The organism is Methylocapsa sp. S129, assembly GCF_009765995.1.
Classification (GTDB): domain Bacteria; phylum Pseudomonadota; class Alphaproteobacteria; order Rhizobiales; family Beijerinckiaceae; genus Roseiarcus.
In genome coordinates this window covers 231,707-448,813 of sequence record NZ_LMUI01000011.1, presented here as the reverse complement: position 1 = coordinate 448,813, position 217,107 = coordinate 231,707, and the positions used below count along the sequence as shown (strand labels likewise).

Sequence of the window (217,107 nt, the reverse complement as noted above, 5' to 3'; positions counted from 1 at the left end):
GCCGGCGCGACTGTATGAACGCTACGATTACCAGACCCGCCACACCTTCCCCAATCGACGCCCGCGGCCGCGTCCGCCAGGTCAAGTGTCCGGCAAGAATGTGCGTCGTGGGTTCGGCATGTTGTTCAAGATTTGCTGGAAGCTCGGGGTGATCGCCGATTTCCGGCGCGTGTTCTGGGCCTTCGCCTGGCCGCGATTGAAGCAAGGCCGGATCGAGAATGTCATCAGCATCGGCATTCTGACCAAGCATCTCATCACATTCGCGCGCAAGGCCGCCTCGGGCGAACTCAATGCATCGCACTATTCGAGCAAGCTCCGCGCAAATTAGTCCGTTCCAATAAAGGCCGCGTCGCTATAATTCATATTCCGCCAAGCTATTTTAGCCGCATGGTAGCTCACTTCGGGCGATTCGCTCCCGGGCGATCAACAATAGCCAAACAGTTGGCGAGGCTCATGCGCGCCGTCGGTCAGGAGGGCCATGAAAGCTTCCGCGCAGTTAGGTAGTGTCTCAGTTTGAAATTTCGGCGGCCGTCTTTTTATAAGGGCCACGTTTCTGGGCCGGCGCGTCGGCGTCCATCGCCTCGACAATGTTCGCCCAATCCATGACGGTTTCGGACAAGCCAGCCGCCATCGCAGGGGTGACGCGAAGCGTCTTGTGAATGCGCAGAAAGTTATACCAGACCGCATAGATGGCAACCATGTGAGCGTGGTTCTCAAACTTTTTGCTGAACGCATTCGTGAGCCGAGTGAAGCGGCGATTGTGCATCCGCATCGTCAGATTGGCGCGCTCCGCATAGGACGTTGAAACGTGCTTCATGTCGGGATCGCCTTCGATACGGTCTTTCTTGATCCCGATGCAGTCGGCGGGGCTATAGCGGCCCTTGGCGCTCTCTGGCGACGCCCCGTAAATCTTGTTCAGCATGGCATAGTCAACATCGGCGCCGAACGCCCCCTCAACGGCCTCCAGATAGGCCTTATGGCCATCTGACGTGAGTTGGATGCGATTGGCGATGCGCGAGGCCATGTCGTCAATGAACCACTTGGCGCATTCGCCATCGCGACCGCCGACGAAATGCGAGATGATGATCTTTGTATCAGCCTCGATTGCGGTCCACGTCCAAGTGTCGCCAGCGCCCGCAACGGGGTTTTTCATCGCGCCAACGTTCTTGTTTTTGGCCGCCGTAAAGCTCCAAATTTCGTCCACCTGAACGCGCTTAGCCTTCACGTTGCGGACATTGGCGTCGTGGTAGCCGGCGCAGAACTTGCCAGCCTCAACAAGCAGCTTCGATACCGTGTTGATCGAAACGTCGGCCAGCCGAGAGACTGAGCGCATCGAAGCGCCTTCCGTCAGCATGGCGAGGATTTGGGCGCGCTTGGCGATAGGAAGCTTGTTCATGCCGAGCATGATATGAACTTTCTTGCTTAGCGTCAATAATAAAATATCATTTTAAATGCCTGAAGTGGAAGCGCTGCGACAGCGGCGTGCGCTATATTGTTAGTTAATTGCAGCGTCGCAACAACCGGTGTATGCAGCAGCCCTATTGTCTAAAGGGCATTGCAATGGCTTCCAGACGGGAACTTGATGATTGGACAGCCCTGTGGAACGAAGTGGCGCAAGTTTTTAGTCCAGGGGCGCCTATTGACGAAAGTGATCTGTTCGCAGGCCGAATAACTCAACTTGGCGATCTTATAAACGCAGTCAATCAGCGTGGACACCACGCTATAATTTTCGGAGAAAGAGGGGTCGGTAAGACCTCACTTGCTAACATTTTCACAAATTATGTTCACAGGCCGGTCTCTAGGGTCGTTGCTAAAAGAATTAATTGCGATGGAATTAGTAATTTCCAGAACCTATGGCAAAGGTCTTTCGCGGAGCTAGGCATAGAAGCGCACGTTACGGCCAGCTTCGGTCCCGACGATATAAGAATGACGCTGGATAGCGTGTCTGCAAATTATTTGCCTATAATAGTATTTGACGAATTTGATAGACTGTCTTCTGGAAGAACTAAGGCTCTACTTGCAGATACTATCAAGACACTGTCAGACCATTCAACCTCTACAACAATTGTGGTTGTTGGAGTAGCTAATTCTGTAAGCGAACTTCTGGCCGAGCACGCCTCAATAGGGCGCGCTCTCGCAGAAATTCCGATGCCTAGAATGTCCGACGATGAAATAAGCGAAATTATAGATAAACGCGCAAAGCGTTTAGGAATGTCCGTCGACGCGGATGTGTTGAGGAGGATAGTAGCGTATTCTCAGGGGCTACCCCACTACGCGCATTTGATTGGACTATACGCCTTTCAAGAGGCGGCTCGCCTCAAAACACGAAATATAGACAAGTTTCATTTGAGCAATGCTATTCGAAGTTGCATCGACAAAGCTCAACAAACGATCAGAGACTCTTACGATAGGGCAACGTACAGCCCGCGATCCGACAACTTATTCAAGCAAGTGTTGCTGGCATGCTCTCTAGCGAAAGTCGATAGCCAAGGATTTTTCGCCGCTGCCGATGTCGTCCAGCCCCTAAGCGCAATAATGGCGAAGCACTACGACATTCCTAGCTTCGCTAGGCATTTGAAGGAATTCTGCAGTACCGGGCGCGGTTTTTTGCTTGAACAAACGGGCGTCAAACGAAAGTTCCGTTACCGATTCAAGGACCCTTTGATGCGGCCGTTCATAACGCTTCAAGGTGTCGCATCCGACACGATACCTCGCGCTTATAATCCTTAAGCTGGTTCTTTAGATGACCATCTTTTTTGCGCCGCTTTCTTAGCGATTTCCGCGCGACGTTTTGGCGTCATGTTCTTCGCCCGCGCGGCGCCGCCCTTGCGGCCCAGCTCTTGCGCCGCTTTGTTCTTACCGTCGTCGGGCGCGTCGTCTGTTTCTTCGCCCGTCGCGATGCGCATGACCTTCACGGCATTGCCGATCACGTCGGCGGGGCGCTTCTCGCCTTTAGGTCCGGTTGGCATAATCACAAAACCTCGGACGGATGTCTTTTCCCAGCATCGCGAAGGACGGCCGCAAGTTTTTTGAAAAGGTCAGGATTCCCGCGTTTGCTCTCCGGTTCATTTCTGACACTGGTTAGTTCCGTGCCAATACGCATTTTAATCGTCTTTTGTTCGTCGTCATACCAGACGTGAATGGTCACGTCGGTCCCCACCGGATCAGCCATAAACTTCCCTCCTGCGTTGCGCTAAGCATACAGGATGGCCGCTCAGGACGCGAGAGAATGTCAATCCGGCCAAATTTCAAACTGAGACACTACCCGCAGTTACCATCGTGAAGGGTCCTCAAGCGGCCGTCATAAAGGCCCTCTTGTTTGCTCACGTTCGTGCCCGCGTCGACGGAGGAGAGGCAAGGGCTCCTGGGGCGACGGTTATCAAGGCCGCCATCGAGCAGCCTTCTTAAAATTAGGCGACCATTTGTTTCAAATAGGGACGTTGTTCCGAGGGTCATTCATAAAGAGCCTGATCCGCCAAGCCAAGATGATTGGCGCTGATCGGTGCGGCAGTCAGTGCGGCAAACAGATGGCGTGGAACGAAAAAGAGGTCCGCCCCGCGAACAAACCCCACGATAATAACGCGCTGGGGGCGATTTCGCCCGGCATGGCTATTTACTGGCCCCCCATGGACATCCTCGCTCAGCGTTGTATAAATAGCGCGGCGCCGAGAAATTTATTGCACCTGCGTTGGAGACTTATTGCACCTGCGTTGACGGCGCCAGCTCCGCTGGATATCCTCAACTCCGGCTACGAGTGACATGCGGGGGCGTGTATGAACTACCCGTTTGGGGAGCGTGCATGGACTTACCAGATCAAGTTCACCGACATAACCGAAGCTTTTTGGCAAATGCCGAACAAGGTGCGATTCAATGGATTCTTCCTCGAATTCCTGAATCTGTAACGTCATTACACCTGACATTACTGGGCTTGTTTGGCTCTTTTTTGGGCGGCGTGGCTCTGATCGGGTGTAATTGGTCTATTTCTTGGTTGCCCCTGGTTATTCTGGGGATCGTTCTCAATTGGTTCGGCGACTCGTTCGATGGAAGCCTTGCGCGTTATCGCAAGGCGGAGCGTCCGAGATTCGGCTTTCTCGTTGATCATACCTGCGACCTGTTCTCGCAAATCGTCATCATCATTTGTTTCGGATTTTCGCCTTTTCTGTCTCTTATCGGCGCCTTCATCGTTCTGCTCTGTTATCTTCTGTTCTCCGCATACACCTACATTCGGGCGGCGGTTCAGAATATTCATCAGATGGCCTATATTGGGCTCGGCGCTACCGAATTTCGTATTCTGATGGTGGTTTGGGCGATTACAGGCTCCGTCATGGGGCTTCACGAGTCTCCCGTGAACGGCGCGTCTACATTAGACCTGACGATCGCGTTCTTAGGGGTATTAGCCGTGGTTGGACTCGCCATTAAGGCGGTCAACGATGCACGCAATATCGCGGCCGAAGAGCAAGAGCATTTGAAGCAGGCGCATTCCGAGGCGGCAGGAATGGAAGTCTCGGCTTACGAGCGGTCTGCCTCTCGCTGACGAGAGTTCTTCGCGCGCGTGATTGCGATCGCCTAACTTAGCGATGCCGCGCGCCGGCGATGACCTAGGCGTTGCTGGAATGCTGGGGCTGGATTGGCGACGATTACGCAGTCAATCGCCACCAACGCGAGACGCGCTTGACTAGATTGAGATCGGCAGGCGCGATCGAAGACAAATTGACGGGACTGTGAGGGGACCGGCGGTAAATCCGCGTCGGCGGGATGAAGAGAGCCAGCAGAGGTCAGCCGGGTGTTTTCAGAAGTCCGGTTCGTTGCGCGAATATTGAAAACGACGGACCATTTTGGTGATCGGGCTCATCATGGGCGACGCGCACATCATCGAAGCCAAGCGCCTTGATTACGGCGATAATATCGTCCTTCTCGACCCAACGATGCAGATCATGCATCCCGCCGCAGAACGATTTGCTTTTCCAAGCGCCGTAATACGAACGCTTACGGAGGCGGACCTGGACACCGTGACGCTCTTGAATTTCCATTGACCCGACAAGCGCGCCGCGTCGTGGATCGCCGACAGGCATGGCGTCGTCGCTCACATAATGTGTCCAGAGGTAGAAGACGTTCGTGCGCGCGGCGATCAGTTCTAGTAGGCGTACCGGATCCTCCATATGATAGAGCACGCCGGAGGCGACAATGAAGTCGTAGCGCCGATCAGTTTTTTCGAGCCATTGTGCGAAATCGCCGAGATAGAACTTCGCTCTCCTGAGATCGAGAAGTTCTTTGACGACGAGGCATCGCAAATACGAAAGCTTGTTGGCCTCGACCGCGTCGATGGCGTTCGGTCCGTGTTGCTCCATAAGGAACGTATGCGCGGCTTCCAGCGGTCCGAGTTCCAGAATACTCAGCCCCTCTATCGAACCTAATTGGTCGATAGCCCATAGAATCCTTGGGTCGTTGTAGAACGCGCCGTTTCCCGCGACGGCGTCGACATTGGGGGGCAAAGCCTGATTCCAGCCCGGCAGGGTGTCAATTGCATTTTGTGCGCTTGGCATGCCGACGACATATTCATCGAGCGCCATGTCGGCGCGCGCCAATCCCCCTGGCGTCTTGACCCGCGAAGCGTCTTCCAAAACGTTGGCCAATTTGCGCAGGCGTCTGACAACTGCAGGTAGGATTCGCAAACAAAATTCCCTGTTGAAATGACTCGAATGACGGAAATCTAATCCCGGTGCGCGCAACCGTTCTACTCAGGATTCGACGTCTCTCCTAATGGCGGCCATTCAGGAAAGGGGGGGAGCATTATCGGGCTGCGGGAAGACGATCAAGAGAAACCGGAAAGGGATCTGATTGATGCTTGGAATACCATGGATTGAAGGCCCGGTCTTCGAACGCGTCGGTCTGGTGCCGACTACGCAGGCTCACTTTGTCGCGGTCGAAGCGATCTATGTTTTCTTTTGTTTCGTCGCTGCCGCGGGTCGCCGATTCGTGATGGATCAGAGTTGCAAACGGCGTCCATACCACACGGAATTGTTTTGCAACGGCACGCAAACAAAAGTCGACATCGTTATAAGCGATTGGAAATACGTCCTCGTCGAGGCCGCCGACCGCTTCCAAGCAATTTTTTGAGATGAGCATGCACGCGCCCGTCACGACGGACAGGGATTGGCGTACGCGAAGGCGTCCCATCGGCCCTGGAAAGTCCTTGTCCTTTCCGATGAACCAATGGCCGGCGAGACTGCCAAGCCCGGCGATGACGCCGACATGTTGAATGGTTTGATCGGGATAGAGCAATTTTGCGCCGACAATGCCGACATCGCCATAATCAAAGCAGGACACCATTTCCTTTAGCCAGCCTTGATCGACGATCTCGATGTCGTTGTTGAGCAGTAAGACAAAAGCGCCGTTCGCCATGGCGACGCCGCGATTGATCGAACGGGAGAAGCTGAAGGCTTCCTTTTCAATTCGTAGGCGAAACGGTATCGGGCCTTCACGATAAGCATCGTAGAGCGATAGAACTTCAGGGTTCTGAGAACCATTGTCGATAACGATGATCTCCATTGCCGGATAGTCCGTCTTCTTCGTCAGGCCTTCGAGAACCTTCGCGATGAGAGGTAGGGCGTCGCGGTTTGGAATCACCACCGAAATCAAGGGCCATTGCGTTCGGTCCATGTCAAAGAAAACGCGATGAAGATCTGGCGTTAGCGCTTCGCCCACAACCACGTCCTGGTCCGGTTGATGATAATGTTCCGCAAGCGCCCGCCGCGCATTGGCCGTCGCGGCCTCAATGAATTTGATGGAATGGCTGGCGCCGTCGCGCCGCCATATGTAAGCGGGATAAGGCAAATGGCGAATCTCGCTCGCTTTCAGGCCTTTAGTGTAACGCAGGACAAGATCATAGTCCTGCGAACCTTGGAAGGAATCGCGCAAACCGCCGATCTTCAAAATCCGCTCGCGGCGATACAGCGAGAGGTGATTGACATAGTTTACGCCGGACAAAAGCACCGGATCCCATGCCGGTTTGAGAAAATAGTCGAGCAGGCGCATTTTTTCGTCGGCGATTGCCTCGTCTGTATAAAGAAATTGACATTCCGGCGCCTGGTCGAGGGCGCGCGCTATGCGATCAACCGCGAAAGGCGATAGCGCATCGTCGTGATCGAGAAGTCCGATCCAGGGCGCTTCCGCGCGCGCGATGCCCGCGTTGGTGGCCGCGGCGATGCCGCGATTTTCACCGTTCCAGATTACCGTGACGCCGGCTGCCTTTTCGTGTCTTAACAACCAGGCGCGCGTGCCTTCCAGCGCGGACCCATCGTCGCTCAGGATAAGTTCGCACATTCCCGGAGTCTGTCGTCCTATCGAAGCGAAGAGATCGTCAAGATATGCGACCTTGGTATTGAAGACTGGAACAACAAATGCGATCAGCGGCGCCGAGGACGGAGTCGGTCCCGCTGCGCGTTTTTGATCGGCCTCGGCCAACGTCACTATTTTATTGAAGTGTTTTGCCCAGCGCGCCGCCTCAATATGTCGGCGATAAGCTGCCCACGCAGAAGCCAAGCCGGTGAACTTGGCGGCTCCATTCCAAATGCGGCGAACTGCAAGCTTCAACCCAATTCGTTTTGTGCGCTTTTGCAAAATTAGGCCCATGGGAGGGTCTCATTGCCCATGAACTCGCACGCATCGCTCCAGAAAATGCCTAGGTTCACTTCACAACGCTTTCGGTTGAAATCCGCAAAATTGCGGCCAGCCACCATCCCCCTTAATAGGCGCTCATCTTTCGGGCAACGATCGCAGACCGCAAAGGACGAAATTTTCTTGATGGGGGCCGAGAACGCGGCGACAACGCTAAGACGACCATCGTCTGACTTGATGGCTCTTGCCATAACAAGGCGACCGTTTGGCCCACGGTGGCGACCCGCCGATCCTGAACCGGTTGAGCGTTTCTGGCAATTGCCGTAAATGTGCGCAGAGGTTAGACGGCAAATCGAAGGATAGTCACGAAATTGACGCCTTGTTTCTATCTTCGTCAGATGGCTCAGTCTATTCAGGCGACCAACGCCAGTCCGTGCGTCGAGCGAAAACAACAATGATCCAGCTTGATCGGATTTTTAAATTCTACAGGACGGATGGCTTCGTCAAGATTGTTCTTGATCACGTCTCCACGGTTTTTGAACCTGGTCGATCCTACGGATTATTGGGGGTCAACGGCGCGGGCAAGTCAACGACTTTGCGGCTGATCGCGGGAACGGAACTGCCCAATGCGGGCCGGATTCGCCGAACTGTGCGCGTATCCTGGCCGCTGGGCTTTGGCGGCGGCTTCCACCCTTTGATGACCGGGCGCGAAAACGTTAAGTTCGTCGCCAGGGCCTATGGCGCCGATTGCCGTAAGACACTTGATTTTGTTGAGGATTTTTCGGAGCTCGGCGACTACCTCGATGTTCCCATCAAGACTTATTCCTCCGGTATGTCGGCGCGTCTGGCGTTCGGTGTCTCTATGGCGATCGAATTTGATTGTTACCTTGTCGATGAGATCACCGCGGTCGGCGACGTTCGCTTTCAAGCCCGATGCAAGCAGGCGTTTGATCATCGTCGCAAAAACGCCGATCTCATCGTTGTCTCGCATTCCATGGGGACCATCAAGGACTATTGCGACCGCGGCGCGGTATTGGTCGATGGGCAAATGATCATGTTCGAATCGATCGATGGCGCTATCGAGATATACAATCGGCTCAATCGATGACCGATACGCCAATCGGTTTCGCGCGATCCAGGGGTATGCGGAGGGATAGCGACAATGGCGTCTGACGATGCCGAGGTGGACATTGACGACGAATCGGCGACCGAGAGCCGCAACGTCACCGCGCTCGAGAAGATACGCCTGGTGTCGCAAGCGCTTTCCGACGCCGCGCGCCGGACGCGTATGTCCTCGCGCGGGCGCCGCGCCTATAGCGGCGGAGGATTTCAGGCCCGGCGCGGCGCGCGACTCATGCGTTTGGCGATCATCGCCAGCTTCTGCATCATTGTGGTTGTTCCCAGCATCGCGGGGGCGGTCTATTACGGCTTTGTCGCTTCCGATCAATTTGTCGCGGAGGCCGACTTTACCGTTTCTGGCGGCGAGGCGCCCCCGATCGATGGGCTCGGCGCGCTCACGGGCATACCCGCGCTCGCCGTTATCCAGGACACACAGATCGTCACCAATTACATCCACAGCCGCGCTGGACTGGAATCGCTGGAAAAACTAGTCCCCATCAAGGAGCTCTATGCGAGTCCGGCCGCTGACCGCCTTTCACGGTTCAACCCGAAAAAGCCAATCGAAAAATTCGTTCGATATTGGGAGAAGATGTCGGAAGCTTCGATCAAAATGCCCGCCGGCATTGTCGAGTTGAAAATACGCGCGTTTACGCCTCAAGACTCCGAGCGGATCGCGCGGGCGGTTCTCCAGACATGCGAAGCGCTCATCAACGATATGAACGATCGGATGAATCACGACGCCGTGGTCAACGCCGAACAGGAATTGGAGCGAACGGCGCAACGCCTCACCAAAGCGCGGGCCGCGCTGGAGGAAGCTCGCAACGACGCGGGTTTGCTAGACACGGTCAAAGCCGCCGAGGGGCTCAACAAATTGGCGACCGAGACCAAGGCCAGCCTGCTGAGGCTTCAAGAGGAATATCGCACGCAGCTCAATTATGTCTCTCAATCGGCCCCGCAGATGCTCGCTATGAAATCGCGAATCGAGGTGACGCAAAACCAGGTCGCCGAAATCGAATCCAAATTGACGACGACACAATTGAGCCCTGACAACCAGCCGACGATCGCGGGCTCCATGACGAAATTCGGCGAGCTTGACCTTGAGCGCCAGGTTGCCGAGCATCTTTACGCAGGCGCGGCGACTTCGCTCGAACTTGCCCGGCTTAATGCGGAACGAAAAATGATGTATTTGAAAACCTTCGTGAATCCGGTCGCGCCGCAGGAGGCGGCCTATCCCCGCCGTGCGCTTTATTCCTTTCTTATTTTCGCCGGGTCGACGATGCTGTGGGCGGTGCTTTGCGGACTTGGCGCAACCGTCCGGAACTACATGGCTTAAGCCGCGTCCAGGGCAGAATGAGCGATTGAATGCTGTTCAATCTTGAGGTTGACACCGGCGCGCTCGTGACGGGTTACGTGGTTCCGGACAGCTTTTCCGGCGCGCCTCGCGTGATTTTGCGCCGCAACGGGGAAGATGTGCTGGTGCGGCCAGCTAATGAAATTCGCGCCGCCCTGGTCGCCGCCGGTCGCCATGAAACCGGCGCTTGCGGTTTCTCGATCGATGAGCGCCAGGTGCCTTCCCTCGCCGAAATGAGCGATTTGGAAATTTACGACGCCGACACGGAGCTTTTGATCTACCGGCGGCCGAGCCCGCAGTTCCTGGGCAAGAGCGTTTTGCGCCTGGAGACGCATTTATTTCCGCTCTGGCGCTTCGATGAGGCGCTCAAGCCGAGATTTCAGTATTTTTCCCGGGGCGTCGAAAAACTCGGACGCGAAACCACGACCCAGCTTTTCCTGCTCAATCAGGTCAAGTCGGTCTATCTGGCCGGACGGATATTATACAAGAACTTTAGGCATTATATCGACTCGCATTTCGAGACGATTTTCATGATGCACAATCCGTTCGAGGAGATGGCCGAGCGTCTTCTCGTGTTCCGCCAGATTAAAAAGGTCGGCGCCGACGTTCTGGGCATGCGCGACGGGATGATCATGCAATCCTCGATCGAATTCGCGCTTTCGCTGCCCATTCATGACGAAAAGGCGCTCAGGAAGGCTTTGCATAATATGCCCGGCCCCGCCGCCAATGCGCTTGCCAATCCGGTCGTGCGCCAGCTCACCACCACGACCCCGGATGAGATGCCGCCCGGCGGCGCGGTCTCCTCGGCCCTCGACCTTCTCGCTTCGTTCGCCATCGTCGGCCTGCGGCGGGAATCGGACACATTTGGCGGCGCCGTGGCCGAATTGATGGGGGTCGCGCCCGATTCGCTGCCCCCGATCGGCAAGTTTGTCGGCGTGGCGACGTTGGCGCGGGCGCTCAAACGCAGCGGCGCGGTGCATGCGCTGCTTGAGAAAGACCTCGAACTCTATCAGCACGTTTCGACCGCCTTCAAGAAATTGGCGTAATTAAACGCAAATTATCGTAAGGGTTCGCGTCGCGACCATCTCGAAGCGCAAGCCAGATCGAGGCCGGAGTCTTAATGGGCGAGAATCAGGAGCTCAAAACGGACGAGAGCCGCCCGCCGCGCGAGGCCGGCGCGCCGGCGCCCGCCTTTTCGATCCGCGGCGCCTCTCAGCAGCTCGCGCAGCGCCTGACCGGCCGGCGCGAAGCGCCGCGCCCGGCGATCATTGAGGATTCGGTCGGCCAGATCACGCTGGCCGCGCCGCGCACGCGCCCTTCGGCCTATCTCATCAGCTTCATCCTGTTCGTCATCGTCCCCTCGCTGGTCGCCTCGCTCTATTTCGCCTTCCTGGCTTCCGACCAGTTCGTCGCCGAGGCGCGCTTCGCGGTGCATACGGCGCAGATCGACATGATGCAGGTCGACAAGATGAAATCCTCGCTGTCGAGCGCGGCGGCGACGATGACTTCCCCCTCCATGGCGGGCCAGGAAGCCTATATCATCGCCACCTACATCCGCAGCCGCGCCATCGTCGACGATCTGTCGAAAGACACGGACCTGCGCGCCATTTTCCGCCGGCCCGAGGCCGATTTCTGGGCGCGCCTCAAGGACAAGGCGAGCGCCGAGGAACTCGTGCGCTACTGGAACGGCATGGTCACCGCCTATGTCGACGCGCCTTCGGGCGTGGTTACGGTCTCGGTGCGCGCTTTCCGGCCCGAGGACGCGCTGGCTTTGTCGAACGCGATCATCAAAGCGAGCGAGGCCCTCGCCAACGAAGTCTCGGCCCGGGCCCGCGCCGACGCGATGAAGAACGCGGAAAGCGAGGTGCGGCGCGACGAGGGCCGCGTCCAGACCGCGCTTGGCGATTTGCGCAGCTTCCGCGACAGCCAGGGCTATATCGATCCGGGTTCGGCGGCGACCACGACGGGCACGCTGCTGACCGGGCTGATGGGACAGAAGATCAAGCTGCAGAACGATCTTTTCGTCGCCACGCGCGCCATGTCGCCCGAAGCCCCCACCATCCAGTCGGCCAAGACCAGGCTGGAGGCCCTCGACCATCAGATCGACGACCTCAAGGCCAAGCTGACGGGCGATTCGCCCGAAGGCCGCACCATTTCCGCCTCGCTGGCCAGGTTCGAAAGCCTGGAGATGCAGCGCATCTTCTCCGAGAAGCTCTATGAACTGTCGCAGGAAGGCCTGGAACGCGCCCGGCAAAAGGCCGAGATGCAGAACATCTACGTCAGCACCTTTGTCCCACCTGCGATGCCCGAGGAGGCGAAGTTTCCCGAGCGTTTCAGCATGTCGGTCATCATCGCCTTAGGGCTCGCGATCGTTTGGGGCATTCTGGCGCTGACCGGCGCCGTGATCGAGGACCACCGCTATTGAGCGCGTCGGCTTGCAAAACCTTTGGCGGACGCGCCGCCGGCGTGACTCGCTCTTTCGGGTTCGAAAAATCTCCTTTGCTTTCAAGGGCCGCTTCCGCCGGCCGGCAAATCCATGCAAATTTTTTTCTAGGGGCATCGAGGAATATCAAGGACTTGCAAGACTTAAACCCGAAAAAAAATGTTTTGTACGCGTCCTGGCTTCTTGGTGACGCGGTCGCTGACCGCGTCCGCTCCCTCGCTGATCCTCCAGGCGAATGCGAAGCATTCGTCCGCAGCGTTCAGCTTGTTGTAGACGCGGTCGTTGACCGCGTTCAGCGCGCAAGCGCTTTATTTTTAATCGCTTGCAACGGCCGAGAGGAAGCGCGGTCTACGACCGCGCCTATAAATCCCTTCGACCATAGCACGAATTCCCCTTTTCAGAAAGAAATTGTCGCGCGCCCCCCCCCGCCGTATCGATCGCTCGGCGGCCGCCTCGCGAATCAAGCGGCGCCCCGCGACGCCGTTCAGGTCAGTACTGTTGACCTCTCGCCACACTTCGAAATGCACGTTTTTGCGCGATCCCGACAGCGTTTTGTCGACATTATCGGCTGGGATGACGACCGCGCCGCGCGCGCCACGCGCCGCGCTTGCGATGATCGGGCCTGACGCGGCGGGAGGGGTGGAATGAGCGTCATAGCGGACGGACGGTTAAGCCTCTGGGAAACGATGAAGGCACAGGGACGCATTCTCCATGCGATCATGCTGCGCGATGTGCGGACGCGTTTCTTCGGCAGCGCTTTTGGATTTCTCCTAGCGGTCGCTTGGCCGCTGTCGCATATCTTTATTCTGCTCGCGATAAACACACTGATCGGTAGGGCCGCCCCCTATGGCGACAGTGCCGCCCTATGGTTCGCGACGGGCATCGTGCCGTTCATGGCGTTCAACTACATGGCGCGTTTTACAATGATGGGCCTCGCTCTGAACCGACCGTTGCTGGCCTTTCCAGTCGTCAATGTTACCGACATCCTGTTCGCGCGAGCGATCCTAGAATTGCTCAACGCGGGCGTTGTCATCCTTACGACCATGCTGATTTTCGCGTTTCTCGGCATAGACTTTGCGCCGATTGATCTTGTGCAGGCTTGTCTCGCCATCGGGGCCTGCATGCTTTTGGGCTTCGGATTTGGCATCGTGAACGGCGTCGTCGCCGGCATTTTGCCGTTTTGGATGACCGGCTACGCGCTTTTCAGCATGTTGATGTGGATCGCTTCGGGTGTCCTATTCGTACCGGATGCGTTGCCTGACGTCGCGCGCTACTACTTGTCTTTCAATCCGGCGCTGCAGGGCATCGAATGGATGCGGTCAGCCTATTATGAGAGCTATGGTTCTGGCGTCCTTGACAAAGAATATATGCTCGGCTTCTCACTGATCATGCTATTTTTTGGGCTCGGCCTCGAAAGGATGCTGCGAGGCCGCATCATGCAATGACGGCGGAAAGATCGCCGCCCGCAAGCGAACTCACTAGCGCCGCTGCGGAGGTCATTGAGCCTGAAGCTTGATGTAAAATTCCGCCTCGTTTTGGTACGGACCATGGCATTCAATCAGGTTCAGCGATGTAAGCCCGAGACGCCGAAGCTCCGCCATCGCCGACCTAAAGCTGTCAGCAGTCCAAACCCAACAATGGCAATCGACGTAATCCCTCAGGGATCTCTTTGCTAGGGAAAGGGCTTGTGCCTCCGTGTAGTAATAATCAACCGATCCAACCTCGCAATCCCTTGCCCATGCGAAGGCCGCCTCGAACCTAATCGCGTTGCGGAATCCGTCATATACTGACGCAGGATTCGGGCGTTGTCGATTTTCGAGAAACGCTTCGATGACATCACTGATCTTACTCGCGACCCTTAACCGATCGAAACAGTAGCGGTAGTCAGGGGTGGCAAGACTAATTATTCCGCTTGGGGTTAGCCAATTCGCGAGCTTATGCAACCATCCCAATATATCAGGAACGTGCTCCGCGACATGCGACGCAACGATATAATCAAACTTCCTCCCAAGATCATCCATCATCGGTGATTTTATGATGTAATCTATGTGGGGGATGTTGTTGACATTGACATTCGGGTCGCTTGCTGACTGCGCCATGAGAAAATCTCTGTCGGCATAATCAGCATAGAATATCTGGCGGCGACCGTCTCTTCCTACCAATGGTTTATCCAGAGGCCCTATCTCAAGTCCTACCATTTTGTCGATGTCGATGCCCGCGAAGATACGATCGTTGCGAGTGCTCATTCTAATCCCGTTCGTTTTGATTCGCGTTGATCAATCGACTGGACGCCCTGGGCACCCCAGCGGGGTGAAATGATCTCGTCTTGTACGTATCTTGAGTCGGCGCCACCGGATCATCGCAGCCAAGTGGGCTGACAGCCATTGGGTGATGAGATCGTGGAAATATCGAGGGTCGTTTGAAGACGCAGTCAACGGCGCTCCGCGGTCATTTTTTCAAGACAAAGCAAAACTCATTTCCACGCGTCGGATGGGACCAATATTCGGTATAAACTGATAAGCTATTGACGATTGTATCGACCATATTCTTGAAGCTTTCGTAGGTCCAAGTGTGATAATGAATTGGGAAACGTTCCTCCCAATTTTTGATCCAAGTCTCCTCGTATTGGTCCTCAGGCGTTGTAAACGCGTCGCGATAAAATTCCTGAAAGTGAGCCTTATCTCTCTCGCGAGACGGGGCATAGAAATCCAACAACAGGTGGTCCAGCGTCGTTAGTGCCCGATGCCGATCAAACGTCTCTTTCATGTCTGGAACCATCAGCAACAGGTGGCCCCCGGGTCGCAGTTTGGAGGCAGCGCGGACTATGGCGCCGACCGGATCGGGCACGTGCTCGATAACATGCGCGGACGCCATGAAATCCAAATTGCTTGGCACCGCGCCAAGATCCTCGATACTTGCAAGTATCGTCGGCTTGATCATATCCGCGGCGGATTGACCGGGATAAAGACGCGCGAGCAGCTCTTCGTAGGTGAGTGTGTCGCCGTATGTCACGACGCAATCGGCTGGTATCGGCAATGGATTGCTTGCAGCTCCAAATTCGACGCCAGCTCCATGAAGGAATGAGGCCCCAATCTCACGCAATTGTAATGAATTTTCAGCGACAAGACTCCTGGGATCGTCGATGCTCCACCTTCTGGACGCGGGGCGTCCCGACGGAATGGTCGAGAGTTCGGCGTCGCTCACCCTCTCGATGTCGTCTGGCCAAACAAAGCCGTTCTCGCCACACCACCTCGCGTCGAGTATCCAATGCCGGAAGCCGTTCGCTACGTAGAAAACCCGGTTCGCGTATATGGGGCCATCACTTTGACACAACCTTCCACGCTTGTTGCTCATTACGTCCATTGACTCCCCGCAGAATTGCTGAGGCGATCGCCTCGCACGAGCGATCCCAATCATTGTAATGTCCAGATATTGTTCGGACGCCTTGCGCCATGATCTTTTCGAGGCGCTTCGGATCGTCCAGAGACCCTTCAAGGGTATCGGCGATAGCGGATTTGGTCAAATTGAAAAGAACGCAGTTTTCCTGATCCTTCAGCAGCCATTGCGTGTGCTGATTGTAGTTGGTCAGGACAAGCGCGCCGCAGGCCATCAACTCGAAAGGAAGATAGGATGGATGGCTTGTCGCCATGGCGACGATGCCCGCGTCAACGGATCGATAGAGATCACCCGTTTGCCGGTAGGGCAGCAACCCCATGTGTTCTACTATTCCGTTCAAGCCATACTCTTTCGGATCCCACTCCGCGCCTGCGGTTATGATCCGCAGTCTATCCTTCATCCGCCGCTTGAGTTCGATGAGACCTTCTGCCACGACTTCGAAGCAGTTCCTCGGATGCGCTGGACGCGCATAGTTGAACAAAATGAATGGTTCTTTCGGGTCACGGGGAACGCGACCTCGTGGATGGAAGACCGAATTGTCGACCGCCGGAAGGAAATGATCCGCCGTCCCACCCTGCTGTTCATAGAGTTGCTGAAGCGGATAGGTGTTGCAAATTCCGTGAAAGCCGAAGCGATAAGTTGCTTCAGCGAGACTGTAAGTACTGCCCGCCGGATAAAATAACGGTTCGTAATCTTGAACGAAGTAGAAACGGTGTTTGACGTTTTTCAAACGGATTATCGCGTACGCGGTCACCCAGAGTGTGGCGACGGCCGCATCTGCATCGACGAAATCACTCGGTATTTTGACATCTCGGATCACCTTTATGTCGCATGAAGCTGCGAGTTCAGGGAAAGCGCGCGAAATCGTCAGTCGAAGTATCTCAGAGTCTTGCGCCCCGATCGCGACGATTATTGTGCGCATGCCATGCCGGCTGCGCATGTAATCCGCAGCACGAAGGATCGTGTGGATTCCACCGTAGAACGCGACATCGAAGTTCGGCACGAACCAAGCTATTGATCGAATAGGGCCCCGCGCTTCCTCCTCCTCTTTGACCTTCTCGAAAGCATCAGCAGGTGCATCGTAATTGGCTGCCGAAAATCTAGCATCCGCGAAGAAATCGACTTGATGAGGAGGTGTCACCGGTCGCAAAGTAGGTCGCCCCGTACCTTCAATGATCAACCCCGGATGGAAGAAGGGGTCTCCAGTCGGGAAAAACTGCGAAAAGAGCGGCGACGATCCGAGGTTCTGATCCACGGATCGCGCGAAGACACTTTGCGCGCTGCTCGTAGCTCTCGCATATGTGTTCAACATGACGCGGCCGACCGACTGACCAGATATTTTGATGCCAAGATCAAGGTCATAACGCTGCCAGGCTGGATCGCTTGAAAATCCGCCGGTCGCAACCCACGCACTACGTCTTACGGCCATCAAGGACCCGGATACTGCAAGATGGTTTCGGCAACACCACGCCGCCGCGTAAACTCCTCCGTGATTTACGGTCTCGCCGTGGAAGACAGGCGCCGGCCGCCCGCCGGGAAATACCCATCCGCCTTCGAATAGCTTTCCTGCCGAATTTTCCAATCTGCCACCGACAGCGGCGAGGGCGTCGCTTTGCAGAGGACCAACTAATTCCGTAATCCACTGGCCGTTTGGCTTACAGTTCGCGTCGAGAAGTACAACAACGTTCGCCGTGGATTCGGTTACTGCTCGATTGGCTGCTTGTTGGAAATCGCGCGCGCTGATGCTCAAATACTTGACAATTACTTTACCGTTTGACTCGGCCTTGGCCGCTCGAGCCGCAGTCCAGCCATCGCCTTTGGCGGCGGCTCCATCGCCAATCACAAGAATTAGAATGCTCGGCTTGTAATCGACGTTCCAGTTAACCTGGATGACGCTCTCCGCGGCGAAAGTCGCGACCGCCCCGCTCCACCCATTACTTTCCAGATAGCGCGTTACAGCGCGCAATTGAGCCGCGGCGGCCCAAGGCTTCGCCCCCAAACCAGATGCGACGGACGTTGCAATAATTCGCCAGTGATAGAGCGGACGGTGTACCGCCCGGACTTTCGTACTCGAATTGATAAACCGCAGAAAAAGGTCCCAATCCTGGGCGCCATCCGTCGACGGATCCCAGCCGCCGATCTCGCGTACACGCGACGTTCGCATGACATTGAAGTGAGTTAAGTAATTGACGCTCAGCATAAACTCGGGCGACCAAGCCGGTTTGAAGAGCGGGTTGAAGCGGTTGTTGCCGCTTTCGTCCATCGTATCCTTGTCGCTGTAGAGGAAATCGATACCGGGATCCTCATTGAGGGCGCGCGCCATTTCGAAAAGAGCATTGGGCGACAAGGTGTCGTCATGATCGAGAAGCCCGATATATTCGCCTTCGACAAGCTGTAGTGCGGCATTTGAGTTTCCTGAAATGCCAGAATTTTCTTTCAAGATGTCGAGTTTGATCCGAGGATCAGTTTCAGCTTCAGCTTCCAGATATCGTGTCAGTTCTTCGTCTTCAAACCACGCCAATGCCAGACATAGCTGCCAATGTGGATAAGTTTGGTTCTTGACGGAATCGACCAACGCACAAATCAGGCTGACCGGAACTTTGTAGACAGGGACGACGAGGCTGATGACTGGCTTCCACTTGAACATCAAAGCCTGACGTCGTTGTGCTGTACAGATACCCTCGCCGGGGTCATTCAATCTGCACCAGTCCAAATAGCTAGTTAAGTGGATAGAGGCAGGGGGCGCCGCCGGTACGCGCGACGGACGAGCGATATTGCTCCTAGCGCTGACAATCGGGTTTTCTTCGTGCGCCGCGACACCCCTGCTACGCCCTTCTGCTGCGCCATATCGTAAGTAATGACCAAGCGCGGTCAGCGACTTTGAAGCCGCCACGTCCTGATTCGCTTTTAGATATTCAGCGGTGTTCAAATACGGCGACGGGTTTCGTCCCTCGTAGGCGCCGATCAGACGATAGTGCAGGAGTGGATTCACGCACTGAGCGGCAACATCCGGATACGTATCTAAATACCATTCCGAATCGAATAGTGGGTTCGGATTCAATCCGCTATTCGCTCCCGACTCCAGGTAATGAGTAAGCGGTTCAATATTGATCGCTTCGATATCTGGAAAGGTCGTTCGGTAAAACGCCGACATAAAAAGAGGATGAGGGTCCATTCCTGCATAACGGCCCTTCGTCAGATAGTGCAAAAGAGGATTTTCCACCGCCTCCGGTGCTTGCGCAGTGTACCAACTTGCGGCGAACAACGGATGCGGATCGCGGCCCTCCTTGGCGCCATGCAGGATATAGTGCACCAGCGGGTTTGCGCCTGACGCGGCGACATCCGGATTTTGTTCGAGATAAAATTTCGTGTCGAACAGAGGATGCGGGTTGCGCCCTTCGCGCGCGCCACGTTCGAGATAATGGCGCGCGACGTCGACCGGCGTGTCGCGAAGGTCCGAAGAGTTTTGACGATACCAAACCGGGTCCAGCAGCGGCGAGTTGTGAAGAATATTGGTCGCTTCGGCCAACCGGCGAGCGCCCTTCGATTTCCCCGTAAAAGACAAGTTTCGCAAAATAGGCATGGTACTCCTATCGATTGCTCAATCTGAGCCAATGGCACAGAAAATAAGGCGAGCGCAAGGCCGTTCAGGCGGGCCGGACAGGGAGCCTGCCTTCGTGCCGTCCGTGGCGGAGATAATGAACGAGCGGATTGGTGTCTTTGTTGCGGACATCGGCGTTGGACTCAAGATAAAAATCGGTTTGGAAATCGGGGCCCGGGTCGCGGCCTTCCCGATAGCCATGCGTGAGATAATGGAGAACGGGATTCTCGCCCGAACGGCGCACATCCTCGTAGCGCTCCAGATACCAATGCGTATTGAAAAGCGGATTGGGCCGATAGCCGCGCAAATAGCCGTCTTCGAGATAATGGGCGGCTGGCGAGCGGCCGCTATCGGCGACATCCTTATATTCGCTCTTGTACCAATCGGCATCGAACAGGCCGCTGGTGATGAGTTTGCGCTCCAACTGTCGCAGGCTGTTCTTCCGCGGCAGGATAGCGCCCCAATCGCCTTGGCCTCGCTGATTCGCCTTTAACTTTGCGTGGGCGGCTTCGGCGTCGACGAGCTGGCCACGCAAAGTGCGAATTTGCGCTTCGAGGCCTTCTCTGGCCGCTTCGCTCGATGCCCGAAGCCCCTGCTCCCGCCGCTCGGCGTCCAGCAAGGCCGCGCGCGCCGCTTCGATTTCGGCATGGCGCGCGGCGAGGGTGGCGGTCAGCGCTTGTTCGCGCTGTTGGCCCGCCGCGCCATCGGCCGCCAAAGTCGCCTCAAGCGCGGCGCGCCGTGTTTTCTTTTCCGTCAGTAGCGCCTCGGCAGCGGCAAGATCCGCGCGAGCTGCGCCAAGTTCAGCCTCCAGTTTCGCCCGCGCCGCCAAGACCTCGTTCAGCGCCCGCTCGCGGTCCTGGCTCGCCGTGGCGCTGGCTTGCGCCTCCGCCTCAAGCGCGGCCAGCTTCGTCTCGCTCTGCGCCAAACGTTCCGCCACGGCTGCATGCTCCGCGCGCGCCGCCTCAAATTCGCTGTCGCGCGCCGCCAGACCCTCGTTCAACGCCCGCTCGCGCTGTTGGCTCGCGGCGGCATAGGCTTGCGCCTCCGCTTCATGCGCGGCCAGCTTCGCCTCGCTCCGCGCCAAACGTTCCGCCACGGCTGCATGCTCCGCTCGCACTGCCTCAAGTTCGCCGTCGCGCGCCGCCAGACTCTCGTTCAACTCCCGCTCGCGCTGTTGACTCGCGGCGGCATGGGCTTGCGCCTCCGCCTCAAGCGCCGCCAGCTTCGCCTCGCTCCGCGCCGAACGCTCCGTAGCGGCGGCGTGCTCCGCGCGCACCGCCTCAAGTTCGCCGTCGCGGGCCGCCAGCGCTTCGCTCTGCGTCTGTTCATGCAGATGACTGGCCGTCGCTCTGGCCTGCAAAGCCGCCACAAGCTCCGCGCGCACGGCCAGCGCGTCGGCCAACGCCTGCTCGCGCTCTCGACTGGCCGCGCCAAGCTGGCGCTGGGCGTGCTCGAACGGCTGCAGCAATTGCTGGAAGGCGACGAATTGATTGACGAAACGGTCGATCTCGCCGCGTCGCGAAGAATCTTTGCGTAAGGCGGAGGCCAGATTGTGGAACGAGCGCACGAGCGGTTGCCGGGCGATTCCAAGCCGCTCCTCGGTATGGCGCAGGTCGCGATTGACGATCGACGAGACGGCGACGCCGAGGTCCGCTTCCGACTGGTCCCATTCGATATGCAGAAAATACATCAGACCGTGGAGATTGTCCGAATAATTCTCGAACCATTCCTCATAATCGACCACGCAGACATCGTGATGGGGAATGTAGCGGAAGCAATCGACGAGATAATTGAGCGCGCGATATTCGCCGGCGGCGGGGTCGAGGCCGTCGCGCCGCTGCAGGGAGCGGGCGATCTGGCTGGGCGCCCGCAGGCACAGGATGAATTTGGGCGCGAGGTTCAAATTCCTGAAAATCTGTAGCCAGAGCGGCAGCAGACGCGCCGTGCGCGGGTCCTTGAAGCCGAAAAGAGCGTTGGTTTTCATCTTTTCGGTGAGAAAATTCTCGATTCTGGCCTGGACGTCGCGCACCTTCGGCTCGGCCCACCAGGCGCCGGGGAGCGGGAAATCGTGCTGGTGCGTCGAATAGCCGCGGTCCAGCAAATTCAGGATCTCGTCCTGGAACGCGACGATTTCCCAGCGCTCCCAATGGCCCGCATCGTTGCCGAGATTGACGCCAACCTCATCCGCCATATCGACGCCAAGCATGCTCAGGATATGCGAACAAAGCGACGTGCCGCTGCGATGCATGCCGAGCACCACGACGATCGGCCGCGGCGCGTCGCCTGATGTCAGCGCGCCGCCTTTCCCGCTCTTGACGGCGACCGCATTGCCGGCCGACGGGGTCGCGTCCACGCTGCTTTTCGCCTTTCTCGCCATGATCGGGACAAACCGCCAGTGACGCGACGCGCGTCGCGCATTTCAGCAGACCCCCGTCTCGCCCATCGCCGCTTATCCCAATGCGGGGTGCAGGACGTCAAGGGAGAGGCCGGGATGGAAGTATGGATCGTCGCGCAGGACGGCGAGCCAGCGGGCGCGAAAGTAGTCATGCTGCGCCCCATAGCGCTCGTCGGGCCGCACGCTGGCGCCGCGCGAGGCCGATTCGCGGTGGATGAGCTGCGCCGCCGGCGCGCATAAAGTCTTCCAGCCGCGTTCGTTGAGGCGCAGGCAGAGATCGACATCATTGAGTTCGACAGGCAGGTTGACCTCGTCGAAGCCGCCCACGGCGAAGAATTTCTTCGCCTCGACCGCTAGGCACGCCGCCGTCACCGCGCAAACCGGGTGCGGCATATTGAGGCGCCCGAAATAGCCGGGATCGGAAGCCGCGATTCCGCGCTCGAAATGGCCGGCGCGGCCGTCGATCCCCAAAACCACGCCGGCGTGCTGGACGCGCCCGTTGGGGTAAAGGAGCTTGGCCCCGACGGCGCCGACGTCGGAATGGGCCGTGAAGGCAAGCAGAATGTCGAGCCATGTCTCGTCGATGATCTCGGTGTCGTTGTTGAGGAAGACGAGAACGGGGGCGCGCGCCGCCGCGGCGCCCTGATTGCAAAGTCGCGAAAAATTGAACGGGCCCGGCATGTGTAATATGCGAAACCTTGCGTCGCGCGCCAGATCGGCGAGATAGGCCTTGGTGTCGTCGCGCGCGCTGTCATTGTCGACGACGAGGACTTCCGCGCCGCCAAGCCGGGTCGCCGATTTCAGCCCCTCGATGCAGCGCGCAAACAGATCAAGCCGGTCCCGCGTCGCGACGATGATCGAGGCGCGCGGGGCGCCGCTGGGGCTCTCAAGGGGAGTCTCGCGGGTTTCGGCTGGCGTGTTTGCAGCGCACGGCTCGGCGCAAGCGCGCGTGCGCAGCACCCGGCGAACGTGACGGACCGCGCCAGGGTTGCAAGCCAGCGCGCCGGACAGGACCCCCGCCTCCGCGCTTTTTCTCGCCGTCCTCACCTTGACCATGCATGGCGCGCCAATCGCGCTGGAGGCCAAAAAAGGCATTGGACTCCAATCGGACTTGAGGCAGGGCGCGGCGCGCCTGCCGCGCCCGTCGATCGAATCTTCGTCACCATAAAAAACGTCGATTTCCGGATGATCGCCAGCCGCCCGCGCCAGCGCCGTCAAGGCGTAATCGGGAACGAGGTCGCCCGGCGCGAGCGTCGCGACGAAATCGTCATCCCTGAGATCGCCAAGCGTCGAGGCGCCCGGCGCGACAAACAAAAGGCGATGAACGTCCCTGTTCGCGTTAGCGAAATCGGCGGCCTCAGCGCCAACGACAGCGAGCGACCAATGCGGATAGGGCTGGGCTGACAATTGGGCCAGTAGCGCGAGGACGCCGGGCTTGGCCGCCGCGCTGAACGGCGCGACGAATCTTATATGCGGCTTTCGCCCCGCGCTCGGCCCCTGCCGGTCGAAGCCGCCAGGATCGAACGGCCGCGTGCGCGCCCTGAGCCAGCGGTCATAATGTCGCAGCGGCGTCGCGCCGAGGGTCCGCTTCACCTGCAACTGGGCGAGATGACGCATGCCGATCACGCGCGCCCACAGGCATACCCAGGCACGGCCCGGCTCCCGCCAGAAAACGCGCCAAAGCAGGCGCGCGCGCGTCTCGACGCGCAGCTTCTCGATCGCGAAGGCGAAGGGCCCGGGCTGGTTGGTCGGCGAAATCCAGATCGCCGTCGTCCCCTCGGGAATTCGGCCGAGCCAGATCGCGCGCCCAAACAGCGCCGCGGGCAGGATTTCATCGGTATGAGAATCGCCGACGAAGCACCGCAGGACAGGGCGCGCGAGCGGCTCGAGCAGGCCCGAAACATAGGTCAACCTGACCCATCGGCCGGCAAGACGGCTGGCGTCGACGCTGAGGCGCAACCACGGACAATTATCGGTCGCCACCATGACGCCGTTCTGGAGTTCGACGCCTTCAGCAATCGTCAAAAGCAAATTGATTCCTCATCGCCTCATCAACGGCTTAGCGCGTCTTCTCGGTCCGAGCCAGCCTGGCCGACCGCGCTCGGACGACCGGCCATATTGCCAATTGCGCATCGCGCAGATAGGAATCCGAGCCTGATGCGAGATCGCAAGGGCACGGGATGATTGAACAAAAGGCGCCGAGACGAATCCTTGTGACGGGAGGCGCCGGGTTTATTGGGTCCGCGGTCGTTCGCCGCGTTATTGGCGAAACGACGCATGCGGTTTGTGTTTACGACAAGCTGACCTATGCAGGCAATCTTGCCTCGCTGGCGCCCGTTGCGCGGGACCCGCGCTTCCAGTTCGTCAAAGGCGACATATGCGACGCTGCCTCGGTCGCCGCGGCGTTCCGCCAGTTCCGGCCGGACGTGGTGATGCATCTGGCGGCCGAGAGTCATGTCGACCGCTCCATCGAAGGCCCCGGCGCTTTCATCCACACCAATGTCGTGGGCACCTATGTGATGCTCAGCGCGGCGCATGATTATTGGCGTGGGCTGGGCGGATCGGAGCGCGACAATTTCCGTTTCCACCACATTTCGACCGATGAGGTCTTTGGCTCGCTCGGCGCGGAGGGCTTCTTTCGCGAGGACACGCCTTATGCGCCGAACTCGCCCTATTCGGCGTCAAAGGCCGGCTCGGATCATCTCGTGCGCGCTTGGCGCCATACCTACGGATTGCCGACAGTCGCGACCAATTGCTCCAACAATTATGGTCCCTACCATTTCCCCGAAAAGCTGATCCCCCTGATGATCCTGAATGCGCTGGAGCGCAGGCCCTTGCCCGTATACGGCAGCGGCGAAAATGTGCGCGACTGGCTGTTCGTCGACGACCATGTCGAGGCGCTGCTCCGCGTGATCGAAAGAGGCGGCGTCGGCGAATGCTACAATATCGGCGGCGTCAACGAGCGGCGCAACATCGATGTGGTGAACACGATTTGCGATCTTGTCGATGAAATGGCTTTCGAAGCAGGCCAGAAACCGCGGCGGGATCTCATTGCCTATGTCGACGACCGCCCCGGCCATGACCTGCGCTACGCCATCGATTGCTCCAAGATACAGGCGGAGTTGAATTGGCGCCCGCGGGAAACTTTTGAATCCGGTCTGCGCAAGACCGTGCGCTGGTATCTCGACAACCGGCCGTGGTGGCAGGCGATCCGCGCCGGCGCCTACCAGGGTCAGCGCCTGGGAATCGCAGTCTAAGCGCGCCGCGCCGATCTTCTTGCCCGCCCTGCCGTTTGAAGAGGTTGACGATGATTGTCGAAGAGACGGCGTTGGCCGGCGTTAAAGTCATTACCCCGCGCAAACTGGGCGACCATCGCGGCTTCTTCTCTGAAACCTATAATCGGCAGGCCTTCGCCGCGGCGGGCGTTCCCGTGGAATTCGTGCAGGACAACCAATCCTTGTCCGCGCAGCCCGGCACGATCCGCGGATTGCATTTTCAAACCCCGCCCTTCGCCCAGGACAAGCTTGTGCGCGTCGTGCGCGGCGCGATTTTCGACGTCGCAGTTGATTTGCGCGCTTCCTCGCCGACCTTCGGCCAATATGTCTCTGTCGAGCTTTCCGCGGCCAATTGGCGGCAGCTTCTCATTCCGATCGGCTTCGCGCACGGGTTTTGCACCCTCGAGCCCGATACCGAAGTTGTCTACAAGGTCACGAATTATTATTCGGCGGCCCATGACAAGGGCCTGGCCTGGGACGACGAGGCCTTGGGCATCGCATGGCCGACGCCCAAGGAGCGCGCCATCCTCTCCGAAAAGGACCGCAAGCATCCTCTGCTGCGCGATCTGGCGGCGGCTTTCGAATGACAGGCGGCAAGACATGAGGCTTGTCGTCACCGGCCGTGAGGGCCAACTCGCCCAATCCCTGATCGAGCGTGGCCGCAGCGCCGGCGTTGAGATCATTTGCATTGCGCGCCCCGAGGTCGATCTTCTCGAACCTGACGTTGTGGCGCGCGCGATCGAGGCCGCCCGGGGCGACGTCGTCATCAACGCCGCTGCTTATACCGCGGTGGACAAAGCCGAGTCCGAACCTGAACTCGCCATGCGCGTCAACGGCGACGGCGCGCGGGCGGTCGCGGCCGCCGCGGCGAAGACGGGCCGCCCTGTCGTGCAGATTTCGACCGATTATGTCTTCGACGGCAGGCTTGATCGGCCTTATCGCGAAGAGGATCCCGTCGCTCCAACAAGCGCCTATGGGCGCTCAAAGCTCGCGGGCGAATATGCGGCTGCTGCGGCGAATCCGCGCTGCGCGATCGCGCGCACCGCTTGGGTTTACAGCCCCTTCGGAAATAATTTCGTCAAGACCATGCTGCGCCTTGGACTGACGCGCGATGAGATCAGTGTCGTCGCGGACCAATGGGGCGCCCCGACAAGCGCGCTCGACATCGCTGACGCCCTGATCGCGATGTCGCGCCGCCTCGTCGCCGAGCCTGGAAATGAGAGCCTTTTTGGCGCCTTTCACGTGACAGGATTGACCTACGCGACCTGGGCGGAGTTCGCCGCGGCCATTTTCTCGGCGGCCGCGGCGTTGGGGCGTCCGCTCGTCAAGGTGATCCCGATCTCAACCGCGCAATACCCAACGCCGGCGGCGCGGCCGGCCAATTCCCGGCTGGACGTCGGTAAGCTGCATCGCGTCTTCGGTCTCGCTTTGCCAGAATGGCGCGGCGCGACGCAAGACTGCGTCCAGCGATTGGTACGCGCGTCGGAAACCGAAAGGCGAAAGTGATGAAGGGCATTGTTCTGGCCGGCGGCAGCGGTACGCGCCTGCATCCGATGACGAATGTCATCTCCAAGCAGCTTTTGCCAATCTATGACAAGCCGATGATCTATTATCCGCTGACCACATTGATGCTGGCCGGCGCGCGCGAAATTCTCCTTATCTCGACGCCCGCCGATCTGCCGCTATTCCAGCGCTTGCTGGGCGACGGGTCCCAATGGGGCATTTCGCTGTCCTACGCCGAACAACCGCGGCCGGATGGGCTGGCCCAAGCCTATATCATCGGCGCCGAATTTATCGCCGGCCAGCCATCGGTTCTGGTGCTCGGCGACAATATCTTTTACGGCCACGGCCTATCCGAGCTTCTGCACGCCGCGGGCGCGCGGCGGAGCGGGGCTAGCATTTTCGCTTATCATGTGCCCGATCCCGGGCGCTACGGCGTTGTGGCGTTCGACGCGGCTGGTCGCGCGACTTCCATTGAAGAAAAGCCGGAAACGCCGCAATCGCATTGGGCCATTACAGGGCTCTATTTCTATGATGGACAAGCGCCCGAGATCGCCGCGGGGCTAAAGCCTTCGGCGCGCGGCGAATTGGAAATCACCGATCTGAACCGCGTCTATCTCGAGCGCGGACAATTGAGCGTCGAGCGCCTCGGCCGCGGTTATGCGTGGCTCGACACGGGCACGCCTGATTCGTTGCTGGAGGCGGCCGAATTCGTGCGCACCATGGAGAAGCGGCAGGGATTCCGCATCGCTTCTCCCGAGGAAGTCGCCCGCGGATTTGGCTGGATATCGAGCGCGCAACTTGAAGATCTCGGGAAAAAACTCGGCAAGAGCGCTTATGGGCAATATTTGCTCTCCCTGGCGCGCGAGAGCGAACCTTAGAGGCTTTGGCGCGGGAAACGATTTCGCCACCTTTGGTCGCAGAACGGCCTAAGGAGACGCGCTGTGATTCTCTCAAGGCCATGCGTCTACAAAGAATTGACAAATTCATCGATCGCACGAAAAAAGCGATCCGGGACGGCGGATGCGTCGCCGCTTGACCCAGCGCCAAAAGGTCGAGACCGTTGTTGCGCGGCCAATTCAATCGCCCTCATCCATCCCTCACCGTCGATCGGGCTTAGACTCGTACAATGGTCGCCCGCGATCTCACGAAAAACCGGAATATCTGAGGCGATCGCCGGGGTTCCCAAGGCGAGAGCCTCGGCCAAGGGGAGGCCATACCCCTCGGCGAACGAAGGCATAAGCACAGCGCGCGCCGCCTTCATCAATCGCTTCACGCTCGGCGTAGCGAGCCCGGAAACTTCCAGCACATGATGGCGCAGCGGGGCGCATCGTTCGAGCAGGTCGATGATATTCTCATTCTCCCAACCCCGCGCGCCAACGAGGATGAGCTTGGGGGCCGCGCTTCCGTGCCGCGTGACGAGCTCCCGCCATATGTGAAGAATCATCAGATGGTTCTTGCGCGGCTCCAGCGTGCCGCATTGAACGAAAAATGGTTCGGCGGAAAGTTCGTTGTCCGGCGCCTCGTCTCGTAGAAATATCGGCGCCACGGGCAGAGGCGCGACCAAAATGGGCAAGTCGCCACGGCCGAGCTTGGCGATATGTTTCTGCAGCGCCTCTTTGACCGCCTGCGTCGAAACGATCGCGCCGGCTCCGTGCCGCGCAACATTGCGCAGGCGCCGCTGATGCGCAGCGAATTCGCCGGCGCGGAAATATTCCGGCGTCTGCAGCGGAAGCATGTCGTGAATGAAAAAGACCATCTTGACGTCGGGGCGCGCGGCCTGCCAGGCAAATGCGCCGTCGATCGCGAGTGGATATTGGCTGACATTGATGTAGCGCGCATGCGGCGGAAGGCTGCGCGCCGGGGAATTGCGGAGCGGCGCGCCGTGCCGAGCCATCCAGCTTATCGCTTTGCCGGCGAAACGCCTGGAAGGGCTGGATATCCTGGACGCAAGCGCATGTTCGCCCGCGCCCTGCTGCAACCAATGCTTGACCTGTTGGTACGAGGCGTCCTGTTCCGGATCGTCGTCCTCGCCAAAATGATTGTGTATCGCATCGATCGCATCGATCGCGCCGGCGCGCTTGATCACACGATAACCCAGAGGGCCAAGGAAAAGCATTCCATCGCCCGGCGCTTCGCGCTGATTGAGAAAATATCTCGCCAGCGCCATATCGACGCGATCGATGCCGTTCGGCGTCGCGTTGAACACGCGAGTCGCGAGCCGGGTGATGTCGTAGACGATCGGATGATCCATCAAGGCGCTTATCGACGCGAACAGGCGTTGGGCGGCTGGAAGCCGAAGATTGGCGCAACCTCAAGACTTCGGCAATGGAGCGAATCGGTCCATGGCGGCGCGACGATCATCGGACGTCGCCATTGGAGCGCCGGTCCCCCAGATGAATGCGATAAACGTCCTCCAGCCAACGCCGATCAATTTCCGCGATCGCATTCACGCGTTGAAGCTGATCCTCGCTGAAGCGCAAACGATCCGACGAATTTGCAATGGTCCTTTTCTTGATAGCGTGACGCATATGGGCGAGAATGGATCCAAAATGGAGCTTGGACGCGCCCGCCGGGCGGCGCTCCGACAGTTCCCTGTTGATCAGACGCCGCGCTTCGATCGCCGAGGCCCCAAGGGATTTCTTTTGGGCATAGCCGCCAATCTGGGATGATCGTATATCCAGCGATATCAGACCCTGTGCGAGGCGTTCTATGATGTTCTCGTTCTCGCTATAAGCAAACACCATCATATTTTCTCTTTTGAAGACCGTCTCCCACTGGGCAATCGTTTCCTTATATCGCATATAAATATTCTCTGGATGGCATATTTCGTCCACAAACTCTTGCAGCGTTAAATGCCGTCCTGATGCTATCGCCGTGGAATAGGCCGATAACGCGCGCGAAACATGGTCGCGAACGACAACAGCGATCCGGCAATCGTAGGCGGAAAAATCGGCCGCCAGTTGTCGAATGTGGCTCGCCGGAAAGCGCGAGGAAAAATGTTCGGCGCTGATGAGAATGGTGTCGGCTGAGGCTCTTTCGATCTCGCGATTGAGCGATCGGAGAACAACCTCCTTGTCTCGATGCGACGATCGCATCATGAGCTGGCTGGCGGCGTTCCCGGGGAAATAGCAAGCGGCGAGAGGCTCATGACTGTTTTTAAAGAAGCCAAAATTATGAGCGGGATACAAGACGGAATGGCGACGCAAAAGCACGCGATTGTCGGTGCAAAAGCTTTGAAATGAGGTGGTGCCGGTCTTCTCAAGGCCGATGTGGAATATGACTTTTATTTTTGATTTCTCTCTCATCCGCGCCGCTTCGCCCCGAACTTTGTGGCTTGGGTCGGCGATCGCGGCGGGGGCCGAGACGCGCGGACCTAGCCGGCCGCAGCGATCTTCTGCATCGCGACCAGTTGCGCAACGCCGCCGCGCGCCAAGGCCAGCAGGCTTAGCAATTGCGCTTCGCTGAACGGCGCCCCCTCCGCCGTGCCTTGCACTTCGACGAGGCCGCCCGACCCGGTCAGCACGAAATTGGCGTCGGTCTCGGCGGTCGAATCTTCGGCGTAATCGAGATCGAGCACGGCCTCGCCCTTGACGATGCCGCAGGAAATCGCCGCGACATGCTCGCGCATCGGATTGTCGCGAACGATCGAGCGCTGGGTCATCCATTTGAGGCAATCATTAAGCGCGATCCAGGCGCCGGTGATCGCCGCCGTCCGCGTGCCCCCATCCGCCTGGATGACGTCGCAATCGAGCGTGATCTGGCGCTCGCCCATACGCGGAAGGTCGACGACGGCGCGTAGGGATCGGCCGATCAGGCGCTGAATTTCCTGGGTTCTGCCGGAGACCTTGCCGGCGGTCGACTCGCGGCGCGTGCGTGTCGAAGTGGCGCGCGGCAGCATTGCATATTCGGCCGTCACCCAACCCTTTCCCTGACCGCGCAGCCATGGCGGCGGCTTATCTTCAAGCGAAGCGGCGCATAGCACATGCGTCTCGCCAAAACGCACCAGGCAGGATCCTTCTGCATAACGCGCAACCCCGCGCTCGAAAGTCACTTTGCGCAATTCGTCTGGCGCGCGATTGGAAGGACGCATAGGCTTTTCCTTATTGGCTACCGGTGCTCTAGCGCCGCGCGGACGCCGATGCAACCGGCGCCGCCATTGCGAGCGGACCACGCCTCAATCGGCTACCGGCGCCGTATAATTCAGCGCAAGGCGGCCGCCGTCGGGATAGATGGTCTGGCCGGTGATGTAGGACGCGTCGTCGCTCGCCAGGAACGAGGCGACGGAGGCGACCTCTTCGGGTTCGCCGGCGCGGCCGATCGGCGTGCGCGACAAGATTTTGCGCCGCCCTGCCTCGTCGCCCATCACCGCCTTTTTGGCCAGATCGGTCAGGATCGTGCCCGGTCCGATCGCAACGACGCGAATCTTATGCACGGCGAGTTCGATCGCCGCCACTTTGGTCAGTTGGTTCAACGCGCCCTTGGAACAGGCGTAGGCGGCTAGGCCGGGAATGGCGAGCAGCGCATTGACCGACGACATATTGATGATGACGCCGCCGCGCCCGCTCGCCACCATCTGGCGAGCCGCCAGTTGGGTGCCGATGAAGGCCGAGCGCAGATTGGTCGACAGAACTTTGTCGAAAATTTCGTCGCTCATTTCGAGGATCGGAGCGGTCAGCGCTACGCCGGCATTGTTGAGCATGATGTCGAGCCGGCCGAATTCATCGACTGCGCGGTTGACCAGCGTGTCGATCGCCGTGCGCTGTGTGACGTCGGTGGCGACAAAAATCGCCCGCGCGCCTTCGTCGCGCAATTGCTTGGCGGCGGCTTCGCCGAGTTCGGCGTTGATGTCGGCGAGCGCGACCGCGGCGCCATCGGCCGCCAGGCGGCGCGCGCAAGCGAGGCCGATGCCATTCGCCGCGCCTGTGACGATGGCGCATTTGCCGGCTAATCGTGTCATTCCAGTTTTCCCTTTGCTCAATGGGCCGTTCTGCCAGCCTTTGCGGCTTCGCCTATTTCCAACCGGCGACCCATTCTTTTCGCAGATTTTCGCCCTCGCCGCGAAAGAAATCGTCGATGAGCGCGCCGCTTTGCACGCGGTCTGCGCGAAAATTACGCAAAGCCTGACGCAATTCGCACCATGCGACGATATTCGCCGTGTCCGAATAGTAAATGAGCGCGAGCGGCTGGACTGTCCTTTGCGTCGCGCGGCCGAATTCGTCGCGATAATCGATTTCGAGCTTCTGCTCGTCACGGATGGCGCGCCTGACAATGGCCAGATCAATGCCCTGCGGAGAAGACGCCGCCGTCCCCCAGGCGTGCAGCGCATTGGCGCCGAGCGTCTGGCGCAGCAAGGGTGGAATCGCGGCGGCGATCTTTTGGTTGACGCGCTTTGCCGCCTGTTTGAGTTCGACGTCCCCCATTCGCTCGAGCAAGGCGAGGGCCAGCACGATCGCCTCCGTCTCCTCGATCGTGAACATCAGCGGCGGCAGATTGAAGCCCGGGCGCAGGATATAGCCGATGCCGCGCCCACCTTCGATCGGAACCCGCATCGCCTGCAGGGCGGCGATGTCGCGATAGATCGAGCGCTGGGCGACTTCCAGTTGATTGGCGATTTCAGCGGCGGTTACCGGCCTTCGCGCGAGCCGGAGGATCTGGATGATCTCGAAAAGGCGCGACGCCTTGCGCATGTCCGCCGCCTCCTCGCTCCCCGCGCGTTCCCCGCAACGCAACTGACACTACGCTGTCAGTTGGAGCTCTGTATACGCCCGCCATCCGCCTGAAAAACGGGAATCCTCCCGCGGGATCGACAAGGCGGGAACGAGCGGGCGGCATGACGTACACACAAAATCTCTGGCTTTTTTTCGTCTTTCTTTTCGGCATCATCATCGTGCCGGGCATGGATATGCTGTTCGTCATCACCAACGCCCTGACGAGCGGTCGCCGGGCGGGGCTTTCGGCGACGGGCGGCATCATGCTGGGCGGCGCCGCGCATGCGTTCATCGGCGCTCTCGGCGTCGGCCTCCTGCTAAAACTGGCGCCCACGCTGTTCACGCTCCTGCTTTTTGCCGGGGCGGCCTATATGGGCTGGATCGGCGTGACGCTGATGCGCAGCGCCATCGTCATCAGCGCCATCGGCGCGGTCGCCAACCGGTCGCTATGGGTCGCCTTCCGCCAGGGCGCCCTGACCTGCCTGCTCAATCCGAAGGCCTATCTGTTCACCCTCGCGATCTTCCCGCAGTTTATAAGGCCGCAATACGGCCCGCTTTGGTCGCAAGCGCTGGCGATGGGCGCGATGATCGTGCTGACGCAGCTTGGCGTCTATGGCGGACTGGCTTTCGCGGCCGGCGCGAGCCGCGATTTTCTCGTCTCAACGCCGCGGGCGACCCTGTTCGCCGGGCGCGCCGCCGGGCTTCTCTTCATCGTCGTCGCCGCGCTGGCGGCCTGGCATGGCTGGACCGCCGCGTCTTTTGTTGATTGAGCGGTTTTGGTAACATCAAAGGCGACAGGCGATTTTTTTGGGGGACTGCCGATGCTTGAGCTGCGTCCAGGCTGTGAATGTTGCGATCGCGATTTGCCGCCATCCAGCCCGGACGCGCGCATTTGCAGCTACGAATGCACCTTCTGCGCGGATTGCGCGCAGAAGGTCCTGCACGGCGTTTGCCCGAACTGCGGCGGCAATCTCGTCGCCCGGCCCATCCGGCCGGTGCCGATGCTGGCGCGCCATCCCGCCTCGACCAAGCGCGTCGTGAAGGCGGGCGGCTGCGGTTCGCGCGTGGCATGAAGCCCCGCAGCGCATCCGGAACGAAGGTTAAGAGGGAGAAGATGGCCGACGACGCTTTGCTGAAGGCGGCGTTGCGTTTCGCGCCTACCCGGCCGGAAGAAGTGTTCGCCTCGCTGGTCTTTGACGGGGAGCCGAAAACTCTCGAAGAGATGGAAGCGGGAATCGCCGCGGAGGCGAAGCGGCGCTATGCTCGCCATCGCCATTGAACAAGCATAATCTTTGAGAGCAAAGGCGCGGCGCATGCCTGTTGTCGATTTGAACCAAAAGCTCACAACATTCTCGGATCATTGGGCGCCGAAGATCGTCGAAAAATTCAACGGCCATGATGTCATGGTCGTGAAAGTCAAAGGCGAGTTCGTCTGGCGTTCGCATGCCGATACCGACATCTCGTCAATTCTGTCGACGCGGGCCGTTAAATGAGCGAGCCTTTCGACGTCGTCATCGGCGGCGGCGCGGTGATGGGCTCCTCCATCGCCTATCATCTGGCCGCGCACCCGGATTTTTCGGGCCGCATCCTCGTTATCGACAGGGATATGACCTACCGCCAGGCCGCCAGCTCGCTTTCGCTGAGTTCGGTCCGCCAGCAATTTTCCAGCCCGATCAATATCCGCGTTGGGCTTTATGGCGTCGCCTTCCTGCGCAAGGCCGGAGAGCTTCTCGCCGTCGATGGCGAAGCGCCCGATCTACCCCTCACCGAAAACGGCTATCTCTATCTTGCGGGCGAGGCGGGCGCGTCGATCCTGACGGCCAATCATGCGACCCAGCTTGCCGAGGGCGCCGACATTCTTCTGCTCGGCCACGACGCCCTGAAGACGCGTTTCCCGTTTCTCAATCTCGATGGGATCGCCATGGCGGCATGGGGCCGTTCCGGCGAGGGCTGGTTCGACGGCTATACCTTGATGCAGGCGTTCCGGCGCAAGGCGCGCGCGCTCGGCGTCGTCTATCGAGAAAGCGAGATCGCCGCCGTCGAGCGCGACGGCGCCCGCATCTCAGCGGTGCGGCTGGCGAATGGCGAGCGGATCGTCTGTGGCGCTTTCGTCAATGCGGCGGGCGCTTCAGGCGCCGCCGAACTCGCCAGACAAATGGGCTTCGAAATCCCCGTTCATGCGCGCAAGCGCTGCGTGTTCCAATTCAACGCCAGGGAGCGCATCGCCCATTGCCCGCTGATCATCGACGCCAGCGGCGCGTATGTGCGCAGCGAGGGCGAATCCTATCTGTGCGGCATCTCGCCGCCTGAGGCCGAGGATCCTGACAGCGACGATTTCGATGTCATCTGGCCGCAGTTCGACGACATCATCTGGCCCGCGCTCGCCCATCGCATTCCCGCCTTCGAAAACATCCGCCCCGGCCGCGCCTGGGCGGGCCATTACGACCTGAACGTTTTCGATCATAACGCCATCGTCGGGCGCGCGCCCGGCCTCGACAATGCCTATCTTGCGTCGGGCTTTTCCGGCCATGGCATCCAGCAATCGCCAGCGGTCGGTCGCGGCCTCGCCGAGCTGATCGCGCAAGGGCGCTATGCGACGCTGGATCTGGCCGACTTCGCCTTTGAGCGGATCGCGGCGGGCCGTCCGCTCATCGAGCGCAACGTCATATAGATAGCGTAGCCGGTCACAAGATTACGCATCCATTCACAGCGACGATATCAGCCCGGCGACGCGATCGCGAAGGCTTCCGACAGGCCACAAGAGACGGTCCGACAAGGAGCGGGGGTGCTTGTCCGTCTCTGGCGCAACCGTCGTGAGCGCCACTTCGACCGTCGCGCCCTCCGAAGACGCTGCGGGTCGGCGGGGCGGCGCCGGCGGCAGAGCAGCCAAATGATGGCACGGCGAAACGCCACAGAGCTTGTGGACGAGCGGGTTTTGCGCCTTTGTCGACGCGGGCGCCTGCACCGATGCTGGCACGATAGGCAGGTCCGGCGCCTTGGCCTCGTTTACGACGCGCGTTCGATCGACGGCGACGGACTTGACCAGGATGGGCGGGTCGAAAGCCGTATCCGCATGGGTGCGAAGCCGCGCCCCTGAGAGGGTGGCCAGAACGCTGGCCAGAAGCGCGCAGGCCAAGGCAGCGAACATCGCCTGCCGACGCAGTCCAGCGGTCGCGTTGCGCATCAAGGCTTCCCCGTCACCATCCGCGCCCAAGCGCTCAGAACCGCATTTGCAACGGGATTTTGCGTCGGGATTGAGACCGAGGCGTGGAACTTCCGAGGCCGCGCAAAATTGAGGCGCGTCGCCGGGGGGCGCCCGGACTTGGCCAATATTTTGCTTCGCTCGCCAAAGGCGCTCTTGCTTGGCGCGATGATGCGCCGCAACATAGACGACCAGAGCCTGGCCAGCCGACCCCTTGGGTCGGCGTTCAAAGGGTTGCCGCCAATGTCGATCGCTTCCGTCGTTCAAACGCATGAGACGCGCTCCCAGATCCAGACGCCGCCGACGCAGGACGAGGAGAAGGATCTTCCCCTGCGCAACGACATCCGGCTGCTCGGCCGCATTCTGGGCGATACGGTGCGCGAACAGGAGGGCGGGGCGGTGTTCGACATTGTCGAGCGCATCCGCCAGTCCTCGATTCGCTTCCATCGGGACAATGAAGTGGGGGCGCGGCGCGAACTGGAGGCGATCCTCGATAGCCTGACCGCCGACCAGACTTTCGCGATCGTGCGCGCCTTCAGCTATTTCTCGCATCTGGCTAATATCGCCGAGGACCAGCATCACATCCGCCGCAATCGCGCCCATGTCGTGGCGGGATCGGCGCCCCGCGCGGGCACCATGGCGCATGCCCTCAAACGCGCGCAGGAAGCGGGCATCGACGCCAAAGCCTTGCGCGCCTTCTTCGACGGCGCGCTGGTCAGCCCGGTGCTGACCGCCCATCCCACCGAAGTGCGCCGCAAAAGCACGCTGACGCGCGAGCTGGAAATCGCCCAGATTATCGACGAACGCCAGCGCATGCAGGACAATGCGCAAGAGCTCCAGGAGAGCGAAGAACGGCTGCGGCGCGCCATTCTGACTCTGTGGCGCACCAACATGCTGCGCCAGACCAAGCTGAAGGTTCTCGACGAGGTCGCCAACGGCCTGTCCTATTACGACTATACGTTCTTCAGGGAGCTGCCGCATATCTACGGGGCGCTGGAGGACGAACTGGCGCGCCAAACGCCCCCTGTCCGGGACAAGGGCCTCGCCTCTTTCCTGAAAGTCGGCTCGTGGATCGGCGGCGATCGCGACGGCAATCCGTTCGTGACCGCCGAGGTCCTGCGTGAAACCATGCGCCTGCATAGCGCGCGCGCCCTTGCCCATTATCTCGACGAATTGCACGAACTGGGCGCGGAACTCTCGGTGAGCGGCACTTTGATGCCCGTCAGCGCGGCGCTCAGCGCACTGGCCGAGCGCTCGACCGACCGGTCCGCCAATCGCGAGGACGAGCCCTATCGACGCGCCATTGGCGGCATTTACTCGCGCCTTGCGGCGACGGCGCGCGATCTCGATCAGGTCGTCGCCTCGCGCCGGCCTATCGCCGATGCGCCGCCTTACGGAACCGCGGCCGAACTGGCCGCCGATCTCGATGTTATCGTGGCCTCGCTGGAGGAGAGCGGCGGCGCCATTCTCGCGCGCGGCCGCCTGCGCTCCCTGCGCCGCGCCGTCGACTGCTTCGGCTTCCATCTCGCGCCGCTGGATCTGCGCCAGAACTCGGATGTGCATGAGCGGACGGTCGCCGAGCTATTGGCCGCCGCTATCCCGGGCGTCGAATATCTCAAGCTCGACGAGGAGGCGCGCATCGCGCTGCTGCTGCAGGAATTGCGCTCGCCGCGTCCGCTCGTTTCGCCGTTCTTCGAATATAGCGAGGAGACGCAGGGGGAGCTGAGCGTTTTCCGCACCGCCGCCTGGATCCACAAGACCTATGGCGCGGCCGCGATCCGCACCAGCATCATCTCCAAGGCGCAAGGCGTGTCCGACATGCTGGAGCTGGCGCTGCTGCTCAAGGAGGTCGGCCTTGTCGGCGCCGACGGGCGCTGCGCACTCAACCTCGTGCCGCTGTTCGAGACGATCGACGACCTGCGAACCTGCGTCGGCGTCATGGACCGCCTGCTCGCCATTCCCGAATATCGCCGCCTCGTCGACAATCAGGGCGGCGAGCAGGAGGTGATGCTTGGCTATTCCGACAGCAACAAAGACGGCGGCTTCGTCACTTCCGGTTGGGAGCTCTATAAGTCGGAGATCGGCCTGATCGACGTTTTCCGGCGCCATGGCGTGCGCATCCGGTTGTTTCACGGACGCGGCGGATCGGTCGGGCGCGGCGGCGGCCCGAGCTATGACGCGATCCTCGCGCAGCCGGGCGGGGCGGTACAGGGCCAGATCCGCATCACCGAACAGGGCGAAATCATTTCGAGCAAATATTCCAATCCTGAAGTCGGGCGGCGCAATCTGGAGATTCTGGCCTCCGCCACGCTGGAGGCGAGCCTGCTGCAGGAGAAGGTCGCCGCGCCGGATCCCGCCTATCTCAGCGCGATGGAGACCCTGTCGCAAAGCGCCTACAAGGCCTATCGCGGACTGGTATATGAAACCGAGGGTTTCGAGCGCTATTTCTGGGCTTCGACCGTGATTACTGAAATCGCCACGCTCAATATCGGCTCGCGCCCCGCCTCGCGCAAGAAAACCACCGCAATCGAGGATTTGCGCGCGATCCCCTGGGTGTTCAGTTGGGCGCAATGCCGGCTCATGTTGCCGGGCTGGTATGGTTTCGGTTCGGCGGTGAAGGAATTCATCGCCGCCGACCCGAAGGGCGGGCTCGCCCAGCTCAAGGACATGCATCGGCAATGGCCGTTCTTCCGCACGCTGCTGTCCAATATGGACATGGTGATGGCCAAGAGCAGCCTGGCGATCGCCTCGCGCTATTCAGCGCTGGTGCCCGATGTGAAGCTGCGCGAGGCGATCTTTGCGCAGATCAGCCGGGAATGGCATGATTCGATCGACGCTTTGCTGGCGATCATGGGGCAGACGAACCTGCTGGAGAGCAATCCTTTGCTCGATCGCTCCATCCGCAACCGCTTCCCCTATCTCGATCCGCTCAATCATGTGCAGGTCGAGCTGCTGAAGCTGCACCGCGCCCATGCCGGCAACGAGAAGGTCCTAACCGGGATCCAATTGACGATCAACGGGATTTCGGCCGGCCTACGCAATAGCGGTTAGCGCCGCCGCTTCCGCGATCCGCTGTTGCGGGTTAACGATTTGTAATGACGCGGTTATCGATCCCAAGCGGGAATCCCTTGCGTGCGACGGCGCGCGGGACCATATTGGGAGGGAGCGTTTCCTGCCGACCCGACCGGGCCGGTTTGGCGCGCGACCAACTCAACGAGGATTTCGATGTCCGACTATGACCGCACAGCAAACGCTCGTTACGGCGCCGGCGTTGCCCGGTCCGGCGTGGGCGCGATCGATCAGGGCCTGCGCGCCTATATGATCGGCGTATATAATTACATGACTCTTGGGCTTGGCATCACCGGCCTTCTTGCGGTCGGCGCGTTCAAGCTTGGCGTCGTCGAAAATGAGGCGGGGCGCATCGTCGGCCTGACCGATTTCGGCAATGCGATCTATATTTCGCCGCTGCGCTGGGTGATCGTGCTGGCGCCGCTCGCCGTGGTGTTTTTCATTTCGGCGCGCATCAATGCGATTTCGGTGTCGACCGCCCGCAACGCCTTCTTCCTTTTCGCGGCGCTGATCGGCCTGTCGATGTCGGCTTTGCTCATTCGCTACACCGGCGCCTCGATCGGCCGGGTGTTCTTTGAGACGGCGGCGGCTTTTGGCGCTCTGAGCCTCTATGGCTATACGACCAAGCGCGATCTGTCGGCGATGGGCTCCTTCCTGATGATGGGCCTGTTCGGCCTGATCATCGCCAGCGTCGTCAATATTTTCCTGCAGAGCACAGGCCTGCAATGGGCGCTGTCGATCCTGTGCATCGGCATCTTCGCGGGCCTCACCGCCTGGGATACGCAGTCGATCAAGGCGCAATATTATGCTGGCGACGGCTATGAAATGGCGCAGAAGAAGTCGGTGTTCGGCGCCCTTCGGCTCTATCTCGACTTCATCAATATCTTCACGGCGTTGCTGCAGTTGACGGGCGATCGTCGCTAAAGCTCCGATAGCGAAGAATAATTCCGGCCCGGTTCGAGCAATCGAACCGGGCTTTTTTTACGCCAGCGTTCCCGTCAGGCTTCGTTCAGCCCCAACACGTCGGCCATCGAATAAAGACCGGCCTTGCGCCCATGCGCCCAAAGCGCCGCCTTCACCGCGCCGCGTGCGAAAACCACACGGTCTTCGGCGCGATGCGTGAGTTCGATACGCTCGCTCTCGCTCGCAAAAATCACGCTGTGATCGCCCACGACCGTGCCGCCGCGCAACGAGGCAAAGCCGATATCGCCGGTCCGGCGAGCGCCGGTATGGCCGTCGCGGCCGCGCGCCGAGCGTTCGCTCAAGTTGATTCCGCGTCCCTGAGCCGCCGCTTCGCCCAGCAATAAAGCCGTGCCCGACGGCGCATCGACTTTCATGCGGTGGTGCATCTCGACGATCTCGATATCGAAATCCTCGCCCAAAGCTCTGGCGACGCGGCGGGTCAGAGCGGCGAGGAGATTGACGCCAAGGCTCATATTGCCCGATTGCACGATCGCCGCGTGACGCGCCGCCGCGCCGATGCGCTTGAGGTCTTCGGCTGACAGACCTGTCGTGCCGATGATATGGGCGATGCGCGCTTGCGCGGCGAGCGCGGCAAATTCGACGCTCGCCGATGGCGTCGAGAAATCCACTATGCCGTCGGCCGATAGAATGGCGGCGAGCGGATCGGCGGAGATCGGCACGCCCGCCTTGCCGCAGCCTGCCAATAGCCCGGCGTCCTCTCCCAAAGCGATCGAGCCCTGATGCTCCAGCGCCCCTGTGAGAACGGCGCCAGGCGTTTCATGGATCGTCTTGATGAGCATCCGGCCCATGCGCCCCGCGGCGCCCGTCACAACGAGCCGCATGTCGGCCATATCTGTCCCCTTTTTGCGCGCCGTCAGCCTGGCTGCGGTCCGTCATAGCCCTCGACGACCACAATGTCGCAAACGCTCGCCGCGTCCCGGATGACGATGGCGCGGCGGTATTCTTCCGATTCGTAGCAAGCCAGCGCCGTGGCGTAATCCTTGAATTCGAGCACGACATGGCGAGGATGCAAAGCGCCGCCTTTCACCTCGCCGCGACCGGCGCGCACAAGAAAACGGGCGCCGAATTTCGCAAAAGCGATAGCGTTGGCCGCAAGGTAGCCCTTGTAAGCCTCGGGGTCGGTCACATCGACATGGGCGATCCAATAGCCTTTGGCCATCGTCACACCCCTTCGACGAGTACGAATTCGGTCACGGCCGCGCCTTCGCGCTTGGCCTTGGCGGCCTGATAGTCGGCCGAGAAATAATAGCCGCGCGCAGCCTCAAAGCTGTCGAATTCCAGCACCACATTGCGGCCGCGCGCCTGCCCCTCCAATGCTTCGTGACGGCCGCCTCGCGCAAGCGCTTTCCCGCCGTGTTTCTTGATCGCTTCGCCGGCGGCTGCGGCATATTGGGCGTAAGCCTCCGGATTGGTGACGTCGACACGGGCGATGACATAGCCTTTGGGCATGGAAGACTCCGGGGTGAACGCTCGGTGAAGGGAGATGCGAGCCTATGTTAGCGCGTCTGCGATCTCGGCGACAATCGCTTGCGCGGCGGCGCGCGGATCGGACGCTTGTGTCACCGGCCGGCCCACCACCAGATAATCCGCGCCATCTCTGATCGCCTGACCGGGCGTTGCGACGCGCTTCTGATCGCCGGCTTTGGCCCCAGTGGGGCGAATGCCCGGAATAACGAGAATGAGATCGTCTCCGAGACGGGCGCGCAGCATCGCCGCTTCCGCCGCGCTGGCGACAAGGCCGTCGACCTTTTCGGCTACAGCCTGCGCACCGCGCCGCGCGACGAGGGCGCTGACCTCATAGGCGTAGCCTGCCTCCTTCAGATCGCCGTCGTCGTAGGACGTGAGCACCGAAACGCCCAGCAGTTTGAGGGGAGAGCCGCCGCGGCCAACCACCGCCGCGCGCATGGTCTGTGGATAGGCGTGGACAGTGAGAAATGTCGCGCCAAGACGCGCGACCTGGGCGACCGCGCGCTCCACGGTGTTGGGAATGTCATGCAGCTTGAGATCAAGGAAGACCTGTTTGCCGGAGGCGGCGAGCCGCGCGATAAGGTCGAATCCGCCGCCATAGGCGAGCTCCATCCCGATCTTGTAGAAGCTGGCGCTGTCGCCGATTTCAGCGACAAGCCGCTCAGCCTGCGCGACATCGGGCATATCGAGCGCGACAATCAACCGCTCGCGGGGGAGAATAGTCCTGCGCATGAGTTCTCCTGACGCGCCGAGCGATCAATCCCGAGGCGGAAGATTGCGAAAAATATCGAGCGGCTTGCGGCGCCGCGCCTCGCTGAGGATGTCCTTGGCGTGAGCGCGCACTTTCGCGCCCAATTTACCCCTCTTGGCGCGGAGCAGACGGCCGGCCGCTTCGGCCTTCCCGACCCATTCTTCGCCCATGCGGTCGGCGCCTTCGCATAATCTCGAAAAAAGCGGCGCCGGCGCGCTGGCGTTGGGATCGGCGCGATAGGTCCATACGCGCGCCGGCGGCAGGTTCAGCCAAATCGGCGCGGTCGCATGCGCGGAGAATCGGCCGGCGCTGGCGGGGCGAGGAATAGGCGACGCCACGCCATAGGTGAATTGGACGAAAACGCCGCCCGGCGCCATCAGCGCAAACGCGTCTTCGATCAGGGCGGCGCGACGCGCCGGCGGTTGATTGAGAAGGGGCAGGCTTGAGACGACGGCCCGAATCGGGCGGTCGGCCAAATCGGCGAGCGTGCGCCTCAGCGCGTAGGCGTCTCCTTGCACCACACGCACACCTGGAAAGCGCTGGCTCAGCAGTCGGCAGAACGTCGCTTCATATTCAACCAAAATCAATTGGTCGGGCGGAACGCCTTGCTCGATCAGGGCCCGGGTCACCGGCCCGGTGCCGGGGCCGAGTTCAACGACCAGTCCCTCACGAACCGGCCCGACCGCCCGCGCCATGGCTCGCGCGAGAAAACGGCCCGACGGCGAGACCGCGCCGGTCAGCCTCGGGCTCTCGAACAAAGTTTTGAGAAAGCGAACTTCGTCGCCTAGCGGGCGCCCGGAGCGCAGGCGCGCCCGCATTTTGGAAAGATCGACGCGCTTCTTCAATAGCCGAGCCAAACGACGCTCCCACTGGCCGGAACCGCAACGATCGCGGACGGAGCGCGAGCGGGGGAAGGTCGTTTCATTGACCGCCGAGCCCCTCGAAGAATTCTTTCATTTTGGAAAAGAAGCCGGCGCTCTCCGGGTGAGTTTTCTGCGACGATTCGGCGTCGAATTCGGCGAGCAATTCGCGCTGGCGGCGCGTCAGATTCTGGGGCGTCTCGACATTGACCTGAATATAGAGGTCGCCAAAATCCCGGGAGCGCAGGGCCGGCATGCCCTTGCCGCGAATGCGCAACTGGCGCCCCGATTGGGCGCCTTCCGGCACGCGCACCTTGGCGTCGCCGCCGTCGACCGCGCGTACCGAGAATTCGCCGCCGAGCGCCGCCTGAACCATCGAGATCGGCACGCGGCAGTAGAGATCGGCGCCGTCGCGTTGGAAGAACGGATGCGGTTTGATCGAGAGAAAGATATAGAGATCGCCCGTCGATCCGCCCCGCTGTCCCGCCTCGCCCTCGCCGGTTAGGCGGATGCGGGTGCCATCCTCGACGCCAGCGGGCACGTTGACCGAAAGCGTGCGCTCGCGCGTGACCCGGCCAGAACCGGCGCAGCGGTCGCAAGGATTGTCGATCGTCTGTCCGCGTCCCTGGCAAGTCGGACATGTGCGCTCGATCGCGAAAAAGCCTTGCTGTGCGCGAACCCTGCCATGGCCCGCGCAGGTCTTGCAGACATGCGGCTTCGAGCCCGCCTTGGCGCCCGTGCCGGTGCAAGTTTCGCAAGTCACCGAGGTCGGCAGTTTGATCGTCGCGTTCTTGCCGTTATAGGCTTCTTCCAGCGTGATCTCGAGATTGTAGCGCAGGTCCGCGCCGCGCTCCTTGCCTGAAGCGCTGCGCCCGCCGCCGCGCCGGCCCATCATGTCGCCGAACAGATCGTCGAATATGTCGGCCATCGACGAGGCGAAGCCATCGCCCATGCCCGCGCCATTCTGCTCGAAGGCGGCGTGGCCATAGCGATCGTAAGCCGCGCGTTTGGTTGTGTCGGACAGCGCCTGATAGGCTTCGTTCAGCTCTTTGAAGCGGGCCTCGGCCTGATGGTCGCCGGGATGGCGATCCGGGTGGCAAAGCATGGCCGCTTTACGGAAGGCGCTTTTGAGTTCCGCCTCCGTGGCGGTTTTAGCGACGCCTAATGTCTCGTAGAAGTCGCGTTTGGCCACGTCTGCTTCAGTCCGATTCGTCATTGAGTGGTTCAATCAATCAAGCAATGCGCCGATATTTCGTATCCGCTCTGCGTCTCGTCAAGTCATCGCAGATAGCGGCCCGGCTGAAAAGGCTGAATTACCGGCGTTTGCGCGAAGATGGCGCCCCGCTTCTTTCAAAGCGGTTAATCATCTCCGCGCCTGCCGCCTTGCTCATCGCGACAAGACCGACCGCGGCCCTGGCCGCGACGTCAGGCCGACTTCTTCTTGTCGTCGTCGACTTCCTTGAATTCGGCGTCGATGACGTCGTCCTTGGCCTCTCCGCCGGCAGGCCCCCCGGCGCCCTCGCTAGGCCCTGCGGCCTGCTGGGCCTTATACATGGCCTCGCCAAGCTTCATCTGCGCCTGCATCAGGTCGTTGGTCTTGGCCTTGATCGCCTCGACGTCTTCGCCTTCAAGCGCGCTCTTCAACGCGGCCGCCGCGCCCTCGATCGCGCTCTTGTCGGCTTCGGAGACCTTGTCGCCGTATTCCTTCAGCGATTTCTCGGAATCGTGAATCAGCGATTCCCCGTGGTTTTTGACGTCGATCAACTCGCGCCGCTTCTTATCGTCAGCGGCGTGCAGCTCGGCGTCCTTCACCATCTTGTTGATGTCGGCTTCCGACAGGCCGCCTGAAGCCTGGATGCGGATCTGCTGTTCCTTATTGGTCGCCTTGTCCTTCGCCGTGACGTTGACGATGCCGTTGGCGTCGATGTCAAACGTGACCTCGACCTGCGGCACGCCGCGCGGCGCGGAAGGCAGCCCGACGAGATCGAACTGGCCGAGCAGCTTGTTGTCGGCCGCCATCTCGCGCTCGCCCTGGAAGACGCGGATCGTCACGGCGGTCTGATTGTCCTCAGCCGTCGAGAAAACCTGGCTCTTCTTGGTCGGGATCGTCGTGTTGCGGTCGATGAGGCGTGTGAACACGCCGCCGAGCGTCTCGATGCCGAGCGACAGCGGCGTTACGTCGAGCAGCAGCACGTCCTTGACGTCGCCCTGCAAAACGCCCGCCTGGATCGCGGCGCCGATGGCGACGACTTCGTCCGGGTTGACGCCCTTATGGGGCTCCTTGCCGAAGAACTGCTTGACGATTTCCTGCACCTTGGGCATGCGCGTCATGCCGCCGACGAGCACGACCTCGTCGATCTGGCCGGCCGACAGGCCGGCGTCCTTCAGCGCCTTGCGGCACGGCTCGACCGTCTTCTGCACGAGATCGTCGACGAGCGCCTCGAACTTGGCGCGGGTCAGCTTTAAGGTCAGGTGCTTGGGACCCGTCGCGTCGGCCGTGATATAGGGCAGGTTGATTTCCGTCTGGGTCGCCGACGAAAGCTCGATCTTGGCCTTTTCGGCCGCTTCCTTCAGGCGCTGCAGAGCGAGCTTGTCCTTGGTGAGGTCGATGCCCTGCTCTTTCTTGAACTCGCCCGCGAGATATTCGACGAGGCGCATGTCGAAGTCTTCGCCGCCGAGGAAGGTGTCGCCGTTTGTCGACTTCACCTCAAAAACGCCGTCGCCGATCTCGAGGATCGAGACGTCGAACGTGCCGCCGCCAAGGTCATAGACCGCGATCGTGCCGGCTTTCCGCTTGTCGAGGCCATAGGCCAGCGCCGCCGCGGTCGGCTCGTTGATGATGCGCAGAACCTCAAGGCCCGCGATCTTGCCCGCGTCCTTGGTCGCCTGACGCTGGGCGTCGTTGAAATAGGCGGGAACCGTGATGACGGCCTGCGTCACCGGGGAGCCCAGATGCGCCTCCGCCGTCTCCTTCATCTTCTGAAGAATGAAGGCCGAAATCTGGGAAGGCGAATATTGCTTGCCGTCCGCCGTCACCCAGGCGTCGCCATTGGGGGCCTTGATGATCTTATAGGGGACGAGACCCATGTCCTTTTTGGTCATCGGGTCGTCGAAGGGGCGGCCGATCAGCCGCTTGATCGCAAAAAACGTGCGCTCGGGATTGGTGACGCCCTGGCGCTTGGCCGGCTGGCCGACGAGGCGCTCGCCGTCGTCGGTAAACGCGACGATCGAGGGCGTGGTGCGCGCGCCTTCCGAATTCTCGACGACTTTGGGCGTCGAGCCTTCCATGACGGCGACGCATGAATTGGTGGTGCCAAGATCAATGCCGATTACTTTAGCCATTCCTACATCCTCACTCTTTCGCGAGACCACGAGGCCCCGAAGCGGCCCGGCTCTGGACGGCGTTGGATTTGGCCAAACCTGGCCGCGTCCTCTCCGTCCGGTCCCCGATGGACTGTCCCAAATTTCAGCAGACTCGATTCCTAGAAAGACCCCGTCCCCAAGAATCCCTGCATGGTTGGGCGGTATATAAGAGGGGCTTAGGCGGGGCGCAAGGCGGGCGGCGGGCCCACGGCGCCCGGGCCGGCATAGAGTAACGCCCGGGTTTCAGCGCCAGTCCGTCGCGGGCGTAAATTCTTCCAGTCCGGGTCAGCCAAACATCCAGGGCGCGAGCAAAAGCGACTTCCACTTTTCATCAACCCACATTATGGGTCAGGAATGAAACGTCCCTTGGCCGCATCGGCCCTGTGCATGATTCTTGCCGCGTCGCCGGCGTCGGCCCAGCTTGCTCTGCCGGGCGCCGTCGCGCCCAACCCGGCGGGAACCGTGGAAAAAGTCTCCCGCCCCAAGAGACCGCCGAAGGTCGAGGCGATCTATGCGCCGCCCGGCGTCGAGACTCTGGTCGGGCGCGCCTTGTTGCTCAATGGCGCCAGCGGGCAATTGCAATTTTCCGGCCGCGCGGACGCCTTGAAGATCGATCGGCTGACGATGCTCGGCGAAGTCATTTCGGACTCGACCCGACAGTGCCGGATCGATGTCGGCGGCGGGACGGCGATCGAGACTAGGGCGCTCGGCCGGCCTGACGGATTGCTGCGTTTTGCCGTCGACATTCCCGCCTGTCCGTTCGAGTTCGATGTTCTCGATGGGGCGGCGCTGGTGCCGCCTCAGTTGCGCGCCTGCATTTTCCAGGAGGCCGATTGTCAGGCCAGCCCGTCCGGCCTTTGGGGGCCGGCGGGGGCCAGTCTTGCGACGCAGGCCAAGCCGATCGAACAGGCGCGAGGCCGCGCAGAGGCCGTCATGGTCGCCAATTATCGCGCTTTGACCACGCGGTTGAACGACCCGGCGAAAGCCAATGATCTCGCCCGCGATCAGTCCCGTTTTTCCTCGGACCGCCAGGAGACCTGCCGCGACTATTCCCGCGAAAGCGCGCATAGCTTTTGCGCGACGCGTCTGACCGAGGCGCGGGCGGCGTTCCTGAAAGCGCGATTCGACGAAACCTCGCCAGTCGCCGACAAGAGCCAGGTCCCGCCTCCGGCCAGGCGCAAACATAAGCCCAAGCCCAATCTCGATCCCAATCCGCCGCAATGACGGAGCCTGCCTATCCGGTTCCGCCAGACGCTCAAGGCTTCGCGCGGCGCGCCCGCGGCGAGGCGCGCGCGGACTTCGCGCGGGTCGGCGCGCGCACGGAACCGGCGCGCGTGTTCGAGACGGGAGGGCTGCGGCTGCGCTTTCCCCGAACGGCCGCCGGCTGCGAGGCGGTGCTGATCAATACCGGCGGGGGAATGGTCGGGGGCGATCATGCGAACGCCGCGATCGAGTTAGGAGCCGGCGCGCAAGTTCTCTTCACCACCCAGTCGGCCGAGAAAATCTACCGGTCCGATGGCGAGACGAGCGAGGTTGACGCGCGCGCAACCCTTGGCGCGGGCGCGCGTCTGGAATGGCTGCCGCAGGAGACGATCCTTTTTGAGGGGGCGCGATTCCGGCGTCGGCTGACGGTCGATCTTGCCGCCGACGCCTCGCTGCTTCTTGTCGAAGCGGTCATCTTTGGCCGCATCGCGATGGGCGAGCGCAGCATCGACGCTTCTTTACGCGATTCCTGGCGGATCAGGCGAGGGGGCCGGCTCGTCTTCGCCGAAGAACTTCGCCTCGATCATGCCAGCGCCATTCTTGATCGGCCGGCCGTTGGGCGCGGCGCCCGCGCCATCGCCTCCATTTTGATCGCGGCGCCCGACGCGCAGGCGCAACTGGACAAAATCCGGGCCGTGCTTGACGATTCCGGTCAGCGCGGCGACGAGCGGCTCGATGCAGGCGCCAGCGCCTTTAACGGGCTGACGCTGGCCCGACTGGCCTCCCCCTCGCCGGACAGATTGCGCGCCGTCGTGGTCGCGGTCATGATGGCGCTGCGGGGGCGCGCCGCGCCGCGCGTCTGGTCCTGAAGACGGCGCCCCTCTTGCACGTTTGAAACAAGGCTTTGCGAAGGACTCGTCCCATCCGATGAACCTCACCCCGCGCGAAAAAGACAAACTTTTGATCGCCATGGCCGCCATGGTCGCGCGCCGTCGCCTTGAGCGCGGCGTCAAGCTGAATCACCCGGAGGCGATCGCGCTGATCACCGATTTCGTCGTCGAAGGCGCGCGCGATGGGAAAACCGTCGCCCAGTTGATGGAGGCGGGCGCGCATGTCGTCAAAGGCGACCAGGTGATGGATGGAATCGCCTCGATGATTCACGACATCCAGATCGAGGCGACTTTCCCCGACGGCACCAAGCTGGTGACCGTTCACCATCCGATCCGCGGCGCTTCAACCGCGCTGACGCCTGGCGAGGTGGTGACGGAGCCCGGCGAGATCATTATGAACGAGGGCCGCGAGACCCTGACGCTCAAAGTCGCCAATAGCGGCGATCGGCCGATCCAGGTCGGCTCGCATTATCATTTCTTCGAAACCAATCCGGCGCTGAAGTTCGATCGCGCCAAGGCGCGCGGCTTTCGCCTCGACATTCCCGCCGGCACCGCGACGCGCTTCGAGCCTGGGCAGAGCCGCGAAGTGCATCTGGTCGCGCTCGCCGGCAAGCGGCAGGTCTTCGGGCTGCGCGGCGATATCATGGGCAAGCTTTGAGCGACGCCCCATCGGCTTTTTCCAACTCCTGACGTTTTGAGGCTGTTCCCATGGCGAAACTGCGCAACGAACCGGCCCGGGCGTTTCTGCCGCGCGCCGCCTATGCCGACATGTTCGGCCCGACGACAGGCGATCGTGTCCGCCTCGCCGACACCGAACTGTTCATCGAGATCGAGAAGGATTTCACCACCTATGGCGAAGAGGTGAAGTTCGGCGGCGGCAAGGTGATCCGCGACGGCATGGGCCAGAGCCAGGTCACGCGCGCCCGCGGCGCGGTCGACACCGTCATCACCAATGCCGTCATCCTCGACCATTGGGGCATCGTCAAAGCCGATGTCGCGCTGAAGGACGGGCTGATCGTCGGCATCGGCAAGGCGGGCAATCCCGACATCCAGCCGGGCGTCACCATCATTATCGGGCCGGGCACGGAAATCATCGCGGGCGAGGGCAAGATCCTCACCGCCGGCGGCTTCGATACGCATATTCATTTCATCTGCCCGCAGCAGATCGAGGAAGCCTTGATGTCGGGCGTCACCTCGATGCTGGGCGGCGGCACCGGGCCGGCGACCGGCACTTTCGCCACCACCTGCACGCCCGGCCCCTGGCATATCGCCAGGATGATCGAGGCCGCCGACGAATTCCCGATGAATCTCGGCTTTGCCGGCAAGGGCAACGCCTCAAAGCCGGCCGCGCTGGTCGAACAGGTCGAGGCGGGCGCCTGCGCGCTGAAACTGCACGAGGACTGGGGCACGACGCCGGCCGCCATCGACTGCTGCCTCTCCGTCGCCGACGATTACGATGTGCAGGTGATGATCCATTCGGACACGTTGAACGAATCGGGCTTCGTCGAGGACACCATCAAAGCCTTCAAGGGCCGGACGATCCACGCCTTCCATACCGAGGGCGCGGGCGGCGGCCATGCGCCCGACATCATCCGGGTCGCGGGCCTATCCAACGTGCTGCCGTCCTCGACCAATCCGACGCGTCCCTTCACGCGCAACACGCTCGACGAACATCTCGACATGCTGATGGTCTGCCATCACCTCGACAGTTCGATCCCCGAGGATCTCGCCTTCGCCGAAAGCCGCATCCGCAAGGAGACGATCGCCGCCGAGGATATCCTCCACGATCTTGGCGCGCTCTCGATGATGTCCTCCGACAGCCAGGCGATGGGCCGGGTCGGCGAAGTCATCATCCGCACCTGGCAGACCGCCGACAAGATGAAGCGCCAGCGCGGGCCGCTGCCCTCCGACACCAGCCGTAACGACAACGCGCGCGCCAAGCGCTATGTCGCCAAATATACGATCAACCCGGCGATCGCCCATGGCGTGTCAAAGCACATCGGCTCGGTCGAAAAGGGCAAGCTCGCCGATCTCGTTCTATGGACGCCCGCCTTCTTCGGCGTGAAGCCCGATCTCATCATCAAGGGCGGCGTGATCGCCGCCGCGCCGATGGGCGACCCCAACGCTTCGATCCCGACGCCCCAGCCCGTGCATTACCGGACGATGTTCGGCGCTTACGGACGCGCCCGCACCGGCAGTTCGCTGACCTTCGTTTCCCAGGCCGCCGTCGACAACAAGCTCGGCGCCAAGCTCAAGGTCCAGAAACGCCTCGTCGCGGTCGAGAACACGCGCGGCGGCATCTCCAAGAAGAGCCTCATCCACAACGACGCGACGCCCGATATCAAGGTTGACCCGGAGACCTATGCGGTGACGGCGGACGGCGTATTGCTGGTCTGCGACCCTGCGACGGAACTGCCGATGGCGCAGAGATATTTTCTGTTCTGAGCCGCGGTGGGGATTTGCAAGAACCTTGGAAAGCCCAGGATGGTGTGATCGCGCTATTCGCGGCGTTAAAAACCATTGTTTTTAGGGCGCTGCGCCAGCGTTTCGCTTTGCTCGCAATGGCGGCTGGCGGTTTTGACCAAGCCGACGCGACCCATCGCCCTCACTTACGCCCCCTCAAATCCCCTTCTCAAACGCCGCCAGCCGCAAATCCGCGCGCCTCGGTTCCCCGACGCGTTCGTCGCCGTAGGGAAACGGCTTCACCTCGCCCGTTCGCCGGTAGCCGCGCCGCACGTACCAGGCGATCAGGCTTTCACGCTGCTCGATCACGGTAAGCTGCATCCTGCTTGCGCCGGCGGCTGAGGCAAAGTTTTCGGCATGCGCGAGCAGCGCGCGGCCGAGGCCGTCGGCCTGGCGGGTCTGGTCGATCGTAAGCATGCCAAGATAACAAGCGCCGGCGCCCAAAGGTTCGAGCCAGACGGAGCCGATGATCGCGCCGCCCTCCTGCGCGCGCATCGTTAGGATCGTCGCGCCCGGCGCCGTGGTGAGGTCGGCGCGCAAAGCGCCGGCGTCAGTTCGCTGGCCGCCCAGCAATTCGACTTCCGAGGTCCAGCCGACTCGCGATGTCTCGCCGCGATAGGCTGCGTTGACCAGGGCGGCGATCTCCTCCAGTTCTTCATCCCGGCATGGCGCGATCTTCATAAGACGGCGTGCTTTCCAAAATCGGCCCACGCCAGACCGAGGCGCTGAAAACGTGCGAGGCGCGGTGGTTTGCGGCATACTCGTCCCGTCACGCCCTGGGAAGACCCTTCTCGAACCTCGTCACGGAATTGCCCATGTCGCTCGCATCCAAGACCGCTCTCGTTTTGGCTGGGGGCGGCAGTCTGGGGGCGGTGCAGGCCGGCATGCTCGGCGCGCTGATGGCCGCAGGGGAGCCGATCGACTTTATCGTCGGCGCTTCGGTTGGCGCGATCAACGCCGGCTATTTTGCCGCCGATCCTTCGCTGACCGGCGCGCGCAAGCTGCAGGCGATCTGGCGCGGGATCACGCGCAACGACGTCATGCCGCTCACGCTCGCGACCGCGATGAACATCGTGCGACGGCGCGGCTATCTCTTCGACAATCATGCGCTGCGTGTCCTGCTCGAACGTCATATCCCCTATAAGCTTCTTGAGCAGGCGGCGATCCCGGTCCATGTCGTGGCCACCGATGTGCTGACCGGCCAGGAAGTCGTCCTGTCGCAAGGACCCGTCGTCGAGGCGATTCTGGCGAGTGCTGCGATCCCCGGCGTTTTCCCGCCGATGCTTATCGACGGGCGCGCGCTCGTCGATGGCGGCATCGCCGACAATACGCCGATCTCGACCGCGATCCGCCTTGGCGCCACCCGCCTGCTCGTTCTGCCGACGGGCTTCGCCTGCGCTTTGCGCAAAGCTCCGACAGGCGTCGCGGCGCGGGCGATGCACGGCATCAGCCAATTGGTGTCGCGTCAATTGGTCAATGATGTCGAGCGCTACGCCGATAAGGCTGACATATGCGTCGTGCCGAGCCTGTGCCCGCTGGAAATTTCTCCTTACGATTTTTCGGCCTGCGCGAGCCTGGTCGATCAATCGGAGGCGAACACGCGCGCCTGGATCGCGGCCGGCGGGCTGCAAACTTCCGGCGCGCCCGAGTCGCTGCTGGAGCATACCCATTGAGCGGCGCGCGTCTGGGCTCGGCTCGCAACGACGTGACAGGAATCATCCCGCCGCGAATTCCGACTTCAGCGCGCGGTACAGGCTCCTGAACCGTTCGATGCGCGGTTTGAACGCTGCGGCCAATGCCGGGTCTGGTTCCGTCACGTCCGCGATGTCTGGCGCCTTGCACAAATCTTCTGGCGCCTCGCCTGTCGCGGCGAGGCGCGCGAGCCGCGCCGCGCCGAAGGCGGGGCCGGTCTCGCCATCGCGGTAGCGAACGACCGTACGTTCAAGCGCTGAGGCGATCATGCGCGTCCACAACGCGCTTTTGGCGCCGCCGCCGATAAGCCCGACCGCGCCGATCCGCGCCGCGCCGCTTTCGACGCAATCGCGAGCGTCGACCAGAGTGAGCGCCACGCCTTCCATTGTGGCGCGGGCGAGATCGACGCGGGTCGTTGCATGGGACAGGCCGAAGAATACGCCGCGCGCATGCGGGTCGTCATGCGGCGTGCGCTCGCCCGAGAGATAGGGAAGGCAGAGGAGTTCGCCGGGCCCGCGATAGTCCTGCGCGGCTTCTCGCTCCAGCTCGGCGGGGCTGGAGCCGAGCAGCCGTGCGACGAAAGCGAGCGCGCCGGCGCCGTTCAGCATCGCCGCCATCCGGTACCAGCGCGCCGGCAGAGCATGGGCGAAGCTATGAACCAGAAGTTCAGGCGCTGGAGAATAGCGATCGGACGCCACGATCAACTGGACCGATGTGCCTAGCGACACAAAGGATGCGCCGGGCCGCACGGCGCCAATCCCCAATGCGCCGACCGCCGCGTCGCCACCCCCGGCGGCGACGATGATGCGGCGCGGCATGCCGAAGCGATCGGCGATCTCATCGCGCAGCAAGCCCGCCGCCTGCGATCCCTCCACCAGTGGCGGCATCAAAGCGATGTCGACGCCGCTGGCGTCGAGCGCCGCTGGCGACCATTGGCGGCGCGCCTCGTCGAGCCACCAGGTTCCCGCCGCGTCGCTCATATCGGTCCGCTTTTCGCTGGTGAGGCAGAAGCGCAGATAGTCCTTGGGCAATAGGATGCAACGAATTCGAGCAAACGCCTCGGGCTCATGGCGGCGCAGCCAGATCAGCTTGGGCGCGGTGAAGCCCGCCATCGGCTTGACGCCGGTGATCGCAGCCAGTTCGGGATGACGCTCGGCCAGTTCGCGCGCTTCGGCGAAGGCGCGCGTGTCATTATGCAGAATGGCGGGGCGCAACGGCCGGTCCGCTTCGTCGAGCAGGACAGCGCTGTGCATCTGCCCGGAAAAGCCGATCGCCGCCACCGCGCGCATCGCCGCCGGCGCCTCGCGCGCCAAAGCGGCCATGGCGGCGAACATCGCGTCGCGCCAATCGTCTGGATTCTGTTCCGACCACAGCGGATGCGGATTGGCGGGACGATAGTTCTGAGTCGACGCGCCAAGAATCCGCTCGTCGTCGTCGACAAGCACGGCCTTGAGCCCGGAAGTCCCACAATCCACGCCGAGGAATGTCATGACGGCCCAATTCGCGAGATGATCATTCGAACCATTTGGAATAGACGGCGGCGAACGCGCCATTCTCCATCGACAGATGCAGCCATTGGTCGACGAAAGCTTTCAACGCTGCGTCACGCGGCATCCAATAGGCCTTTTCGGCAAAGTCGAAGGGTGTATCGGGATGGATGGCGCAGAGCGCATTGGCGTGAAGCTTCTGCTGGAAGCGCGTTTCGGAGGCGTCGGTGATCATCAGATCCGCGTCGCCGCTGGCGACTCGATCGAAAATCGTCAGATTGTCGGGATAAACAATAATCTGCGCGGCATGAAGATTGGCGCGGTCGAATCGCTCGTTGGTGCCGCCGGGGTTGGCGATGACCTTGACGCCCGGCCGATCGATTTGCGCGAGCGTCTGGTATTTGTCCTTCTCCGCGCAGCGCGCGATCGGCGTTTTGCCTTCGCGCATATAGGGCGCCGAGAAAAACCCCTTTTTGGCGCGATCGAGCGTGACGGAAACGCCGCCCATTGCGATGTCGAAGGCGCCGGATTCGAAATCCTTGGCTAGGCTCGGCCAGCTTGTCGGCACGAATTCGACTTTGACGCCCAGCGCCGCGCCTAGCGATTGCGCCAGATCGATATCGAAGCCGGAATAGGCGCCGCTCGCCTTGTCAAGCGCGGTGAAGGGTCGGTAGTCCCCCGTCGTCCCCACGCGCAAAATTCCGCGCGCGAGAATGTCGTCAAGCCGCGAGGCCTGCGCGAAGGCCGGAGCGACGAAGGCGGGACCCGCCAGGACAACGAGCAAGGCAATGAGACGGCGGACCAGACGCAAACAACCCTCCCTCAGCGCCGCGGCGCCAATGAAGGAGCAATCTCGCCCGGATCGGCGGCGGCGGCAAGGCGCGGCTTTGTTTTCTCAAAATCTCAGGCGCACCAGCAGCTCGCCGGCGCGGCGCGATGAATCCAGGGCGCGGAGCCGCGCTCGTCAGGCGCGTCGGGCGAATTGCTCCTGTCGCGCAAACCTTGCGAAAGAATATAACGCAAGCCCGACAGAATCGGCTGGTCGGCGCCGCGCACGGCTTCGTCGACGCCGTCCCATCCGTCGTCATCGGCCCTGATTGAGAATTCCTTAACCATATGCGCAGCAAGCACGCCCGCGGACATATTGCGGCGCGATGCGTCGGCCGCAAATTGCTTCGCGAAATCGCCGCCGATCGAGGCAAGCGCGGCGCGTGCGATATGCGCGTTGGAACAGGTATGAACGATCTCACGCAGTATCATCGAGGGCCTCCTGCTGACGATCGGGACGATCCCCTCGACATAGAGACCAAACAAGTCCGAGTTGTGACCGTTCGGATCGACGCGCGAGAAAAACGATCACGCGTTCGAGACCGCTCTGGTGGATGGAGCGGACCGATGGGGCTCGTCGCAATGTTTCTTCTCCGCGCGAGGCTGTCGCGCTGAATTAGAAGTCGCTCGCCAGGCCTTTGACCTCCCAATCGCCGTAACGGACCGGCTCAAGGCCGCCCCGTCCGTTGGACTCAGGGGGAAGCGGCGGAGCGGCGCGCCGCCGTCGCTCCTCCGCTTCCGCCAAGGCGCGCTGCGCGGCGGCGGTGCGTCTGTTTTGCAAAGCTTCTTCGTCGACGCGGCCAGGCTCGCCGTTCGCTTCGATTGACGGCGACGTCTCAGGCGCCTTCGCCATTCCGTCCTCCTGTTTCATGCCGCAATCTCCATGAAGGGAACTCTTCATGGAGGAGCCGAGTTGCCGTTCGGGTTGGCGCCATGATACTGCGCCTCACCCTCATTTTGGAAATCGGGCGGAGAATTTGCGTTCATTGTTGTTATTGTCAGACGGAAGGCCGCTCTCTGATTCGATGAGGTCAAAGGCTTGAAGCCCCCGGGCCGCTCGCATAACGCAAATTTCAGACGACGCCCGGCGGGTCAATCCGCGCCGCCGCCCGAACCGCTGGCGCCAGGCCTGGCGGCGCGCATCGCCGCCGCCCAGATTCTCGCCGATACGCTGACCGCGGGCCGTCCTCTGGAAGAGCGCTTCTCGGGCGAAAACGCCCATGCGCGATTGACCGGCCTCGATCCGCGCGACCGGGCGTTGACCCGCTCGATCGCGACCGTTTCTCTCCGCCGGCTCGGTACGATTCGTAAAGCGCTCGGCCGCTTCCTGGACAAGGGCCTGCCAAAAAAATCCGGCGCACTGGAATGGACGCTTGTCGTCGCCGTCGCCCAGATCCTGTTTCTCGATCTGCCCGATCATGCCGCCGTCGACCTTGCCGTGCGCGCGGCCAAAGCCGAACCGGCAGCCGCGCCATTCGCCGCGCTTGTCAATGGCGTCCTGCGCAATATCGTGCGCGAGCGGCAGGAAATTCTCGATGGCTCCAGTGCGCTCGACGACGATACGCCCGCCTGGCTGGCGGCGCGTTGGCGCGCCAATTATGGCGCAGCGACCGCGCAGGCCATCGCGATGGCCAATCGCGATGAGCCGACGCTCGACCTCAGCGTCAAGAGTGATCCTGAGGGCTGGGCGCGTCGCCTTGGCGGGATTGTCTTGCCGACCGGCTCCGTGCGGCTTGAATCGCACGTTCCGGTACCCGAACTCGAAGGCTATAGCGAGGGCGAATGGTGGGTGCAGGACGCCGCCGCCGCGCTGCCGGCGCGATTGCTGAGGGCTTCGTCCGGCATGCGCGTCGTCGATCTTTGCGCCGCGCCGGGCGGCAAGAGCGCGGAGATCGCCCTGACGGGAGCCAGCCTGACCGCGGTCGACCGCTCCGCCGAACGGCTGAAGCGCCTCGCGGTCAATTTCGAACGTTTACGCATGGATGCTGAAATCGCCGTCGCGGACGCGCTATCCTTCGACGCGCCCCCATTCGACGCCGTGCTGCTCGACGCATTGTGTACCGCCACCGGCACGATCCGGCGCCATCCCGACGTCGCCTGGACCAAACGGCTCGGCGATCTCGCCCCGCTTGTCGCGTTGCAGGCGCAACTCCTCGACAAGGCGGTGGCGCTCACCAAGCCGGGCGGCCTCATCGTCTATTGCACATGCTCGCTGGAGCCGGAGGAAGGCGAAGCGCATATCGGCGCGCTGTTGCGGCGAAACCCCGATGTGCGGCGGCTGCCGATCGAAGTTGAAGAGATCGGCGGCCTGGCCGAATGTCTGTCGCCCGCCGGCGATCTCAGAACCTTGCCTTGTCATTTGCGCGGGCTGACGCCGCGCATGTCCGGCCTCGACGGGTTCTTCGCGGCCCGGCTGCGGCGCAAAAGTTGATGGCCGCTCGCTTCGCGCCCCGGCGCGTGCTTAACTTGCGCGGAGCGGCGCGGGTCTCCACATTCGAGTCATGGGCGTCCTGCATCCCCGCTGGCGGCGGCGGCGAATTGCTGAGGTGGATTTGGACTTCCCATCAGCGCTTCCGGTGAAGATCGGTCTCCTGGCCTTTACAGCCAGAGTCTGGCTCGCTCGCCTTCGCCGTCCGCTGGCGATCCCCAGGAGAATTGTTTTGGCGATGCGCGGCGGGCGCGCCGAGCGTCTTTTGATCGCCCTGCAGGATATTCGCACCGCCGACCCGATCGCCGCCGATCATATCTATGCCGGCCACTTTTCGCTGGCCGGCAAGGCGGCGAGCACGCATGGTCATTCGCCCTTTATGATTTCGGCGCCTTCGCTCGCCTGGGCCGAGGCCCTACACGGGTTTGGCTGGCTCCGGCATTTGCGCGCGGCCGATACGGCCTTGTCGCGCGCCAACGCCCGCGCGCTCGTCGAAGACTGGCTCAATCTTGACGCGCGCGGCGGCGGATCGATGGATCGTCCTGTCGCGCGCAATCCGCGCGTCGTCGCGCGACGGCTCATTTCATGGCTCAGCCAGTCGCCGATCATTCTGGCGAACGCCGACCACGCTTTCTATCGCCGTTTCGTCGGCGCGATCGAAACGCATGCCGCGGCGTTAGAGCGGGCGCTCGCCGAGGGTCTGGACGGCGATGCGCGGCTGACCGCGATCGTCGCGCTCACCCAGGCGGGCCTTTGTTTGGAAGGCGGCGGTGGTCTCTTGCGGCGCGCAAGCCTCTCGCTCTCCCGCGAATTGCCGGTGCAGATATTGACGGATGGCGGCCACATCAGCCGCAACCCGCGCGTCCTGGTCGAACTCCTGCTCGATCTGTTGCCGGCGCGGCAGGCCTTTGTGGCGCGCGGCGTCGCGGCGCCCGACCCGCTCCTCAATGCGATCGACCGCATGATTCCAATGCTGCGCATGTTCCGCCACGCGGATGGGGCGCTGGCCGGCTTCAACGGCATGGGCGCCAGCGAGCCTGATACACTGGCGACCCTGCTCGCGCATGGCGACGCTGGCGGCGCGTCAGTTCTCGATGCGCCCTACTCGGGCTACCAGCGTCTGGAGGCTGACGGCGCCATTGTCATCGCCGATGTCGGCGCCCCGCCGCCCTGGGCGTTTTCCAAGGACGCCCACGCCGGTTGTCTCGCGTTCGAATTCTCCAGCGGGCTCCATCGCATCGTCGTCAATTGCGGCGCGCCGCAGGCCGATGCGACGGCCGCCCGCGAGGCGGCGCGCGCCAGCGCCGCTCATTCGACACTTGTCATCGACGATCATTCGAGCTGCCGCTTCGAGGCAATCGCTTCGCGGTCGATCGCGGCGGGCATGGTTCTCGAAGGGCCGTCGCGGGTGGAAGTCAACCGCGCGCACGACGAAGCGGCGCGCGATCAATTGCTGGATTCCATCCATGACGGCTACGCGCGCCGCTACGCCGCGCTCCATCGCCGCACCCTGCGCCTTGCCGATGACGGCGCCAGCCTGTCGGGCGAAGATCGCGTTATGTTGGCCCGCAAGGGCGCAATGCCGGCTGGAAAATCATTGGCGGCGCGATTTCATCTTCACCCGTCGGTGCGCGCCGAGCCTGACGCCAACGCTGGCGGCGTTCTCCTGACATTGCCGTCGGGCGAGCAATGGCGGTTTGAAGCCGAGGGGCGCGCCGCCCATCTGGAAGAGAGCATATTCTTCGCCTCTCCCGGCGGGGCCATGGCGACGATTCAGATCGTCCTCGAGGGAGAGCTGGTCGAAAACGAAGGCCTGAACTGGTCGTTTCACCGTTTGACTCCAGCGGAGGGCGCCTAAACGAAACAAGCAGAAAAATCGCGAGTTTTGTTTCGCGGCAAACCATGATATTGCGCCGCAACAATACGCAAATGCGATAGGCATAGCGGCTTCCCTTTTGGAGTTTCCATGGCTGGCGACCTGGCGCGCATTGGCCGCGCCCTGATTTCTGTCTCGGATAAGTCCGGCCTTGTCGAATTGGGCGCGGCCCTTGCGGCGCGCGGGGTCGAACTCGTCTCGACCGGCGGCACGGCGAGCGCGTTGGCGCAGGCCGGCTGCGCGGTTCGGGACGCGGCCGAATTGACGGGCTTCCCGGAAATGATGGACGGTCGGGTCAAGACGCTGCATCCGGGCATTCACGGCGGCCTGCTGGCGGTTCGCGAAGACCCCGCGCACGAGGCGGCGATGCTCGCGCATAATATCGCGCCGATCGACCTGCTAGTCGTCAACCTCTATCCGTTCGAAGAGACGCTGCGGCGCGGCGGCGCATTCGCCGATATGATCGAGAACATCGATATCGGCGGCCCCGCGATGATCCGTGGCGCTGCGAAGAATCATGGCGACGTCGCCGTCATCGTCGACCCCGCCGATTACAGCGCCTTGATCGAGGAATTGGCTCGCTATGATGGCGCGACCAGTTTGAAGTTTCGTCGCGCCATGGCGCAGAAAGCCTATGCGCGCACGGCGGCTTACGATTCGGCCATTTCAAACTGGCTGGCGCGCGAGATCGGCGAGACCGCGCCGCCCTGGCGCGCCTTTGGCGGCAAGCTCGCCAGTTCCATGCGTTATGGCGAGAACCCGCATCAAACCGCGGCTTTCTACATCGGTCCGGAAATTCGCGCCGGCGTCGCCACCGCGCGGCAGGTTCAGGGCAAGGAGCTCTCCTATAACAACGTCAACGACACCGACGCGGCCTTCGAACTGGTCGCCGAATTCGATCCCGCGCGCACAGCCGCGGTTGCCATCATCAAACACGCCAATCCTTGCGGCGTCGCCGAGGCGCCGACTTTGCGCGAGGCCTATGAGAGGGCGCTCGCCTGCGATCCGGTCTCCGCGTTTGGGGGAATCGTCGCCGTCAATCGGCGGCTCGACGCCGACGCGGCGCGCAAGATCGTCGAAATCATGACCGAGGTCATTATCGCTCCCGCCGCCGACGACGAGGCCTTGGCTATTGTCGGCGCCAGGAAGAATCTACGCTTGCTCATCGCCGGCGCCCTTCCCGACCCCAGGGCCCCGAGCCTTTCCGTGCGGTCTGTGGCGGGCGGCCTTCTCGTGCAGGGTCGCGACAATGCGGTCGCCGACGACATGGAGTTGAAAGTCGTCACCAAACGAGCGCCGAGCGAGCGGGAGCTCGCCGACATGCGCTTTGCGTGGCGAGTCGCCAAACACGTCAAGTCGAACGCCATCGTCTATGTCAAGGACGGCGCCACGGTCGGCATCGGGGCGGGGCAGATGTCGCGCGTCGATTCATCGCGGGTCGCGGCGCGCAAAGCCGAAGACGCCGCGCAGGCGGCGGGCATGGCTGAACCGCTAACCCGGGGTTCAGTCGTCGCTTCCGACGCTTTCTTCCCCTTCGCCGACGGCCTGCTGGCGGCGGTGCAGGCCGGCGCTGTCGCGGTCATTCAGCCCGGCGGCTCAATGCGGGATTCGGAGGTCATTGCGGCGGCCGATGAAGCGGGCGTCGCCATGGTTTTCACCGGCGTGCGCCACTTCAGGCATTGAAACGGCGCGGCGGAATCCGGTCGCCGCACGGCCGATCGCCAGACGGAGCATTGGCAGGGCGCCGCGCGTCGGGTAAAGAACAGCGTTTCGGACGCCTTTCGGGCAGGCGTCGCCTGGAAGTTCGTCACGCGAAGACGAGCATTCGCCTGCGATGGTTTTGAGAGAACGCAATGGTAAATGCAGAAGTGACCTCGGGCGGCGAATTGTCGTTCGACGGTCAGATCGTCGGGCGTCTGCAGGGATTTCGATTCACGCCAGAGGTGGTTCTCGACGCGGAGCGCGCCAAGATCGACGAATCCGACATCGCCAGCGCAATCAGCCAGGAATTTGAAGTCCGGGCCAATCGGTTCAGCGAAGCCGTCGATAGCGCCCTCGTTCTCGCCAATGACGGCGCCATTCGCTGGTTGGGCGATCCGGTTGCGAAAATCGCCGCGGGCGACAAATTGCTCGCGCCGCGCGCCTTGATCCTCGCACATGAGTCTTTGACCGAGGCCGCTCAGCAAAAGCTTCAGGGCCGCGTCGATTTATGGCTCGCCGCTTATGTTCAGCGGCTGCTCGGACCGCTTTTCGAGCTTGAGGCCGCTCTGGGTCTGGAGGGGCCGGCGCGCAATGTCGCGCTACAGCTTGCCGAGGCTTTGGGCGTTCTCGAACGCGGGCGGGTCGCCCACGATGTGAAGACCCTGGATCAGAATGCGCGCGGAATGCTGCGCAAACTGGGCGTGCGTTTCGGCGCTTATTACATTTACATGCCGAGCCTGGTGAAACCAGCCATTCGCGTCCTGGCCACCCAATTATGGGCGCTGCGGCAGGGCGACGCCGCCGTCGGAGCGGGCCTCGACGAAATCCCCCAATTGGCCGCTTCGGGTAGAACCTCGTTCCTCGCCGACGCCGCCATTTCGAAGGAGATCTACCGGGTCGCCGGATTTCGGCTGTGCGGCGATCGCGCCGTTCGCGTCGATATTGTCGAGCGTCTGGCCGATCTTATCCGCCCCGCCGTCGCCTACCGGCCTGGCCCGCACGCCGGCGCGCCGCCCGCCGGCGCCGCGGACGGGGATGCTTTCGTCGTCACCGGCGCGATGACGTCCCTGACAGGGTGCTCGGGAGAGCAATTCGCCTCGGTGCTGCGCTCGCTCGGATTCGCCAGCTATAGTGTGAAGGGGCCGGCCCTGACGGTCGTCGCACCAAGCGCGCCCGCCGCCGACGGGCCACCCGAAACCATCGCCCAACCTGAAACCGTCGCTCATGCGGAAGCCGCCGAGCCGGCGACGGAGAATCAGAGCGCCGAGCCTCCAGCCGAAAATGAAGCTCGGCTCGCGGGCGATTCAGCCTCCGAGCAGCAGGCCGATGCGGCGCTGGCCCCGACCGCCGTTGAGAGCCAAAGCGCCGAGGCCGCAGTCGAAGTGGAAGCTCAGCCCGTTGGCGATCCGGCGCCCCAGCCGCCCGAAACGGTCGTCGATGCGCAACCGGAATCGACGGCCGTCGAGACCCAAAGCGCCGTCGGGGGGGGGGGCGAACAAGGCCCGGCGGTCTCGCCCGAGTCTGAGGCTGCAAGCTTGGCGGCGGCGGTCCCGAACGGCGAAATCCCAGACGCGCCTGTGGCGCCGACCGAAGAGGCCCTGATCGAAGTCTGGCGCCCGAGGCCGCCGCCCAATCGACAACGCAATCCCAGAGCCGGTTCAAGGGACAAGGGCCCGGCGCGGCCTCATGAGGCCGTCGAGGGAGATCAGCGCCCCGATCGTCGAGACGGCCCTTCGGAAAGGACGAGGCGCCAGCGCTATCGGCCTTCTCAAGTCCCGGCGCCGGCGGTGGCCGATGCGGGATCGCAACCGGCGCCGCAGCCGCAGAAACCCGGCGAAGAGACGAACAGGCGTCAACACGGCCGCGGCCCGCGTCGGCCGTTCGATTCCGCCAACAAGCTGGACGGCGCGGGGCGGCGGGGCGGTCCCAACAGGGGTAGAGGGCAGGACGAACGCAGGCAAGACGAGCGGCGGCAGGAAAACACGCCAGCCCCGGCGCCGCGGCGCGAGCCGCCCGTCAATCTTGACTCGCCCTTCGCAAAGTTACTCGCGTTAAAATCGCAACTTGAAGCAAAAGGCAAAAGCTAGCGTTCACTATCGTGAGCGTGTGAATAGGCCGATGGCCGCGCATCTGTCGGCAAGCACGTCGGCCAATGATTGAGCAACCTTCGCAATCGACGGGAAGACCGTCGCGAGGATCTAAATATGACCTATGTCGTGATCGAAAATTGTATCAAGTGTAAATATCTGGATTGCGTTGAAGTATGCCCGGTCGATTGTTTCTACGAAGGTGAAAACATGCTGGTCATTCACCCCGACGAATGTATTGACTGCGGCGTCTGCGAGCCTGAATGCCCTGCCGAAGCGATCAAGCCCGATACTGAGCCTAATCTTGAAAATTGGCTTCGCCTTAATACTGAATATTCCAAGATTTGGCCGAACGTCACGATTAAACGAGAACCGGAGCCGGACGCGAAAGAATATGACGGGCGGTCCGGCAAGCTAGAGGCGTTTTTTTCTCCTAAACCTGGACAAGGCGACTGACTGAAATAATGGGCCCCTGGCTCGTTTCTCGAATTAACCATGCGGGCGAACCTCCTTGTCTTGTGAGGAGGCCGCCTTTGATTTTTCATGCATTTTGTGCTAAACCTCATTTTAACGAATAATTACCGCAGGCAAGCGATTGCCGTGGCGCGCTTGGGAGGTCGCGTTCCTTCGCCGCCGGATTTGTCAGCCAGCGCGATCGGGCCGCCCAATCGGGTCGGCCGCAATACGAATTACGAGCGATCGGGCAGCGAGTGATCGAGCCGTGAGGGCCGTGAACTTATCGCATGTCCAGCGCTCGGTTTCAGGAGAAGGTCGGCCATGTCGACTCGGAAAAAGGCGCCAAAGAAATCATCCAGCCGTCCAGCCAAGGCGATCAAGCGATCGTCCAAATCCAGCTCAACTAGCAAGAGCAAGGACGCAAAGGTTTCCGCCAAGATCAGCAAGCCGGCCCGTCCGGTGAAAAAGGCCGCGGCGAAAGCCGCCAAGGGTTCGAGCCGCAAGTCGGCGGCCAAGACCTCGGCGATCAAGACCAAGGTTGAGCGTTCCAAGCCGAGCCGCGTCGCCGCGGCCGCAAAATCCTCGGCAAGAGCGCCTGCCAAAACGGCCAAAGCAACCAAAAAGAAGGGCGTCTCGGCGCAGAAGCTTCACCGTCCGGCAAAGGCGTCGAATGCGACTGTCCGATCAAACGTCTCGCAGTCCAAAGAACGCGTCATAGTCAGCGCCGCGAAAAAGAAATTCGACAGCGATAAAAAGGGGCAAGATAGATTGTTGGCAACGGGTCACGCAAAGATAATTGAAAGCAAGCCGTCTACGGTCGGCGATAGCCACACGAAGGCGAGCGAGCCGCCGAAGGCGGTCAATCCGCCCGCGGCGATCGTTGGTTTGGAGGCCGCGGCGACGCCGAAGCCGGTCAAGGCGCCGATCATAGAAAAGTCGGCCGCTCCCGAAGCGGAAGACGCCGTCGTTCAAAAAGCTGCGAAAAGCAGTGGTCCTCGTCACGGGTTCAAGACGAACGAATTCATCGTCTACCCCGCACATGGCGTCGGCCAGATTGTCGCAGTCGAAGAGCAGGAGGTCGCTGGCTTCAAGCTTGAGCTTTTTGTCATCACTTTCGTGAAGGACAAGATGACCCTTCGCGTTCCGACAGGCAAGGTCGCGGGCGTTGGCATGCGCAAGCTTGCCGAGCCGGAAGTCGTGAAGAAGGCTCTCGATATCTTGCTAGGCCGAGCCCGCATCAAACGCACGATGTGGTCGCGGCGGGCGCAGGAATACGAAACCAAAATAAATTCCGGCGATCTTGCCGCGATCTCGGAGGTCGTGCGCGATCTCTATCGATCCGAAGCGCAACCCGAGCAGTCCTATTCGGAGCGCCAACTCTATGAGGCTGCGCTTGATCGGATGGCCCGCGAAGTCGCCGTCGTGCAGAAGCTCACCGAGAGCGAAGCCTTGAAGGCGATCGACGCGCAGTTGCAAAAGGGCCAGCGGCGCGGCGCTAAAGTGGAAAGCGACGCTACGACGCCGGGCGCTGGAGATTCGGACGTCGAAGAAGCTGCGTAAGCAGCTCCGTAAACATTCAACGCGCTCCGGGCGGTCCGCCCTCCGGAGCGCGTTTTGATATGTTGGCGGGCGCGTCGCCGGTTTTGGCTTCGCGCGGAGTTGCGACAATTTTCGACATGACGGGCCGGGCTTTTTAACCCTGCGCAAGCGCGGGCGATCGCGATGGCTTCGGTCCCGGCATTGCCGCTTTTCATCGGGATCGGCATTGTGCGATGATTGGCGGGGAACTTTCTTTGCCGATGCCTCTTATTGGACGCAGACGCAAGCGTGGCTGGCGGTCCGGTCGAAAGGTCTTGCTGCGTGAACGCCAGATTGCGAAACGGACTGGCCGGAGGCTTGCTGGCGGACGTTAGCCCTGCTCTTGCGCCTAAATCCTGAGCATTCCTGAACCTCCCCTTTGCGAAAGATCGGTGGTTGAGGCATAGGACGCCAAAGCTAAATTGCGGGAGGAAACGTGAGATGAAGCAAACGGGGATATACAACGCCGCCTGTGGCGCTGATCGTTTCGGCTTCAAGGACCTGCGTGCGGTCCATTGGAATCTCCAGGCGCCGCAACTCTATGGCGAGGCGCTTCAGCGTTTTGAAGCAAGGATCGCGGCGGGCGGCGCTCTGGTCGCCGAAACGGGCGTGCATACGGGACGCAGCCCGAAGGACAAATTCATCGTCCGCGACGCGATGACGGAAAAGGCGGTCTGGTGGGACAATAATGGCGCGATATCGCCGGCCCAATTTGATGTCTTGCTTGCCGATTTTATCGCGCACGCCCGGGGCCGCGAATTGTTCGCGCAGGACCTTTACGCCAGCGCCGACCCATCGGCCCGCGTCAAAGCGCGCGTGTTCACGGAACTGGCATGGCATTCGCTGTTCATTCGCAATCTGCTGATCCGTCCCGAAATCGGAGATCTCGCCGCTTTCGTTCCCAACCTAACGATCGTCGACCTGCCGTCCTTTCGCGCGGATCCCAAACGCCATGGCTGCCGCAGCGAGACGGTGATCGCCTGCGACTTTTCACGCCGCATCGTGCTGATCGGGGGCACCAGCTACGCCGGGGAGATGAAGAAATCGGTCTTCAGCTATCTCAATTTCACGCTGCCGGAGGCGGGCGTCATGCCGATGCATTGCTCGGCCAATTCCGGGGGCAGGAACGAGGTCGCGGTGTTCTTCGGTCTGTCAGGCACCGGCAAGACGACGTTGTCGGCCGATTCCACAAGAATCCTGATCGGCGATGACGAACATGGCTGGGGCCGGCATGGCGTGTTCAATTTCGAGGGCGGCTGCTACGCCAAGGCGATCCGCCTGTCGCGCGAGGCGGAGCCCGAAATCTATGCGACGACCGAGCGTTTCGGCACGGTGATGGAAAACGTCACGCTGGAGCCCTTCACCCAGGCGCCCGATTTTGACGACAGTTCGAAAACCGAAAACACTCGTATCGCCTATCCCCTCGATTTCATCGCCAATGCTTCGGCAACCGGGCGCGACAGTCATCCCAAGAACATCGTCATGCTGACCTGCGACGCGTTTGGCGTCTTGCCGCCAATCGCCAAGCTCGATCCCGCCCAGGCGGTCTATCATTTCCTCTCGGGATATACGGCCAAGGTCGCGGGCGTCGAAAAGGGCGTGGTCGAACCGCAGGCGACGTTCTCAACCTGTTTTGGCGCGCCTTTCATGCCGCGCCATCCTTCCATCTATGGCAATTTGCTGCGCGATCTCATCGAGAAACATCACGTCGATTGCTGGTTGGTCAATACCGGATGGACGGGGGGCAAATATGGGGTCGGCCGCCGTATGCCGATCCGCGTCACGCGGCGTCTCCTTGCCGCCGCGCTGGACGGTTCGCTCAATCGCGCCAATTTCCGCTCCGATCCCTATTTCGGCCTTGCGGTGCCCACTTCCGTGCCTGGGGTGGAGCCGCATATTCTGGAGCCGGTCAAAACCTGGGCGAGCAAGGCGGAATTCGCCGAGGCCGCCAAGCGGCTTGTGGGCATGTTTCGCGAGAATTTCGCGAAATTCGAGAAACATGTCGACGAGGAGGTCCGCGAGGCGGCGCCCGCGCCGAGAATCAACGTGGCCTGAGACGCTCTATTTGACAAAGGCCACTCGGTCCCGGGGCGTGCGCGGCGATTTTTTCGCCGATCGTGGAACCGTTGGAGGTTTGTAGCGTTTGCCCTGCGCCGCTCGTGGCGGCCTCTTGTTCGGCCTGGAGCCAATCGCCGTAAAGCAAGAACTCAAGGGACAGGGCGAGCATGGACGTCAGGTTGAGGACCGCAGAGAGCCGAGGCCCGCCAGCGGGCGCCGGCGTCGCAGACGCGTTGCCGGACTCCGGTCACGAAACGCTGCTCTTGTTGTCCCGGTACGCTCTGATCGGCTTGTTTCTGCTTGTCCTGCTGGCGACGCTCAGCGTGGCGCGCCCGATTGTCGTCCCTGTCCTCGCCGCATTGGTTGTCGGAATGACGATCGGCAGGCCCGTCGACATCATCAAGAGAATGGGCTTTCCGCCGTGGATCGTGGCGGTGGTGGTCGTCGGCATAACGCTTTCGGCATTGCTCGCTGGCGCCGTCCTTCTTGCGACTCCTGTATCGGACTGGGTCGCCAGGGCGCCCGGCGTCACGACCCTGATCAAGGATAGGCTGCATATCCTCGCCCGGCCGATGAGCGCGCTGCAGGAAATCAGCGCATCGCTGAGCAATATGGGCGGCGATAAATCTCAAATGGCTGTCGACGTCAGCCAGGGCAACATCATTCAAAGCGTGCTGACGTTCCTGACGCCCGCGCTGAGCGAGTTTGTGTTGTTTTTTGGCGCGCTGCTTTTCTTTCTGCTTGGCCGAACCCGAATGAAGGGCAAGCTCGTCCTGTCTCTCGTCGATCGCGCGAACCGCCTGATGATGCTGCGGATCATCGCCGACGTTGAAAGCGATCTGGCGACCTATTTGATGACGACGACCATGATCAATCTTGGCGTCGGATTGTGTACGACCGCGATTGCATGGGGGCTCGGGGTTCCCAATGCGCCGCTATGGGGATCGCTTGCCTTTTTCCTGAATTATCTTCCGTATATTGGCCCGGCGCTGATGGCGGCGATCCTGCTCGTGGTCGGTCTGATAACCTTTCCGACGCTGGGCCAGAGCTTGGCGCCTGTGGGGTTGTTCGTCGGGTTGACTATTGTCGAAGGGCAGCTTTTTAGCCCGGCCCTTTTGGGCAAACGCCTTGAGCTGAATCCGCTCGCCGTTTTTCTCGGAATTGCTTTCTGGACCTGGCTCTGGGGTCCGATCGGCGCGTTCCTTTCGGTTCCGCTGCTCGTGATCGGGATGGTGATATGGCGCAACATTTCTCCGACCGACGTCATCGATCTGCCGTAGAAATTTCCGTCGGGTTGCGGCGCGGCGCGCAACCTACCCGGGTTCGCTTGCATTTTCATGAATGGCGGCGCGGGAAATGATGCTTTCCAGCAAAACGCGAAGCATTATGGAGCGTCTTCGCGGGTGGAATTGGTCGAATTTTTGGTCTTGGCGCGCCGATGGCGGCGCGCGGCCGACTCTGTCGCTGAGCCAGCATCTGGGCGTTCTGACGCTCGTGGTCGCGCTGCCCTTGATCGTCGTCTCGTTCTTCATGGTCGGGCGATTTGCCGATTCCGAACGCCATGCGCGACGCGCGTTCCTTGTCGCGGCGACGCATTCGCTTGCCGACGCCGTTGAAACGGAACTCGACAAATATTTTGTCATCTCCAATGCGCTCGCCCATTCGAGATCTTTGGCGCAGGGGAATCTTACGGAGTTCGAGCGGACGGCGTCGGAGATATTAAGTAGTTTGCCCGACGCTTCGCTGGTCGTTTCGACGCCCGACGGCAGGCCGCTGCTCGATACTCAGCGCCAGCCCGGCGCCGATCCCGGGCCGAGCGATCAATCAGACCGGCGCCCGGGAGCGTTTGCGACCGACGCGCCGACCTTGTCGGACATTGGCGTCGATCCGATCTCGCAAACGCCCGTCGCCAGTATTGAAACGCCAATATTCCATGACGGCAAGCCTCAGTACCTGTTGATTCTGAAGTTTTCCTCGCGCCGGCTTACAGGCCTTCTCGACAGTGAGAAATATCCGGCCGGCTGGATCGCGGCGATCATCGATCGCGCCGGACAATTCGTTGCGCGCGCTCCCGAGGGCAAGGGTCGGCCCGGAACGCCAGCCAGCCCGTCTTTTCGCGGCGCGATGGGGCTGACGCGCGAGGCCATCGTCAACAATTCCTCCCTCGAAGGCGAACCGGTGATCTCCGCCTATACCCGGATCGATTATGGCTGGACCGTCTCGATCGCCGCCAAAGCAGAGGTGCTTGACGAATCGCTGTCGCAGACTCTTTGGCTCTTGAGTCTGTTGGCCGCCGGCTCGTTGGCAGCCAGTTTCGCGCTGGCGTTTTTCGCAAACCGCAGGCTCGCCTTCGGCGTACGTTTGCTGCAAAAGACCGCCAAGGACATTGGCGCGGGCAAGCCCGTCGTTCCCAACCCGACGGGAGTTCGGGAGTTCGATGAATTGTCGCTGGCTTTTGGGGAGGCGTCGTCGCTCTTGCGCGAGCGCGCGATCCAGAGGCAGATCGCCGAAGCCGAACGCAGCGCCAGCGAAGAAAAATTTCGCCTTCTCGCGGACAGCTTGCCGCAATTGGTGTGGACCGCCGGACCTGACGGACGGGTGGATTACACCAACGCGCGCCGCGAAAGATATGGCAAGGTTGGCCTGACCCGGACGGACTGGGACGGCGTCATTCATCCTGAAGATCTGCGAGGGACCGTCGCCGCATGGCTGAAGGCGAGCGAAACGGGCGAGCCTTACGAAATGGAACATCGCCTGATGATCATCGGCAAGGGGTTTTCGTGGCACTTGAGCCGGGCGAGCCTCTTGCGCGATTCTTCGGGGGAGCCGGTCAAATGGTACGGCACGACGATGGATATTCATGAGCATAAGATGCGCGAGGAGCACATCCGCGTCTTGATGACCGAGGTCAATCACCGCTCGAAGAACCTTCTCGCTGTGACCCAGGCGATCGCGCGTCAGACCGTCTCCTCAAGCGCGACCGCCGCCGAATTTGAGCAGAAGTTCTCGGCGCGCCTTCTTGGCCTCTCTGCGAGCCAGGATCTGTTGACCAATGAGAAATGGCGCGGCGTTCGTTTGGAGGCCCTGGTTCGTTCCCAGATCGGCCATTATTCCGATGTCGACGAAGGACGCATTGGCGTCGCCGGTCCCGACGTCTTGCTCAATTCGACGGCGGCGCAGGCGATCGGCATGGCTTTGCACGAGCTCTCCACCAACGCGGTCAAATACGGAGCGCTTTCCAATGATGTCGGCCATATCGCGACAGGGTGGCGGTTCAAGAGTTCGACGGCCGGACCGATGCTGGAAATGGACTGGATCGAACGCGGCGGACCGCTCGTCGAAGCGCCGCATGCGCATGGTTTCGGCAGCGTCGTCATCGAAAAGATGTTGGCGCAGCGTTTGAATGCTGTCGTGCATCTGTCGTTCGAGCGCGAAGGATTGACCTGGCGCCTTCTGGTCCCGCTGAAAAACATTGAAGCGAATGATGATCTGACGGACCGGGCGGATATGTCTCCCGGCCATTCCTAAATTCTCGTGGCTGTGCCGAACCTGCTGCGGGGAGCCGCCCTGCGCGGTCGCCCGCAACCTTTTTGCGGCTTCTCCGTTATCGCCCAATGCGCGCCGGATCGCAGCCGGCGGCTAAAAGGGAGGATGCGGCAATGACGTGGGGGGAACTCCGAGGCAATTGGCGCCTATTTCAAACAAGGGTCCAGCAGCAATGGGACAAGCTTTCAAACGCCGACATGGACTTTATCCAGGGTCGTCGCGAGCAATTGTCGGAGCGATTAAGCGAGCGATACGGATTCACCAGGGAACAGGCGGACAAGGAAATCCTGCGGTGGTACGGACGGCTTAACGCGTGAGCCAAAATTTTTCGCCCATGTGAGCGCGTATGTCGTTAGACGCGAGGCCAGGCGAAATCTGGCGAGATCGGAACGGTTCCGATCGTTCTTCCTATTGTTTGTCCGTTCGGGCGGTCGTGACGCCACTGCCGCAACCCGTTTTTCAACACATCCAATCGAGATCAGGAGTTTTTGATGTCAAACAAACCCGGTGAATTCTCTGCTTCGGACCTGTCCGCCGACCTCGCGGCCTTGCGAGCGGACATTACGCGGTTGAGCGACACAATGGCGGGGCTCGTGCGAGGCCAGGCCAATTCGGCGAGCGTTGCGATGAAGGGCGCTATGGGCGACGCCCGCGATCAGCTCTCGCAGGCGGCGAATCAGGCGCAGGACAGCGCGCTAGGCGCGGCGGCCGACATCGAGCGCCGGATCGAGAAAAATCCTCTGACGGCTGTGCTGATCGCGGCGGGCATCGGGATCGCGCTTGGGATGATGAGCAAGTCACGGGGATAACCGGCATGAAATTTCTGTCGGTTCTGGCGGCCGGTTCGCAGCGGCGTATGCGAAGTTTTTTCATCCGCGCGGCGCTTGCGCTGGCGGGCGCTTTATCGGGAGCGGTCGGCCTCGGCTTTGCGACCTATGCGCTGTTCTATGCGTGGCGGCTGCAATACGGCGTCGTCAACGCGTCGATTGGTCTCAGCGCAATCTATCTCATTCTGGCGGGCGTTCTCTACCTGTGCTCGCGAAGCGTCGGTCGGGCGCCGATCCCTCAACCAACTTCAGCGTTGAGCGGGGATCCCGAAGCCGCCTTGAAGGCTCAGGCCGGCGGCGCGCCTCAGGTGGCTGCGTTGGCGGCCGGCGTCGAACTCGCCAAGCATTTGACGCCGCTGCAGTTCGCCATGCTCGCCGCGCTTTCCGGCTTCGTGGCGGGGCGCAGACTGTAGATGCTTCGGGCGGCGATCAGCCTTCCCTCACGCAGAGCGCGCGCGACGAGAGTTCAAAATCGTCGCTTTCCGAGTCATGAGTCTCAGCGGGTCGCCAAATTGGCCTCGATGCGCTGTGACTTGCGTTCGAAAAACAAGGCTTGGCTGATGACCGCCTTGACGGATTCGGGGCTGAACGGTTTTGCGATGAGAAAGGCCGGTTCGGGGGCGTGGCCCGTCAGGAATCTTTCCGGGAAGGCCGTAATAAAAATCACCGGCGCTTCGATCGATCCCAGTATTTCATTGACGGCTTCGAGGCCCGAACTGCCGTCGGCAAGCTGTATGTCGGCAAGGATCAGGCCAGGATTGCCTTTGAGGGCCGCGCGAACGGCCTCGGTATGGGTCCGGGCTATCGTCGAGACTTCGTGCCCCAATTGTTCGACGAGATATTGCAGGTCCAGAGCGATCAGCGGCTCATCCTCGATGATGAGCACCTTGGTGCGGATCTGCGCCGCGATTCCCCGCCCGGCCTGATCGATCAGATCGCGCGCTTCCGTCTCCGTGCAGTCGAGCGTCTGCGCAATCTCTTCGATTTTGAAAGATTCGACCGCGCTCAAAAGGAAAGCGATACGAGGGGCGACGGGGATGGCGCCGAGGTTTCGGGTGGCGGCCGCCTCGGCGCCGCCGGGCGTTCTGTCAACAGCCAGATTGGTCGGGATGGCCTGCCATGTCCGCAAGAAAATCCGATAGAGAGCGACCCGGGGGCTCAAATCGGCGTTGAAAAGGCTTTGATCGGCGAGAATGGCTTCGAGGGTCGCTGCGACATAGGCGTCGCCCGATTGCTGCGTTCCGGTAAGAGCCCGGGCGAATCGACGCAAAAAAGGGATATGCGGAGTGATGGCTGCGGAAACCGACATGGGCGCCCCTGTTTCATTGTTTTTTGCGATTCAGCACACAAACGCACGATGGAGAATTTTGTTCCCGAATGACGGAACCTTATTTGCCCACGCGGGTTTTTATTGGCTGGCTGGTGTTTTTCAGACGCATCGAGCAAATCGGCAACGCCCTTAGCGTCTATATCACGGATGGGCCGGAGAGTTTCTGATGGTTGATAAGAAAGCGCCAGGACCGTCGCCCATGACTCCCAATCCCATCCCAGCCGATGATTCCGCAGTTCCGCCGAAAAAACGCAATCCTAATGTAAAAGACCACATTGGCCGGCAATTAAGAGCTCTTTATGACGAGGTGGCCAATCAGCCGGTGCCCGATCGATTCATGGAATTGCTGAACCGCCTTGATGAGAAGAGCGGTGACGAATGATGCACGACACGCTTCCGGCGGGCGCGCAGATCAGGCGGGACATGGTCGCGGCGATTCCGAGGCTGCGCGCGTTCGCCGTTTCGCTGTGCGGCAACCCGGACCGGGCTGACGATCTGGTGCAGGAAACGCTCGCCAAGGCGCTTCTCAACATCAAGTCTTTCACAGTGGGAACAAACCTCCTGGCCTGGCTGTTCACTATCCTGCGAAACGCCTATTATTCGGAGTTCAGGAAGCGCAGGCGCGAAGTCGCCGATATTGACGGAAGCCTCTCGGCGACGCTGATCTCCAAGGCGAATCAAGATGACCACATGGAATATCTCGATTTTCGCGACGCTTTGCAGAAACTACCCCCGGATCAAAGGGAAGCGCTGATTCTCATTGGCGCGTCGGGCCTGTCCTATGAAGAGGCGGCGGATATATGCAAATGCGCCGTCGGAACGATGAAGAGCCGGGTGTCGCGCGCGCGCAGCCGACTCAGCGAACTGTTGCAATACGATCCAGGCTCGGGTCAATCTCACCTGCCTGCCTCCGACCCCGACTGAAGAAAACGATGCCGGCGCGATACGGCCTGTCCGCCGACGTTCGACCGCGCCCCATGGGAAAAGCCACAGGAGGCGTCGATTGAGCGTCAATTCAACGCGTGTGAGTGAAGGCAAGCCTTTTCCTCTCGGGGCGACCTGGGACGGGCAGGGCGCCAATTTTGCAATATTTTCAGCGCATGCGACACGCGTAGAGGTTTGCATTTTTGACCGCGACGGCAAGCGTGAAGTCGAGCGGTTTGAGTTGCCCGAATTCACCGATGAGATTTTTCACGGACGAATCGCCGATATCGGGCCGGGAACTTTTTACGGTTTTCGCGTCGACGGGCCCTATGAGCCCGAAGCGGGCCATCGCTTCAACCGCAATAAGCTTCTGCTCGACCCCTATGCGCGCGCCCATGTCGGCGCGTTGGAGTGGAATCCCGCCGTTTTTGGCTATGACATCGCCGCCAAGGGCAAGGATTTGAGCTTCGACAAGCGGGACAGCGCGCCCTTCGTGCCCAAATCCGTGGTGGTCGATCCCAATTTCGACTGGCGCGGCGAAACGAGCCGGCGCTTCACGCCGTGGGATCAGACAATCGTCTACGAAACGCACGTCAAAGGCTTCACCAAACTGCATCCTGGCATGGACGAGCACCTGCGCGGCACTTACGCCGGGCTCGGCGCCAGGGAAGTCATCGATTACGTCAAATCGCTCGGGATAACGACGGTGGAGCTTCTGCCGGTCCATACGTTTCTCAACGACAGCCATCTTCTGGAAAAGAAGCTGACGAATTATTGGGGCTATAATTCCATTGGCTTATTCGCGCCTGATCCGCGCTACGCGCTCGATGTCGCCAATTCCCTACGCGAATTCAAGGAGATGATCGCGCGGTTCCACGACGCCGGCCTCGAAGTCATTCTGGACGTCGTCTACAATCACACGGCGGAGGGCAATGAGCTTGGCGCCACTTTGTCCTTCAAGGGCATCGACAACGCCTCCTATTACCGTCTGATGCCCGACAAAAAGCGCTATTACATCAATGACACCGGCACGGGAAATACGGTCAATCTCAGCCACCCCCGCGTCATTCAGATGGTGACGGACAGTCTGCGCTATTGGGTCGAGGAAATGCACGTCGACGGCTTCCGCTTCGATCTTGGCACCATTCTGGCGCGCGAACCCGACGGCTTCAACACCGAGAGCGGCTTTCTGAAGGCGGTGGGACAGGATCCCGTGCTCGCGCGCGTCAAGCTGATTGCGGAGCCCTGGGACTGCGGTCCCGGCGGCTATCAGGTCGGCGGGTTTCCACCGGGCTGGGCCGAGTGGAACGACACATTCCGCGACACGGTGCGCGATTTCTGGCGCGGCGAGTCCAATGCGAAAGCTTTGGCGCCGCGCCTGTGCGCATCGCCTGACAAATTCAACCATCGCGGCCGCAAGCCATGGGCCAGCGTCAACTTTGTCACCGCTCACGACGGATTCACCCTGTTCGACTGCGTCGCCTACAATGACAAACATAATGAAGCGAATGGCGAGGATGGGAAGGACGGCAGTTCGTCAAACCGATCCTGGAATTGCGGCGTCGAGGGACCGACGGAGGATGCGGCGGTCAACATCTTGCGCGAACGGCAAATGCGCAACATTCTGGCGACATTGATCTTCGCGCAAGGCACGCCGATGTTGCTGGCTGGCGATGAATTCGGGCGCACGCAGAACGGCAACAACAACGCCTATTGCCACGATGATGAGATCAGTTGGGTCGATTGGGAGCTTGAGGCGAAAAACAAGACGCGCGTCGATTTTTTTCGCAAACTCGTCGCCTTGCGCAACAAATATCCGATCTTGCGACGCTCGCGCTTTTTCACCGGCGAGGCCAACAAGGTCATCGAGGTTCGCGACGTGACGTGGATCAACGCCGATGGCTCGGAAATGGCGGCCGAGGCGTGGGACGACGCGCGCACGCAATGTCTGGGCATGCTGATGGACGGCCGGGCGCAGGCGACCGGCATTCGCAAGCGCGGCGGGGACGCGACGCTGCTGATGGTGTTCAACGCCCATCATGACCTTGTGAAGTTCAAGTTGCCGCCCTGCTTCAAGGGCCGTGGCTGGATACGGCTGCTCGACACCAACGATCAGAATCTGCCGGAAGCGGAATTCAAGATCGGCGCCGTCTATGACGTCACCGGCCGTTCGCTTTTGCTGTTCGAGCGGGCGCCGGAGCGCAAGGCGTAAAGCGGATTTTGCCGAGCCCTTTCGGGAACAATTGCGCCCTCGGTTCGTTTGCCAATGGCATTTGGCGACAATCAAGGAGCCGAGACATGCAGCCCATCGTCGAAGACGACAATATCCGCCCGCCGCCGCACTATCGGCCGAACGGGCCCCCTCAAGTCGTGACCGCCGATACTGCGCGACAGGGCCCCAAAGGCAATCGCGTGCTGATCATCCTGGTCGCCAGCATGATCGCGGCTGGCTTGGCCTGGGCGATTCTAGCCATGGCGCCGCATCTATGAGACCTGCGCTCGCACCCGGCGTCCCTACGCCGCCGCCGGAAGTTCCGCCCGATCCTCCCTCAAAGGCGCCGCCGGGGCCTCCGATCCTGCCGGACCCGCCGGCGCCTCGTCCTCGTCCCGCGGAACCGCCGCCGGCCGAGGCGCCCAATATTCCAACGCCCGAGGAGATACCTATTATCGACCCGGGCCCGACCCCAACGACGCCGCCGCCCATGACGGCAAGCGTCTGAGGCGGCTTTCGCGACAGCGGCGGCCGGCGTCCGCGATACGTCTAATCGGAGGGGATGTTCGCATCCCCTGCATTCACGGAGACCACGCCGTCGATCTCGGCCAATTTCGCCGCCAGCTTGGCGACGGAGCGGGTTCCCTGAATCTCAAGAGCAACGGTCACAATCTTTTTTTGTCGCGCCGGCGCTTCCCGCTCGCCTGGCTCGGAGCCGCTGGGCGATTGCAGATCGCCAGCGCCCCTAACCTGCGCGGACTCTCCGGGATGGCTCCCGTCTCGCTGGTCTTCGGCCCAACGCTCGCGCTCCACCCGCACCCGGCTGACGGCAAAGTCATATTGCGTGCATGCCACCAGCACATCCCGCAAAATTCCCCGCCCATCCTCGTAGGATATCTCCAGAGCCGACGGCGTCCAGCGGGAGTTGGGGAGCCGATCGACGATATAGGGGAATGCGAAGACGACGATGAAATGAAAGGCGGTGACAACCAGCGCAAGAATCGGAAGACCCGCGCCGCACGCCATACCGACGGCCGTCGTCAGCCAGACGATGGCCGCGGTCGTGAGGCCGCGCACGCTGTCCCGGCGCACGAAGATCAGACCGCCGCCGATGAAGCCGATGCCCGTGACGATCTGCGCCGCGATCCGTGACGGGTCGAGGACGATGCGGCCTTCGGCCAGAATGTCGCCGAAGCCATATTTGGAGACGAGCATAATGAGCGCCGCCGCGAACCCGACAAGCGTATGGGTCCGTAAGCCCGCGCTTTTGTGACGGACCTCCCGTTCCAGGCCAATGATCGCCGACAATACAAAGGCGAGCCCGAGTTCGCCGATTTGCGGCCATCCCTGACCCGTCAACTCACCCATCCACATCCCGCGCCTTTCTCGGTCAGAAAACTCGATCGCCCGGTCCAATCGATCAAATCGAACGCGGCAAGTCAAAGACCGCCTCGTGGAGCCGCGCTGCTTATCGTCGATCGGAGCGCGGTCGCCGCGGCGCCCCCGACTAATGGCGGCTTGCCTGCGCGGTCAAACCGGGGAAGAATGATACAGAAAATCATAATAATCCGGCTCATGCCGGCCGAGGGGAGAGCGTCCAATGGAATTGCGATTCGTCAGTGGGTTCGTCGCCAGCTTGTTGCTGGGCGGGGTCGCTTTCGCCGACGACAAGGTCGTCAAGATCGGCAGTCTCAGCGACCAGGCGAGCCTTTATGCCGATGTCGGCGGACCGGGCTCGACGCTCGCCGCCCAGATGGCGGTCGAGGATAGCGGCCTGTTGAAGAAGGGCTGGACCATCGACGTCGCGACGGGCGACCATCAGAACAAGCCGGATATCGGGGTCGGCATCGCGCGCAAATGGTTCGACGAAGACAAGATGGACGTGATCGTCGATGTGCCCAATTCGGGCGTCGGCCTGGCGGTCGCGGCAGTCGTTAAGGAGAAGAACGGCGTCTATCTCAATTCCGGCGCGGCGTCTTCGGATCTGACCGGCAAGGCCTGCACGCCCAACACCGTCCACTGGGCCTACGACACCTATGCGCTCGCCAACGGAACCGGCAAGGCGGTGGTCAAGGCCGGCGGCGACAGTTGGTTTTTCCTCACCGCCGATTACGCCTTCGGTCACGCGCTGCAACGCGACACCACCGCTGTCGTCGAGGCGAACGGCGGCAAGGTCATCGGCAGCGTCAATGTCCCGCTCAACACACCCGACTTCTCCTCCTTCCTGCTGCAGGCGCAATCCTCGAAGGCCAAGATCATCGGCCTCGCCAATGCTGGCGGCGACACGTCGAATTCGATCAAGCAGGCGCATGAATTTGGCATCACGGCCGGCGGCCAGAAGCTCGCGGCGCTTCTGCTTTTCATTTCCGACGTCAATGCGCTCGGTCTCGACATTGCGCAGGGACTGCAGTTCACCGAGACTTTCTATTGGGACATGAACGAGGGCACGCGCGCCTTCTCCAACCGCTTCTCCGAGCGTATGAAGAATCACGCTAAGCCGACGATGGTGCAGGCGGGCGTCTATGCCTCGCTGATTCATTATTTCAAAGCGCTCGACGCGCTCGGCGGCAATCCCCACGACGGCGCCAAAGTGGTCGCCAAGATGAAGGAAATGCCGACCGACGATCCGCTGTTCGGCAAGGGCGTCATTCGCGCCGATGGCCGCACGATCCATCCGGCCTATCTCTTCGAAGTGAAGACGCCGGCGGAATCGAAATATCCCTGGGATTATTACAAGCTCATCGCGACGATCCCCGCCGACGAGGCGTTCCGTCCTCTCGAGCAAAGCGAATGCCCGCTGGTCAAGAAATAGCCGCGTGGCCGTAAAAGCGGTCCTGGTGCCCCTGGCCGGAATCGAACCAGCACTCCTTGCGGAACTCGATTTTGAGTCGAGCGCGTCTACCAATTCCGCCACAGGGGCCCGCGCCGCATCGGTCGGGACGGGGCGGTATATAGCGGCGTGCGGCCGCTGGTCAACATCGGCGCGCGCCTTTTATCGCAAACCGGCGCCGCGCGAGAGCCTTCACAGCGATCTTTTGAAGAACCCTGCAATCTCGCCAACGATGCCGCGCCGGAACAAGAGCACGCAGACGACGAAAATCGAGCCCTGGATGACCGTCACCCATTCGCCCAGATATTGGCCAAGGTATTGCTGCATCGCCACGACAATGAAAGCGCCGACGACGGGTCCGTAGATCGTGCCCATGCCGCCAAGCAGCGTCATCAGCACCACCTCGCCCGACATCGAGAATTGCACGTCGGTCAATGAGGCGTTCTGCGCGAAGATCGCCTTGGTCGCGCCAGCGAGGCCGGCGAGCGCCGCCGACAGAACGAAAGCCGCCAGCTTGTATTGATCGGCCCGGTAGCCGAGCGAAACGGCGCGCGGCTCGTTCTCGCGGATCGCTTTGAGAATGTCGCCGAACGGCGAATTGATCGTGCGGTAAATGACGAGGAAGCCGAACAGGAAGACCGCGAGCACGAAATAATAGAGAATCGTCTGATTGGACAGATCGATGAAGTGGAGAAGCATGCCCTGTGGCACCGACTGGATGCCATCTTCGCCATGCGTGAACGGCGCTTCAAGGCAGAAAAAATAGATCATCTGCGAGAGCGCCAGCGTGATCATCGCGAAATAAATGCCCTGCCGGCGTATCGCCAGGGCGCCTGTGACGATTCCAAGCAGCGCCGAGCTGGCGACTCCCGCCAGGATCGCCAGCGCGGGATCGAGGCCCCACACTTTGGCGGCATGGGCGCTGACATAGGAGGCCAAGCCGAGAAACATCGCATGGCCGAAGGAAAGAAGCCCGACATAACCGACGAGCAGATTAAAGGCGCAGGCGAACAGCGCGATGCAGAGCGCCTGCATCAGAAAGAACGGATAGATCACGAACGGCGCCACAAGGAGGAGCGCCGTCATGATGACGAAGGCGACCTTCTCGTCGCGCCCGCTATGCGCGTGGGGCGAGATGGGAGCGGTAGGCGAGGGCTCGCTCATGTCAGGCGGTTCTCCCGAACAGACCCGCCGGCCGGATGAGGAGAACGAAAGCCATGATGACGAACACGACCGTGTTCGACGCTTCGGGGTAGAACACTTTGGTGAGGCCCTCGATGATTCCCAGAGCAAAGCCCGTGACGATCGAGCCAAGAATCGAGCCCATGCCGCCGATGACGACAACCGCGAAAACGACGCTGATGATGTCGGCCCCCATTGCCGGGCGGACCTGATAGATCGGCGCGGCGAGCACGCCCGCCAGCGCCGCCAGGCCGATGCCGAAAGCATAGGTCAGCGTGATCATGCGCGGCACATTGATGCCAAAGGCGCGAACCAGGGTCGGGTTCTCGGTCGCGGCCCGCAAATAAGCGCCGAGGCGCGTTTTCTCGATCAGGAACCATGTCGAAAAGCAGACCACCGCCGAAAAGACAACGACCCAGCCGCGATAGATGGGCAGGAACATGAAGCCAAGATTCGTGGCCCCCGTCAGTTGCGACGGCATCGCGTAGGGGAGGCCGGACGAGCCGAAGAAATTCTGGAACAATCCCTGGATCACGAGGGCCAGGCCGAAGGTCAGCAACAGGCTGTAGAGAGGATCGAGCCCCGCCAGTCTTCTCAGCAACACCCGCTCCAGGAGCGCGCCGAACGCGCCGACGATGAGCGGCGCCAGAACGAGCGCGAACCAATAATTGAGGCCCAATAGATTAAGGAGAAAATAGGCCGCGAACGCGCCCATCATGTAAAGCGCGCCATGGGCGAAATTGACGATATTGAGCATGCCGAAAATGACGGAAAGGCCGAGGCTGAGCAGCGCATAGAACGACCCGTTGATCAGGCCGACCAGCAGTTGCTGGAATAATTGCTGTGGCGAAATGCCCAGAAGAGCGAACATCGATGGTGCCCCGTCCGTCGATCGTCGGCCGTTCCCCCGGATGAGGGAACAGCCGGCTGGGATTTACTTCTTGACGAGCGGGCACTCGCTTTGGGCGAGCGGTCGGAAAGCTTCATCGGCGGGGATGGTGGCGAGAAGCTTGTAATAATCCCAGGGATATTTCGATTCCGAAGGCTTCTTCACTTCGAAGAGATAGGCGGGATGGATCTTGCGCCCGTCGATGCGGATCGTCCCCTTGCCAAACAAAGGATCGTCGGTCGGCAATTCCTTCATTTTGGCGACGACTTTCGCGCCGTCATGAGGATTGCCGCCGAGCGCTTCCAGCGCCTTGAGATAGTGAAGCGTCGAGGCATAGTCGCCGGCCTGGACCATCGTCGGCTCCGCATGGCTCTTCATCCGCTCGGACCATCGTTTCGAGAAGGCGCGGGTGCCGTCGTTCATGTCCCAATAAAAGGTCGAAGTGAGCGTCAGGCCCTGCGCGACATCGAGTCCGAGCGCGTGGACGTTGGAGATGAAGGTCAGCAAAGCGGCGAGCTTCTGGCCGCCCTCCACAATGCCGAATTCATGGGCCTGCTTGATGGAATTCGTCGTGTCGCCGCCGGCGTTGGCGAGGCCGATGACCTTCGCTTTGGAAGACTGCGCCTGCAGCAGGAAAGACGAGAAGTCTGGGGTGTTGAGGGGTACGTTGGCGCTGCCGACGACCTTGCCGCCGTTAGCCTCCACGACCGCGGAAGTGTCGCGTTGCAGGGCGTGCCCGAAGGCGTAGTCGGCGGTGATAAAGAACCACGAGTCGCCCCCCTCCTTGACAAGCGCTTTGCCAGTTCCGTTGGCGAGCGCATAGGTGTCGTAGGCCCAGTGAATCATATTGGCGTTGCAGGCCTTGCCCGTCAGGTCGGAACTCGCCGCGCCCGAATCCAAGAATACGCCGTTTTTCTCCTTCGCGACGCTCGTCACCGCTAAGGCGGTGCCGGAATTCTGCACGCCGATGATGGCGTCTACTTTGTCGACGTCGAACCATTGACGAGCGATATTGGCGGCGAGATCAGGTTTGTTCTGATGATCGGCCGAGATCACGTCTATCGTCCAACCCTTGGCGCGCAAACCGCTGTCTTCGACAGCCATATTGACCGACAGTACGGAACCAGGGCCGCCGCTATCGGCGTAGAGCCCGGATTGATCGTCCAATTCGCCGAGCTTGACGATCTTGTCGTCGGCGAAGGCGGCGGTGGTGAGCAGCAGGCTCGCCATAAGCGCACTGAGGCAAGTCGATTTCATGGGGCGGTCTCCCTGGTGATTGGTTTTTCGGAAATTGGCTTGGCGGCGGCGGGCTCAAACGCCGAGATAGTCATGCAATTTGCCCATATTGGCTTCGAGTTCGGAATTGGCGAAGGCATCGATGACGCGGCCATGCTCCATCACGAAATAGCGGTCGGCCACGGTCGAGGCAAAACGGAAATTCTGCTCGACGAGCAAAATGGTGAACCCCTCCTGCTTGAGTTCGGCGATGGTGCGACCGATCTGCTGGATGATGACGGGCGCAAGGCCCTCGGTCGGCTCGTCGAGCATGAGGAGCTTTGCGCCGGTGCGCAGGATGCGCGCGATTGCCAGCATCTGCTGTTCGCCGCCCGACAATTTGCTTCCGCCGCTGGCCAGGCGCTCCTTCAAATTGGGAAACAGCGTAAAGATGCGGTCCAAAGTCAGGCCGCCCGACGCGGCGATCCGCGGCGGCAGCATCAGGTTTTCCTGGACGCTCAGGCTGGCGAATATGCCGCGCTCCTCCGGGCACAGCGCGATGCCGAGCCGGGCGATGCGATCGGAGGCGAGGCCGATGATCTCCTTCCCCTCGAAACGCGCCGATCCCTTGCGTTTGCCGACGATTCCCATGATGGATTTCAGCGTCGTCGTCTTGCCCGCGCCATTGCGCCCCAGCAAGGTGACGACCTCGCCCGGCCGCACGTCGAAATCGACGCCGTGCAAGATATGGGATTCGCCATACCATGCCTCGAGGCCCGAGATTTTGAGCAGAGGCGCCGCCGCGCTCGCCGTTTTCGCCGGAGCGAGCATCGCGTCAGTCATGCCCCACTCCGAGATAGGCCTGCCGCACTTCCGGATTTTTCGACACGCTGGAATAATCGCCTTCGGCCAGCACCTTGCCGCGCGTCAGGACGGTTATCGTGTCCGAGAGATTGGCGACCACCTGCAAATTATGCTCGACCATCAGAATGGTCCGATTGGCTGAAACGCGCTTGATCAGAGCGGCGGCGCGCTCGACGTCTTCGTGGCCCATGCCGGCCATCGGTTCGTCGAGCAGCAGCATCTGCGGGTCGAGCGCAAGCGTGGTCGCAATTTCGAGCGCGCGTTTGCGCCCATAGGACATTTCGCCCGCCGCGACATTGGCGAATTCATGGAGGCCGACATCGGCGAGCAATTCGCTCGCGCGGTCGTTGAGTTGGTCCAGAACGCGTTTCGAACGCCAGAAGTCGAAGGAATCGCCGCGCTTGCGCTGGAGCGCGATCCGCACATTTTCGAGCGCCGTCAGATGGGGGAAGACGGCCGATATCTGGAACGAGCGCACCAGGCCGAGGCGCGCCACATCGGCGGGTTTGGCGGCGGTAATGTCGCGGCCATTATAGACGATGCGCCCGCGGCTCGGATTGAGGAACTTAGTGAGCATATTGAAGCAGGTCGTCTTGCCCGCGCCATTCGGTCCGATCAAGGCGTGTATCGAGCCCCGCCGCACCTTCAGATTGACCTCGGAAACGGCGCAAAAGCCCCCGAACGCCTTGGTCAGGCCTTCGGTGACGAGGATATAGTCCCCCGCCGTTGCGCCCTGCCCGGTCGCAAGCATCGCGTTCGCTCTCCCCTTCCAGTCGGATCGAATTGTCCGTCTGGACGCAACCCGGTTGGGGAGAGTTCTAGCCGAGGTCTGCGCGGACTGCATCACGAATCTGTCTCGGCTGGCCGCGACTTTTGGCGTAGTCGGCGGGGCGGAGTCAGTTTTGCCTATTATGGAGGCGCCGCTCCCAGTCGAGCGCCTGTCTGACGATCTCATCGAGGTTGTCGCGCTGCGGACGCCAGCCCAGTTCGCGACGGATGAGGTCGGCCTGCGCCACGATCGCGGCGGGATCGCCATCGCGCCGGCCTGCGATATTGACCTTGAAATCCACGCCGGAAACGCGTTTGACGACCTCGACGACCTCTTTGACGGAATAGCCCCGGCCATAGCCGCAATTGCATATCAGGCTCGCGCCGCCGCCCCGGAGATAGGCGAGCGCCGCCATATGCGCGTCGATCAGGTCGCTGACTTGGATATAATCGCGCAGGCAGGTTCCGTCGCGTGTGGGATAGTCTTGTCCGAATACGTTGAGGTCCGCATGGCGTCCCAGCGCGGTTTGCACGGCGCGTTTGATCAAATGGGTGGCGTTTGGCGTGGATTGGCCAAGCCGTCCCTGGGGATCGGCGCCCGCGACGTTGAAATAGCGCAGCACGACATGGCGTAGGTCGTGCGCGCGTCCGGCGTCGGCCAGCATCCATTCGACCATTAGCTTCGAGCGGCCGTACGGCGACACCGGATTGAGCGCGGCGGTTTCGGCGACAGGCTCGGACGTCGTCTCGCCATAGACCGCCGCGGTCGATGAAAAGATGAAGTTGCGGACTCCCTTTTTCACCGCGCATTCGATCAGGTTGCGCGCCTTGGAGGTGTTGTTGAGGTAATAACCGAGAGGATCGGCGACCGATTCCGGCACAACGATTTTCGCCGCGAAATGGGCGATGGAATCGACTTCATGCTCGTCAATCAGCCGCGCTACCAGCTCGCTATCGCCGAAATCGCCGATGGCGAGCGTCGCCGTCGCGGGAACCGCCCAGGCGAATCCGGTCGACAGATTGTCGACGACGACGATCTTTTCTCCGGCGTCCGTCAGCCCCAACGCCATATGGCCGCCAATGTAGCCGGCGCCGCCGGTGACCAAAACTGACATTCGTTTCCCCTGCGCGTGGCCTTGTCTCACGGCGCGATCATTCGCCTCGATCGTCGACAGCGATTTGAATAGCGCAAAAATTGCTAAGGGAGCGTCACCTCGGCGGCAATCGCGCGTTTGAGGGCCTCGACATCGCAATATCGATCGCGCACATGATAATGGAAGCAGAATTACGAAGAAGCCGAGGAAAAGAGATGAACAAGCCTATCCGGAAGGCCGTCCTGCCCGTCGCGGGTCTCGGCACGCGATTTCTGCCCGCCACCAAGGCCGTTCCCAAGGAAATGCTGACGATCGTCGACCGTCCGGTGCTCCAGCATGTCGTAGACGAGGCGCGCGAAGCCGGCATCGAGCATTTCGTCTTCGTCACCGGCCGCAACAAGGCGGTCATCGAAGATCATTTCGACATGAGTTACGAACTCGAGGACACGCTGACGCGGCGCGGCAAGCGAAAGGAATATGAGGCGCTGATGGCCGACCTGCCCGCCGCCGGCGCGATGAGCTTCACGCGCCAGCAGGCGCCGCTGGGCCTTGGCCACGCGGTATGGTGCGCCCGCGAAATCATCGGCGACGAGCCCTTCGCGGTGCTGCTGCCCGATATGATCACGATGGCGGGCCGCTCTAACAATCGCTGCCTCGCCCAGTGCCTGGAAGCCTATGACCGGCACGGCGGCAATATTATCGCCGTCGAGGAAGTTCTGCCGGAGGAAACCCACCAATATGGCATTGTCGCGGTCGGCGCCGATCACGGCTCTTCCTTTGAGATCACGGGCATGGTCGAAAAGCCGAAACAGGGGACCGCCCCGTCCAATCTCATCATTTCGGGCCGATACATTCTGCAACCGGAAATCTTCGGGATTCTGGAGCGCGTCGAAAAGGGAGCGGGTGGCGAGATCCAGCTCACCGACGGGATGGTCCAGCTCTCCAAAAGCCAGGCTTTCCATGGCGTCCGCTTCGATGGGCGCACCTATGATTGCGGCTCAAAACTGGGTTTTCTGACCGCCAATATCGCTTTCGCGCTCGATCGTCCCGATCTTGCGCCGGCTTTGCGCGCGGAAATCGAAAAGCTCGTCGGCTAGCCGCTTCGCCTAGCGCTGAAAGCGCAGCCCGAGCATGAAGACATTGGCGATATAATTATTGCCGGGCGCACTGGAGGTGAACTGGGTGTGGTTGGCGCTGGCGCGCAGGACGATGTCGCGGGTCACATTATAATCGGCGTGTAGGCCGAAGCTTGTCGTCGCATCATGCAGCGGCGCGCCGGCATAGACGTCGGTCGCATAGCCGGCGCTGGCGCCAATCGTGAAGTTGCGCAGCAGCGCATGCGACACGTCGATCGTATAGCCGCGCGAGACCGCTCCGGAATCTCCGGCGTTCGTGGTGTCGGCCAAAGTGGTGCTGGTTTTCAGGGTAACCGTCGTCAAGGGGGTCGCCGACCAGATGAGCGAGGCGTCCACCAGCGGCGCGTGCAGATCGGGCAGCCGGGCGTCCTGATATTGACGTTCGCCATAGCCCAGACTCGCCTCGCCCGTGAGTTGGCCGGTTAGCGCCAGGGTGACGCCCGCCCGCCCCAGCGCGCCATTTGAGTTGCGTTCATAGCCGGTGAAATCGACAGCCTCGTCATAGCGCCTCATATCGATCACCGTCTCGATGAAGGGCGAAATGATCGGGCTGATCTGATAGGCCGCCCGCGCGCGCAACCCCCAGGCGGTGAAATCGTCGCTGGCGAGATTTTCAGACGATCCGTCGGCGAGCGTCGCGTTCTCATAGTCGGTTCGGTCCAGCGTTCCATGTAGCGAGATCGCGAGATCGCCGAATTTCTGTACGCCGCCGAGCGTCGCGCCATAGGTCTCGACCAGAGGACGCTCGTTTCCCGAAAGCACGACGCCGGTGGGCAGCGTGACGGAGCCGGGCGTCTGCGTCGCGATCGAGAAACGCCCTTCGCCATCGACCGAAAAATCGCGCGATACGTCCAGCCGCCCGTCGATCGTGCCGCTGCCATTGGGACTGTCCGCCTGATGTGCGTTGAAATAGTCCGTATAGCCCCCGATGAAGCTGCCCTTCAGCTCGTCGCGCGCCCAGTCCGACTGGAAGCCCAGGCCTGCCTGCGTGCTTTCGTAAGTCGAGCCCTTGGTCGGACCCGACAGAAAGGACGGATTGCTGGCATAGCCCACATCCTCCTCGATCGTCGGGAGGAGCTTGAAATCGCCCGCCATGATTCCGACCGGATCGAACGGCTTGTCGTCCACCGGCGGCCGATGCTTGACCGGGATCGGCGGCAAGGCCGCGACCGTAGGCGGCGGTGTCTTCGCCGGATCGAACGCTGGCGGCCCGCCAGGCAGTCCGGCGCGCTGCGCTTTTTTATAGGGTAGCAGGGCAGCCAACGGCGGCGGTTTGCGCCGGATCGGTTTTTTCGGCTGCGCGTCGTTTTGTGCGTTCGTCGTCTCTTGCGCGTCCGGTTGCGGATTGTCCGATGCGGAGCCCGGCGGGGGCGGCGATGCGGGCGACAGGCCGCCATCGCTGTCCTTGAGCCCTAGCGGAGCCGGCGACGCATCCTGCGCGCGCGCCGGCGCGGCGGAAAAACCCATAGCGATAGCGAGGGCCGCCACTGCGGGCTGCCAGGCGCGGCGGGGCAATGGGGAACGCAGCGACAATGGCCCTCTCGGCGCGCCGGTGTTTCCTAGCCGCGCGCGATACCGTCCGAGCGTTATGCCGGTATGGTTAATGTCCGCTTAACCAGAGTTGCGTGTTGGCGATCGGAGGTGCAATAGCGCGAGCCCGGTGATAAGAGCGGGCATGAACGCTCCATCGCCATCATCGGTCGTCTCCGCGCTGAGAACCCTAGGGGTCGCCCGGGAAGGCCTATCGTCGATCGAGGCTGCTTTGGTTTCGGGTGAACCACAGAGCCTTGGAAGAGCTTTCGAAGAAGCGGTAAGGGCGATGGCCGAGGCGCCGGGTCGGGTCATTGTCACGGGCATGGGAAAATCGGGCCTTGTGGCGCGCAAGATCGCCGCCACCCTTGCCTCGACCGGCCGGCCTGCGACTTTCCTCCACTCGGCCGAAGCCAGCCATGGCGATCTGGGCATGGTGCAGAACGGCGATGTCGTCCTGGCCATTTCATGGTCGGGCGAGACCGCCGAACTCGCCGCTATTGTCACTTACGTCAGTCGTTACAGCATTCCCTTGATTGCGGTGACGGCCGACGCCGGAAGCACGCTGGGGCGCAAGGCCGACATTTGCCTGACCTTGCCGCTCGTGAAGGAGGCCTGCCCGCATGGCCTTGCGCCGACGACCTCGACGACGATGCAACTCGTGCTCGGCGATGCGCTCGCGATGGCTTTGATGGAGAGCAAGGGCTTCACCGCGCTCGATTTCAGCGTCTTCCATCCCGGCGGCAAGCTCGGCGCCAAACTGATGCTGGTGCGCGACGTCATGCACAAAGGAGAGGAGATTCCTAGGGTGACCGTCGACGCCCGGATGTCGGCGGCGGTCGTCGAGATTTCCAGCAAAAGATTTGGCTGCGTCGGCGTCTTCGATGGCGAGGGGCGCCTGGCGGGGATCATTACCGACGGCGATCTGCGTCGGCATATGAGGTCCGACCTGATGGATTTGCCGGTGACGCAGATCATGACTCGCGCGCCGATCACCATCGCGTCCGACGCGCTGGTGGCCGAGGCGTTGGAGGTCCTCAGCGGCAAGATTTCCGTTCTTCTCGTCGTCGACGACGACAAAACCGTTGTCGGAATCGTTCATCTCCACGACTTGCTGCGTCTTGGCGCAGCCTGAGCGAGCCACTTGCCGTCGCCACCGCGACGGCGAGGCGTCCCATAATTCCTTCCGGTATCTCGCATAGCGGGCGGTTTCCCTCCGCCGCCCGTCATGCTAACCACCCGCCATGACCACTCGCATCGACACTCGCTTCGCCGCTCTGCGCCAGGAGGGCCGCGCCGCTTTGGTGACTTTCGTCACCGCGGGCGATCCCGATCTTGCGACTTCGCTCGACATTCTCAAGGCGTTGCCGGCGGCCGGCGCCGACGTCATAGAGATCGGCATGCCGTTTACCGATCCGATGGCGGACGGCCCGGCGATCCAGGCCTCAGGCCTGCGCGCCCTCAAAGGCGGCCAGACCATGCGCCGCACGCTCGGACTGGTCGCCGATTTTCGCAAAGGCGATTCTACGACGCCGTTAATCCTGATGGGTTATTACAATCCGATCTATATTTACGGCGTCGACGCCTTCTTGCGTGACGCCAAGGCCGCGGGCGTGGACGGGCTCATCGTCGTCGACCTGCCGCCCGAAGAAGATGGGGAGCTTTGTTTGCCCGCGCTCAAGGCAGGGCTCAACTTCATCCGCCTCGCCACGCCGACGACCGACGATAAACGTCTTCCCGCCGTGCTCGCCAATACATCGGGCTTTGTCTATTACGTGTCGATCACGGGCATTACCGGCGCCGCGACCCCCGATTCAGGCAGGGTCGGCGCCGCCGTTGCGCGGATCAAGGCGCATACCCATTTACCCGTAGCGGTCGGTTTTGGCGTCCGGGACGCCGCGAGCGCTGCCGCCATCGCCGCCATCGCCGATGGCGTCGTGGTGGGTTCGGCGATTGTTGAGGCCGTGCGCGGTTCGCTCGTCGAAGGCGAAGCGAGCGCCAAAACAATACCGGCCGTGACGAATATGGTCGCCGATCTCGCAAGGGGCGTGCGGGGCGCCGCGCACGCCCTCGCAACATGATTGGCGGCAAGTCCTCTGGCGCGGGGCGGATGAAAGGGTTGCGATGAACTGGATTTCCAATGTCGTACCGCCGAAGATTCGCTCCTTCCTGAGGCGCGAGACGCCGGAGAATCTGTGGGTCAAATGTCCCGAGAGCGGCCAGCTTGTGTTCCACAAGGATCTCGAGGCCAATTTGTTCGTCGTGCCGGGCTCTGGCTATCACATGGCGATCGGCGCGAAAGCGAGGCTCGCCAATCTGTTCGACAATGGGCGCTACGACGAATTGCCGACGCCCGAAGTCCCCTCCGATCCGCTGAAGTTTCGCGACATCAAGCGCTATTCCGACCGCCTCAAGGAATATCGGACCAAGACCGGCGCGTCCGACGCCATAACGCTCGCTGCCGGCAAACTTGAGGGGCTGTCCGTCACCGTCGCCGTGCAGGATTTTGCGTTTCAGGGCGGCACGCTGGGCATGGCGGCCGGCGAGGCGATCATCGCCGGCATGACCGCGGCCCTGGAGCGGCGCACACCCTTCATCATCTTCACGGCTTCGGGCGGCGCCCGCATGCAGGAGGGCATGTTCGCACTGATGCAAATGCCGCGCACGACCGTCGCCGTCCGGCGGCTCCGCGCTGCCGGACTTCCCTATATTGTCGTGCTGACCAATCCGACGACCGGCGGCGTCACGGCTTCTTATGCGATGCTGGGCGACATTCACATCGCCGAGCCGGGTGCGGTTATCGGCTTTGCCGGCGCGCGCGTGATCGAGCAGACGATCCGCGAGAGGCTGCCCGAAGGTTTCCAGCGCGCCGAATATCTCAAGAGCCACGGCATGGTCGATATGGTTGCGCCGCGCGCCGAATTGCGCCCGCTTCTAGCCCGCTTGTGCAAGCTCCTCACCCATGCGCCTCAAACGGACTTGCCGGAACCGGCCGCCGCTTGAATCAGCCCCGCTTTTCAGTTCAGGCAGGAGAAGGCATGAACCAGCAGGATGCGATCCTCACGCGTTTCGCCCCGCTTCATCCCAAGCGGATCGATCTGTCGCTTGGCCGCATTGAGCGTCTGCTCGCCGATCTGGGCGCGCCGCAGAAGTGCCTGCCGCCCGTCGTCCATGTCGCCGGCACCAACGGCAAGGGATCGACGATCGCTTTCATGCGCGCCGCGCTCGAGGCGGCGGGCAAGCGCGTCCATGTCTATACATCGCCCCATCTCATCCGATTCAACGAGCGCATCCGGGTCGCGGGCGATCTCGTCGACGACGAGCGGATGTTCGCCGCTTTCGATCGATGCGAAGCGGTCAATGCCGGCCAGTCGATTTCGGTCTTCGAAATCACGACCGCCGCGGCTATTTTGCTGTTCAGCGAAATTCCCGCCGATTATCTGTTGCTCGAAGTCGGTCTTGGCGGGCGCTATGACGCGACCAATGTCATCGAGCGGCCCGTCGCGACCGTCATCACGCCCGTCTCGATGGACCATCCGGAATTCCTCGGCGAGACGGTCGAGAAGATCGCCTATGAGAAGGCGGGCATTCTGAAAAAGGGCGCGCCCGCCATCATCGCCGAGCAGGATTCGCGCGCGCTGGACGTGATCGAGCGCGAAGCGTTCCGTGTCGGCGCGCGGCCTATCGTCGGCGGGCGCGACTTCACCATGCATGAGGAAAACGGCCGGCTGGTGTTTCAGGACAGCGTCGGCCTTCTCGACATGCCGCTGCCGCGCCTGGTCGGCCGCCATCAGCACATCAACGCCGCCAATGCGCTGGCGGCTTTGCGCGCGATCGAGCCCGATTTAGGCGCGCGGGTGTTGGAGCAGGGCCTCGCGGAAGCCGATTGGCCCGCGCGGCTGCAGCGTCTGCGCAGCGGACGTCTCGTCGATCTTGCGCCGCCGCGGGCCGAACTCTGGCTTGATGGCGGGCATAATGAAGAGGGCGGGCGCGTGCTCGCCGAGGCCATGGCTGATTTCGAGGATCAGGCTTCGCGCCCGCTCGTGCTGATCTGCGGAACGCTGAGCACCAAGGACACGGCCGGCTTCTTGCGCCACTTCAAAGGGCTCGCGCAGGAAACGCTCGCCGTGCCGATATCGGGCGAACATGCGGGGCGACCGGCCGAGGAAGTCGCCGCCTTCGCCCAGAGCGTGGGGCTGAACGCCGCCGCCTGCCAGAGCGTGGAAGCCGCGCTGCGCTTCCTGGCCGCGAGAGACTGGCCCGTACCGCCGCGGGTTTTGATCGCGGGATCGCTATATCTGGCGGGACTGGTGCTAGAGGCGAACGGGACGCTGTTACGGTGAGCATAGGCGTTTGCAATCAGTCGTGTCGAGAACGCCCGCTGATCAAAGATGCCGCTCGAAGTCCATCCGGCCGTGCAGGACGCGCACGATGTCGATTCCGTCGTGGATCAGGCGGAAAAAGATGACGTGCGATCCGGCTGGGTATTTCCAATATCCCGCCTTGATCTCCTCGCAGGAGCGCGCCAGCTTCGGCGCGGCTGCGACGGTTTCGATCGCCGCCTGAATTTGTCGGATATAGGCTTCGGCCTGCCTGGTGTTCCAACGAGCGGCCGTGTAATCCCAGATTTCTTCGATGTCGGCCTGCGCGCGCGGTGAAAAGACAAAACCGCTCACGGCGCGGACGTTCCGGTCTCGCGTTTGCGGGCAATGAAGGCTTCGAAATCAAATGGCGTCGACGGGCCGCTGTTCTCGCCTTCGACGAGCGCGGCGCGCAAGGCGGCGAGCTTAGTTTCCTGTTCTTCGAGCAGCCTCAGTCCCGCGCGAACCACATCGCTGGCGTTGCCATAGCGTCCCTGCGTAACCTGTCCCTCAATGAAATCGCTAAAATGATCTCCGAGGCTGAAAGAGGTATTTTTGCCCATTGCGACGGCCTCCATTCATAATGTACCAAAAACTGGTATAAATAGCTACGTCAAATTTTCCTTCTGAGTTGCGACGGTGGCCGAAATCGCCAAAGCGACGCGAAGGTGGGCCACGCTCGGCGTCTTACGCCACCTTTCCAACAAGCCCACCCGCGAGCGCCTTCGCAATCAACGCCCGCGTTTCCTCAATCCCATACAGTGCGATGAATGAACCCAACCGCGGCCCGCGCTCCTCGCCCAGCAGCACCTGATAGATCATGTTGAACCAGTCGTTCGATACGCCCGGCCGTTCCGGCGTGGCGCCCTTGGCGTTCAAATCCTGATAGCGCGGGATCGGTCGGGCGAGATCGTAGAGCGCATGCTGGATCGTCTCCGCGTTCGCATCGCCGGGAAGCGCCGCCAGATTCGCCGACAGTGCCTCAAGCGCGGCGGTCTCGACATCGTCGGCGAGCCGATAGCGCTTCTTCGGCGCCACGAAATCGCGGAAATAGGCGACCGCGTAATGCACGAGCCGGTCCAGTCTCGGATGGGTCTCAGGCGAAACGGAGGGCGCATAGCGGCGCAGGAAGCCCCAGAGGACAACGGGATTCTCGCTGTTGGCGACCGCCGTTAGATTGAGCAGCATGCTGAAGGAGATCGGCGTTTCCGCGTTTTCGCCGTGGACGAGGCGTTCGGGCGCGGGCGGCGCCCCGGCGTGGATGTGCCAGACCGGATTGCCCAGGCGCTCCTTCCACTCCTGACGTGGATAGGCGTCGAGAAAGCCCAGATATTCATCGACCGTACGCGGAATGACATCGAAATAGAGCCGCTTGGCGGCCATCGGCTTCTGGAACATGAACAGCGACAGACTCTCCGGACTCGCATAGGTCAGCCATTCGTCGATCGAAAGGCCGTTGCCCTTTGATTTGGAAATCTTCTGGCCCTTGTCGTCGAGGAAGAGTTCGTAATTGAAGCCCTCCGGCGGCTGGCCGCCGATCGCGCGCGCGATCGCCGACGACAGCTTGACGGAATCGATGAGGTCCTTGCCCGCCATTTCATAATCGACGCCAAGCGCGACCCAGCGCATCGCCCAGTCGGGCTTCCATTGCAGCTTGCATTGGCCGCCCGTAACGGGCGTTTCGAACGCCTCGCCCGTATCGGGATCGCGCCAACTGATCGTTCCGGCCTTGGAATCATGTGCGAGGAGCGGGACCTGCATGACGATGCCGGTGCGCGGATGAATGGGCAGGAACGGCGAATAGGTGGCGGCGCGTTCCTCGCGCAGCGAGGGCAGCATGATTTTCTGAACCGCGTCGAACCGCGCCAGCACATGCAGCAGCGCCGCATCGAAACGCCCAGCCTTGTAATAAACGGTCGAGGAGGCGAATTGATAATCGAAGCCGAACGCGTCGAGGAACCTCTGCAGCCGCGCGTTGTTTTGGGCGGCGAAACTATCGTATTCGCCAAACGGGTCCGGCACCTGCGTGAGCGGCTTGCCGAGATGGGCTGCGATCAAGTCGCGGTTAGGGATGTTGTCAGGCGCCTTGCGTAACCCGTCCATATCGTCGGAAAAGGCGATCAATCGCGTTTTGATCGTATCTTCCGTCAGGACGCGGAAGGCGTGCCGCACCATGGTGGTCCGCGCGACTTCCCCGAACGTGCCCATATGCGGCAGACCCGATGGGCCATAGCCGGTTTCGAACAGGACTTCGCTTTGGCCGGTTCGCTGAACGCGCGCGACCAGCTTCCGCGCCTCCTCGAATGGCCATGCCTTCGAAGTCTGTGCGGCCTCGAGCGGGACGTTGGCGAAAGATAACGGCATTCTCTTGAACTTGCTCCTGAATCCGGCTTCCGGCGAAGGCCGGTCGCCGCGCACAGTAGAAAGACGCTTCGTCAAGTCAATCGTCGAGACTGTCGTTCGCGATTTTTGCCTCTAATGAAGCACCTTCCCATCACCGGATTCCCGAATGGACGTGCGCGCCAGTCCGTGCTCCGTCTTCCACCAGTGAAAGGGCCGCCACGCAAGATCTACCAGCGCCGCCCAGGCGGCGACAGAGACCAGGCAATAGTAGAGGGGGAGCAACGGGAGACATAGGCAGAGCCGCAAGAGGCGTCTGCGGCGCAGGGCCAGCATGATCGGAACGAGGATCGCGCCAAGTCCCGCGACCAGCAACAACAGCGTCAGCGCGGCGCCAATGACCTGGAGGATCGACCGCATCATGAACAGTTCGCCGTTCAGGCAGCGCCACAGCGAATAGCCAAGAAGCGCGGGACCCAACAGGCCGCCGAGCACCGGGCCGAGCATCAACGCCAACGCCGCCAAAGTGCGCATCCAGCCCAACTGGCCAAGTAGGCGGCGCGGATTGCGCAAATGAACCGCAAGGGTCTGTAGCCAGCCTTTGAGCCAGCGACGGCGCTGCCCGAACCAATTTTTGAGATTGGACGGCGCCTCCTCATAGGTGTCCGAGTCGATCGTGGCCACGCGGCGCGCGAAGCGGGCGAGGCGCAGACCGAGATCGGCGTCCTCGGTCACGTTCCACGCGTCCCAGCTTCCCGTGTGGCGCAGCGTTTGCCAGCGGAAGTGATTGGACGTCCCTCCAAGGGCGATGGGAGCGCCGAGCACGGCGAGGCCGGGATTGACGACGTCGAACAGCGCCGCGTATTCGATTGCGAAAAGCTTGGCCATCCAGAAGTCGTCGACATTGAAGATCGCGAGACGAGCCTGCAAGCAATCGATGCTTTTGTCTCGCGCAAAGCGGGCGGCGGCCCGGCGCAATTGGTTGGGGGCGGGCGCGTCCTCGGCGTCATAGATGACGATCAGATCGCCGCGAGCGAACGGGAGTGCGACGTTTAGCGCGCGCGGCTTGGTGGCGGGGGCCCCAGGCGGCGCGACAATGACGTCATAACGCGAGGGAAGCCTCATTTTCGCAAGCGCGGTCAGCGTTTCCAGATCGTCGCGTTCTACGACGATTTTGATGTCGAGCTTGGATTTTGGATAGTCGATTGCGTCGATGGCGCCGATGAGCTGCGTGACAATCTTCGCCTCGCGATAGAGGGGGGCGATGATCGAGTAGAGAGGCAGATCGAAGTCGTTCAGCGGCGGCGGCGCCTCGGTCGGCGCTGGCTTTGCCGCGGCGACAAGGCGCAACGCGGCGGCCGCGCCGAAAGCGAGCCAGAGGGCGATCGCGCAAAACACACGGAATTCCGCGGACCAAAGCGCTCCGACGAAAATCACGCAAAGCGCCAGGAGAGTGGCGCATGCCAATCGGCCGTTGGAAAAGATCGAGTGGGCGGAGAGCGTTGGATCCACCCCAGCGAGGGCGCCGGCGGCGTTCTCGGCCAATTGGCGAGCCATTTGACGCCGAACGATGGCGCCCAATCGTTGCGGCGCGGCGATGGCGTAATAGGTCGGCGAACGCCCGGCGGCGGAAGCCGCGAGCAGGGCCGCCACAGCCCTGCCGCGCGGCGCCACGACGGCGCTCAATCCCTCGGGGTTTGGCGCCAATCGCACGCTTCCGCGCGTCGCGGCCTCGGCGGGATTGAGGCATTCGGCGATTGCGATCTCGCCGCGATAGTACGCGAGCCCCACGCGCTGAGCGAGCAACCGGTAGAAATCATCTTCGCGCAGGTAACCTTCGCCGAGCAAGGCTTGATCGGCCGAAACGCCGCAGCGGACAGCCGCCTGCGTCGCGGCGAGCAATGAGGCGCGCGGCACGCCATAATCGGCCAAAAATGCGATTTCGATCGGGACGATGTCTCGATTCTCGCCTGGCGAACGGCGGTCGCTGCGCCCTATTGGCGTACGCGACCACTTCGCCGGAGCCCAGTCAGGCGTTGCAAACGGGGCTTGCGGGTCGAAAGCTGTCACGCGGGACGCCGACAAAATTTCTACAGGCAACAAACGATAATCGAAGGATTACTGAAATATCCCACAACCGTAAAGTGCAGAAAGTAAAATTGATCGAAAAATGCGACCGGGGTTAGAGTGCCAAATCGACTGGCTGCGCCCCGCATCAACAAGGCAATCTCTTCATCATGCGTCGACCGCATTTTTCCAATTTTTTGTTCGCGCTGATGGCGATCTTCTTTTTGGTCGCGGCGGCAAACGCGCAGGACGCACGTGTCGCGACGCCAAGCTTCTGGGATCCGGGCCTTCAACGCGAGCGGCCCGATCTATCGGGACTTCGCGCCATCCGTTTCCTCACCGACGACGACTATCCACCGCTCAATTTCGCTTTGGCGGACGGTTCGCTCGCGGGTTTCAACGTCGAAATCGCCCGGGCCGTCTGTGAGGAATTGCAGGTGGGCTGCACCATTCAGGCGCGCCGTTGGGACACGATCGTCGATTCGCTGCTCGAAGGTAAAGGAGACGCCATTATCGCGTCGATCGCCGCGACGCCGGCGACGCGCGGCAAAATCGACTTCACCCAACCTTATTATCGAACGCCTGCCCGTTTCGTCGTGCGTAAGGACTCGCCCCTTCGCGACGCAACGCCTGCGACCTTGGCCGGCAAGACGATCGGCGTTATCGCGGGCTCGGCCCATAGGGCCTTTCTCGATGGGTTCTTTCCCGGGATAATTCAGAAGACCTATCCCGACGCCGCAGCCCTGTATGAAGCATTGCGTAAGGGTTCGATCGACGCTCTGTTCGGCGACGGCCTGTCGTTGGCGATATGGCTCAACGGCGCCGCGTCGGACGATTGCTGTGCGTTCAAGGGCGGCGCTTATACCGAGAGCCGGTTTTTTGGCGAAGGCGTCGGCATCGCGCTGCGCAAGGAGGACACGACGCTGCGCCGCGCATTGGATTGGGCACTCGCCCGCTTGGCGGCGCGCGGAATCTACGCCGAACTCTACCTCAAATATTTTCCGGTCGGCTTTTATTAGGCGCCTATCCCTTGTTGGCTGTCGGCTCGATATGACCGCCGAAACCCTTGCGCATGGCGGAGATGATTTTCTCCGCGAAAGTGTGGCTTTGGCGCGAACGGAAACGCGTATAGAGCGCCGCCGATAAAACCTCGGCTGGCACCGCCTCCTCAATCGCCGCCATGATCGTCCAGCGACCCTCGCCCGAATCTTCGACAAAGCCGGAATACGAATCGAGGCCGCCCTCATGCGCCAGCGCCGAGGCGGTCAAATCGAGCAGCCATGACGTAATCACGCTGCCGCGCCGCCAGACTTCCGAAATATCGGCCAGATCCAGAGAGAAGCGATGCTCGGGTTTGAGCGCCTCGCTGTCGGCATGGCGCAGGATATCGAAGCCTTCGGCGTAGGACTGCATCATGCCGTATTCGACGCCATTATGGACCATTTTGACGAAATGGCCGGCGCCGCAAGGCCCGGCATGCAGATAGCCTTCTTCGACGCGCGGATCGCGCCCCTCGCGGTTCGGCGTTTGCGAAACGTCGCCACGGCCGGGCGCCAAGGCCTTGAACAAGGGATCGAGCCGCCGCACGACTTTTTCGTCGCCGCCGATCATCATGCAATAGCCGCGCTCCAGCCCCCAGACGCCGCCGCTGGTGCCGACATCGATATAATGAAGGCCTTTTTCGGCGAGCGTCGCGCCGCGCCGAACGTCATCCTGCCAGAACGTATTGCCGCCATCGATGATGACGTCGCCGGCGGCAAGCAGAGGCGTCAGGGCTGTGATCGTCTGTTCGGTCGGCGCGCCGGCGGGCAGCATGACCCACACGGCGCGCGGCGTTTCGAGGGAGGCCACAAGATCCTGGAGGGAGCCAGCGAAATGAGCGCCCTCTGCGGCCAGCGCCTTGCCCGGCGCCGGATCGCGATCATAAACGCTGCAGGAATGATTGTTGCGCATGAGCCGACGCACGATATTGGCGCCCATCCGCCCCAGCCCGATCATGCCCAGTTGCATTATTCGTCTCCCTTGGATTGCCAATATGCGACGCAGCGGGCCTTCGCGGTCCGAAAATCTCAGTCTTTCGCGCGCTCGACGTAAGAGCCGTCCTCGGTCTGGATGACGACGCGCGTGCCGGCGGAAACATGCGGGGGCACCATCGCCCGCGCGCCATTGGAAAGTTTGGCCGGCTTATAGGAAGAAGAGGCGGTCTGGCCCTTCATCGCCGGTTCTGTCTCCATGACTTCCAGCGTCACGCGGGGCGGCAATTGAATCGCCACGGCCGTGTCGTTGAAAATCGACAGGATAACCTTCATGCCCTCCTGCAACCATTGCCCCTGGTCGCCGATAACGTCGGTCGCCACCTGCATCTGGTCGAAGCTCTCATCATTCATGAAATGATGACCATCGGCGTCGGAATAGAGATAACTGAAATTGCGGTCCTCGACGAAGGCGCGCTCGACCTGTTCAGTCGTCTTGAATCGATCCGTCACCTTCACGCCGTCGGAAATGCGCCGCATGTCGATCTGCGTCGTGGGCGTGCCCTTGCCGGGATGAAAGCTTTCGGCCGATAGAACGACGCAGAGCTGACCGCCCTCCCGCTCGATGATATTGCCTTTTCGGATCGAGCTTGCGATGACTTTCACGTCTTGGGTCCTTAGATAGAGTCTGCGGCGACCGCCTGAAAAACGCGCCGATCGCGCGCTTGCGCTATTGCGGCGGGCAACATACCGATTTTGCCGCCAAAGGCCAGACGGATTGTTCCGCGCGGTCAAAAGGCGTCGCCTGGATAGATTGCCCGCTTTGAAACCGCCTTCCCCATACTGGTCGAAAGATCGCCACGCCGATCGCCGTCCGCGACTGCTGGCGCGCGCGCGCATCATCGGCGCGTTGCGGCATTATTTCGAGCGCCAGGGCTTTGTCGAGGTCGAACCGGCCATATTGCAGGCCTCGCCGGGCAATGAGGCGCATCTGCACGGATTTGCGACGGAAATCATCGGTTCGGACGGCGCGGCCGGAAAGGCTTTTCTGCACACGTCGCCGGAATTTGCGATGAAAAAGTTGCTGGCGGCGGGCGAGGAACGCATCTTCGCGTTTTCGAGAGTCTTCCGGAACCGCGAACGTGGCGCTTTGCATGCGCCCGAATTCACCATGCTCGAATGGTATCGCGCCGGCGCCGACTACGAAGCTTTGATGGACGATTGCGCGGAAATCATCGCCATCGCGGCCGGCGAGGCGGGGGCGCGAAATCTACGTTTTCGCGGGCGCGACGCCGATCCTTTCGTCCAACCCGAGCGGCTCAGCGTCAGGGACGCCTTCTTGCGCCATGCCGGCATCGATCTCTTTGAGAGCCTGACGATGGATGGTGGGACGGCTGATCGGGCCAGGATCGCGGCGCAAGCCGTGGCTGCGGGCCTGCGGGTCGCCCCGGACGACAATTGGTCCGATATTTTCAGCCGGATATTGAGCGAAAAAATCGAGCCGGCGCTGGGGCTTGGGCGTGCGACCGTGCTTTGCGAATATCCCGCCCGCGAGGCGGCTTTGGCGCGCGTCAACGCTCGCGATTGTCGCCTGGCGGATCGCTTCGAACTTTACGCCTGCGGCGTCGAACTCGCCAACGCCTTTGGCGAATTGACCGATTCCGCCGAACAGCGGCGGCGGTTCGAGGAGGAAATGTCTGAAAAACAACGCGTTTACGGCGAGACTTATCCGATCGATGAGGATTTTCTCGCCGCGCTCGATCATATGCCCGCCGCGAGCGGCGCCGCGCTCGGGCTTGACCGTCTCGTCATGCTGACCTGCGGCGCCGAGCGGATCGAAGATGTTCAATGGACGCCGGTTTTTGATCCCTCATGGGGAGTCAAAGCATGACGGGCGCCCCGCTTCTCGATAAAGCCCGCGCCGAACTAGGCCGCGTGTTCGGCTTTCCCGGCTTTCGTCCCGGCCAGGAGGAAATCATCGGGGCGACGCTGCGCGGCGAAGACGTGCTGGCCGTCATGCCGACCGGCAGCGGCAAGTCCTTATGCTATCAACTGCCGGCGATGGCGCGCGAAGGGCTTGCGCTGGTGGTCTCTCCGCTGATCGCGCTGATGCGCGATCAGGTCGCCCAATTGCGCGAACTTGGCATATCGGCGGCGGCGCTGAATTCGGCTTCCGACGTCAACGAACGCCGGCGCGTCGCCGAAGCCTTGCGCGATCGCTCGCTGCGTTTGCTGTATGTCGCCCCCGAGCGGCTGGTGCGCGACGATATGATCGCGCTGCTCAGAAACGCCAAAATCGACCTTTTCGCGATCGACGAAGCCCATTGCGTCTCGCAATGGGGGCATGATTTCAGACCCGAATATATGCGCCTGCGCGACGTCGCCGAAGCGCTCGGCGGCGTCCAGACGATCGCGGTTACGGCGACTGCCGATGGACCGACGCGCGCCGACATTGTCGCGCGTTTGTTCACCCGCCGTCCGCGCATCTTCGTGCGCTCCTTCGATCGGCCGAACCTGTTTCTCGCCATGCGGCCCAAAGCCAATGCGACGCGTCAACTCGCTGATCGGCTGGAGGCGCACAAGGGTGAAAGCGGCATTATCTATTGCGCGTCGCGACGGCGCACCGAAGAACTGGCGGAAGAGTTCTCGCGCCAGGGGCGACGTGCGCTGCCCTATCACGCCGGCCTCGACCATCAGGCGAGGGCGCGAAACCAGGACGAATTTCTCCAGAATGACGGCGTGATCGTCTGCGCCACGATTGCTTTCGGCATGGGCATCGACAAACCGGACGTGCGCTTTGTCTTTCACGCCGATATGCCCTCCTCGGTCGAAGCCTATTACCAGGAGATCGGACGCGCGGGGCGCGACGGCCTGCCCGCTGACACATTCACGCTTTATGGCGCGGGCGACATCGCGCTGCGCCGCCGGCAGATCGCCGAAGGCGACGCGCCGGACGCGCGCAAACGCGTCGAAGAGAAGAAGCTCGACGATCTCGTCTCGTTATGCGAATCCGCGCGTTGCCGCCGCCAGGTCCTGCTCGGGCTGTTTGGCGAGGAGGCCGAACCTTGCGGCCATTGCGACGTCTGCGAGGGCGGCGTGCGCCTCATCGATGGGCGGCTCGATGCGCAAAAGGCGATGTCGGCCGTCCTGCGCACATCGGGACGCTTCTTCTTCGGGCATCTGGGCAATATCCTCGCGGGCAAGGCGACCGATGCGGTGCGCCAATACGGCCATGACAGCCTGAAGACTTTCGGGGTGGGGCGCGAGCGTACGCCCGCCGACTGGCGCGGCGTTCTGCGCCAATTGCTTTCAGCGAAACTGATCGCGCACGATCCTTCGGACCGAGATCGCCTCGTTGTGACGGAGGAGGGGCAAAAAGTCCTGCGCGGACAGGAGACGTTTTCGCTGCGCGAAGACGTCGTTTCGAAAAAACCGCGCCGCCGCGGCGAGGCTTTCGCGTCGCCAGGCGATGCCGACGCCGACATTCTCAACGCGCTGAAGGCGCTGCGGACCGATCTGGCGCATCGCCAGCATCAGCCCGCCTATGTCATCTTTCCCGACCGCACGCTGATCGAAATGGCGGCGCGCCGGCCGCGAAATCTTGAAGAGCTCGCCGCCATCCATGGCGTCGGAATCGCCAAGCTGCAGAAATACGGCGCGGCGTTCCTCGCGGTCATCCAGAGTCATGCCGATGCCTGAAATGCCTGAGGTCGAGACGGTGCGCCTGGGTCTGGCGCCGGTCCTGGTCAATGAGAAGATCGACGCGATCGAGCAGCGCCGGGCAAACCTGCGCTTTCCCTTCCCCGAGCGCTTCGTCGAGCGTCTTGTCGGCCGGCGGGTCGAGAGCCTGTCACGACGCGCAAAATATATTCTCGGCGCCCTCGACAGTGGAGAGACGCTCATCATGCACCTTGGCATGTCCGGCTCTTTTCGCATCGAGCGCGAAGATGAGGAAACGCCGGGGGCCTTCCATTTCGAGCGCTCGAAGATCGCTGCTCATGATCATGTCGTCTTCCACCTCGCGAGCGGGGCGCGCATCACCTACAATGATCCCCGCCGCTTCGGTTTCATGCAGCTCGCGCGGACGGACAAGTTGGCGGCGCATCCGTTGTTTTCCCGGCTTGGCGTCGAGCCGCTCGGGTCCGATTTTGATTCTTCGGTCCTGGCGCGGCTGTTCGTCGGCCGAAAATCGCCTCTGAAGAGCGCGCTGCTGGATCAAAGCCTCGTCGCAGGTCTCGGCAATATCTATGTCTGCGAAGCCTTGCACCGGGCGGGTTTGTCGCCGCTGCATGAAGCCGCGGCGATCGCAGGTCCCGGGGGCAGGCCGACAGCCAAAGCCAAGCGGCTCGCCGCGGCGATACGCGCGGTTCTGGAAGAGGCCGTCGCGGCCGGCGGCTCGACATTGCGCGATCATCGCCAGACGGACGGTGCGCTTGGCTATTTCCAGCATTCCTTCCTCGTTTACGGCAAGGAGGGCGCCGCCTGCCGCCGCGCGCCTTGCGCGGGGACGATTGTCCGGGTCGTGCAATCGGGTCGTTCGACCTTCTATTGCCCGGCCTGTCAGCGATAGCGGAACCGCAGACGGCGAGCGTAGGTCTTTGTTTGGCCGTATTTTTTATCCTTTTGGCGCGGCGGTTTCACTTTGACGAGAAATGCGTTAGACCACGCGCGCATTTTTTAAGGAAATATCAGACGTGCCCTATCTCTCGACGCGCGGAGAGGCGCCGAAACTCGGCTTTTCCGACGCGCTTTTAGCCGGCCTCGCCAGGGATGGCGGCCTGTATGTTCCCCAAGTCATGCCGACGATGGAGCCAGCGGCGATTGGCGCTCTCGCGGGTCTCCCCTATGCGGAAGCCGCCACAAGAGTGGTGCTGCCCTTCACGGACGGCGCCCTGAGCGAGGGTGAACTCGCCGCCATGGCGCAGGAGACCTATGCGGGCTTTCGCCACCCGGCGAAGGCGCCATTGGTTCAGATCGACGACAATCTCTATGTGCTTGAATTGTTTCATGGCCCGACGCTGGCGTTCAAGGATTTCGCCATGCAATGGCTCGGCCGGCTCATGAACCATGTGCTGCAAAAGCGCGGCGCGCGAGCCACGATCGTCGGCGCCACTTCGGGCGATACCGGGGCGGCGGCGATCGAGGCTTTTGGCGGTCAATCGCAGTCGGACATATTCATCCTCTATCCGCACGGACGGGTGTCGGATGTGCAGCGTCGGCAAATGACGACGGTCGACAGGCCCAACGTGCATGCGATCGCTCTTGAGGGCAATTTTGACGATTGTCAGACCATTCTTAAAGGCCTGTTCAACGACCTGGCCTTCCGCGACGCGGTTGCGCTATCGGGCGTCAATTCGATCAACTGGGCGCGCATCGTCGCCCAGATCGTCTATTATTTCACGAGCGCTGTGAGCCTCGGCGCGCCTGCACGGCGCGTGTCCTTCACGGTTCCGACCGGTAATTTCGGCGACATATTCGCCGGGTTTTGCGCCAAGAAGATGGGTTTGCCCATCGAGCGGTTGGTGATTGCGACCAACGAGAACGATATCCTCGCAAGAATGCTGGCCAGCGGCGTCTATGAGACGCGCGGCGTCGTTGCGACGCAATCGCCTTCGATGGACATTCAGATCTCCTCCAATTTCGAGCGTCTGCTGTTCGAGGCTTATGGCCGCGACGCCTCGGCGCTGCGCGCGCTGATGGCGGGGTTCGCGCAATCGGGGAGGTTTTCGATTGCGCCCGGCCCCTTGAAAGCCATACGCGACGAGTTCGACGCCTTTACGACCGACGAAGCGAGTTGTGTGCAGGAAATGGCGCGCGTTTATCGCGAAAGCGGCTATGTCCTCGATCCCCACACGGCTGTCGCGGTTCACGCCGCGCGCCGCGCGCTGGCGCGTGATCGACGGGTTCCGATGATCGTTCTGAGCACAGCCCATCCCGCCAAATTCCCCGACGCGGTCGAACGGGCGATCAAGGTCCGTCCACCTCTGCCGCCTCATCTGGCCGATCTGATGAGCCGCCAGGAGCGCTTCACCGTTCTGCCCAACGATCGGGGCGCCGTCGAGCGTTTCATCCGTGAGCGGGCTCAGGCATGAGCGTCGAAATCACCACGCTTGCGTCCGGTCTTCGCGTCGTCACCGACGCGATGCCCCATCTCAAGACAGCTTCGTTCGGCGTTTTTGTCGGCGCCGGATCGCGGCATGAGCGCACGCACGAGCATGGATTGTCGCATTTGCTCGAGCATATGGCTTTCAAAGGCACGCGCCGGCGCAGCGCACGCGACATCGCCGAGGAGATCGAGAACGCCGGCGGCGACCTCAATGCCGAGACCAGCGTCGAGCAGACGGCCTATCTCGCGCGTGTGCTCGGCGAGGACGCCGGGCTCGCGCTCGATATTCTCGCCGACATTCTCACCGAGAGCCAATTCGACGCCGGCGAGCTGGAGCGCGAGAAGGGCGTGATCCTGCAAGAGATCGGCGCCGTCGAAGATGCGCCCGACGATCTCATTTTCGATCTGTTCACTTCGGCGGCATGGCCCGAACAGCCAATCGGGCGCCCGATTCTAGGCACGCGCGAACGCGTCAGCGCCTTCGACCGCAACGCGATCGATGGCTATCTGCGCCACCATTATCAGGCTGGCGCCACGATTGTGGCGGGCGCCGGCGCCGTCGCGCATGCTGAAATCGTCGAGATCAGCGCCAGGCGCTTTGAGTCCCTTGGCCGCAAGGAATCGCCAGCCGCATCGCCCGCATCCTACCGCGGGGGCGAGATTCTACTGAAGAAGCCTCTTGGGCAAACCCATATCGTCGTCGGATTCGAAGGGCGCGCGGTTCATGCCGACGACCATGACGCGGCGCATGTTTTCGCCGCGGCGGCCGGCGGCGGCATGTCGTCGCGACTGTTTCAGGAAGTGCGCGAAAAGCGCGGCCTCGCCTATTCGATCTATTCGTTTCATTGGGCCTATTCGGATGTCGGGCTCATGGGATTTTATGCGGGAACCTCGCCCAAGGACGCCGGCGAGTTGATGGCCGCGGCGCTCGACTGCCTCGCCGAGGCCGCAGCGACGCTGAGCGAAGAAGAGATTCAGCGCGCCAAAGCGCAGATGAAAGTGTCCTTGCTGACCGCGCTTGAATCGTCGGGCGCCCGCGCGCAGCAGGTCGCGCGCCAGATTCTCGTCTACGGACGGCCTCTCAGCACACAAGAAATGATCGCGCGCATCGAAAGGCTGAATGTCGCGGATGTTCGCGCGGCGGGCGCGGCGATGCTCGGGTCGACCCCCACCGTCGCGGCGATCGGCCGTACCGGCAAAGTCTTGGACCAGGCGCGCGTCGCCCGTCGCCTGGCCGGAATTTGAGGGCGGCATGGCTCTATTCCGCATCACCAGAGCCGTCGATCCCGCCCCGCTCCTGCGCGGCGAAGGGCTCTATCTGCGCCCAGCCCAAAGCGACGACTATCCGGCCTGGTCAAATCTACGCGAGAACAGCCGCGAATTTCTGACGCCCTGGGAGCCGACTTGGCCGTCCGACGACCTCACGCGCGGTGCTTTCCGTCGCCGCCTGCGGCGCCAGGCCGAGGAGATCGCGCGCGACGAATCTTTCGCCTTCCTCATTTTCGAGGACCGCTCAAATATCTTGTTGGGCGGCATCACGATCGGGGGGATCAGGCGCGGCGTCGCGCAGGCGGCCTCGCTTGGCTATTGGATGGGCGCCCCCCATGCCGGCAAGGGCCATATGACGCGGGCGGTCGCCGTCGCCGTCGCCTTTGGATTTTCGACCTTGCGTCTCCATCGTCTGGAGGCGGCCTGCATCCCCAGCAATATCGCCTCGGCGACTTTGCTGGAGCGCAACGGCTTTCAACGCGAAGGTTTCGCCCGCGCCTATTTGTGCATCGACGGCGTGTGGCGGGATCATTATCTGTTCGGCCTTTTGGAAGGCGACGCCGCGCGCGGTCAGGCGCTGCGGGGGCCAAACGTTGGCTGATCGCGGCTTGCCCCTCAGGCGCCAAGACGCTACCAGTCCCCGGGCGCCTGTTCAGCAGGGAGGGGCGGAGCGTTCTTCATTGAGGACGCCGCCAAGCAAGACGACGCGCCGCGCAAAGGACGAAGGTAAACCATTGCATCGCTTGCTTCGCCTTGCCGCGCTGCTTTTCTGCATCGGCATCGGCTGCCAATCCGCCTTCGCGGTGCAATCGGTACGCGTCCCGGTCGATGCCGACGCAATCGATCTCACCGGCGCGGTTGAACATTACAGCGCGCAGGGGGACCGCATTCAGGTTTCGACCGCGCCTGGCGCCGACGGCATCGTGCGCCGCATCGAGGTCAGCGCGCTGGAGGCGGGCGGCCAGCCGTCCTGGATTGTTTTCGCCCTGACCAACGATTCGGACGAGCAATTGGTGCGCCTGATCGTTGCGCCCCACTACCGACTTGTCGGTTCCGGCGTGATATGGCCCGATCTCGGCTCAACGCGCATCACGACCATTACCGCGAGCGAGGGCAATCCCCCCGAGCGGGACGACAGGGTGGATTCCGACGTTTTCCGGTTGACGCTGGACCCTGGCACGACGGTCACGTACGTCGCGGAGTTGCGGACGCCGAACCTGCCGCAAATCTATCTCTGGGAGCCAGACGCTTTCAAGGAAAAGGCGACCAGCCTGACCCTGTATCAGGGAATCGTCATTGGCATAGCCGGCCTGCTGGCTCTGTTTCTGACGATTGTTTTTGTCGTCAGAGGCGCATTGATCTTTCCGGCCGCCGCCGCGCTGGCTTGGACGGTGCTGGCCTATGTCTGCATCGATTTCGGCTTCTGGCGCAAAATATTCGGCTTCGAGGACGAGGCTGAACGCATATGGCGCGCCGGGGTGGAGGCGACGCTCGGCGCCACACTGATCATTTTTCTGTTCGCCTATCTCAATCTGCGGCGCTGGCATGTGCGCTATTCGCATATCGCCGCCGTATGGCTTTTGCTGATGGCGGCGGTCGTCGCGCTGTCGATCTACAATGCGCCGATCGCCGCCGGCGTCGCCCGCATTTCTATCGCAACCGTCGCCGGCGTCGGATTTATTCTCATTCTCAACATGGCGGCGCGCGGATCCGATCGCGCCGTCATGTTGATTCCAACGTGGTTCCTGCTGCTCGTTTGGGTCGCCGGCGCCAGCTTCACGGTTATGGGGACATTCACCAATGACCTCGCCGCGCCCGGGTTGATTGGCGGTCTGGTGCTGATCGTCATGCTGATCGGCTTCACGGTGATGCAAAACGCCTTTTCGGGATCGAACGTGTCGAATGTCCGCGGCGCCGACGCCGAGCGACGCGCATTGGCGATGACCGGTTGCGGCGACGCGATATTCGATTGGGATGTCGATCTCGACCAGATCCACGTCGGCTCGGAGATTGAAGGCCAGCTTGGCCTTAAGCGCGGCGCGCTGGAGGGCCCCGCCGCGTCCTGGCTTGATGTCCTTCACCCGATGGATCGCGACCGGTACAAGGCGGCCCTCGACGGCCTCTTGCAGCAGCGCTGCGGCCGCATCAACCACGATATTCGACTGCGCGCCGCCGATGGCCACTATTTCTGGTTCGTCATGAAAGCGCGTCCGGTGGTCAATGCGGAAGGCGAGGTCGTTCGCGTGATCGGCGCTTTGTCCGACGTCACCGAGATCAAGACCGCCGAAGAGCGCATGCTGCATGACGCGGTGCATGACAATCTGACCGGCCTGCCCAACAGGGAATTGTTCTTCGACAGATTGGATACAGCGCTGGTCGCCGCGCGAAAGCCGGGCGCTTCGCGCCCCGCGGTGCTGGTGATCGATATCGACCGCTTCAAGCAAATCAATGAAGCCATCGGCCTTTCATTCGGCGATTCGGTTCTTCTGACGGTCGCGCGGCGCCTCGCCCGCAATCTGGCGCCGGGCGACACGCTGGCGCGCCTCGCCGGCGATCAATTTGGCGCCATCGTCATGATGGACGACAGCGCCGGCCAAATCGACGAAATCGCCGAAACCATCCGCAATAATCTGGCCACCCCGATCAGCTTTGGCGAAAGGGAAGTGGCGCTTACCGTGTCAATCGGCGCCGCTCTGTTCGATCCTCAGCTTCCCAGCAAAGGCAGCGAGCTTCTCAAGGACGCGGAGATCGCCATGGTCAACGCCAAGAAAAACGGCGGCAATCACGCCGCCTATTTCGAGCCGGCGATGCGCGCTCAACGTTCCGATCGCCCCTCCCTTGAGGGCGACCTGCGCCGCGCTCTGGATCGGGGGGAAATCAAGGTTTTTTTCCAACCGATCGTGCGGTTGGAGGATCGCACCGTCGCGGGGTTTGAAGCGGTGTTGCGCTGGCAGCATCCTAGGCTCGGACTCTTGAGCGCGGCCGATTTCATGCCCGTGGCCGAGGAGACCGGCCTTGTCGTCGACCTCGGTATTTTTGCGATGCAACAAACCGCGCGCGAACTCTCCGCCTGGCAGAAGGCGCTGGAGGTCGAACCGCCAATCTTTGCGAGCATCAACGTCTCGTCGCGCCAATTGCTGCGGCACGATCTGTTGAAGGATGTGCAGGCGACGCTCAATCGAAGCTTTGTTCTACGCGGCACATTGAAACTGGAGCTGACCGAAAGCCTCGTCATGGAGAACCCGGAATTCGCGGCGCAGATGCTCCAGCGAATCCGCGAGATCGGCGCCGGGCTCTCGCTCGACGATTTTGGAACCGGCTATTCCTCGCTCGGCCATCTCCAGCGCTATCATTTCGACACGCTCAAGATCGACCAATCGCTGGTTCGCCAGAACGCCGTCGGCGCCCGTCCGGTCATTTTGCGATCCGTCATCGCGATGGCTCATGATCTGGGAATGGACGTTGTCGCGGAGGGCGCGGAGACGGAATCGGACGCCGTCGAATTATCGCAGCTTGGCTGTGAGTTTGCCCAAGGCTTTGCTTTTGGCCAGCCGCTCAGCGCCGCGGATGCGCGCAAGCTCATGGGCGCCGAGGCGGGTTGAATCGACGGCGCTCTTGTGGAAGGCGGGGAGAAGCAGGCCTTTCCCCTTGCCTCGGCGCCGATCAGCGCCGATCTATGACCAGAGGCTTCAATGAAGTTCCCGCCCGCCTTCCTCGATGAAATACGCGCGCGCCTGCCGGTCTCGGAGGTGGTGGGGCAGCGCGTCAAATTGAAGAAGCAAGGGCGCGAATGGGCGGGCCTGTCGCCGTTCAACGCCGAGAAGACGCCTTCTTTTTTTGTCAACGATCAGAAGGGCTTCTATCACGATTTCTCGTCGAGCAAGCATGGCGACGCCTTCGACTTCCTGATGGAGACAGAAGGCCTGAGTTTTCCCGAGGCGGTCGAACGCCTAGCCGGGATGGCTGGCCTGCCCATGCCTGTCCACTCGCAGGAAAGCCAGGAGCAGGAGAAAAAGCGCTCCTCGCTGCACGAGGTCATGGTTCTCGCGGCCCAGTTTTTCGAACGCACGCTTCAAGAGAAGGCTGGCGCCAAGGCGCGGGGCTATCTTGCCGACCGGCGGCTCGACGCCAATGTCCAGCGGGAGTTTTCGCTAGGCTATGCGCCGCCCGATCGCTTTACGTTGCGCGACGCTTTGGCGGCCAAAGGCGTCAGCGCGGAGGATATGATCGCCTGCGGACTGCTGGTGCATGGCGAGGATATCGCGGTCCCCTATGATCGCTTCCGCGATCGCGTGATGTTTCCGATCCATGATCGTTCCGGCCGCGTCATCGCGTTTGGTGGGCGCGCGATGGACTCGAGCGTCAAGCCGAAATATCTCAATTCCCCCGAAACCGGGCTTTTTCATAAGAGCTCCGTCCTCTTCAACCATCATCGCGCCCGTAAGGCCGCGCATGACACGGGCGAGGCGATCGTCGTCGAAGGCTATGTCGACGTCATCGCTATGTCGCAGGTCGGCTATCCCAACACCGTCGCCCCGCTTGGCACGGCGCTCACCAGCGAGCAGTGCGAATTGTTGTGGCGCATGGCCGCCGAACCGATCCTGTGTTTTGACGGAGACAAAGCAGGCCAGAAAGCGGCGTTCCGCGCTATTGACATGGCGCTCCCGTTGATTGGCCCGGGCAAGACCTTGCGCTTTGCACGGCTGCCCGAAGGGCAGGACCCGGACGATCTCGCCCGATCCGAGGGCGAAGCGGCGATCGCGCAGGTCATTGCGGCGGCAAAGCCGCTGGCCGAAATGCTGTTCCTGCGCGAGACGGAGGGGCAGCGTTTCGATACGCCTGAGCGGCGCGCGGCGCTGGAGCGGCGGTTGCGGGAATTGACCAGGACGATCGCCGACGAGACGCTTCGTCGCCATTATCAGGAGGATATGGAGGCGCGCCTGTCGACCTTCTTAGGCTCGGGCAAACCCGCCGCAGCCCCACGAAAGTGGGAGCCCCGAGGGGGCGGCGGCAGGAGCGGATGGCGGCCCAATTTCGCCAATCAGGGCCCGCGGCTTGGCCTGGCCGGCCAACCGTTGCCAAAAAGGCAGGGGCTCATGGGCAGGCCAAAGGACGCACCCAGGGACATTGTCATCCTGGCGATCGTCATCAATCACCCCGACCTGATGGAGCGCCATATCGAAGAAATCGCCGCGCTCGACCTGTCCAATCGAACCCTGGCCGCTTTTCGCGACCAGTTTCTGGCCCTGGCGCTGGAATCGCCCGCGCGCGTTGAGGCGCTGGAGGCGGCGCTTATGGAGGAGCGCGATCGCATCCTTCGGCTGGCCTCGCAAATGCCCGTTTGGTGGTGTTTACGCCCGGAGGCGGATTCTTCGGACGCGGATCAGGTTTTACGTCAGACGCTGGCCTTGCATCGCAAGGCGCGGGCGCTAAATAAGGAATTGAAATTAGCGGAGAAAGCGCTGGCGACCGACGCCAACCCTGAAATCAACGAGCAGAGCTTCGGCAGATTACGCGATATCAAGGAAAATCTGGCCGATTTGGCCAATGCGGAAGCGGCTATTGAAGGATTTGGCGCGCTTTCCGGCCGGAAAGCGCCCCCTGTTTGATCGTCGCCCTGCCAGCCCATGGACTCACGGTTAACGAAGGGTTAGGGGCTATGGCCGATTTTGGGGTTGACGAATCAATCGCGCATTTCTGGAAAATGTGAGTCCACTTTTCCCTGGAAATGAGACAGAACGATGCGCCCGCCGCTCTCCTTGCGCGGTGAACCATCGAGCCCGCGATGCGTTGACAGCGGATCGGCCGCCGATTGACCCTTATTGACAAATTCGCGTTTCGGCGTGGAACCGACGGAGTAGAGCATATGGCGAAAAAAGACGAGCAGAAAGTCGAAGGCGAGGCCGCTGTCGTGGAGACCGTGGACAGCCCGTTGCTCGATCTTACCGATGCCGCCGTCAAGCGCATGATCAAGATCGCCAAGAAGCGCGGCTGGGTGACCCATGAGGAATTGAACGCGGTGCTGCCCTCCGAAGAAATATCTTCGGATCAGATCGAGGATATGAACTCGATGCTGAATGAAATGGGCATCAACGTCGTCGACAATGAAGACGCCGAAGAGGCCGAAAAGGAGAGCACGGAGGGCTCCGAAGAGGAGGAGTCCGAAGGCGGCGAGGTCGCCGAGACCGCGCGCCCGACGGCCGTTGCGACCCGAAGCTCGGAACCCGCCGAGCGCACCGACGATCCCGTGCGCATGTATCTGCGCGAAATGGGCTCGGTCGAGCTTCTCTCCCGCGAGGGTGAAATCGCCATCGCCAAGCGCATCGAGGCGGGCCGCGAGGCGATGATCGCTGGATTGTGCGAAAGCCCGCTCACCTTCCAGGCCATCATCATCTGGCGCGACGAACTCAACGACGCCAAGATTCTGCTGCGCGACATCATAGACCTTGAGGCCACTTATGCCGGCCCGGACGGCAAGAAGGCGCCTAAGATCGATATGACTGCGCCGGGCGCCGCCGAAGCGCTCGCCGCCCAGCAGCGGGAGCGCGCCCCTGCGACCGCGCCGCAAACGCCGCCCGCCGGTTTCGATGGCGAAGCGTCGCCAGCGTCCGAGAATTTCGACGACGAAGACGATATGGAAAATTCCGTATCGCTTTCGGCGATGGAAGCCGAACTCAAGCCCAAAGTGCTCGAGACCTTCGACCGCGTCGCCGACGCCTACAAGAAATTGCGCCGCCTGCAGGACCAGAATGTCGAGAACAAGCTCAAGAATGAGACTTTGTCGCCGGCGCAGGAGCGCAAGTACAAATCGCTGAAGAAGGATATCGTCGCCGACGTCAAATCGCTGTCTCTCAACCAGAACCGCATCGATGCGCTGGTCGAGCAGCTTTACGACATCAACAAGCGGCTGATCGGCCTCGACGTCAAATTGATGCGGCTTGCCGAACGCCATCGCGTTTCGCGCGAGGATTTTCTGAAAAACTACCAGAATTCGGAACTCGATCCCAAATGGCTGCTCCGCGTCTCCAAGCTGGGCACGCGCGGCTGGAAGGATTTCATCGCCAAGGACAAGAACCAGATCAAGGATCTGCGTTCCGACATCCAGGCTCTGGCGACCGAGACCGGCCTTGAGATTCAGGAATTCCGCAAGCTCGTTCAAATGGTGCAGAAGGGCGAGCGCGAGGCGCGCCAGGCCAAGAAGGAAATGGTCGAGGCCAATTTGCGTCTGGTGATCTCCATCGCCAAAAAATACACCAATCGCGGCCTGCAATTCCTCGATCTCATTCAGGAGGGCAATATCGGCCTGATGAAGGCGGTCGATAAATTCGAATACCGACGCGGCTACAAATTCTCGACCTACGCCACCTGGTGGATTCGCCAAGCGATCACACGTTCGATCGCCGATCAGGCGCGCACGATTCGCATTCCCGTGCATATGATCGAGACGATCAACAAAATCGTGCGCACCTCGCGCCAGATGCTGCACGAAATCGGCCGCGAGCCGACGCCCGAAGAATTGGCCGAAAAACTCGCCATGCCGCTCGAGAAAGTGCGCAAGGTTCTCAAAATCGCGAAGGAGCCGATTTCGCTGGAAACGCCGATCGGCGACGAAGAGGACAGCCACCTCGGCGATTTCATCGAAGACAAGAACGCGATTCTGCCGATCGACGCGGCGATCCAGTCGAACCTGCGCGAGACGACGACGCGCGTTCTGGCGTCGCTGACGCCGCGTGAGGAGCGCGTACTGCGCATGCGCTTTGGCATTGGCATGAACACCGATCACACGCTGGAGGAAGTCGGCCAGCAATTCTCGGTGACCAGAGAGCGCATTCGCCAGATCGAGGCGAAGGCCTTGCGCAAACTGAAGCACCCGAGCCGGTCGCGCAAACTGCGTAGCTTCCTGGACAATTAAGTGCCGAAAAACAGAGAGGTTCTGGCGACGCGGGGCATTGCGCCGCGAACGCTTTTGCGTTTAATGCGGCTCCCGGTTGCATCGGCTCCGGGCCGGTAGCTCAATGGTTAGAGCCGGCCGCTCATAACGGTCTGGTTGCAGGTTCGAGTCCTGCCCGGCCCACCAGCGACTTTGAAGCGATATAATAATCGTCTCCGGCCTCATGCAAGATCTGTCGAAAAACATCGGGAGGCCTTTGCAGGCTGACCTCACTCGTCGCTCAACATGTTCTCGATGAGATCGATGGGGCCGCCGGGTAACGCATCATCAAAGACGCCGACAACCAGACGTCCGGTATCACAGGCTCCAGTGTCCAGGTCGGTGCGGTTCGGAAGCAACAATGGTCCGTCGTCGAATCGGTTGTGCCCGTGAACAATATGTAAGCGATGTTTTGATCCCACCTTTCGCGTGAGGGGATGATCTGAGAGTCTTCGGCGGGTTGGCCGTTGGACTTAGAATGATCACTGAGCATAGCGCTATCACGGAGCCGGTTCGGCGGATTGAGGTGTTCACGGGCACTGGCCGCCGACGGAGCTGGAGCGCGGAGGAGAAGGCGCGGATCGTAGCCGAGAGTACGGCGAGCGAGGCGTCTGTCTGCTCTGTCGCGCGACGCCACGGTCTTTCTCCGCAGCAATTGTTCGGGTGGCGTCGGCAGGCGCGAGAAAGTGCGGGGGCGGATGCTGAGGCAAGCAGCGCCAGGTTGTTTGTCCCGGCGATTGTCGAGGCGCCGAAAACTGCGCCAGCAATTGAAGCGTCGGCGCCAAGATCGTCGCCTGTTCGAGAGCGCGCCAAGCAGGGGTCTGCCCGGCGATCTCCCGCGATTGAGCTTGAGGTTGGCGGCGTGACTGTGCGAATCAGCCACGATGCTGCGGCGGAGACGATCACGGCGGTCATTCGCGCGTTGAAGGCGGGCGCATGATCGGCCCGACGGGTGCGGTCCGCGTCATGGTGGCGACGAAGCCTGTCGACTTCCGCAAGGGAGCGGAGGGACTGGCGGCGCTGGTGCGCGAAGAGATGAAAGCCGATCCGTTCTCGGGCGCCGTTTATGTGTTCCGAGCCAAGAGAGCGGACCGGGTGAAGTTGATCTTTTGGGATGGGACGGGTGTCTGCCTGTTCTCGAAACGCCTCGAAGACGGCGAGTTTCGCTGGCCCAAGATCGAGGACGGGGTAATCCGGCTTACGGCGGCGCAGTTCTCGGCGCTGATTGAAGGTCTCGATTGGCGACGCGTGCATGGGGCGAAGGAAATCCCCGCGCCAATCGCCGCGAGTTGATCTGCGACAGAGTGAATCAGTGGCGATTATCGCGTCGCGCCGCTGCGGCGAATGTGATCTGATCTCAAACATGCCGCCGATGGCCGAAGCGCTTCCCGACGATCCGAACACGCTGAAGGCGATGCTGCTCGCTGAGCGCGTGCAGAACGAACGGCTTCTTCAAATCATTAGAGAACTCCAACGCCATCGCTTTGGCCGAAGAGCCGAGACGCTGCCGGAGGATCAACTGCTGCTTGGGCTGGAAGAGGCCGAGCAGATCGAGGCCGCGGGTCAAGCCGAAGAAGAAAACTCTGCGTCTCAAGCGCGCGGCGAGCGCACCGCCAAGCGTCGAACGAACCGAGGATCGCTGCCGGCGCATTTGCCGCGGATCGAGACGGTGATCGATGTCCAAGACAAGGCCTGTCCCTGCTGCAAGAACGAGTTGCATCGGATCGGCGAGGATGTGAGCGAGCGGCTTGACGTCATTCCGGCGCAGTTCCGGGTTCTTGTTGTCCGCCGGCCCAAATACGCCTGCCGAGCCTGCGAGGAAGCGGTCGTGCAGGCGCCCGCGCCGGCGCGATTGATCGAGGGCGGCATCCCAACAGAGGCGACCGTGGCCCAAGTCCTGGTCTCCAAATATGCCGATCATTTGCCCCTCTATCGCCAGGCGCAGATTTACGCCCGTCAGGGGATCAATCTCGATCGTTCGACGCTGGCCGATTGGGTCGGCCGGGCGGCCTTCTTGCTGCGGCCCGTTCATGAACGGCTTTTGGGCATGCTCAAGAGTTCGACAAAGCTGTTCGCCGACGAGACGACGGCGCCGGTGCTCGATCCTGGGCGCGGTCGAACGAAGACCGGGCAGCTTTGGGCCTATGCGAGGGACGACCGACCATGGGGTGGCGGCGATCCGCCGGGGGTGGTCTATCTTTACGCGCCCGACCGTAAGGCCGAGCGGCCAATCGCCCATCTTGCCGGCTTCAAGGGTGTACTTCAGGTCGACGGCTATGCCGGATATCGCGTCCTGGCCGAGCGCGGCGATGTGGAGCTTGCTTTCTGCTGGAGCCATGTGCGGCGACGGTTTTACGAACTCGCCGCCGCCGGCCCCGCGCCGATCGCCAGCGAGGCGATGGACCGTATCGGCCGGCTCTACGCCATCGAAAAGGACGTCCGCGGCCGCAGCGCTGAGGAGCGGCGCGCTGTCCGCCAAGAGAAGAGCCAACCGATCCTCGACGATCTTGAGCCTTGGTTGCGCGAAAAGCTCGCGCTGATCAGTCAGAAGACAAAGCTCGCCGAGGCGATCCGCTATGCGCTCTCGCGTTGGGCCGGCCTTACGCGCTTCATCGACGACGGCCGCGTCGAGATCGACTCAAATGTTGTCGAGCGCAGCATTCGTCCTATCGCTCTCACTCGCAAGAACGCCTTGTTCGCGGGCTCCGACGGTGGCGGCGAGCATTGGGCTGTTGTCGCCTCGCTGATCGAGACATGCAAGCTCAATGGCGTCGATCCCTTCGTGTATCTCGCCGACGTTATAGCCAAAATCGTCAACGGCCATCCCAATAGCCAAATCGACGATCTCTTGCCCTGGGCCTACGCCCCCGCCATCAAAGCCGTGGCCTGAGAACATCGCTTACGCTTAAAGCGCCAGACGGGTCGGCTTCCCCAAACTCGCCCGTGAGTCTCACGCGCGGTTTTCTCTTGGCGCTGTTCGCTGGGGAACGCCGCCTCTTTGAGGCGGACTGACGTAACGCTTCCCACTTTTGTCGCGGTCTCGTTCTATCGGTAGTTTCCGTCAGGCGGGATAGATTGGCGCGAAGCCTGTTGGCTTCGCTATAAATGTGCATCGCATGGGCATCGAGAGAGAGAGACAATGACCATCAAACGGATCGTTTTCACCGGCGGAACGGGCAAGGCTGGCCGGCACGTCGTGCCTCATCTCGTGGCGAAAGGCTATTCGGTTCTCAACGTCGATTTGAAGCCTCTCGATCTGCCCGGCGTGAACACGCTGATCGCCGATGTGACCGACAGCGGTCAGGTGTTCAACGCGCTGACGACGCATTTCGGTTTTGACGGATTCAACGATGGCAAGCCGGCTGGCGCGCCTGACGCCGTCGTGCATTTTGCTGCGATCCCGAGGGTTCTGATCGAGCCCGACAACAAGACGTTCGACCTCAACGTCATCAGCACTTACAATGTCATTGAAGCGGCGATGAAATTGGGCGTCCGCAAGGTCATTATCGCGTCGAGCGAGACCACCTATGGCGTCTGTTTCGCTGAAGGCGAGAAGGATTTTCACAGCTTCCCGCTTGAGGAAGATTACGACGTCGATCCGATGGATAGCTATGGCCTGTCCAAGGTCGTCAACGAAAAGACGGCGCGCGCCTTCGCGATGCGCTTTGCGGCCGACATCTACGCTTTGCGTATCGGCAATGTCATCGAGCCGCATGAATATGATCGCTTCCCGGCTTTCATCGCCGATCCGCCTTCGCGCAAGCGCAACGCCTGGAGCTATATCGACGCGCGCGACCTTGGCGAGATCGTGCATCTGTGCCTGCAAAAGGACGGACTCGGCTTCCAGGTCTTCAACGCCGTCAACGACACGATCACCGCCAATCTGCCGACGCGCGAATTTCTCACCCGCTATTGCCCCGGCGTGCCGGTCACCCGTCCGCTCGGCGAGTTCGAGGCGCCGCTGTCGAATAGAAAAGCGCGTGAGACGCTAGGCTTCAAAGAGGCGCACAATTGGCGCCAATACGTTCCCGCCAAATAGCGGCGCTCATTTGGCGGACGCGCCCTCGCGGCTATTCCGCCGCCTGAGGCGCGAACTCGCGCCGGCCCAATGTGAGCATGCTCGCGGTCAGGGCGCCGATCGCGCAGACCGCGATCGCACTCACCATCGGCCGCGCGGTTTCGTCAAAAAACAGGCTGACGATGACGATCACGACGCCGCCCGTGACCATCTGGAGCGCGCCGCCCAACGCCGACGCCATGCCGGCGATCGGGCCATGCTCTTCCAGCGCGAGAACCATCGTCGAAGGGATGACGAGGCCAAGACCGGCGAATGTGACGAAGAGCAGTCCCATCAGCAGCGCGAGACTGTCGAAGCCTGCGACCGTGGCTGCGAAAAGGATCAGGGCGAACAGCGCATAAAAGGAAACGGCGGCCATGACCACACGGGCCATGCCGAACCGCTGCCCAAGCGCCGCGGCAAATTGCGACGAACCGATGAAGCCGATTGCGTTGACCGAGAAGGCGAGGCTGTATTGCGTCGGCGTCAGGCCGAAATGATCGATATAGATAAACGAGGAACTGGCAAGGAATGAGAAGAAGCTCGCCATGCCGAGCCCGCCGATCAGGGTCAAGCCAATGAAGCGTCCGTGGCGCAGCAATTGGCCAAAACTTTCGAGGACGCCCACAAAGCTGACCCTAACGCGCTCCTCGGGCGGGCGCGTCTCGGGAAGGAACGTCGCGACCAGAAAGATAGTAAGCGCCGAAACGCATGTCACTGCGATGAAAACGGCGCGCCAGCCGAAGGGAACGATCAGCGCGCTGCCAAAGAGCGGGGCGAGAATAGGCGAGACGCTGAACACCAGCATGACGAGCGCCATCAGCCGCGTCGCCTCGACGCCGGTGTGAAGGTCGCGAATGATCGCGCGTGGAATCACCATCACCGCCGACGCGCCGATCCCCTGCAGGGCGCGGAAGGCGATGAGCCATCCGATGTTGGGGGCGGCGGCGCAGCCAATCGAACCCAGCAGGAAAACCGCGAGGCCGAAATAGAGCGGCGGCTTGCGGCCCACCATGTCCGACACTGGCCCGTAGACGATCTGACAGATGCCGAAGGCGGCGAAAAAGGCCATCAGCGTCATCTGTGTCGAGGCTGTCGATGCGTTGAGATTGGTCGCGATCGTTGGTAGCGCAGGCAGATACATATCGATCGCGAAAGGCCCGACGGCCGACAGCAAGCCAAGGACGATGGCGTTCCTGGCGAAAGGGGAAAGCGTCATGATAGATTCCGATCTTCCATAGTGCGCGCGCTCGTCGAGGGCAGTCGTCGACGGCCGGACAGCCGTGGCGGCGCAAAGCCGTAACGCAAGCCCCGCTGCGCCCAGAGGCGGCGCCTTCCGGCGCGCCGAGAACGAGGATTTTGGGTGCCGTCCGGTCGGCGGCCGCCTTTATCGATTCGTCGAGGGCAAATAATCCCGGCGGGGCGCGCCCGTGTAGAGCTGGCGCGGACGGCCGATCTTCTGGCTCGGATCTTCGATCATTTCCTTCCATTGCGCGATCCATCCGACCGTGCGCGCAACCGCGAAGAGAACGGTGAACATCGAGGTCGGGAAACCCATCGCCTTCAAAGTGATGCCGGAATAGAAATCGATATTGGGATAGAGCTTCTTCTCGATGAAATAATCATCATGCAGCGCGATGCGCTCCAGCTCCAACGCCACGTCAAGCAAGGGGTCGTCCTTGACGCCCAACTCATTCAGCACGTCATGCGTTGTTTTCTGCATGATCTTGGCGCGCGGATCGTAATTCTTGTACACGCGATGGCCAAAACCCATCAGGCGGAACGGATCGTTCTTGTCTTTGGCCTTGGCGATATATTTTGGAATATTGTCGACCGTGCCGATTTCGCCGAGCATTTTGAGCGCCGCCTCATTGGCGCCGCCATGGGCGGGACCCCAAAGGCAGGCGATGCCGGCGGCGATGCAGGCGAAGGGATTGGCACCTGACGAACCGGCGAGGCGCACGGTCGAGGTCGAGGCGTTCTGTTCGTGATCGGCGTGCAGAATGAAGATGCGGTCGAGCGCCCGCGCCAGCACCGGATTGACCTTGTATTCCTCGCAGGGGACGGCGAAGCACATGTGCAGGAAATTCGCGGCGTAATCGAGATCGTTTTTGGGAAATACGAAGGGCTGGCCGATCGAATATTTGAAGGCCATCGCGGCCAGGGTCGGCATTTTCGCGATCATGCGCATCGAGGCGACCATGCGCTGGTTTTCGTCGGAAATGTCGGTCGAGTCGTGATAAAAAGCGGCCAACGCGCCGACTGAGGCGACCATTACCGACATTGGATGGGCGTCGCGCCGGAAGCCTTGGAAAAAGCGGGCCATCTGCTCGTGGACCATCGTATGGCGCGTCACGCGATAGACGAAATCGGCTTTTTGCGAGGCGGTCGGCAACTCGCCATAGAGCAGGAGATAACAGGTCTCAAGGAAATCGCCGTGTTCGGCGAGCTGTTCGATCGGATAGCCGCGATAGAGAAGGACGCCCTCATCGCCGTCGATATAGGTGATCTGCGATTCCGTGCTCGCCGTCGACGTGAAGCCGGGATCGAAGGTGAACATCCCGGTCTGCGCGTAGAGCTTGCCGATATCGATGACCGAAGGACCGATTGATCCGGCCTTGACCGGTAAATCGACGCTTTTGTCGCCAACTTTCACTGTCGCGGAATTTGCGGTCATCGACGTTCCCCGGGAATGCATGGCGCCGTGCGGACGACGATCCCGGCGAACGGGCGCGGCGCCAAAGCGCGATTGTGCAGTGCGAAAAGGCTAACCGATCGCGGGATGCGCGACAAGTCGATAATCGGTTCGGGCGGACTGAGGTTCCGACCGGGTTATTGCGGGTTCTCGAGGCTGAAAGCCTGGGCGTTTTCGTCATAGGCGAATAATTCGCCATAACGGCCAAGATTAATGATCGCGCGCAGGGTCCGCTCCGCGTAATCTTCGGACATATAGTCCTCGATCTCCTCACGAAATCGTGTAGCCGGCGCGCGATGGCTCGGCCGCTCGTCGAGTACGCGCTTGATGCGCGCGGCGAGCGGCACATAGGCAAGCAGATGATCGCCAAACAGTTTCTTGCGTTGATCGACGTCCATATCGACGAACCGCTTGCCGGCCGGCGTCAGCTTGATGTCGGCCTCCTCGAATTCGGCAAAGCGCAGCAATTGTAGCGTTTCGCCAAGGGGAAAGAGGTCGTCGATCTCAAGTTGCAACGAGTCGGCCAGATGCGGCAGGTCGGCGCGCCCGTTATACGGCGGCGCAGCCAGTTCTTCGAGAAGGCCGGCGAGCGAGTTAGTGGAAACGCGCGGCAACGCCATGCCTAGGCCCATGCCAGGGACGCCGCCTTCGCGACCCGCCGGCTTCGGGTCGGGGCGCTGGGTCATCAGCGCATAGATTTTATCGACGAGCTGGCGGAATTCCGGGTCAAGGCGATTGCGCGGATGAATGAGCGGAACCTGGATTTCCGCGGCGATACGGCCCGGGTTCGACGCCAGCACGAGGACGCGGTCGCACATCAGCACCGCTTCCTCGATATTATGCGTGACCATCAGGATCGATTTGGTCGGCATCCGTCCTTCCGACCACAGATCGAGAAGATCGGTGCGCAAGGTTTCGGCCGTCAGCACGTCCAGCGCGGAAAAGGGCTCGTCCATTAAGAGAATTTTTGGCTGCACGACAAGCGCGCGCGCGAAGCCGACGCGCTGGCGCATGCCGCCCGAAAGCTCCTTCGGATAGGCCGATTCAAAGCCGTCGAGGCCGATCACGTCGATCGCGGCAATGGCCCGCTTGCGGGTTTCGGCGGCTGGCGCGCCATGGGCGCGAAGGCCAATCTCGACATTGTCGAGCACGCTCAGCCAGGGGAACAAGGCGAAGCTCTGGAACACCATAGCGGTGCCGTCGTAGGGGCCGGTGACGGGCTGTCCATAAAAGGACACGGCGCCTTCGGTCGGCCGCGCAAGGCCCGATATGATCCGCAACAATGTGGATTTGCCGCAACCAGAACGCCCGAGCAGTCCGACGATCTCGCCCTCCTTGAGGGTGAGCGAAACGTCTTGCAGGATTGGCGGCCCAGTCTCGCCGGAACCCTTCTGATAGCTCTGGCTGACATGGCTTACGTCGAGCAGAACCGTAGAAACGACGTCGAGCATCAGATCCTCCAAACTTTAACTTGGCAATTGCTAGAGCCGCAGGCGGCGTTCGGCGTAGGCGTAGAGCTGGCGCCAGAACAGGCGGTTGAAAATTGCCACGAAGATCGACATGACAGCGACGCCGAGAACAATTTTTGGGAAATCGCCCTTTTCCGTCGCCTGCGCGATATAGGCGCCGACGCCATGCGCTGAGACGGTCTGGTCCTTCCACTTGACATATTCTGCGACGATCGAGGCGTTCCATGAGCCGCCCGAAGCCGTAATGGCGCCGGTGAAATAATAGGGAAGGATGCCCGGAAGGATAACGCGCCTCCACCAGTCCCAACCGTGGATGCGAAAATTCGCGGTCGCTTCGCGCAAATCATTGGGGAAGGCGGTTGCGCCTGCGATCACGTTGAAGACGATATACCATTGCGTGCCGAAGACGATGAGAATGCTGAGCCAGATGTCGGGATTGAGATGGAAGACGAGAACGAGGCTCACCGCGGCGCCAAACAGCAGATTGACGGGGAAGGCGGCGAGAAATTGCGCCAGCGGCTGAACGCGTTCGGCGATGCGCGGCCTTAAGCCGATCCACACGCTGATCGGCACCCAGACGACGGTCGCCAACGCCATCAGCACGATCACCCGCAACAACGTATACAAGGTCAGCAGAATGACATCCCAGACATCGTTCAACGACAATTCGGTGCCGATATAAGTGACGACGCTCCACAGAGCCCATACCGCCACCGCGACGATGACGACAATCCAGACGATGTCGATGAGCCGGGAGGCCGTCGGCGAGGCGGCCGGGCGCTTCGACCAGGACGGAGGCATGCCTATCTGCAAAAGGCTGGCTGAGCGAAGCATATTGAAGACGGGCCGGAAGCCTAACCGAATCCATTGGGTACGCTGCAGGACATCAAGCACCCAGGACCGCTCGCCCGTCTGCGAGGCGGAAAGTTCGACGCGGAATTTTCCAGCCCAGGCGACGATCGGCCGAAAAAACAACTGATCGTAAGCGAGGATGACGAGCGCCATCGTCACCACGGCGGCGAATATCGCGTCCCATCGCCCCTGTTCATTGGCTTTCGCAATATAGGAGCCGACGCCAGGCAAAGTGACTGTCGTGTCGCCGACGGTGATCGCCTCGGAAAACACGATCATGAACCAGCCGCCCGACATGGATATCATCATGTTCCAGATGAGGCCGGGCAAGGCGAAAGGCGCCTCGAGTTGCCAGAATTTCTGCCAGCCGGTGAGGCGAAACCCGCGCGACACTTCATCGAGATCGCGCGGCACGGTGCGCAGCGACTGATAGAACGAAAAGGCCATGTTCCAGGCCTGGCTCGTGAAGATCACGAACACCGCGGCGCATTCCGCGCCCAGCACGCTGCCGGGAAAAAGCCCGAGGAAAAAGGTCACCGTAAAGGAAAGAAATCCCAGGATCGGCACCGATTGCAGGATGTCGAGCACGGGAATCAGCACCATTTCGGCGCGGCGGCTTTTGGCCGCGAGCGTCGCATAGGTGAAGGTGAACACCAGCGAAGCGATCAGCGCCGCGAACATGCGCAGCGTCGTGCGCAACGCGTAATAGGGGAGATTCCAATAGTCGAGATCGATGACGGGTTCGTCAGGCCCCGGCAAGGGCACGACCATGCCGTGATAACCCCGGACGACGCTGACGAGCGCGGCCATAATCGCCAGGAACGCCAGGACGTCCCAATGGTTGGGCAAAGCCCTGCGTCCCACCGAGGCGATGTTCGTCAGTCTCGACATCAGATTGATCCGGCTGGAGCTTGGGCGAAGATTGGGGCGGCGACTTCGATGACGAAGCAGGCTGAACTTTGGGGAACCACAGAAGCGGGAGCCAACGCAATAGAAAAATGAACGACAGCGCCACTTTTCTGCGTCAGATCAACGATTCAGCGAGAGCTGGACTCCTTGTTCCGAGCGAGCAATGGCCGACCGTTGTGACATTACGAAGACAGAGCTTCGCGTGGCGTCCGACGCCGATCGACGCGGTCGATTGCCGTTGACCCCTATGACAAGTCAGGCGGACTATGGACGCCCGAACGCATAGGAGACGCATCGTGCCTCAACAAGCGGTCATTGGGCTTATCGGCGGCATGAGCTGGGAAAGTTCGGCCGAATATTACCGGATCATCAACCGCGAAGTCCGGGAGCGGCTCGGTGGCGTTCATTCGGCGCGCACCCTCATGTGGTCTGTCGATTTCGGCGAGATCGAGCGTCTCCAGCATCAAGGGGAATGGGATCGTCTCGCCGAAGAAATGAAGGACGCGGCCCGCAGGCTGGAGCGCGGCGGGGCTGACTTCCTCGTGCTCTGCACGAATACGATGCATCGGTTGGCAGAAGAGATCGCGGGCGCCGTCGCCATCCCGCTTCTCCATATCGCCGACCCCACCGCCGAGGCCATCCACGGAAGCGGCTTTCAGCGCGTGGTCCTGCTCGGCACGGCGTTCACTATGGAGCAAGACTTTTACAAAGGCAGGCTGCGGGAGACCCACGGGCTCGATGTTCTCATTCCAGAGGCGGAGGATCGACGCGTCGTTCATGACATCATTTATCGCGAGCTTGTCGCCGGCCAGGTCCTGCCGGCCTCTCGACAGGCTTATCGAGAGGTCATCGCTCGGCTGGTCGCGCGCGGGGCGCAGGCGATCGTGTTGGGATGCACGGAAATCATGCTGCTGGTGTCCGATTCCGACAGCGCGGCGCCACTGTTCGACACGACAAGGCTTCACGCGCTGGCGGCGGTGGAGCGGGCGCTGACGATGACTGGGCAAGAATAGATCAGCGCCAAAGCCGCCGGCCTGAGCCGACGGGAACGTCGCATCCTTCCTATCGGGTCGCCTGATCCGCCAGCCGCCCCAGACTCTCCTCGCGTCCCAGCACCGCCAGCACGTCGAATATGCCCGGCGACGTCGCGCGGCCGGTTGTCGCGGCGCGCAAGGGCTGGGCGATCTGGCCGAGCTTGGCGCCATGCTCCAGCGCATAGTCGCGCACCACCGCTTCGGTCGCCGCCGACGTCCAGTCCGCCACGGCGCGCAGGCGCGGTAAAAGCGCGGCCAGATGTTCGCGCCCGCCATTGGCGATGATTTCGCGCGCACGCTCGTCGAGGCCAAGCGGACGCTGCGCAAAGAGAAAGCCGGCGCCGTCGAGAAGCTCGACTAAGGTCTTGGCGCGCTCCTTGAGGCCCGGCATCGCCGCCGCCAGTTTGACGCGCATGGACTCATCGAGCTTGGCGGCGATCTCGGGGCCGCCGTTGAGATAGGGCAGGCTGTCGATCAGCGCAACCATGAGTTCGCCATCCGGCATCGCGCGCATGAAGTGGCCGTTCATATTTTCAAGCTTGACGAAATCGAAACGCGAAGGTGAACGGCCGATCGAGGAGAGATCGAAGGCGGCGATCATCTCTTCGGTCGAGAAGAATTCGCGGTCGCCCTGACTCCAGCCGAGGCGTACGAGATAATTGCGCAAAGCGGCGGGCAGATAGCCCAATGCGCGATAGGCGTCGACGCCCAGCGCGCCATGACGCTTGGAGAGCTTCGCGCCGTCCGGTCCATGGATCAGCGGGATATGCGCCATGACCGGAATGTCCCAGCCCAAAGCCTGGTAGATCTGCATCTGCCGCGCGGCATTGGTCAGGTGGTCGTCGCCGCGAATGATATGGGTGACGCCCATGTCGTGATCGTCAACCACCACCGCGAGCATATAGGTTGGGCCGCCGTCGGAGCGCAGCAGCACGAGGTCGTCGAGCTCCTTGTTGGCGAAGGTGACTTTGCCCTGCACTTTGTCGTCGACGATCGTCTCGCCGTCCTGCCTGGCGCGCAGGCGGATGACCGGCGCGACGCCAGGCGGCGCTTCGCTGGGATCGCGGTCACGCCAGCGGCCGTCATAGCGCATCGGCTTTCCCTCGGCGCGCTGCTTTTCGCGCATTTCCTGAAGCTCTTGCGGGGTCGCATAGCAGCGATAGGCGTTGCCCGACGCCAGCATCTCATCCACGACTTCGCGATGGCGCGCCGCGCGCTCGAATTGGCTGACCGCTTCGCCGTCCCATTTGAGACCGAGCCAGGTGAGGCCGTCGATGATCGCATCAACCGCCGGTTTGGTCGAACGCTCCCGGTCGGTGTCCTCGATGCGCAACAGGAATGTGCCGTCGAAGCGGCGCGCATAGAGCCAGTTGAACAAGGCCGTCCGGGCGCCGCCGATATGGAGGAAGCCGGTGGGGGAGGGCGCAAAACGCGTCACCACTTTTGTCATGGGCGGAGGGGGTTCTTTCAATGAAAGGGCGAAATGAATGGGGGGGGATGAACGCGGCGGTTCGCTCTCACTGGCCTCTAGCCAGCTCTGCGCGCCGCTGTATCATATGGGAAGCGCGGCGCCAAAGGGCTAAGGCGCATGAAAATTGGGGGACAGACCGGCGTTTTGGCGGGCGCGGCGACCGGCGTCGCGCGCGCGGTCGCTTGGGCGCCGAATTGGCGCGCATTGTTCTCCGCCGCGCTTGCCAGGGAGATCGAGGAGCGCCGGCTCTTTCTGTGGATCCCCGTCGCGGCTATGGCGGGCGTTAGCCTCAACATGGCGGCTGATCGCGAGCCCGCGTTGTGGCTGCCGGCGTTGCTTGCGTTGCTGACCGGCGGCCTGGCTTTTGCGGCGCGCCGCCGGCGCCTGCCATTCGTCATGCTTGTCGGCGCCTGCGCGCTTTGCGCCGGCTTTCTGTCGACGGGCCTGCGCACGGCCCGCGTCGCCGCGCCGGTGCTCGACCATATCCGCATCGTCAAGCTGAAGGGCTTCGTCGAGGAGATCGACATGCGCCGCGTCGGGGCGCGGCTCATCCTGCGAGTGGAGGATTCCGGCGATATGCCCGCCGGCGCCGCGCCGCGCCGGGTGCGCGTCACCACGCGCAAGGCGCCCGATGTCGCGGCGGGCGATTATGTCGCTTTGACGGCTCGCCTGTTGCCGCCTTCTCATGCCTCATTGCCAGGCGGCTATGATTTTGCGCGCGACGCTTATTTCGCCGGCATCGGCGCCGTCGGCTCGACGCTGGGGGCCGTTGTCGCCATCCCGCCGCCTGGCAACGCCTCGCTGACTTTGCGTTTTGGCGCCGCGATCGATCGCGCTCGCAACGCGCTGGCGGCGCGCGTCGATGCGATCATCGGCGGCGACGAGGGCGCGATTGCCGCCGCGATGGTGACCGGCAAGCGCGACTTCCTCTCCAATGACGCCAAGGACCTCATCCGCGAAGCCGGCATTTTCCATATCATCACGATATCGGGCGTGCAGATGACGCTGGTCGCAGGCATTTTCTTCTGGACGACGCGGCGGCTCCTGGCGTTGTCGCCGACCCTCGCGCTGCGTTATCCCATCAAGAAGTGGGCGGCGGCGATCGCTATTCTCGGGGCTGTCGCCTACGATGTCTGCACGGGATCGCGCGTGGGGACCGAGCGCGCGCTGATCATGACCTTGATTGTGCTTGGCGCTGTCATCGTCGACCGTCGCGCCTTGACCATGCGCAATCTGGGCTTGGCCGTGCTCGGCGTTGTCGCGTTGGAGCCCGAGGCGATCCTGGGCGTGAGCTTTCAGCTCTCTTTCGCCGCCGTCGGCGCGCTCGTTGCGGTTCTCGAAGCGCGTCTGGCGCGCCTTGAGAAAGCGGGCGATCCGTTCATCCCCAGTCCGCGCGCGCCAAAGCGCGGTCCGCTCATGCTTCATGTCATCGACAAGCCGGTCGGCCTCATCGTCGCGACCCTTTGTGCAACGACGGCGACCGCGTCGTTCATGGCCTACCATTTCCATGATCTCAGCCCCTATGTGCTGATCGGCAATCCGCTCACTTTGACCGTGATCGAATTCTTCGCGGTGCCCGGCGCGCTGATCGGGACGGCGCTCTATCCGCTCGGCCTCGACGCGCCCGTCTGGCTTTATGTCGGCGCCGGCATCAAATTCATCCTATGGGTCGCGCGCCATATCGCCGATGCGCCGGGCTCGACGCTGCATGTGCGCGCCTTCGCCCCTTACGCGCTGCCCTTTCTAAGCCTTGCGGTGGTGTCGGCGCTGATCTGGCGTAGCTGGCTCTTGCGCGCCACCGCCATTCCCTTCGCGCTGATCGGAATGATCGGCGCTGTGAGCGGCCCGCGCTATGACATCATCATCGCGCCAGGCGGCGAACAGGCGGCTTTGCGCGATGCGGAGGGGCGCCTCGCCATCATCGGCAAACGCTTCAACGCCTTCGCCGCCGAGCAATGGCTGTCGGCGGACGGCGATGGACGTGAAGCGGCGGATGCGCGCGATCAGCAATCCCCCTGCGACCGATTCGGCTGCGTCGGCGCGCTGCCCGAGGGCCGATCGCTTGCCCTTGTCGAGGATCGAATGGCCTTCGAGGAGGATTGCGGACGCGCGGATATCATCGTCAGTGCGCTGACCGCGCCCGCTGGATGCAAAGCGGCCGAGGTTTTCGACGAACGGCGTCTGGCGCAGACAGGCGCTCTGGGGCTTGTCTGGGACGGCGCAGGCTTCATGCTCGCGAGCGACCGCAGCTTGCTCGAAGATCGGCCGTGGTCGCCCGCGCCAAAGCAGCCGCGCAGCGACCGCATCGAGCGTCCCGGCAAGAGCGGCTCGACGCGGGCCGATCCCGCCGACCCGATTCCAGAGGCGCAATAGTCAAAGAAAAAGGCGCTCAAGCGAGCGCCTCGTTCGTTCAAGCGGCTACCAGGCGCGAAGCGCCAGGGTTCACTTGATCTTGGTCTCCTTGAACTCGACGTGCTTGCGCGCGATCGGGTCATATTTGGTGAAGGTGAACTTTTCCGTCTTGGTGCGGGCGTTCTTCTTGGTCACGTAAAAGAAGCCAGTGTCGGCGCTCGACAGCAGCTTGATCTTGATGGAGGCGGCCTTGGCCATGGTCTCTTGTCCGTTTTGACGCGGCGCCAAGGGCGCGCGGGAAATTGAAAGCAGCCGCCAGAGGCAAGCCGCCAGCGACGATTGGGCGGCAACATAGTCGGGGAAAGCGGGAAGTCAAGAAAATCGACGTTTGAAGCGCATGAACGCTCCGCTCCCCGTCCCGCGCCACAATTTTGCAGGCCGGCGATCAGGGGCTCCCATATGGCGATGGCGCGGATTTCGCCTGCGCCATCGCCGCGATTGGAGCCTCAAACGCGCTATTTGCGCGTTGTGGACGAAGGGCCGTCGATTCGAGGTCCCGTCAGTGTGGCAGCTTGTCGGCGATGACGTCGATCCGCTGGATTTCCGGCTCGTTGACGAAGAGTTGCGGCGCCCGGGCCATCAATTGCTTGGCGACCTTGCCCTGCAGATGCGCCTCGCGGCCGCGCTCGTTGGTGAAAGCGTCAAAAATGCCGAAAGTCCTGGGCCCCATCCTGATCGCGAACCAAGCTGTCGTATCAGGCTCTTGTTCGACCATTGGCCGGGCGCTGGCTAGAAAGGCGGCGACTTCTTGCTCCTTGCCAGGCTTGGCTTCGAGCTGGACGTAAAGCGCGTGTTGCGTCATTTCGCTTCTCCTCTCGTTTGCCCCTTGCCCTCTCCCAGTAAAAGAGAACTCCGCCGATCATGTGGCGCTGACGGGGCAAGATCGGACCACGACAGCGTTGAAGCTCCATGGGAATGAAGAGGCCAACTCAAGATTCCCCTCCCAATTGCCAGACAATGGCGAGCGCGACGATGGCGCCGCCGATCAGGGATGCGCGCGACGGGACCTCGGCGAAGGCGAGCCATACCCAGAACGGCGCCAGCGGCATTTCCAGCGCGCTGATCAGCATGGCCTGCCCGGCGGCGACACGGGCGGCGCCTGAGAGGTAGCAGGGCAGCGCCAGCGCCATGGTCACGACTCCGAAGCCCGCCAGCCATGCCGTCGCCTGCCACGAAATGACAAAACTCGCGCCCGAAGCCCAACCGAGCGGCAAGACCGCCAACGCCGCGACAAGGGAGGCGATAAATGCCGTCGGCAATGCCGGCAGCCGCCCATGGCGACGGGCGATCACCGTCATCAGCGACAGGGAAATCGCCATCATCAGCGCGAGCCCGTCGCCGAGCAGCTTGCCGCCGTCCAGCGAACCCGCGACCGTGAGGACGACGCCAAACAGCGCGAGGGCGGCGGCGCAAAGGGTTGTGAGCGTCGCCTTCTCGCCAAGCCAGAGCCAGGCGATCAGCGCGGTCGTGAGGGGCGCCGTCGCGTAGATGATCGAGACATTGGCGACTGAAGTATGCGCAAAGGCGGCGAGGAAGCAGAGGGTGGCGAAGGACGACGCGGCGATGGCCGCCCATCCCCATCGCCCGAGGCGAAGGACAGAGCGCCACGACGCGCCGCCCTTTGCAGCGAGGATGACGGGCAGAAGCGCCGCGCAGCCGAACAGATTGCGCCAGAACGTCATGGCCCAGAGATCGACCGGCGCTTTGCGGGCGAAGAAACCCGCGGTGCTGAAGGCGATCGCCGAGACGATCAACAAAAGCCGACCCTTTGCCGCCCGATGTGAGCGCTGGATCGTGTCGGGCGACGCGGCGGTATTGGGCATGGCGGCTTGTTCTCTCGGTCCCCCGAGTGTCGTCGCTGAGGCCGCCGGATGTTTCACGCAATTCTTTAGCGTTGGCGGATCGCTTGTGCGACTGTCTGGTCATGCAGGATAGGCAACCGACAGCGGCGCAGAAGCCCGGCGAGGCCGAACCGCCTTCGCTCGCGGCTTTGGGGGCCCTCCTCGGCGATCCCGTGCGCGCGGCCATTCTGCTTTGCCTTACGGATGGCAGCCGGCGGCCGGCGGGCGAACTCGCCTTTCTGGCCGGCGCCTCGCCGCAAGGCGCGAGCGCCCATCTGGCGCAACTCGTCGATGGCGGCTTGCTCAAAGTCGAGCGCCAGGGTCGCCATCGCTTCTTCAGCATCCCCTCGGGCGAGGTCGCCGAGATGATCGAAGGGCTTGCCAATTGGGCCGACCGGCAGCCCCGGCGCCGCCGTCTCGATCCCGCTCTATGCCAGGCGCGCCTCTGCTATGACCACCTCGCCGGACGGCTCGGCGTCGCCTTGTTCGATCGCATGATTGCGCAAGGCTGGCTGGTGTTCGGCGCCGACGGACCCGCCTTCAGCCCCGCAGGGCTGGAATGGCGCAAAAGAAACGATTTCGATCTTCCGGCCCCGGCGGGGAGCAGGCGCCCGCTGTTGCGTCTCTGCCTCGACTGGACGGAGCGGCGACATCATCTGGGCGGCCATTTCGGCGCGGCGTTCGCGCGCGCGCTGTTCGATAAGAATTATCTGCGCCGGCGTCCGGGCGAGCGCGTCGTCGACGTCACGCCGCGCGGCGTCGCGTTCTTGCGGCGTGAACTGGCGATCGACCTCACCAACTGAGCGGAGCCGCCGGACGCCCAGAGCGCGCGGCGAAAAAGTGGATGCCGGTTTTTCGCAAATCGCGCGCGTTTTTAAGGAATCTAGAACCTATTCTCGCGTTTCGACGACGTGCATCTCAAAGTCCGCTTCCGCGCCCGACAGCGATAGCCGCCACACTCGCTTTGCATTGGGGACGGGAAGCGGCTGTGACCGCATGAGAACGCTCAGTAAATCGGATTCCCTGAGTTCGAACCGCGGGAACAATGAACAGGCGATTTGGCCGATCGATTCCTTGAAATTGTTTCTGCGTTCCTGATGGACTGCGGTTTTGCCATTGTAGGTCACGACGTAGGTGTAAAGCGGCATTGCGACTCAACAGCCTCTGTTGCGCTGGCGACGCTGTCGCCAGCGATCTTAGGGGAAAAATGGGCTTGGTTTTCAATTAAGCGCACGCCGCATTTGATCCCGGAAGAAGCTGATTTGAACAGCGATTGTTCAGAATTGAGCATCAGCGCGTCGACGTATTTTAGGCTTCGCCATTTGGGCCTGGAAAATTGGGCCATAATCCCGTTTTAAGAGGGTTGGTTCGTTGAGAGCGCCGATTTCTCATCGATCACAATTTGTCGAGGTTGCGGGCGCGCCTGTGAATAAAAGCGCTGCTCGGTGGGGGCGACAAATCCGCGTCCTGGCGCGGGACATGAGTTTGGGCGGAATCGGCCAACGCCCGTCGCGCGCAGGTCCTCGGCGCGGGAGGGCGTCGGAACCGATGATGGAATAGCCGGGGAATAGCTCGGGCCCTCGAAAGACCCTGCAAAACCCTCGCTAAGTCCTTGATTTTTGCTCTGCCGGAACATCATTTCTATCCGCGAAACGGGCGATATCAATGACTTGAGCCTGCTTTGGCTTCCCAAACGCATTTTTGGGGCGCAAGGCGGGTCTACGCGCCTCGCCGCGCCCGTCTTGCGGCCGACGCGGCGGCGTTTGCGCGGACCATGCGCCTTGATCGGACGATCAAGCTTTCTTGCGGACGGGACGGGTCAATCAAACGGCTTCTCCATGCGCAAGTGTTTTCGAAATAGAGGCGGTAACACTAGCATGAATTCCCATTTTCAGAAACGTAATGTCCACAATGTCGCTTCCTCGTCGCTCCGTCCGCGGCGGGCGCGGGATCGCTCGCGTTCCTCGCTCGCCTATGCGGTCGCCGATAGAATTGCCGTCGCTAAATATTTGCGACAAGAGCGCGTTAACACTTGAGTAACCTTCGCGCGCAAGGTTACAAATTGACCAGTAGCGTGATTCGTCAAGCGTTCGCGATGACTCGTGAGATGCTTCACATGATGAATGCCGACGCCGCTCTTGGTCTTTCAGGTTTTCTCGAATGGTCGGAGCCGGTCATTTTCGACCGGCTTGTCGAAGCCTACCAGGCTCATTTGGGACCAGGGCCAACGCCACGCAAGCTCGCCCGGCTGCACGCGCGCACATGGCGGGCCCTAATCTTGGGCGACATGGCCAAATACGACGCCTTGCGCTGGGATTTGGTCGAAGCGCTCGATGAATGCCCGCTCGATCTCGACGATTTGGCCGACGCCGACGGGCAAATTCTGGTCGAGCTTCTCGATATCGTGATGTCGCGTTACCAGCGCTCGAAGCAGACGGCGAAGGGTTATCATCTTGCGCTGATCGCCTTGGCGGGCCGCCTTGCGCCGCCGCTGCGCGCCGCTTGATCTAAAGCTCTTCGCGCAGCCATTTCTTATGGCGCTCATGATAAAAAGGACGGGCGCGAAAACGGCTCATCCCCGCCTGCGTCGCGGCCGCCAGCTCGGCCAGAACGACGCGCGTGATGGTCGGCAGGTCGAGCTTCGCTGCTTCTTCAAGCGGCGTCCAGACAAGCTCGACGAGTTCGGCCTCAGGGTTGATGATGTCGGGCGTGCGATGGGCGATCAGCGCGGCGTCGGCGACAAAAAACCTGGTGTCGAAGCGCTTGGGCCGACGCGGCGGCGTGATCGCCCGCGCGATGAAATCAAGGCTGTCGAGCGCGGGAAAGACGCCGGTGGCGGCAAAGCGCGCCCAGGCGCCTTCGGGCGCGCTGGGCGGCGCGCCATGATCGGTGACGCCCAAGGCGAGGCCGGTCTCCTCGAAGGTTTCACGGATCGCGGCCAAGGCCAGCGCGCGGGCGAAGGCCGGGGAAGGGCGCTTGGTGCGCGCATTCAGCTTTTCCTCGACGATGGCGTCGAGCGGCCCCGCAATGCTCATTTGCCGGTCGCTGGGCTCAATGCGGCCGCCCGGGAAAACAAATTTGCCCGGCATGAATTTGTGCCCGGCATGGCGCCGCCCCAGCAGCACGCGCGGCGCTGCGCTCGAACGATCGATCAAGATCAAGGTCGCCGCGTCGCGCGGCCGCACATTGGGCGAATTGCGCGAGCGCGCCTCGGTCTGTAACGCCTGCGCCAATTCGGACGGGATCGGGCTGCTCACGGCGCGTCCTTCTCGGGGCCGCCGAACCCATGCATGCGCAACGCCCATTGGTAGCCGACCAGCGCGCCTTTGACGCGCGGCAGCAACAGCAGCGACAGAACGAAAGTGAGCCAGATCCAGATGATCGCGCCGAGCCACATCGGCGACTTCGGCCAGGCCTCCTCCGCCGCCAGCACGCCAGCGACGACGATATGGCCGACGACGAGCATCGTAATATAGGGCGGCGCATCGTCGGCGCGCTGGTAATGCAGATCTTCGCCGCAGACAGGGCAGGAATCGACAACTTTCAGATAGGCGCGAAACAGGCGTCCCTTGCCGCAATTGGGGCAGCGTTCCATGAATCCGCGCCGCACGGCGGTCCCGAGTTCGCGCTTGGCGCCGCTATCGTTCGCGATCGGATAGGCCGTCTGCGTCATCGCCTTGCTCCATTCTTCGGTCGCGGTCGTTTGCCCGCTTCACGCTTCGAAAGGGGGGTATTCTCGCGCGTGGAATTTCTATGCGCCGCTTTTCTCGCCCCGCCCTCCGAGAGCATTTCAAAGCGCAGCGCGCCGGCGAAAGGCGCGGCCTCGACAAGTTTCACCTCGACTTTGTCGCCAAGACGAAACGTCTCGCCGGTGCGCGCACCGACAAGCGAGCGCGAGGTTTCATCGAAGCGAAAATAATCGGCGCCCAAAGTCGCGGCTGGAATGAAGCCGTCCGCCCCCGTCTGCGCCAGGCGCACGAACAGGCCGACGCGCGTGACGCCGGCAATCCGCGCCTCGAAGCGCGCGCCAATCTGCTCGCTCATATGCGCGGCGATGAGACGGTCGGCGGTTTCGCGCTCGGCCGCCATGGCGCGCCGCTCGGCGCCCGAAATGCGTTGGGCGATGTCGGCGAGATCGTTGAGGCGCATGTCGGGCTGGCCGCCCGGCCCCAGGTTCAAGGCGCGGATCAGCGCGCGGTGGACGATGAGATCGGCGTAGCGTCGGATGGGCGAGGTGAAATGCGCGTAGCGCCGCAAGTTCAAGCCGAAATGGCCATAATTCTCATTGGTGTATTCGGCCTGCGCCTGCGAGCGCAGCACGACTTCGTTGACGAGCTGCTCTGACGGGTCGCCCTTCACGCGGGCTAGAATGCCGTTGAACTGGGCGGGACGCACCCGCTCGCCCCTGGCGAATTTGACGCCGATGCTGCCGAGAAATTCGCTGAGGTCGTTCAACTTTTCGACGCTCGGCGCATCATGCGCGCGATAGATCAAATGCGCTTTCGCCGTCTCTAGGGATTCGGCCGCCGCGACATTGGCGAGGATCATGAATTCTTCGATCAGGCGATGCGCGTCGAGCCGCTCGGGCCAGCGAACGCCCTTGAGCGAGCCATCGGAATTGAGGACGAGCTTACGTTCGGGCAGGTCGAGATCGAGCGGGCTGCGCTGTTCGCGCTCGATCTTCATCGCGGCATAGGCTGCGTAAAGAGGCTTCAGCGTGGCCTCAAGCAGCGGCGCCGTCGTATCGTCCGGCGCGCCGTCGATCGCGCGCTGCGCTTGCTCATAGCTGAGTTTGGCGTGCGATCGCATCATGATGCGATGAAACGAATGTTTGCGCTTGCGACCGTCCGCGCCGATGACCATGCGTACGGCAAGCGCCGGCCGGTCTTCATCGGGACGCAGCGAGCAGAGATCGTTGGAGATGGGCTCAGGCAGCATCGGGACGACGCGATCGGGGAAATAGACCGAATTGCCGCGCTCAAGCGCCTCCTTGTCGAGCGATGAACCGGGCCGCACGTAAAGGGCGACGTCGGCTATGGCGACCGTAAGGACGAAGCCGCCGGGATTGTCGGCTTCTGTATCGGGCGCTGCGTAAACCGCGTCGTCATGGTCTTTCGCATCAGGCGGATCGATGGTGACGAGGGGCAGGGCGCGCCAGTCCTCGCGATGATCCATGCCGGCCGGCCGCGCCGCCTCCGCTTCGTGAAGCGTCGCGGCGGAGAAGACATTGGGAATGCCATGCGTTGTAATGGCGATAAGGCTGATCGCCTTTTCTGATTTGACCGAGCCGAGCCGCTCGACGACGCGCGCGGTCGGCAGGCCGAAGCGTCCTTCGCGCAACGTTTCCAGCGCGACAAGGTCGCCCTCGGCCGCCCCGCCGGACATGCCGGCCGGCACGAAGATTTCGCGCGCCGCGCCGCGTTTTTCAACGGGCAAGGCGCGACCGCCGCCGCCCTCCAATTCGCGGTAAACGCCGAGCATGCGCGCCTTGGCTTTATCGACAATTTTGACGACGCGGCCGCTATAGGCGGGATCGCGCGGCGAAGCCTCGGCGTCGAATTCGACGCGCACCAGCACCCGTGCGCCGAGCCCTGGCGCTAACCCGCCTTCGCGCTTGCCGCGCGCCCGGTGAACAAGGATGCGCGGCGCGTCGCCGTCCTCGTCCCATTCGACGGGTTTGGCGATCAGTTCGCCGTCGCGGTCGCGCTCGACAATATCGGCGAGGACAAGGGCGGGCAGTCGGCCTTGCCGCTGCAACGTCTTGCGGCCGCGCTTGATCGCGCCATCGGCCTCGAGATCTTTGATGAGCAGTTTCAGATCGGCCTTATCGTTGTTCTGGACGCCGAAGGCGCGCGCGATCTCTCGCTTGGTGATGCGCGCTGGCGGCTTGACGCCGCCTGGCGCCGCTTCGCCGCCGATATAGGCGAGAAGCTGGTCGCGCGAGGGCAGGGCGCCTGCCGGGTTTTGCGCGCGTGTTGTTTTCGCGCGAACAGGGCGCGCGGTTTTTATTCTTTTAGACAATGGGTCTTTCTTTGGAAATTATGGGTGAGTTTCGGGGCGGGCAAATGCACGGCCCCGCATATATATCATGGCGCAGCTTCGTGCGCACAAGCGCCGCCGGTCAGCCGGCGTTCTGCTTTCCCGCATCATTTCATGGCGCGGAACGAGATGCGCCGCACGCCAGCAAAGGCCGATCCAAGTATTGCGGCTCTTTGCGGAAAAATCAGCGTGGCCCCAGCGGCAAGTCTGATCATCGAATTTTGTATCTCTAATTGATACATTCCTCTTGCTCTCCGTATCTCTTTGCGATACAAGAATGAAGAAGAGACGGCGATGATCCTACGTTTCAAAGATATGACGACCGAACTGGTTTTCAAGGGGAAGTGTCCGAAGGGCTTTCCGACAGAAGCGTTCAAGGTCGCGCGCCGAAAGCTTGAAGCGGTCAACGCAGCCAATAGACTGGAAGATCTCGCCAGCCCTCCTGGCAATAAGCTTCACCCATTGAGGGCGGACCGCGATGGCCAGCACGCCATTCGCATCAATGATCAATACCGCATCTGCTTCATTTGGACCCCTGCCGGCCCGGATAATGTCGAGATCGTTGACTATCACTGAGCGACTAGACTTCGAGAGGAGGGCGCCTATGCCCGAGAACGTTGAGATTGTTGCGACCCTGCCGCCCATGCACCCCGGCGAGATGTTGCGTGAGGAATACCTCAAGCCGCTTCATTTGTCGGCTGGCGCGCTCGCCAAATCCTGCGGAGTCCCGCGCACCCGTATCGAGCGCATCGCCAGTGAGAAGCTCGGCATCACTGGCGATACCGCAATAAGGCTTGCTCGCGTGCTCGGCACAACCCCCGAGTTCTGGATGAACCTGCAGAGTCGCTATGAAATCGGAATGGCGTTTAACGAAGTCGGCGATATCGTTGAACGGCTTCGCCCATTGGAAATCGCAGCGTGAACGCTCGTTCACGCCCCGCCCGTCGCCTTTTGCACGCGCAGCAGCGTAAACAGCCGGAACGGCGCAACCGCGCGGCGCTCCAGAATGGAAGCGTCCTTGCGCGCGGCGATCCAGTCGCCGACCGCCGCATAGGGGAATTGCGGATGCCAGCCCAGCCAGCCGGCGGATTTTTCAAGCGCCGCCTCGGTCCTCGCCCGCAAACCGCGCTCGGCGGAGAAATGGTTCATCAGGACCATCTGGCCGCCCGGCCGCAAAACGCGCCACATCTCGTCGAGCACACGGGCGGGGGCCGGGACGACGCTCATCACATAGGGCGCGAGAGCGACATCGAACCGCTGGTCCGGAAAGTCGAGCGCGCCGGCGTCCATGATATGGAGCGCTTTGACCTGCCCGAGGGCCTCTTTGGCGACGCGCTCGCGCGCCAATTTCAACATCGGCGCGCTGAGATCGATGCCGGTGATGCGCAGATTCTTGGGCAACAGGCCGAGTTCGAGCCCGGTGCCGACTCCGACGACCAGAACCTCGCCCTCGTTGGGCGCCGCCTGAGCCGCCGCCGCCGCGGCCGCCAGTCGGCCGGGGTGAAACGGCAGATCGAAGATCAGGTCATAGATCGGCGCCCAGCGGCTATAGGCCGATTCGGATGCGCGCTTGGCCAGGACTTCCGGCCTTGCAGTTCCCGGATGCGGCATGAAACGCGACTCCCTGCATGCGGACAATTCTCAGGAATTACGCACCTTTAACGCCGTCCGCCCATCTAAAGTTGCACCAAGCCGGCGTCATATTCAAGCGGCCCGGAAGCGGACGCGCCCGCTCGCCACGCCTTGCTCACGCCTTGCGCTTGGCTTTCGCCGCCGGCTTTTTGATAGGCTTCGCCTTGGGTTTCGTCGTGGCGGAGGGCTTGGCGGCCGAAGGTGTGGATTTGGCCCTGGCGTCCGGCTTGAAGGGCGGATCGCTCTTGGCCGCGGCCTTCTTTGTCGCGCCCGCCTTGGCCGGCGCCTTGCGGGCCGGCTTCCCGCGTGCGCCGGAGGGACGGCCCTCGCGCTCCTCGATCAGGTCGATGGCTTCACCCAGCGAAATGTCGTCGGGCGAGACGGATTTCGGGATCGTCGCATTGACCTTGCCCCAATTGACATAGGCGCCGAACCGTCCGGGCCGGACCGAGATCGGGCCGCCTTTGGGATGTTCGCCGAGCAGGCGCCCGCCGCCGACCCCGCCTCCCGCCGCTTTCGCTGCGAGTGCGGCGACGGCGTCGTCGAGCGTCAGCGTCGTTGTATCGGTCCCCTTGGGCAAGGTCGCGTTGATCTTGCCATGATTGACATAGGCGCCAAAGCGCCCTTCCTTCACACTGACGGCGCCGCCCAGGGTCGGGTGGTCGCCCAGCGCGCGGCCCGATCCCGCGCCAAAACGCCGCCCGCCGGCGCCGCTCTCTTTGGCGACGATGAGGTCGATCGCGCGATTGCCGCCGATCGCCAGCACGTCTTCGTCCTTGCCGAGATTGGCGTAAGTCTTCGCATGCTGGACATAGGCGCCGTAGCGCCCGATGCCGGCCAGGATCGGTTCGCCGCTGGTGGGATGACGCGCGACTTCACGCGGCAGCGACAACAGAGCGAGCGCCTGCTCTAGAGTCACATCGGCCGGCGCCAACCCTTTCGGCAGAGAACAGCGCTTGGGTTTTTCTCCTTCGCCCTGCTGCACATAATCGCCAAAGCGCCCGCTGCGCAGCGTGATTTCCTCGCCCGTCGCGGGGTCCTGGCCGAGCGCGCGCACGCCGGGGCGCTCGCCTTCGACGAGTTTAGCCTGGTCCTGTCCGGTCGGCGACAGGACGCGCGTGAATTTGCATTCGGGATAATTCGAACAGCCGATGAAAGCGCCAAACTTGCCGAGTTTCAACGACAATTGCCCCTTGTTGCAAAGCGGACAAAGGCGCGGATCGCCGCCATCCTCGCGCGCGGGGAAAATATGCGGGCCGAGCAATTCGTTGAGGCTGTCGAGCACCTGCGTGGTGCGCAGATCCTTGGTGCCGCCGATCGCGATGGAGAAGTCGCGCCAAAAATCGCGCAGCAGATCCTTCCAGTCGATTTCGCTGTTGGAGACTTTGTCGAGCTTCTCTTCCAGATCGGCGGTGAAATCATAGCCGACATATCTAGTGAAGAAGGATTCCAGGAAAGCGGTCACGAGCCGCCCTTTATCTTCGGGAAACAGGCGCTTTTTCTCAAGCCGCACATAATCGCGATCCCGCAGCACCGCGAGCGTGGAGGCATAGGTCGAAGGCCGGCCGATGCTCAGTTCCTCCATGCGTTTGACGAGCGTCGCCTCGGTATAGCGCGGCGGCGGTTCGGTGAAATGCTGCGACGCCTCGATGCGCTCCTTGGCGAGCGCCTCGCCCGCCGCCATCGGGGGCAAGCGGCTGGAATCTTCGTCCTCCTCGTCGTCGCGCCCCTCCTGATAGAGCGCGAGGAACCCGTCGAAGCGCACGACCTGTCCGGTGGCGCGGAAATCCAGGCGCCGCGCGCCGGCGGCGGCCAGAATGTCGACACTGGTGCGCTCCAGTTCGGCGCTCTCCATCTGGCTGGCGATCGTTCGCGTCCAGATCAATTCGTAAAGCTTAGCCTGATCGCCTTCCAGATGGCGCGCGACTTCGCGCGGCCGGCGGGTGAGGTCGGTCGGGCGGATGGCCTCATGCGCCTCTTGCGCATTCTTGGCTTTGACCGTGTATTTGCGCGGCGCCGCCGGAACATATTTGTCGCCGAAATCCTTGCCGATCACCTGGCGCGCGCCTGCGATCGCCTCTGGCGCAAGGTCGACGCCGTCGGTGCGCATATAGGTAATGAGTCCGGCCGGCCCGTCGCCAAGATCGACGCCTTCATAAAGACGTTGCGCGATCTGCATCGTGCGCGCCGGCGCGAGACCGAGTTTGCGCGAGGCTTCCTGCTGCAGGGTCGATGTAGTGAAAGGCGGATAGGGGTGCCGCTTGGCGGGTTTTGATTCGACCTCGACCACCGAGAATTTGGCGGCGTCGAGCGCCGCTTTGAAATCCTCGGCCTCTTTCCCGGACCCGATGTCGAGCCGGTTGATCTTCTTGCCGTCGGCGCCGACCAGCCGCGCGGTGAAGGGCGCGTCGGCCGCTGTCTTCAGGTGGGCGACGAGCGACCAATACTCGCGTTTGACGAATTTCTCGATCTCCAGCTCGCGGTCGCAGACGATGCGCAGCGCCACCGATTGCACGCGGCCCGCCGAGCGGGCGCCGGGCAGTTTGCGCCACAACACCGGCGACAGATTGAAGCCGACGAGATAATCGAGCGCGCGGCGGGCGAGATAGGCGTCGACCAAAGCGGCGTCGATCTCGCGGGGATGGCGCATCGCGTCGAGGACGGCTTCCTTGGTCACCGCGTTGAAGACCACGCGGTCGACGCGCTTGTCCTTGAGAACGCGTTTGCCTTTCAGGATCTCGTAGATGTGCCAGGAAATGGCCTCGCCTTCGCGATCCGGGTCGGTCGCCAGAATGACGCGGTCGGCGTCCTTGACCGCGGCGGCGATCTCGGAAAGGCGCTTGGACGACTTGCCGTCGACCTCCCAAAGCATGGCGAAATCGTTCTCCGGATCGACCGAGCCGTCCTTGGGCGGCAGATCGCGGACATGGCCGAACGAGGCGTAGACGTCATAGTCCTTGCCCAGATATTTATTGATTGTCTTGGCCTTAGACGGCGATTCGACGATCACAACCTTCATGCGAAATTGTCCTCGAGCGCGGATGACGCCAGCCTTAAAAGAGCTGGCGACCGCGAAAATGCTTTGACTCGGCCATGCCGAACAGGGCGCGGAAAATGGTGGAGGGCGGGCCGCGTGTCAAATGGTGGGGAAAGCGCGGTCATCAAGGGCGGAACTCGGGCGCGCCCTGTCTTGCCCGATCACGGTCCAGGGCATATAGGCTCTCCTCTTGATGCAAGCAACGCTTCAAAAGCCGATTTTCGCGCAACGCCATCTGCTCGGCATCGAAGGTCTTTCGCCTTTGGAGATCGTCGCTTTGCTCGATCTGGCCGATTCCGCCGTCGAGATTTCCCGGCAGGTCGAGAAGAAGCGCACGACCTTGCGCGGGCGCACGCAGATCAATCTATTCTTCGAAGCCTCCACCCGGACGCAATCCTCGTTCGAACTGGCCGGCAAGCGGCTCGGCGCCGATGTGATGAACATGTCGACCGCCAATTCCAGCGTCAAAAAAGGCGAGACGCTGATCGACACGGCGGCGACGCTCAATGCGATGCGGCCCGACATTATCGTCGTGCGCCATCATCAGGCGGGCGCTGTCCATCTGCTCGCCCGCAAGGTCGACTGCTCCGTCATCAATGCGGGCGACGGCGCCCACGAGCATCCGACCCAGGCCCTGCTCGACGCGCTGACCATTCGCCGCAACAAGGGGCGCATCGAAGGACTGGTCGTCGCCATCTGCGGCGACATCCTGCATTCGCGCGTCGCGCGCTCGAATATCCTGCTGCTCGGCGCTTTGGGCGCGCGCGTGCGCGTCGTCGGCCCCTCGACCCTGCTGCCGCCGGGCATCGAGAATATGGGCGTCGAAGTCTTTCGCGATATGCGCGCCGGCCTCGCGGGCGCCGATATCGTGATGATGCTACGCCTGCAGCGCGAGCGCATGAACGGCGCCTTCGTGCCCTCGACCAAGGAATATTTCCGCTATTTCGGCCTCGACGAGGAGAAGCTCGCCTGGGCCAAGCCCGATGCTTTGGTGATGCATCCCGGCCCGATGAACCGCGGCGTCGAGATCGACTCGCTGGTGGCCGATGGCGCGCAATCGCTGATCCGGGAGCAGGTCGAGATGGGGGTCGCCGTGCGCATGGCGGTGCTGGAGGCGCTGGCGCAGCATTTGCCGAATGGGTGATCAGCGGCTCACGCTCTTACGAGGACGACCGCCCTTCGCGCCGTTCGAGCGAGCCGCCGCCGCCTTCGCTGGCGAAGTCGTGCGCCCGGCCGCGCGGGCCAACGCCCGAGTCATCCAGGCGCGGGTCCCGAAGATGCCGGACACCAACGCCGGTACGTAGAGGTCCACGTCAAGCGCGGGCCAATGCAGGTTGAACCCAAGCCCGTCCACCTCGACATTCGCAAGATCGTCCTGGCTTGCGCCATGCAGATCCTGCACAAGCTGTGGGGGGAACGCATAGGCGCATCCGTTGACCAGATCGACCACGACACGATCTGCGGCCCGATCATAACGCGCACTCGCGGCTCTGGGTTCTGTTTCCAGAATCTTGCGACCACGCGCTTCGGCCGCTCTGATCTGCGCGTCAGTTGCGTCGACCATGGATACGCTCCCATTCCTGCAAAAAATCGTCGCGGCGCGCGATTGTCTCCGCGATGAGGGGCCGCATGTCAGACCGCTTGATGCCGATGCTGGACACCACTTCAGGCGCGCCATCCGGTCCAAGCAGGTTGATTTTCGCCTGTCCCGCTCCGGTAATGTGGACATGCGCCGGTTCGTGATCGAGGGTGTAAATGACGAACCGGAAGCCGTGAGCGCGATGGACGACAACCATTCCTTAATATAACCCATCTGTTGGGTTTATCAAGGTCGTCGAGTCCGAGAAGACTAAGAATTCGAGCGACGATGCGCGGCCCACGCTGCGCGCGGAAATTACGCCGTCAACGCTCCATTCTGCTTCCTCAAAAGAGCGGTCTCACGCGTTAAAATCCAGCACCACCTTACACGCCTGCCCCGCATTCAGCGCCGCAAAGCCCGTCTCGAACTCCGCCATCGGCAGGCGATGGGTGATCACCGGCGAGACGTCGAGTCCGCTCTGCAGCATCGCCAGCATCTTGTACCAGGTCTCGTACATCTCGCGGCCATAGATGCCCTTCAGCGTCAGGCCTTTGAAAATGACTTCGTTCCAGTCGATCGCCGCCTCGTCGGCGAGGATGCCGAGCAGGGCGACCTTGCCGCCATTGTTCATGGCGCCGATCATGTCGCGCAGGGCTTTCGGGTTGCCCGACATTTCGAGGCCGACGTCGAAGCCCTCATGCATGTCGATTTCGACCATGACTTCTTTCAGCGTCTGGCGGTCGGCGCGCACCGCGCGCGTCGCGCCCATCGTCCTCGCCAAGGCGAGGCGATAATCGTTGACGTCGGTGATGACGATATTGCGCGCGCCGACATGGCGGCAGATCGCGATCGCCATCAGGCCGATCGGCCCGGCGCCGGTGATCAGCACATCCTCGCCGACGAGATCGAAGGACAAAGCCGTGTGGACGGCGTTGCCCAGCGGATCGAGAATGGCGGCGATTTCGTCCGGGATGGAATCGGGGATGAGATAGGCGTTGGAGGCGGGGATTGCGACATAATCGGCGAAGGCGCCCGGCCGGTTGACGCCGACGCCCAAAGTGTTGCGGCAGAGGTGGCCGCGCCCCGCGCGGCAATTGCGGCAGAAGCCGCAAACGATATGCCCTTCGCCCGAAACGCGCTGGCCGACCTTAAGCGCCGTCACGTCGCGGCCGACCGCTTCGATCACGCCGAGATATTCATGGCCGACCACCATCGGCACGGGAATGGTGCGCGCCGCCCATTTGTCCCAATTATAGATATGCAGGTCGGTGCCGCAGATCGCCGCCTTCCTCACTTTAATCAGCACATCGTTCGGCCCAAATTCCGGGCGCGGCGTCTCCTCCCGCCACAGGCCGCGTTCCGACTTGGCTTTGACCAACGATTTCATGGCGCGATAATCCTGGCGATAAGCAGAGGTTTCAGGGGATGAGGCCGACGGCGCGGCCGGCCGATGCGAAAGCCGCGATGGCGCGGTCGAGATCGGCGAGCGAATGGGCGGCGTTCATCTGCGTCCTGATCCGCGCCTTGCCATGCGGCACGACCGGATAGGAAAAGGCCGTGACATAGACGCCTCTTTGTTGCAACGCGCCGGCCAGCCGCGCCGCCGCCGCCGCCTCCCCGATCATCACGGGGATGATCGGATGCTCGCCCGGCGTCAGCGTGAAGCCCGCCGCGGTGAGGCCCTTGCGGAAATGGGCGGCGTTGCGGACGAGATTTTCGCGCAGGTCGGCGGATGTCGCGACAAGTTCGAGCGCTTCGATCGTCGCCGCGGTGATCGACGGCGCCAGCGCATTGGAGAAGAGATAAGGCCGCGCGCGTTGGCGCAGCAGATCGACGAAGGGTTTGGGCCCCGCGATATAGCCGCCCGAGGCGCCGCCCAAAGCCTTGCCCAAAGTTCCGCTGATCAGATGCACGCGTCCTTCGACGCCGCAGCGCTCGGGCGTCCCCGCGCCACGCGCGCCGATAAAGCCGACCGCATGGCTGTCGTCGACCATCACCAAAGCATCGTGTTTTTCGGCGAGGTCGCAAATGGCGGGCAGGTTGGCGATGATCCCGTCCATCGAGAACACCCCGTCGGTGACGATCAGGCGCGAACGGGCGTCCTTGGCTTCGATCAGCCGGGCTTCGAGTTCGCCCATGTCATTATTGGCGTAGCGCAACCGGCGCGCCTTGCAGAGCCGGACGCCGTCGATGATGGAGGCATGGTTCAGCGCGTCGGAGATGATCGCGTCCTTCTCGCCGAGCAGCGCTTCGAACACGCCGCCATTGGCGTCGAAACAGGAGGAGAAAAGGATAGCATCGTCGGTGCGCAGAAAGGCGGCGAGTTTCTGTTCGAGGGCGAGATGAAGATCCTGCGTGCCGCAAATGAACCGCACCGAAGCCATGCCGAAACCGTGACTGTCGAGCGCGGCTTTCGCGGCGGCGATCAGGCGCGGATGATCGGCGAGGCCGAGATAATTATTAGCGCAAAGATTAAGGAGTTCGACGCCGCCGCTATTATGGCCGCCGGCGCCGGGCGGCGCGTCCTGCGCCACCGTAACGCTGCCGCCCTGGGCTGAGGAAATCGCGCGTTCGCGCTTCCAAAGCCCGGCGTCGCGGATGGCGGCGAGTTCGGCGGCGGCATGGTCGAGGAGAGCGCGAGACATGGAGGCTCAAACGGCTGGAGAAAAGATGTCAGCAAGCTTTACCATTTTGAGATGCGGCGAGCCTCATAAGAATGCGGCGGCGGGCGATCAAAATTCTGATCGAGCCACAACACAACGGGCGCGGCGCGTTCCGGCGGCGCTTATCCGCGAGGGACTATGCCGTTGCGATGGTCAGTCGATAACCGAGCGCGGCCGCGACTTTTGTTAGAGACGCCAGCGTTGGGTTTCCGTTGTGCTTGAACGTTTTATAAAGGGCGTCGCGGCTAATGCCCGCATCTTGCGCAACCTTGGACTTGCCGCGCGCGCGAGCCACGTCGCCGAACGCAGCCGCGATCAAGGCCGGGTCGCCGTCCTCGAACGCGGCTTCAAGATAGGCAAGTTCGTCTTCACGGGTCTTCAGGCGATCGGCGGGATCCCAGACTGTGGTCTCAATTGCCATTGCCTTCGTCCTTGAGTTCTCTTGCGATGGATTTCGCGGTCTTGATGTCGCGGTCTTGTGTGTGCTTATCGCCGCGGCAGAGCAGGATCACGATGGCCTTGCCGCGTTGGACGAAATAAACCCGATAGCCCGGTCCGTAATCGATGCGAAGCTCGCTAACGCCCTCGCCGACCGACTTGACGTCGCCTGAATTGCCAAGAGAGAGCCGGCGAATTCTGATATCAATCCGATTAACAGCCCGTCGATCGCGGAGTTCGGCAATCCACTTCGAATAGGTCGAGGTTTGTCGAACTTCGATCACGCGTATAATATATTATACAAGATGAAAGTCGTCAAGCGATTTGCGCCGGGAGCAAATTCCAAAAACGATTTCGCTTGAAAAGCCGAGGCGGTTGCGCTCGTCCCTCGCGCAAGCTATCGGAGCCTTTGTGACCGACAATCGTCCCTGCGCCCTCATCAACGCCCGCCTTGTCGATCCGGCTTCTGGCCAGGAGACCCATGGCGGCGTTCTGGTCATCGGCGGCCTCATCGCCGGGCTCGGGGGCTCGGTCACCGCGGATTCGACGCCGGCGGAAGCCCGCATTATCGATTGCGCGGGCGATGTCGTCGCGCCGGGCCTGATTGATATGCGCGCCTTCATCGGCGAGCCGGGCGCCGAACACCGCGAGACGATCGCCACCGCCAGCGCGGCGGCGGCGGCGGGCGGCGTGACGACGGTTCTGGCGAGACCCGACACCAGCCCGCCGGTCGACGAGCCGGCGGTCGTCGACTTTATTTTGCGCCGCGCGCGCGATACCGCCAAGGTTCGCATTCTGCCCTGCGCCGCCTTGACCAAGGGCCTGGAGGGGCGCGAGATCGCCGAGATCGGCCTGCTCGCGGAAGCCGGCGCGATCGCTTTTTCCGACGGACGTCGCTCGATCGCCAACGCCCAGGTGATGCGTCGCGCGCTGACCTACGCCCGGGATTTCGGCGCCCTCGTCATGCATTATTGCGAAGATCGCGACCTTGCCGGCGAAGGCGTGATGACCGAAGGCGAGCGGGCGAGCCGGCTCGGCCTGCCGGGCGTCCCGCGCGAAGCGGAAACGATCGTCCTCGACCGCGACCTTCGGCTCATCGCGCTGACAGGCGCGCGCTATCACGCGGTGTTTGTCAGCAACGCGCTGTCGGTCGCGGCGATGCGACAAGCCAAGCATGCCAGCCTTGGCGTGACCTGCGGCGTTTCGATCAATCATCTGACGCTGAACGAAATCGACGTCGGCGACTACCGCACCTTTCTCAAGCTCGCGCCGCCGTTGCGCGCCGAAGAGGAGCGGCTGACGCTGGTCGAGGCGCTCGCGGAGGGGATCATCGACGTCGTGGTTTCCGATCACGACCCGCAGGATGTCGAGACCAAGCGCCTGCCTTTCGCCGAGGCGGAAGCGGGCGCGATCGGTATCGAGACCATGCTTTCGGCCAGCCTGCGGCTGGTTTCGTCCGGCCAGCTCAGTCTGCCGCGATTGCTCCGCGCGATGTCGACGCGGCCGGCGGAAATCCTTGGGCTGCCCGGCGGCAGGCTTGCCTTGGGCGCTCCGGCCGACCTCATTCGCTTCGATCCCGAAGAGCCCTATATTCTCGACCCCGCTTCTCTGCATTCGCGCTGCCGCAACACGCCATTCGACGCGGCGCGGATGGAGGGTCGCGTCAAATTGACTCTTGTTGCCGGCAAGGTCGCGCACGAATAGGTTGTCTCCAATTCCTTGCAAGTCCCGGGGGTCCACCGATGCCGTTCGTCCTTTCGCCAGACGATTTCTTTAGTTTGGCCCTGGGCTATTGGTGCGGCTCCATTCCGTTCGGCCTGTTGCTGACGCGTCTTGCCGGAACGGCCGATCTGCGCACCATCGGTTCGGGCAATATCGGCGCGACCAATGTGCTGCGCACCGGCCGCAAGGATCTGGCCGCTGCGACGCTCGTCCTCGACGCGCTGAAGGGCACGTTGGCGGTAGGCTTGGCCTATTGTTTTTTTGGCGCCACGGTCGCGCTATTCGCCGCGATCGGCGCCTTCATCGGCCATCTCTATCCCGTCTGGATCGCCTTTCGCGGCGGCAAGGGGGTTGCGACGTTTCTTGGCTGTCTGATTGGCATCGCCTGGCAAGCGGCCCTGGTCTTCGCGCTGGCGTGGCTCGCCGTCGCCGCGCTCACCCGCTATTCCTCGGCGGCGGCGCTGACGGGAAGCGTTCTGGCACCGCTGACGCTCTATTTCTGGGTGGGGCGTCCCGACGCGGCGCTGGTCTTTGCGCTTCTCGCCCTGCTGCTCTGGATCAAACATAGCGCCAATATCGGCCGCCTGATGAATGGAACCGAGACGAGGATCGGGCAAGGGAGCTGAAAGTGGCGGTTGCGCCCAAGGCGATCCGGCTCACCGACGCCCAGCGTTTCGACTGGCTGCGCCTTATCCGCAGCGAGAATGTCGGCCCTCGCACGTTCCGCGCGCTGATCCGCAATTGCGGCGGCGCGGGCGCCGCGCTCAAGGCCTTGCCTGAGATGGCGCGGCGCGGCGGCGCGGCCAAGCCGATCAGGCTCGCGACAGTGGAGGAAATCGAACGGGAGCTGACGGCGGCGCGCCACGCCGGCGCGCGTTTCATCGCTTTGGACGAGCCCGACTATCCCGCAGCTCTGCGCCAGATCGATTCCGCGCCGCCGATCATCGCGCTGCGCGGACGCGAAGAGGCGTTGCAACAGCCCGCCGTGGCGATCGTCGGCTCGCGCAATGCGTCGGGCGCCGGATTGACCTTTACCGAACGCCTGGCGCGCGGGATTGGCCGGGCCGGTTACGTCATCGTGTCGGGTCTGGCGCGCGGCATCGACCAGCGCGCCCATCTCGCCTCGCTGGAGACCGGCACGATCGCGGTGCTCGCCGGCGGCCATGCGAGACCCTATCCGGCGGAAGCCGCGCCGCTGATCGCCCGCATCGCCGAATCCGGCGGCGCCATCATCTCGGAAATGCCGATCGAATGGGAGCCGCGCGGCCGCGACTTTCCGCGCCGCAACCGGATCGTGTCGGGCATGGCGCTGGGAACGGTGATCGTCGAAGCCGCTCGCGGCTCGGGCTCGCTCATCACTGCCCGTTTCGCCGCCGAGCAGAACCGCGAGGTTTTCGCGGTTCCCGGTTCGCCGCTCGATCCGCGGGCCGAGGGGACCAACGATCTCTTGCGCGACGGCGCCAATCTTTGCGCGCGGGCGGAAGATGTCTTGAATGTGCTGGACCCCGTGCGCGCCCGCGATCCGTTTTCGATTCTGCGCGAGGGGTTTTCGAGCTCGACCGGTTCGCTTTGGGACGAGCGGGACATTCCCGACGACGAGCCCGGCCCGGCGATCCGCTCCAGGGCCGTCGGCGACGCGGCTTCGGCATCGCTCGATCTTGCCACGCGCGACGCGCCGGCTCCGGTCCGCGCGCGCATCTTAGAGTTGCTCAGCCCCTCGCCGATTTCCATCGACGAACTGGTTCGGGCCGCCGACGCGCCGATAAAAGAAGTGCGGATCGTGCTGCTGGAACTCGAACTGGCAGGCAAATTGGAATATTCCGGCGGCGCCCGCGTGGCTCTATCGATCCCACGGGAGCGCGACTAGAGGCGCCTGCAACGAACGGCCATTCTTGTCTGTGAGGTCATAAGATCGGGGTATCGCTGGACGATATTTGCGCGCCGATCGAAGCCAGACGATCAAGCGCCCCCTGCAGGATATAAGCGGCCGCCATCTGGTCGACGACGGCGGCGCGTTTGGCGCGCGAGACATCGTTCGCGATCAGCGAGCGCTCGACGGCGGCGGTCGACAGGCGTTCGTCCCAGAAGGCGAAGGGCGTGGCGTTCAGGCCGCTAAAGTTGCGCAGGAACGCCCGCGTCGCCTGCACCCTGGGGCCCTCGCTGCCGTCCATATTGAGCGGCAGGCCGACGATCAGCGCGAAGGCCTCGTGCCGCGCGATCTCCGCGATCAATTGCTGCGCGTCGAGCGTGAACTTCTTACGCTCGATGGTAAGAAGGGGCGTTCCGATCCGGCGTTCGACATCGGAAAGCGCAAGGCCGATCGTCTTTGTGCCGAGATCGACGCCGATCAGCCTTGCGCGGCGCGGCAAGAGCGCCGCAAGCGCTTCGAGCGGGATCGGGTGTGATGACATGCCATCGCCCTACCATGGCGGGCGCGCTTGCTCCAAACCGCTTTTCCAAGCCGGCGCCATATGTTGCAACGCGAAAGCGCCCGATGCTATAGGGGCCGGGATCGCCGGTCCGGCGAGCCTTGGAGCGAATATGTCCGTCGATCAGGCCACTGTCCGCCGCATTGCGTATCTCGCGCGCATTGCCGTGACCGATGAGGAGGTTCCTCATCTGGAGGGCGAGATCAACGCCATTCTGTCCTTCGTCGAGGCGCTCGGCGCGGTCGATGTCGCAGGCGTCGAGCCGATGACCTCGGTGATCCCGATGAAGCTGCCGTTGCGCGCCGATGTGGTGACCGACGGCGAGATCGAGAGCCTTGTTCTGGCCAATGCGCCGCTGGCCGAAGACGATTTTTTCCTGGTCCCCAAAGTCATCGAATGAAGCGCGGATCGCCCGCTCGCAACCCACGTTCCCATAGACGGATGATGCATTGACCGATCCCACAGCCCTGACGCTCGCTGAAGCGCGCGATGCGCTAGTCGCCCGGAAACTATCGAGTCTTGAGCTGACGCAAGCCTACCTCGGCGCGATGGAGCGAGCGCGCGGGCTTAACGCCTATATCGTCGAGACGCCGGATCAGGCGCTGGATATGGCGCGGGCGAGCGATGCGCGCATCGGCAAGGGAGAGGCGGGCGCGCTCGAAGGTCTGCCGATCGGCGTCAAGGATCTTTACGCGACAAAGGGCGTCCATACGCAGGCTTGCAGCCATGTTCTCGATGGCTTTAAACCAACCTATGAATCGACCGTCACGGCGCAGCTTTGGCGCGACGGCGCAGTGATGCTCGGCAAGCTTAATATGGATGAGTTTGCGATGGGCTCGTCGAACGAGACTTCTTATTACGGACCTGTCGCCTCCCCCTGGCTGCCGCCCAACTGGAGCGCGGCGCAGGGGCGGGCGGCGCTCGCCGCCGACAAACGCGGCCTGCTTGTGCCTGGCGGTTCTTCGGGCGGTTCCGCTTCCGCTGTTTCGGCGCGGCTGTGCCTAGCGGCGACGGCGAGCGACACCGGCGGCTCGATCCGCCAGCCGGCGGCGTTCACCGGCACATGCGGCATCAAGCCGACCTATGGCCGCTGCTCCCGTTACGGCATGGTCGCCTTCGCCTCGTCGCTCGATCAGGCCGGCCCGATCGCCCGCAATGTGCGCGACGCGGCGATCATGCTGCGTTCGATGGCCGGCCATGATCCCAAGGACTCGACCTGTTACGACGCGCCCGTGCCTGACTACGAGGCCGCCATCGGCCGCTCGATCAAGGGGTTCAAGATCGGCGTGCCCAGGGAATATCGTCTGGACGGCATGAACCCGGAGATCGAGAAACTTTGGGGGCAGGGGGTCGAATGGCTGCGCGCCGCCGGCGCCGACATCGTCGATATTTCGTTGCCCAACACACGCCATGCGCTGCCTGCCTATTATATTGTCGCGCCGGCGGAGGCTTCGTCCAATCTCGCCCGCTATGACGGCGTGCGCTACGGCCTGCGCGAGCCCGGCAATGACATCGCCGAGCTCTATGAGAAGACGCGCGCGGCGGGCTTTGGCGCCGAGGTTCGCCGGCGGGTGATGATCGGAACCTATGTGCTTTCGGCCGGCTATTACGACGCCTATTACGTGCGCGCCCAGAAAATCCGAACGCTGATCAAGCGCGACTTCGAGACCGTCTTCGCCGATGGCGTTGACGCGATCCTGACGCCCGCGACGCCTTCGGCGGCGTTCGGCATCGGCGAGAAGGGCTCGGCCGATCCGGTCGAAATGTATCTCAACGACGTCTTCACCGTCACCGTGAACATGGCCGGCCTGCCGGGCCTTGTGGCGCCTGCCGGGCTTTCGGCCGAGGGGTTGCCGCTCGGCCTGCAGTTGATTGGCCGGCCGTTCGACGAGGGGACCTTGTTCTCCTTGGGCGCGGTTATGGAGCAATCGGCGGGGCGCATGAGCTTGCCGCAACCCTGGTGGGGCTGAAGCGCGCCGGGATGACCGTCTCGGTCGTCTTCTCGTAACCTTCGCCTCCCGCCAGCGCGTCAGGAGCGGCGGGACGCGCGCGTTCCCGAAATCTGGTAGGCACTAGTCAGACTTCGCAAGCTAAGGACTTAGACATGTCGACGCAGGCGCAGCATTCCAAATTCATTCAGGGCGCGACGGGCGATTGGGAAATCATCGTCGGGCTCGAAGTCCATGCCCAGGTGACTTCGCGCTCCAAACTGTTCTCGGGCGCCTCGACCGCGTTCGGCGCGCCGCCCAATTCGCATGTGTCGCTGGTCGACGCCGCCATGCCGGGCATGCTGCCGGTCATCAACGCCGAATGCGTCGCGCAGGCGGTGCGCACGGGTCTCGGCCTGAAGGCCAAGATCAACCTGCGCTCGACCTTCGATCGCAAAAACTATTTCTATCCCGATCTGCCGCAGGGCTATCAGATCTCGCAATATAAGAGCCCGATCGTCGGCGAGGGGGAAATCCAGGTCGACCTGACCCCCGACCATTCCATCAAGGTTGGCATCGAGCGGCTGCATCTTGAGCAGGACGCCGGCAAGTCGCTGCACGATCAATCCCCGACGATGAGCTTCGTCGACCTCAATCGCTCCGGCGTCGCGCTGATGGAGATCGTTTCCAGGCCTGACATGCGCTCGGCCGACGAGGCCAAGGCCTATGTGACCAAGCTGCGCACCATCCTGCGCTATATCGGGTCATGCGACGGCGACATGGACAAGGGCAATCTGCGCGCCGATGTGAACGTGTCGGTGCGCCGGCCAGGCGCGCCGCTGGGCACGCGCTGCGAAATCAAGAACGTCAATTCGATCCGCTTCATCGGCCAGGCGATCGACGTCGAGGCGCGCCGCCAGGTCGCGATCATCGAGGACGGCGGCTCCATCGATCAGGAGACGCGCCTGTTCGATCCCGCGCGCGGCGAGACGCGTTCGCTGCGCTCGAAAGAGGAGGCGCATGACTACCGCTACTTCCCCGATCCGGACCTGCTGCCGCTCGAGTTCGACGCGGCTTTCGTCGCCGAACTCGAGGCGCATTTGCCCGAGCTGCCCGACGCCAAGAAGGCGCGCTTCATGGCTGATTACGGCCTTTCGGCCTATGATTCCGGCATCCTCGTCGCGGAGAAAGAGACCGCCGATTACTACGAATCCGCCGTTTCCCATGGCGGCGTCCAGCGCGACGCCAAGGCTGTCGCCAATTGGATCATGGGCGATCTCTCCGCTTATGCGAACACGCAAGGGTTGTCGGTCGCGCAGACCGAAATCGACGCGAGTTCGATCGCGACGCTTGTCGACCTCATTGGCGAGGGCGTGATCTCGGGCAAGATCGCCAAAGACGTGTTGGCGATCATCATCGCCGAGGACAGAAGCGCCGATCCGCGCGCCATCGTCGAGACGCGCGGCTTGAAGCAGGTCACCGACACCGGCGCGATCGAGAGCGCCGTCGACGCCATCATCGCCGCCAATCCCGACAAGGTCGCGCAGGCGATCGCGAAGCCGACCTTGCTCGGCTGGTTCGTCGGTCAGGTGATGAAATCGACGGGCGGAAAAGCCAATCCGCAAGCCGTCAATGACATGCTGAAACGCAAACTCGGCGTGTGACGAAGCCGAATCAGTGACGCGCGAATCAACTGATTCGCGCGCGATCTTGCTGATCGAGCGCTGCGACTCGCGCTGCGCAAGACATAATTATGTATGCGGCGCCCAAGAAAAATTCGATTGACACACAGCGATTGAAGCGCGCGTCGCGACATGTGCGAGCAAGGCTCGCTTCGCGCTCCGCGTCGCGCGACTAGTGTGTGAGCGTGTCGCACTACGATCATCGCAGAAACGATCTGTCGCGCTGCGTCGATGCGTGCGACGCTTAGAGTATTAAGGTCGCGCACGTACCGTAGCGCCGCTTCGCCGAGCCATCAGGCGCCGCGTTTCATTACGAAGACTTGTGTGTCGTTGGCTATCGTTGCTTGGCAATGCTCGGCAACGGAGGTGTTTGCTTGGCGGCGTGTGTGCGCAGCATAATTCGATAGACATGCGCGGCGAAGGCTTCATCAATTGCAGGCGCCGCTTGCTCTCGCGCGGAACAAAGTTACTCTGAATTTGTTAGTCGTCTGCGAAACAGAATCGCGCAGACAATTTGATTTAGAGGGACACATCAAAATGGCGAAAGCTGCTGCAAAGAAAAAACCCGCGAAGAAGGCCGCCGCGAAGAAGCCGGCGAAAAAGGGCGCGGTGAAGAAAGCTACCCGTAAGGTCGCCGCCAAGAAGGGCGCGCGCAAGGTTGTGGCGAAGAAGGCCACCCGCAAGGTCGCCGCTAAGAAGGGCGCGCGCAAGGTTGCCGCCAAGAAGACTGTGAAGAAGGCTGCTGCGAAAAAGAAGGCCCCGGCCAAACGCAAGAAAGCGGCTCCTGCTCCGGCGGCTCCTCCTATGGCTCCCACGAGCTAACGCAGGCGGAGTTCACTTAACGCCATATCAGGCGCGGGCTTCATCCTCGATGGGCGCCGCGCCTGAATATTTTTTCGCTGTCGCGAATGTTGCCGCGGCGCAGCGGCGTAGGAATCCACGGAACGTTGCGGCAATGAGCGGCTTGGTGGGCGGCTTTGTTGCTGGGGTCGGAAGGTTTTCCGATCGCCGGCCCAGGGGCGCGAGCGGCGCTCGCGTGAGAGCTCAGGCGTAGGGCCGTAGCGGCTGCACTCCATCGCACGACGAAATCAGTCGGTCTACGAGCAGCCGTTGCGGCGACGCGGTCGCTTGAACGGATCAAACGCCTTCCGACGCCCTCCCTTTTCGGCTACGATTGGGTCGTTCAATGGTCAAGCGGCCAGGGCGACGCCACGCGGCGCCGCGCGTTGGCGGGAAGCCAAAGGAAGCCAGCGCTCATGTCTCAACCAACAGACCCGATAGAGCTCTATTATTGGCCGACGCCGAACGGGTGGAAGATTTCCATCATGCTTGAGGAATGCGCGCTCCCCTATGTCGTGCGCCTCGTCAATATCGGCAAAGGCGAGCAGTTCACGCCGGAATTTCTGGCGATCGCCCCTAACAATCGCATGCCCGCGATCGTCGATCCGGACGGGCCTGGCGGCGAGCCGATCTCGGTTTTCGAGTCGGGGGCGATCCTGCAATATCTCGCGCGCAAGACCGGGCGCTTTGGCGGCGCCGGCGAGCGTGAACGGGTCAGCGTCGAGGAATGGCTGTTCTGGCAGGTTGGCGGCCTCGGTCCGATGGCCGGCCAGGCCAATCATTTCCGGCACTACGCGCCCGAAAAGATCGCCTATGGAATCGACCGCTATACGAACGAGGTCAACCGCCTCTACGGCGTCATGAACAGGCGCCTGGAGCGTCACGCATACCTCGCGGGCAAGAATTATTCGATCGCCGATATGGCCAGCGTCGGCTGGACGCGCGGCTGGGAGAGGATGGGGCAGGACATGGCCCAGTTTCCCCATCTCAAGCGTTGGCTCGATGAGCTTCTTGAGCGGCCGGCGGTCAAGAAGGGCCTTGCGGTGAGCGCCGAAGCGCGCAGCAATCTGGCCGATGACAAGGAAGCGCAAAAAATTCTATTCGGCCAGCGCGCCCGCTGAGGGGCTTGTGGGCCATGCGCCTCACTCGCTCTTGGCGAACAGCTCGCGCCCAATCAGCATGCGCCTGATCTCGCTGGTGCCGGCGCCGATCTCATAGAGCTTGGCGTCGCGCAGCAGCCGGCCCGTCGGGTAATCGTTGACATAGCCGTTGCCGCCCAGAAGCTGCATCGCGTCGAGCGCGACCTGGGTGGCGCGCTCGGCGGCGTAGAGGATGGCGCCGGCCGAATCCTCGCGCGTCGTCTCGCCGCGATCGCAGGCCTTGGCCACGGCATAGACATAGGCGCGGGCGGCGTTCATCGTCACATACATGTCGGCGAGCTTGCCCTGCACGAGCTGGAACGAGCCGATCGGCGCGCCAAATTGCCGGCGTTGATGGACATAGGGCAGCACGACATCCATCGCCGCCTGCATGATGCCGAGCGGTCCGGCGGCGAGCACCACCCGCTCATAGTCGAGGCCCGACATCAGCACATTGACGCCGCGTCCGAGCGCGCCAAGCAGATTTTCTTCCGGCACTTCGCAATCCTGAAAGATCAATTCGGACGTGTCGGAGCCGCGCATGCCGACCTTGTCGAGCTTGGCTCCATTGGAAAAACCCTTCATGCCGCGCTCGACGATGAAGGCGCTGATGCCGCGCGCGCCCGCCGAGGGATCGGTCTTGGCGTAGACCACCAGCGTATCGGCGACGGGGCCGTTGGTGATCCACATTTTCGCGCCATTGATTACAAAATGGTCGCCGCGGCGCTCGGCGCGCGTCGTCATGGAGACGACATCGGAGCCGGCGTTGGGCTCCGACATGGCGAGCGCGCCGACATGTTCGCCGGAAATCAGTTTGGGCAGATAGCGCCGCTTCTGCGTCTCATCGCCGTTGCGGGTGAGCTGATTGATGCAGAGATTGGAATGGGCGCCGTAGGAAAGGCCGACCGAGGCGGAGGCGCGCGAGACTTCCTCGATCGCCACGCAATGTTCGAGATAACCGAGATTCAGCCCGCCATATTCCTCCGGCGCGGTGATCCCATGCAGGCCGAGCGCGCCCATTTTCGGCCAGAGGTCGCGCGGAAAAAGATTGTCGCGGTCGATTGCAGCCGCGCGCGGCGCGATCTCGGCCTCGGCGAACTCGCGCGTCGACTCGCGGATCATCTCGGCGCTCTCGCCGAGGTCGAAATTGAAGGGGCGGGCGGAATTGGGGATCATGGGGCCTCGCCAGCAAGGAGAACCGAACCCGAACAGTGGCGGCAATCAACCGGGCTGTCCAGAGCGGCTGTGGGCCCGGCTAAGCGGCGCCTTTACCGTCGCCCGCTATCCATCGCCATCCTGACCGCCAGGCCCGCCAACACGCCGCCCATCAGCCAGCGCTGGATGCGCGCCCAGACCGGGCGGCCGGTGAGGAACGAGGCCACGGAACCGGCGGTCACGACAATGGCGGCGTTGACCATCACGCTGATGGCGATCTGCGTCGCGCCAAGCGCCAGCGTCTGACCCATGACGTCTCCTGAGGCGCGGTCGACGAATTGCGGCAGCAGCGACAGATAAAGCGCGGCGATCTTGGGATTGAGCAGATTGGTCAAAAGGCCCATCGCAAACAGCTTGCGCGGCGAATCCGGCGCAAGTTCACGCACCTGAAATGGCGAAGCGCCGCCGGGCCGCAGCGCGTTCCACGCCATCCAGGCGAGATAGGCGGCGCCGCAGAGCCGCAACGCGTCATAGGCGTAGGGGATCGCGAACAGCAGCGCGGTGATGCCGAACGCCGCCAGCAGCATATAGGTCAAGAACCCGAGCGCGACGCCGCCAAGCGAAATCAGGCCCGCCGCGCGTCCCTGACAGATCGAACGCGAGATGAGATAGGCCATGTTCGGACCGGGCGTCAGAACCATGCCAAGCGCGATGGCGGCGAAAGTGAGCAGATTGGCGAGATGAATCATGCTGCGTCTCCAGTCGCCCGTCTAACCCGGCGATGCGGGCGGGGCAATGGGCGCACGCTGCGTGAGGCGTTCCTTCTCCCGCTTCGCGGGAGAAGGTGGCCCGACGAAGTCGGGTCGGATGAGGGCCTCGAAGCTGGGCGCGACCTGCTCGAAACTTGCTGCAGCCGAAATGAGGTTCGGCGCGCCGAAACGCCCTCATCCGGCGCTGCGCGCCACCTTCTCCCGCGAAGCGGGAGAAGGGATAAGCAACAATCTCACCCCGCCGCCTCCACCGCGGCGATCGCCGTCATATTGACGATCCCGCGCGCGGTCACCGAGGGCGTCAATATATGCGCGGGTTTGGCCGGGCCGATCAGAATGGGCCCCACCGGCAGCGCGCCGGCGATGACGCGGGTGAGCTGCAGGGCGGTATTGCCGGCGTCGAGGTTGGGCATGATCAGCACGTTGGCTTCGCCCTCCAGCCGCGAATTGGGCAGAACGCGTTCCCTGGCGGCGATCGACAAAGCCGTATCGGCCTGCATTTCGCCGTCGACCTCGAGTTCGGGCGCGCGTTCGCGGATCAGCTCCAGGGCTTTACGCATCTTCAGCGCGGAGGGCGTGTCGGCGGAGCCGAAATCGGAATGCGAAATCAGCGCAATTTTCGGCGTAATGCCAAAGCGCCGCACATGGCTCGCGCAGGCGATCGCCATATCGGCGATCTCCTCGGCATTGGGATCGTAGCGCACATGGGTGTCGGCGAGAAAGAAGGCGCCCGTCGAGGCGATGACCAGCGACAGCGCGGCAAAATCATGCGCGCCGGGCGCCAGCCCGATAATGTCCCGGATATGTTTGAGGCGCGACTGGAACCGCCCGTCGAGACCGCAGATCAGCGCATCCGCATCGCCGCGCTGCACCGCGAGAGCGCCGATCACCGTCGTGTTGGTGCGAACCAAAGTGCGCGCGGCGCTTGGCGTCACGCCTTTGCGTCCGGCGATATCCAGATAAGTCGCGACGTAATCGCGATAGCGCGGATCGTCTTCAGGATCGACGATCTCGAAATCGCGACCGGCCATCATGGCGAGGCCGAAGCGCTTGATCCGCTCTTTGACCACCTCGGGGCGCCCGATCAGGATCGGCCTAGCGATGCCCTCTTCGAGCACAACCTGCGTCGCGCGCAGCACGCGCTCGTCCTCGCCCTCGGCGTAGATGACGCTCTTTTTGGCTGTTTTCGCCCTGGCGAAAATCGGCTTCATGATGAAGCCGGAGCGGAATACGAAGCGGCCGAGCTTGTCGGCATAGGCGTCAAAATCGGCGATCGGCAAGCGCGCGACGCCCGAATCCATCGCCGCTTTCGCGACCGCCGGCGCGATGCGCAGCATCAGGCGCGGATCGAACGGGCTGGGGATCAGCGACGCGCGGCCGAACGGCGAGGCTTCGCCGCCATAGGCGCGCGCCACCACTTCGGAAGGCGCTTCGCGCGCGAGCCCCGCGATCGCTTTGACGGCGGCTTTCTTCATCTCTTCGTTGATCGTGCTCGCGCCGACATCGAGCGCGCCGCGGAAAATATAGGGGAAGCACAGGACATTATTGACCTGGTTGGGATAATCGGAGCGGCCGGTGCAGATCATCGCGTCGGGCCGCGCTGCGACCGCGAGTTCCGGCATGATCTCGGGCGTCGGATTGGCGAGCGCCATAATCAAGGGATCGCGCGCCATCCGCTTGAGCAATTCGGGCTTCAACACGCCCGCTGCGGAAAGCCCCAGGAAGATATCAGCGCCTTCGATGACATCCGCGAGTTTGCGCGCGCTGGTTTCCTGCGCATAGACCGATTTCCATCGGTCCATCAGCGTCGGGCGGCCGACATAGACGACGCCCTCGATATCGCAGACGAAAATATTCTTCCGCTGCGCGCCCAGCGACACCAGGAGATTGAGCGAAGCGAGCGCCGCGGCGCCGGCGCCGGAGGCGACGATTTTCACCTCGTCGATTTTCTTGCCCGTCAGCTCCAGCGCATTGGTGATGGCGGCCGAGACGATGATCGCAGTGCCGTGCTGGTCGTCGTGGAAGACGGGTATGCCCATGCGGGCCTTGGCCTTTTCCTCGACTTCGAAACATTCGGGCCCCTTGATGTCTTCAAGGTTGATGCCGCCGAATGTCGGCTCCAGCGCGACGATGATGTCGACCAATTTATCGACATCGTTCTGCGCGACTTCGATATCGAAGACGTCGATGCCGGCGAATTTCTTGAATAGAACGGCCTTGCCCTCCATCACCGGCTTGGAGGCGAGCGGGCCGATGGCGCCCAGGCCCAGCACCGCCGTGCCATTGGTCAGCACCGCGACGAGGTTCTGTCGGATGGTGAGATTGGCGGCCTCGGCCGGATCGGCGGCGATCGCCTCGCAGGCGAAGGCGACGCCAGGGGAATAGGCGAGCGCAAGATCGCGCTGGTTGCCCAGCGGCTTGGTCGGCTGAATCTCCAGTTTGCCGGGGCGCGGCTCGCGATGGAAATAAAGCGCGTCGGATTTAAGGTCGTGATGGACTTCGCTCGTCATGAAGCTGGGCTTCCGCTCGGGGTGGAGGCGGGGACATTGGCCCGAAGGGCAGGGGGATCGCAAGAGCGAAAATTGCGGCGGGGCCCTTGCAGTCGGCGCCGGAGCAGTCGTGTGCGCTTGCTTGGTAGCCGGATATCGCGCCGGCCTCGCTCATGCCGGTCATGCGGCGCTGTCGCTCACCAACCATACTCACCGCGCGATAGACGGCGTGATACGTTGGGCGAGTCGTATGATATTTGCTGAGCCGGTCTCCTCCGCTGACGAAGACTTTAGAGGAACCCATGAGACCGCATGATTTCTGGCAGGAGATTCATCCGCCGCGAAGTTTCGAGCCGGAGCAAGGCCATCTCGATTCCTATCCCGCTCGCTTTGACGACGGACGGCTGCTGTTGCTCCCCATTCGTCCCATGGCGGACGGCAAGCATGCGCTGGCGTCGCTGATCATCAACCAGGCCGGCTTCGAAGTCGTCGACGCGATCGCCTCGGACCTCGCCGCGAAACTGGCGGTCTTCCGACCGGAGATCGTCGTCGGCCTGCCGACCCTTGGTTTGACGCTTGCGAGCGCGGTGGCGAGGAAACTCGGCCACAGCCGCTATGCGCCGCTCGGGACGTCGCGCAAATTCTGGTACCGCGAAGAGCTTTCAGTCGCTTTGTCCTCGATCACCACGCCCGATCAACAAAAGCGTCTTTATATCGACCCGCGCATGCTGCCGCTTCTTGAGCGCCGCCGCGTCGCCGTCATCGATGACGTGATCAGCAGCGGGGCGTCCATGGCCGCCGCGATTCACCTCATGACGACATGCGGCGTCGAGCCAGTAATTCTGGGCGCCGCGATGTTGCAATCGGACCGATGGAAAGAGCGATTGACTCTTCTCAACCCCAAATGGCTGGAGCGAACGATCGGCGTTCTTCAATCCCCGATGCTGTCAAAGGGGCCGGAGGATCGCTGGATCGCCCCTTGACGGCGCCTGCGGGCGGCTGGCGAACGCGTCGAGGAGTCTTTCTCGCCGGAACCGCAAGTCGCCAATTTGAAAGAGCTACGCCCAGACTTCAGCCGTAGGCCACCGTCGAAAAACGAACCGGCGTCTCACCGAGCTTGCTTGAAAGTTCGCGCGCCTCTTGGATCAGCGTATTTCGGTAATTTTCGTAGTTCTTCGCGGCGTCGTCGCGCGGCGCGACGAGGCAGAGCGTCGCGACGCAGACGTCGGCATCCTGATAGACTGGGGCTGAGAAGCAGTGCGTGAAATTGTCGGCGATGCTGTCGAAAGAGAAAAAACCGTCCGCACGCGCCGCGCGAACCTGCGCGAGAAATTCCTGGCTATCCAAGGTTGAGCCGTCGGGCAGAATGAAATCGGCTTTGGGCACGAAGGATAGAATCTCCGCGTCGCTCATGTGCGAAACGAGCAGTCGCCCAGACGCCGTCCACGGGATCGGGATCGCTTCGCCAACGTCCGAACTGATGCGAAATGGCCGCGCGCCTTCCTTCAGCATGGCGACCGTATATTTGCAGCCATCCAGCATGCAGAGCTGCGCGGTCTCGCGAGTCGTTTCGGCGAGATAGGCGAGGTGGGCCTTGCACTCGCGCGTCAGGTCGAATTGCGTCTGCCAAGCGAGGCCGAGAAAATAGAGCTTGCGGCCGAGAAAGACGCGGCCGTCTTCGTCGGTGTGCTCAAGAACGCCCAGTTTGAGCAGCAGATTGACAAGTTCGTAGGCCGTCGATTTTGGCGCGTCGATTCCGATCGCAATCTCGTTGGGACGGGCGGGCTTGCGCCTCTGGCGAAGGAAATCCAGAATCTCGAAGGCCCGATCCAGCCCGCGCATGCGTCGATTGATGGCAATGTCCGAAACTGGCTCTGCTGACATGGGGCGAAATCCGGGATGGCGACGATAAAGCGTTCGCGCGTTATGTTCTGCTTAGCGCGCGGAGGCGGCACAATTCAACCCTTTGACGACCGTCCGCAGTCCGTCCCGGCGTTTCGACGGTCCGAGACGGCAATCTCAGTCTTGCATTCGCTCTTGCTCGCCAAAGGACGGAGCGTCATTGGCCGACCGCGGCGGATTTATGTTTGTCAGTCGCGGCCTATTGACAAGTCGGCGACGGAAGCTAGCATCCGATCATCCGGTATAACGGTATTAATTCCATTATATTGGAATACATATCTGAAATAACAAACAGGTCCACAGTCCAACCATCGTCGCGGCGGTAGCCGGACGATCGCGGTCGTGCGCCGTTCGCCTCGCTTAAGAGCCATCATCAGAAGGGAACAACAATGCTGAAGTCATCTCTCCGGGCGGCGACGAGCGCCCTCTGTCTGAGCCTTCTTGCCTGCATCGGCTTCGTCTCGCAGGCGGACGCCGCCGCCAAATGCATCAAGGGCGACCGCAAACCGCCGTTCACGCTGGGCTGGGCGAATATCTATTCGGTCCCAACCTGGATGAAGCAGACCGAGGGCACGATCGCGGCCGAAGTCGAGGATCTCAAGAAACAGGGTCTCGTCTCCAAGCTGGTGATCACCGACGCTCAGGGCGACGCCAACACCCAGATTCAGCAGATCCAGTCGATGATCGACGCCAATGTCGACGCGATCATCCTGATCGCCGGCTCCTCCACCGCGCCAGCCCGCGTCATCGCCGACGCTTGCGCCAAAGGGATCGCGATCATCAATTTCGACAGCCTTGTCGACACGGACCAGGTGACGGCCAAGATCAACACCGACTCGGCGCAATGGGGCGCCGGCGCCGCCAAATGGCTGATCGATTCCATCGGCGGCAAGGGTAAGATCATCATCCTCAACGGCCCAGCCGGCGTGTCCGTCAGTGACGACCGCCGCAAGGGCGCCGAGCCCGTGCTCAAAGCCAATCCTGGCGTCACCATCCTCGCCGAGACCAACACGGCCTATAATGTCGCCCCGGCTCAGGAAGCCGTCTCCAACTTGCTCTTCGCCAATCCGCAGATCGACGGCGTCCTGTCGCTTGGCGGCGCCCTGTCGGCCGGCGCCGTCCTCGCGTTTGACAAGCAGGGTCGCGCGCAAGTGCCGATCTCCGGCGAAAACGCCCGTCAGTTCCTCGAACTGTGGAAGCAGAAGGGTCTGAAGGGTTGGGCGACCATGCAGCCGAACTGGCTGGGCGCGTTCGCCGCCTATACCGCCGTGCAGGCGCTGAGCGGCAAGGATGTCCAGGCTTTCGTAAAGGTGCCGCTGCCGGTGATCGACAACAGCACGATCGATTCCTATCTCGCGCGCGCGGACAAATTCCCGGCGGACGGATATATTTATTCGCCCTATGATCAGGCGCTGTTCGATAGACTTCTGGCCCAGAAATAGCGATAAGCAAGCATCATCCGTGACGATGTCTGTCCCGATCATCGCGGCGCGCGACGTGTCGAAATCGTTTTTCGGCAATCGCGTGCTGCGCGAAGTGTCGATCGAGCTTCGAGCGGGGCGCATCCATGCGTTGCTTGGCGAGAACGGGGCGGGGAAGTCCACGCTGATCAACCTGCTGTCGGGAGCGCTGCCTCCCGACGAGGGCAGCATCGAAGTCGACGGCGCCGCCGTCGACCATTTCACGCCGTCCGAAGCCCGTCGCGCCGGGGTGGCGGTGGTGCAGCAGGAGTTGAGCCTCACCAGCCAATTGTCCATTGGCGAGAATATCGGCCTTGGCGCTTATCCTATCCGTTTCGGCCTTGTGGACTACAAGGCGCTGGCCCGGCGCACGCGCGCCGCCTGCGCGATGGTCGGCCTTGATGAGGATCTGGCGACGTCCGTCGGCGATCTGCCGCTCGGTCGCCGGCAAATGGTGGAGATCGCCAAGGCGCTCTATCGCGAACCGCGTGCGCTCATTCTCGACGAGCCCACTTCATCGCTGTCGGCGCATGAGACGCAAACGCTGACCCGGCTTCTAGAACGGCTGCGCGCGCAGGGCGTCGCCATCCTCTATATTTCCCATCGCCTCAACGAAGTGATGGCCCTGTGCGACTACGTGACGATCCTGAAGGATGGCGCCGTCACCGCCGACCGGGAGCTTGCGGGCGTCGATGCGGATGGCCTGGTGCGCTTGATGGTCGGGCGCGATCCCGGCGATCTCTTCCCCAAATGGACGCCCAACGTCGAGGGCAAGACAATCATCTCCGTCCGAGGTTTTTCTTGCGGCATGGCGCGCGACATCGATCTTGATCTGCGTCGCGGCGAAGTTTTTGGCGTCGGCGGCCTTGTCGGGCAGGGTCAGGAGGATCTCATACTGGGCCTTTACGGCGCGAGATCCGCGTCAGCTCGCGTCGCCGAATTCAACGGCGACTCAGGCGTGCCGGATTCGGTTTTGAAGGCCAATGCTTTGGGCCTTGCCTATGTCCCGGCCGACCGCAAGCGCGAAGGACTGCATCTGATCCACACGATCTCTTTCAACATGCTGCTGCCAGGCTACGGCCGCGCGCGCGGTCTGACCTTTCGCGATCGGACGAATGAGCGCGATCTGGCGCGGAGCCTGGCCGGCGCCTTGTCGATCAAGGGTGACCTGACGCGGCCCGTTCAGGCGCTGTCGGGCGGCAACCAGCAGAAAGTCGCCTTGGCGAAATGGATGCCGAACAAGCCCGCGATATGGCTCCTCAACGATCCGACGCGCGGGGTGGACGTCGAGACCAAACGCGAAATCTATGGCCTGCTGCGCGGCTTCGCGGCCGAAGGCGCCGCCGTGTTGCTTTCGAGTTCGGACACGCCGGAGCTTGTGCATCTGTGCGATCGCGTCGCCGTGATGCGTGAAGGCCGCATCGTCGCGCGGATCGAGCAGGCGGAGCTGAGCGAAGAGGCCATCGTCGCCGCGGCCATGGGCGCCAATCTGGCGGAGCGCGCGGCATGAGCGGCTCCGATCCCGTTCTTTCGCCCAGTCCACTCTACTGGCCCGTGCAACGCCAGCGCAACCGCGGCGTCCGGGCGCTGTTCTGCGTGGTGGCGGCCTTCGTCGCGATCTACGCCTATCTTTTTCCAGGCCTCCTCAGCATCGGGGGCTTGTCGAAATTCTGCCAGAGCTGGTTTCCGCTCGCTTTGGTGTCGATGGCCCAGGCGATCCTGATGCTGACGGGCGGCATCAATCTGGCCATCGGGGCGACCGTCAGTCTTGGCGCGGTCATCGCCGCGACCACGATGAGCGGGCCCCTCGGCGCGCCCGGCGCCATCGCCGCCGTCGCCTTCGCCGGTCTTGGGATTGGCGCGATCTGCGGCCTTATCGTTGTTCGCCTTCGGCTGCCGGCCATCATTGTGACGCTCGCCGGCTCCTTCATCATTGGCGGCATGGCGCTGCTCGTCCTGCCGCGGCCGGGCGGTGAAATCCCGGCGTGGTTTTCCGATTTTCTGGCGGGCGGGACGCCGGTCGCCGCTTTGCTTCTGGCGCTGATCGTCCTTGCCTGGAAGCTCTATCTGGCGACCCCGCTCGGCCTCAGCCTCTATGCGGCGGGCGAGAATCCGGTGGCGGCCTATCGGTCGGGCGTTCCCGTCGACGCCGCGCGCATCGCCGCCTATGCGATAAGCGGGCTTCTTTCCACGGGAGCAGGTCTGTATGTGGCCGCGCAGACCGGTTCGGGCGATCCGGTGATCGGGCAGGCCTTCACGCTGAACTCGATCGCCGCGGCGGTGCTGGGCGGCGTCGGTTTCCTTGGCGGCCACGGTACGATGCGCGGCGCCATCGCCGGCAGCCTGCTGCTCAGCGTTATGGTCAACGTGATGTTCTTCCTTGGCTTCCCGCCTGTCGCCCAATATGTGGCGCAAGGCCTCATCATCATCGGCGCCGTCGCCTTGCCGCAGATCGGCGCCCGCGGGAGGCGGGCATGAGCGACGCTGGCGCAACGCCGCTTTTTGTTCGCCGCGCGGCGTTGTTTTTGCGCAGCGGCCCGTTCCTCACGGTCCTGGTCGTGGCCGCAGTGTGGATTGTCGCCGGCCTCACCATGGCGGGCTTCGGCTCCTATGGGCATCTGCGCTACATGCTGGAGCTGGCGGCGGTGATCGGCCTGGTGGCGGCGGGACAGACCCTTGTCGTGATCGGCGGCGGCATCGATCTTTCCGTGGGCGCCATTGTCACTGTCAGCGCGGTGGGCGTGCCTTTGCTGCCGTGGGATGCGGACGCGAGCGGCGTCGCCGCTGTGCTCGCAATCCTTGCCGGCGCAACCGGCATCGGCTTGCTTAATGGTCTGGGCGTCGCCTTTCTGCGCGTCCATCCGATGATCATGACGCTCGCGATGGCGACCTTCCTGCAGGGCGTGTTGATCATCGTCGCGGGCGGCAGCGCCGTGTCGATGCATAATCCCCTGGTGGCGTGGCTTGGCGAAGCCCGCCCATGGGGCGTTCCGGCAGGCATTGTCCTTTGGGTCGTGGTGTCGTTGCTGACGCTTCTCATCCTGCATGCGACGCCGTTCGGCGCGCGTATTTTCGCGCTCGGCGCCAATCCGCTCGCCACTTCGCTTTCCGGCGTCGACGTTCGCGTCACGACGATGGCGATCTTTGCGGCGAGCGGATTGACCGCCGGGCTCGCGGGCGTGCTGATGCTGGGCATGAACGGACAAGGTTATGTCGGCATCGGCGATCCCTATGTGCTCGCGTCGATCGCCGCTGTCGTCCTGGGCGGGACATCGATACTGGGCGGGTCGGGAACTTATGCGGGGTCGATTCCGGGTTCGGCGCTGCTGGTGACGATCACCGCCTTGATCACCGTCGTCAATGCTTCGCCGGGCTGGCGAAGCATTCTCTTCGGATCGTTGATCCTGGGGCTTCTTCTTCTGTCCGGACGGGAGTCACGCCGCCGATGAAATTTCGTCGCCCATCCGGTAAATGCGCCGCGCATTGCCAAAAAACAACGCCCGCTGCTCGTCGGCCGAAAGGTTGGCGGCGGATAGTCCGAACGCAAGGGGCCGAGATCGCCGAGCCCGCCGCGTTCGTCGGCTGTCTCGGAAAGCCAGGGGTGCTTGTCGAGTCCGAGGTCCCACAGATGATGATGAGTGTCGATGATGGGGTCGGAACAAAGTTTCGACATCGCGCTTTTCCACGGCGCGAGCCGCCGGACCATCGAGGGACGATACGGTTCGGCTTTTTGGCATGGTCTCAACGGAAGGTCGACAGACAATGAACGCCAAAACGCAAAGGGCCGCCGTCTCCCAGACGCTGGTTCTCGACGATCGGATTCGCGGCGTGCCGCCGGGTGTGGCCGATTTGCCGATCGCGGCGGTGGCCGAGCAGAATTGGCGTCCCGCGGCGGGTTTGATGAGCCTGCCGGTTCTGACGCTCGACGAAGCGGCTTTCGCACATAATCGCGACCTCATGCTGCGCTATACGCGCGAGCAAGGTGTGGAGATCGCGCCGCACGGCAAAACGCCGATGGCGCCGGACCTGGCCCTGTCGCTGATCGAGGCTGGCGCATGGGGCGCGACGGTCGCCGATATCCGGCAAGCCGCCGTCATGCTTCGGGCCGGCGTCACGCGCCTGATCCTGGCCAATGAAGTGGGCGGGCGCGGCGGGGCAGCGCGGCTCGCCGCACTGCTCAAGGCATGGCCGCAGGCGGAGGTCTATGTCTTCGTTGATTCGGTCGCGACGGCTCACGCCTATGCCGAAGCCTGGCGGCATGAAGCGGCCGCGCCGCCCTTGCGCGTTCTCGTTGAACTCGGCGCGGGCCGGTCGGGTGCGCGCACCCTGCCGGCCGCGGCCGCGATCCTCGACGCCATCGTCGTTGAGGGGACCGGCCGCCTCGTCTCGGCGGGCGTCGCGGCGTACGAAGGCTCGGCGGCGCCCGGGCCCGAGGGGGTCCTGCCCGTCATCGCCGATCTCCTGCGGCTGACGGGCGAATTGCTGGCGATGGTGCGCAAGCAGGTCGGACCCGATCAGCCTTTATTGGTCACGGCTGGCGGCTCAGTCTTCTTCGATAAGGTCGTGGCGGCGCTGAAGCCGCTCGTCGTCGCCGACCCGGCGGCCACGCTGGTGCTGCGCAGCGGCGCAATTTTCTTCCACGATCATGGCGTCTATGAGCGCGCTTTGCTCGCGCTCGACGAGCGCGGAGGTTTTCATCTCGGCGGCGAAAAGGTCGCCGCGGCGACGGCTTTCCGGCCGGCGCTCAGGTTGTGGGCGGAAGTGCTGTCGCGCCCTGAGGCAGGGTTGGCTGTCGTTGGCATGGGCATGCGCGACGTCTCATTCGATCAGGGAATGCCGCGCCCGCTGCGCCTTCATCGCAACGGAATCTTGCTGCGTGAAATCGAGGCGGGGGCGCTGAAAATCGAGAAGCTCAACGATCAGCATGCTTTCCTGTCATGCGGGGCCGGAGACGATATCCAGGTCGGCGACGTCTTCGAATTCGGCATTTCCCATCCCTGCACTTGTCTCGACCGTTATCGCGTCATCTTCGGCGTCGATGCGAGTGGGCAGGTGCGCCACGCCTTTCCGACTTTCTTTGGCTGACGGGTTCGCGCCCGGCCGCCCAACCCATGCAAGATAAGGAAACGACATGATCGAACGCTTTCAAATCAGCCCCCGAATGGCGCAGGCCGTGGCGGGCGCGACGACCATCCATATTGCCGGCCAGGTGGCGAATGATCGCAAGGCTGGCATCGAAGAGCAGACCCGTCAGGTTCTCGCCAAGATCGACGCCCTCCTGGCGGAAGCCGGCGCAAAAAAGTCCAATCTGCTCGCGGTCAACGTCTTCCTGCCGCACATCACCGATTTCGACGCGATGAATCGCGTCTATGACGCCTGGGTCGATTCCGCCCGCCCGCCCGCCCGCGCATGCGTTGAGGCGCGGCTCGCCGATCCGGATCTGCGTATCGAGGTCACTGCGGTCGCGGAACGCTGACTGACGGATTTGTTGTGAAGGAGAAGGCATTGCCCCAGGACACGCTGATCCGCGACGTGCGCGTCATCGATGGCGCAGGCGCGCCATGGTTCATCGGCGATGTGCGACTGTCGGGCGATCGCATCGGCGCCGTCGGCCCCGGGCAAGAAGTCGCTGGCGCGATAATCGTTGAGGGGAGGGGGCGTTATCTCGCGCCCGGCTTCATCGACGCTCATTGCCACGACGATCTGATCACATTGCGCGAACCGGCGCGGCCGGAAAAAATTCTGCAGGGCGTGACGACGGTCGTGGTCGGCAATTGCAGCTTTTCGCTTTACCCGACCGCCCATAGCGGGAAAGACCTGCTTCGCCAGCACTTCTCGTCACTGCTCGGCGAAACGCAGGCCGACGAAGTTTTCGACGACTTTTCCGCTTATCGCCAGGCGCTGCATGATCGTGGCGCGGCGCTGAACGTCGTCTCCCTGGTCGGTCATGCGGCGTTGCGGCTCGCCACAATGGGCTTTGTTCAGCGAGCGGCGAGCGCCGATGAGCGGCGGGCGATGCAGGATCTGTTAGCGCTGCAATTGGCTCAGGGGGCGGCCGGCCTGTCTCTTGGCCTGGTCTATCCGCCGAGCGCCTATGCCGACGAGGCGGAGTTGATCGCGCTCGCCGAAACGGTGCGCGACCATGGCAAACTCCTGGCCGCGCACATCCGCTCTTATGAGGCCGGGCTCCTCGCCTCGATCGACGAATTCATCGCTATCCTCCGCGCCGCGGGCTGCGCGGGCCTCCTGTCGCATCTGCAATCGGCGGGGCGACCCAATTGGGGAAGCATCCCGAAAGCGCTGACGCGGCTGGAGAAGGCGCGCGGCGAAGGCGTCGACGTCAGTTTCGATATGTATCCCTATCCCGCCGGCAGCAGTTACATCCTTCAGCTCCTGCCGCCGGAGGCGCAGGCGGGCGGCCATGATGCCTTACTCGCCCGCCTTCGCGATCCCGCCGCGCGCGCGGCGCTGCGCCGCTGGGTGGAGGTGGGCGGCGGCGACGCGCATATTCAATCCAAAGTATCGCTGATCGGTTGGGAGAATGTCCGGCTGTCGGCGATCGCCCATCAGTCCCTGAAGCATCTCGAAGGGCGGAACATGGTCGAAGCGGCCGCGCTGGCGCGGCTCGAGCCTTTCGATCTGATGGCGCAATTGATCGAGGCGGACCGCGGTCAAACGGGCATCGTGCTTTTCCAGCTCGACGAAACCGACTTGCGATGCGCCTGTACCCATCGCCTGCACATGTTCGGTTCGGACGGCTTGCCGCGCCCTGGGACGAAGCCTCATCCGCGCGCTTATGGCACGTTTCCGCGCGTTCTAGGGCATTTGACCCGCGACGCCGGCTGGTTTCCGCTGGAGGACGCCGTGCGCCGCATGACCTCAATCCCCGCCCAGCGCTTCGGTCTCGCCGACCGTGGGCTGGTGCGCGAGGGCTTGATGGCCGACCTCGTTCTGTTTGACGGGGACATTGCCGACCACGCGACCTTCGACGATCCGACGCGGCTTCCCTCAGGGCTTTCGCATGTTTGGGTCGCGGGCGTCGCCGTCGTTCTCGATGGTCAGCCGACCGGACGACTGCCCGGGCGCCTTATCGGCGCGCCGTGAAACGACGCGCCTTTCTCAACGACGGATCTGGAACAAATTATGCAACTTTCGATGTGGACTTATCCCTGGGACGTGCAGGATTGCGGCTTCGAGGCGACTGTCGCGGATTTGCGCGAGCGCGCGGGCCTCACGAGCGTCAGTCTCGCCGCCTCCTATCACGCCGGACGTTTCCTGCAGCCGCGCAGTCCTGTGCGGAAAGTCTATTTCCCGGAAGACGGCACGATCTACTTCCAGCCCGAAGCGCGGCGCTGGGACAAATCCCGCCTGAAGCCGAAAGTCGCCGACATCGTCAGGAATGGCGACGTGTTGCGCGATTTTGTCGATCAGCGGGCGCGAACCGGCTTGTCGGTCTCGGCCTGGACTGTGTGTTTGCACAATATGCGTTTGGGCTTGCTGCATCCCGATGTCGTCACCCGCAACGCTTTCGGCGACGCCAATCCCTTCAGCCTGTGTCCCTCCCATCCCGATGCGCGCGAATATGTGTGCGCTCTCGTTGAAGATATGAGCGCCAATTATCAGCCCGATGCGATCGAGCTTGAGACGCCCTGCTTCATGCCCTACGCCCACGGCTATCATCATGAGAAGGACGGCGTCGGGTTGACGGCGGAGGACGATTTCCTGCTGTCGCTTTGTTTCTGCCCCGCATGTCTGGCGCGGGCCGCCAAGACGGGCGTCGATGGCGAAGCGGCGCGCCGGACGACGCGTCGCCTGGTCGCGGAAGCTTTTGAGCGCGATATCCCGAGACCGCTCTGGCCCGATTTTCGGCGGCTGGGATTAGACGCTCTTCGCGACCATCCCGAGATTCAATATTATGCGCGGTGGCGCACGGAGCCCGTCACCAGTCTTGTCGCGGAAATTCGCAACCGGGCGCATCCAGCCAGCAAAATATATGTCATTGATATTCTGGATGGGTGGCTCGGCGGGTGCGACGCGGCCGCGCTCGGTCGCGCCTGCGACGGCATGATTTTTTGCGTGTACGATATGAGTGCAAAGGAAACCGGCGACGTCATCGCTAAAGCGCGCGCCGCCCTCGGTCCAGGGCGCTTCGTTGGCGCCGGTTTTCGAGTTTTTCATCCTGAAATGGCCGATAGCGCCGACTTGGTCTCCAAGACCTCGGCGGCGGTCGCGGCTGGCGCTGAAGGAATAAATTTCTACAATTTCGGTCTCGTGCCGGCGGCGCGTCTCGACTGGGTGAGAGCCGCCGCTGCCGCCGCGAGAGCGCTGTGAGGATATCGAAGCGGCCGATGGCGTCGAACCAAGCTGGAGCGTGATCGATCGGCCGGCCGCGACAGCCGGACATTCAAGCCATGCTGGCGTCGCGCTTCCGCCGGTTGGATCGGCCAGGCGTCTGCTTGGCGATGGCGGCCATGGCGAAATCCATCACATGGGCGCGCCTCGCATCAAGCGCGGCTTGACTCTCCATGTCGATGACGAGCGCCGCCTGCAGCGTGTAGATATTCGAGAAATAAAAGAACGAAAGCGCGCTGATCGAAATGTAGAAATTGTTCGGATCGACGCCCGCGCGAAAGACGCCCGCCTCCTCGCCGCGCCGCAGCGTTTTGGCGATGCGCTCGATGAGCGGAACGTAGATCGCTTGCAGCTTTTTCGACTGCCGGATATGCCGTCCCTTGTTGCTGTTTTCATCCGCGAGAAGCCTGACGAAAGCGCGGTTGGCGCGCAGATGGTCGAAGGAGATGCCGACGAGATGGCGCATCGCGGCGATCGGATCGAGCCGGTCGCTGTCGAATTCCGGATCCTGGGCGCGCGAGGCTTCATAGGCTTTTTCCAGAACCTCCAGATAGATTTTCTCCTTGGAGCCGAAGTGGTGAAACAGGATCTGCTTGCTGACGCCGGCGCTCTCGCAGATCTTCTCGACGCTCGCGCCGTGGAAGCCCAGCGCCGCGAATTCCCGATAGGCGGAATCGAGCAGCTTGCGGCGGGTGCGTTCCGGATCGCGCGCGCCGTTCGAAGGCTTGTGCTTGCGGGTCGGCGAAATGATGTGAACATCCGCCGCCTGTCGCCGCTGCTGCGCCTTCGTCTTCATCGCGGTCTCATCATCCAGTTTCGAGGCCATCATAGACGATCGCGAGCCTGCCGGAAAAGCAGTGCCTATGCGCCGTTCGAAATATCTTCCGCATCGACGACAGCCGCCGGCGCATATCCGGGCGCTTCAATCAATCAACCGATCGGTTGACAGGCGCGCGAATTTGCGCCTTGATCGCATCGTCTTTTGGCGCATCGCCCTGACCGGCGCGACGGTGCCGGGAAATGAAAGGAAGCGCCGTGACCCGCACAGCCATAACTCGCGAAGCGATGCTCAAGCGCACGGCGTTCTTCGACAAGCTCACGCCCAGTTCGCGCCCGCTCGTCGACGCGGTGCTGCCGCAGTTCCATCGCGAGATATTCAACATCATCGGCGGCGGAGTTACGGAAGACCCAACAATGGAAATCCCCATTCGCGATGTCGAAGGATTCCATATGTCGATCGTCAAAGCCGAGCCGCAGAAGGGCACCGGCCTGCATGACCACACGACGGTGGAAGTCTTCATGCCGTTGCAGGGAAGCTGGGCGATTCTCTGGGGAGACGAAGGCGAGAACGAACTGGTTCTGAACCCATGGGACGTGGTTTCAGTGCCGCCGGGCGTCAATCGGGGCTTTCGCAACGTCGGACCCGGCACGGGCCATCTGCTCGTCGTTCTCGGCGGCACGGATCCCGGCCGCGTCGCCTGGGTGGACGATGTGATGAACGCGGTGCGTGAGAAGGGCTTCGATCTCGACGATCGCGGCAAGATTGTCGGAGACGCCCCTAACGCCTGAACGAGGGAACTGGCGATGGTCGACGACGAACTTTGCTTCATCTCAGCGACGCGACTCGCTGGGATGATCGCGCGCCGCGAGGTCTCGCCGGTCGAGATCATGAACGCAGCGCTGGCGCGCGCCGAGCGCTTACAGCCGGTCCTCAATGTCTTTGCTGCGCTATGGGCCGACGAGGCGCTCGATCTCGCCCGCGCCGCCGAGGCGGCGGCGATGCGCGGCGATCCGCTCGGGCCGCTGCATGGCGTCCCGATCACAATCAAGGACAATGTCGCGATCGGCGGCAAGCCGATGCGGAACGGCTCGTTGTCTTCGCTCGATTTCGTACCCGCACAGGACGCCACCGTGACAGCGCGCGTGAAAGCGGCCGGCGCAATTGTGATCGGCGCGACGACGCTGCCGGAATTCGCCCATAAAGTGCTCACCGACAGCCCGGTCTATGGCGTCACGCGCAACCCCTATGATCTCCAGCGGACGCCGGGCGGCTCCAGCGGTGGCGCCAGCGCGGCGCTGGCGGCAGGGGTCGCTCCGCTCGCGATCGGCACGGATGGCGGCGGCTCGATACGCTGCCCGGCGGCTTGCACGGGCGTTGCGGGACTGAAAGCGACGCTCGGCCGCATCCCATTCGAGCAATTCCCTGACAGTTTCGTCAATTACGCCGCCGTCGGGCCGATGACGCGGGTGGTTGAAGATCTGCCGCTACTGCTCTCGGTGATGTCCGGTCCTCAGATCGACGACCCCTATTCCTATGCCGTCGAGCCGTTCATGCCGGCGCCGAAAAAGGAGCCTGTGCGCGGCCTGCGCATCGCCTGGATCGAGAATTTTGGCAATGTCCGTCCTGAAGCGGAAGTCGACGCGTTGACGAAACGCACGATTGAGAGGCTTGCCAGCGAAGGCGCTCATGTGGAGGCGGTGTCGACGCCGATCTTTCACAATGTGTTCGACACTTATGTCGTGATCGCCACGACCGCGCATGCGGCGCGGTTGGAATCGGTCGCGGCGCGATGGGGCGAGAAGATCACCGCGTCGTTGCGCCAAAGCATCGCGCGCGGGTTGAGCTATTCGGCCGCGGAATGGCAACGCGCGAGCGATCGCCGCAGCGTGCTGTTTCGGGCCGTGCAGCGCCTGTTCGAGCGCTATGACGTCATCGCCACGCCGACGATGAATGCGCCGCCGGTTGGTCTCGACGCCGGCGGCTCGATCGAGAGCCAGATGTATGCGGAATGGGCGGGCTACCTCTACCCATTCAACCTGACCGGCAATCCGGCGCTATCTGTACCTTGCGGCTTCACGGCGGGCGGCCTGCCGGTGGGACTGCAACTGGTTGGCGCCTATCATGACGAGCAACGGCTGATCGATGTCGCGCAGGCGATCGAGAATGCGGGCGGTTGGCGCGAACGGCGCCCCGCGTTCTGAAACGGCAGTCAGCCTGGGGCGGCTCGCTATGGATCGCGGACTTCCGGTGAGCGCGGCGCCGCGCTCAGCCCCTATCGCCGAATGTTCGCCGCACCAGCTTCCAGGCTTCCAGAACCAGCTCGCTCGTAACCTTTTCCGCTCGTCGCGGATCGCCTGTCCGGATCGCCTCGACCATATCGATATTGGCGCCGATCGAGAGCGCGATCATCGACGGCTCTTGGCAGAACGCCCAATGGCGATAACGAAGAGCGGCTTTGTTGACTTGCGCGAGGAGTCCCGCGAGCACGGGGTTGCGGCTCTGATCGTGCAGCACGTCCGTCAGCGCCACATTGGCGAAGAAGCAGTCTTCGACTTGGCCGGCATCGGCGGCGTCCTGCATTTTCTTCAGGCATAGGTCCAGCGCGCGCGCCGCCTCTTCCCGCCAAGGCGCCCGGGCGACGCTGGAGGCGGCGAGCGCCTCGAGCGGCGCCCGGCACGCATAGACATGATCTAAATTCTCCAGGGTCATCGGGGCGACGCGCACGCCATAGCCTGGTTTGCGCGTCACGAGCAGGCTTGCTTCCAATAGCCGCAAAGCCTCGCGCATCGGCGAGCGACTGACGCCAAACCGCGCGCAAAGATCAAGCTCGACCAGTTTTTCTCCCGGCTCCAACCGGCGCGTGACAATTTCGCGCTCCAGGAAGGGCGCCAATTCGATGGCAAGCGGCTTTCGCACCTGGGCGACGAAGCTGTCTCTCGAAGTAAAATCCGCGATCGCCAAGCGAATGTCCGTTCAGAATCGTTGTGTTTTCAAGCCTACCAGCTTTTCGCCGAGCAGGATTACGATCAATGTCAGACCGATACTGACGGTTGAGACCGCGGCAGCTTCCGGCGTGAAGTTGAAACGCAGGTAGTCGAAGAGTTGCAACGGCAGGGTGGCGGCGCCGACGTCCTTCAGAAGGAATGAGACGCCGAAGGCGTCAAAGGAGATGATGAAGGCGAACAGGCAGCCGGTGATCAGGCCGGGCTTCATCAGGGGAAGCGTGATGCGCCTGAAGACGGTCCATCGATCGGCGCCAAGGCTGCGCGAGGCGAGTTCCCAGTTCGGATCGAAGCCATGCAGAGACGTCACGACATTCAGGAAGACGAACGGCAGCGTAATCAGCACATGGCCGACAAGCATCGCCACCCAATATTTCGTGCCGACGCCGACCTGGTAGAAAAAGAAGAGAAGCGCCATCGCCGTCAGGATTTCGGGCAGGACAAGCGGCAGCAGAATGCCGATGCGCAGCGCTTCCTTGGCGGCCTTGGCGTAGCGCACGTAATAGAGCGCCGCGGCCGTGCCGATGACGGCGGAAATCGCGGTGGCGGCGCACGCCAGCCGAAGGGAGGTGGAGATCGCTTCGATGAAGACCGCGTTATTCAGGAAGGTGATGAACCATCGAAGAGAGAGGCCTTGCGGCGGGAAGGTGAGGAATGCCCCTGCGTTGAGCGAGGCGCCCACGACGACGACGATCGGCGCGAGCAGATAGAGATAGACGAGCGCGCAGAAAGCGCCGAGCATCAGGGAGGAGGCGCGCGTTCTCATCGCCAGCGCACCCGGGTCAGGCTGACGAACACCAGCACAGCGGCCGCGGTCGCCAAAGACAACATCAGCGCCAGCGCCGACCCCAGCGGCCACTGGAATTGGTCGAGCAACGTATCAACGACGATCATCGCCATCGTCTTGACGCGCATGCCGCCGACCAGCATCGGCGTCACATAGGCGCTGACCGCGAGCACGAAAACGAGAATCACGCCGGACTGGACGCCGGGCAGCGCGAGCGGAAGCACGATGCGTCGAAAGACGGTCATGCGCGAAGCGCCAAGCGAGCGCGCCGCATTTTCCAGCGCGGGATCGACAAGTTGCAACGCGCTCAGGATCGGTAGGATCATGAATGGCAGAAAGACATGGGCGAGCGCCACGACAATGCCGAAGGAATTATACATCAGCGGCAGGGGCGCGCCGATCAATCCAAGCTCGCGCAAGCCGCGATTGATGACGCCGTTGTTGCCGAGCAGGATGGTCCAGCCGAAGCTGCGAACCACGATGCCGACCAGCAGCGGCGAAAGCGTGAGGCCATAGAGAATGCCGCGCCACCGTGCGGTCGAACGGGCGATTTGCAGCGCGACCGGAAAACCCAGAACAAGACAAATCGCGGTGGTCGCCAGGCCGAGCCACAGCGTTTGGGCGAGGGCGCGAATATAATAGCTGTCCGAAAAGAATCTCGCATAGCTCTCGGTCGAGAAACCGAGGCCGTAAGGCGTCGATTGAGCGGGCGCGCGAAAGCTCATCACGATGATGTTGAGATAAGGAAGAATCAGGAAAACCCCGATCAGCATCGCCGCCGGAGCGATCAGGAAAAGGGGACGAAGCGAACGGTTCATCCCGCGTCCCGCAACGGCCAGAGTCGCGCGGGGTCGAGGACAAGACCTACGGTCTCGCCTTCGCCGAAGCGGGCAGGCGGCGGGACCTGCACGGTCAGGATGTTTTCGGCGAGCGCGATGCGATAGTCGACAAAGGCGCCGTGAAAATAGCGGCCGACCACCCGGCCAGTGAGGTGGGCTCGCGAATCATCGGCGGCGACGATGCGGATGGCCTCGGGACGGGCCATAATGTCGATGGTTGTGAAGTTCTTATCGGAGAGCGCATTCGGGATGGGGATGGCGCCGCCGGCGGTCCTGAGGCCGGTTGCGCCGCCGGCGGGGTCAGGCGCCGTGCAGGACAGGATGTTGGCCTGCCCGACAAAGGCCGCCACCGCCCGGTTGACGGGGCGATCATAAATTGTCTCGGGATCATCGGCCTGAGCAATGCGCCCGGCGAACATGACGACGACCTTGTCCGACATGGTCATCGCTTCGGCCTGATCGTGGGTGACATAGATGGTCGTAATGCCGACGCGCTGCTGGAGCTCCCGGATGAAGGTGCGCATCTCGTCGCGCAATTTCGCGTCGAGATTGGCGAGCGGTTCGTCGAGAAGCAGAATCTTCGGCTCGATGACCAGCGCGCGCGCCAAAGCGACGCGTTGCTGCTGTCCGCCGGACAATTCGCGCGGATAGCGCTTGCCGAGCCCGGAAAGCTGCACAAGTTCGAGCGCGGCATCGACCCGTCGCTTGATCTCGGGCCGCGACACTTTCCGCATCTCCAGCCCGAAGGCGAGATTTTGCGCGACGTTCATATGTGGGAACAGCGCATAGTTCTGAAACACCATGCCGATGTCACGCTGTTCGGGCGGCAGGCGCGAAACGTCGACGCCGTCGAACAATATCCGTCCGTCATCCGCCTCTTCGAAACCGGCAAGACATTTCAGCGTCGTGGTTTTTCCGCAGCCGCTGGGGCCGAGGAGCGAGACGAATTCGCCTTGCTTCACCTTCAGAGTGATTGCGTCGATCGCCGCATGGTCGCCATAACGTTTGACGAGCGAAAGAATGGAGACTTCAGTCATGAGCGGCCCTGGCTAAATCGGCTCTCTCCAGGCGCATGGTTGGCGACTGGCCAGCGCGCGGCGTCAAGCGCCAAATGTGTCGTTCCAACGGCGGGCGATCGTCTCCGCGTTCTTGTTCATGAACTCCCAGTCCCATTTGATGAAGCGCTCCATGTCATTGCCTGAAACGGGAACGTCGCGTCTCAGATCGGCCGGTATCTCGACCTTTCGATTGACCGGCGACACGAAGAAGGTGCGCATCAGCAGGTCCTGGCCTTGCGGACTCAGGATGAAATCGATGTAGGAATTGGCAAGATCGGACGTGGCCAGGCCTTTGGCGATGTTGAAGGTCTGATCCCACATCAACAGACCTTCTTCGGGGATAACGCAGTCGACGGGGAGTCCCTGGTTTCTCAGGCGCGCGATCTCGCCAAAGTCGAATGGCGCAATGACGACCTCGCCGGTCGACATCATCGTCGACATGTTGAAATCGGTTTGCATCACTTTGCCGAGTTCCGCGAGCTTCCGGAAGCCGACATCGATGTTGTGAATGTCTCCGCCATACATCAGCGAAGCGAGCATGAGCATCATTTTGCCCGCCGAGTTCTGGATGCTGTAGAGGCCGGTTTTGCCTTTGAATTCCGGGTTGTTCCAGAAATCCTTCCAGGATTTTGGCGATGTAGCGACCATATCGGTTCGATAGCCGATTCCGATGGGAGAAATCAGTCCGACCGCCGCCCAGCCGTCGGTCCCGGTCGCGACGGGATAAAGGTCGGCGTAACTGGGGATTTTATCGAGATTGAGTTTCTCGAAATGCCCTTCGGAGCGCAGCACCGTGGCGTAGATTTCGTTGGTCATCACGACGCCGTAAGGCGAATGTCCGACGCCGGCCGCGCGCATGTTCGTGGTGATGACGCGGCCGAGCGCGACGTCAAGCTTTGGCGCATCGCCGGTCTTTTTCGTGAAAGCGGGAAGCAGCGACGCGCGCCAGAATTGCTCCCAACTGCCGCCATAGGTTGTCACCACAAGCTCTTCGGCGGCCATTGCGATCGTCGGAAACTTGAGAATTCCAACGCCGGCGAGGCCGGCGAGCGCCAATAGGAGTTCGCGTCTGTTCGCTTCGATCATCGCTCGATCCCCATTTTCTGGAGGGTTTGACAGGCCTTCGTATGCGCATTGCTAGTTGAGAGTTCAGGACGCTTTCTTGCGGTAATCGTAGTTCTTGTTGAGCCGCTCCAGGAGGTAGTCGCCGTAAACGACTGGGGCGTGGCTCGGCTCTTGACCGCCCTCGAGGATCTGTGGCGGGCAAGCCACCGTGGCGTCCATGGAAGGGTCGAAGAAGAACGGCATGGAATAGCGGGCGACCGGCTTGAGGTTGCGCACGCGATGCGGCGTCGATGCGAAAAGCCCGTTCGACCAACGCTGCAGGATGTCGCCGACATTCATCACGAATGTGCCCGCAAGGGGCGGCGCGGCGATCCATTCGTTATGACGATTGCGGACTTCGAGGCCGCCAACTTCGTCCTGGCCGAGGATCGTGATGAATCCGTAATCGGTATGCGGCGCCGAACCGAACAGGCCCGCTTCGTCGGGCTGGCGCGGATAGTGGAGCAGGCGGAGAAACAGCGTTGGCTTCTGGAAGAAAGGCAAAAACCAGTCGCGGGGGAGATTGAGCGCCTCGGCAAGGCCGCCCGCCATCCTCATGCCGAGCCCGGTCATCTTCTCCATATAGTCCAGCGCGACCCCGCGGAATTCGGGCAATTCTTCGGGCCATTGATTCGGCCCTCGCAGAGGCTCGCCATAGGCAGGGTCATCCGGGGACACTTCCTGCATGATCATCAGCGACTCGCTCTGATTGGGGCGCGTCACCTTCGCCACGGTCGACGTCACGATGGTGGAAGACGAGAATGGCATGTAGCCGCGGTGATATTCGTTCATCACGATGCGCTGCTTGGCTTCCATCGGGAGCGCATGAAACGCCTGGGACAGGCCGCGCAACCGATCGATCATGTCCTGGGCTATTCCGTGTCCGCTGAGATAGGCGAACCCAGAGCGCTCGAGCGCGTTGCGCAGCGCCGCGACGGTTTTAGCGCGCGCTTCCTGGCTGCCGTCCGCCGCGAGAGAAGAGACGTCGATCACGGGGATTTCTGAAAACTCGCCTCGCATCATGAACTCCCGATTGGTATGAAAACTGCTATGGGATTCTGTATACAGGATTCGTGCCAACCAAGATAGAAACTGGACTTCCGCGGATTTCTGGCATTTTTCCTCCCTGCGCCTTTGAGCAGGTCATCTGCTGAAAGCCCAATTCATGGGCGGATCGCCTCCTCGCCCTTCATCCTGAGAGTTTTTTATGCATCGCGTGATCATCGACACCGATCCTGGACAGGACGACGCCTTTGCACTGCTGCTGGCGCTGGCCTCGCCGGAAATCGAGGTCCTCGGCGTCACGACGGTCGCCGGCAATGTGTCGGTGACGCAGACGGCCGATAATGCGCGCCGCATCCTGGAACTGGCCGGACATGGCGACGTCAAGGTTTTCGCCGGCGCGGAAAGGCCAATCCTGCGGCCGGCCCGTCCAGTTCCGGAAATCCACGGCGCGACCGGCATCGACGGCTGGGATTGGGCGCCGGCGAAGAAGGGCGCTGAGGCCAAGCATGCGGTCGATTGGATGGTGGAGACGCTCCTGCGCGAGCCGAGCGGCGACGTCAGCCTGATCGCTCTGGCGCCTCAGACCAATCTCGCCCTGGCGCTTTGCCGGGCCCCGGCGATCGCGGGCCGGATCAAGCGCATCGTCTTCATGGGAGGCGGGTATTTCGAGGGCGGCAATATGACGCCCGCCGCGGAATATAACATCCTTGTCGATCCCGAAGCCGCCGCCATCGTTTTGAATTCGGGCGTCGACATCGTCGCGACGCCACTCGATTGCACGCATAGCGCGCCGGCGCCTGTCGGCTGGTCGGCGGAACTTGAAGCGCTCGGCAGCGATGTCGGCCGCGCCTGCGGCGGCATGATGCGTTTCTTCGAGCAATACGGAAACCGGAAATATGGCACGCCGTCCCGCCCACTCCATGACGCGATCGCCGTCGGCGCTTTGCTATGGCCGGATCTTTTCGAGGGGAAGCGATGCCCCGTCGACATCGAATGCGCGGGACGCTTGACGACCGGCATGACGGTCGTCGATTGGCTGAGGCAGACGGGGCAGAAGGACAATTGTCTGTGGCTGCGCCATTGCACCGATCCTGTGGAGCTCTATCGCCGCATGCGAGAGGAATTGGCTCGCCTGCCGAAGACTTGATGCGGCGAGCGCCTGTGATGACCTTGGGCTCACGCGGGCGAGGCGATTTCGACGCGCCGCGCGACTGTCAAAACGCGCACAAAAATGCGATCGTCGGCCTCGGATCAGCATGGAAATCTATGGAATGACGAAGAGCGAGGCCGAAGTTGTGGTTGTCGGCGGCGGCGCGGCGGGAATCGCCGCTGCGCGCCGTCTGCAAGCGGCGGGCGTCGACGCGCTGCTTGTCGAGGCGCGGCCGCGGCTCGGCGGGCGGGCCTGGACGGTCGTCAGCGCGGCCGGCGTCCCGCTCGATCTTGGCTGCGGCTGGTTTCATTCGGCCGATCGCAACCCCTGGGTTGCGATCGCCGAGGCGCAGGGCTGCGCGATCGACAGGACGCCGCCGCCCTGGACGCGCCCCTGGGTTCAGGCCGGCGCTCTGGCCTTCGAAGGCGCCGCCTTCAGCGAGGCGCTGCAGGGCTTTCGCCGTCGCGCCGATTCTTTCGCCGAGGACGAGGCGGACCGTCCGGTGGCGGCGTTTCTTGAGCCGGGCAATCGCTGGAACGGTCTGATCGACGCGGTCAGCACCTATTACAGCGGCGCCGAGCTCGACCTCGTATCCGCGCGCGATCTCGCCCGCTACGACGATGATGGCGTGAATTGGCGCGTCGCCGAAGGCTATGGACGCGTCATCGCAGCCTATGGCGCCGATCTGGCGGTCGAATTCGATTGCAAGGTTGAGCGCATCGACCGTCGCGGCAAGCGATTGCGCGTGGAAACGACACGGGGCGCGATCGTCGCAAATGCGGTCATCGTCACGCTGCCGAGCAACCTGATCGCCGAGCAGCAAGATTTGTTCCTGCCGGCCCTGCCTGGGAAAACCGCGGCGGCGGCGGGCCTGCCCCTAGGGCTCGCGGACAAGCTGTTCCTTTCGCTGGCGAATGCGGAGGAGTTCGATCGAGAAAGCCGCGCTTTTGGCGCCGCCAATAGCGCCGCGACGGCGGCCTATCAATTCAGGCCGTTCGGCAGGCCGATGATCGAAGCCTATTTCGGCGGCGCGCTTGCGGCGGAGCTTGAGGCCGGCGGCATCGCCGCGTTCTTCGACTTCGCGGTCACAGAACTCGTCCGCCTGTTCGGCGCCGGCTTTGCGCGTCGCGTGGCGCCGCTCCAGCTCCATGGCTGGGCGAGCGATCCCCTCTCGCGCGGCTCTTATTCCTACGCCCTGCCAGGCAAGGCCGATTGCCGTTCCGCGCTCGCGGCGCCAGTGGACGACCGGCTCTTTTTCGCCGGGGAGGCCTGCTCGACGAACGATTATTCCACCGCCCATGGCGCATTTCTCACCGGCGTCGCCGCCGCCGATCAGGCGATCGCGGCGCTGCGGCGCGCGGGCGCGCATGCGTCGGCGGAGGGAGAGGCCAGTTAAGGGGGGGTCGGCGTCTTCCCTGCGTTTCTATTGCGTCGGGGGGGCCAAGGGCGTTGTGGCGACAGCCCCGGGGGCAGGCGGGGGCGCCGCGGCCGCAGGGACGACCGGCGGGGCGTTTGGCGCGCTGCTATCGCCGGTCGCGTCGATGACCGAAACCGTATTGACTTCCTGCGCCCTCGGCGCGGTCAATTGCGCGCCGATCGCATGGATCACATCGGGCGTGTCGGCATAGAGGCCGTGGCCGACAAGGCCATCCGAAAAGGAAGAGAGGTCGTAGACCTTGACGCCGAGCTCTTCGAGCGCCGCCTTGTCTTTCGGTTTTGCAGGGTCGATCGCGCCGACGCGCTGGCGGGCGTCGGCGATCCAGCTCGAGAGCGAAAGCGCGCGATCGTTGGCGGTGGCGAACACCGTCACGTCGGCGGGCGTTATGCGCGCCATTTGCTTGGCGAAAACGTCCATGTCGATATCCGGCGCCGCCAGCATCACCTCGCCCAGATGTCCGCCAAGATCGCGATCTCCCGAAATGGCGATTTCCCGCAAGGCTTCCATCGTCAGCCAGCAGCCCATCGAATGGGCGAGAATATGGATGCGCCCGAGGCCAGGCGTTTTGGCGAGATTTTGCAGCAATTCCTCGAATGCGTCGCGCGAGGCGGTCGCGCTATCCTTGTCCGAGGCATAGGCGAGCACGCCGCCGCGCGTCGGCCAGGTGAACAGGATCGGCACGCCGCCAAAATGGCTGTCGGCGGCGATCTGCCCGGCGCGCCAGCGCGCCTCTTCGAAGCTCGTATTGAAGCCATGCACGAAAACGAGAATGTCGCGGTTGACGCCGATGCGGCCCGAAATATGCGAGGCGAGTTCTGCGCGGAACTCATCGGCGTCGAGCTCGCGCCGGCCCGCGACGACGACATGGTCGCTCGCGTTGCCCGAACCCCACATCGGGCGCTCGATCGCGCCGGCCTTATGTCCTGGCGGAAAGGTCAGCGTCGTCAGCGCGTAGCGCGTGCCTTCCGTCGAGGCCTGTTGCGCCGCCGCGCCGCTTTCGCCCTTGCGCGTCGAGGCGATGAAAATCTGCACCATGCTCGGCCGGGCGGGCGGCGAATGGTCCAGCATGCCGCCCATCGAGCCGACGTAATTGGCCGCGCCTTCGACATCGGTCTCCATACAGGCGCTGACAAGCGCACATAACGCAAGGACGGCGAGGGGGCGGCAGGCCCGTCGAAGCCCTCGTCCATAGCGTTGCACGGCCGCGATCATTGACTAGTCCTTCGAAGCATGACCGCTTTGGGCCGGTATTCCAGAGCGGCTTGCACGCTGTGCGCCGGGCCGAACGAGCGTCTGGATAGAGAGTTGAGGCCGTTATTCGGCCATGGATATGGCGAGAATAGGACGCGCCGCCGATATGGCGAACGCGGCGCGCGTAAGGGCGCCGGTTTCGCGGGGCCCGACCGGCCTGGTGGGGTTAGCAGGCCTTGCGTCCGTCCAGGAGCGACGAAGGATTTGCGCCCGAAGGCCGGTCCCGGCCAATGCGGTTCTCAAATGCGGACGCCATGCCGTCGAGGTCCTGTCAACGACCATGCGTGGCAAGCGGTCGATTCGCGAGCCTTTCAATGACCAGGTCGAGCAGCTCGCGCATGCGGGCCAGGCGCCGTAGATCGCGATGGTATCCGACGAAGGTGTCCCGTCCCGGCGGCGGCTCATCGAGGGCCAACGCCACAATATTGGGCGTCGCATCGCCGAGCGGGCGTGGCAGAACAGCCAGCCCAGCGCCGTTTGCACAGAGTTGCGCTTGCACCTCGCGGTTGTTGCTCCGGCAGGCCACGATCGCATTCGGCAACAATCGTTTCAGCCACACGGCATCCGGCATTTCGGAGAAAGCAGTGTCCATCGTGATAACACGCGAGCCGGTTCCGTCGCCCAGACGGGGTCTTTCCGTCTCGGCCAGGCCATAGAGCGCGTATGAGATGTGCATCAAGCGACGCGATATGACCTCCGGCTCGTCGAAAGGCTTAATGCGAAACACCATGTCCGCTTCGCGTCGCGGCAGGCTGAAAAGGCGAGCGTCCGTCAGTAATTCGACGCAGACCTTTGGGTGTCGTCGGCCGAACTCAGCCAAGACCGGCGCCAGCATGAATGTTCCGAACCAATCGGAGGAGGAGAGCCGCAACATGCCCTCCAACTGCGCCTCCTGGCCGATCAACTCCCGCTGGAACGCCAGGACCTCCTCTTCCACACGCTCTGCGTGGCCGAGAACGGATGCTCCCTCGTCCGTCAGCACGAACCCCTCGCCTGTGCGCTGAAACAGCACCTGTCCGACTGCCGCTTCCAGCGCGCGCAGGCGGCGCCCCATTGTCGGTTGCGTTTGACCGAGCCTGCGCGCCGCCGCTCCGAGCGTGCCTTCACGCGCAACAGCTAGGAAAACGCGAAGATCGCCCCATTCCATCGCGACACCCGACCCAAACAGAGCTGCATGGACTTCGTGCAGTATCGATGATCGTCATGCGCAACGATAGCGCCGATGCTGCGCGCACAACAGGAGCCACAGCGATGATCACCCGTCCCACGATGCAAGCCGCGATCCTGGAGGCGCATGGCGCACCCTTCCGCCTCGGCGCGGTTAGCCGGCCGGTTCCCAGTAGAGACCAAGTCTTGGTGCGCGTGGCCTCGAGCGGCGTGAACCCGCTCGATACGAAAATCCATATGGGCGAGGCGGACCACGCGAGGCACCCGTTGCCGGCCATTCTCGGCATAGACCTCGCTGGCACAATCGAGGCGCTTGGGGCGGGCGTGACGCGCTTCCGGACTGGCGATGAGGTATTTGGCATGACCGGGGGCGTCGGCGGCCATCAAGGATCGCTGGCCCAATACGCCGCCGTCGACGCCAGCTTGCTAGCGCTCAAGCCAGCCAATCTCAGCATGCGGGAAGCGAGCGTTCTTCCGCTGGTTTTCATCACGGCCTGGGAGGGCCTGGTCGATCGCATGGCGGTCCGCTCCGGCCAGACCGTGTTAGTGCTGGGCGGCGCCGGCGGCGTCGGTCAGATGGCCATCCAGATCGCTGTAGCGCGCGGCGCTAAAGTGTTCGCAACAGGATCGCCGTCTAGTCGCGAGACGATTGAGCGTCTCGGGGCCGGCTTCATTGATCGCTCTGAGTTAGTGGAAGACTTTGTGCGCCGCCTGACTGGAGCCCGTGGCTTCGACCTCGTCTATGACACGATTGGCGGTAGAGCATTGGATGACGCTTTCGTTGCGGTCCATAGATTCGGCCATGTGGTCAGTTCGCTTGGGTGGGGGGCGCATGCGCTGGCGCCGCTGTCGTTCAGGGCCGCAAGCTATTCTGGCGTTTTCACCTTGCTGCCGCTCCTGACGGGTGAGGGACGCGCCCACCATGGCGAGATACTCGCCGAGGCGACCCGGTTGGCCGAGAATGGCCAGCTCTTGCCGTCGCTGGATACACGCCATTTCACGCTAGCGACGGTTGGCGAAGCGTACCGCGCGATCACGGATCGCACGGCGCGAGGCAAGCTTGCGGTCGATATCGGAGAGGGAGAGGGATCATGAGCGAACTCCTTCGATATCCCGCATTTTGGGTCAATCGTCTCCGAGAACCGTTCGATAGCTTGAGTTTCTCAGCCTGTCGCGAACGAAGCTCGCGACCGCGTCGACGATTGCGCATACTGTCCTTCCCAGGAGATCAGGCGATGAGTTCGAATATCGACGTAGCGAGCGTGGAGACAAAATCCCAAACCGCCGCCGCTTGGCGGCAGCTTGATTACTTGCCTATCGGCCTCTTTGGGTCCGTCATGGGCCTGACCGGACTGAGCGTCGCGTGGCGACTGGCGTATGCGCGGTATGGCGCGCCGGAATGGCTCTCCACGGCCATCGGTTGGGTAGCCATTGCAGCCTTTGTCGCCCTGACGCTCGGATATGCCGTGAAGCTGGCGACAGCGCCAGACGCGGTACTGGCTGAGTTCCGTCACCCGATCGCCGGCAATCTGTTTGGCACGTTTCTGATCAGCCTACTGCTGTTGCCGATCGTCGTTGCGCCGCTCAGCCTGCCCATTGCGCGTTGCTTGTGGGTGGTTGGCGCGGTCGCGATGGTGCTGTTCGCGTGGCTGATGATCAGCCGCTGGATGAGCGACCGGCAACAGGTCGCGCACGCGACGCCGGCCTGGATCATACCCCTCGTGGGCATGCTGGACGTGCCGCTTGCGTTGCCCTCGCTGGATCTGCCGCCCTTGCACGGCCTCATGGTTCTATCCCTGGCCGTCGGGCTTTTCTTCGCGGTTCCGCTCTTTACGCTGATATTTTCGCGACTGCTGTTCGAGCCGCCGATGCCGGATGCGCTGAAACCGACACTGTTGATCCTGGTCGCTCCCTTCAGCGTCGGCTATTCGACCTATGAAGTTGCGACCGGACAATTGGACCTGTTTGCGCAGTCGCTCTACATGCTGACGCTGTTCGTGCTGGCGGTATTGTTGGGGCAATTACGCAATTTGATGATGTGCTGTCCGTTCAAGGTGTCGTGGTGGGCCGTCAGCTTTCCGCTCGCGGCGTCCAGCATCGCCGCTCTGCGCTTCGCCGCAGCCCAGCCGAGCCTCACGACGGACGCCATCGCCATCGCGCTACTCGCCTTGGCGACGTTCGTGATCGCGGCGCTGCTTGGCCGCACGTTGCTGGGTATTGCCCAAGGCGAACTGCGGACCCTGAGCGCGTGAGAACCGGCTTCGTCTGCCGACCCGCGATGTTTGCGGCCAACCTCAGGTCAGAGCGGTGGTAAACTGCGTTCATGCGAGAACGCGAATCGTCCCCTGAAGATATGGCGCAAAGGCTTCGCTCGGGAGACCGGGCGGCGCTGGCGCGCGCCATCACGCTCGTCGAGAGCCGGAGAAGCGACCATCAGCGCACTGCAAGGGCGCTGGTCCAGCGCCTTGCGCCCTCGACCGGCGCGGCGATGCGCGTGGGGGTCACCGGCGTTCCCGGCGTCGGCAAATCCACCTTGATCGACACGCTGGGCTCCAATCTCACTGCGCGCGGCCATCGGATCGCCGTTCTGGCGGTCGATCCTTCGTCGAAAAGCTCGGGCGGCTCGATTCTTGGCGACAAGACGCGGATGGCGCGACTGGCGGTCGATCCCAACGCGTTCATCCGCCCCTCGCCGTCAGCGGGGACTTTGGGCGGCGTCGCCGCGCGAACGCGCGAGACGATGATCCTTTGCGAAGCGGCCGGTTTCGACATTCTGCTGATCGAGACTGTTGGCGTCGGCCAGTCGGAGACCGCGGTCGCCGACATGACCGATTTCTTCCTCGTGCTGACGCTGCCGGGCGCCGGCGACGAATTGCAGGGCATCAAGAAAGGCATCATCGAACAGGCCGATATGGTGGCGGTCAACAAGGCGGATGTCGATCCCGCCCGCGCACGGGTCGCCGCGACCGAATATAGCGGCGCCTTGCGCATTCTTGCGCCGGCCTCGCCGAACTGGACGCCGCCGGTGGTGCTGGTCTCCGGTCTCGCCAATGAAGGCCTCGCGGAAATGTGGAGCGAGATCGAACGCCATCGCGCTGTGCTCGGCGCCAGCGGCGAACTCAAGCGCAAGCGCGAGCGCCAGCAGATCAAATGGATGTGGGCTTTGCTCGAAGAGCGTCTGCTGCGGCGCGTGCTCGACCATCACGCGGTCAAGGCGCGGCTTGTGCAAATCGAGCGCGAGGTCGGGCAGGGCGCCTTGTCGCCCGAAGCGGCGGTGGAGCAGATTCTGGGCAGCGCCGGCCTTTCGTCATGATCGTTCCGGTTAAGGGCGCCGATCGGACGAAAGGGGGGCGGCTCATACGGATTTCCCGAGCCAATCGACCATCAGTGCGGCAAGTCCGAACGCCATGCCGATGACGCAGACCGACGTCCATCCGCCCCAGGCGCCGGCGACGCCCGCGACCGTTGAACCGACGGCTCCGCCAAGGAAGAAAAGCCCGACGAACAGGCCATTGAGGCGGCCGCGCGCCTCCGGCTGCAGGAGGTTGATGGCGCGGCGGCCGAGAGTCTGGTCGCCGACGACGCCGATATCGAGCAGCACGGCGCTCACGCCCATGAGAATGAGCGACAGCAGCGGCGTTCCGACGGCTTGGGATGACCCGGCCCAGGCTGCCAGCATCAGGGCTGCGATCATGACGAGATGGGATGCAATCGTCGCCGGTCGCGTCCAGCCTCGGTCGCCCGCCCGTCCGAAGAAAGGCGTCGCCGCCGCGCCTCCGGCGCCAACAAGCGCAAACAGAGCAACGCCGCGTTGACCGAGATCGAAAGGCGGTTGCGAAAGCCGGAGGGCGACCGATGTCCAGAACAGGCTGAACGCCGCCATGGCGAGGCTCGCGGTCAGCGCCCGGCGCCGCAGCACGGGCTCGGCGCCGAGCAGACGCCACAGCGAAGCGATCAGAGCCAGGTATCCCGATTGCGCGATGGGCCGGCGTTGGGGCAGGCGGATGGCGAGAACGACGGCCAGCGTCGCCATCGTCAGGGCGCTCACGCCGTAGAAGGCGCGCCAGCCGAAGGAATCGGCGATGAGGCTGGCGAGCGGCCGCGACAGAAGGATGCCGATCATCAGCCCGCTCATGACGTCGCCGATGACGCGGCCGCGCCGCTCGGGCGGCGCCATGGAAGCGGCGATCGGGACCAGGATCTGAATGGCGGAACAGGCCGCGCCAAGGACGAACAGCGCCATCAGCAGGGTTGCAGCGGTTGGGGCCAGCGCCGCCGCGCCCGCGACCAGCGCCGCGCAGGCGAGCATGCGCACGACCAGCCCGCGGTTTTCCAGGAGATCGGCGAGCGGGACCAAAAGGAATAGCCCCGTGGCGTATCCCAGCAGGGTTGCCGTCGCGATGAGTCCGCCGCCGGCGGCATCGAACCCCAGCGACGGCCCGATCAGCCCAATCAGGGTCTGCGAGGCGAAAAGATTGGTGACGATCACGCCCACCGCGGCTGCAAGCAGAAGCGTGAGCGGGCCGGTGATGGCGTTCGCGGGCTGTTGCGGCGCCGCCTCGCGGGCGGCGGCGTCGTTGGTTGCGGACATCAAGGCTCCAATCGATTGAATGTGTTGCATATCGACTGAAAGCTTTATTCCCAAGGCGCATCATGATACAATTAAATTGAAGATATAATGATTATGAGGATACCGCATGAACATCCATGATATCGAAGCCTTTGTCGCCGTGGTGGAGACCGGTTCGATCGTGGCGGCGTCGGCGAGGCTGAATCTCACCCAGCCGGGGGTCACGCGGCGTATCCAGAATCTTGAGGAAGGCCTCGCTTCCGCGCTTCTCGACCGGCAGTCGAAACCGCTGAAGCCGACCTCCTCCGGGCGCGAGGCCTACGAGCACGGACGACGCGTGCTGCGCTCGCTCGAGGATATGAAAGCGGGCGTTTCGCCGGAAGGAGACGTCAGGGGCGAGTTCCGGCTTGGGATCATGCCCTATCTCTCAGACGCCGCGCTCGCGTTGCCTCTCGATCGCTTGCGCAGCGAATTTCCGCAACTGACGCTGCGCATCACATCTGGCTGGTCGATGCGGCTGCTGGAACAGGTCGCTCGCAGCGAGCTCGACGCGGCGGCGCTTTGTCTTGCCGACGCCGTCAGCCCGCCGGAGGATCTGGTCAGCGAGGATCTCGGCGCGCAGGCGGTGTTGCTTGTCGCTTCGCCGGGTCTTGGCGTGCCCAGGCCCGCGAACTTGTTCGATCTCTCGCGCTTTCCCTGGGTGATGAATGAAAGCGGTTGCGGATTTCGCGCTTTCATCCGCCATAGTTTCGATGCGGCGCGCCTCCCCTTTCAGGTGGGCGTCGAAGCGCTCAGCGCCGACCTTCGGCTGTCGCTGGTTGCGCGCGGCCTCGGGATCGGCGTCGTCACGCCGGCTGCATTTGCCGGAAGCCCCTGGCGCGACGCGGTCGAAGTGATCGACTCCATCGATTTTCGTCCGCAGGTGCGATCATGGATGCTGCATCGGCCGCCGGCTGGCCGTCTCGCGCGTCCCATCGCGGTTTTCCGCGACGCGCTTCTGGAAGGACTGAAGATGTCAGTCCCACTTCTTTCGTAGGCTTTGCGCGGAAGCGCCGCTGCGCCTCGTCGCGTTCACCGCGCCGCATCGCCGCGGCGATAATCGACGGTGAGTTCGTCGAGTTTCTGCTTGAGCGCGGGATCGAGCCGGTAGGTCGCCGCCGCGAGGGTGTCGTCGAGTTGTTCGGGGCGGCTGGCGCCCAGCAGCGGCGCGGTAATGGCGGGATTGGCGAGCGTCCAGGCGACCGACAATGTGGTCAGCGACACCCCCGCTTCCGCCGCGAGGCGCTGCAGGCTTTGGACCGTCGCGAAGGCGCGCTCGTTCCAGTAGCGATCCTGATAGCGCTCGGCGGTCGTCCCCAAAGTGAAACGCGTGCCCGGCGTCGGCGCGGAGCCGGGCCGGTGCTTGCCGGTTAGCAGGCCGCCGGCCAGAGGGTTGTAGGGGATCACGCCGAGGCCCTCGTCCAGGGCCAGCGGCAGTAACTCGCGTTCGATCTCGCGGAACAACAGGCTGTAGCGCGGCTGTAGCGAGACGATGCGCCCCCAGCCCTTGAGATCGGAACGGCCCAGCGTCGTCGCGACGCGGTAGGCGAGGAAGTTGGACACGCCGACATAGCGCGCCTTGCCGGATTTCACGATCGCGTCCAGCGCCTCCAGCGCCTCATCCAAGGGCGTCGCGGGATCGTCGGAATGCAATTGGTAGAGATCGACATAGTCGGTCTGCAGGCGACGCAGCGAAGCGTCGATCGCGTCGAGCAGGTGCTTGCGCGACGCGCCCTGGTTCCATGGGTTCGGTCCCATCCTGCCCACAGCCTTGGTCGCCAGGACATAAGATTGACGCTGGCCTTTGAGCCAGCGGCCGACGATTTCTTCGGTGCGCCCGACAGTGTTGAGGTCGCCGCCGAGCGGATAGACGTCGGCGGTGTCGAGAAAATTGACGCCGGCCGAAGCCGCCTTGGTCAGAATCTGATGCGCGACGGCCTCCTCGGTCTGAAGGCCAAAGGTCATCGTGCCGAGCGCGAGGCGGGAAACGGTAAGGCCGGTGCGGCCGAGACGGGTGGTCGGAATGCTCATCGGGTCAGGCTTTCAGTTGAAGATGCGGGCGCGCTGTCGCGCGGACCGCCAGAAGAACTGCGGTAAACGCTCCCACGGTTCCGAACAAATCAACACTTCCGGAGCGACGCGCACAGCACGTCGTGCGAGGCGGAGCCGCCCACTCCTCGAAGCCGTTTTCTCGATTTAGGTTGCGGAAGGCTGGATATAATCACTTTAAATCATTATGATTAAACCCGCTCAACAGTGAGGCCAGTTATGGCGCAGATATCCGATACCAAGGTGTTCACCGCCCATGTGCCGCTGCCGCTGGCCGAAAAGGTCGATCAAATGGCTGTGCGCCTCGAACGCTCGCGCGGCTGGATCGTCAAACAGGCCCTGACCGCTTGGATTGACCGCGAGGAAGAATACAGCCGTATGACACGGGAAGGATTGAGCGATGTGGATGCTGGCCGCGTCATCGATCACCAGGCTGTGGAGGCTTGGGCCGACAGCCTTGACGCCGATGCGCCCTTGCCGGCGCCGCGATGATGGAATTGAGGTGGACCAGCAAGGCGCTGTCCGACCTTGAGCGTTTGTACGAATTTCTTGCTTCCGTAAACAAGCCGGCGGCCGCGCGCGCAGTGCGGGCGCTTGTCGTTGCGGCAAAAAGCCTGCTTGCAAATCCGCGCGTCGGAAGAAAACTGGAAGAATTCGAGCCGCGTGAGGTCCGACGAATTCTCGTTGGACCCTATGAGATGCGATATGAGATTCAGGATTCCGTTCTCACCGTGTTGCGGCTATGGCACACGCGCGAAGATCGCTAGCCGGTCACTTCCGGCCTTAGCTCCTCGACCAGGGACGCGATCGGGAGGAGGTTGAACGGTGGCGACGACCAAGGCGTATGAGAGTCCCGATGGGCTGTTGCGGTTCTTGGTCGTTCGAAATGAAGACAGCGACGTATCGCTCGGGTTCGACCGACATGTGTGGCACACACATGGAGACATGTTGGCGGCAACCTATCGGCTGCCAAAAGAAGCGGCGATAGATCGCTTCATCGATGACCTATTGGGCAATCGGATCGTGATTGCCGTCTCTAGGCGCGAAGGAATCGTCGTCGATATTTGGGCCACCGACGATCCTGAAGGGGACCTTCGATACAAGTCCGAAAATGAGAGCATTGAGTATCGCCACTGGGATGGTTCGCCCGCAGCGTAGCTCCCCATCCTATCCAACTTTTCCTGGCGGTCTATGACGCCGCTCTAATGTACACGCTCGATCGCAATCGCCGTCGCTTCGCCGCCGCCTATGCACAACGACGCGACCCCGCGCGTCAGCCCGTGGCGTTCGAGGGCGTGCAGCAGCGTCACGATGATGCGCGCGCCGGTGGCGCCGATGGGATGGCCGAGCGCGCAGGCGCCGCCATGGATGTTGAGCCGGTCCTCGGCAATGCCAAGGTCGCGTTGCGCGGCCATCGCGACGACGGCGAAGGCTTCGTTGATCTCGAACAATTCGACGTCGCCGACGCTCCAGCCGGCTTTGGCGAGGACTTTGCGGATCGCGGGGATTGGCGCGGTCGTGAACCAGGCCGGCTCCTGCGCATGGGTCGCATGCGCCTTGATTTCGGCGAGGATCGGCAACCCGTCCCGTTCGGCGATCGAGCGGCGCGTCAGGATCAGCGCCGCGGCGCCGTCGGCATTGGCCGAGGAGCTTGCGGCGGTGATCGTCCCGTCGGGCCGGAAGGCGGGTTTCAGCGCCGGAATTTTTTCGGGCGAGACCTTGAGCGGATTCTCGTCATTGGCGATCGCCCGGTCGCCGCCTTTGGCGGCAATCGCGATCGGCGCGATTTCGGCGGCGAAGGCGCCGTCTTCGATCGCCTTTTTGGCGCGCGTCAGCGTCTTGACGGCATAGGCGTCCTGCTCGCCGCGGCTGAACTGGTAGACCTGCGCGGTCGCCTCGCCGAAATCGCCCATCGAACGCCCGCCTTCATAGGCGTCTTCGAGGCCGTCGAGCATCATATGGTCGATGATGCGGTCATGGCCCATCCGATAGCCGCCGCGCGCCTTGGCGAGGAGGTAGGGGGCGTTCGACATCGATTCCATGCCGCCCGCCACGACGATTTCCGCCGAGCCCGCCAGGATCAGATCATGAGCGAGCATGGTCGCCTTCATGCCGGAGCCGCATACTTTGTTGACGGTGGTCGCGCCCGTCGCATCGGGTAGTCCGGCGCCTCTGGCCGCCTGCCGGGCCGGCGCCTGGCCCTGGCCCGCCGGGAGGACGCAACCCATCAGCGCCTCGTCGATCCGCGTCGGCGAAAGCTTGGCGCGATCGAGCGCGGCGCGGATGACATGGGCGCCAAGCGCCGGCGCCGAAAGCCCCGACAATTCCCCGAGAAAGCGCCCCAGCGGCGTGCGCACGGCGGAAACGATGACGATGGGATCGGCGTTGGGCATGAAGCGCTCCTGTAGTCTGACGCTGGCGTCTGAAGCTTGCGCGCGGGCGTCCATTATTGCATGATGATCATCATAATATATGTCTGGCGTAATGCAATAGCCAGCGCCGCCGGACAGGAGAAAGCCTCACCTCATGCGCTACGAAAAAGGCCATAAGGACGCGACGCGAAAACATATTGTCAAGGTTGCGTCGGAGCGGTTTCGGCGCGACGGCGTCGAGGCGGTCGGCGTCGCCGGGCTGATGGCCGACGCCGGCCTGACCCATGGCGGCTTTTATAGCCATTTCGCCTCCAAGGAGGAACTGGTCCGGGCCGCGACCGTCGACGCCCTCGAAGGGGGACGCGCGCAGCTCGCCCGCGCCGCCATCGATGGCGGCCTTGAGGGAATTGTGCGCGCCTATCTGCGGCCGGCCCACCGCGATGCGTCCGCGCGCGGCTGCGCCTTTGCTGCGCTGACACCGGAGATCGCCCGCCACCCCCGGGCGACGCGCGCCACTTTCACCGGGGAATTCAAGGCGCATGTCGATCTGATCGCCAGCCATTTGCCGGAAAAGGATGCGGGCGAAAACCAGCGCGCCGCCCTCGCCATATTCAGCCTGATGATGGGCGCGCTTCAGCTTGCGCGGGCCGTCGTAGACAAGGACCTATCGGACCGGATCTTGCAGAGCGGAACGGATGCGGCGTTGGCTTTGGCGAACGCCGGAGCCGTCGCGCGCGACGGCGTGTCCTCTTGACCGAAACGAGCGGATATTAGCGTTTTAGCATAGCGAAATGCGCGCCTAGAATAGGTCAACCTCCCTTCCGCATTTGAGGAATTTGCCGCATGCGCGCTTTTTATCATCCCGACCAGGCGATCCACGATCCCCGGCAATACATGCGCTTTGGCCGGCTGGTCGCGCCGAAAGACCTGCCTGCGCGCACGCAAAAGCTGCTGGGCGCGCTCAAACAGCGCGGCGTCGCGCCCGAGGCGCCGGCCGCGCATGGCCTGCAGCCGGCGCTTGCCGTCCATACGCCGAGCTATCTGCATTTCCTGGAGACCGCCTGGGATCGCTGGACGCAATTGCCCGATTATGGCCCGGAAGTCTGGCCGAACACGTTTCCTTACTGGAGCGGCCGGCCCGAAGACGACGCCCGACCGCCCTGTCCCGCCGAAGGTCTTGTCGGACAGGTCGGTTGGTATCTCGGCGACCTCTCGGTCCCGATGGGCCCCCACACCTGGCTCTCGACGCTGCGTTCTTGCGAAACCGCCGTTTCGGCGGCCGAGGCGCTGCTCGCTGGCGAAAGGCAGGCCTATGCGCTTTGCCGCCCCTCGGGGCATCACGCCCGCGCCGATCGCGCCACCGGTTTCTGCTATGTCAACAATACCGCCGTCGCCGCGCAGCATCTGCGCTCGCGCTACGGCAAGATCGCCATCCTCGACGTTGACGCGCATCATGGCGACGGCACGCAGCAGATTTTCTACAATCGCCCGGACATTCTGACGATCTCGATCCATGCCGATCCGACCAATTATTATCCGTTTTTCACCGGCTATGCTGGCGAGACGGGGCATGGGGCGGGCGAAGGCTTCAACCTCAACCTGCCTTTGGCGCATGGTTCGGACGGCGATGCGATGGCGAGGGCCATCGACGCGGCGGCGACCAGAATCCGCGCCTTTGGCGCGGAGGCCCTGGTGCTGGCGCTCGGCTTCGACGCCCATCGGCTCGACCCGATTGGCGTGCTCACGCTTGAGGCCGAAGATTTCGGGCGGGTCGGCGCGCAAGTCCAGGCGTTCGGCCTGCCGACGCTGGTGGTCCAGGAAGGCGGCTATGCGATCGACGCCATCGGCGATTGCCTCAGCGCCTTTCTGGCGGGCCTTGCCGACCGATAAGCGAATGAGAAGCGCTCAGGAGCCCAGGCGCGCGGCCTGGGCGGGCGCGACCCACGCCTCCCGGCTTTGTTCGATATTCTGGAGAAACTGCCGCGCGCTTTCCCGCCAGGTGAATTGCATCGAGTGCTCGCGCGCGACGGCGCGCGGGATTTGCAATGCGGCGAGACAGGCGGCGCCGAGATCCTCGCTTAAAACGCCCGCGCCGCTGTTGCCGATGACATCGAGCGGGCCGGCGACGGGGTAGGCGGCGACGGGCAGGCCGCTCGCCAGAGCTTCGATCAGCACGATGCCAAAGGTGTCGGTGCGACTGGGAAAGACAAAGACGTCGGCGCTGGCAAAGGTCTGCGCGAGCGCCTCGCCCGAACGGCTGCCCAGGAAATGCGCATGGGGATATTGGCGCTCCAGCGAAGCGCGTGCGGGTCCATCGCCAACGATCACGGTCGATCCCGGCAGTTTCAGGCTAAGCAGGGCGCCAAGATTCTTCTCTACGGCGACGCGGCCGACGCAAAGGAAGATCGGGCGTGGAAAATCGAGAACGCTTGTCTCGCGGGGGTGGAAAGTCAGTTGGTCGACGCCGCGCGACCAGACTTTCACGCGCGCAAAACCCCGCTGGGTCAGTTCATCGCGTATGGTGGGCGTGGGAACCATGACGGCGGCGGCTGGCGCGTGAAAGCGGCGCAGGGCGGCATAGGTCCAGCGTTCGGGAATCGGCACGCGCTGTGCGATATATTCGGGGAAACGGGTATGGTAGCTGGTGGTGAAGACGCGGTTCCGGGCCAGACAATAGCGGCGCGCGGCGAAGCCGATGGGCCCTTCGGTCGCGATATGGATGTGTTCGGCCCCGGCGGCGTCGATTCGCTTGGCGATCGCGCCCCATGAGGCGAGCGCCAGCTTGATGTCGGGGTAGGTGGGCATCGGAATCGTACGAAAGCCTTGCGGCGTCAAAAAATCGATATCATAGCCCTGGCTGCGCGCGGCGGCGGCTGTCTGTTCAAGCGAGTGAACGACGCCGTTGATCTGCGGGCGCCACGCATCCGTGGCGACAAGAATGCGCACTAGGCCGCTTTCGCCTCGATGTTCGCCTCCGTCTCGCTCTCCTGCGGCGCATGCCTCGATTTGGCCGCCAGCGTCGCCCAATGAACAATCTCCAGCCTGCCGTCGTCATGCTCGACGACAACGGAGCAGGATTCCACGAAGTCGCCGGTATTCACATAGGTGATTCCCTCGATTTCGCGAATAGCGGCGTGATGGATGTGGCCGCAGATGACGCCGTCGGCGCCGCGCTTCTTGGCTTCGGCCGCCAATTCACGCTCGAAACTGCCGATGAAATTGACGGCGTTCTTGACCTTCAGCTTGGCCCAGGCGGACAGGGACCAGTAGCCAAAGCCCAGAAGGCGCCGCACCCGATTGAAATAGGTGTTGACGAACAGGGCGGTGTCGTAGGCCCAGTCGCCGAAGAAGGCGAGCCATTTGGCGTGCCGCACGACGACGTCGAATTCATCGCCATGCATCACCAGAAAGTTGCGCCCGTCGGCGGTCGTATGGATCGTGTCCTGGACGATTTCGATGCCGCCGAAGGTCAGGCCGAGAAACTGGCGGGCGAACTCGTCGTGATTGCCCGGCACGAAGATCATCCGCGCGCCGTGCCGCACCTTGCGCAGCAGCTTCTGGATGACGTCGTTATGCGCTTGCGGCCAGTACCAGCCCGATTTCAGCCGCCAACCGTCGACAATGTCGCCGACCAGGAAGATCGTGTCGGCGTCATGAAAGCGCAGGAAATCCAGCATCAGCTCGGCTTGGCAGTCGCGCGTGCCCAGGTGGAGATCCGACATGAAAATCGTGCGATAATGCGTGATGCCGTCGTGTTGTTTGGCCAATGCCGCCTCGGTTTGTCGCGCGGGTTGATCGCTCAAGGAGACCTTTGGCCAGATTCTGATGTCATTGGCATGACGGAGGAGGCGGGCGATCACCCATGCCATCAGCGTTGCTCGCGGATAAGATATCCCCGGGCCCCTGGTTCCGCGGCGCTGCGTTTGAGTCATGCGAGGGTTCCGACGGGCGCGGGGGCCGGGGCGCCGCGATCGGCTTCTCCCTTGCAGGCCGGTTTGAGGACAGAAGCGAAGGCGATCCATAGAGCGATGGAGCCGAGCGCGAATGCGCCGAGGATGACGAAGGCGCCGCTATAGCCGATGCCCTGCGCGATCCAGCCGCCGATCGCGGGGCTGAGCGACGCGCCAAGGCCCTGGACGGTCATGACAGCGCCCTGGCCGACATTGATGCGGCCCGTGCCGTTCAAAATGCGCGCCACCAAGGCGGGAACCGCGACGCTCTGCAGGCCCGCGCCAACGCCGTCCAATATCTGAACGGGATAGACGCCCCATTCATTGATGACATAGGCGGCGATCAGGCCGCGGACAGGGAGCGCCAAAAACGAAATCAGTAGAACGACCCAGGCGCCATCTTTTTCGATCATGCGCATGGCGATCAGCGAGGCGACGATCATAATTCCTTGCGCCACCACGATGGTTACGGCGACGAAGCTGGCGGGATCGCTCTGTTTGGCGGCGACGACCGCCATGCCGTAGAGTGGCAGCATCGCGCCATTGCCCAGATGAAAGCAGGCGAGCGCCGCCGCGAGAATCAGCAGCGGCTTGCATTCGCCCAGAACGCGCAGACCGCTCGCCTTGCCGCCGTCCCCGCCGCCTTCCTTCAGGCCGCGCGCGACCTTGTCGTCGATCGCGTCGCGCGGAATCATCAGGACCGAGGCGATCGACAGGATTCCGAAGAGAGCCGCGAGCGCGAACACTGCGGGCAGGCCGAATTTCCAGCCGAGGAGACCGGATAGGCCCGCGCCGACCATATTGCCCGCATGATTGAAGGCCTGGTTGCGGCCATTCTGAAGGTTGAAGCCGGCCTGGCGCACGATGCCGAGCGTGATGCCGTTGACGGCGGGTCCAATCGCGGCGCCGGCGATCGCGGTGGCGACCTGGGACGCGGCGACGAGCCAGAAATTCTGCGACAACAGGATGATCGCCGAGGCCAGGACCGTGCAGATTCCGGGCACGATGACATAGCTGCGCTTGTGGGTCGTGGAATCGACGAGCGCGCCGGCAGGCGCCGTCATCAGCATGCCGGCGACGCCGCCGATCGTCATCACCGACCCGATCAGGCCGCTTTGCCAACCATAGGCCAGAAGAAACACGCCGAGAAACGGGCCGATGCCGGCCTGCATATCGGCCATGAAAAAATTGAGGGACTGAAGAGGCCAAATTCCGTCGCGATTTGGGCCGCTCTGTGGTTTTGGCGCCTTCAAACCTTGTCCCTTCCGCAATCGCCAGCCCGTTGCGAACGGTTCGAAAGTGGTAAAGTTCCCGATCAGGGAGCAGCCAGGAAAATTGACCCTTGTCGCGGCGCTTGCGCGTCCTCACAATGGGCTTCAAGCGATTTCACGAGGAGCGTTTCATGGATTTGGGCATAGCCGGGCGTAAAGCGATTGTGTGCGCCTCGAGCAAAGGACTCGGCAAGGCCTGCGCTTTGGCTTTGGCGCAGGCGGGTTGCGACGTCTTCGTCAATGGCCGCGACGCCAAGCTGCTGGAGGCGACCGCTGACGAAATTCGCGCGACCGGCGTCGCCGTCGTCGCCATTCCCGGCGACATCGGCGATGCTTCGGTGCGCGCGGCGTTGCTCGCCGCCTGTCCCGCGCCTGACATTCTCGTCAACAATAATGGCGGGCCGCCGCCCCAGCCGTTCAACGCGATCACGCGCGAGGACGTTCTGCGCGGATTGGAAGCCAATATGCTGACCCCGATCGCACTGGCCCAGGCGGTGATCGGGGGCATGAAGGAGCGCCGTTTCGGGCGCATCATCAACATCACGTCTTCGTCGGTCCGTGCGCCGATCGCGGGCCTCGATGTCTCCTCGGGGGCGAGAGCGGGCCTGACCGCCTTTCTGGCGGCGACCGCGCGCGCTGTGGCGCGCGACAATGTGACGATCAACTCGATCCAGCCCGGCGCTTTTGACACCGACCGCATTCGCGGCACGCTCGTCAAACAAGCCGCGAGCCGGGGGATCGATGAAGCCAAAGTGCGCGCCGAGCGCGAGGCGTCGATCCCGGCGGGACGATTCGGACAGGCGACGGAGTTCGGCCAATTATGCGCCTTTCTCGCCAGCGCGCAGGCCGGCTATATCACCGGGCAGAATATCCTCATCGACGGCGGCGCTTTCCCCGGGGCGTTCTGAACGGGGCCTGCTTGCCGCCTCAATCCGCCTTGCGCGGCCCGAACGAGGCGGGACGCTTGTCGATAAAGGCGCGCACGCCTTCGGCAAAGTCCGGCGAACGCCCGAGTTCGCGCTGCCCATCGCGCTCCAGATCGAGCTGCTGATCGAGGCTGTTGGTCGCGGCGGCGTCCAGTCCGCGCTTGATCGCTGCGAGCGCGGCGGATGGGGCGGCGCAGAATCGCGCGCATAGAGCATGCGCCTCGTCCATCAGCGCGCCGTCGTCGACCGCCTTCCAGATCAGGCCCCAATCCTCGGCGCGCGCGGCGTCAAGCGGCTCGGCGAGCAGGGCAAGGGCGCGCGCCCGCGCGGGGCCGACCAGTCGTGTCAGGAAAAACGTGCCGCCAAGATCGGGCATCAGTCCGATGCGGGCGAAGGCCTGGATGAAGCTTGCCGAGCGCGCGGCGACGACGATGTCGCAGGCCAAAGCGAGATTGACGCCCGCGCCGGCCGCTACGCCATTGACAGCGCAGACGATCGGCAGCGGCAAAGCGCGCATCTTGCGAATGAGCGGATTGGCCCAGCCTTCGAGACTGGCGCCAAGATCGGGCGGGGGGCCGCCTTCCGCAACGAGGCGCTCGCTCAGGTCCTGCCCCGCGCAAAAGCCGCGTCCGGCGCCGGTCAGAAGCACAGCGCGGCAGGAAGCGTCGCGCCCCGCCTCGTCGAACGCGGCGGCGAGCTGACGCACCAGGGGCCCGACAAAGGCATTAAGCCGCTGCGGGCGGTTGAGGGTGATGACGTGATAGCGCGCATGCGGCGCGATTTCGCGCATTTCGACGAGAATGGGATTTTCTTCCATCGGACCTTCCTAACCAGGCGAATGCGGCGGGATAAATCATACCCCGGCCGCGCGGGCCGCGCGCATTATTTCGCTCAAACCGTTGGACAAAGTCGCTAGCCGCCCACCAAAGCGTTCGATAAATCGGACAGCTTCGTTTATTATGGCAAACGATCTCTCATTCGGAATCGCGTCATTGGTCTGCGCCGGCAAAATTGATGAGACGTGGGGACCCCCTCCCCCCTTGTGGGGGAGGGTTTGGGGAGGGGGGTCGCGCAGACCTTTCCAGACAAAGCCGCGGTCTTTCTCAGACAGGTCTGCGCGACCCCCCTCCCTAACCCTCCCCCACAAGGGGGGAGGGAATTCTCCGCCCGCCTTCAGCCCTCTTGTCGCAGGTCGCCATGGGCGTTGAAGGCAAGGACAAGGCCAAGGTGCTGGAGGCGGGGGCGGCGGCGCTTTCGGGCCAACTCGGGCGCACGGTGCAGCGGCTGCGCAAGAGCTACAGCCTTTCGCTGTCCGAGCTTTCGACACAATCGGGCGTCGCCAAATCGATCATCTCGCAGATCGAGCGCAACGAGACGAACCCGACGCTGACGACGATCTGGCGCCTCGCGCATGCGCTCGACGTGTCGATCGAATCCGTCCTGCAGGGCGCCGAGGAGGGGCCGTTCATCGAGCGCTCCAGCCGCGGCGACACGCCCATTCTGGTTTCCGACGACGGATTGTGCCGGCTCGCGGTGATCGGCTGGATCAAGACCGTCGACTGGCTGCAATGGTACGATTTCCGGGCCGAGCCCGGCGGCTTGCTAGAATCGGAGGCGCATCAGCGCGGCTCGATCGAATGCCTGTCGGTGATCGAGGGCGATCTCGAAATCGAGGTCGGCGGCGTCACGCAGACGGCGCGGGCAGGGGAGACTTTGCGCTACCGCTGCGATCTGCCGCATCGTATTCGCAACGCTTCGACAAAATCCGCCCATGCGACGATGGTTTGTATTCTTCGCGCGGCGGTGATGGATTGATCGCTTCCTCGCCGCTTTCCAGCCGCGCCATCGCGTTCAGGCTGGCGCTGCTCTACGCCATGACGTTCCTGACGTACGGCGTGCAAATACCGTTTCTGCCGGTCTGGCTCGGCGCCCGCGGCCTTGACGATCAGAATATCGCCTTCGTCCTGGCGGCGCCGCTGTTCCTGCGCGTCGTCTCGACGCCGCTGTTTGCGCGGTGGGCCGACAAGCGGGGCGATTTTGTCGGCGTGCTCGCCTTGTCGCTCATTGTGATGACAGCGCTTTGCGTCGCGATGATTTTCATCTCGGGCTTCGCCGCGATCTTTGTCGCGGTCACTTTGTTCTCCTGCGCGCAGGGCGTTGCTATGCCGCTGAACGACGCTTTGACCTTCGCCGTGCTGCGCGCGCAAAATCAATGGCGCGCCCTGACGGGCGCGAATAACGCCGCCGCGCCGCGCCCGCTCGAATATGGCCGCATCCGCAAATGGGGTTCGGCCGCTTTCATCCTCGGCAATATCGTCGCGGGCGTCTTCCTGAGCCTGACTTCGGTTTCGGCCATTCCCTACGGCCTTGCGGCCTTCGCTCTGTTGTCCGTCGGCGCCGCCTATTACGCCGCGCCTCTGGGCGTTTTGGCGCATGCGCCGGCGCCGCTCGAATCCGGGCGGTCGGGCGCGCGCGGGCCCGGCCTGTTGATCCCCGTCATCGCGGCGGCGGCGCTGATTCAGGCCAGCCATTCCCTGGTCAACACCTTCGGATCGCTGCATTGGGCGCGCGAGGGTTATTCCAGCGTTTTCATCGGCGCCGCCTGGGCGCTTGGCGTCGTTTGCGAGACAGCCTTTTTTGCCTTTGTCGGACGCTGGGTCGCGGGCCCCGACCGCGCCGCCGGCCTGCTCGCGCTCGGCGGCGTCACCGCAGTCTTGCGCTGGCTCATCATGGCGAGCGATCCCGGCGGCGTTCTGCTCGCCTTGGCGCAGGCGGGGCATGGCTTCAGCTTCGCAGCGACCCATACCGGCTCGATGTTCCTGATTTTCGAACTCGCGCCCAATGCGATGCGCGCCCGCGCCCAGGGCTGGCTGACCGCCGCCATCGCCGGGGTCAGCGGGATCGTGGTGACATTGAGCGGGCCGCTCTATGCGGGCTTTGGCGAGATCGCCTATCTCGCCATGGCGGGGCTCGCCGCCGTCGGCGTCGCGCTGGCGGTGTTTGTCGAGGCGCGGCGGCGGATGGGGTGAGGCGGGAGGCGACGGCGATCGGTTGCGCGGGTTGGTTGACGATCGGGACGCGACGGCGCGACACTAAGCCCCTGCTTTTTAAAACTCTGACACACACTGGAGGCCGCTGCCCGATGATTCAACGGACGCTTTTCATTTTGTCCATTCTTGGCCCACTCCTCGCGGTTTTTGCCGGCGCCGCGCAGGCCGGCGACGCCGCTGCGCGCCGCATCATCGGTTTCTCACCTGACGGCGCCCATTTCGCCTTCGAACAATATGGCGTGCTTGACGGCAAGGATACGCAATCAGGCTGGTCGGAGATCGCAATCATCGATACGCAGACCGATGAGATCGTCGACGGCAAGCCCATCCTGGTTGTCGGCGAGGGAAAGGGCGAGCCCTCGCTGCGGCAGGCGCGCGCGCAAGCCGCTTCAAAGGCGGCGCCGCTGCTGGCCAAATATTCCGTGCGATGGCCGGGCAAACGAACGGACGCCGACCGGTTCACCCTTCCCGACACGATGATCGCGGCCAAGGACATCGGGGCGGTCGAAACCGCTTCCGAGCGACTGCTCAACCATTTCCAGGTCGAACAGATTCTCGCCGATAGCGCCAAGGATTGTGCGGCGAGTCTGGATAGCGCGCCGCCCGGCGACAGGAAGGGTAAGGCGCTCGGCTTCCGTCTGACGCTCGAAACGCCGGATGGCGCGCCCCTGAAGGTTCTCCATGAGGATAAGTCGGTCCCTGAAGCGCGCGATTGCCCGACCTCCTACAGCCTGTCGGAAGCCTATGAATTCCGGCCCCAGGGCAAACCGGCGGTTGCCGCCGTGCTCGTGCAGCGCTTCAGCCAGGGCCATGAGGGCCGGGACCGACGTTTCATCGCCGTCACCGGGCAGATGCCGTAGAGCGATCGGCTCTTGGCGCGCGATCCGCATTCTCATCGAAGTCGGGGCGTTATTGCCGCGCATCGGACAACCGCAGTCGGCCGCCGGCGGCAAAGCCGATTCGTGCCGGTTTCGTGCTGCTTGCGGTCCGCGGTTCCCGGCATGGGACGCGGCCCGGGTGCCCGCTGGAACTTTGCGTCAACGACGCCGCGGCGTTTCGCTCTTGGCCGCGATCAAGCCCCTCGCTTTTTGCCGGCGATGGGCCGCGAATCGCGGCAAAGCTGATTCGTGCCGGTTTCGTGCTTCTTGCGGTCCGCGGTTCCCGGCACGGGACGCGGCTGAGGCGCGGCGTGGAACTTTGCATCAACGACGTCGGGCGTTTCGCTCTCGGCCGCGATCAGGCCCCTCGCTTTTGCGCGACATTTGGCCGCGAATCGGAGCAAAGTCGATTCGTGCCGGTTTCGTCCCCATTGTGGCCCATAATTCCCACTACGGGAGGCCGTGTCGGCTTTGCCGCTAACGAAGCGTCAAGGCGGCGTCAAAGCCGTTAACCTCGACAGCCGCGATGCATCGCGATAAGAGCCATAGCCTTCTGAAAGCTTTGAGCGCCCAATGTCTTCTGCGCCTTCGACCAAGAGCGAAAAGACCGGCGAGGGGGTGCGCCTGTCGCTGGCCGGCGACTGGACGGTCTATGCCGGACAATTGGCGGAAACGCAGGCCGACAGCCTCGTTCCGGCCGCCGATGGCGCAACAAGCGCGACGATCGACCTTGGCGGGGTCGAGCAGCTCGATACGGCGGGCGCCTGGCTCATCGACCGCTCGCGCGCGCAATTGGTTGAGGCCGGGATCAAGGTCGATTATGCGCGCGCTCAGCCCGAGTACAAGATTCTTCTGGAAGAGGCCCATTATCGCGATTTCAAAGCGCCTCCGCGCCCGCATGTCGCGCCGCTCATCCTGTTGCTCAGCGACATCGGCGAAAGCGTCTATACCGCCGGGTCGGATCTCATCGACGGCCTGGGCTTCCTAGGCCAACTCGTCACCACCATCGTCTGGCTGGCTGTCCGTCCCTCGCGCTGGCGCGTGACTTCGATGGTCTTTCACCTGGAGGCGTTCGGGTTTCGCAGCGTTCCGATCATCGTCCTTATCAATTTTCTGGTCGGCGCGATTGTCGCGCAGCAGGGCATCTTTCAATTGCAGCGTTTTGGCGCGGCCCCCTTTGCGGTCAATCTGATCGGCATTCTCGTGCTGCGTGAACTCGGCGTGCTGCTGACCTCGATCATGATCGCGGGCCGGTCGGGATCGGCGATCACCGCCGAAATCGGCTCGATGAAGATGCGCGAGGAGATCGACGCGCTCAAGGTGATGGCGCTCGATCCGATCGAGGTGCTGATCGTGCCGCGCGTCGCCGCGCTGCTCGTCGCTATGCCGTTGCTGACCTTTCTGGCCGATCTGGCGGCGCTGCTCGGCGGCCTTTGCGTATCATGGGCCTATGGCGGCATCAGCCCGGAGGTCTATCTCGAACGTCTGCAGGGCGCGATCGATTTCAGCATTTTCATGATAGGCATCACCAAGGCGCCGTTCATGGCGCTGGTGATTGGGCTGATCGCGTCGGTCGAGGGATTCGAGGTGCAAGGTTCGGCCGAGTCGCTCGGACGCCACGTGACTAATTCCGTCGTCAAATCGATCTTCATGGTCATTGTCGTCGACGGGCTGTTCGCCATGTTTTTCGCGACAATCCGAAGTTGAGGGCGTTCGATTTGATCGCGGTCAGACGATGACGGAGGCGCCGACGCCGACCCATTGGGCCGCCCCGGGAGAGGCGAAGCGCGAGGCGATTCTGCGCGTGCGCGGCCTGAAGGTCGGCTTTGGCGAAAAGCTGGTGATGAACGGCCTCGATCTTGACGTCTATCGCGGCGAGGTGCTGGGCTTTGTCGGCGCTTCGGGGGCCGGCAAGTCGGTTCTGACCCGCACCATCCTTGGCCTGATCCCCAAGCGCGCGGGCACGATCGAAGTCTATGGACAATATCTCGACACGATGACGCATGCCGAGCGCGACCTGATCGAACAACGCTGGGGCGTGCTGTTTCAACAAGGCGCGCTATTCTCCAACCTGACCGTCAAACAGAACGTGCAGGCGCCGATGCGCGAGCATCTGGGCATATCCAAGCGCCTTCGCGATGAACTGGCGATGTTGAAAATCGCGCTGGTCGGCCTTCCGCCCGACGCGGCGACGAAATATCCCTCGGAATTGTCGGGCGGCATGGTCAAGCGCGCGGCGCTCGCCAGAGCCCTGGCGCTCGATCCCGACATTCTTTTCCTCGACGAGCCGACTTCCGGCCTTGATCCGATCGGGGCCGGGGAGTTCGACGATCTCATCGCGACCTTGCAGAAAACTCTGGATCTCACGGTCTTTATGGTGACGCATGATCTCGACAGTCTTTATGCGATCTGCGATCGCGTCGCCGCCCTTGGCCAAGGACGGGTCATCGCCGTTGGTCCGATCGAGGATTTGCTGAAGTCAGATGATCCTTGGCTTAAAGCGTATTTTCATGGGAAGAGAGGCGACGGACGCAAATTGAGCCGGCTTGGCCCCAATGCGCCCGCGGCGCCTCAATGAAGCCTCGCCTGACCGTTAGCTCGCGGAACCATTCGATGCGTGGAGCGGTTCGGTCATATTCCTTGATTGGCATGGATTAAAGACGGTATGGAGACGAAGGCGAATTATGTCCTGATCGGCGCTTTCACCTTGGCGGTGATTGCGGGCGGCTTCCTGTTCGTGCTCTGGTTTTCGGGCGCCTCCAAGACCGCCGAGCACAAGACCTACAAGATCGTCTTCACCGGCTCGGTTTCCGGCCTTTCGCGCGGCAGCACCGTGTTGTTCAACGGCCTGAACGTCGGCGCGGTCAGCTCGATCGACTTTCTGGAGAAGGACCCGAGCAAGGTCGCCGCGCTGATTGAAGTCGCCGGGCGCACGCCCGTCAAGACGGACACCAAAGCGCGTCTCGAATCGCAGGGCCTGACCGGCGTCGCGGCGATCGCGCTGACCGGCGGCGCCGAGGAGGCGCCCGCGTTGGAGCCCGGCAAGGACGGCGCGCCGCCGATCATCAACGCCGATCGCTCGGACTTCCAGAACCTGCTCGAAAACGTTCAGCGTCTTTCGGCCAAAGCCGATGGCGTGCTGGAGAAGGCCGACAAACTGCTGGCCGACAATAGTCCCGCGATTACTGATACGCTGAAGAATGTGGACACCTTTTCGAAGGCGCTGGCCGACAATTCCTCGGGCGTGAACGCGGCCCTTGCGGGCGTCGCCGACCTTGGCCAGAAGATCGGCCCGCTCGCGATCAAACTGCAGGGCTTGTCGGACGACGTCGACAAGCTGGTCAAGGCGGTCGACACGGACAAGGTGCGCAACGTCGTCGGCAATGTCGAAACCTTTACCAGCACGCTGGCGAACAATCAGGATCATCTCAACAGTCTGATGTCGGATTCGGCCTCTCTGGCCAAAAAGCTTAACGCCACCGCCGACCAGCTTGACGGCGCGCTGGGCGATATCCGCAATCTGGCCAAATCGATCGACACCGCCAAGGTCGCCAATATCGTCGACCATGTCGAAAGTCTGGTCGCATCGGTGGACGCCAGCCAGGTCCACGACATCGTCGCCAATGTCGACGCCTTTTCGCAGACGATCAAACGCAACCAGGACAATATCGACGGCTTGCTGTCGAACGCCGCCATTGTGGCGAAGAACCTGACCGGCACGTCCGAGAAGCTCAATACGGCGTTGACCGATTTCAGTAATCTGGCCAAGGCCGTGGATAGCCAGAAGATCGGCGCCATTGTCGACAATGTCGGCAAGTTCACGCAAACGCTCGACGACAACCGGGGCAATGTCGACCGCACGCTCAAGGACGCCTCGGAGATTGCCGCCAAGCTTGACAATTCCGCCGACCGGCTCGACGGGCTGATGGCCAGCATCCAGAATTTCATCGGCTCGCCCGAAACCAAGGGAGCGTTGGCGGAAGTCGGCGACGCCGCGCGCTCGGTTCGCCAGTTCGCTGACGATCTCAACCAGCGCACGAAAGAGCTCGCGGTCGGCCTTACGCATTTTACCGGTTCGGGCCTTCGCGAATATGAGTCGCTTGCCGTCGACGCGCGACGCACGATTGGCGATCTCGACCGCGTCATCCGCTCGTTCGAGCGCAATCCCAATCAGTTGATTTTTGGCTCCAAGCCGGCTTTGCCGGAATATCATGGCGGACAATAATGGCGATGCCTCGCGCCCGCGCACTGAGAATGGGTCTGGCTCTATCGGCCGCGCTGCTGGCCGCCGCGTGCGGCGGTTCCGCGCCGGAGACCTTCGACCTGTCGGCGGCCGCCGTTCCGGCCGCCCATAAATTGCGCGCGCAGATCGCGATACGCGAACCTCTGGCTTCACAGGATCTCGACAGTCAACGGATTCTGGTGCGCACCGGCCCCGAGGCGGTCGCCTATCTCGCGGGCGCGCAATGGTCGGACCGGCTGCCCGCCCTCGTGCAGACCCGTTTGGTGCAGACCTTTCAGAACGCGCAACTCGTCCAGTCGGTCGCGCGCGCGGGCTCCGGCTTCACCCCCGATTACAGCCTTGAACTGGATATCCGGGCTTTCGAACTCGACGCCAAAGGCGCCCAGGCGGACGTCGACATTGCGGCCAAGATCGTGGATGACCGCGGCGGGCGCATCGTCGCGGCGCGCATATTCAAGATGCAGGTTCCCGCGGGCGGGACAGATGGCGCGCAAGCTTCTGTCGCCCTGAACGCCGCTCTGTCGACGGTGATGGCGCAGATCGTCGCCTTCACCGCCGCGCAAATCTAGACCGCGGCCCCGCGGGGGGCGCGGCGCGTTTCCTGCTTATCCGCCCATGCGCCCCGACGCATGAGCGAGCATCGTATAAACCTTGCCGGTGTCCGACAGCAGATAGGCGCGCGCCTGGGAGCCGTCGCGGTCGTTCTGGCCGACCTTGGCGAGCAGGCGCTCAAACTCCTGCGTGTAACGCTCGACCGTGTCGCGGAATTGTGGGTCGGTGCGGCAGCGCCTGCGGATTTCGTCGAAGGTCTGCTGCCCCTGCGCGGTGTAGAGGCGACGCGAGAACGCGTTATTGTCGCCGCGCCGCCAGCGATCCCACATTTCGGCCGCCGCATCCGCGTCGATCAGACTGGCGATGCTGATGGCGATGGCGTCAAGCGCGTCGGCGGCCGGGCGAATGGGCTCGGCGGCGCCGGGCGCCGGCTGCTCGTCCCGCGAGGCGCGCGACAAGAGATCCGACAGCCAGCCCGCTTGCGCGCGCTGCGCGGCGGTCGAGGGCGCCGCGGCCGCGGACGGCGTCTGCGGCTGGCTCCTGGCCGCGCGCGGCGCCTCCAACGGGCTCAATTGCGATATCGGGCGCAGAAGGTCAGCGGGGCCTGGCAATTCGATCACGCGAGGCGGATCGATCGAACGAGGCGCCTCGATGCGGGCGGGCAAGGGCGCCTGCGTCGCCGCCGGCGTCGGACCCGGAGCAGGGGGCGGCGGCGGCGCTGGCGCGGTCGCTTCGGAAACATCGAAGCCGGCGCTGGAATTCGACACGATGCCGGCCAATTCGTTCAGCGCCTTGATCTGGTCGCTGATGACGCGGCGCATGGCGCCGGCCTGCTCGCTCGCCTCCTTCGGCAATTCCAGGACGCCGCGGCGCAATTCCTGTCGGGTGGCGTCGAGTTCGCGCTGGATTTCGCCGGCCATGGCGCGGACTTCGGCGGCCGATTGCTTGAAGCGCTCGGTCGTCTGACCCATGATTCCAGCGAGTTGCGCATTAGCCTGATCGTAAGCGGCCTGCAGCGCGGCGGCGGTGCGTTCGCGCTCCTTGTCGGCATTGTCGCGGATCAGTTCGAACTGGCTGCTGACCGTCGCGGCCGCGCCGTTGGTCGTCATCATCAGCGCCGCGTTGATCTCCTTGGCGCGCGTCTGCGCCTTGCTGAAGGAGTCCTCGACCGTCGAGGCGAAGGAGCGCATCAGTCCTTCGAAGTCTTCGCTCTTGCGCGCGATCTCGCCCATGAGCGCGTTGAGGGTTTCGCTGCGCCGATCAAGCGCCGCATCGACCGAGCCCTGGGTCGAGGCGAGATCGTGCGCGGCTCCCGCGAGCGAATTGGTATGCTCGGCGAGGCGCTCGACCAGGGCGCTCGCTTCAGCCTGCGTCGTCGAGGACGCCCGGTTGAGCCCCGCGACCTGCGAAGAAATCAGACCCAGCGCGCGCTGGAATTCGCCAATCCTCTCGGAGAGGCCGCCCTGGATCGCATCGAGATCGGAGCCGGCCGAGCCGACGATCCGCTCCAGGGTCGTCGAAGTGTCGCCGAGCCGATCAAGCACTTGGCTCAGCTCGTTGCGCAGCCGCTCGCCCGTGCCGTTCAGCGCGTTGACGGAAGCGCCGGCGCTGCGCTCCAGAGCCTCGCGCAGGAGGGCGCCAGATTCTTCGACTTCAATGCGCAAGCGGTCTCTCAGACTCTCAACCGCATCTGTCGAACTGGTGGTTGCTTCCTGCGCGGCGACACGCAACGCCGCGGCGGTCGCCACGACTTCGTTGCGCAGGCCGTCTCTCAGCGCCGCCACCGCGTCTGTCGAACCGGTCGCCGCTTCCTGCGCGGCGACGCGCAGCGCCGCGGCGGTTGTTTCGACTTCGGCGCTGAGCTGGCCGGTCAGCGCGCCCAACGAGCGCACGGAACCGGCGGCGCCAGCGCTGATGGCGGCGAGCAGATCTTCGCTGCGCCGCGTCATCAAGCCCATCAGGCTCGTCGTCTGCTTGTCGAAAGCCTGCGCCGCGTTGTCGCCGACGCCGGCGATCTTCTCTGAAATCTCGTCGCCGCGCGCGCCAAGCTGCGCCACGAATTCCGCGCCTTTTCCGTCAATGAGCGCGCGGATTTCGTCGATGCGGCCCGACAGGGCCTGATTGAAGTGGCCGCCGCTGTTCTCGATCGACTGGCGAAGGGTGGCGCCGCTCTTGTCCAGATTGTTGGAAAACACATCGAGCGGAACAAGGATCTGCTGCTGCAGGCGGGCGACGCCCTCGCTCAGGGTGCTGGTCATTTCGCTGAGGTTGCCGCCGAGCGTGCCGTTGATTTCGCGCGCCAGGCTGGACAGGGCGTCGGTGAGCGCCAAAGCGCGCGCGCGCAACGTCTCGTCGATTTCGGTCGATTTGGCGTCGAGTCCGCTGGCGATTTCGCGGCCGCCATCGCTCATCGCCTTCGCGACTTCGACGGTGCGCTTGGCGAGCGCCTCGTTCAGAGCCCGCCCGCGGGTCTCCAGACCCGTATCGATGCGCTCGAGGAGTTGCTCCAGAGACGAGGCGACGGCTTGAAGTTTGACGCTCGCGCGATCGTCGATCGTGCGCAGATTCGTTTCGAACAGCGCCGCAGTTTCTGAGTTGCGCTGGGCGAGCCGCGCGTCAAGCTCGGGACCTTTGGCGACGATCGTGTTTTCGATCGACGAGAGCATGCCGTCGAGCTGAGCGGCCAGAATGGTGGATTTGGCGTCGATGCGCGCGACAACTTCATTGGCGCGCTGTCCGATCGTCGCTTCGAAGCCGTTCAACCCCTCGTCCATCGAACGTTCGACGCGCTGCGAATGCGTGGACAAGGCGACGTCGACGGCGGCGTGATGGGCGACCGAAGCGGTCTCGAATTCGGCCAGGCGCGCGCTCGTGGTCTTTTCGAAACGCTCGTTATGTTCAGCAAGACGGTTGTCGATTTCGGCATGGCGGCTCGCCATGATGCCGTCGATCGAGCCGACCTGTTCGTCGATATGGGAGCCCAGCCGCTCGGCATAGGCGCCGATCCGCTCGACGACGCTTTCGCCGCCTTCGCCGACAAGGCGCTCGAACGTTTCGAGCTGCGCCCCGAGCTGGCCGGTTTGGCCGTTAAGCGTCGAAACGAGGGCGCCGCCGCGTGTGGCGAGCGTCTCTTCAAATGTGCTGAGCCGCGACGCCAGCGTGTCGTTGATGCTGTCGCTATGAATCGCGATCGCGGCGACAGCCTCGCCAGCGATGGTCGCAAATCTTTCGTTCAGTTGCGCGGCTTGGTCGCTCATCTGCGCGACCGAATCGGTCGCCGTCGCGCTCAGGCGTTCGTGCATGGCCGCGCCGTGCTCCGCGATCGAATCGATCGTGCGTTGCGAGGTCTCGTCGAACCGGGCGGCAAGGTCGGCCGAATGATTTTCGAGCTGGCTGCGGACCTGATTGTGATGGGCCTCGAACTGATCGGACAAAGCCACGGTCGTCGACTCGAACAGATTGCGCGTCTCGCTGGTTCGCTGGGCCAATTGCGAAGCCATGCGGTCGTGCGAAGCGGCGAGACTCTCGTCGAGCGCGCGCCCGTGGACGACCACGGTCTCGTGCATGCGGTCGCTGGTTTGCTGAAGACGCGAGACGAGGCTATCGCCATGCGTCAGGACGGTCTCATGCAAACGGGCGCCGCTCGCGTCGATGCGGTCGGCGAGGCCATCGGTGCGCGATGCGAACTCGCCCGCCAGCGCGTCGACGCTCTGGGCGAGGCGTCCCAGAACGCTGTCGCCCTGCGTGAGGATCGCCTCGGAAGCGCGCGCGCCGCTGGCGTCCAGAAGACTGACGAGCGCATCGCCCCGCGCTCCAAACTCGTTCGCCATGGCTTCGCTGGCCTGCGCGAGCCGCGCAACAATGCCTTCGCCATGTGTGAGGATCGCTCCCGAAGCGCGCGTCCCGCTGGCGTCCAGAATGTTGACGAGCGCGTCATTGCGCGCTCCGAATTCGTTCGCCACGGCGTCGCTGGTCTGGGCGAGCCGCGCAATGGTTCCTTCGCCATGGGTGAGGATCGCCTCGGACGCACGCGCGCCGCTGGCGTCCAGGAGATTGACGAGCGCTTCGCTGCGCGCGCCGAACGCGTTCGCTACTTCGTCGGCGGCCTGTGTGAGCCGCGCAATGGTTCCTTCGCCATGGGTGAGGATCGCCTCGGAGGCGCGCGCGCTGCTCGCGTCCAGGAGACTGACGAGCGCTTCGTTGCGCGCGCTGAACACGTTCGCCACTTCGTCGGTGGCTTGCGTGAGCCGCGCAACGGTTCCTTCGCCATGAGTGAGGATCGCCTCGGACGCGCGCGCGCTGCTGGCGTCCAGGAGACTGACGAGCGCTTCGTTGTGCGATCCGAACACGTTCGCCACTTCGTCGGTGGCCTGCGTGAGCCGCGCAATGATTCCTTCACCGTGCGTGAGGATCGCTTCGGACGCGCGCGCGCTGCTGGCGTCCATGAGATTGACGAGCGCGTCGTTGCGCGATCCAAATTCGTTGGCCACGGCGTCGCTCGTCTGCGCGAGCCGCGCAATGACCCCTTCGCCATGCGACAGAATCGTGTCGGAAGCGCGCGCGCCCGTCTGATCGATGCGGTTGACGAGGTCTTCGCCGCGCGCGCCAAAATCGGCGGCGAACGCTTCGCCGCTGATCTTGAGGCGCTCGTCGATCTGGGCGATGCGGTCGAGCAGCGCATGGGCGCTGTCGTCGCTCGCCTGGGCCAGGCGCTGCGTCACGTCCGAACCGAGGGCGTCCAGCGCCTCGCGCATCTGCGCGCCTTGCTCGGCGATGCGCCCGACCGTCTCGGCGCCGGCGCGGTCAAGCGTCGTCGCAATGTCTTCCGAGGTCGCGCCGAGCGAGGACACGACTTTTCGGCCCGCGTTGGCGAGGCGCTCGTTCAAGCGGTCGGAAATGGCGTCGAGGTCGGCGGCGACCCCCTGGTGCGCTCCGGCTATCGCCGCGCGGACGCGTCCGCCATTGGCGACGATCGCCTCGCGCTGGTCGGCCATTTCGGCGATCAGCGACCGGATGCGCCGCTCGTTGTCCGAATAGGAGCGCTCCATCGTCGACACTTCGGAGCGAACGAGGGTTTCGAGTTCCGAGGCGCGCGCCAGCGCCCTCTCGATGCCGTCGCCCATCGAGGCGACTTCGCGGCGTATCGCCTGCGACAGCGTCACCACCTGGTCGGTCGCCAGCGTCTCGGGCTCGGCCAGCCGCATCGCGACCTGGGTCATCGAGCGGGCCGAGGCGCGCAATTCCTGCGCGCGCCGCGCCAATACCGCCAGCGCGAACAGGAACAAAGCCGGGCCGATCGCGGAAAGGCCCGCCAGGCCAATTTCCGGCCGCAGCCAGAAATCGCGCGCAGCAAGGGCGCTCCAATCCCCGGCGTAGTGGGTGACGAAATAGACGCCGCACAAGGTCAGCCAGACCAACGACGCGACAAGGGCGAGGACGAAGGGGACGCGGCTCGGCGGGCGCGTCTGCATCGCCTGCAGGATCTGCCCGACCGAGGGGCGGTCGTCGTTCGCCGGAGAGCCGGCCGGCGCCAGGATCGGTTTGACTTCGGTCGCTTCGGCGGCGCCCGATTGCGCCGCGGGCTTCAGCGTCGGCGCCGGCTGGACCGGAGTGCGCGTGGGCGCCAATTTTTCGGCGACAGGGGACGGCGAAGACTGGTTTTGCTCGAACGCGGGGCTGAGCAGGGGCTTGCCCAGCGTCGCCTGCGGCGCGCTTTGAGACGCGCGCGCAGGCTCTACCGCCGCTTCCTCATGTTCATGTGACAGGTTTAAGGCGTCCTCGATCGCCGACATCGCAGCCGCGAGCGGATCCTGAGCCTTAGTCTGTTGTACCATTGCGTCCGCCTCACCATATTGAACTCAACGTCGACAGACCGCTTACCGCGACGCCGACAATAGGCCGGTCCCCTCCTGGGCCTCTGAGGGGTTCGCGCCAACGAATTAACCAACCTCATCCTACAGGTCGCGGGGCGAGATTGAAACATATGAGGATTCTCATCCTCAAAACGTCGTTAACGGTTCAGTTACCGTAAACGCCGACCATCTGGCTCCTCACGCGTTCCGTAAAGGCTTCGTTTGCGCAACACACCGGAAAATGACGCTTCAACGCGTCTGACATTGAGGAAGCCGGCCATGGTCGCACTTGCTATAAACCATTCTAAATCAAGAGAATACCTGGCCGCGGAGCAGGGCTTTGGCGGCGGCGACGAGGCTTTTGGCGGCCAGGAGGGCGAGCCGGTCATCGATCTCGTGCATCTGTCGCGCCAGACCCTGAGCGATCAGGCGCTGGAGGTGGAGCTTCTCGACCTTTTCGAACGCCAATCGGCGCGAATCGTTGCGCAATTGATGGAGCCGGGCGCGGGCGACGCCAAAACCCGCGGCGATCTCGCCCATACTTTGCGGGGCTCGGCCCTGGCCATCGGCGCCGGCCGGGTCGCCCGGACCGCGCAGGTTTATGAGGCGAGCTGCGCCGCGCCGCCGCGCGGGGCCGCGGCCGGCGCAGCTCTCGCCGCGCTCGCCGCCGCGGTCGCCGAGGCCAGAGCGACGATCGCCCAATTGCTGGGCCACTAGGCAAGGGAACAAGGGCCAAACCCACTTGCAGGCGCGGTCGCGGGCCTCCGGGCGAATGCGAAGCATTCGTCCGCCGCGATCAGCCGAAAACAAAGCGCTTGCGCGCTGAACGCGGCCAACGATCGCGTCTACAAGAAATAGCAAAGCTTGCCGGCGATTTCGGCCTTTCGCTGCGCCGCGCGAGCCTTTAAGAAGGCGCGCGCTGGCCCAAGATTTGCGTTCGTCGGCTCAAGACAGGAAGAAGTCCGCTCCATGATCCACATTACCTATACAGATTCGCAGGGGACATCGCGAACGGTCGAGGCCCAGGAAGGGTCGACGGTCATGGAGACGGCGCTGCGCAACAGCGTTCCGGGCATCGACGCGGAATGCGGCGGCGCCTGCGCCTGCGCCACCTGCCATGTCTATGTCGCGCCCGAATGGACCGAGATCGTCGGCAAACCGTCGCAAATGGAAGAAGACATGCTCGACTTCGCCTTTGAAGTGCGCCCGAGCTCGCGCCTGTCCTGCCAGATCAAGGTGATCCCGGCGCTGGACGGCCTAGCGGTGACGACCCCCGGCAAGCAGGGCTGAAGGCATGACCGAACATATCAAGACGGATGTCGTCATCGTCGGGGCCGGACCGATCGGCATGTTCGCGGTGTTCGAGCTCGGCCTTCTCGACATCAAGGCCCATCTGATCGACATCTTGCCCAAGACCGGCGGCCAATGCGCGGAGCTTTATCCGGAAAAGCCGATCTACGACATTCCGGGCTTCCCGATGGTGACGGGGCAGGGACTGGTCGAAAACCTGACCCTGCAAATCCAGCCGTTTGGGCCGACGTTCCACTTGAACGAAATGGTCGAAGGCCTTGAAGTTCTTGGGACGCCGGAACATCCATCCTTTCGCATCACGACTGACGGCGACAAGGTTTTTGAGGCCAAGGTCGTCATTGTCGCGGCGGGCGGCGGCTCGTTCCAGCCCAAGAAGCCGCCGATCGCCGGCATCGACGATTTCGAGGGCAAAAGCGTCTTCTACGCCGTGCGCAAGATGGAGCACTTTCGCGGCAAGAAGGTGCTGATCGTCGGGGGTGGCGATTCCGCCCTGGACTGGGTGCTCAACCTGCATCCGATCGCCGAGCGCATCACTTTGATGCACCGGCGCGACGCCTTCCGCGCCGCGCCCCATTCGGTCAATGCGATGCGCGAGCTTGTCGCGGCCAAGAAGATGGATTTCGTGCTCGGGCAGGCGACTTCGCTGAAGGGCGAGGGCGGCCATTTGCACGCAGCCACCGTACGCGGCGAGGACGGCAATGTTTTCGACATCGCCTGCGATACGCTGCTGCCGTTCTTCGGCCTGACGATGAAGCTCGGCCCGATCGCTCAATGGGGCCTCAATCTCCACGAAAACCTGGTGCCCGTCGACACCGAGAAATTCGAAACCAACGTGCCGGGCATTTTCGCCATCGGCGACATCAATGCCTATCCCGGCAAGCTGAAACTGATCCTGTCAGGCTTCCACGAAGCCGCACTCGCAGCGCAGAAGGCGTTCCGTTACGTCTATCCCGATAAGAAGCTGCTGTTCCAATATACGACTTCCTCGACGAGCTTGCAGAAGAAGCTCGGGGTGAACTGAGGGGGCGGGCGGGCGCTCGCCGTAAAATCCCGGCTTACGCCCTCGCACCTTTCCCAGCCTCTATCGGCTGCGGATTGACGAGGCACTCGACGAGGGTGCGGCGCTCGGCGAACTCCGGCCGGTTGAGCGCCCATGTGATCCAGTAGCCGCCTTCCATGCGCAGCGACCGGTCAGCCAAGCGCAAGAGCCGACGCGCGTCAA

At 62.6% G+C, this 217,107-nt stretch carries 194 protein-coding genes and 2 tRNA genes (1 of these 196 running past the window's edge); 109 read left to right on the top strand and 87 right to left on the bottom strand.

Going from position 1 to position 217,107, the window contains the following annotated elements:
* The coding region (locus GSQ90_RS04545; RefSeq protein ID WP_158814223.1) for a DUF4070 domain-containing protein at positions 1-328 on the top strand (328 nt) is incomplete at its 5' end.
* Positions 329-508: 180 nt separating this feature from the next.
* Here the strand turns inward: GSQ90_RS04545 and GSQ90_RS04540 are convergent.
* Positions 509-1,396: an IS1 family transposase gene (locus tag GSQ90_RS04540; RefSeq protein WP_158814222.1), complete on the bottom strand. Its 888-nt coding sequence runs from the start codon at positions 1,394-1,396 to the stop codon at positions 509-511.
* Positions 1,397-1,527: 131 nt separating this feature from the next.
* Here GSQ90_RS04540 and GSQ90_RS04535 point away from each other — a divergent pair, with 131 nt between their 5' ends.
* On the top strand, positions 1,528-2,730 hold the full coding sequence (locus tag GSQ90_RS04535) for an AAA family ATPase (protein WP_158813609.1): 1,203 nt from the start codon (positions 1,528-1,530) through the stop codon (positions 2,728-2,730).
* On the opposite strand, the gene GSQ90_RS04530 is transcribed toward GSQ90_RS04535, so the two are convergent.
* Together GSQ90_RS04530 and GSQ90_RS04525 are read right to left on the bottom strand one after the other, a co-directional pair.
* The gene (locus GSQ90_RS04530; RefSeq protein ID WP_158814221.1) at positions 2,727-2,969 is read right to left on the bottom strand and encodes an RNA-binding protein; all 243 of its coding nucleotides are present in this window, start codon (positions 2,967-2,969) and stop codon (positions 2,727-2,729) included. The genes GSQ90_RS04535 and GSQ90_RS04530 overlap by 4 nt on opposite strands.
* A gap of 2 nt (positions 2,970-2,971) precedes the next feature.
* Complete coding sequence (locus tag GSQ90_RS04525) at positions 2,972-3,172, bottom strand: hypothetical protein (protein ID WP_158813608.1); 201 nt, start codon at positions 3,170-3,172, stop codon at positions 2,972-2,974.
* Between the two features lie 627 nt (positions 3,173-3,799).
* Here GSQ90_RS04525 and GSQ90_RS04520 point away from each other — a divergent pair.
* Entirely contained in the window at positions 3,800-4,534 is a 735-nt protein-coding gene (locus GSQ90_RS04520; RefSeq protein ID WP_158813607.1) for a CDP-alcohol phosphatidyltransferase family protein, read from the top strand.
* Between the two features lie 241 nt (positions 4,535-4,775).
* Here the strand turns inward: GSQ90_RS04520 and GSQ90_RS04515 are convergent, their stop codons facing one another.
* Complete coding sequence (locus GSQ90_RS04515; RefSeq protein WP_210254811.1) at positions 4,776-5,570, bottom strand: bifunctional 2-polyprenyl-6-hydroxyphenol methylase/3-demethylubiquinol 3-O-methyltransferase UbiG; 795 nt, start codon at positions 5,568-5,570, stop codon at positions 4,776-4,778.
* A gap of 220 nt (positions 5,571-5,790) precedes the next feature.
* Positions 5,791-7,632 carry a glycosyltransferase gene (locus GSQ90_RS04510; RefSeq protein ID WP_158813606.1) on the bottom strand — a complete coding sequence of 614 codons (1,842 nt, stop codon included), beginning with the start codon at positions 7,630-7,632 and terminating at the stop codon, positions 5,791-5,793.
* 439 nt (positions 7,633-8,071) lie between these two features.
* Here GSQ90_RS04510 and GSQ90_RS04505 point away from each other — a divergent pair, with 439 nt between their 5' ends.
* From GSQ90_RS04505 to GSQ90_RS04485, 5 genes are all read left to right on the top strand, one after another.
* Positions 8,072-8,725 (top strand): ABC transporter ATP-binding protein, encoded by a 654-nt coding sequence (locus GSQ90_RS04505; protein ID WP_158813605.1) that lies wholly within the window; start codon positions 8,072-8,074, stop codon positions 8,723-8,725.
* A 54-nt stretch (positions 8,726-8,779) separates the two neighbouring features.
* A complete protein-coding gene (locus tag GSQ90_RS04500) occupies positions 8,780-10,069 on the top strand; it encodes a lipopolysaccharide biosynthesis protein (protein WP_158813604.1) in 1,290 nt (429 codons plus the stop codon).
* Between the two features lie 29 nt (positions 10,070-10,098).
* Positions 10,099-11,133 carry a hypothetical protein gene (locus GSQ90_RS04495; RefSeq protein ID WP_158813603.1) on the top strand — a complete coding sequence of 345 codons (1,035 nt, stop codon included), beginning with the start codon at positions 10,099-10,101 and terminating at the stop codon, positions 11,131-11,133.
* 74 nt (positions 11,134-11,207) lie between these two features.
* Entirely contained in the window at positions 11,208-12,512 is a 1,305-nt protein-coding gene (locus GSQ90_RS04490; protein ID WP_158813602.1) for a capsule biosynthesis protein, read from the top strand.
* Between the two features lie 662 nt (positions 12,513-13,174).
* The gene (locus GSQ90_RS04485; RefSeq protein ID WP_158813601.1) at positions 13,175-13,975 is read left to right on the top strand and encodes an ABC transporter permease; all 801 of its coding nucleotides are present in this window, start codon (positions 13,175-13,177) and stop codon (positions 13,973-13,975) included.
* A gap of 51 nt (positions 13,976-14,026) precedes the next feature.
* Here GSQ90_RS04485 and GSQ90_RS04480 read toward each other — a convergent pair whose 3' ends face one another.
* From GSQ90_RS04480 to GSQ90_RS04460, 5 genes are all read right to left on the bottom strand, one after another.
* Positions 14,027-14,776, bottom strand: a complete 750-nt coding sequence (locus GSQ90_RS04480; RefSeq protein WP_158813600.1) for a bifunctional 2-polyprenyl-6-hydroxyphenol methylase/3-demethylubiquinol 3-O-methyltransferase UbiG — start codon at positions 14,774-14,776, stop codon at positions 14,027-14,029.
* A 202-nt stretch (positions 14,777-14,978) separates the two neighbouring features.
* The gene (locus tag GSQ90_RS04475) at positions 14,979-15,734 is read right to left on the bottom strand and encodes a methyltransferase domain-containing protein (protein WP_158813599.1); all 756 of its coding nucleotides are present in this window, start codon (positions 15,732-15,734) and stop codon (positions 14,979-14,981) included.
* Positions 15,735-15,849: 115 nt separating this feature from the next.
* Positions 15,850-19,455, bottom strand: a complete 3,606-nt coding sequence (locus GSQ90_RS04470) for a glycosyltransferase (RefSeq protein WP_158813598.1) — start codon at positions 19,453-19,455, stop codon at positions 15,850-15,852.
* A 118-nt stretch (positions 19,456-19,573) separates the two neighbouring features.
* Positions 19,574-21,880: a hypothetical protein gene (locus GSQ90_RS04465; RefSeq protein ID WP_158813597.1), complete on the bottom strand. Its 2,307-nt coding sequence runs from the start codon at positions 21,878-21,880 to the stop codon at positions 19,574-19,576.
* Between the two features lie 96 nt (positions 21,881-21,976).
* Entirely contained in the window at positions 21,977-23,947 is a 1,971-nt protein-coding gene (locus tag GSQ90_RS04460) for a glycosyltransferase family 2 protein (RefSeq protein WP_158813596.1), read from the bottom strand.
* 155 nt (positions 23,948-24,102) lie between these two features.
* Between GSQ90_RS04460 and rfbB the strand changes: the two genes are divergently transcribed.
* The 4 genes from rfbB to rfbA are packed head-to-tail and all read left to right on the top strand — an operon-like array spanning position 24,103 to position 27,578.
* On the top strand, positions 24,103-25,179 hold the full coding sequence (gene rfbB / locus GSQ90_RS04455; protein ID WP_158813595.1) for a dTDP-glucose 4,6-dehydratase: 1,077 nt from the start codon (positions 24,103-24,105) through the stop codon (positions 25,177-25,179).
* A gap of 50 nt (positions 25,180-25,229) precedes the next feature.
* Positions 25,230-25,784, top strand: coding sequence for a dTDP-4-dehydrorhamnose 3,5-epimerase (rfbC, locus tag GSQ90_RS04450; RefSeq protein ID WP_158813594.1), 555 nt, complete (start codon positions 25,230-25,232; stop codon positions 25,782-25,784).
* Positions 25,785-25,797: 13 nt separating this feature from the next.
* Positions 25,798-26,703, top strand: coding sequence for a dTDP-4-dehydrorhamnose reductase (gene rfbD, locus GSQ90_RS04445; protein ID WP_158813593.1), 906 nt, complete (start codon positions 25,798-25,800; stop codon positions 26,701-26,703).
* A complete protein-coding gene (gene rfbA / locus GSQ90_RS04440) occupies positions 26,703-27,578 on the top strand; it encodes a glucose-1-phosphate thymidylyltransferase RfbA (protein ID WP_158813592.1) in 876 nt (291 codons plus the stop codon). The genes rfbD and rfbA overlap by 1 nt, the downstream gene beginning before the upstream one ends.
* Positions 27,579-27,664: 86 nt before the next feature.
* Here the strand turns inward: rfbA and GSQ90_RS04435 are convergent, their stop codons facing one another.
* The 5 genes from GSQ90_RS04435 to GSQ90_RS04415 form a co-directional block, all read right to left on the bottom strand.
* Complete coding sequence (locus tag GSQ90_RS04435) at positions 27,665-28,951, bottom strand: glycosyltransferase family 1 protein (protein ID WP_158813591.1); 1,287 nt, start codon at positions 28,949-28,951, stop codon at positions 27,665-27,667.
* Positions 28,952-29,057: 106 nt separating this feature from the next.
* A complete protein-coding gene (locus GSQ90_RS04430; RefSeq protein WP_158813590.1) occupies positions 29,058-30,005 on the bottom strand; it encodes a sulfotransferase domain-containing protein in 948 nt (315 codons plus the stop codon).
* 68 nt (positions 30,006-30,073) lie between these two features.
* Positions 30,074-30,790 (bottom strand): ribonuclease PH, encoded by a 717-nt coding sequence (gene rph, locus GSQ90_RS04425; RefSeq protein WP_158813589.1) that lies wholly within the window; start codon positions 30,788-30,790, stop codon positions 30,074-30,076.
* 84 nt (positions 30,791-30,874) lie between these two features.
* The gene (locus GSQ90_RS04420; RefSeq protein ID WP_158813588.1) at positions 30,875-31,657 is read right to left on the bottom strand and encodes an SDR family NAD(P)-dependent oxidoreductase; all 783 of its coding nucleotides are present in this window, start codon (positions 31,655-31,657) and stop codon (positions 30,875-30,877) included.
* A gap of 52 nt (positions 31,658-31,709) precedes the next feature.
* Positions 31,710-32,387, bottom strand: coding sequence for a YafY family protein (locus GSQ90_RS04415; RefSeq protein ID WP_158813587.1), 678 nt, complete (start codon positions 32,385-32,387; stop codon positions 31,710-31,712).
* A 143-nt stretch (positions 32,388-32,530) separates the two neighbouring features.
* Here GSQ90_RS04415 and GSQ90_RS04410 point away from each other — a divergent pair, with 143 nt between their 5' ends.
* From GSQ90_RS04410 to GSQ90_RS04390, 5 genes are read left to right on the top strand one after another with little or no spacing between them, the layout of a single operon-like run.
* Positions 32,531-33,178: a LysE family translocator gene (locus GSQ90_RS04410; protein ID WP_158813586.1), complete on the top strand. Its 648-nt coding sequence runs from the start codon at positions 32,531-32,533 to the stop codon at positions 33,176-33,178.
* A 51-nt stretch (positions 33,179-33,229) separates the two neighbouring features.
* The gene (locus GSQ90_RS04405) at positions 33,230-33,481 is read left to right on the top strand and encodes a DUF1272 domain-containing protein (RefSeq protein ID WP_158813585.1); all 252 of its coding nucleotides are present in this window, start codon (positions 33,230-33,232) and stop codon (positions 33,479-33,481) included.
* 41 nt (positions 33,482-33,522) lie between these two features.
* Positions 33,523-33,687 carry a hypothetical protein gene (locus GSQ90_RS04400; protein ID WP_158813584.1) on the top strand — a complete coding sequence of 55 codons (165 nt, stop codon included), beginning with the start codon at positions 33,523-33,525 and terminating at the stop codon, positions 33,685-33,687.
* A 34-nt stretch (positions 33,688-33,721) separates the two neighbouring features.
* Entirely contained in the window at positions 33,722-33,901 is a 180-nt protein-coding gene (locus tag GSQ90_RS04395) for a hypothetical protein (RefSeq protein ID WP_158813583.1), read from the top strand.
* Positions 33,898-35,079, top strand: coding sequence for an FAD-binding oxidoreductase (locus GSQ90_RS04390; RefSeq protein WP_158813582.1), 1,182 nt, complete (start codon positions 33,898-33,900; stop codon positions 35,077-35,079). The genes GSQ90_RS04395 and GSQ90_RS04390 overlap by 4 nt, the downstream gene beginning before the upstream one ends.
* A gap of 33 nt (positions 35,080-35,112) precedes the next feature.
* On the opposite strand, the gene GSQ90_RS04385 is transcribed toward GSQ90_RS04390, so the two are convergent.
* Positions 35,113-35,592 carry a hypothetical protein gene (locus GSQ90_RS04385; protein ID WP_158813581.1) on the bottom strand — a complete coding sequence of 160 codons (480 nt, stop codon included), beginning with the start codon at positions 35,590-35,592 and terminating at the stop codon, positions 35,113-35,115.
* 261 nt (positions 35,593-35,853) lie between these two features.
* On the opposite strand from GSQ90_RS04385, the gene ppc reads away from it, so the two are divergent.
* On the top strand, positions 35,854-38,661 hold the full coding sequence (ppc, locus tag GSQ90_RS04380) for a phosphoenolpyruvate carboxylase (protein ID WP_158814220.1): 2,808 nt from the start codon (positions 35,854-35,856) through the stop codon (positions 38,659-38,661).
* A gap of 174 nt (positions 38,662-38,835) precedes the next feature.
* Positions 38,836-39,603 carry a Bax inhibitor-1/YccA family protein gene (locus tag GSQ90_RS04375; RefSeq protein ID WP_158813580.1) on the top strand — a complete coding sequence of 256 codons (768 nt, stop codon included), beginning with the start codon at positions 38,836-38,838 and terminating at the stop codon, positions 39,601-39,603.
* Positions 39,604-39,677: 74 nt separating this feature from the next.
* Here GSQ90_RS04375 and dapB read toward each other — a convergent pair whose 3' ends face one another.
* The 7 genes from dapB to dnaK form a co-directional block, all read right to left on the bottom strand.
* A complete protein-coding gene (gene dapB / locus GSQ90_RS04370; protein ID WP_158813579.1) occupies positions 39,678-40,493 on the bottom strand; it encodes a 4-hydroxy-tetrahydrodipicolinate reductase in 816 nt (271 codons plus the stop codon).
* Positions 40,494-40,516: 23 nt separating this feature from the next.
* Positions 40,517-40,822, bottom strand: coding sequence for a DUF1330 domain-containing protein (locus GSQ90_RS04365; RefSeq protein ID WP_158813578.1), 306 nt, complete (start codon positions 40,820-40,822; stop codon positions 40,517-40,519).
* Positions 40,823-40,824: 2 nt separating this feature from the next.
* Positions 40,825-41,112: a DUF1330 domain-containing protein gene (locus GSQ90_RS04360; RefSeq protein ID WP_158813577.1), complete on the bottom strand. Its 288-nt coding sequence runs from the start codon at positions 41,110-41,112 to the stop codon at positions 40,825-40,827.
* A 42-nt stretch (positions 41,113-41,154) separates the two neighbouring features.
* Complete coding sequence (pyrF, locus tag GSQ90_RS04355; RefSeq protein ID WP_158813576.1) at positions 41,155-41,862, bottom strand: orotidine-5'-phosphate decarboxylase; 708 nt, start codon at positions 41,860-41,862, stop codon at positions 41,155-41,157.
* Between the two features lie 24 nt (positions 41,863-41,886).
* Positions 41,887-42,738 carry a class I SAM-dependent methyltransferase gene (locus GSQ90_RS04350; RefSeq protein WP_246731401.1) on the bottom strand — a complete coding sequence of 284 codons (852 nt, stop codon included), beginning with the start codon at positions 42,736-42,738 and terminating at the stop codon, positions 41,887-41,889.
* Positions 42,739-42,802: 64 nt separating this feature from the next.
* Positions 42,803-43,933, bottom strand: a complete 1,131-nt coding sequence (dnaJ, locus tag GSQ90_RS04345; protein ID WP_158814218.1) for a molecular chaperone DnaJ — start codon at positions 43,931-43,933, stop codon at positions 42,803-42,805.
* A 233-nt stretch (positions 43,934-44,166) separates the two neighbouring features.
* Positions 44,167-46,083, bottom strand: coding sequence for a molecular chaperone DnaK (gene dnaK, locus GSQ90_RS04340; protein WP_158813575.1), 1,917 nt, complete (start codon positions 46,081-46,083; stop codon positions 44,167-44,169).
* A gap of 375 nt (positions 46,084-46,458) precedes the next feature.
* Between dnaK and GSQ90_RS04335 the strand changes: the two genes are divergently transcribed.
* Genes GSQ90_RS04335 through ureC form a run of 4 tightly spaced genes read left to right on the top strand, consistent with a single transcriptional unit; the run spans position 46,459 to position 50,642 of the window.
* On the top strand, positions 46,459-47,328 hold the full coding sequence (locus GSQ90_RS04335) for a hypothetical protein (RefSeq protein WP_158813574.1): 870 nt from the start codon (positions 46,459-46,461) through the stop codon (positions 47,326-47,328).
* On the top strand, positions 47,325-48,176 hold the full coding sequence (locus GSQ90_RS04330; RefSeq protein ID WP_158813573.1) for an urease accessory protein UreD: 852 nt from the start codon (positions 47,325-47,327) through the stop codon (positions 48,174-48,176). The genes GSQ90_RS04335 and GSQ90_RS04330 overlap by 4 nt, the downstream gene beginning before the upstream one ends.
* Positions 48,177-48,234: 58 nt before the next feature.
* Positions 48,235-48,855, top strand: a complete 621-nt coding sequence (locus GSQ90_RS04325; RefSeq protein WP_158813572.1) for an urease subunit gamma — start codon at positions 48,235-48,237, stop codon at positions 48,853-48,855.
* A gap of 50 nt (positions 48,856-48,905) precedes the next feature.
* Positions 48,906-50,642, top strand: coding sequence for an urease subunit alpha (gene ureC / locus GSQ90_RS04320; protein WP_158813571.1), 1,737 nt, complete (start codon positions 48,906-48,908; stop codon positions 50,640-50,642).
* A 174-nt stretch (positions 50,643-50,816) separates the two neighbouring features.
* Here ureC and GSQ90_RS04315 read toward each other — a convergent pair whose 3' ends face one another.
* Positions 50,817-51,341, bottom strand: coding sequence for a GNAT family N-acetyltransferase (locus GSQ90_RS04315; RefSeq protein ID WP_158813570.1), 525 nt, complete (start codon positions 51,339-51,341; stop codon positions 50,817-50,819).
* A gap of 134 nt (positions 51,342-51,475) precedes the next feature.
* Here GSQ90_RS04315 and GSQ90_RS04310 point away from each other — a divergent pair, with 134 nt between their 5' ends.
* Entirely contained in the window at positions 51,476-52,333 is an 858-nt protein-coding gene (locus tag GSQ90_RS04310; protein ID WP_158813569.1) for a patatin-like phospholipase family protein, read from the top strand.
* A gap of 42 nt (positions 52,334-52,375) precedes the next feature.
* Here GSQ90_RS04310 and xylB read toward each other — a convergent pair whose 3' ends face one another.
* The 4 genes from xylB to GSQ90_RS04290 form a co-directional block, all read right to left on the bottom strand.
* Positions 52,376-53,842: a xylulokinase gene (gene xylB / locus GSQ90_RS04305; protein WP_158813568.1), complete on the bottom strand. Its 1,467-nt coding sequence runs from the start codon at positions 53,840-53,842 to the stop codon at positions 52,376-52,378.
* Positions 53,843-53,864: 22 nt separating this feature from the next.
* Positions 53,865-54,650: a transporter substrate-binding domain-containing protein gene (locus GSQ90_RS04300; protein ID WP_158813567.1), complete on the bottom strand. Its 786-nt coding sequence runs from the start codon at positions 54,648-54,650 to the stop codon at positions 53,865-53,867.
* Positions 54,651-54,742: 92 nt separating this feature from the next.
* Complete coding sequence (locus GSQ90_RS04295; protein ID WP_158813566.1) at positions 54,743-55,099, bottom strand: hypothetical protein; 357 nt, start codon at positions 55,097-55,099, stop codon at positions 54,743-54,745.
* A gap of 184 nt (positions 55,100-55,283) precedes the next feature.
* Complete coding sequence (locus tag GSQ90_RS04290) at positions 55,284-55,538, bottom strand: DUF1674 domain-containing protein (protein ID WP_246731400.1); 255 nt, start codon at positions 55,536-55,538, stop codon at positions 55,284-55,286.
* Between the two features lie 168 nt (positions 55,539-55,706).
* On the opposite strand from GSQ90_RS04290, the gene GSQ90_RS04285 reads away from it, so the two are divergent.
* The 11 genes from GSQ90_RS04285 (at position 55,707) to GSQ90_RS04235 (ending at position 71,637) form a co-directional block, all read left to right on the top strand.
* Positions 55,707-57,098 carry an RsmB/NOP family class I SAM-dependent RNA methyltransferase gene (locus GSQ90_RS04285; protein ID WP_158813565.1) on the top strand — a complete coding sequence of 464 codons (1,392 nt, stop codon included), beginning with the start codon at positions 55,707-55,709 and terminating at the stop codon, positions 57,096-57,098.
* 145 nt (positions 57,099-57,243) lie between these two features.
* Positions 57,244-58,953 (top strand): heparinase II/III family protein, encoded by a 1,710-nt coding sequence (locus tag GSQ90_RS04280; RefSeq protein WP_246731399.1) that lies wholly within the window; start codon positions 57,244-57,246, stop codon positions 58,951-58,953.
* A gap of 108 nt (positions 58,954-59,061) precedes the next feature.
* Positions 59,062-60,654, top strand: coding sequence for a bifunctional phosphoribosylaminoimidazolecarboxamide formyltransferase/IMP cyclohydrolase (gene purH / locus GSQ90_RS04275; protein ID WP_158813563.1), 1,593 nt, complete (start codon positions 59,062-59,064; stop codon positions 60,652-60,654).
* 170 nt (positions 60,655-60,824) lie between these two features.
* Positions 60,825-62,759: a hypothetical protein gene (locus GSQ90_RS04270; RefSeq protein ID WP_158813562.1), complete on the top strand. Its 1,935-nt coding sequence runs from the start codon at positions 60,825-60,827 to the stop codon at positions 62,757-62,759.
* Positions 62,760-62,876: 117 nt separating this feature from the next.
* The gene (gene fdxA / locus GSQ90_RS04265) at positions 62,877-63,215 is read left to right on the top strand and encodes a ferredoxin FdxA (protein WP_158813561.1); all 339 of its coding nucleotides are present in this window, start codon (positions 62,877-62,879) and stop codon (positions 63,213-63,215) included.
* A 321-nt stretch (positions 63,216-63,536) separates the two neighbouring features.
* Positions 63,537-64,775, top strand: a complete 1,239-nt coding sequence (locus GSQ90_RS04260) for a CarD family transcriptional regulator (protein WP_158813560.1) — start codon at positions 63,537-63,539, stop codon at positions 64,773-64,775.
* Between the two features lie 459 nt (positions 64,776-65,234).
* Positions 65,235-66,848: a phosphoenolpyruvate carboxykinase gene (locus GSQ90_RS04255; protein ID WP_158813559.1), complete on the top strand. Its 1,614-nt coding sequence runs from the start codon at positions 65,235-65,237 to the stop codon at positions 66,846-66,848.
* 266 nt (positions 66,849-67,114) lie between these two features.
* Positions 67,115-68,131, top strand: a complete 1,017-nt coding sequence (locus GSQ90_RS04250; RefSeq protein WP_158813558.1) for an AI-2E family transporter — start codon at positions 67,115-67,117, stop codon at positions 68,129-68,131.
* A gap of 76 nt (positions 68,132-68,207) precedes the next feature.
* Complete coding sequence (locus tag GSQ90_RS04245) at positions 68,208-70,379, top strand: sensor histidine kinase (RefSeq protein WP_158813557.1); 2,172 nt, start codon at positions 68,208-68,210, stop codon at positions 70,377-70,379.
* A gap of 509 nt (positions 70,380-70,888) precedes the next feature.
* Positions 70,889-71,206 carry a YqjD family protein gene (locus tag GSQ90_RS04240; protein WP_158813556.1) on the top strand — a complete coding sequence of 106 codons (318 nt, stop codon included), beginning with the start codon at positions 70,889-70,891 and terminating at the stop codon, positions 71,204-71,206.
* Positions 71,207-71,211: 5 nt separating this feature from the next.
* Positions 71,212-71,637 (top strand): hypothetical protein, encoded by a 426-nt coding sequence (locus GSQ90_RS04235; RefSeq protein WP_158813555.1) that lies wholly within the window; start codon positions 71,212-71,214, stop codon positions 71,635-71,637.
* Positions 71,638-71,720: 83 nt separating this feature from the next.
* Here GSQ90_RS04235 and GSQ90_RS04230 read toward each other — a convergent pair whose 3' ends face one another.
* A complete protein-coding gene (locus GSQ90_RS04230; RefSeq protein ID WP_158813554.1) occupies positions 71,721-72,533 on the bottom strand; it encodes a response regulator in 813 nt (270 codons plus the stop codon).
* Between the two features lie 187 nt (positions 72,534-72,720).
* Between GSQ90_RS04230 and GSQ90_RS04225 the strand changes: the two genes are divergently transcribed.
* From GSQ90_RS04225 to GSQ90_RS04210, 4 genes are all read left to right on the top strand, one after another.
* Positions 72,721-72,936, top strand: a complete 216-nt coding sequence (locus tag GSQ90_RS04225; protein ID WP_158813553.1) for a NepR family anti-sigma factor — start codon at positions 72,721-72,723, stop codon at positions 72,934-72,936.
* Positions 72,933-73,478: a sigma-70 family RNA polymerase sigma factor gene (locus GSQ90_RS04220; protein WP_174247439.1), complete on the top strand. Its 546-nt coding sequence runs from the start codon at positions 72,933-72,935 to the stop codon at positions 73,476-73,478. The genes GSQ90_RS04225 and GSQ90_RS04220 overlap by 4 nt, the downstream gene beginning before the upstream one ends.
* Positions 73,479-73,557: 79 nt before the next feature.
* On the top strand, positions 73,558-75,690 hold the full coding sequence (gene glgX, locus GSQ90_RS04215; protein ID WP_246731398.1) for a glycogen debranching protein GlgX: 2,133 nt from the start codon (positions 73,558-73,560) through the stop codon (positions 75,688-75,690).
* 86 nt (positions 75,691-75,776) lie between these two features.
* Complete coding sequence (locus GSQ90_RS04210; protein ID WP_158813552.1) at positions 75,777-75,968, top strand: hypothetical protein; 192 nt, start codon at positions 75,777-75,779, stop codon at positions 75,966-75,968.
* Between the two features lie 271 nt (positions 75,969-76,239).
* Here the strand turns inward: GSQ90_RS04210 and GSQ90_RS04205 are convergent, their stop codons facing one another.
* Positions 76,240-77,058, bottom strand: coding sequence for an MgtC/SapB family protein (locus GSQ90_RS04205; protein WP_210254810.1), 819 nt, complete (start codon positions 77,056-77,058; stop codon positions 76,240-76,242).
* Between the two features lie 232 nt (positions 77,059-77,290).
* On the opposite strand from GSQ90_RS04205, the gene GSQ90_RS04200 reads away from it, so the two are divergent.
* Complete coding sequence (locus tag GSQ90_RS04200) at positions 77,291-78,502, top strand: ABC transporter substrate-binding protein (RefSeq protein ID WP_158813550.1); 1,212 nt, start codon at positions 77,291-77,293, stop codon at positions 78,500-78,502.
* A gap of 23 nt (positions 78,503-78,525) precedes the next feature.
* Here the strand turns inward: GSQ90_RS04200 and GSQ90_RS04195 are convergent.
* The 7 genes from GSQ90_RS04195 to galE form a co-directional block, all read right to left on the bottom strand.
* A tRNA-Leu gene (locus tag GSQ90_RS04195) sits at positions 78,526-78,610 on the bottom strand.
* Between the two features lie 102 nt (positions 78,611-78,712).
* Positions 78,713-79,684, bottom strand: coding sequence for a branched-chain amino acid ABC transporter permease (locus tag GSQ90_RS04190; protein WP_158813549.1), 972 nt, complete (start codon positions 79,682-79,684; stop codon positions 78,713-78,715).
* Position 79,685: 1 nt separating this feature from the next.
* A complete protein-coding gene (locus GSQ90_RS04185) occupies positions 79,686-80,573 on the bottom strand; it encodes a branched-chain amino acid ABC transporter permease (RefSeq protein ID WP_158813548.1) in 888 nt (295 codons plus the stop codon).
* Positions 80,574-80,636: 63 nt separating this feature from the next.
* On the bottom strand, positions 80,637-81,848 hold the full coding sequence (locus GSQ90_RS04180) for an ABC transporter substrate-binding protein (RefSeq protein WP_158813547.1): 1,212 nt from the start codon (positions 81,846-81,848) through the stop codon (positions 80,637-80,639).
* 54 nt (positions 81,849-81,902) lie between these two features.
* Positions 81,903-82,649 carry an ABC transporter ATP-binding protein gene (locus GSQ90_RS04175; RefSeq protein ID WP_246731397.1) on the bottom strand — a complete coding sequence of 249 codons (747 nt, stop codon included), beginning with the start codon at positions 82,647-82,649 and terminating at the stop codon, positions 81,903-81,905.
* A complete protein-coding gene (locus tag GSQ90_RS04170) occupies positions 82,642-83,421 on the bottom strand; it encodes an ABC transporter ATP-binding protein (protein WP_158813546.1) in 780 nt (259 codons plus the stop codon). The genes GSQ90_RS04175 and GSQ90_RS04170 overlap by 8 nt, the downstream gene beginning before the upstream one ends.
* A gap of 145 nt (positions 83,422-83,566) precedes the next feature.
* Positions 83,567-84,553, bottom strand: a complete 987-nt coding sequence (gene galE / locus GSQ90_RS04165) for a UDP-glucose 4-epimerase GalE (protein ID WP_158813545.1) — start codon at positions 84,551-84,553, stop codon at positions 83,567-83,569.
* Between the two features lie 194 nt (positions 84,554-84,747).
* Between galE and galU the strand changes: the two genes are divergently transcribed.
* On the top strand, positions 84,748-85,629 hold the full coding sequence (gene galU / locus GSQ90_RS04160; RefSeq protein ID WP_158813544.1) for a UTP--glucose-1-phosphate uridylyltransferase GalU: 882 nt from the start codon (positions 84,748-84,750) through the stop codon (positions 85,627-85,629).
* A 9-nt stretch (positions 85,630-85,638) separates the two neighbouring features.
* Here galU and GSQ90_RS04155 read toward each other — a convergent pair whose 3' ends face one another.
* Positions 85,639-87,156: an outer membrane beta-barrel protein gene (locus tag GSQ90_RS04155; RefSeq protein WP_158813543.1), complete on the bottom strand. Its 1,518-nt coding sequence runs from the start codon at positions 87,154-87,156 to the stop codon at positions 85,639-85,641.
* Between the two features lie 187 nt (positions 87,157-87,343).
* On the opposite strand from GSQ90_RS04155, the gene GSQ90_RS04150 reads away from it, so the two are divergent.
* The 4 genes from GSQ90_RS04150 (at position 87,344) to GSQ90_RS04135 (ending at position 91,541) form a co-directional block, all read left to right on the top strand.
* On the top strand, positions 87,344-88,333 hold the full coding sequence (locus GSQ90_RS04150; RefSeq protein ID WP_158813542.1) for an SIS domain-containing protein: 990 nt from the start codon (positions 87,344-87,346) through the stop codon (positions 88,331-88,333).
* Positions 88,334-88,442: 109 nt separating this feature from the next.
* On the top strand, positions 88,443-89,279 hold the full coding sequence (gene trpA / locus GSQ90_RS04145) for a tryptophan synthase subunit alpha (protein WP_158813541.1): 837 nt from the start codon (positions 88,443-88,445) through the stop codon (positions 89,277-89,279).
* A gap of 43 nt (positions 89,280-89,322) precedes the next feature.
* Positions 89,323-90,201 carry an acetyl-CoA carboxylase, carboxyltransferase subunit beta gene (gene accD / locus GSQ90_RS04140; protein WP_158813540.1) on the top strand — a complete coding sequence of 293 codons (879 nt, stop codon included), beginning with the start codon at positions 89,323-89,325 and terminating at the stop codon, positions 90,199-90,201.
* A gap of 35 nt (positions 90,202-90,236) precedes the next feature.
* The gene (locus tag GSQ90_RS04135; protein WP_158813539.1) at positions 90,237-91,541 is read left to right on the top strand and encodes a folylpolyglutamate synthase/dihydrofolate synthase family protein; all 1,305 of its coding nucleotides are present in this window, start codon (positions 90,237-90,239) and stop codon (positions 91,539-91,541) included.
* Between the two features lie 42 nt (positions 91,542-91,583).
* Here the strand turns inward: GSQ90_RS04135 and GSQ90_RS04130 are convergent, their stop codons facing one another.
* From GSQ90_RS04130 to GSQ90_RS04115, 4 genes are all read right to left on the bottom strand, one after another.
* Entirely contained in the window at positions 91,584-91,874 is a 291-nt protein-coding gene (locus GSQ90_RS04130) for a type II toxin-antitoxin system RelE/ParE family toxin (RefSeq protein WP_158813538.1), read from the bottom strand.
* Positions 91,871-92,122, bottom strand: coding sequence for a type II toxin-antitoxin system ParD family antitoxin (locus GSQ90_RS04125; RefSeq protein WP_158813537.1), 252 nt, complete (start codon positions 92,120-92,122; stop codon positions 91,871-91,873). Before GSQ90_RS04125 ends, GSQ90_RS04130 begins: the two co-directional genes overlap by 4 nt.
* A 124-nt stretch (positions 92,123-92,246) precedes the next feature.
* On the bottom strand, positions 92,247-93,923 hold the full coding sequence (locus GSQ90_RS04120) for a lysine--tRNA ligase (protein WP_158813536.1): 1,677 nt from the start codon (positions 93,921-93,923) through the stop codon (positions 92,247-92,249).
* Positions 93,924-94,034: 111 nt separating this feature from the next.
* On the bottom strand, positions 94,035-95,831 hold the full coding sequence (locus GSQ90_RS04115; protein ID WP_158813535.1) for a glycosyltransferase family 2 protein: 1,797 nt from the start codon (positions 95,829-95,831) through the stop codon (positions 94,035-94,037).
* A 305-nt stretch (positions 95,832-96,136) separates the two neighbouring features.
* Here GSQ90_RS04115 and GSQ90_RS04110 point away from each other — a divergent pair, with 305 nt between their 5' ends.
* Complete coding sequence (locus GSQ90_RS04110; protein WP_246731396.1) at positions 96,137-96,985, top strand: transporter substrate-binding domain-containing protein; 849 nt, start codon at positions 96,137-96,139, stop codon at positions 96,983-96,985.
* 4 nt (positions 96,986-96,989) lie between these two features.
* Here GSQ90_RS04110 and gnd read toward each other — a convergent pair whose 3' ends face one another.
* Both gnd and efp read right to left on the bottom strand, forming a co-directional pair.
* Positions 96,990-97,976 (bottom strand): phosphogluconate dehydrogenase (NAD(+)-dependent, decarboxylating), encoded by a 987-nt coding sequence (gene gnd / locus GSQ90_RS04105; protein WP_158813534.1) that lies wholly within the window; start codon positions 97,974-97,976, stop codon positions 96,990-96,992.
* Between the two features lie 59 nt (positions 97,977-98,035).
* Positions 98,036-98,605, bottom strand: a complete 570-nt coding sequence (gene efp, locus GSQ90_RS04100) for an elongation factor P (protein ID WP_158813533.1) — start codon at positions 98,603-98,605, stop codon at positions 98,036-98,038.
* Positions 98,606-98,762: 157 nt separating this feature from the next.
* Here efp and epmA point away from each other — a divergent pair, with 157 nt between their 5' ends.
* The 14 genes from epmA (at position 98,763) to GSQ90_RS04030 (ending at position 117,283) form a co-directional block, all read left to right on the top strand.
* The gene (gene epmA / locus GSQ90_RS04095) at positions 98,763-99,830 is read left to right on the top strand and encodes an EF-P lysine aminoacylase EpmA (protein ID WP_158813532.1); all 1,068 of its coding nucleotides are present in this window, start codon (positions 98,763-98,765) and stop codon (positions 99,828-99,830) included.
* Positions 99,827-101,638 (top strand): DNA helicase RecQ, encoded by a 1,812-nt coding sequence (recQ, locus tag GSQ90_RS04090; RefSeq protein WP_158813531.1) that lies wholly within the window; start codon positions 99,827-99,829, stop codon positions 101,636-101,638. Before epmA ends, recQ begins: the two co-directional genes overlap by 4 nt.
* Positions 101,631-102,509 carry a bifunctional DNA-formamidopyrimidine glycosylase/DNA-(apurinic or apyrimidinic site) lyase gene (gene mutM, locus GSQ90_RS04085; protein ID WP_158813530.1) on the top strand — a complete coding sequence of 293 codons (879 nt, stop codon included), beginning with the start codon at positions 101,631-101,633 and terminating at the stop codon, positions 102,507-102,509. Before recQ ends, mutM begins: the two co-directional genes overlap by 8 nt.
* Before the next feature lie 124 nt (positions 102,510-102,633).
* A complete protein-coding gene (gene thrC, locus GSQ90_RS04080; RefSeq protein ID WP_158813529.1) occupies positions 102,634-104,031 on the top strand; it encodes a threonine synthase in 1,398 nt (465 codons plus the stop codon).
* Complete coding sequence (locus GSQ90_RS04075; RefSeq protein ID WP_158813528.1) at positions 104,028-105,290, top strand: pitrilysin family protein; 1,263 nt, start codon at positions 104,028-104,030, stop codon at positions 105,288-105,290. The genes thrC and GSQ90_RS04075 overlap by 4 nt, the downstream gene beginning before the upstream one ends.
* A gap of 7 nt (positions 105,291-105,297) precedes the next feature.
* Entirely contained in the window at positions 105,298-105,915 is a 618-nt protein-coding gene (locus tag GSQ90_RS04070) for a GNAT family N-acetyltransferase (RefSeq protein WP_158813527.1), read from the top strand.
* Between the two features lie 133 nt (positions 105,916-106,048).
* Positions 106,049-108,916 (top strand): sensor domain-containing phosphodiesterase, encoded by a 2,868-nt coding sequence (locus GSQ90_RS04065; protein ID WP_158813526.1) that lies wholly within the window; start codon positions 106,049-106,051, stop codon positions 108,914-108,916.
* A gap of 90 nt (positions 108,917-109,006) precedes the next feature.
* Complete coding sequence (dnaG, locus tag GSQ90_RS04060) at positions 109,007-110,923, top strand: DNA primase (protein ID WP_158813525.1); 1,917 nt, start codon at positions 109,007-109,009, stop codon at positions 110,921-110,923.
* A gap of 257 nt (positions 110,924-111,180) precedes the next feature.
* Positions 111,181-113,226, top strand: coding sequence for an RNA polymerase sigma factor RpoD (gene rpoD, locus GSQ90_RS04055; protein ID WP_158813524.1), 2,046 nt, complete (start codon positions 111,181-111,183; stop codon positions 113,224-113,226).
* Positions 113,227-113,315: 89 nt separating this feature from the next.
* A tRNA-Ile gene (locus tag GSQ90_RS04050) sits at positions 113,316-113,391 on the top strand.
* A 331-nt stretch (positions 113,392-113,722) separates the two neighbouring features.
* The gene (locus GSQ90_RS04045; RefSeq protein WP_158813523.1) at positions 113,723-114,184 is read left to right on the top strand and encodes a transposase; all 462 of its coding nucleotides are present in this window, start codon (positions 113,723-113,725) and stop codon (positions 114,182-114,184) included.
* Positions 114,181-114,537 (top strand): IS66 family insertion sequence element accessory protein TnpB, encoded by a 357-nt coding sequence (tnpB, locus tag GSQ90_RS04040; protein ID WP_158813522.1) that lies wholly within the window; start codon positions 114,181-114,183, stop codon positions 114,535-114,537. Before GSQ90_RS04045 ends, tnpB begins: the two co-directional genes overlap by 4 nt.
* 70 nt (positions 114,538-114,607) lie before the next feature.
* Entirely contained in the window at positions 114,608-116,134 is a 1,527-nt protein-coding gene (locus GSQ90_RS04035) for an IS66 family transposase (RefSeq protein ID WP_158814212.1), read from the top strand.
* Between the two features lie 249 nt (positions 116,135-116,383).
* The gene (locus GSQ90_RS04030) at positions 116,384-117,283 is read left to right on the top strand and encodes an NAD(P)-dependent oxidoreductase (RefSeq protein WP_158813521.1); all 900 of its coding nucleotides are present in this window, start codon (positions 116,384-116,386) and stop codon (positions 117,281-117,283) included.
* A 31-nt stretch (positions 117,284-117,314) separates the two neighbouring features.
* Here the strand turns inward: GSQ90_RS04030 and GSQ90_RS04025 are convergent, their stop codons facing one another.
* The 4 genes from GSQ90_RS04025 to GSQ90_RS04010 form a co-directional block, all read right to left on the bottom strand.
* Positions 117,315-118,520, bottom strand: a complete 1,206-nt coding sequence (locus GSQ90_RS04025) for a multidrug effflux MFS transporter (RefSeq protein WP_158813520.1) — start codon at positions 118,518-118,520, stop codon at positions 117,315-117,317.
* A gap of 168 nt (positions 118,521-118,688) precedes the next feature.
* Positions 118,689-119,978 (bottom strand): citrate synthase, encoded by a 1,290-nt coding sequence (gene gltA / locus GSQ90_RS04020; protein ID WP_158813519.1) that lies wholly within the window; start codon positions 119,976-119,978, stop codon positions 118,689-118,691.
* Positions 119,979-120,133: 155 nt separating this feature from the next.
* Positions 120,134-121,447 (bottom strand): AAA-associated domain-containing protein, encoded by a 1,314-nt coding sequence (locus tag GSQ90_RS04015; RefSeq protein WP_158813518.1) that lies wholly within the window; start codon positions 121,445-121,447, stop codon positions 120,134-120,136.
* A gap of 30 nt (positions 121,448-121,477) precedes the next feature.
* Positions 121,478-123,208 (bottom strand): ABC transporter permease subunit, encoded by a 1,731-nt coding sequence (locus tag GSQ90_RS04010; RefSeq protein WP_158813517.1) that lies wholly within the window; start codon positions 123,206-123,208, stop codon positions 121,478-121,480.
* A gap of 314 nt (positions 123,209-123,522) precedes the next feature.
* Here GSQ90_RS04010 and GSQ90_RS04005 point away from each other — a divergent pair, with 314 nt between their 5' ends.
* Positions 123,523-124,239 carry an aspartate/glutamate racemase family protein gene (locus GSQ90_RS04005; protein WP_256366584.1) on the top strand — a complete coding sequence of 239 codons (717 nt, stop codon included), beginning with the start codon at positions 123,523-123,525 and terminating at the stop codon, positions 124,237-124,239.
* 49 nt (positions 124,240-124,288) lie between these two features.
* Here GSQ90_RS04005 and gltX read toward each other — a convergent pair whose 3' ends face one another.
* Complete coding sequence (gene gltX, locus GSQ90_RS04000) at positions 124,289-125,710, bottom strand: glutamate--tRNA ligase (RefSeq protein ID WP_158813515.1); 1,422 nt, start codon at positions 125,708-125,710, stop codon at positions 124,289-124,291.
* Positions 125,711-125,848: 138 nt separating this feature from the next.
* Here gltX and GSQ90_RS03995 point away from each other — a divergent pair, with 138 nt between their 5' ends.
* Positions 125,849-128,104, top strand: a complete 2,256-nt coding sequence (locus GSQ90_RS03995) for a ComEC/Rec2 family competence protein (protein WP_158813514.1) — start codon at positions 125,849-125,851, stop codon at positions 128,102-128,104.
* Between the two features lie 69 nt (positions 128,105-128,173).
* Here the strand turns inward: GSQ90_RS03995 and rpmG are convergent, their stop codons facing one another.
* The 3 genes from rpmG to GSQ90_RS03980 all read right to left on the bottom strand — a co-directional run bounded on the left by rpmG (position 128,174) and on the right by GSQ90_RS03980 (position 129,966).
* Positions 128,174-128,341 carry a 50S ribosomal protein L33 gene (rpmG, locus tag GSQ90_RS03990; protein ID WP_158813513.1) on the bottom strand — a complete coding sequence of 56 codons (168 nt, stop codon included), beginning with the start codon at positions 128,339-128,341 and terminating at the stop codon, positions 128,174-128,176.
* 301 nt (positions 128,342-128,642) lie between these two features.
* Positions 128,643-128,945, bottom strand: a complete 303-nt coding sequence (locus GSQ90_RS03985; RefSeq protein ID WP_158813512.1) for a putative quinol monooxygenase — start codon at positions 128,943-128,945, stop codon at positions 128,643-128,645.
* 127 nt (positions 128,946-129,072) lie between these two features.
* Positions 129,073-129,966 (bottom strand): DMT family transporter, encoded by an 894-nt coding sequence (locus GSQ90_RS03980; RefSeq protein ID WP_158813511.1) that lies wholly within the window; start codon positions 129,964-129,966, stop codon positions 129,073-129,075.
* 101 nt (positions 129,967-130,067) lie between these two features.
* On the opposite strand from GSQ90_RS03980, the gene GSQ90_RS03975 reads away from it, so the two are divergent.
* The 3 genes from GSQ90_RS03975 (at position 130,068) to GSQ90_RS03965 (ending at position 132,490) form a co-directional block, all read left to right on the top strand.
* Positions 130,068-130,787, top strand: coding sequence for a helix-turn-helix transcriptional regulator (locus GSQ90_RS03975; RefSeq protein WP_158813510.1), 720 nt, complete (start codon positions 130,068-130,070; stop codon positions 130,785-130,787).
* Positions 130,788-131,042: 255 nt separating this feature from the next.
* Positions 131,043-131,342 carry a hypothetical protein gene (locus GSQ90_RS03970; protein ID WP_158813509.1) on the top strand — a complete coding sequence of 100 codons (300 nt, stop codon included), beginning with the start codon at positions 131,043-131,045 and terminating at the stop codon, positions 131,340-131,342.
* Positions 131,343-132,100: 758 nt separating this feature from the next.
* Positions 132,101-132,490, top strand: a complete 390-nt coding sequence (locus GSQ90_RS03965; RefSeq protein ID WP_158813508.1) for a hypothetical protein — start codon at positions 132,101-132,103, stop codon at positions 132,488-132,490.
* A 1-nt stretch (position 132,491) separates the two neighbouring features.
* Here GSQ90_RS03965 and GSQ90_RS03960 read toward each other — a convergent pair whose 3' ends face one another.
* From GSQ90_RS03960 to GSQ90_RS32655, 4 genes are all read right to left on the bottom strand, one after another.
* Positions 132,492-133,241 (bottom strand): NUDIX hydrolase, encoded by a 750-nt coding sequence (locus tag GSQ90_RS03960; RefSeq protein ID WP_246731395.1) that lies wholly within the window; start codon positions 133,239-133,241, stop codon positions 132,492-132,494.
* Positions 133,238-133,657 carry a DUF983 domain-containing protein gene (locus tag GSQ90_RS03955; protein ID WP_158813506.1) on the bottom strand — a complete coding sequence of 140 codons (420 nt, stop codon included), beginning with the start codon at positions 133,655-133,657 and terminating at the stop codon, positions 133,238-133,240. Before GSQ90_RS03955 ends, GSQ90_RS03960 begins: the two co-directional genes overlap by 4 nt.
* Positions 133,654-136,005 (bottom strand): ribonuclease R, encoded by a 2,352-nt coding sequence (gene rnr, locus GSQ90_RS03950; RefSeq protein ID WP_371418326.1) that lies wholly within the window; start codon positions 136,003-136,005, stop codon positions 133,654-133,656. The genes GSQ90_RS03955 and rnr overlap by 4 nt, the downstream gene beginning before the upstream one ends.
* A gap of 125 nt (positions 136,006-136,130) precedes the next feature.
* On the bottom strand, positions 136,131-136,265 hold the full coding sequence (locus GSQ90_RS32655; RefSeq protein WP_256366583.1) for a hypothetical protein: 135 nt from the start codon (positions 136,263-136,265) through the stop codon (positions 136,131-136,133).
* Positions 136,266-136,317: 52 nt separating this feature from the next.
* On the opposite strand from GSQ90_RS32655, the gene GSQ90_RS03945 reads away from it, so the two are divergent.
* Together GSQ90_RS03945 and GSQ90_RS03940 are read left to right on the top strand one after the other, a co-directional pair.
* A complete protein-coding gene (locus tag GSQ90_RS03945) occupies positions 136,318-136,599 on the top strand; it encodes a type II toxin-antitoxin system RelE/ParE family toxin (protein ID WP_158813505.1) in 282 nt (93 codons plus the stop codon).
* Positions 136,600-136,627: 28 nt separating this feature from the next.
* Positions 136,628-136,945, top strand: a complete 318-nt coding sequence (locus GSQ90_RS03940; protein ID WP_158813504.1) for a HigA family addiction module antitoxin — start codon at positions 136,628-136,630, stop codon at positions 136,943-136,945.
* Between the two features lie 8 nt (positions 136,946-136,953).
* On the opposite strand, the gene GSQ90_RS03935 is transcribed toward GSQ90_RS03940, so the two are convergent.
* On the bottom strand, positions 136,954-137,634 hold the full coding sequence (locus GSQ90_RS03935; protein WP_158813503.1) for a class I SAM-dependent methyltransferase: 681 nt from the start codon (positions 137,632-137,634) through the stop codon (positions 136,954-136,956).
* A 136-nt stretch (positions 137,635-137,770) separates the two neighbouring features.
* Positions 137,771-140,674: a type I DNA topoisomerase gene (topA, locus tag GSQ90_RS03930; RefSeq protein ID WP_158813502.1), complete on the bottom strand. Its 2,904-nt coding sequence runs from the start codon at positions 140,672-140,674 to the stop codon at positions 137,771-137,773.
* Between the two features lie 211 nt (positions 140,675-140,885).
* Between topA and GSQ90_RS03925 the strand changes: the two genes are divergently transcribed.
* Positions 140,886-141,836 (top strand): aspartate carbamoyltransferase catalytic subunit, encoded by a 951-nt coding sequence (locus GSQ90_RS03925; protein WP_158813501.1) that lies wholly within the window; start codon positions 140,886-140,888, stop codon positions 141,834-141,836.
* On the opposite strand, the gene GSQ90_RS03920 is transcribed toward GSQ90_RS03925, so the two are convergent.
* The 6 genes from GSQ90_RS03920 to GSQ90_RS03895 all read right to left on the bottom strand — a co-directional run bounded on the left by GSQ90_RS03920 (position 141,837) and on the right by GSQ90_RS03895 (position 145,656).
* Positions 141,837-142,256: a DUF2442 domain-containing protein gene (locus GSQ90_RS03920; protein WP_158813500.1), complete on the bottom strand. Its 420-nt coding sequence runs from the start codon at positions 142,254-142,256 to the stop codon at positions 141,837-141,839.
* Entirely contained in the window at positions 142,240-142,488 is a 249-nt protein-coding gene (locus tag GSQ90_RS03915) for a DUF4160 domain-containing protein (protein WP_158813499.1), read from the bottom strand. The genes GSQ90_RS03920 and GSQ90_RS03915 overlap by 17 nt, the downstream gene beginning before the upstream one ends.
* A gap of 141 nt (positions 142,489-142,629) precedes the next feature.
* Positions 142,630-143,658: an L-threonine 3-dehydrogenase gene (gene tdh / locus GSQ90_RS03910; RefSeq protein WP_158813498.1), complete on the bottom strand. Its 1,029-nt coding sequence runs from the start codon at positions 143,656-143,658 to the stop codon at positions 142,630-142,632.
* Between the two features lie 31 nt (positions 143,659-143,689).
* The gene (locus GSQ90_RS03905; RefSeq protein WP_158813497.1) at positions 143,690-144,916 is read right to left on the bottom strand and encodes a glycine C-acetyltransferase; all 1,227 of its coding nucleotides are present in this window, start codon (positions 144,914-144,916) and stop codon (positions 143,690-143,692) included.
* A 154-nt stretch (positions 144,917-145,070) separates the two neighbouring features.
* On the bottom strand, positions 145,071-145,355 hold the full coding sequence (locus GSQ90_RS03900) for an addiction module antidote protein (protein WP_158813496.1): 285 nt from the start codon (positions 145,353-145,355) through the stop codon (positions 145,071-145,073).
* Complete coding sequence (locus GSQ90_RS03895; protein ID WP_158813495.1) at positions 145,345-145,656, bottom strand: type II toxin-antitoxin system RelE/ParE family toxin; 312 nt, start codon at positions 145,654-145,656, stop codon at positions 145,345-145,347. The genes GSQ90_RS03900 and GSQ90_RS03895 overlap by 11 nt, the downstream gene beginning before the upstream one ends.
* Before the next feature lie 127 nt (positions 145,657-145,783).
* Between GSQ90_RS03895 and GSQ90_RS03890 the strand changes: the two genes are divergently transcribed.
* From GSQ90_RS03890 to dprA, 3 genes are read left to right on the top strand one after another with little or no spacing between them, the layout of a single operon-like run.
* The gene (locus GSQ90_RS03890; protein ID WP_158813494.1) at positions 145,784-147,076 is read left to right on the top strand and encodes a dihydroorotase; all 1,293 of its coding nucleotides are present in this window, start codon (positions 145,784-145,786) and stop codon (positions 147,074-147,076) included.
* A gap of 38 nt (positions 147,077-147,114) precedes the next feature.
* Complete coding sequence (gene plsY, locus GSQ90_RS03885; RefSeq protein ID WP_158813493.1) at positions 147,115-147,720, top strand: glycerol-3-phosphate 1-O-acyltransferase PlsY; 606 nt, start codon at positions 147,115-147,117, stop codon at positions 147,718-147,720.
* A 2-nt stretch (positions 147,721-147,722) separates the two neighbouring features.
* Entirely contained in the window at positions 147,723-148,961 is a 1,239-nt protein-coding gene (dprA, locus tag GSQ90_RS03880) for a DNA-processing protein DprA (protein WP_246731394.1), read from the top strand.
* A 37-nt stretch (positions 148,962-148,998) separates the two neighbouring features.
* Here dprA and ruvX read toward each other — a convergent pair whose 3' ends face one another.
* Complete coding sequence (ruvX, locus tag GSQ90_RS03875) at positions 148,999-149,505, bottom strand: Holliday junction resolvase RuvX (RefSeq protein ID WP_158813492.1); 507 nt, start codon at positions 149,503-149,505, stop codon at positions 148,999-149,001.
* Between the two features lie 130 nt (positions 149,506-149,635).
* Here ruvX and gatC point away from each other — a divergent pair, with 130 nt between their 5' ends.
* From gatC to GSQ90_RS03850, 5 genes are all read left to right on the top strand, one after another.
* Entirely contained in the window at positions 149,636-149,923 is a 288-nt protein-coding gene (gene gatC, locus GSQ90_RS03870) for an Asp-tRNA(Asn)/Glu-tRNA(Gln) amidotransferase subunit GatC (protein WP_158813491.1), read from the top strand.
* Between the two features lie 49 nt (positions 149,924-149,972).
* The gene (gatA, locus tag GSQ90_RS03865; RefSeq protein WP_158813490.1) at positions 149,973-151,493 is read left to right on the top strand and encodes an Asp-tRNA(Asn)/Glu-tRNA(Gln) amidotransferase subunit GatA; all 1,521 of its coding nucleotides are present in this window, start codon (positions 149,973-149,975) and stop codon (positions 151,491-151,493) included.
* A 134-nt stretch (positions 151,494-151,627) separates the two neighbouring features.
* Complete coding sequence (gatB, locus tag GSQ90_RS03860; protein ID WP_158813489.1) at positions 151,628-153,115, top strand: Asp-tRNA(Asn)/Glu-tRNA(Gln) amidotransferase subunit GatB; 1,488 nt, start codon at positions 151,628-151,630, stop codon at positions 153,113-153,115.
* Between the two features lie 450 nt (positions 153,116-153,565).
* Entirely contained in the window at positions 153,566-153,955 is a 390-nt protein-coding gene (locus GSQ90_RS03855; protein WP_210254809.1) for a hypothetical protein, read from the top strand.
* A gap of 434 nt (positions 153,956-154,389) precedes the next feature.
* Positions 154,390-155,094 carry a glutathione binding-like protein gene (locus GSQ90_RS03850; RefSeq protein WP_158813488.1) on the top strand — a complete coding sequence of 235 codons (705 nt, stop codon included), beginning with the start codon at positions 154,390-154,392 and terminating at the stop codon, positions 155,092-155,094.
* Positions 155,095-155,115: 21 nt separating this feature from the next.
* On the opposite strand, the gene GSQ90_RS03845 is transcribed toward GSQ90_RS03850, so the two are convergent.
* From GSQ90_RS03845 to GSQ90_RS03835, 3 genes are all read right to left on the bottom strand, one after another.
* Complete coding sequence (locus GSQ90_RS03845; protein WP_158813487.1) at positions 155,116-156,288, bottom strand: isovaleryl-CoA dehydrogenase; 1,173 nt, start codon at positions 156,286-156,288, stop codon at positions 155,116-155,118.
* 92 nt (positions 156,289-156,380) lie between these two features.
* Positions 156,381-157,016 carry a LysE family translocator gene (locus GSQ90_RS03840; protein WP_158813485.1) on the bottom strand — a complete coding sequence of 212 codons (636 nt, stop codon included), beginning with the start codon at positions 157,014-157,016 and terminating at the stop codon, positions 156,381-156,383.
* A gap of 254 nt (positions 157,017-157,270) precedes the next feature.
* A complete protein-coding gene (locus GSQ90_RS03835) occupies positions 157,271-159,547 on the bottom strand; it encodes an NADP-dependent malic enzyme (RefSeq protein ID WP_158813483.1) in 2,277 nt (758 codons plus the stop codon).
* A gap of 281 nt (positions 159,548-159,828) precedes the next feature.
* Here GSQ90_RS03835 and GSQ90_RS03830 point away from each other — a divergent pair, with 281 nt between their 5' ends.
* Positions 159,829-160,509 (top strand): phosphoribosyltransferase, encoded by a 681-nt coding sequence (locus GSQ90_RS03830; protein WP_158813481.1) that lies wholly within the window; start codon positions 159,829-159,831, stop codon positions 160,507-160,509.
* Positions 160,510-160,597: 88 nt separating this feature from the next.
* On the opposite strand, the gene GSQ90_RS03825 is transcribed toward GSQ90_RS03830, so the two are convergent.
* On the bottom strand, positions 160,598-161,410 hold the full coding sequence (locus GSQ90_RS03825; RefSeq protein WP_158813479.1) for an IclR family transcriptional regulator: 813 nt from the start codon (positions 161,408-161,410) through the stop codon (positions 160,598-160,600).
* Between the two features lie 407 nt (positions 161,411-161,817).
* Here GSQ90_RS03825 and GSQ90_RS03820 point away from each other — a divergent pair, with 407 nt between their 5' ends.
* The 8 genes from GSQ90_RS03820 (at position 161,818) to GSQ90_RS03785 (ending at position 171,219) form a co-directional block, all read left to right on the top strand.
* On the top strand, positions 161,818-162,870 hold the full coding sequence (locus GSQ90_RS03820) for an ABC transporter substrate-binding protein (RefSeq protein ID WP_158813477.1): 1,053 nt from the start codon (positions 161,818-161,820) through the stop codon (positions 162,868-162,870).
* A 25-nt stretch (positions 162,871-162,895) separates the two neighbouring features.
* Positions 162,896-164,398: a sugar ABC transporter ATP-binding protein gene (locus GSQ90_RS03815; protein ID WP_174247454.1), complete on the top strand. Its 1,503-nt coding sequence runs from the start codon at positions 162,896-162,898 to the stop codon at positions 164,396-164,398.
* The gene (locus GSQ90_RS03810; protein ID WP_158813473.1) at positions 164,395-165,366 is read left to right on the top strand and encodes an ABC transporter permease; all 972 of its coding nucleotides are present in this window, start codon (positions 164,395-164,397) and stop codon (positions 165,364-165,366) included. The genes GSQ90_RS03815 and GSQ90_RS03810 overlap by 4 nt, the downstream gene beginning before the upstream one ends.
* Positions 165,363-166,337, top strand: a complete 975-nt coding sequence (locus tag GSQ90_RS03805; protein ID WP_158813471.1) for an ABC transporter permease — start codon at positions 165,363-165,365, stop codon at positions 166,335-166,337. Before GSQ90_RS03810 ends, GSQ90_RS03805 begins: the two co-directional genes overlap by 4 nt.
* A gap of 313 nt (positions 166,338-166,650) precedes the next feature.
* Entirely contained in the window at positions 166,651-167,973 is a 1,323-nt protein-coding gene (locus GSQ90_RS03800; RefSeq protein WP_158813469.1) for an alanine racemase, read from the top strand.
* 46 nt (positions 167,974-168,019) lie between these two features.
* Complete coding sequence (locus GSQ90_RS03795; protein WP_158813467.1) at positions 168,020-168,364, top strand: RidA family protein; 345 nt, start codon at positions 168,020-168,022, stop codon at positions 168,362-168,364.
* Between the two features lie 29 nt (positions 168,365-168,393).
* Positions 168,394-169,992, top strand: a complete 1,599-nt coding sequence (locus GSQ90_RS03790) for an amidohydrolase family protein (RefSeq protein ID WP_158813465.1) — start codon at positions 168,394-168,396, stop codon at positions 169,990-169,992.
* Between the two features lie 39 nt (positions 169,993-170,031).
* A complete protein-coding gene (locus GSQ90_RS03785) occupies positions 170,032-171,219 on the top strand; it encodes a hypothetical protein (RefSeq protein WP_158813463.1) in 1,188 nt (395 codons plus the stop codon).
* 73 nt (positions 171,220-171,292) lie between these two features.
* Here the strand turns inward: GSQ90_RS03785 and GSQ90_RS03780 are convergent, their stop codons facing one another.
* On the bottom strand, positions 171,293-172,036 hold the full coding sequence (locus GSQ90_RS03780; protein WP_158813461.1) for a TetR/AcrR family transcriptional regulator: 744 nt from the start codon (positions 172,034-172,036) through the stop codon (positions 171,293-171,295).
* A gap of 239 nt (positions 172,037-172,275) precedes the next feature.
* Between GSQ90_RS03780 and GSQ90_RS03775 the strand changes: the two genes are divergently transcribed.
* Together GSQ90_RS03775 and GSQ90_RS03770 are read left to right on the top strand one after the other, a co-directional pair.
* Positions 172,276-172,809, top strand: coding sequence for a cupin domain-containing protein (locus tag GSQ90_RS03775; protein ID WP_210254808.1), 534 nt, complete (start codon positions 172,276-172,278; stop codon positions 172,807-172,809).
* A 15-nt stretch (positions 172,810-172,824) separates the two neighbouring features.
* On the top strand, positions 172,825-174,222 hold the full coding sequence (locus GSQ90_RS03770) for an amidase (protein ID WP_158813459.1): 1,398 nt from the start codon (positions 172,825-172,827) through the stop codon (positions 174,220-174,222).
* Positions 174,223-174,286: 64 nt separating this feature from the next.
* Here the strand turns inward: GSQ90_RS03770 and GSQ90_RS03765 are convergent, their stop codons facing one another.
* From GSQ90_RS03765 to GSQ90_RS03740, 6 genes are all read right to left on the bottom strand, one after another.
* Positions 174,287-174,982 (bottom strand): GntR family transcriptional regulator, encoded by a 696-nt coding sequence (locus tag GSQ90_RS03765; protein WP_158813457.1) that lies wholly within the window; start codon positions 174,980-174,982, stop codon positions 174,287-174,289.
* Between the two features lie 12 nt (positions 174,983-174,994).
* A complete protein-coding gene (locus GSQ90_RS03760) occupies positions 174,995-175,789 on the bottom strand; it encodes an ABC transporter permease (protein ID WP_174247438.1) in 795 nt (264 codons plus the stop codon).
* Positions 175,786-176,628: an ABC transporter permease gene (locus tag GSQ90_RS03755; RefSeq protein WP_158813455.1), complete on the bottom strand. Its 843-nt coding sequence runs from the start codon at positions 176,626-176,628 to the stop codon at positions 175,786-175,788. Before GSQ90_RS03755 ends, GSQ90_RS03760 begins: the two co-directional genes overlap by 4 nt.
* Positions 176,625-177,686 (bottom strand): ABC transporter ATP-binding protein, encoded by a 1,062-nt coding sequence (locus GSQ90_RS03750; protein WP_158813453.1) that lies wholly within the window; start codon positions 177,684-177,686, stop codon positions 176,625-176,627. Before GSQ90_RS03750 ends, GSQ90_RS03755 begins: the two co-directional genes overlap by 4 nt.
* 63 nt (positions 177,687-177,749) lie before the next feature.
* The gene (locus tag GSQ90_RS03745) at positions 177,750-178,793 is read right to left on the bottom strand and encodes an extracellular solute-binding protein (RefSeq protein ID WP_158813451.1); all 1,044 of its coding nucleotides are present in this window, start codon (positions 178,791-178,793) and stop codon (positions 177,750-177,752) included.
* Between the two features lie 63 nt (positions 178,794-178,856).
* A complete protein-coding gene (locus GSQ90_RS03740) occupies positions 178,857-179,804 on the bottom strand; it encodes an isopenicillin N synthase family oxygenase (RefSeq protein ID WP_246731393.1) in 948 nt (315 codons plus the stop codon).
* Between the two features lie 214 nt (positions 179,805-180,018).
* Between GSQ90_RS03740 and GSQ90_RS03735 the strand changes: the two genes are divergently transcribed.
* Both GSQ90_RS03735 and GSQ90_RS03730 read left to right on the top strand, forming a co-directional pair.
* Positions 180,019-180,963, top strand: coding sequence for a nucleoside hydrolase (locus tag GSQ90_RS03735; protein WP_158813446.1), 945 nt, complete (start codon positions 180,019-180,021; stop codon positions 180,961-180,963).
* Positions 180,964-181,087: 124 nt separating this feature from the next.
* Positions 181,088-182,362, top strand: coding sequence for an NAD(P)/FAD-dependent oxidoreductase (locus tag GSQ90_RS03730; protein ID WP_158813444.1), 1,275 nt, complete (start codon positions 181,088-181,090; stop codon positions 182,360-182,362).
* Between the two features lie 27 nt (positions 182,363-182,389).
* Here GSQ90_RS03730 and GSQ90_RS03725 read toward each other — a convergent pair whose 3' ends face one another.
* Complete coding sequence (locus tag GSQ90_RS03725; RefSeq protein ID WP_158813442.1) at positions 182,390-183,523, bottom strand: alpha/beta hydrolase; 1,134 nt, start codon at positions 183,521-183,523, stop codon at positions 182,390-182,392.
* A gap of 403 nt (positions 183,524-183,926) precedes the next feature.
* On the bottom strand, positions 183,927-184,802 hold the full coding sequence (locus GSQ90_RS03720; protein ID WP_158813440.1) for a LysR family transcriptional regulator: 876 nt from the start codon (positions 184,800-184,802) through the stop codon (positions 183,927-183,929).
* A 104-nt stretch (positions 184,803-184,906) separates the two neighbouring features.
* On the opposite strand from GSQ90_RS03720, the gene GSQ90_RS03715 reads away from it, so the two are divergent.
* The 3 genes from GSQ90_RS03715 to meaB all read left to right on the top strand — a co-directional run bounded on the left by GSQ90_RS03715 (position 184,907) and on the right by meaB (position 188,135).
* A complete protein-coding gene (locus GSQ90_RS03715; RefSeq protein WP_158813438.1) occupies positions 184,907-185,917 on the top strand; it encodes a zinc-dependent alcohol dehydrogenase family protein in 1,011 nt (336 codons plus the stop codon).
* Between the two features lie 140 nt (positions 185,918-186,057).
* Complete coding sequence (locus GSQ90_RS03710; protein ID WP_158813436.1) at positions 186,058-187,074, top strand: SLAC1 anion channel family protein; 1,017 nt, start codon at positions 186,058-186,060, stop codon at positions 187,072-187,074.
* A 71-nt stretch (positions 187,075-187,145) separates the two neighbouring features.
* The gene (meaB, locus tag GSQ90_RS03705; RefSeq protein WP_158813434.1) at positions 187,146-188,135 is read left to right on the top strand and encodes a methylmalonyl Co-A mutase-associated GTPase MeaB; all 990 of its coding nucleotides are present in this window, start codon (positions 187,146-187,148) and stop codon (positions 188,133-188,135) included.
* A gap of 42 nt (positions 188,136-188,177) precedes the next feature.
* Here the strand turns inward: meaB and GSQ90_RS03700 are convergent, their stop codons facing one another.
* On the bottom strand, positions 188,178-189,413 hold the full coding sequence (locus tag GSQ90_RS03700) for an MFS transporter (RefSeq protein ID WP_158813432.1): 1,236 nt from the start codon (positions 189,411-189,413) through the stop codon (positions 188,178-188,180).
* Between the two features lie 106 nt (positions 189,414-189,519).
* Between GSQ90_RS03700 and GSQ90_RS03695 the strand changes: the two genes are divergently transcribed.
* Positions 189,520-190,428, top strand: a complete 909-nt coding sequence (locus tag GSQ90_RS03695; protein WP_158813430.1) for a LysR family transcriptional regulator — start codon at positions 189,520-189,522, stop codon at positions 190,426-190,428.
* A 35-nt stretch (positions 190,429-190,463) separates the two neighbouring features.
* Here GSQ90_RS03695 and GSQ90_RS03690 read toward each other — a convergent pair whose 3' ends face one another.
* Positions 190,464-191,462 (bottom strand): aldo/keto reductase, encoded by a 999-nt coding sequence (locus GSQ90_RS03690; RefSeq protein ID WP_158813428.1) that lies wholly within the window; start codon positions 191,460-191,462, stop codon positions 190,464-190,466.
* Positions 191,463-191,699: 237 nt separating this feature from the next.
* On the opposite strand from GSQ90_RS03690, the gene GSQ90_RS03685 reads away from it, so the two are divergent.
* Genes GSQ90_RS03685 through GSQ90_RS03675 form a run of 3 tightly spaced genes read left to right on the top strand, consistent with a single transcriptional unit; the run spans position 191,700 to position 192,638 of the window.
* A complete protein-coding gene (locus GSQ90_RS03685) occupies positions 191,700-191,972 on the top strand; it encodes a CopG family ribbon-helix-helix protein (RefSeq protein ID WP_158813426.1) in 273 nt (90 codons plus the stop codon).
* The gene (locus GSQ90_RS03680; RefSeq protein WP_158814206.1) at positions 191,972-192,247 is read left to right on the top strand and encodes a type II toxin-antitoxin system RelE/ParE family toxin; all 276 of its coding nucleotides are present in this window, start codon (positions 191,972-191,974) and stop codon (positions 192,245-192,247) included. The genes GSQ90_RS03685 and GSQ90_RS03680 overlap by 1 nt, the downstream gene beginning before the upstream one ends.
* A gap of 58 nt (positions 192,248-192,305) precedes the next feature.
* Positions 192,306-192,638 carry a hypothetical protein gene (locus tag GSQ90_RS03675; protein ID WP_158813424.1) on the top strand — a complete coding sequence of 111 codons (333 nt, stop codon included), beginning with the start codon at positions 192,306-192,308 and terminating at the stop codon, positions 192,636-192,638.
* A 44-nt stretch (positions 192,639-192,682) separates the two neighbouring features.
* Here the strand turns inward: GSQ90_RS03675 and GSQ90_RS03670 are convergent, their stop codons facing one another.
* Positions 192,683-193,873: an acetyl-CoA C-acyltransferase gene (locus tag GSQ90_RS03670; protein ID WP_158813422.1), complete on the bottom strand. Its 1,191-nt coding sequence runs from the start codon at positions 193,871-193,873 to the stop codon at positions 192,683-192,685.
* A 133-nt stretch (positions 193,874-194,006) separates the two neighbouring features.
* On the opposite strand from GSQ90_RS03670, the gene GSQ90_RS03665 reads away from it, so the two are divergent.
* Entirely contained in the window at positions 194,007-194,606 is a 600-nt protein-coding gene (locus GSQ90_RS03665) for a TetR/AcrR family transcriptional regulator (RefSeq protein ID WP_158813420.1), read from the top strand.
* A gap of 89 nt (positions 194,607-194,695) precedes the next feature.
* Positions 194,696-195,742: a histone deacetylase family protein gene (locus GSQ90_RS03660; protein WP_158813418.1), complete on the top strand. Its 1,047-nt coding sequence runs from the start codon at positions 194,696-194,698 to the stop codon at positions 195,740-195,742.
* 15 nt (positions 195,743-195,757) lie between these two features.
* Here GSQ90_RS03660 and GSQ90_RS03655 read toward each other — a convergent pair whose 3' ends face one another.
* The 3 genes from GSQ90_RS03655 to GSQ90_RS03645 all read right to left on the bottom strand — a co-directional run bounded on the left by GSQ90_RS03655 (position 195,758) and on the right by GSQ90_RS03645 (position 199,013).
* Positions 195,758-196,798, bottom strand: a complete 1,041-nt coding sequence (locus GSQ90_RS03655; RefSeq protein WP_158813416.1) for a glycosyltransferase family 1 protein — start codon at positions 196,796-196,798, stop codon at positions 195,758-195,760.
* Positions 196,798-197,619 (bottom strand): UDP-2,3-diacylglucosamine diphosphatase, encoded by an 822-nt coding sequence (locus tag GSQ90_RS03650; RefSeq protein WP_371418325.1) that lies wholly within the window; start codon positions 197,617-197,619, stop codon positions 196,798-196,800. Before GSQ90_RS03650 ends, GSQ90_RS03655 begins: the two co-directional genes overlap by 1 nt.
* Positions 197,620-197,780: 161 nt before the next feature.
* Complete coding sequence (locus GSQ90_RS03645; protein WP_256366586.1) at positions 197,781-199,013, bottom strand: MFS transporter; 1,233 nt, start codon at positions 199,011-199,013, stop codon at positions 197,781-197,783.
* Between the two features lie 191 nt (positions 199,014-199,204).
* Here GSQ90_RS03645 and GSQ90_RS03640 point away from each other — a divergent pair, with 191 nt between their 5' ends.
* Positions 199,205-199,981: an SDR family oxidoreductase gene (locus GSQ90_RS03640; RefSeq protein WP_158813410.1), complete on the top strand. Its 777-nt coding sequence runs from the start codon at positions 199,205-199,207 to the stop codon at positions 199,979-199,981.
* Positions 199,982-200,000: 19 nt separating this feature from the next.
* Here GSQ90_RS03640 and paaG read toward each other — a convergent pair whose 3' ends face one another.
* On the bottom strand, positions 200,001-200,816 hold the full coding sequence (gene paaG / locus GSQ90_RS03635) for a 2-(1,2-epoxy-1,2-dihydrophenyl)acetyl-CoA isomerase PaaG (protein ID WP_158813408.1): 816 nt from the start codon (positions 200,814-200,816) through the stop codon (positions 200,001-200,003).
* A gap of 380 nt (positions 200,817-201,196) precedes the next feature.
* On the opposite strand from paaG, the gene GSQ90_RS03630 reads away from it, so the two are divergent.
* The 7 genes from GSQ90_RS03630 (at position 201,197) to GSQ90_RS03600 (ending at position 208,739) form a co-directional block, all read left to right on the top strand.
* Complete coding sequence (locus tag GSQ90_RS03630) at positions 201,197-201,814, top strand: helix-turn-helix domain-containing protein (RefSeq protein ID WP_158813406.1); 618 nt, start codon at positions 201,197-201,199, stop codon at positions 201,812-201,814.
* Positions 201,811-203,028 (top strand): MFS transporter, encoded by a 1,218-nt coding sequence (locus GSQ90_RS03625; protein ID WP_158813404.1) that lies wholly within the window; start codon positions 201,811-201,813, stop codon positions 203,026-203,028. Before GSQ90_RS03630 ends, GSQ90_RS03625 begins: the two co-directional genes overlap by 4 nt.
* 113 nt (positions 203,029-203,141) lie before the next feature.
* Positions 203,142-203,909: a DUF2259 domain-containing protein gene (locus tag GSQ90_RS03620; RefSeq protein WP_158813402.1), complete on the top strand. Its 768-nt coding sequence runs from the start codon at positions 203,142-203,144 to the stop codon at positions 203,907-203,909.
* 591 nt (positions 203,910-204,500) lie between these two features.
* Entirely contained in the window at positions 204,501-205,634 is a 1,134-nt protein-coding gene (locus tag GSQ90_RS03615) for an MlaE family lipid ABC transporter permease subunit (protein ID WP_158813400.1), read from the top strand.
* Between the two features lie 28 nt (positions 205,635-205,662).
* Entirely contained in the window at positions 205,663-206,505 is an 843-nt protein-coding gene (locus GSQ90_RS03610; RefSeq protein ID WP_174247437.1) for an ABC transporter ATP-binding protein, read from the top strand.
* 87 nt (positions 206,506-206,592) lie between these two features.
* Positions 206,593-208,152 carry an MCE family protein gene (locus GSQ90_RS03605; RefSeq protein ID WP_158813398.1) on the top strand — a complete coding sequence of 520 codons (1,560 nt, stop codon included), beginning with the start codon at positions 206,593-206,595 and terminating at the stop codon, positions 208,150-208,152.
* Positions 208,152-208,739 (top strand): ABC-type transport auxiliary lipoprotein family protein, encoded by a 588-nt coding sequence (locus GSQ90_RS03600; RefSeq protein ID WP_158813396.1) that lies wholly within the window; start codon positions 208,152-208,154, stop codon positions 208,737-208,739. Before GSQ90_RS03605 ends, GSQ90_RS03600 begins: the two co-directional genes overlap by 1 nt.
* Before the next feature lie 36 nt (positions 208,740-208,775).
* On the opposite strand, the gene GSQ90_RS03595 is transcribed toward GSQ90_RS03600, so the two are convergent.
* Positions 208,776-214,556 carry a hypothetical protein gene (locus GSQ90_RS03595; protein WP_158813394.1) on the bottom strand — a complete coding sequence of 1,927 codons (5,781 nt, stop codon included), beginning with the start codon at positions 214,554-214,556 and terminating at the stop codon, positions 208,776-208,778.
* A gap of 297 nt (positions 214,557-214,853) precedes the next feature.
* Here GSQ90_RS03595 and GSQ90_RS03590 point away from each other — a divergent pair, with 297 nt between their 5' ends.
* The 3 genes from GSQ90_RS03590 to GSQ90_RS03580 all read left to right on the top strand — a co-directional run bounded on the left by GSQ90_RS03590 (position 214,854) and on the right by GSQ90_RS03580 (position 216,906).
* Positions 214,854-215,291 (top strand): Hpt domain-containing protein, encoded by a 438-nt coding sequence (locus tag GSQ90_RS03590; protein WP_158813392.1) that lies wholly within the window; start codon positions 214,854-214,856, stop codon positions 215,289-215,291.
* A 252-nt stretch (positions 215,292-215,543) separates the two neighbouring features.
* Positions 215,544-215,864, top strand: a complete 321-nt coding sequence (locus tag GSQ90_RS03585) for a 2Fe-2S iron-sulfur cluster-binding protein (RefSeq protein ID WP_158813390.1) — start codon at positions 215,544-215,546, stop codon at positions 215,862-215,864.
* 4 nt (positions 215,865-215,868) lie between these two features.
* Positions 215,869-216,906 carry an NAD(P)/FAD-dependent oxidoreductase gene (locus tag GSQ90_RS03580; RefSeq protein ID WP_158813388.1) on the top strand — a complete coding sequence of 346 codons (1,038 nt, stop codon included), beginning with the start codon at positions 215,869-215,871 and terminating at the stop codon, positions 216,904-216,906.
* A gap of 34 nt (positions 216,907-216,940) precedes the next feature.
* Here GSQ90_RS03580 and GSQ90_RS03575 read toward each other — a convergent pair whose 3' ends face one another.
* Positions 216,941-217,107, bottom strand: partial view of a LysR family transcriptional regulator gene (locus GSQ90_RS03575; protein WP_158813386.1) — the final stretch only. 733 nt of this gene lie beyond the right edge of the window; 167 of the gene's 900 nt are visible here — the last part of the coding sequence; its start codon lies off the right edge, out of view; it ends in the stop codon at positions 216,941-216,943.

Excerpts from the sequence above, each read along its gene's own strand:
- GSQ90_RS04540 (WP_158814222.1), bottom strand. The coding sequence starts at position 1,396 with ATGAACAAGCTTCCTATCGCCAAGCGCGCCCAAATCCTCGCCATGCTG.
- GSQ90_RS04535 (WP_158813609.1), top strand. The coding sequence starts at position 1,528 with ATGCAGCAGCCCTATTGTCTAAAGGGCATTGCAATGGCTTCCAGACGG.
- GSQ90_RS04530 (WP_158814221.1), bottom strand. The coding sequence starts at position 2,969 with ATGCCAACCGGACCTAAAGGCGAGAAGCGCCCCGCCGACGTGATCGGC.
- GSQ90_RS04525 (WP_158813608.1), bottom strand. The coding sequence starts at position 3,172 with ATGGCTGATCCGGTGGGGACCGACGTGACCATTCACGTCTGGTATGAC.
- GSQ90_RS04520 (WP_158813607.1), top strand. The coding sequence starts at position 3,800 with ATGGACTTACCAGATCAAGTTCACCGACATAACCGAAGCTTTTTGGCA.
- GSQ90_RS04515 (WP_210254811.1), bottom strand. The coding sequence starts at position 5,570 with ATGGCGCTCGATGAATATGTCGTCGGCATGCCAAGCGCACAAAATGCA.
- GSQ90_RS04510 (WP_158813606.1), bottom strand. The coding sequence starts at position 7,632 with ATGGGCCTAATTTTGCAAAAGCGCACAAAACGAATTGGGTTGAAGCTT.
- GSQ90_RS04505 (WP_158813605.1), top strand. The coding sequence starts at position 8,072 with ATGATCCAGCTTGATCGGATTTTTAAATTCTACAGGACGGATGGCTTC.
- GSQ90_RS04500 (WP_158813604.1), top strand. The coding sequence starts at position 8,780 with ATGGCGTCTGACGATGCCGAGGTGGACATTGACGACGAATCGGCGACC.
- GSQ90_RS04495 (WP_158813603.1), top strand. The coding sequence starts at position 10,099 with ATGCTGTTCAATCTTGAGGTTGACACCGGCGCGCTCGTGACGGGTTAC.
- GSQ90_RS04490 (WP_158813602.1), top strand. The coding sequence starts at position 11,208 with ATGGGCGAGAATCAGGAGCTCAAAACGGACGAGAGCCGCCCGCCGCGC.
- GSQ90_RS04485 (WP_158813601.1), top strand. The coding sequence starts at position 13,175 with ATGAGCGTCATAGCGGACGGACGGTTAAGCCTCTGGGAAACGATGAAG.
- GSQ90_RS04480 (WP_158813600.1), bottom strand. The coding sequence starts at position 14,776 with ATGAGCACTCGCAACGATCGTATCTTCGCGGGCATCGACATCGACAAA.
- rfbB (WP_158813595.1), top strand. The coding sequence starts at position 24,103 with ATGATTGAACAAAAGGCGCCGAGACGAATCCTTGTGACGGGAGGCGCC.
- rfbC (WP_158813594.1), top strand. The coding sequence starts at position 25,230 with ATGATTGTCGAAGAGACGGCGTTGGCCGGCGTTAAAGTCATTACCCCG.
- rfbD (WP_158813593.1), top strand. The coding sequence starts at position 25,798 with ATGAGGCTTGTCGTCACCGGCCGTGAGGGCCAACTCGCCCAATCCCTG.
- rfbA (WP_158813592.1), top strand. The coding sequence starts at position 26,703 with ATGAAGGGCATTGTTCTGGCCGGCGGCAGCGGTACGCGCCTGCATCCG.
- GSQ90_RS04435 (WP_158813591.1), bottom strand. The coding sequence starts at position 28,951 with ATGGATCATCCGATCGTCTACGACATCACCCGGCTCGCGACTCGCGTG.
- GSQ90_RS04430 (WP_158813590.1), bottom strand. The coding sequence starts at position 30,005 with ATGAGAGAGAAATCAAAAATAAAAGTCATATTCCACATCGGCCTTGAG.
- rph (WP_158813589.1), bottom strand. The coding sequence starts at position 30,790 with ATGCGTCCTTCCAATCGCGCGCCAGACGAATTGCGCAAAGTGACTTTC.
- GSQ90_RS04420 (WP_158813588.1), bottom strand. The coding sequence starts at position 31,657 with ATGACACGATTAGCCGGCAAATGCGCCATCGTCACAGGCGCGGCGAAT.
- GSQ90_RS04415 (WP_158813587.1), bottom strand. The coding sequence starts at position 32,387 with ATGCGCAAGGCGTCGCGCCTTTTCGAGATCATCCAGATCCTCCGGCTC.
- GSQ90_RS04410 (WP_158813586.1), top strand. The coding sequence starts at position 32,531 with ATGACGTACACACAAAATCTCTGGCTTTTTTTCGTCTTTCTTTTCGGC.
- GSQ90_RS04405 (WP_158813585.1), top strand. The coding sequence starts at position 33,230 with ATGCTTGAGCTGCGTCCAGGCTGTGAATGTTGCGATCGCGATTTGCCG.
- GSQ90_RS04400 (WP_158813584.1), top strand. The coding sequence starts at position 33,523 with ATGGCCGACGACGCTTTGCTGAAGGCGGCGTTGCGTTTCGCGCCTACC.
- GSQ90_RS04395 (WP_158813583.1), top strand. The coding sequence starts at position 33,722 with ATGCCTGTTGTCGATTTGAACCAAAAGCTCACAACATTCTCGGATCAT.
- GSQ90_RS04390 (WP_158813582.1), top strand. The coding sequence starts at position 33,898 with ATGAGCGAGCCTTTCGACGTCGTCATCGGCGGCGGCGCGGTGATGGGC.
- GSQ90_RS04385 (WP_158813581.1), bottom strand. The coding sequence starts at position 35,592 with ATGCGCAACGCGACCGCTGGACTGCGTCGGCAGGCGATGTTCGCTGCC.
- ppc (WP_158814220.1), top strand. The coding sequence starts at position 35,854 with ATGTCGATCGCTTCCGTCGTTCAAACGCATGAGACGCGCTCCCAGATC.
- GSQ90_RS04375 (WP_158813580.1), top strand. The coding sequence starts at position 38,836 with ATGTCCGACTATGACCGCACAGCAAACGCTCGTTACGGCGCCGGCGTT.
- dapB (WP_158813579.1), bottom strand. The coding sequence starts at position 40,493 with ATGGCCGACATGCGGCTCGTTGTGACGGGCGCCGCGGGGCGCATGGGC.
- GSQ90_RS04365 (WP_158813578.1), bottom strand. The coding sequence starts at position 40,822 with ATGGCCAAAGGCTATTGGATCGCCCATGTCGATGTGACCGACCCCGAG.
- GSQ90_RS04360 (WP_158813577.1), bottom strand. The coding sequence starts at position 41,112 with ATGCCCAAAGGCTATGTCATCGCCCGTGTCGACGTCACCAATCCGGAG.
- pyrF (WP_158813576.1), bottom strand. The coding sequence starts at position 41,862 with ATGCGCAGGACTATTCTCCCCCGCGAGCGGTTGATTGTCGCGCTCGAT.
- dnaK (WP_158813575.1), bottom strand. The coding sequence starts at position 46,083 with ATGGCTAAAGTAATCGGCATTGATCTTGGCACCACCAATTCATGCGTC.
- GSQ90_RS04335 (WP_158813574.1), top strand. The coding sequence starts at position 46,459 with ATGAAACGTCCCTTGGCCGCATCGGCCCTGTGCATGATTCTTGCCGCG.
- GSQ90_RS04330 (WP_158813573.1), top strand. The coding sequence starts at position 47,325 with ATGACGGAGCCTGCCTATCCGGTTCCGCCAGACGCTCAAGGCTTCGCG.
- GSQ90_RS04325 (WP_158813572.1), top strand. The coding sequence starts at position 48,235 with ATGAACCTCACCCCGCGCGAAAAAGACAAACTTTTGATCGCCATGGCC.
- ureC (WP_158813571.1), top strand. The coding sequence starts at position 48,906 with ATGGCGAAACTGCGCAACGAACCGGCCCGGGCGTTTCTGCCGCGCGCC.
- GSQ90_RS04315 (WP_158813570.1), bottom strand. The coding sequence starts at position 51,341 with ATGAAGATCGCGCCATGCCGGGATGAAGAACTGGAGGAGATCGCCGCC.
- GSQ90_RS04310 (WP_158813569.1), top strand. The coding sequence starts at position 51,476 with ATGTCGCTCGCATCCAAGACCGCTCTCGTTTTGGCTGGGGGCGGCAGT.
- xylB (WP_158813568.1), bottom strand. The coding sequence starts at position 53,842 with ATGACATTCCTCGGCGTGGATTGTGGGACTTCCGGGCTCAAGGCCGTG.
- GSQ90_RS04295 (WP_158813566.1), bottom strand. The coding sequence starts at position 55,099 with ATGATACTGCGTGAGATCGTTCATACCTGTTCCAACGCGCATATCGCA.
- GSQ90_RS04290 (WP_246731400.1), bottom strand. The coding sequence starts at position 55,538 with ATGAAACAGGAGGACGGAATGGCGAAGGCGCCTGAGACGTCGCCGTCA.
- purH (WP_158813563.1), top strand. The coding sequence starts at position 59,062 with ATGGCTGGCGACCTGGCGCGCATTGGCCGCGCCCTGATTTCTGTCTCG.
- GSQ90_RS04270 (WP_158813562.1), top strand. The coding sequence starts at position 60,825 with ATGGTAAATGCAGAAGTGACCTCGGGCGGCGAATTGTCGTTCGACGGT.
- fdxA (WP_158813561.1), top strand. The coding sequence starts at position 62,877 with ATGACCTATGTCGTGATCGAAAATTGTATCAAGTGTAAATATCTGGAT.
- GSQ90_RS04260 (WP_158813560.1), top strand. The coding sequence starts at position 63,537 with ATGTCGACTCGGAAAAAGGCGCCAAAGAAATCATCCAGCCGTCCAGCC.
- GSQ90_RS04255 (WP_158813559.1), top strand. The coding sequence starts at position 65,235 with ATGAAGCAAACGGGGATATACAACGCCGCCTGTGGCGCTGATCGTTTC.
- GSQ90_RS04245 (WP_158813557.1), top strand. The coding sequence starts at position 68,208 with ATGATGCTTTCCAGCAAAACGCGAAGCATTATGGAGCGTCTTCGCGGG.
- GSQ90_RS04240 (WP_158813556.1), top strand. The coding sequence starts at position 70,889 with ATGTCAAACAAACCCGGTGAATTCTCTGCTTCGGACCTGTCCGCCGAC.
- GSQ90_RS04235 (WP_158813555.1), top strand. The coding sequence starts at position 71,212 with ATGAAATTTCTGTCGGTTCTGGCGGCCGGTTCGCAGCGGCGTATGCGA.
- GSQ90_RS04230 (WP_158813554.1), bottom strand. The coding sequence starts at position 72,533 with ATGTCGGTTTCCGCAGCCATCACTCCGCATATCCCTTTTTTGCGTCGA.
- GSQ90_RS04225 (WP_158813553.1), top strand. The coding sequence starts at position 72,721 with ATGGTTGATAAGAAAGCGCCAGGACCGTCGCCCATGACTCCCAATCCC.
- GSQ90_RS04220 (WP_174247439.1), top strand. The coding sequence starts at position 72,933 with ATGATGCACGACACGCTTCCGGCGGGCGCGCAGATCAGGCGGGACATG.
- GSQ90_RS04210 (WP_158813552.1), top strand. The coding sequence starts at position 75,777 with ATGCAGCCCATCGTCGAAGACGACAATATCCGCCCGCCGCCGCACTAT.
- GSQ90_RS04205 (WP_210254810.1), bottom strand. The coding sequence starts at position 77,058 with ATGGGTGAGTTGACGGGTCAGGGATGGCCGCAAATCGGCGAACTCGGG.
- GSQ90_RS04200 (WP_158813550.1), top strand. The coding sequence starts at position 77,291 with ATGGAATTGCGATTCGTCAGTGGGTTCGTCGCCAGCTTGTTGCTGGGC.
- GSQ90_RS04190 (WP_158813549.1), bottom strand. The coding sequence starts at position 79,684 with ATGAGCGAGCCCTCGCCTACCGCTCCCATCTCGCCCCACGCGCATAGC.
- GSQ90_RS04185 (WP_158813548.1), bottom strand. The coding sequence starts at position 80,573 with ATGTTCGCTCTTCTGGGCATTTCGCCACAGCAATTATTCCAGCAACTG.
- GSQ90_RS04180 (WP_158813547.1), bottom strand. The coding sequence starts at position 81,848 with ATGAAATCGACTTGCCTCAGTGCGCTTATGGCGAGCCTGCTGCTCACC.
- GSQ90_RS04175 (WP_246731397.1), bottom strand. The coding sequence starts at position 82,649 with ATGACTGACGCGATGCTCGCTCCGGCGAAAACGGCGAGCGCGGCGGCG.
- GSQ90_RS04170 (WP_158813546.1), bottom strand. The coding sequence starts at position 83,421 with ATGCTTGCGACCGGGCAGGGCGCAACGGCGGGGGACTATATCCTCGTC.
- galE (WP_158813545.1), bottom strand. The coding sequence starts at position 84,553 with ATGTCAGTTTTGGTCACCGGCGGCGCCGGCTACATTGGCGGCCATATG.
- galU (WP_158813544.1), top strand. The coding sequence starts at position 84,748 with ATGAACAAGCCTATCCGGAAGGCCGTCCTGCCCGTCGCGGGTCTCGGC.
- GSQ90_RS04150 (WP_158813542.1), top strand. The coding sequence starts at position 87,344 with ATGAACGCTCCATCGCCATCATCGGTCGTCTCCGCGCTGAGAACCCTA.
- trpA (WP_158813541.1), top strand. The coding sequence starts at position 88,443 with ATGACCACTCGCATCGACACTCGCTTCGCCGCTCTGCGCCAGGAGGGC.
- accD (WP_158813540.1), top strand. The coding sequence starts at position 89,323 with ATGAACTGGATTTCCAATGTCGTACCGCCGAAGATTCGCTCCTTCCTG.
- GSQ90_RS04135 (WP_158813539.1), top strand. The coding sequence starts at position 90,237 with ATGAACCAGCAGGATGCGATCCTCACGCGTTTCGCCCCGCTTCATCCC.
- GSQ90_RS04125 (WP_158813537.1), bottom strand. The coding sequence starts at position 92,122 with ATGGGCAAAAATACCTCTTTCAGCCTCGGAGATCATTTTAGCGATTTC.
- GSQ90_RS04120 (WP_158813536.1), bottom strand. The coding sequence starts at position 93,923 with ATGCCGTTATCTTTCGCCAACGTCCCGCTCGAGGCCGCACAGACTTCG.
- GSQ90_RS04110 (WP_246731396.1), top strand. The coding sequence starts at position 96,137 with ATGCGTCGACCGCATTTTTCCAATTTTTTGTTCGCGCTGATGGCGATC.
- gnd (WP_158813534.1), bottom strand. The coding sequence starts at position 97,976 with ATGCAACTGGGCATGATCGGGCTGGGGCGGATGGGCGCCAATATCGTG.
- recQ (WP_158813531.1), top strand. The coding sequence starts at position 99,827 with ATGACGGGCGCCCCGCTTCTCGATAAAGCCCGCGCCGAACTAGGCCGC.
- mutM (WP_158813530.1), top strand. The coding sequence starts at position 101,631 with ATGCCTGAAATGCCTGAGGTCGAGACGGTGCGCCTGGGTCTGGCGCCG.
- GSQ90_RS04075 (WP_158813528.1), top strand. The coding sequence starts at position 104,028 with ATGAGCGTCGAAATCACCACGCTTGCGTCCGGTCTTCGCGTCGTCACC.
- GSQ90_RS04070 (WP_158813527.1), top strand. The coding sequence starts at position 105,298 with ATGGCTCTATTCCGCATCACCAGAGCCGTCGATCCCGCCCCGCTCCTG.
- dnaG (WP_158813525.1), top strand. The coding sequence starts at position 109,007 with ATGAAGTTCCCGCCCGCCTTCCTCGATGAAATACGCGCGCGCCTGCCG.
- rpoD (WP_158813524.1), top strand. The coding sequence starts at position 111,181 with ATGGCGAAAAAAGACGAGCAGAAAGTCGAAGGCGAGGCCGCTGTCGTG.
- GSQ90_RS04045 (WP_158813523.1), top strand. The coding sequence starts at position 113,723 with ATGATCACTGAGCATAGCGCTATCACGGAGCCGGTTCGGCGGATTGAG.
- tnpB (WP_158813522.1), top strand. The coding sequence starts at position 114,181 with ATGATCGGCCCGACGGGTGCGGTCCGCGTCATGGTGGCGACGAAGCCT.
- GSQ90_RS04035 (WP_158814212.1), top strand. The coding sequence starts at position 114,608 with ATGCCGCCGATGGCCGAAGCGCTTCCCGACGATCCGAACACGCTGAAG.
- GSQ90_RS04030 (WP_158813521.1), top strand. The coding sequence starts at position 116,384 with ATGACCATCAAACGGATCGTTTTCACCGGCGGAACGGGCAAGGCTGGC.
- GSQ90_RS04025 (WP_158813520.1), bottom strand. The coding sequence starts at position 118,520 with ATGACGCTTTCCCCTTTCGCCAGGAACGCCATCGTCCTTGGCTTGCTG.
- gltA (WP_158813519.1), bottom strand. The coding sequence starts at position 119,978 with ATGACCGCAAATTCCGCGACAGTGAAAGTTGGCGACAAAAGCGTCGAT.
- GSQ90_RS04015 (WP_158813518.1), bottom strand. The coding sequence starts at position 121,447 with ATGCTCGACGTCGTTTCTACGGTTCTGCTCGACGTAAGCCATGTCAGC.
- GSQ90_RS04010 (WP_158813517.1), bottom strand. The coding sequence starts at position 123,208 with ATGTCGAGACTGACGAACATCGCCTCGGTGGGACGCAGGGCTTTGCCC.
- gltX (WP_158813515.1), bottom strand. The coding sequence starts at position 125,710 with ATGACAAAAGTGGTGACGCGTTTTGCGCCCTCCCCCACCGGCTTCCTC.
- GSQ90_RS03995 (WP_158813514.1), top strand. The coding sequence starts at position 125,849 with ATGAAAATTGGGGGACAGACCGGCGTTTTGGCGGGCGCGGCGACCGGC.
- rpmG (WP_158813513.1), bottom strand. The coding sequence starts at position 128,341 with ATGGCCAAGGCCGCCTCCATCAAGATCAAGCTGCTGTCGAGCGCCGAC.
- GSQ90_RS03985 (WP_158813512.1), bottom strand. The coding sequence starts at position 128,945 with ATGACGCAACACGCGCTTTACGTCCAGCTCGAAGCCAAGCCTGGCAAG.
- GSQ90_RS03980 (WP_158813511.1), bottom strand. The coding sequence starts at position 129,966 with ATGCCCAATACCGCCGCGTCGCCCGACACGATCCAGCGCTCACATCGG.
- GSQ90_RS03975 (WP_158813510.1), top strand. The coding sequence starts at position 130,068 with ATGCAGGATAGGCAACCGACAGCGGCGCAGAAGCCCGGCGAGGCCGAA.
- GSQ90_RS03965 (WP_158813508.1), top strand. The coding sequence starts at position 132,101 with ATGATGAATGCCGACGCCGCTCTTGGTCTTTCAGGTTTTCTCGAATGG.
- GSQ90_RS03955 (WP_158813506.1), bottom strand. The coding sequence starts at position 133,657 with ATGACGCAGACGGCCTATCCGATCGCGAACGATAGCGGCGCCAAGCGC.
- GSQ90_RS32655 (WP_256366583.1), bottom strand. The coding sequence starts at position 136,265 with ATGTATCAATTAGAGATACAAAATTCGATGATCAGACTTGCCGCTGGG.
- GSQ90_RS03945 (WP_158813505.1), top strand. The coding sequence starts at position 136,318 with ATGATCCTACGTTTCAAAGATATGACGACCGAACTGGTTTTCAAGGGG.
- GSQ90_RS03940 (WP_158813504.1), top strand. The coding sequence starts at position 136,628 with ATGCCCGAGAACGTTGAGATTGTTGCGACCCTGCCGCCCATGCACCCC.
- GSQ90_RS03935 (WP_158813503.1), bottom strand. The coding sequence starts at position 137,634 with ATGCCGCATCCGGGAACTGCAAGGCCGGAAGTCCTGGCCAAGCGCGCA.
- topA (WP_158813502.1), bottom strand. The coding sequence starts at position 140,674 with ATGAAGGTTGTGATCGTCGAATCGCCGTCTAAGGCCAAGACAATCAAT.
- GSQ90_RS03925 (WP_158813501.1), top strand. The coding sequence starts at position 140,886 with ATGCAAGCAACGCTTCAAAAGCCGATTTTCGCGCAACGCCATCTGCTC.
- GSQ90_RS03920 (WP_158813500.1), bottom strand. The coding sequence starts at position 142,256 with ATGGTCGACGCAACTGACGCGCAGATCAGAGCGGCCGAAGCGCGTGGT.
- GSQ90_RS03915 (WP_158813499.1), bottom strand. The coding sequence starts at position 142,488 with ATGGTTGTCGTCCATCGCGCTCACGGCTTCCGGTTCGTCATTTACACC.
- tdh (WP_158813498.1), bottom strand. The coding sequence starts at position 143,658 with ATGAAATCGTTGGTCAAAGCCAAGTCGGAACGCGGCCTGTGGCGGGAG.
- GSQ90_RS03905 (WP_158813497.1), bottom strand. The coding sequence starts at position 144,916 with ATGTCTCGCGCTCTCCTCGACCATGCCGCCGCCGAACTCGCCGCCATC.
- GSQ90_RS03900 (WP_158813496.1), bottom strand. The coding sequence starts at position 145,355 with ATGGCAATTGAGACCACAGTCTGGGATCCCGCCGATCGCCTGAAGACC.
- plsY (WP_158813493.1), top strand. The coding sequence starts at position 147,115 with ATGCCGTTCGTCCTTTCGCCAGACGATTTCTTTAGTTTGGCCCTGGGC.
- ruvX (WP_158813492.1), bottom strand. The coding sequence starts at position 149,505 with ATGTCATCACACCCGATCCCGCTCGAAGCGCTTGCGGCGCTCTTGCCG.
- gatC (WP_158813491.1), top strand. The coding sequence starts at position 149,636 with ATGTCCGTCGATCAGGCCACTGTCCGCCGCATTGCGTATCTCGCGCGC.
- gatB (WP_158813489.1), top strand. The coding sequence starts at position 151,628 with ATGTCGACGCAGGCGCAGCATTCCAAATTCATTCAGGGCGCGACGGGC.
- GSQ90_RS03850 (WP_158813488.1), top strand. The coding sequence starts at position 154,390 with ATGTCTCAACCAACAGACCCGATAGAGCTCTATTATTGGCCGACGCCG.
- GSQ90_RS03845 (WP_158813487.1), bottom strand. The coding sequence starts at position 156,288 with ATGATCCCCAATTCCGCCCGCCCCTTCAATTTCGACCTCGGCGAGAGC.
- GSQ90_RS03840 (WP_158813485.1), bottom strand. The coding sequence starts at position 157,016 with ATGATTCATCTCGCCAATCTGCTCACTTTCGCCGCCATCGCGCTTGGC.
- GSQ90_RS03835 (WP_158813483.1), bottom strand. The coding sequence starts at position 159,547 with ATGACGAGCGAAGTCCATCACGACCTTAAATCCGACGCGCTTTATTTC.
- GSQ90_RS03830 (WP_158813481.1), top strand. The coding sequence starts at position 159,829 with ATGAGACCGCATGATTTCTGGCAGGAGATTCATCCGCCGCGAAGTTTC.
- GSQ90_RS03825 (WP_158813479.1), bottom strand. The coding sequence starts at position 161,410 with ATGTCAGCAGAGCCAGTTTCGGACATTGCCATCAATCGACGCATGCGC.
- GSQ90_RS03820 (WP_158813477.1), top strand. The coding sequence starts at position 161,818 with ATGCTGAAGTCATCTCTCCGGGCGGCGACGAGCGCCCTCTGTCTGAGC.
- GSQ90_RS03815 (WP_174247454.1), top strand. The coding sequence starts at position 162,896 with ATGTCTGTCCCGATCATCGCGGCGCGCGACGTGTCGAAATCGTTTTTC.
- GSQ90_RS03810 (WP_158813473.1), top strand. The coding sequence starts at position 164,395 with ATGAGCGGCTCCGATCCCGTTCTTTCGCCCAGTCCACTCTACTGGCCC.
- GSQ90_RS03805 (WP_158813471.1), top strand. The coding sequence starts at position 165,363 with ATGAGCGACGCTGGCGCAACGCCGCTTTTTGTTCGCCGCGCGGCGTTG.
- GSQ90_RS03800 (WP_158813469.1), top strand. The coding sequence starts at position 166,651 with ATGAACGCCAAAACGCAAAGGGCCGCCGTCTCCCAGACGCTGGTTCTC.
- GSQ90_RS03795 (WP_158813467.1), top strand. The coding sequence starts at position 168,020 with ATGATCGAACGCTTTCAAATCAGCCCCCGAATGGCGCAGGCCGTGGCG.
- GSQ90_RS03785 (WP_158813463.1), top strand. The coding sequence starts at position 170,032 with ATGCAACTTTCGATGTGGACTTATCCCTGGGACGTGCAGGATTGCGGC.
- GSQ90_RS03780 (WP_158813461.1), bottom strand. The coding sequence starts at position 172,036 with ATGAAGACGAAGGCGCAGCAGCGGCGACAGGCGGCGGATGTTCACATC.
- GSQ90_RS03770 (WP_158813459.1), top strand. The coding sequence starts at position 172,825 with ATGGTCGACGACGAACTTTGCTTCATCTCAGCGACGCGACTCGCTGGG.
- GSQ90_RS03760 (WP_174247438.1), bottom strand. The coding sequence starts at position 175,789 with ATGAGAACGCGCGCCTCCTCCCTGATGCTCGGCGCTTTCTGCGCGCTC.
- GSQ90_RS03755 (WP_158813455.1), bottom strand. The coding sequence starts at position 176,628 with ATGAACCGTTCGCTTCGTCCCCTTTTCCTGATCGCTCCGGCGGCGATG.
- GSQ90_RS03750 (WP_158813453.1), bottom strand. The coding sequence starts at position 177,686 with ATGACTGAAGTCTCCATTCTTTCGCTCGTCAAACGTTATGGCGACCAT.
- GSQ90_RS03745 (WP_158813451.1), bottom strand. The coding sequence starts at position 178,793 with ATGATCGAAGCGAACAGACGCGAACTCCTATTGGCGCTCGCCGGCCTC.
- GSQ90_RS03735 (WP_158813446.1), top strand. The coding sequence starts at position 180,019 with ATGCATCGCGTGATCATCGACACCGATCCTGGACAGGACGACGCCTTT.
- GSQ90_RS03730 (WP_158813444.1), top strand. The coding sequence starts at position 181,088 with ATGACGAAGAGCGAGGCCGAAGTTGTGGTTGTCGGCGGCGGCGCGGCG.
- GSQ90_RS03725 (WP_158813442.1), bottom strand. The coding sequence starts at position 183,523 with ATGGAGACCGATGTCGAAGGCGCGGCCAATTACGTCGGCTCGATGGGC.
- GSQ90_RS03720 (WP_158813440.1), bottom strand. The coding sequence starts at position 184,802 with ATGGAATGGGGCGATCTTCGCGTTTTCCTAGCTGTTGCGCGTGAAGGC.
- GSQ90_RS03715 (WP_158813438.1), top strand. The coding sequence starts at position 184,907 with ATGATCACCCGTCCCACGATGCAAGCCGCGATCCTGGAGGCGCATGGC.
- GSQ90_RS03710 (WP_158813436.1), top strand. The coding sequence starts at position 186,058 with ATGAGTTCGAATATCGACGTAGCGAGCGTGGAGACAAAATCCCAAACC.
- meaB (WP_158813434.1), top strand. The coding sequence starts at position 187,146 with ATGCGAGAACGCGAATCGTCCCCTGAAGATATGGCGCAAAGGCTTCGC.
- GSQ90_RS03700 (WP_158813432.1), bottom strand. The coding sequence starts at position 189,413 with ATGTCCGCAACCAACGACGCCGCCGCCCGCGAGGCGGCGCCGCAACAG.
- GSQ90_RS03695 (WP_158813430.1), top strand. The coding sequence starts at position 189,520 with ATGAACATCCATGATATCGAAGCCTTTGTCGCCGTGGTGGAGACCGGT.
- GSQ90_RS03690 (WP_158813428.1), bottom strand. The coding sequence starts at position 191,462 with ATGAGCATTCCGACCACCCGTCTCGGCCGCACCGGCCTTACCGTTTCC.
- GSQ90_RS03685 (WP_158813426.1), top strand. The coding sequence starts at position 191,700 with ATGGCGCAGATATCCGATACCAAGGTGTTCACCGCCCATGTGCCGCTG.
- GSQ90_RS03680 (WP_158814206.1), top strand. The coding sequence starts at position 191,972 with ATGGAATTGAGGTGGACCAGCAAGGCGCTGTCCGACCTTGAGCGTTTG.
- GSQ90_RS03670 (WP_158813422.1), bottom strand. The coding sequence starts at position 193,873 with ATGCCCAACGCCGATCCCATCGTCATCGTTTCCGCCGTGCGCACGCCG.
- GSQ90_RS03665 (WP_158813420.1), top strand. The coding sequence starts at position 194,007 with ATGCGCTACGAAAAAGGCCATAAGGACGCGACGCGAAAACATATTGTC.
- GSQ90_RS03660 (WP_158813418.1), top strand. The coding sequence starts at position 194,696 with ATGCGCGCTTTTTATCATCCCGACCAGGCGATCCACGATCCCCGGCAA.
- GSQ90_RS03640 (WP_158813410.1), top strand. The coding sequence starts at position 199,205 with ATGGATTTGGGCATAGCCGGGCGTAAAGCGATTGTGTGCGCCTCGAGC.
- paaG (WP_158813408.1), bottom strand. The coding sequence starts at position 200,816 with ATGGAAGAAAATCCCATTCTCGTCGAAATGCGCGAAATCGCGCCGCAT.
- GSQ90_RS03630 (WP_158813406.1), top strand. The coding sequence starts at position 201,197 with ATGGGCGTTGAAGGCAAGGACAAGGCCAAGGTGCTGGAGGCGGGGGCG.
- GSQ90_RS03620 (WP_158813402.1), top strand. The coding sequence starts at position 203,142 with ATGATTCAACGGACGCTTTTCATTTTGTCCATTCTTGGCCCACTCCTC.
- GSQ90_RS03615 (WP_158813400.1), top strand. The coding sequence starts at position 204,501 with ATGTCTTCTGCGCCTTCGACCAAGAGCGAAAAGACCGGCGAGGGGGTG.
- GSQ90_RS03610 (WP_174247437.1), top strand. The coding sequence starts at position 205,663 with ATGACGGAGGCGCCGACGCCGACCCATTGGGCCGCCCCGGGAGAGGCG.
- GSQ90_RS03605 (WP_158813398.1), top strand. The coding sequence starts at position 206,593 with ATGGAGACGAAGGCGAATTATGTCCTGATCGGCGCTTTCACCTTGGCG.
- GSQ90_RS03600 (WP_158813396.1), top strand. The coding sequence starts at position 208,152 with ATGGCGATGCCTCGCGCCCGCGCACTGAGAATGGGTCTGGCTCTATCG.
- GSQ90_RS03595 (WP_158813394.1), bottom strand. The coding sequence starts at position 214,556 with ATGGTACAACAGACTAAGGCTCAGGATCCGCTCGCGGCTGCGATGTCG.
- GSQ90_RS03590 (WP_158813392.1), top strand. The coding sequence starts at position 214,854 with ATGGTCGCACTTGCTATAAACCATTCTAAATCAAGAGAATACCTGGCC.
- GSQ90_RS03585 (WP_158813390.1), top strand. The coding sequence starts at position 215,544 with ATGATCCACATTACCTATACAGATTCGCAGGGGACATCGCGAACGGTC.
- GSQ90_RS03580 (WP_158813388.1), top strand. The coding sequence starts at position 215,869 with ATGACCGAACATATCAAGACGGATGTCGTCATCGTCGGGGCCGGACCG.